The sequence below is a fragment of the Candidatus Defluviilinea gracilis genome (assembly GCA_016716235.1).
Classification (GTDB): domain Bacteria; phylum Chloroflexota; class Anaerolineae; order Anaerolineales; family Villigracilaceae; genus Defluviilinea; species Defluviilinea gracilis.
The window spans coordinates 56,529-287,214 of the sequence record JADJWS010000007.1; the positions used below are offsets into that span (position 1 = coordinate 56,529).

Genomic DNA, 230,686 nt, shown 5'->3' on the forward strand with positions numbered 1-230,686 from the left:
AAGCATCCCCGTGGGACCAATTACCCCATGCCGAACCTCTCATCGCGGAGGTAAACAACCAACCCGTCGCCGCGATATTTGTTTTTTATTTCGCAGGTCGCGCATATTATGTGTATGGCATGTCGCGCGACGCGCACCGCGAAAAGATGCCGACATATCTCTTGCAATGGGAAGCGATGAAGCGCGCAAAGTTGCGTGGATGCACAGTCTATGATCTGTGGGGCGCGCCCGAAGTGTTCGATGAAAGCGACTCGATGTGGGGAGTCTATCGCTTCAAAGAGGGACTCGGCGGCAAGGTCGTCCGCACCCTCGGCGCGTGGGATTTTGCGCCAAATCAATTTTGGTATCGGATGTATTCGGATATCATGCCGCGCGTGTTGGATGTGATGAGATCGCGCGGAAGGTCGAAGACCAAGCAGAGTTTAGGGGCTTGATGATTTGCTGGTCGAGTAGTCCCGCGATGCTCGTCGCGGGACGTATCGAGACCAGATGGTATTGAAGAAAACTTCTTGTAACAAATTTTTCTTTACGGCGTGGTGGTCTCGATACGGGCTTCGCCCTACTCGACCACCGAGTAGGATTAAAAAAAGGAATCATCATGAACAAAATCCCTCGATTAAATTTCGCCCATCTCCCAACACCCATCGAAGAACTCCCGCGTCTATCGGACGTGTTGGCTGGTCCGCGCATCCTCGTCAAGCGCGACGACCAGACGGGACTCGCTTTCGGCGGCAACAAGACTCGCAAGTTGGAGTTTCTCGTTGCGGAGGCGCAGAAGCAAGGCGTGCGGACGTTGATCTCTGGCGGCGCGTTGCAGTCGAATCATTGTCGGCAGACTGCGGCGGCGGCGGCGAAGTATGGATTCGATTGCATCCTCGTGTTGAACGGAGAGATGCCTGATAAACCGTCCGCCAATTTGTTGTTGGATCAATTATTCGGCGCGGAAGTCGTGACGATTGCCGATCGCAATGAACGCGACCGCGTGTTGAAAGAGACATTCGACAAAGCCGTTGCGGATGGACGCAAGCCGTATCTCGTCCCGTACGGCGGGTCGAGTCCGACGGGCGCGTTGGGGTATGCGTTTGCGATGGAGGAGTTGATGGAGCAAAATAAACATGTTGATTGGATCATCTTCGGCACATCCTCAGGCGGAACGCACGCGGGACTCGTATTGGGTCAGCGCGTGTTTGAGTTCAAAGGCAAGGTGTTGGGAATCAGCATTGACGAGTCGGAAGAGTGGTTGAAGAGTCGCGTGTCCAAACTGGCGACGGAGGCGAGTGAAAGGCTGGGGGAGCGGATTCGGTTCGAGTCGGCTGAGGTGTCTGCAAATGCCGACTACTGCAAGGCAGGCTACGGAGTCCTGACTGATGCGGAGCGCGAAGCGGTCAATCTGTTTGCGAAGTACGAAGGTCTTCTACTTGATCCCGTCTACACAGGGCGCGCGGCGGCGGGGATGATCGATCTCATCCGCAAAGGGTATTTCAAGAGCGAGGAGACTGTGCTATTCTGGCACACAGGCGGACAACCCGCGCTGTTCGCGGAGAAGTATGCGAATATTCTAAAAACCTGACAAGTCTTCGCGTGTATGTGCCTGCCAAGGAAAATTGTCCACGCGTGGATTCTTTTAGGCGATGGCGCGGAAGAGGCGCTTCGACATACTCAGCGCGTCGCCTGTCAGGTTTGTGATTAAAAAAGAATTGAAAACGGATTTTTCTTGAATCTCCTCACCCCTTCACATACGACAACTTCTCGCAAATCAACCCGTCCCTCAACTTGAACACATCCACCCCGCGGACGTGACCGTCGCCCCAGGTGTACGTCCAACGCATGACGCAGTGGATGCCGAGACCGAAGATTTCTTCGATGTCAATGTGGGCGTTTGGCGCTTCGCGGAAGAAATCTTCCCAAAAATTTGTCACTGCATCTTTGCCTGAGTACCTCGTCCCATCTGGGGAGGGGGATGTGTTCTCAAAGACTGTGTCGTCTGTTGTCAACTTCATCATGCCTGCGATGTCGTGACGATTGAAGGCGTCGTTGAAGTCCATCACGGTGCGGACTGAGGATTCGATTTTGGACATGCGGGTTGGGGTCATGGGGAACTCCTTTATTTCAATGTCACCCTGAGGAAGCGTTTTTCAGCGACCGAAGGGTCTCGATAGTTGCGGTAGAGATGCTTCGCTTCACTCAGCATGACATGCTTAAAGTTCTTGATGCAGTTGCACTGCTTCGAGCCTGCGATAGCATAGCATGGTGTTATTGTTGCGGATCTTCTTCTCTCAACCAAATATCTTGCGCGGGATCGTAGCGTAGAAAATAATCGGTTTGGATGCGTTCGGTGCCTGCGATCAAATTATAGTTGAATGCGGAGCCGCGCACGAACATTTCATCGGCTTTGCGGAAGACGATGCGGCGCGCTTTGTCGTCGCCATCCGCGCCCCAGCCAGCCATCGAGAATTCGAAGCGGGGTTTGCCGCGAATCTTCCCATCGTTGCCCAGCGCCACCGACCACACTTCCGATTTGCGCGTGAGACCAAAATACAAGCGTTTGCCCGCGATGCGGTTGAACACGCCCAGCCCGAACGCGTCAACATTTTTTAATTGCGATTCGACTTTGCCCGTATCCAGATCAACTTGATAAATGATTCCCACTTCGGTATCTTTGCCCGAGCCATATACCGAAGCGGCATACAAGCTGTTCGTGTCGCAATCGTACGCCAGCCCGATAATGCCGAACGGATTTTCAGGCGGCATCGGCGCGGCAAATGGCAGGCGGATGTATTCCGCCAGTTCGCCGGTGTCCGTGTCCACTTTGTAGATCGTGTTTTGTTGTTCGGGCGGATTATCGTACAGATTGACGCGCGGCGCGGGCGCGACGTAGATGTTTCCCTCTCCGTCGTTGACCGGCGTGCCGAGATAGCCCGCGTCATCCCACGTGGGATGCTGGTACACGTGCGCAAGCGGCTGCCCCACTTGAAGCGGACGGTCGTAGATGAATAGTCCCTTCAGCGTTTCGTTCGTGCTCATGATGGCGGAATCGTCGTAGCCCATATCTTTGGCAAACTTTGGCGTGGACTGACAATACGTCACGCCGCCGAGACCGAAGCCCGGCGCGAGTTTTTCCTCCGAGGTGTTGACGGAGTAGACGATGTATCCCGCCACGCCAACAACCAGCGCGAGGAGGATGCCCCACAGCCACCACTTGCGACGGTCAGCGCGTTTTTGTTTTGCTTGTTGTTTTTTCTTGTTTGCCATTGAGGTCTTCAGTGCCGCAAGATTTATCTTGCGATTCATGGATTGGTGTCAGCCAAAAGCGCAAACTGAAGTTTGCGGTACAGGTTGTATTATGCGATTCATAGATTCGTGTCAGCCGAAAGCGCAAAGTGAACTTTGCGGTACGTTATGGAATCGGCACGAACATGGGACCCATGTAGCAGGGATATTCTTTTGCCGTGTAGACGCCGCGATCCAAAACGGATTCTGCCCAGCAGTATTGTTCGCCGGGCGCGCCGTCGTTTTCCACTTGCGGAACATACCACAAGATGAGATTTGCGCCTTCGATGGATTCGTTGTCAATGAATCGTTCGGGTCCCTGCTCGTAATTCACGTTGCAACATGGACCGATGGTGATCATATCCGAATCGCCTTCGTCGCGGTCGGGGTGGTCGAGGGTCACGTAGACGAAGGCGTTGTCGCCGTGACCCTCGTCGCCGAATTGTCCGCGATCTGGTTCGATGTAAAAGCCCGCGCCAGCCGCATCTTGGAAGCGATATTGATAGCCCTCGTCTGTCGGTTCGGAATCGGACTGCGCCTGCCAGCCTTCGGTGGACCAGGTTTCCCAGGCCGAGTCGGCATAAGAGGCGAAAGAATTTTCACCGGCGAGAGCGAGGCGAAGCACGGGTCGGTACGTCCCGTTCGTCCCGCATCCGCGCCCGATGTTGCCAGCCATCACGCGGAAGCGTCCATCGGTGTAGAAATCGAAGCGTTGGACGTAAAAATAACTGCACGGCAGGGGCCATTGCTCGCCCCAAAATTCCTGTTGGAGACGAAAGCCGACGACCTCGCCGTTCTCGATGATGTCTTCGACAGTTGGACCTTGGAACGCGACGACCGCGGCTTGACTGAAAATGGGACAGCCGACCGCGTCGCTGTAGCCGAACGCTTCGGTGGTGGAGTAACTCACGTGCCAGTCCACGAGTTTTGCGCTTTCGAGGATGGCGCGACTCTTGAACTGCACGTCGGAGATGCGCAAGCCGTCTGAACTGGTGAGGATGAAGTCCATGCGCCAATCGCCATGTTCGAGCGCGGTGGACTTGTTGCAATATAACTGCGTGACGATGTCGTCTTGCAAACTGCGTTGCGTGACGGCGGGACCATATGTGCCGACATCCGTCCAGCGGACTCCGACAAGGACGCCATCGGTTAAGTCCACGATTGCCCAGAGCGCGCGGTCGCCGTCAATGAACGTGGGCGCGAGGCAAAGATGCCGCGAACGTTGACAGCGCGTGAGGTTGAGCGCGGTCTTGGTGTTTTCCATGCGGGCATCGTCGCCGTTCGGTTTGTATCCCAACGCGGCGATGACTTCGGGCGATTCGCTAGCGATCTGCACAGCCAGGTCAACAAGATATTGCGGGGCATCGGGCTGGGTGTCTGCCATTTTCATCACGGCTAGGAGGGTTTTATCGGTGACGCTCACGAACCCAACGGTGGTGAGATTTTTTGCGTAGTTGTACATCTCCACGCGATAGCACTCGGCTTGACCGCATTGGGCGGTGACATCAGTGATGTCGCTTTCGCGCATGGGATACACGCCGAAGATCTCGTTTCTTAACGCCGCGCCAGTGGACACGTCCCACAGGTCGCCTTGAAAGCGCGGATCGGTCATGGCGATCTCTTGCGCTTGCGCGCGCGGCGCGTCCAGCCCGATGAGCAAAAGGATCGGGAGCGGTTGTTGCAAAACATTCTGCACGAGCGTCGCTTGGGCTTCTAACGCGGGGAGGGGATATTGCTGTGGATTGATCGTCGCGCGCGGCACGACCGCGCCCGGCGAGGCGGGGGTAGTTTCGCTGAGGGAGGCATTGCAGGATGTTAGTAAAACGGTGAGGATTGCGGCAATTGCAAAAACTGTACGAGTTCGATGTATCACTTGGCGCTCCGAATGTTCGATTGACTTGGCTTGAACATTGGGAGCATTTTAACTCATGTTGCAATTTTCTCGATTGATAGTGGGAAGCGCCCAACGGCGCCACCCGAAAAAGAAAAACCCAACGTCTTTTTCAAGACATCGGGATTCCTCCGGCGATTTTCCGCTCTACAGCTTGACACTTTTGTTCATCGATACACGCACGGATTGCGGCGCTAGCCTTTCCCAGCTAAGGAAATGTTACTGTGTATTGGATGCTCGAACTGATAAGCAAGAGAACCCCACCTATTATTAAGAGGCGTCTTCGGCCCTGTTGGGAATAAAAAACACGATTTACAATGTTGTCTGCATCCTCCCAAAGGTGAATGCAGTATGCGGCTCCATAAATAAATAACGCAAAGAATGGAATACCACAAATGTAAGGAGCCATATTTTCAGGTATAGCCTCCAGCATGTCCAATATCGGCCAAAATACCACCGGAATATCAATACCATCCAATGAAAAAAGTATTGCGGGCACGCCGAGTAAAAGTATCAGCCATGAGACGCGAAGGAAAAAAGCAAGTATGCTCGAGCTAATTGCTTTCATTCTGTGTTCCCCTAGTATTTCCGGAGTCATAAAAGCGGCCGAAACAACGCTAATAATCAAACTTAACCTATTTAGGAATAAGTGTGTCTCTGGATCCATAAAGTCTCCTGTTTGGGATCACTATAGCAAACTGGCATTGACCTAAGTACCGAAAGCAAGACTAATAGTCTCCTCTATTGCTCATTTACTATGCGGCTAACGAGGCTGTCGAAAAACCGATTTGGTAGAGAGCCTTCCGTGCCGAGAGTCTCACCGAGAGATCAAATTCTCGCGTGGTAAGCAAGTTTCTGTTATTTCGTTCGGTCAGGGATCAGTCGGCGCTTCCAAAGGCGTGGATCCTGCCAATGTTGTGGACCAGAGCGAACCGCGTCTGCGTCGATTGTACATCCACTTTCAATTATTTTCTTGCTTCTTCCAAATGCCCGCCCGCCTCTGCCTGATTCAACACCTCCAGAATTGTCCTCGCCAACTCCCGCGCCGCGAACTCGCTCAACTCCACTGCCACGCGGGCGGAGGGTCCTTTGGATTCGTTCACGAAGTCAATGTTCAGCGCGTGTTCCATCGGCGCATTGAAGGGATGGTCGTATGAGACGTTGGCTCCGTTGAGCGTGAACCATCCGCTCGCGCCTTTGCCGCTTCCGTCAATCTTCACTTTTTCGACGATCATGGTGCACATGGTGAACTCTTTGTCCATTCATATTCGGTGGTTGAGTAGCCCCGCGCGTGCTGAGCGGAGTGGCGCGTGGTGTTCGCGCCACGAAGACGAAGCATCGCGGGACGTATCGAAACCACCAGTCCGTAAAGCAATTTTTGCTACAAAGGTTTGTATGCGTACCTGTGGTTTCGATACGCCCTCGGCTGTCGCCTCGGGCTACTCAACCACCGGGTTTTTCATGAAAGATGCTTTTCACAAAACGCAAAAACTTTCTCCCAGCCATCCATGGCTTGGGCTTGACGATAGGCGGGGCGGGTGTAATAAAAGAATCCGTGACCCGCGCCGTCGTAGCGATGGAATTCATACGTCTTGTCCTGCTTCTTCAATTCAGCCTCATGCTGGTTGACTTGCTCCGGTGAAGGCGAGGTGTCGTCATTGCCGAAAATGCCGAGCAGCGGACACGACAAGTCCTTGGTGAGAGCCAGCGGCGAGACCGGCGTCTTCTCGTTCAACTGATCGGGAGTCATCACGACCCGTCCGCCCCAACAATCAATGGCGGCGTTGAACTCCGTTGTGCGGCATGCCGCGAGATACGCATGACGTCCGCCTGAACACGTGCCGAAGATTCCGATCCTGCCGTTGACGTATGGCAACGTGTTGAGATATTTTGCCGCGCCCGCCAGATCGCCGACTACCGACTCGTCCGACACGCCTCCCTCCGCTCGTACTTTTGCCGCCACGTCTTCGGGCGTCCCATGCCCCGCGCGGAAGTACAGATTCGGCGAAATGGTCACATACCTGTGATGCGCGAACTTGTACGTGAACTCGCGATACAACAAGTCCCAGCCCGGCATGTGATGCGCCAGCACCATCGCGGGAAATTTCCCGTCACCGAGCGGACGCGCCAGAAACGCGTTGATGCGGTCTCCGTTCGCGCCGAGCATTGTCACAGTTTCGGCATGAATGCCTTCGTTCATGTCAGTCGTGTACATGCGGGCTCCTTGTAAGAAATTCGACACCGACCTATTTATGCGCCGGCTGGTTGCTGAACCCAAACGCATAGACCTTGACCGGGCGGTAATCGATCCCCAGGTTTTCCACGCGGATGGTGTGCTCACCCGGCTTGAACCCGGTGATTTCGATGTAGCCTCCAAAGTATGCCAGCGACTTGCCAAGCGAGACGGTCGAACCGCGCCACACTTCCACGCCATCGAATAACACGCGCGCCGAGCCAAGATACCCCGACCCCCAAAACTGCACGCCAATCGAGGTGAATGGAAGTTCTGTTGTCGCTTCCAACCAATCGCCTTTCCACCACAACACGCGATGCGTGCCATAAGGGATGCTATTTTCGTGATACCGCAGTTGAATCCCTTCCGGCGAGGCGACATTTTGATCGTTCGCCGCCACAAACACATCGGGGCGAACATCAAAGTAATGACTATCTCCCGGCAGGATGGTCACGCTGACGGGCAGGTTGGCGGCAATTTCATTCGGCGGAATTGTCGAGTCGGAACAGCCTGCCACTTCATTGCCGACGCCGCAAGATTTCCACGGTTGCTTCGTCAGGTTTTCCTTTCTCAGGTCGAAAGCGCAACCGTCTTCAACGACTGAGAAATTTAATTCCCCGTTTTCAACCCTCCATTGATATTCGCCGACATCCTGCGGACAGAGGGGGTCGTTGAACAGTTTTACGCGGTCGCCCTCCACAGTAAATGATGCGATGCTTGTCCAATTCGTGATCTGGTAAAAGATTCGCATCGTGCCTTTGTCGAATTGCAGACGCCAGATCCCGCCGGCGGGGCGATAATCCGCGCAACGGTAGCACGTCCAGAATTGCGGCGGCGATTCGTCTAACTTGGCAAAAGCGCCATCCAGATCAGACACGGTCGCCTCGGGCAATGGAAATGCGTGCGGGTACGGCGTGGCTAACAGCAATTCATCCCAAATGGTTGTCGATAACACGCTCGTCGGCGCGCTGGTGGCGGGCGCGGGGGTTGCCGAACGGCTTGCGCAAGCCGCTATAACGGACACAAGCAAAAGCAGACAGATTATGCGCGGGTTGTTTTTCATGGGATATCCTTTCACAGCCGACTGATATAATGTCGAAATTATATTCCAAATATCAGGATAAAACTAACATGCAGGAACGCCTTCAAAAAATATTAGCGCAGGCTGGATACGGATCGCGCCGCGCCTGCGAGGACTTCATCACCGCGGGACGTGTCCGCGTCAACGGACAGATCGCTTCTCTCGGCGGGAAGGCTGATTCGGCTGTGGACAGGATTACCGTCGATGGAAAACCCATCGCCGCCGCCGAGCGATTAACGTACATCGCTTTGTACAAGCCGCGCAATGTGCTATCCACAGTGGAAAAGGAGAGGGAAGACGATCGGAAGACCGTGCGCGAATTGGTGGATGCGCCAGGACATCTCTACCCTGTCGGCAGGTTGGATTTTGAAAGCGAAGGTCTCGTGTTGATGACCAACGATGGCGACCTAACCAACCGCCTCACACACCCGCGTTTTGGACACGAGAAAGAATACCGCGTCCTGTTGGCGCGGCGTCCGGACGAGAAACAACTCGAAGCGTGGAAGCGAGGCGTCATTCTCGAAGATGGATACAAGACCCAGCCGGTCAACGCCCGCTATGAGACCGGTCAAGGAAAAGGCGCGTGGGTGCGCGTGGTGATGGGCGAGGGCAGAAAGCGGCAGATCCGCGAAACCTGCAAGCAGTTGGGCTTGCCGGTGGTGAAAATTTTACGCATCCGCATTGGCGAACTGCGGCTCGGAAATCTCAAACCCGGACAATGGCGCGCGCTTGATCCGCGCGAGGTGGCAGAATTGAAGGGAAACTCTCCCGCAAGAAGAACAAACCGGCGTTGAGCCGGTTTGTTGTTTTCAGCGCGTTTTTGGCGCGGAGTGGGGGACCTGTTGGAAGCCTCTCAGGCGATCCTCAGCATTTCCGCGTCTCTGCGGTTGGGTTGCGTCACGCCAGCCCATTAACTGATCCGAATATCCCAAAACTTTTTCACAAACTTCCCCAGTTCGCGGCGAATGGCGTCTTTCTTCATGCCGATCACTTTGAAGGTGACCACTTTGGAATCGGCGTCGGGACCCGCAAACATGCCGAGCGAGATAATATTTCCTCCCGCGTTCGCCACTGCTTTGGTCAGCTTCCCCAGCGTGCCGCGCTTGTCGGGGATGGTCGCGGTGATGCGCGTGGCTTTCTGGCGCGCGCCCATCATCTCGAGGAAAATTTTGAACAAATCGGTTTCGGTGATAATGCCGACCAACTTGCCGTCGTTCATCACCGGCAAGCCGCCGATCTTCGAGTCTGCCATGATGCGGGCGGCTTCTTCGATGGGCGTGCTTACGCTCACCGTGCGCACCTTTTTGCTCATCACGCGGCTGACCGTTACTTTGCTCAGTAGATAGTTCATCTCCCACACGCTCAGCGTGGTGACCGGGGACGGCGAGGCGTTCAGCAAGTCCGTTTGCGAAACGATGCCAACCAGCCTTCCATCCTTGACCACCGGCGCGCGACGGATGTGTTCTTTGCGAAACATCGCAAGCACATCATTGATGGGCGCGTCCGGCGAGACCATAATCACAGGGCGAGACATTCGTTCACCGACTAACATGTTGCCTCCGTTTCTGGGTTTTTCACCCAACCTCATTATATGCCTTGAGAAGAAAAAGAACGTCACCAATGCGGAGTGAGTTAGGTCATATTCATATTTCTAACATAACCAGGACTTACGAAGTTGGCGGGCAGTTGTACTGCCGCCGCAGTGCAACTACGGCGCAACAGGTTCAAAGGCTATGAAGACTCAATAAAACCTTTCCTGGCAACCTTAGGACGATGCGCCTATTTTTTGCGTGTTCGCCTACTCGGCAAATTTTTTCAAGAGCCGCGCCATGTGCCGCGCGTGTTTGAGATACAGATCCAGCCGAATATTTTCGTTTGGCGCATGCGCCCGGGTATCGGGATGCCCCAACCCGGCAGTTGCTACCGGCAAACCCAGGTCATGCACGAACGGATAATTCGGACCGGAGCCGCCGATCATCGGGACGATCTCCATGGCGAATTCATATATTTCTTCGGATGTTTCCACCACGGTTCGCACGAAGGGGTGGTCTGGATCGGTCCGCGCGGCCGGCTCGCCGCCTAAAAAGTCGATGCGCACATCCTCAAACCCCTGCGCGTCGAGGTGGGCGCGAAGTTTCCTTACGATGTCCTCAGGCTTCTGGTCGGGCACGAGGCGGAAGTCCACCTTGGCGGAGGCTTTCGCGGGCAGAACTGTCTTCGCGCCGGGACCCTGATATCCGCTCGTCAACCCACAGATGGTGCATGTTGGCACGAAGACTTCTTCCATCTTGAGGTCGGTTCCGCCCGTCAGCCCCTTGATGAATTTTTTCACGCCGTAGCGTTGCTTGTATTCATCTGCCACATCCGGGAGCGCGTCCATCATTTCGCGGTCGCGTTGGGTGGGTTGTCGAACGTCGTCGTAAAAACCAGGGATGCGAATCTTCTCATCGGGGCCCTTCAGCGTGGATAGCGCCCAAACCAAGCGCCACGCCGCGTTTTCGAAGATCGAGCCGCCCAACCCGGAGTGAACATCGGTGCTGAGTCGCTCCACCGATAACTCAACATAACAGATGCCGCGCAACCCGAGATATTGCATGGGCACTTCGCGGTGGTCCACGCCGCCGAATTCCCAAATACACGCGTCGGCTTTGAGTTTCTCTTTATTCGCGCGGATAAAATCATGCAAGTGCGCGCTCGATGTTTCCTCCTCGCCTTCGATAATGAACTTGACATTGCAAGGCAGTTCACCGTCGGCGTCGAGAAGCGCGTCAAGGGCGAACAACCGGGAGGTGATGTGTGATTTATCGTCACTCACGCCGCGCCCGTAAAGTTTTCCCTCCCGCAAGGAAGGTTCGAAGGGAGGGGTCTCCCACAGTTCCAGCGGTTCGGGCGGTTGCACATCGTAATGGTTGTAGAACAGCAGCGTTTTATCCGACTTGCCCTTCCGCTCGCCGAACACCACCGGCGCGCCCTTGGTATCCATGACCTCCGCTGAAAAACCGCGCGCGCGGAGCATGTCGGCGACCATCGCCGCGCATTCTTTGAGTCCAACACCCTGTGCGCTGATGCTGGGTTGCGCCACCAGTTTGGACAATTCGGCGATGCTTTTGTCCATGTTCTTTTCGAGATAGGCGTCGATCTTGCTGAAGTCTGACATGGTATTCTCCTTTGAGGCTTTCAGATGTTTCTGCTGTGTTGACGATATGGCTTGGTAGGATCGATTATATCGAATCGGGGTGATGGTGACAGTCTCATTCCAATCCCAGGGCGATTTTCAAACTGTCGATCAACCGCTCTGTCCGAACCCTGCGCCCCTGCTGGTTGAGGTGATACGGCGTGTCGTAAAAATAATCATCAGGCAGGCAGAGTTGATCGAGATTTGTAAGCAGGGGTATCGTGGTCTTTGTTTTTAGACGATTAAAGAATCTGTCGAGGCTTTTCTTTCCCGTCCGTTCGCAATTCGTCTGGCGATGCGCCTGCGCTTCATAGTAGACTGTCGCACCTTTCGACAACGCATATTGATTGAAGTCCTCTAAAAACACATAAGCGTTCTCGATCAAGTTGATAGGGTAGACCGAGTCGGCGATTTCAAACTGTTTGTTTCCGTTTTCATCGAGATGACCGATGAAGTCGCCGTGTTCGTTAAAGAGGTCGCCAGAGTAGAAGTTGCGTCCCGATTCGTAGGAGAAGCCGTTGAGATAATAATTCAGCTGGCGGTTGACCTTGCGCTCCAGCATCATTGTGAAAATGGACGGCATTTGCTTGTAGGGGTCGTGCAAGTACCAAATCCGCTCTGGCGAGAACTCAACCCAGTCTGCCAGATATTGGGGTTGACCGTAGAACGACGCCTCGTCGGTGAAGTTGTAGTATTCAAGGCTGATAATGACGATGTCGCCTGCTCGAAGATCATGTTTTATTTCGTTCAGTGGCGCGATGCCTAATGCGACGTGCAAGCCGTCGTTGATGACGGGGATGCCGAGTTCTTGTTCCATTAACTCGCTGTCTATGCCGAAAGCGACGTTCGAGCCGCCGACGATGATGATGCGCGGAGAAGGGACGGTGCGGAGCAGATTCGATTTGAGCAGGCTGGCTTGGTAGAGATGCTTGTCGTCAGGAGGCGTGGCGATGAAGATTGCCGAAATTAAAATGACAACCAATACGACAACGAGAGCCGCATGTTTTAGTAATTTCAATACGTCGCTTTTTTCAGTCATTTTAGAATTGGAAGTAGATGAAGGCTTGTTCGACGCCAGTGTATAAAGTTCCTAACGCCAGAATGATGACAATCAATAACGAGTAGCCGATATAGCGGATTGCTGGTTGTTTGAGATTGAACTGCGCGAGAAAATCTCCGCGATGTTGCTTGGTCTCAATGTAAAGCAGGAGGATGAGAGCGAGAGCCGATAACGTAATTTCTGAGCGTGTCAGTTCGGTGAGGTCGTTCAAGGATGCAAAAAGCCCGTTTACGAACACCCAAAAGCCAGAGTGGATGACCTCTTGTGCCAAACTGGAAGTTTGGCGTACGAAGCCTGACCATCCGCTGAAGAGGTGGGTGACGATGTAGAGCGCGTCGGGGAGAGTCGAAGCGCGGAAAAAGATCCAGGCAAAGCAGACCAGCCCGAAGGTGGAAAGAAGCGAGAGACCGTTGTGGAGGGAGGAGAATCGTTTTGCGAATCCCGAATCGCCCAATTGAGTCCAGCGGGGTTCGATCCAATGATTCAAAATGATGTAGACGCCATGTAGCGCGCCCCAGATGACGAACGTCCAGTTGGCGCCGTGCCACAAACCGCTGAGGAGAAATGTGATGAAGAGATTGATGGCAGTGCGGCGCGCGCCCGAGCGATTGCCGCCGAGCGGAATGTAGACGTAATCGCGGAACCACGTGGAGAGCGAGATGTGCCAGCGCCGCCAAAATTCGGAAATCGATTTTGCAAAGTATGGGTGTTGAAAATTTTTCATCAGCCTGATGCCCATTACTTGCGCTGAACCGAAGGCGATGTCGGAGTAGCCTGAGAAATCGCAATAAATTTGAATCGCAAATGCGAGTGTTGCGAAGACTAGCGCGGGATCCTCGTGACTTGTGGGCGAGTCGTAGATCGGGTTGACGAACAACGCCATACGATCGGCGATGACCACTTTTTTGAACATGCCCCACGCCATCCATTTCAAACCGTCGGCGACGCGTTGATATTCGAAGCGATGCTCCTCGTGTAGTTGATGCAAAATGTTTTGCGGTCTTTCGATGGGACCCGCCACAAGTTGCGGATAGAACAATACGTACAGAGCAAGATAGCCGTAATGCCGTTCGGCTTTTTGGTGCCCGCGATAGACTTCGATGGTGTAACTCAATGATTGGAATGTGTGAAACGATAAGCCGATGGGCAGGATGATCGAAAGGTTCTCGATGGGATAGTTCCAGTCAATGAAGTTTGCCAGCGCGGCGATGTTTTCATTGGCGAAGTTGAAATATTTGAAGAACCCCAACATGCCAACGTTTGCAAGGATGCTTGCCAACAGAATCCATTTCTTTTTATTTCCCTGTGTAGTCTCGAGCCCGATGCCTGCGAAATAATCCACCGTGATGGTGACGAATAAGATGAGGATATATTTCGGGATGAACGCCATGTAAAAATAACAACTCGCCGTAAGCAATAACCCCCAACGGAAACGATGGGGGAGGAGAAAATATAAAGTTGTTACTACAGGGAAGAATACAAGAAAATGGAACGAGTTAAAGAGCATTGAGCGAGAACTCTATGTGCATATTGCGACGACGCGCCCGCTTACATAAACAACGACATGATAGACCACAGCGCGGAGGCGGTCAGGCACATGGTTATCATTGCAAAGGCGGAGGTTGTGATCCCTGCGGCTTTCGAGCGGATCCAGCCTGAAAGCCCGATGCCGCCGAGGAAGACGAAGATCGCGGTGACCAGCATGAGGAACCCGCCGATGCTGAGGTTGTCCAACTCGGCGCGGACTTCGTTCAGCTCCGCTGTGGCGGCGAACGATAAGATCGAGACGATCAACGAGTAAGTGAACAGCACCGTCGAAATCGCAAATACGATAATGCACGCGGTGACGAGTTTGCTCTTGTTTTCTGTCACAAGAAATTGGATCACGGCGGTCAAGCCGAAACCTGCCAGCAAACCTGCCAATGTGGCGAACGCGCCTGCCTCTGCTAAATAATTTTCTACGGTCATGCGATCTCCTTTTGCAGAACAATTCCGAAATGTTCTTTCAGTAAGCTTTGAAATTCGTCTTGCGATTCCAGCGGGCGTTTTACGCGCTCGCCGCTCTTTGTTATCGTCAGCCAATTGTCGTTCAGCGACACGCGCCCATCGTCTGTGGCGCGAGAGACGACGCTCCCTTGGGTGAAACTCGTGTTGGGAGAGGTTTGGTGATACAGGCATCCCGCTTCGTAATCTTGCGGAAACATTCGCGGCTCGGTGTCGAAAAAATATTGCCGCTCCCATGTGCTGTCGTAGTTTTTCTGCCACATGACAAATCCGTCAATAACTTTTTCCAGCCGATACGCTCTCAATCTCTGCGTTTGCTCGCCGTCATTTTCAAATTCGAGCGGCTCGGTAAACGAATCGCCGAAGCCCACATCTGCCAGCCATTGCGTGGACGAATTGGGAATCCTCACCAACAGCGCAAGATGATCGAACTCGATGCCGAGTTGACCTTCTTTATTGAACACGCGCCCGTTCAGATACGTGATCTCAAAACCGATCTGCGTCAACAGTCGCGCGAAACTTCCATTGAGTTCATAACAAAATCCGCCGCGCTCGTTGACGACGATCTTTTTCCAAAGCGACTCTTCGTCAATGCGGATCGGACGCTTCAACATGACGTCTAAATTTTCGAACGGGACTGTCCGCATGTGCGCGATGTGCAGTCCGCGCAGTGTATCGTAATCGGGTTGGATGGAACCTTGATACTTGATTCGATGTAGATATGTTTGGACGTCCATGCCGCTGAATTATAACGGTTCATTCGCAGGGACGGCTGGTTCAGTTTTCTTCGGGCGGCTTCACAGCCCGAAACTCGCGGAAGAGCAGAAGGTCGTAGATGATCTTCAATCCGCCCGCTAAAAAGAACGGGAGGCTCAACAACGCGGGGATGCCGAAAAAGAATCCTGTGAGCATCGGCGAAACGGACGCGCCGACGGAACGCGCGATGGCAGTGACGCCCGAAGCGGCGGATCGCTCGTCGGGGGCGACAACAGCCATCGTGTAGGATTGGCGCGTCGGCACGTCCATCTGCGAAATGCTGAAGCGGAGGAGCAGGAGTCCGATGGCGAGAGGAAGCGTCGGCATCAACGGCACGAGGATCAGGAGAATGTTCGAGGGGATGTGCGTGAAGACCATCGTGTTGATCAAGCCGATCTTGTTAGCGAGGGGTACGGCGAGCAGAGCCGAGATGCCCGCGAGGATGTTCGCGCCGAAGAAGATACTGCCGAGCGTGCCAGCGTCCACGCCGAAGCGGACGAAGAACCAAAAGGCGAACATGCTTTGCACGATGAAGCCGCCCGCGAATGCGTCGAGAGCGAAGAGGGCGGAGAGTTTGAAGACGACGTTACGGGAACGGTGGAGACCTAGAGTGGATTGCGTCCCTTCGACCTTGCTCAGGGCAGGACTGCGTACTTCGTATTGAGTAGGGACTTCGATGGAGGGCGAGAGGCGGAGAAATAAGAGGAGGAGGATGAAGCCGCCGAGGGCGTAGCCAACTAAAACGAAGCGATAGGATTCGAGCGTCGTCCAGCCGCTGAGTTGCAGGGATTGCGAGAGCCATCCGCCTGTGAGCGCGCCTGTGGCGGTGGCGAACGAGCCGACGAGGTTGTACCACGCGAAGAAGTGCGTGCGCTTTTCGTTCGAGATCAATTGCGTGAGACTTGCCTGCTCCACCGATAAAAACGGACCGATCTCGTTCCCGCTTGGGCTGATGACGCCGATGATTGCGGCGAGGGCGAGCAGGGCGAAGTTTTTCGTCAGCGCGAAGCCGATGCCCGCGCTCAGCATCAAGACCGCGCCGATGAGCAAGGTTCGTTTTCTGCCGAACCTGTCTGCGGAGGTGGTCAGCCACAACGAAATGACCGCGTCGCCGATGAGGGTGAGCGTGAAGAGCAATCCGATCTGCGTTTCGGTGAAGCCTGCTTCGGCGAGATACAGCGCGAGGATGACGGAGAGAAACCCGTAGCAGAACAAGCGGATGATGCGCGTGGAAAAGAGGAGGGGGATATTAGGATTCGTGTGCATGGTCAGATGTATTGAAGCGCCGCGTAAATTATTCCCGCGATAATTGTTCCAAGCGCTACCTTTGCTACATCCGCTTTGAAAAATGTAATCAACGCAAAGGCAAGCAGCGCAATGATAACACTGGACGCGCCGACTACCGCGCTTGGGATAAGATCAAACGATACAACAAGGATGACGCCAACCACGCCTGCGCTGATCCCTGCCAGAAAAGCCTGAACAGAGCGGTTATTTTGTACTTGTTCGATATATCGCGCGCCCAATAAGACAAAGACGAAGGATGGAAGAAAAACAAAGAACGTTGCAATCACCGCGCCTGTAATTCCGCCAGCCAAATAGCCGACAAACGTTGTGAACAGCATAAATGGTCCTGGGGTAGCCACACTTAACGCGACGCCGTCTAAAAGTTGTTCGGCGGTCAGCCAGTGAAACTGGTCAACCGCGCCTCGCTGAAGAAAAGCAAGGGAGGCGTACGCGCCGCCAAAGCTGAATAAGCCTGTTTTCAAGAACAGCCAAACCATTTGAAGCCATTTCTCATCGGTGAAGAATCCGCCTTTCAAGCCTCCGATCAAAACAGGCATCATACCCATCGCTGAGTTCAAACTCGGCAGTCTTATGGTAAGGAGCAGGTTTGCGAGCCCAGCAAGGAATAGGATGACGAGAAAGTCAATTTTGAGAAAGAGCATGGCTAGAGTGGCTGTGATCAATATCGCGGCGAGCCGAACATTTGTAATTGCGGCTTTACCGAGTTTGATGATTCCCGCGGCGATGATTCCAAGCACGGCGGGCTTCAAGATATACAGAACGTCATTCACAAAGGGCAGATTTCCGTACGTGACATACAAGTGACTGAGAAGGACCATGATCAACGCGCCAGGGATGATAAACGTCAGCCCTGCGATGATTCCGCCCAGAACGCCTTTCTTGAGGTAACCCACATAGATCGCCAACTGCAGAGCCTCGGGTCCTGGCAACATGTGCGTGAACCCCATGATCTTGACGAATCGGTCTTTTGACAGCCAATGACTGCGCTCGACCATGTTGTTGTACATCATGGTAATTTGCGCGACGGGTCCGCCGATGTTGATGAAGCCCAACAGCAGAAAATATAGAAACACCTCGCGCGCGGGAGGCATTCTTTCGGGTGTTTCCGTGTTTTCCATCTAGGCTTTGCCTTTTTCTTCAACTATAAGCCGATGGATTCTTTCCACAATCGCATCGCGCGCCTTTTCGTAATCCTCACTCACGGGCGGGACTCCATCCCACTGCTCGATAACAGTTTTGCTTCGATATTCCTCAGGCAATTCACAGAACGTAACGACGCGTTGAGTCGATTCGACATCTGCCAGCGACAACTTCTGCGGAATTGATTCGGTCGGAGTCAGACCGTCCGCTTGCAAGCCAGTGGCGGCTTTGGGCGACACCTCCGTATCGGGGTTCGTGCCGCGCGCGATGGCGCGGACATCGAGATTCTTTTCGCTTGCCAGTTGGTTGAAATACGCCGCAGCGATGACGCTTTTCGCCGCGCCGTGTTCACAGACGAAGAGAACGGTATTCATGAAATCAATCTCCGAATTGTTGGGCGATGCAAAAAGAATGCGATGACTGTCATGACAATTCCCACGAACAACAAAAACGGCGGGTCAAGGATGAGACCAGAGATTAGCCCCGCGATCAACACGTAAAGGTGGGTGATGGTCGGGACCCAGAACGTCAACGAGGGGACGGGTTGCGTGTTCAGTCGCGGACGCAGGGCGACGATCAGCATGAGCGCGGCGATGAGTGCGCTAAAGACGACAGCAGAACGAAGCGTCGCTGGGACGACGAATGTGATGAACGCGTTCGTCCCCAGCACGCCGAGCAGACCGACGATCAAAGCGGCGAGCGGAGCCAGCCACGCGCGAACCAGATCTCCCCGTCGAGAAAAGAGGCGGTATCCCGTCGAGAAGAAAAAGATGACCCAGAACCACGCCCAGAAGTTCGCGTATGGCACGCCGAAGTATTGAGAGTCCAAACCCTGACCCCAATCCCAAAACCCGAAGCGGATGGCGACGGCGTCGAGCGCGAGGTCAATGTTGAGGGCGAGTAAGCCGTCTAGCACGGGGCGCAGAAAATAGGGTAGACTGCTCGCGTCGGTGAATTCCATCACGCTGAAGAGGATGCATCCCCACGCGACACCGATGCACAAAGGCACGTCGAGAACCATAAGGAGGAAACGTCCGTACTCGTACGCGTTCAATTGGCGGATCGTGGCAATTTCAAGTAGTACGCCAAAGAGAATGCCCGCAAACAGGCGCAGAAGATTTGCCTTGCCGTGTTTCCACGCATGAAGCAGGCATAGCGCAAATTGCACATAGATGACGAGTTCGAATGAGATGAAATAGAGGCTGGGCAGGTTGTTCATTTCGCCCGATTATACAATAGCCAATTGCAAGTTTATCTGTAACACGATATGATTTCTCGCGTGGCAGATATAAACGAATCACAGGCAAACATCTTATGCAAATCGTGCGGACTGTGTTGCACAGGTCATTTGTTCATCTGGGCGAAACTGCGACCCTCCGAGCTGGATCCCGCCGAGTCGCTGGGACTAACCGTCTTTCGGTCGAATCCCAACGAGCGCGGATTTAGCCAACCCTGCCCGCTCTGGCAGGGACGATGCACGGTCTACGACTCGCCGCATTACCCGCATGTGTGCCGAAGTTATCAATGTAAGTTGCTCAAGGAAGTGATCGCTGAAAATATGTCCCTACCCAACGCGTTGACGGTTATCGAGCAGGCAAAGGAAATGATCCGTGAAGTTGAGTCGCTGTTGCCCAATTCGGCGGAGGTCAATTTTCGTCAACGATTGGTGACGGAGTTGGAAGAATCGAACGGGCTGGCTCACACGGATGCGGGGTTTCGGTCGAAGGCGGAGGCTTTGTTGGGGTTTTATGAAACGGTGTTTGGGGTGGATGATTTGGTGGAGAAGGCTGATGAGGTGGTGGAATAAAAGGTGACTGTCATCTTCAAGATGACAGTCACGTTGTTGACTAACAAAGAGAGATGGGCATCTTTAAGTTGGCTGTCTCTTACAACGGGAGGTAAACTATGCGACTTTTCAATTCGTTCGTGTTGCTGAATTCTGCTATCAACAAAATATCTTCAATCGAGGTTCCAATCGGCAGGTCGTCGGGGACTTCGATGACCCCTGGCATAGGCAACTCTGCGCGCACGCGTTCATAAGCGAAGTTTGTCATGGTCGCGGCATCGTGCGTGAGTAAAATCCGCTCTTCATTTGCCGCCCATTCTAAAATGACAGGGTCTTCCTCTCCTCGTAATCCAACATCTTGTATGCGGACAATATCCAAATTGGGATTTCGGCGAAGCAAGCCGCGCACAATGTCGTTGTTGAAATTTTCATCAGAGACGAAGCGGAGCATGGCTATTTATTTTTACGTGCCAACAATCTCTCGCGGATACCCGATTGGTCGAACCGTTTTAAATTTTCCTGTCTTATCGCCTGCGCCTGTTTTGTCCGCTTTTTGAGGTAGGTCTCCACTTCATCGCGGTTTTGCAGATAGTAACTGATCGTCGCGTACACATCCGAAAGTGCAAGCGACGGATACTGTTGCGCGATTTCCTCCGCAGTTGCTCCCCTTGCAAAGGCTCGAACGATCGTATCCAGCGTAACCCGCGTCCCGCCGACCCGCGCTACGCCATCCTTGTTGAGGGTGAGGGGGAGGGGAAGGGGTTGGATGGTCAATGTGACTGCCATGAAGATATTTTACTCGATTCTACATCCCCAACCAACTCCCCGCCTCGCGCGGCAAATTGGCTGGCAGACCTCACAGGTTTCCAAAACCTGTGAGGTCTAAACTAAACTTCCGATTCAAATTCCTCGTCAATCAACTTCGCTAACTTCTTCTCATCCATTTTTGTTTGGTGGAATTCCTCAAATCCTTTCACGCCGCCAAACATATTCAAAACTTCATCTCGTTTCAACTTCGTCTTTCCTGTTCCGACAAGTGCGTGGTATGAAGACCATTCCCAATCGCGGAAGTCATCCACAAATCCGTGTTTCTGCGGGTTATAGTGGATGTAGAAGATCAAGGTCGTAAAATACGCATCGCTCGTAACGGGGATTCGCCCAAAACGTTCCTCGAACAGGCTTCCCGTTCGTCCATATCCCTTGTTGATGGATTTGGCGTACGCGTTGAAGAAGTTCGAGAAGGCTTGGGATGGATTGAATTTCTTCTTTTGATCCAAGACCTCACAGGTCTCCGAGACCTGTGAGGTCTGTTCTAGATATTCCCAAAACTCCCGCTCAGTTTTGATCCTCCCCGCAACGTGAAAATGATTTCTCAGCAAGCCATAGGCGTGGGTGTCTGCGACAGGTGTGATGTGCTTATCGTACAAAGAAAGGAAATATGGGTAATTCCGTTTTTCAAGAAACAAGTTCTCGCTGTTGTTCCCGCGATTGTAAATGTGATAGTACATTCCCGGGACAAGTGGAGCAGTTGTATTTTTCATAGTTTTCATCCCGAGACCTCACAGGTCTTTAAGACCTGTGAGGTCTAACTATATTATCCCAACCAACTCCCCGCCTCCCTCGGCAAATTGGATGCTGGTCCCTGCCGCGCGGTGCAGGGAGGGAGTGACTCCAGGAACAGCCTGCCATATTGCTTGGTTAGCACGCGGCGATCCAAAATGGCGACCACGCCTCTATCTGAAGCGGTACGGATCAGGCGACCAAATCCTTGCCGAAATTTCAGAATCGCTTCGGGCAGATAATATTGATTGAACGAATCTTCGTACATTTCGGAGCGCGCCGCGATAAGCGGGTCGGTAGGTACATCGAAGGGAAGTTTGGTGATGACCACAACCGAAAGCGACTCGCCTGGCACGTCTACGCCTTCCCAGAAGGATTTGGTTCCGAGCAACACGGCGCGTTCGGTGGCTTTGAACGACTCGAGCAACGCGTTCGGGGATGCGCCGTCGCCTTGCTCGTAGACGTAAATATCCTCACGCGCCAACGGGGCGGTGATCTCGCGCGCCGCCTTCTTTAGCGCAGAGTAGGAGGTGAACAGCACGAGCATCCGTCCGCCAGTGGCTTTGGCGGTAGCGATGAGCGTTTTGTTGAGCATCTGCTCATATCCATTTTGATTCGGTTCGGGGATGTCGTTGGCGATGTACAGCAATGCCGCGCTTTCGTAATCGTACGGCGAGCCGAGTTGCATCTCTTCGGCTTCGGCGGCGCCGAGAGTGTTGCGCAGATATTGAAATTCTCCGTGCGTTGTCAACGTGGCGGAGGTGAGCACCACAGAACGTTTCTCGTGCCAGATATTTTTTTCGACCAGCGATGCCACGCTCAATGGAGCGGCGTTCAACGACAAACGGTTTTGATTCGGTTGCACTTCGATCCAATACACCATGCCTTGGATGGGCTTGCTGATCATGCCCGAAATATTCGCTTCGGCTTCGGTCAATCGGCGCGTCACGTTGCTGATGTCGCCCATTACGTCTTCGAGATTGTCGTGTCCCTCGGCGTATAAGTCTGCGGCGGCTTTGTAAATTTGAGCCAACTCTGTCAGCAAATTTCGCAACGTTTCGCCTGTTGCGTCCCATGCCATTTCCACTTCGTCCCAAAACGGCAATGTGCGCGTGGCGGGTAAGACGCGCGCTTGCCATGCGTAATTTGATTGCGGCTGTCCCTCGCGTTGCAGTCGCGCGAACTCGCTCAACACATTGAAGAACTCGCGATTCATCTGCTCGATGCGAAAAGCCATGTCGGTGGCATGAGTCACTTTTTTCTGAAGCAGGCCGAAGTCCGCGGGGCGAAGCGTGGCGTTCGTCTCGCCGAGAAGTTTTCCGAGCACACCCGCGTTCGATCCGCCGACCTCCTTCATCATGCGATCCATGTCATATTGATTCAATCGAAACGACATCGCGTTCGTCGTCGCTGATTCCAAGTGATGACCCTCGTCAATGATGAGATGCGAATACTCGGGCAGGACTTTGCTTCCCGTGGCGACATCCGACAACAACAGCGCGTGATTGACGACCAGCACATGCGCGGATTGCGACGCGGTCTTCACGCGATGGAACGGACACGCGCCGCCCATGCGTTTGATGCACGTTTCGGTCGTGCACGCGTCATCCTCCGCCGACATTCGATTCCACACCTCGCGCTCGGTTGGTCCCGTGAGATTTAATTCGCTTCGATCTCCGCTCGAATTATTTAACTGCCACACCAACACTTTCGCCAGTACGCGCATCTCATCCGCATTGCGCGGATACGAACTACGCATGTTCTCCACTTTGCGCGGGCAGAGATAATTCGAACGTCCCTTCAATACTGAAAAACGAAAATCAAGATCCAATGCCTGACTCAAATTCGGCAAATCGCGTTGAATGAGTTGGTCTTGCAAGTTGATCGTGTTCGTTGAAACGACCACGCGCGTATTGTTTTGCAGTGAGAACAACGCGGCAGGCACGAGGTATGCAAAACTTTTTCCAACGCCCGTTCCCGCTTCGACCATCAAATGATTTCCATACGAAAGCGCGTCCGCCACCGAACGCATCATCGCAACCTGTTCGGGTCTCTGCTCGAACGAATCAAAATATTGCGAGAACGGTCCGCCATACTCCAGCACGGATGCGACTTCCTCCGTGTTGAGCGGACTTGGCTCTTCGGGATTATCCAACGGCGGAAACTTCGAGTCATCCGCCCATTCAGCCTGATTCTTTTTCTTCGATATTTTCTTCGCTTTGATCCCCTCTTTCGCTTGCGCTCCCAAAATTTGTTGAAACACCCAGCGCGCATCCCATTCAACGGGTTCGCTGAGACGGACGATCTCGTCCACCAACTCGCGCGGAAGTTCACGCGCCATTTCGAATAATTTGTTGAACGCCGCCATCGTCACTTTGGCGTCGTCGAGTGCGCGATGGGTGGCGGGCAATAAGATTCCCAATTGTTTGCCAAGCGAACCGAGATTGTATCGGCTCGCGGTTGGCATGACCACCGCCGCGATCTCGTACGTGTCAATGACTTCGTTGTAATTCAATATCCCCGCCTGCTTTTGGATGAATCCCAGATCGAAGCGGATGTTGTGTCCCACCACAGGGGCGTCGCCGACGAACGCTTCCAGATCGTGGATGATGTCGCGCAGTTTCGGCGCGTTGCGCGTCTCCGCGTCGCTGATGCCCGTCAGCCCCGTGATAAATTCAGGGATGTGCCTGCCAGGGTTGATGACCGTTGTCCACTCCGCTTCGACGCGATGCCCTTTGAACTTCACCGCCCCGATCTCGATGATCGCGTCGCGCTCGTCATTTAATCCTGTTGTTTCGAGGTCTATGGCTACGATTGATTGCATACGTTTGTTTTACTCTTTCGTTTGAATAGTAACAGGTTCAGGTCGTTGTGCTAGAAGGTCCATGTTCGCTAGCAGGCTGATCCATAACAGCAAGCGGAAGATCTCCACATAAGGAAAAATGTGGCGATGTATCCCAATGTTATCTCCAAAAAAACTCAATAGCACAGACGCGCTTCCGAAGAAAAACATCCATGTGGCGAGCCATGTCCACGCCCACGACTTGCCTGATGGGTACTTTAGGCTGTTCACAACCATGGATGCTACGAGGATGAAGTCAATCAGAAAGACGGCATTGGTCTCTGGGTGGACGATTCTACCCACATCCAAGAGAGCTTTTCGAGAGCGGATATCGGCGGTGGTAAAGTACGGTTGAATAAAATCTTCCGACAAATAGTCAGACCGTTCGATGAGCGCGGAAATAATGTACCGCGGATGAGTCGCAAGAAAAATTCCATACGATCGGAAGCCGCGCGTGTTGAACCATTCCGCATACTCAGGGCTGGACGGGTCGCGCGGCATGTCGAAACGTTCGGCAAAATAATCGACCATGCCCGAATCGGGAAAGACGCGGCCATCCATCACATGGAACAGCGGAAGTTCCCAGCGCGGGCTTTTTTGTGTGGTGTACATCCCGAGGATGAAAATTCCGCCGAGGATATAGGTCGTAATTGGAATCCACGCAGGGAGGCGGAGTTTTTTTACCAACACGAAGGGGAGCAACATCGCAACTGTGATCAAGCAGGCATAGATATGGACATCCCGCAAAAAGACCCACAGCATGAATATTGCCAACCATATAACGGCTAATGACTTGGTTGTTGCCGACGAATGCTGGCTACGGTCTCTGGCGATCCGCTGTGAAATTTCCAACATCAAGCCTGTGACGACGGCAAACATCGAGAGCGAGAGTGATTCTGAACTGAGCACACTGTCCCATTCGGCGAGCTGGGGAGTGAACCCAAAGGCTAACACAAGTGGAACCGCCATGATCTTGTACAACGGATGAGATAACCAACGCGCGGCGATCAATGCCAGGAACGACCAGCCGAACATTGCAAGCGTATTTTGCAGAACGGCGATTTTGTCAAAGCAAGGCTGGATTTCACGAGGCAACTCGACGCCTACCGAAGGATTGCCAATGACCAATAACGGGCAACGGTCAGAGTCGTTGGCAAGTTTATACAAAAGATTGGTTGTGAATAACCGCTCGCCGTTAAACATCTGCGGTGAAAAGAGATTGGCTTGTGAAGAATTAATGTAGCTTGGCGTATCACTCATCCCCGCTGAAAGCCGAAAATCTCCGTAGGTTGTTGCGCGGAACCAAAGCCCCATCGTTAGAATGCCGAGAATAAGGATCGTTGCCCAGTGGTTCGCAAAAAAATTTCTCGTTGTCGATAATTGCATGATAGAACAAGTGTATCATATTTAAATAAATAGTCTCCAGTCTCTAGTCTCTCACAAAGAGAGACTAGAGACTGGAGACTCAAGACCGTCGCGCCTGAAATATCACTCCGGTAACGCCGCTTTCACCGCCGCGAGTTGTGATTGTGTGATCGGTTTCTCTTTTGCTTTTTGCCGCATAAAACTTTTGAGCTGGTCCGCTTTCAACGCGGGTGTGGGAGCGCCTTCGGCTTGAATTTCGATCTGCTCATTTGTGAAAATCAATGCGACATTGACCTCGGGGCACTCGTGTTCTTCGAAATGTTTTGCCAGAAGGTTCTTGATCTTACGGGCCTCATGCTCTGCCTCAGCGTCTGGTCTGCCGATTCCCTCCTGCCCGAAGATGCTCATATACGCCTGTAAGAATCCGCCGCCGCGGACGCGCCAACGGTTCTTTCTGAACTCGATGGAGCCGCGCAGTCGATAAGGGAGTAACGCCCACACCCCCGAAGGACCCACAAGCAAATGCGCGGTCGGCGTGGTGAAATGATAGATCGTGAAATCACCGGGCAAACCCTTGAGCGCGGCGTCGAGTCGTTCATCCATGCGCGGTTTGCCTCCGTAGCGGTTTACGAAATACAACCCAACCTGAACCAGAATAAACCCGACAACGAACGAAGCCAGGGTAATATAGAACGAGCGCATGTCTTCGCCCGAGAGATTGTTGACGTTGACAAAAAAACCCCCAACCAAAATGATGATGGAAAGCAGGATCGCAATCCCCCCGATCTTTCCGTTGCGCTGAATTAATGTATCGTTTGTGATGATTTTCATATTATTCCTGTGTAGTGACGACTTAAGTCGTCACTACGTTATTTCTTCAAACTCTCTTCAATTGCAGATTTCATCGCGTCCAACACCTTCGACTCTGCCGCCTCTTTTGCCACGCGGATGGCATTCTTGATCGCAAACGCATCCGACCTCCCGTGACCGATAAACGCCAGCCCATTCACGCCCAGCAGGGGAGCCGCGCCCTCTTCCGCGGGGTCGAGCAGTTTGCGGACTTTGCCCATCGCGGGACGGATCAGCGCGCCGCCCAACAACGTCAGCGGACCTCCACCCTTGATCGACTCGCGGATCTTATCCACCAGCAGTTTGGCGACCGCCTCCGATGATTTGAGCAACACATTTCCGGTGAACCCGTCTGCCACTGCCACATCCGCATGACCGCCGAAGAGCTCTTTCCCCTCGATGTTCCCGACAAAATTCAAGTTGGAATCTGCCAGCAATACATGCGCCACCTTTACGAGTTCGCTCCCTTTACCCGCTTCTTCGCCGTTCGACACCAAGCCCACGCGCGGATTTTTCACGCCGCGCACCCGCTCCGAGTAGACACTGCCCATAATGCCGAATTGGACTAAATTCTCCGGCTTGCAATCGGGATTCGCGCCCAGATCGAGAAGGATCGCGATTCCATTCGCCGTGGGAATTGGACCCGCCAGCGCGGGCCGATCCACGCCTCTGATCCTGCCGAGCCTGAACAGCGCCGTGACCATTGCCGCGCCGGTGTTGCCCATGGTAACGAACGCGTCGGCTTCGCCGTTTTTCACGAGATCGTAGCCGACCGCCATCGAATTTTGCGCGTCCTTATGCCGTGCTTTCATCACGAGGTCTTCGCCTTTATCTTTCATGGTCAACGTTTCGGGCGCGTGAACGACGCGGATGGGTAGAGTCGCCGCATGGTTAGAATCAAGCAGAGGCTGAATCCGCGAAGCGTCTCCCGTCAAGATAATTTCCACGCTGTATTCGCGCGCCGCGTCCACCGCGCCAAGCACATCCGGCGTTGGGTAATTGTCGCTCCCCATGGCATCTACTACGATTCGCGTCATGTTTTTCTCCAAAAAAGGTTTTGCTTGACAAGCAAAGTAAGCCGATTATAATACGCCCTGCTTGGGCGCTGGTGCTGGAATTGGCAGACAGGCATGGTTGAGGGCCATGTGTCGCAAGACGTGGAGGTTCAAGTCCTCTCCAGCGCACTCGTTGATAAATCCCCGATCTGTTCGGGGATTTATTTATTTTGGCTCTACCGGTTTTAACGGGAAACCTTTTTTTCAAACACAAAGGACACGACGGTCACAAAGGAAAAATCGGGGCTCTTTTTGCCTTTGTGTACTTTGTGCCCTTCGTGGTGAAGCTCTTTCCCGTTAATTACGGGAGACCCTTTATTTTTTGCCCGGGAGCGTGAAGTAAAATGTTGCGCCCTGCCCCAGCTGCGATTCGACCCAGATCCTGCCGCCATGCACCTCGACGATGCGCTTGACCAGCGCGAGTCCGATGCCCGTCCCGTCGATGCGGGGATTCAATTTATCGAATAATTCGAATACCTTTTTGTGAAATTTTGGGTCGATGCCGATGCCGTTATCGCGCACGAAAAAGACGACCTCGTCCCCGGTGGTTTCGGCGCCGATCTCGATGACCGGGTTGGGCTGATCGCCCATAAACTTTGCGGCATTGTCCAGCAGGTTTTGCATCACCTCGATCAGCCGGTTGCGGTCTCCATGGATCGAGGGCAGGTCGGTCATCACCATCACCTCGATCTTTTTCTGGCTTAAGCGGCTCTCCGCGCGAATAAAAGCATCTGCCATGATCTGCCCAAAGGGAACGAGTTCCGGCGGGTTCATCTTTCTACCGATGCGCGAGAGTTCCAGCAGATCGTTCAACAAGGTTTCCATTTTGTGGTTGGCTTCCGAGATCCGTTGAATATCGAGCCTGAGTTTTTCGACATTTCCGCTCAGCGCGTCTTTTTCCAGGTAGCCGAGAAATCCGCCCATGGTGATGAGCGGCGCTTTCAAGTCGTGAGACACGGTGTAGGTGAAGCGTTCCAACTCGGAGTTTTTTTCCTCCAGCTCCTTGATGAGCGATTCGCGTTGCGCTTCGGATTCCTTTTGGTTTGTAATATCCATGAGCACGCCCTGAATATACAAAAGTTTGCCCTCGTCGTCTTTAATAACAACAGATTCGTCTCCCAACCAAACCCACTCCCCATTTTTTGCTTTCATTCGGTATTCCGATGCCACGCCCCTGCCGCTGGCGAGCATTTGTTTGATATCGTTGAAAACCTTGTTTTTATCGCCGGGGTGAAGGAGCGATTGCCAGAAATCCGGTTTCGATAAAAAATCCTCGGGGGAGTATCCGAGCATGTTCTTGATCTGCGGGCTAATGTAGACGGTAGGGCCATCCTCTTCCGCCAAATCGCGGTAGATGGCGACGGAGGTCTGCTCCACGAGAGTGCGATAAAGTAACTCCGTTTCGCGTAAAGCCTCCTGCGCCCGCTTTTGCTCGGTCATATCGATCGTCATGCCGATCATGCCCCGCACTGTTTCGCCGTCTCGGATCGGCGCTCCGATCACCATTAAGTGATGAATCTTCCCGTTTTGTTCATGGGTTTCTTCTTCCCGTATCGATTCGCCCCCAAGAATGCGCACATGTTGTTCCTTGTAGGTTTTAATTATCGCTGGCGGCAGGTCCAACTCCTCGACAGTTTTGCCGATTAAATCGCCCGCCAGGCGTTTTGAGATGGGGTTTTGCAGAAGGTAGCGATCGTTCTCGTCGCACACCCAAAAATCAAATGGAATGTTTTCGATGATCGTCTTCAGCAACACTTCATTGGAGCGGAGTCTTTCCTCAGCCAGTTTATTTTCGGTGATATCCAGCAAATATCCCTGGACGATCGCCTCCTCGCCCGCCGCGCCGCCTGTCACATATAAACTTTCGTCCCGCATCCAGATGACCGTGCCATCCTTCCTGCGAAAGCGATATTCCATCTTGAATTGCGCGCCCTCATTCAGCGCGCGATTTTCCTCCGCAATAAATCGTTCGAGGTCTTCGGCATCGAGGCGCGTGTACCAAAGGTGGGGTTTCGTCAGCCATTCTTCGGGAGCAAAGCCGGTTAATTGCAACACGCCCGGGCTGACGTACAACCAGCGTCCGTCGGGTCCCGGCTCCGCGCTATAGATCACAGCGGGCACGCGCTCAACCAGTTCGCGGTATTGTTTTTCGGCTTCGCGTAAACGCTCCTCGGTTTTACGTCGCTGTTCGACTTCATGTTGCGCGTGTTGTAACGCGTCGGCAATCCGTTCTGTGCCCATTTGAAGCAGGCTGGCGGCTATAAAAAAGAACGTCGATTGCGCGACCCACATTGCCATTGGGTTAGCGACTTCGTTGATCTCGCGCAAGACGCCGACACGCTCAAGAACGACAAAAACGCCGCCGCCGATCACGCTAATCAGCGCGACGCGATTTGCCCACTCGCGCCCAATGAAGATCCCAGCCGCGAGGATGGTAATGAGCAATCCGCTATACCCAGGCGCCAGCACGCCGCCATTGAACGACGCGGCGAAGAATAACAGGATCCACACGCCCGCCACCAACGCGCTTCCCGCAAGTTTTACCTTCCCTTTGCCGATCAGATTTAACAGCCAGAAGCATAACGGGTAGATCGGCAACGCATAGACACTGCGAAGCCTAGCCTCAGGCACGAGCGCCGACCACACCGCAATAAAGAGAGTAGTCGCCGCGAGCATGGCAAGCGTAACGGTTCTTAATTGGGTCGCGGAGCGCGTCAACTCTTCATCGTCGAATACGGGCAGGGGAAAGATTCGTGTGAACATGACTTCCTCGCGAGATAGGTTGAGCCGATTGACGCCGCGTATAAATCTTGCAAGCCAATACGGATTAAAGTCCCCGCTTCATTCCGCCATTGAGGCTGATTCACACACCCAACCCCACTCTCGCCCGTGATTGCGAGAAACACGAATCAGTGTCCCCCGGTGCGATATCGATCGATCAGCGCTTTCGTGCGCGGGTCTTTGGGTTTGCTGAACAGCGTGGACGGTTTGGCGTCTTCGATGATCTCGCCCTCACCCAACACGAGCACGCGGTCTGCCACTTCGCGCGCGAATCCCATTTCGTGCGTGACCACGAGCATGGTCATGCCGTCTTTGGCGACCTTCTTCATCACGTTTAACACCTCGCCGATGAGTTCAGGGTCGAGCGCGGAGGTGGGTTCGTCGAACAACATGACGCGCGGTTGCATGGTGAGGGCGCGGGCGATTGCCACGCGTTGTTTTTGTCCGCCGGAGAGACGCGCCGGATATTCATCTTTTTTGAACAACATGCCCACGCTGTCGAGATTTTCCTCGGCGAGCGCAACGGCTTCGGCGTGGTCCATGCCCTTGACTGTGACAGGTCCCTCGATGACGTTTTCCAACACGCTCATGTGCGGAAAGAGGTTGAACTCTTGAAACACCATGCCTGTCTTGAGCCGCACGTCGTGAATGAGCTGGCGATGCTCTTTGCCGCGTCCGTGACTTTCGACAGTAACCCCATCGACTTGGATGATTCCGTTCGACGGCTCTTCGAGGAAATTGATACACCGCAAGAGCGTGCTTTTCCCAGAGCCGCTTCGTCCGATCAGGCAGACCACTTCGCGCGGCTGAACATCGAGCGAAATATTTTTCAGCACATGCAAGCGCCCGAAATATTTATCAAGGTTGGAAATTTGCACAATAGGTTTCATTTAGCGATCCCCTTTGGCAAGACGCGCTTCCAACCGTGATTGGAAAAATGTCAGGATCAAAGTCATTATCCAGTAAAACATAGCCGCCATCAGCAGGGCTTCCAGATTGTTGAATTGAGCGCGTCCCACTTTGACTGCGCGCCACATCACCTCATGGACGAAACCGGTCGCGGCGACCAACGCCGAGTCTTTCGTCATCGAGATGAAGTCGTTGCCCATGGGCGGGATGGCGAACCGCAAGGCTTGCGGCAAGATGACGCGGCGCATGGTTTGCCCGGGCGTCATGCCGATTGCGGCGGCGGCTTCGCGTTGCCCTTTACTTACCGATGCCAGCCCGGCGCGGAAGGTCTCGCTCATGTATGCGCCGTAGTTTAATCCGAGCGCGAACACGCCAGCCGTAAAGCCGCTTAAGTTGATGCCTAATTGCGGAAGCGCCAGGAAAAAGAAAAAGATCTGGAGGTAGAGCGGCGTGCCGCGAATCAATGAAACGTAAAATGTGCTCAGGGCATAAATGGGTGGAAATGTTGAAAGCCTTCCCAGCGCCGCCAGCAATGCCAAACAGATTGCCAGTAGAATGGACGATGATGAAATGAGAAGAGTTTCCCCGAGACCGGAGCCGATAAACCCAAGGTTTTTCCTCATGAACTCGGCGTCGAGTTTAATCGTTTGAAAGCCTAGAATACTCTGTCCGCTGAACAAAAAAATTAAGACCAGCAATAACACGCCCCATGTCGCGCCGACGCCCATGCGAAATCCCCGTTTCTTTCTTTGCTGCGCCTGAATCAGTAGTTCTGCTTGCGTAGTAGGTTGCGTGTGAGAATGCGCGATGGTAGAGTCGGTTTTCATGACAAAGTCTTTCCATAATACCTGTGCCGACCGGGTATGATCAAATTTGCCGCAATTTTGTAATGTGTCAGGATTTACGCAGTTGGCGGGCAGTTCTTCTGCCGCCGCCGCAGTGCAGGTTCAACTGCGTGAGTCCTATGTGTATGTAATAATAAACGAACAGGAAGCGGTGAAAACCGCTTCCTGTTCGAGCAAGAAACTAGTTGGGAGCCTGGGTCAGATCAATATCGAACCATTTGAGCGAGAGTTCCGAGAGTTTACCTTCTTCGTGCATTTTCGTGAAAACTTTGTTGACCTCAGCAAGAAGTGTTGCGGCAGACAGGCTGGAGGTCTTGTCGAATGCGGCGGCGAGATCCTCTGAGAACACTGGGGAACCGAGTTTGACGACCGGGAAGCCTTCGGCGATATTCGCATCTACGACGGTTTCCGATGTGACATAGCCTATGAAATCTTCACGACCTGCGGCGATGGCTTGGGCGCATTCCTGATCGGTCTCGAGCGGAACCACGGTTACGTTCGGCGCTTCGGCATAAATAGATGCTTCGGGCAATCCCAAGCCAGCCATATCATGGTTGAGCCAAGATTCGTAGGTGGTGGCGGTGCCAACGCAGAGGGCTTGCCCCTCGAGATCGGCGAGGGAGGTGATGCCCGCATCGGCGCGAACCGCGATAACCGCCGGGGTGTAATAGTACGGCACGCTGAAATCGAGGACTTCCTGGCGGGCGGTGGTGACGGTCATCGAGCCAACGCTTACATCCCACTTGTCAGCCCACGAACCGGCAGTGATCGTATCCCACGATGGGGTGGCGAAGCAGGTTTCCACACCGAGCGCGTCGCCGATGGCGATGGCGGCGTCCACGTCAAAGCCTTGCATCTCGGCAGTGGTCAACGCGTCTGACGGACATTTCGTATCGGCAGGACGTTTGCCCTCGGTGTTCAGGAACGATTGCGGCTCGTAGTTGGGATCGGTCGAAACGAGGATGTAACCGCGTTGTTTGATCGCGCTCAGCAAATCATCCGCTTTTCCGCCGCTTCCGCCGCCGCATGCGGTGAGCAAGAGCGCGGCAACGATACCAACGACCAGCACTTTGTAAAGATTCTTCATGTTCTCCTCCAAGAGAATTAAGAATGGGTTTGAGATGAACCGTTCATCTCGTTGGCGCAAGGATAGACCATTTCCCGCGATTCGACAAGTGCTCAGTCGTTAAAGTTTTCCGAATGACATGCCGAATGGGCATAGAATCTCCGCAATCCTTTATCGGTTTGAAGAATTTAGGGCGTTCGCAAGTTTTCCGCCTAAAATAACTCCTTGCCTATCGGCGTATTCATAAAATATGTGCGCGGTCAGAATGCTTAGCGCGATTGTAAGGAGCGATGTCGCTATCGCCGAAGATGGATATGGCATGTACGCTTCTGTGATTCTATAGATCAAACCAGTGGCGCTGCATAAGATGGGGACGTGGACCAGATACAAGGAAAAAGAAATTTTTCCCAAATAGACCGAAAGACGGGATGAAAATAATTTTGCAAACCCAGAAAAGGACAGCGCAAGGGCGACCAACCCCGCCGCAATGATGAGATGAAATACCTGTCCGTAATTCGGAGCTCCGATGAGAACCATGATGGATATGCCGGATATGATCTGGATCCACCACATGCCAAATATTTGACCTAGCCTTGAATAGATTGTCGTATGCACATAGAGATCGCACAGGATAATTCCCAGTAGGAAAGCGTTCAACCAGTGTAGTTCTTTAAAATAAAGTACGATGAGAATAAGCGGGTATGCAAACCATCGCATTCCTTTATTTCCAAAGAGGCTGAGAAAGCCAAAAAGAAAGACGGACCCGAAGAACTCAGGCTGCATTGTCCAGAGGACGGTATTGTACGTTGTGTCGCGGTTGAAATTGAAGAATGTATCCCATACGGCTGATTTAACTGCTTGTGTCAGGGAAGGCTCAAATTCGTAGAAAGTAAACAGCCACCCCTGGCTTGTATGAGTCCCCAACCGTTCACCCAGATCGTTATTGGTCATCCCGCCAGCGGACAGGATCACGAACGCAAATAAGACCGAAGCCAGAATCGGGACGAACAATCTTGGGTATCTTTTGATCACGCTTCTGGTCAGATATTCCGCGCTTTCGAGATTGCGATTCGCCTTCGTGAGTTGGAAATATTTCCTGCTGAGCACGAACGCCGACATGACCCAGAAGACCCAAACGGCGAAATTCCCATCGTGGAGGCCGGTTACGAAATATTGACCCGCTTTGGACAAGAAGAATGGAAAATGAGCATTTAAGTACGATGCGATCATCTTATCGATTCCCACGAAGAACGCGAGGTGCAAGTGATCGAAGATCACGACTAGCGCGGCGATGCCTCGGATACCCTCCAATGCCAGCATCTTTCCTGAAGTTTCGTTTGCGGTTGTATTCAGGTCGCTTCCCATATAATATTTGATTCAAGTATAGCATAGGCAGATCGGCGCGATTGGCGGTCGCCTTTATTGGACACGAGATTGGAGTTTTGTTAGAGAGAAGCGGGAATCTCTTCTTACGCAACATGTTTGCAGTAGAATCTGACCATCAATTGGAGTAAAACATGAAACTTGTCACTGTCTCACAAATGCAAGCCATCGAAAAAGAAGCCGACTCAAAAGGCTTGACCTTTGATCGAATGATGCAAAACGCCGGTCAGGGATTGGCGGAAGTCGTTGCCGACCTTTTCGTTGATGAGGAACAGCTCGAGGTCGTCGGCTTGGTTGGTCCCGGCAACAACGGAGGGGATACCCTCGTCGCGTTGACCGCGCTTGCCGAAGAAGGTTGGAAGGCAAGATCATACCTCGTCAAGCGCAAGAAAGATGATCTGGTCAAACAATTTGTTGATGCGGGCGGGAATATTTTTTCGGGCGACGATGCTTTCGATCAACTTGGCGAATCTCTCGAAACGGCCGATGTACTTCTCGATGGCGTCCTCGGCACAGGCATCAAACTCCCTCTGAAAAAAGAAGTTGCCGAATTGCTTTCCGAAGTTGGCGACCTGCTCGACAGCCTCGACGAATCTCCGCTCGTGATCGCGGTGGATTGTCCGTCGGGCGTTGACTGCGATTCTGGCGAAGTTGCAGATGAAACCCTTCACGCGGATGTGACGGTGACCATGGCGGCGGTCAAGCAGGGATTGTTGAACCTGCCTGCCTTTGAGTATGTCGGCGAGCTAAAAGTTGTGGACATCGGCTTGCCCATTGAGCTGCCTTCGCTCAAAAATTTGCAAACGGAAGTAGCGGATGAAGATTCTGTCTCCGCGCTTCTGCCGGAGCGCGCCCTCGATTCGCACAAAGGGACATTTGGTACGGCTCTCATCGCGGCGGGATCCGTCAACTACACCGGGGCAGTCGTCCTTGCGGGAGAGGCGGCGTATCGCGCGGGAGCGGGATTGGTCCAATTGGCGATCCCCGCGTCCATCCACGCGGCAGTCGCAGGTCAGGTTCCCGAAGCGACGTGGGTCTTGCTCCCACATTCAACAGGCGTAATCGCATCCAGCGCATCCGAAGTGTTATCGAAAAATTTTGAGCGAGCGACAGCGTTATTGATCGGTCCCGGTTTGGGAACGGAAAACACGACAAAAGAATTCATCGAGAATTTGCTGGCTGGCAAATCAACGCCGAAAAAATCCGCGATTGGTTTTGTGCATGAAGAAAGCGATTCAAATGCGGCGGAGAAAAATTCCCTACCGCCATTGGTCGTTGACGCGGACGGACTGCGTTTGCTCGCGCAGATCAAAGACTGGCACACGAAATTACCTGCGCCCGCGATTCTCACGCCGCACCCCGGCGAAATGTCCGCGTTGACCGGGTTGTCGAAAGAAGAAATTCAAGAGGATCGGCAAGCAATTGCCGTCAAGTATGCAAAAGAGTGGGGACATGTCGTTGTTTTGAAAGGCGCGTTCACCGCGATTGCTTCGCCCGATGGAAGGACAACCATTATCCCGGTCGCATCGCCCGCGTTAGCCCGCGCAGGGACAGGTGATGTGCTTGCCGGTCTGATCGTCGGCTTACGCGCGCAAGGACTCGATGCGTACGACGCGGCAGTTGCCGGCGCATGGATTCACGCGCAAGCCGGTCTCTACGCCGCAGACGATCTCGGCACAACCGCCTCAGTCATGGCAAGCGATGTGTTGAATTCGATCTCGGATGTATTGAGTGATTTGGAGTAAAAAATATTTCGTACTGCGTACTCCGTAATGCAATATTTTGTTCTTTTCACAATTATTCGAGCAATAAACCGAACCACCGAGACACGGAGACACTGAGAAAAGCCAATTAAAAACTCCGTGACTCAGTGTCTCCGTGTTTCAAAATGGAGCACAAGGATTGCTCGGTTAGGTTCTTAATCTGCAATATGTTGCGGTTTCTGGACAACCAAAAACCGTATAACAAAAAGACTCTCCACGCGGAGAGTCTTTTCGTTCATCACAAATTACGAAGTACGCAATACGCAGTACTAACTGTTCATGAACGCTTCAAGGTTATCCTTGCTGATGCGGAATGCTTTGCCGACTTTTTTGGCTTTCAGGCTTCCGTCATTGATCGCGTCCAAAATATCAGACTCTGTCACCTTCATGAACTGCGCGGCTTCCGCGGGGGTCATGATGTCCGGCATTTTCGCGCCGCCAGCCGCTCCGCCGGGCGCCGCGTTTTGGAATCCGCCTTGCAGAGCCTGTCCCATAATGTTGCCGATACCCATGCCCGCGCCGATTCCTGCGGTGAGACCCGCTCCGCCGCCCTCGTTTTGCGCGGCATCGCGCATCGCGTCCGCGGCTTGCAGTTGAGTGTAGGTCGCCATGTCGAGCATGCCCATGTCGCGGAGTTCCTGCGCCGACTTGCTCGAGGGCTTCAAGTTGCCGATGTAGAAAGTTTTGAGCGCCATGCCGAGCGCTTCAAAATCATCCTGCGCCTTCGCGCGGACAGCGGCGCCGATCTCTTCGGTCAGCCCGATCAGATCCACGACGCTTTTTGCGGCTGTCGTCTCGCCGAGCGCATCCTGCAATTTCGAGAGCAACATGGTCTTCAAGCGTTCTTCAATATCCGCTGTGCGATACGAACCTTGCGCGCCGACAACCTGCGTCACAAATTGTTGAGGGTCCTTCACTTGGAACGAATATGTTCCAAACCCCTGCAACAACGCGACGCCGAGTCCCATGCCGGGGTTGCGCACGATGATCGGTTGCGGCGTGCCCCATTTTTCATTTGCAAATTCTTTGAGCGAAACAAAATACACTTCCGCGGGGAAGGGCGTGCGGTCGTTGAACGCCTTGCCGATCAGATCAATGATCTTCGGGATGTTCGCAGTCGCGATCGTGTGCCTGCCCGCTCCGAACACATCTAGCGCGTTGCCGTCGCGGAAGAACACCGCCGCCTGCGACTCGCGCACGATCACCTGCGAGCCGATGCGATAATCGCCGATGCCCGTTTCAGGAAAACGATGGACGATCTCATCCCGCATCTCATTTGGATATTCAATAACGTCAAAAATTCTAGCCATGATTCTCTCCTTTTGAAGAACGTTGGTGTGATTATAGTCTATTCTACGATAGCAGACCTCACAGGTTTCAAAAACACTTCGACAGGCTCAGTGCAACGCCTGTGAGGTCTTTACCTAATCTTTCATCATCTTTCCCGTCCCCTTATCGCGCAGCATCAAAATTTCTGCCATGATGCTCACCGCGATCTCCTCCGGCGTTTCGGCGTTCAACTCCAGACCCATCGGCGAATGCGCGCGCGCGATCAATTCATCGGACACGCCTTTTTCTTTCAACGCCTTGACCGTCGTCAGCCACCTGCGTTTCGAGCCGATGACGCCGACGTATGCCGCCTTCGATTCAAGCAGCGGAGGCAGACCCGCCGCGTCGACTCCGGATCCACGGCTGGTTACCACTAGGAAGGTTTGGCGCGTCAATTTGAGTTGACTCGGCAACTCCGCCATCGGAACTGGGTAATACGCGTCAGCCCCCGGCACCGACTCGGGATTGCAAAACTCCGCGCGATCATCGCTGACGGCGACTCGGAATCCCAGCCACTTCGCCAAATGGACGACTGCCTTACCCACATGTCCGCCGCCGATGACGACGATCATCGCGGGAGGAAGGATCGGTTCCACAAACACCTCCACAGTTCCGCCGCACACACCCGGGTCGCCGCGCGTCGGGCTGACGAGGTTATACACTAGCGAGCGCGGCTTGCCGTCGCTGATCGCCATCCACGCCTCATCGAGGACGCGGTGTTCCAAGTCCCCGCCGCCGACGGTGCCGATGAATTTTCCATCGGGGTAAACGAGCATTTTGCTCCCCACGTGACGCGGCGTCGACCCTTCGCTTTTTGTCACCGTGCAAAGCGCGGCGGATTCGTTATTTTTTTCGAGTTCTGAGAGGGCTTGAAAGATCGAATTCATAAAGTCCTGTAGAGGTGCAACACAATCTGCCTCTACTTAATTATTCCAATAACCCCAATACCACCGGCAACAATTGTTTCTTCCGCGAAACGATACCTTGCGCTTCGCGCGTGCCATCGGCGAGAGGGGGATAAGGTAATTCATCAAGCACCGGCGGGGCTTTGGAAGAGATGATCAGCCTGCTTGAGCCGCGCACGATATCGGTGATGAGCAGCATGGCAAAGTCGAGCCCGCGTTTATCTTTGAGCGCGTCCAACGCTTTTGCGAGGGGAACAAGATGTTCAGCGAGCTGCAGGAGGTCGGTTACTTCGGCTTGGGCAATGGCAAGCTTGAATCCGCCCGCTTCATATTGTTTGATGTCTGTGCTGACGATCTCATTCGGATCGCGGTTCGAGAGACCGGCTCCCGCGGCGAGCAGCGCTTTGCCGAACGATTCAATCGTCTCGCCTTTGAGCGGACTTCCGCCGACGAACGCCCAGCGCGATAATCTCTCGGCGGCGTCTTTGTCGCGAGGCGTGGTGGTGGGAGATGTCAAAATGAGCGTATCAGACAGAAGTCCCGCGAGAAGCGCGCCGGCGAGGCTGGGCGGCATGGAGAGTCCCGCCTCCGCTGTCATCTCCGAAACGAGAGTCGAGGTCGAGCCCACGATATCCACCGTGAATCGAATCGGCGTGTGCGTGTGCGGGTTGCCGAGGCGGTGATGATCCAAAATTTCGAGGAGCTCGGCTTCCTCGAGCGCGGCGATTGCCTGGCGCGGCTCGTTGTGATCCACGAGAATAATTTTCAGGCGCGGCGGGTTGAGGATATCGCGCTGGCGCGCAATGCCGAGATATAGATTATTTTCATCCACGACCCAATACTCATCGGTTTCGTCGCGCAGGATGCGGTTGAGAAAATCGCGGATGTGACCGCTGGCGGGGAACTTCGGCACATTGGTGTCTGCCGCGTCTTTACACGGCGCCGACATCATCTCGCGCACGGTCGTATCGCCGGGGCGCGGGCCGAGCGTTTGCGTGAAATATTTGAAGAGACTCAGTCCGTTGATGAGACCATAAGGCTTGCCGTCTTCATTAACTACAGGCGCGATGCCGCCGGTCTTGCTGGCGAGCGTCCACGCGAGACCGAGTTGCGAGTCGGGGCGGAGGCTGTCGAGTCTCTGCATCACTGACTCAAAGCGCGGCGACGCGTCGGTGAGCAGGACGGGCGGGTCGAGCTTCAACTGTTTGAGCAGCCACGCTGATTGCGGATTTAACGCTCCCGCGCGCGCCGCGACCGCTTCCGCGCCATCGCGTTCGCGTAGAAGCCATGCGTAGCCCATCGCGGAGGCAATGGAGTCGGTGTCGGGGTTGACGTGTCCGATGACGAAGGTTTTGCTCATGGCTTTTTTAGAGGAAGTCTTGTAATTCGAATTCGCCGTTTATCAACGACAGCGATGGAATGTTTCAATACATCGGGTTTTACCGTTTGTAACACGCGCGCTACGAGATCTCGCATTTCGGCTTCCGAATAATTTCCGCCGCGAAATAGAATGACGCCCGGTGCATCGTTTCCACTCTGCGCCAACAAAGTCCCGAAGTCGAGATCGGCCGTGATCACGATTCTCTCCTCGTCTACCGCCTGAGCCATGATGGTCGAATCTGTTGCTATTGCGAGATTCACGTCTTTCGCGTGAATAGCCTCATGACCTTTTTCCTGAAGCCAGGGGATGAGTTCAGGCGAAGCGGGCATGTCAATCAGGAATTTCATCAGGCAAATTCGATGACTTCTTCTTCAGCCAGCGACGCCGCATACAACAAGGCTTCGTCAATATCTTCCGATTCGAGATAGGGGTAAGCCTTGAGAATGGAATCGCGAGTTTCACCCGAGGCTAATAAACCGAGCAAGCGAGAGACAGGGAATCTCAGATTGCGGATGCAAGGTTTGCCGCTGAACACGTCTGGGTTGATGGTGATTCTTTTAAAACTCATTTTGGATTCCTCTTTGCAATTGGTTGCCGCTTAATTATACCCCTGCCTAATTACCTGTTAGTAGTTTGTTGATGTGCGCGTCGAGTTCGTTCATGGTTTTCAGAAAGGCCGATTCGAGATCAACCTGATGCGCTTGAGCCAGAATGATAACAGACCAGAGGCAATCTGCAAGTTCGTGCGCGAGTTTGTCATGCGCTTCTGATATTTCGCGTTTGCCTTGTAACGCAACGACCAATTTGGATAGGTCGCCAACATCGCCGACAAAACCAAGCGCGATTTCTTCAGTCGTCCATTCCGCGCCGTATTGCTTTTGTTCAAGCAGGGCATACTTTGCGCGGATTTCAGCCGCTCGTTGAAGGATCGCTTGAAATTCCATTACTTCTTCATCGCCCGCCACACGCGTTCGGGCGTCGTGGGAATCACATCCACATTTACGCCGATGGCATCGAGGATAGCATTGCCGACGGCGGGCGCGACTCCATCCATGGGAATCTCGGCGACGGCTTTGACGCCGAACGGGTGACTCGGCTCGAAGGTCTCGACGAAGATCGTTTCGAGTTCGGGCATCTCGTCGGCGCGGAAGATGTGATAGCGATCCAAATCGCGTTCGATGGCATCGCCTTTGTCGTCGTAGCGCATCTCCTCGCAGACCGCGTAGCCCAACGCTTGAGTCATGCCGCCCTCGATCTGACCCGATGCGGTGAGCGGATTCACGATCACGCCCGAGTCAACCGCCATCACGAGTTTATCTACCGTAACCGCGCCTGTTTCAGTGTCCACGGTCACCTCGGCGAATTGCGCGGCGAAGGGAGGTGGTGAGACTGGCGAAACATAACTTGCCACACCCATGATCTGTTCTTGTTTATCTTTGTGCAGAGAATGCAGCGCGATCTCGGCAAAGGAAACCGTTCTTCCGTCGGGGGCGATGGCTTGGCGATTCGATAATCGAATCGTTGCATAATCTGATTCTGGAATCCCCAACATCATCGCCGCGCGGACTTGGATTCGCCACGCGACAACTTTCGCCGCGTTCACCGCCGCCGCGCCTGAAATGTACGTCGTGGACGAAGCGTACGCGCCTTTGTCGAACGGAGTGAAATCGGTGTCTGAGGAATAGCAGATCATATCTTCAAGCGGAACGCCTAACACCTCCGCCGCCATTTGCGCAAGGACAGTGTCTGAACCCGTTCCCAGATCCGTCGCGCCGACTAGCATGTTGAATGAACCATCGTCGTTCATCTTGATCGACGCGCCGCCCATATCCAAATATGGAATCGCTGTTCCTTGCATGACCATTGCCACACCGATTCCCCTACGCAATACGGAGTACGGATTACGTACTTCGTATTGCGTATTGCGTAACGAGCGCCACTCCTCATTCCCATACTTATCATCCCACGCGATCGCGGCTCGTCCTTGCGCGACGCATTGCTCCAACCCAACAGTTTGGACGATCTCAGGTCGCGGCTCGCGTCCTTCATTCCACGCGGTTGAAAACGGATGATATTCGCCAGGTCGAATCGTATTCCTCAAACGAAAATCAATCGGGTCGAGGTTCAACGCGCGGGCGATCTTTTCCATGTGACGTTCGACGGGCCAGTATCCCTGCGGCACGCCGTAACCGCGAAACGCTCCAGCGGGCGGCGTGTTGGTGTAAACCACGTCTGCATAAAATTGGATGTTCGGACTCTTGCGATATTCGCCATCGCCGACATACAACGCCATTGCTTTGTGTCCCGTGTTGCCTGTGACGGTCAGCGCGTGACAGCCGTACGCGCCCGTGTCGGATAGCGCGTACATCGCGTTGGCTGTGATCGTCCCGTCTCGCTTCACTCCCGTCTTCATCTTGACTCGCATTGGGTGACGCGAACGCGCCGCGATAAATTCTTCTTCGCGCGTGTATTCGTAGATGACTGGTCGTTTTGTTGCAATCGTGAGATGCGCGGGCACGTCTTCCATCAACACTTCCTGCTTGCCGCCGAACCCGCCGCCGATGCGCGGCTTCACCACGCGGATTCGTTTCACTGGCAGATTCAACACAGGCGCGAGCATCCTCCGCACATGAAAAGGAACTTGCGTGGACGTGCGAATCACCAAACGGTCGTCTTCATCCCAATATGTGACGCACACATGCGGCTCGATGGAAACTTGTTGCACTTTCGGCACTTCGTATTCAGCCTCAAAAATATGATCGGCTTCCTTGAATCCTTTTTCCACGTCGCCGATGTCGATGCGGATGTGCGCGGCGAGATTCTTTTCGGGGTTCGAGTCGGCAAAATTGACGTACTCAGGCTCGTCGTGGATTCGAATCGCATCGGGGTTCATCGCTTCGCGCGAGTCGAGGATGGAATCCAGAATTTCGTATTCCACGTCGATCAGACTCAACGCTTTCTCCGCGATTTCGGGACTCTCCGCCGCGACGAATGCAACGCGGTCGCCGACAAAACGGACTTTGTGATCCAGCGAAAACGTATCGAGCGGACCTGGGATCGGATCGGACTGCCCAGCGGTGGAATACACCACGTGCGGAATATCCTGCCACGTGAGCACAGCCGCAACACCTTTCAATTCTTTTGCGCGCGTCGTGTCAATTTTTTTGATGCGCGCGTGCGCGTGTGGCGAGTGCAAAACTTTCGCATACAACATGCCGCGCGCGTCCATGTCGGCGGTGAAGGCGGGCTTGCCCTGCACGAGTTTGACCGCGTCCACTTTTTTCTCGGGCTTGCCGACGGTCTGCCATGTTTGTGATTCAGGCGTCACCACAACTTTTGGGCGCGTCATCACGCCAGCGAGTTGTGGTGAATCAAAACCTCCCATAGGCGCATCTGTTTTTGGCGCGCCGAAATCCCAATTGATCGTGTCCACGCGGAACGGTTCATCGCCGCGCATCACCGCCGCCGCTTTCAACACGGCTTGCACAGGTTTGAGATAACCCGTGCATCGGCATAACACGCCGCTGATCGCCTCGCGCACTTGCTCTTCACTTGGATTCGGATTCTGTTCGAGCAACGCCTTCGCCGCAAGGATTTGCGCGGGCGTGCAAAATCCGCATTGGATCGCGCCCGATTCGACGAACGCCTGTTGTAGCGGATTCAAGCCATCGGTCTTTTTCCAACCTTGTTCGGGATGTTCGCCCAACGCTTCGATCGTGACGACAAGATGTCCCTCCGCTTGCGCCGCGAGCATGGACCCCGCGTTGACAGGTTTGCCATCCAGCAGAACCGTGTCCGCGCCGCTCAGTCCGCCCTCATCGCCAAATTTGACGCCGTAATAGCCAAGTCTGCGCACGGCGGAGAGCAATGTTTCAGATGGCGCACATTCGATTTCGTGCTTTGTGTTGTTGATTGAAAGTTGGAGTTTCATACAATTCCTTTAATTGAGTAAGCGGGATTTTTAAAGATCAAATCCACTGAATTTTTGGATGGACAATAATTTTGATGCTGAAGGCACTTAAGGCAATCCAACAAACCTTAGCACCCTAATACACTCCAAAATTGTTGCAAAATGAGCTTCCAATAGCGTATCCTTAGAAAGGAAACTTCCTCGAGGATTCTGATAAAAAGCTGATTGAATATAATAAATTAATTCCTTGTCATTATCGTATATTTCTGGTACTGGTATTTTTTGATAAACCTTCTTGATTTCTCCAATTTTCGAGTAAAAATTATTTAAAGTACTGATTATGTGGTCATCAAAGCCTGATGATAAGAATTCATAAAAATCTGGCCAGCCATGATAAAGTAGTATTAGGGCAAATAGAGTATCCTTGCTACCTTCACTACGTGCTGAAAGAAGTTTTATGGTCTGTTCATATTTAACCGCGGTTTTAATTCTTCGCGGAACAAGAAATCGGTTTATCCTTGCAAAATTTCCAAGTTTAATGCCTTTAATAAGTATTCCGTGTAGTAGTTCAGTTGCCTGTTCATATGTAGGCTGTATCACATGGTATTGTTCAGGAATTATTTTATCCAGGTAACTATTTCCATCCATGTTAGTCCCCTCATATTTTCGATTTATATAGCTCGAAATTAGGTTATTGTCCATTACAAAAACCCAAATACAATTTCTTACCGACAAATAGTTCTTAATAGATTCAAGCAATTGCACAACATTTTCTGGTGAGCACCGATCTAAATTATCAATGCATAAAATCAATTTATCTTGTTTATTATAAGTCAAAAATATCCTCACCAATTCTGTAAATGCTCTGTTTGTTTCTTCAATGTGATCAATGGTTTGTTCCCAATCCGAAATAGTTATTTTCTTTTCAATTTTTTCTTCGTAGTCTTTGACATCACCCAGGGTTAATCCTGTTAGCTTCCTAAGTGCCATGTCAGATAAAGCTAAAGATGTAACTTCAATAACCCTTTCAGCATATTTCTTCCAATCAAAAAACCTAGTCTCATCCAGTCTTCTTAAGTATTTTAATAACCGTACAATAACAGGGGTTAAAAGATTGTTGGTGGAGTCGTACTGCCACGCATCAATGATTTCTATATGTAAAGATTTGCTTGTTGTCATTGTTTCTGTATTTTTAGGCATCTCCAGAACCAATTCCTTTTCCGTTGATCCCCTCACAAGCAAACTCATTTTATCTTTTATTACAACTTTCTCTGATGGCTTGTTAATTAGCTCGTGGTCTTTGTTTGTTTGAGCTAGCCTGTTAAGATCCGCCATTATATTTAGGGTACTTGTCTTGCCAGTTCCCCAGCTCCCATACAGCCCTATAGTTGATGGACAATCATTGTCTGTGAGTCTGTGGAGAATAATTTTTGCCAATGATTGAGCGTTTAATTTGTCTTGGGAAATATTAATAATTGGATCATGGATATTCATTACTAAAATCTCCTATCTAATCTGCCTAGTATTATTGCTTTTACATTTGCCTTGCATTACATAGATTCTGTGCGAATTTTCTCGCGCAATTCATCAATCACAATTTTATTCCCGTTTTCATCTTTGTAAAACCACACATCCCAGCCGTTGACGGGCGCGCCGTTCATCAGCGATTTCGCCACGCCGTGGATCGAGCCAGTGACCTCGCCGCATTTGATGTGTCCGTTCGATAGGATTTTCGCCCGTTTGCCGTTACGCGCGAAGTAAAGCGACTCGCCTGGATTCAATAATCCGTTTTCGAGCAACGCTCCAAACGGGACCCGCGCCTGCTTCCGTTTCTCGGAGAGGATCAACACCTCGGATGGGGAGGCGAGAACCGCGTCAATGCGTTGTTGCGCGATCTTGATATATGTTTTGTCGCGTTCGATGCCGATCCAGCGGCGACCGAGTTTCTTCGCAACCGCTCCTGTTGTCCCTGAGCCAAAGAACGGATCGAGGATCACATCCCCAACGTTCGATGACGCGAGCAAAATCCGATACAGTAGCGCTTCGGGTTTTTGTGTCGAGTGCGCTTTCGTCCCGTTATGTTTGACGCGCTGTTTGCCCCTCACAAGCGGGAGTTCCCAATGTCTCCAGTCGGAGCGCATTTGCAGGTCTTCATTCAAGGCTTTCATGGCGTGATGATTGAACGTGTACTTCGCGCCTTTTTTCTTCTGCGCCCAGATCATCGTTTCATGCGCGTTGGTGAGCCGCACGCCGCGAAAATTTGGCATAGGATTGTCTTTGATCCACAATACATCGTTTAGAATCCAAAATCCCAAGTCTTGCATGATCGCGCCGACGCGATAGATGTTGTGATACGTGCCGATGACCCAGATCGTGCCTGTGTCTTTCAACACGCGTTGACTCGCGCTCAGCCAATCCCGCGTGAACTCGTCATATGCTTTGAAATTCTCGAACTGATCCCAGCCGTCGTTGACCGCGTCGACTTTGGTGAGGTTGGGACGATGCAACTCGTTGCGCAGTTGCAAGTTATACGGCGGGTCGGCGAAGATCACATCCACCGAGTTCGCGGGGAGCGAGCGGAGGACTTCAACGCAATCGCCGCGTAGGATTTGGTCGAGGGGGAGATGAGCCACGGGTCGAATTATACCGTCATCGCTTATTCAGATTTCAGTATGAACGCTACTCTATGGCAAAGTTGGATTATTTCCCTATTAAATAGCCCAAGCTGTCTGTTCGCTCCCGCATCCAACCCGTTAGTCCACTTTGAATGCGAACCTGCCACCACGTTCCATTGTGTGCGCAGGCAGGACCGCCAATAATTGTGAGAGTTGTTCCCTTTTCCACTTTCGATATGCTGTTTTCGTAATACTCCAGTGGGACGATAGGCGCTGTTCGCAAATTGACTTTTTCCCAAATGACTTTAGCGCGATCGCCTACTTTAAGCTTTACGTAACTCAAATCATCGCACCAATACTTTTGCGTTGAAGTTTGAGAGGATGTGGAACCCAGAACTGGCGCTTTTGTATTTGGCGGGGTAGAAGACGTGAGAACGATGGTGTAGGTAACACGAATCGCGCCATCGTTTGATGTTATGGTATTTGTCTCGTTGGTTGCCCAACCATCTTTTCTACTTAAGTAAACGCCTTGCGATCCAATAATATCTGCTTTCTGAACCCATTCCTTGAGTTTGCCGCTCAGAAAACTGTACAGTACACTCGCAACAAATGTAAAAGGGCTGCTTTTTGTGAGTAATGTAACCCCCAATTTCTCAGCGCCCTTTTTTGCTACTGATCCAAGCGCCTTTCCAAGACCTGCAGATGCCGCCTCATAAGAAAGGTCTGCTGGTAATGACGATTTGTCCTCGTCCACAGCCATGATCGTGATGTAGACCCCGTCTGATACTTTGGATTCGTCAAAACTGACTGCCAGTAGGCAAGGGGCTTGAACCGTATCTCCTTTGCGAACTTTCAGCGGTTTATCCCCCGGACAGAACATGCCACTCGATTTGCCGGATGTATCGGCCGCCAGGATGATTAGGCGAAATTCCCCGGGGCCGGTTACGTCCCCTACGTTTGCTAGAAATTTGATTTCATCAATATACAAATTGACAAAATTAATATTGTCACTTTTTTCCTGTGATAAATCAAATTGGGTTTGTGTCTTATATTCTGATGAAGTTCCTCCGTAAGGCAGTGTCGTCGCCAAGACTAAAAACGAAAAAATGAAACGTAGCCTGAGCATGGTTGCCTCCTTGCGTTCGTATATCAAAGTTTTTCGTGCGCCTGTAATAAGCAATGAACGAATCCTACCCAAGAATCCCCGTCTGGACAAGGCGGAATTGGTTACGCCTTCGATAACGCAATCCCTCCGAGGCGCGCTCATCGGCAGGCAATGCCTCGCCGAGCTGTTTGCGGGAATTATGCAAGCGATTCCAAGCATCCCCTCACTATGAGAAGAGTTATTTCAACCAACTCTGCTCGATGGATTTGGCTTGTTCAGCAAAGTAATTCTTCACGGCATCCCACGATACAATCTGTAAAAGTATCGGATCGGGATCGTGCTCGGCGCTCTCGAAATAAACCAGGCGTTTTGTAACTTGAACTTCAAAGTCGCGAACGGACGGATATTTTTTAGGAGCAAGGTCGAGCAATCTTTTCAGGGGAATATTTTGCGAAATAAAATAGAGGTCATAAAAATCTTTGCGGTTTGCTCTCGATAAAATGGCGTCCATTTTCATCAAGGCAATGTCTTCGATGGAGGCGATGCGGAGATTCTCGTCCTCCACCAGCGGATTTAATAGAGTGTATCCATACCCGAAGAATCCAACACGAACATTTTTTACAACAAAAACCAGATTCCCCCAAGATGTATCTGACAATTCGGGTTTCAATGGAGCGAGCGCGTCTTCAAGGGTGTTGCGGATGGACGGGATATCTTCGGTTGGCGAGAAGAGGTCGATGTCAATAGATCGGCGATGCCCCAGTTGAAGCGCGAGAGCAGTGCCGCCCGCGAGATAGAAGCGATTCCCGATCCTGCTAGTGAAAAACTCGCGCAGTACCATGCGCATTTCTTCTGTAACAGTATCCCAAAAGAGCGCTGTCATTTTTCAGCGCTTAAAACAAGAGTCCAGAAGTTGAGATGCGGCTGGGGGAGCCTTTCGCCGCCGAAGCGGTTGATCCATAAAACGATCTGCTCCCGCGAATAGACGGTGAACAGCCATTTGATCTCAGCGCGGTTCCCAAATTGCAAGACGCGCTCGATGATGGTGTGCGAATCCTTTTCAGGGACGAGTTTGGCGATGTCGTATTCCTGAAAGAACGGGGCGAGGGAGGAGGGGATGGCGGTCATGGGATGCAATTGCTACGCGGAATCTGGCTGGGATATAGGCGGCTTACGATTTGTTATTCTGGTCTTTCCGCTTCTGCGCTTCGTTGAATGCCGCGCCAACGACAACGGCTTCTTGGCTTCGGGCGTGGAAGTTTTTTGCTCTTCGATCATAGTAGTTTCCTTTTAGGTAATAAATCGCCTGTTTGCCAGAGCGGTTTGCTAATCTGAGAACAAACAACTTTATTTCAGTCGACTCTTCATCTCCTGCAAATGGGCTAGGATATCAGGATTGAAATCGAATTTGCCCGCATGGGGTAGGGCGTCGTTGAGGATGCGTTCCAGTTCAACGGCGCTGATCTGGTTGTGCCGAATCAGGAAAACGAGATCATCCAAATCACGATCACTGCCTCGATCTAGCTTGCTGAGCGCAATGCTATATGGATCGAAAATAAAGACATCAACCTTCCCAAATTGACCGATGTGAATACTGCGTTGCTCATTTCCTTCTGGCAAGGGCACGAATCGCTCGATTGGGACTGGCTCCGTATCCAACCCCAGTTCGTTTGCAACTTCCTCGATGGCAATTTGAAAAGCGTCTTTTTGTAGGTCGTCGCCTACGTAATCAATGTCGAGTGTTTCGCGCGAACTTCCGAGAAGGATTAATGCGCTGCCGCCAAGCAGGTGAAGGGTCGCTGGCTTGGGGTAGCGCATTCCCAACCGCTGGAGAAAGTCATGGATAGCCTGCTTGGATACCGTCTTCATTTGAACTTTTCCATATACTTGACCAGACGCTCTGCGCCATGTTCATACGTTTCAAGCCAGTTAATGCGCTGTCCGCTTAGGACTTGATGTCGCTTTGCCAATCTCACAAGTGCGTCGTTTGGATTTGAATCCAGCGAGACGTCTAATAGTCTTGAAAATAAATCGGGTAGTTGTATATGTTCTCCAAAGATTCTAATCAATCGCTCTCTGTACTTTCGTTGAAGCAGAACGGCGGCTGTATAGTAAAAGCGAAGGTACAGTTGACTCGGCTGTGATGAAAGCGTTTCGTCTGCTTTTTTTGCATCGCCGAAAAAATCAGGATGACGCAGAAATAAGGGTATCAAAGCCATGCGCACACGGGCATCCCGGCTGTCTGCCAGCGATTGGATGAGTGTCGCGGAGTCAAGCAGAGGATGTTGGCTGATTTGTTCCCCCATCAGAAACCGCACATCCCGCGCCCACAGTTCGGACACCAATTGCTCTTCGCTCACAGTAACAAGACGAGTGTTCATCGAGGTCTATTGTACTTCCAGGCACCTCTTCGCCAGCGTGGACGCAACGTCCATGCGATATTCGGCGGAGCCGTACTCATCGGTCGCTTCGTGGAAGGCGTTGCGCGCGGCGGTGGCGACATCGTCGGAGGCTGTGCCGTCCATGGCGAGCATGGGACTTTTGCCGAATCCGCCGACAGCGAGGCGCGTTCTGCCTGAATTCCACTGCGCGAGCGCGACGCAGACAATGGGTTTATCGGCAGGCGTGCGCGAAACATATTCAAAGGCGAGTTTTACGTTGAGTGGAATGGTGATGGAAGTAATCAGTCCGCGCGGGCGAAGAGGCAAAAATTCGCCGAGACTGATCACTGATGACTGATCGCTGACGACTGATGACTGCTCACTGCTCACTGACAACTTCGCATCAAGCGCGAGCAACATCGTCGCAAACGTAGACCTGCCGTCGCATGAAACCAACGTCCCTGCAACAGTGGCTGAGTTGCGGATGTTGAGCGGGGCTTCGAGTTTCAACGCGCGTTTCAATGCTTCGAGGCAATGTTCCGATTCGAGGAGCGATTGCAGGGTGAGAGTCGCACCGAGTTCGAGACTGTTACCGTTTACGCGGAGCGAATCCAAGCCGATGAGTTGGAGGTCAACCGCTTCAACCGAATCAGTCGTCCCGTCTGCATTGAGCGAAGTGTGAGAAAGAAGCGTGCCGCCTCCGAAGGGCAGAGTGTTTGGTTGTTTGAGAAGCGCGAGGGCTTCATCCAAAGTTTTTGGGCGATGATAGGCAGTGATCATGAGGACTCCTTTATATCGTCCATTATACAATCAAACATGCCGCCACCTTTCGATGACGGCATGTTTGATGCGGTTGACTGCGCGCGTTATCCGGGCGGTGTGAATGGCGCCAGTTCGGGCAACAGATATTCGTCTTTGAGCGCTTGCACTAACATCTCGAACTCGTCGCCGTTTTCGTAATGACCAGAGAAACGCCACACCGGTTGGATGTATGGCTGACTGCCGTCGAGTTCGCCTGCCTGCCAGTGCGGGTTGGTGATGTAATACATCAATTCGATTTTTTCGATTGTGAGCGCGGGCGGCGTGTATGTTTCTAACGATTCTGGATTCTCATCGTAGGTGTTGATCTGGTCGGCGGTGACGGTGAGTTCCATGGGCAGTCCATCTTTTGGGTTGGTCGCCATCGAACCGCTGAAGACTCGCAGAGTGGGGTAGCCGCCGAATGCCTCGTCGGGAATCGCAAGTGTTTCCAGTAATATCGGGTCGCCTTCGTTGCCGAGGTTGTTGATATCCATGTTACCGTCCGGCGCCAACTGAACATAACTTTTTCCATCTTCCGCTTTGAACAAGATCGCGCTTTGACCTTCGAGTGTGATGCGCTGTTGCGTGCCGCGTAAGATTTTGAATTGCAGATTTGGGAATGGAATCTCGAACCGTTCGACGCGCGCGATTAATGCGCCGGTATTGTCCACGCCTTCAATAGTCGCCCAAATGTTTACAGGACGATTTTGCGCTTGCATCAGTTCGTCCAGATTATCGCCAGTCAGGTGCAGATAATATGTTTGTCCCTTCACGAGGGTTGCGAATGTGTATTCGGTCTTCGAACTGCCGTCTGCTTTACGGATGATGTTGATCGAGATGGTGCCGCGTTGGTTGTCGAATCGTTTTCCGATATCTGGACCTTGTTGGGTTTGTCCTCCGCCGCCAGGGATGATCAGTTGCTGGTCGACGAAGATGAGCGCGTCGGTCATGCCGTTTGCCTGCATGAGTTCGTCCACGGTGATGCCGTGCGATTCAGCAATGGAAATGAGGGTATCGCCTTCTTGCACGATGTAATTCCCAACGCCTAAACCCGGGGTGGGCGATGCTGGCGGGAAGGGAACCGGCGTGCCGCTCAAGTTAAGTTGGTAGAAGCCGAATCCGCCGCCTCCACCGCCGCCGCCCATGGCTACGGACATGCGGCTATCAATGAGCGTCCAATCGTACACGTCGCCTCGACGCGCGCCTACCACAAAGGCGTTTTCAAACGGTAGCGGAATATCGGCTGGCAATGCGGGCTCGAGGACGATTCGTTCGCCTTCTTGAGTTTGCAAAACATATTGTCCGTTTTCAGAGGTCAGCGTGCCGACCACGCCGTCTTGCGCGAAAGGCGATTCTCGCCATGATTCGATGTTGAACTTCTTGATGTCGTTCACCATGACGAACTGACCGGTCGCTTCGACGAAGGTATTGCGGTCCAGCGCTTCCATGCCGGCGGTGTTGCCGGTCACGGTAAAGCCGTCAATTTGAATGAAGGCGGGTTGCGCGGGGTCGAGCGCGGGGATGGATGACGGATAACCGTAGATCGCGATCGTTTCGTTTTCGGGATACTCGCGCGTCCACTGTTTCATGTTTGCGGGAGAGGAGTTCATGCTCTCGATCTTCCCGGCGGGGATAGAATCGTTCATGAGTTTTTGGAACGCTTCTTCGGCGGAAATGATGTTGTACGTCTGCGCGGAGGCGGGTTCGTAGCCCGGCAAGTTGGCTTCCACTTGCAGCACGGTTCCGTTTTCATCGAGCATCACGCGCATCGGACGCGTTGTGAAATACTCGTATCCAATTGGGTAACCATCGGGCGAGAGCGGTTCCACTGTGTAGCCGCCATGCAAGCCGTCTATTGCTACCTTGTGCGGGAAGTCGAATCCATGCGAGGATAGGAATTCGTTGATGATCTCTTCCGCGTTGGGAGGATAACTGCCGCCGAAAACATTGAACACCTTCGAGGTGTCGGCGGTGTACGTGAAGAAGCGGTCTGTGGTCATCGCCAGCGATTGCTTGCCGTCTGTGACGAGGAGATAATCCGTTTCACCGGTGACGGGATGTTTCGCCACGTACACCTGACCTTGAATCCCGAATCGCTGAGCCAGCGCTTGGGCTTGCTCGACCGTCGCGGGCGTTTCTTCTGTCAAGAGATAGATACTTGCTTGCGAGGGCTCGTCTGGTAGTGGCGCGTTCAAATACAGTGTTGCGCCGCGCCAATCGTAGCCGTCGTTTGGCGACGGAGTGACTGGCGTCTCGTTATTGTTGTTGGTGGACGACTCTGTTGGCTGAGGCGCGACCGTTTGATTCGACGCGGGTACTTCGGTCGGCGTCGGCGCGACTAATTTGATTGTCCAACTCATGAAGAGCGCGAAGACGATCAGCGAAACCGTCCATGCCAGCGCGGCAGTCGCTTGCTTGCGCGTGAAGTGAAACCACCTCGGCGAAGATTTTCCGCGATGCGCCTGCCTCAGCGATTGTTCCAATTCAGCCGCGAATTGAGAATTGGGGTTCAGTCCATCAGCGGTTTGCGCTAGCCATTCATCCATTTTGTCTGTGTCGTTTGTGAATTTATCGTTCATAGTTCTGCCTCCATTCTTAGGGAGGTTCGCTCGCGCAGGTCTTGCAGTCCGCGTGAGACGAGCATTTTGACCGCCGCCTCGCTCTTGTGAAGCGACGCGCCGATCTCTTGATTCGATAGTCCGCCAAAATAGGATAGGACAACCGCCTCCGCGCGATCCGGGGAAATCTCTTTCAGCGCGCGCGCCAGCGACTCAAGCCTCAGGCGTTGATACGCCGCCTTATCGGTAGGCAGGCTGGGGCTGGGAAGATGAAGCGCGTCGTCCAGCGGAACCTCAGGCTTGCGCCCGCGAAAGAACATCAGCCGCTTCTTCGAGGCGATCCCCAATATCCACGCCGCGAACGACCCGTCGCCGCGATACGATCTGAGTCCCTCCAAAGCGGATACGAAAGTCTGCGAGGTGAGGTCCTCGGCATCTTTGACGTTGCCTGTGTGCGCCATGTGATAGCGATAGACGCGCGGCACATATTGCCGATAGAGTTCGGCAAATGCGTCTTCATCGGCGAGCGCGTTACGCGCTAAAGCGAGATCGTTTGCGGCGGTTGTTTTCGTTTGTTCGACCATGTGTGTGATCAAGTAGCCTCCTGTGTTGTTGTGCGCGCAGTAGTAGTATGTTGCAGGAGGGCTGAAAAAGTAACAGGGAAATTTTAGGCACTGCCGAAAAAGCGGGACGCAGATCAACGCAGAAAACGCAGATTTTTTTCTCTCTCTGAATCAGCGTGAATCAGCGTTCACGCCGCGCTGGCGCTCGGCGCAAGTGTCTGCGTCCTAGAAATTATTTCTGACAGAGTCCAATGTTTGTCAGTGATGAGGAGCGCCAACCTCATGTTTCGGGATAGACCTTCCACCCAAGTTCGTTCAAACGCGACTTGTCGAATTGTTCCTGCGGCACGTTGATGAACAAGGCGTTGGCTTCCGCCAGCAATTCGTTTGTCTCTGCATCGTAAATCCCTGACCACGATTCTGCCGCCCGCGATCTTGTTCTGCCCGCCTTGCCGACGATCTTCAACGGTTTGCCGATGGGCACATTCTGACGATACTTGATCTCGAGTTTCGCGGTGAACTGAAAGCGCGGATTTTGCAAGTCGCTTCCCATGTGCGCGCGGCTGGCGGTCTCATCGAGCATCGAAGCGACGATGCCGCCGTGCAACACGCCGGGATAGCCTTGAAAATGATCGGGCGCGGTGTATGTTGTTTCGACTACGCCCGCTTCCGTTTCGTAAAAATGCAGGTGCAAGCCGACGGGGTTTTCAAGCCCGCAGATGAAGCACATGCGCGAGTTGGGTTGTTTGGATTTCATAGTGGGATTATATTCGATGATATCGGCTCTCCATCAATATCGGTTTACGAGGAGGGTTTTTTTGGCGTGTAGCGCTACAGAGCTTTTGAGATTTTCTCTCCATGCTCTCGGTGTTTTCTGTGGCAGGGACGTTTGTACGCGCTTTTCCACACTCGGTTTACGAGATTTCACTTTGCGGCTAAGATTAACTCATGCAATTCGGAAATTTCCATGGCTTGCGAACCATTGCGCTCGAAAATAAATTCTTTCGCATCGAGAGTCTTGCCGAGGCAGGTCCGCGTATTGTGAGGTTGATTCCTCGATGGACGGGCGAAAACCTATTCGCGGAAACTCCGCAGTTCACCGTGAACGCCCCCTACGGCGAATATCGTTTTTACGGCGGGCATCGTTTTTGGGTCGCGCCTGAAAGCCTCTCGAGAAGCTATGTTCCGGATGACGCCGGCGCCACAATAAAAGAAATTGAGAATGGCATTCAAATGATTGGAGCGGTAGAGCCGGGCAGTGGATTGCGTAAAACTGTTTCGGCGCAAATCGGTTCGGAACAACCATTCATCATCGTCAAGCATCGCCTCGAAAATTTCGGACAGGCAACCATCAAACTTGCGCCGTGGGCGATCACCATGCTCAGACCCGGCGGCGCGGCGATCCTGCCGCAACAAGTCGGCAATGTGGATGGCGACGGGCTTCTGCCGAATCGCCGTTTTGCTTTGTGGCCCTTTTCGCGCTGGGACGATGCGCGGTTGAAGCCGGGCGATGAATTCATTGTCGTGAGATCCGATTCCACAACGGGCCCATTCAAACTGGGATATTTCAATCCGCGCGGCTGGCTCGGTTACGTCTCCCATCAGGCGCTGTTCATCAAACGCTTCGGCGCGCGCCGCGATGAAGAATACCCGGACTTCGGAAGTAATTGCGAAGTGTACACCGATGCGCGCGCGCTGGAACTCGAGACGCTCGGTCCGCTGGTGGAACTGGCGCCCAAGATGGATGTGATTCACACCGAAACATGGGAAGTGTATAACATCGACAACCCGCCGAAAGAATTGCTTGCAGGGCGCTCGTTGCGGGAAATCATCGCGTAACCATTCAGGAGTCTGCATTGAAAATCGTCGTCATCATCTCTGCCATCGCTGAATGGGTGGGCGTCAAACCGTTGTTTCCCGATTCAAAGATCGACTCGTTTCCCTACGGCGAATGTTTTACTGCAACAATTTCCAATCGTGAGATTCCCTTTTTTCACAGCGGATGGGGAAAGATCGCCTCCGCGGGAACCCTGCAATATCTCATTGACCGTTACGCTCCCGACTTAATCGTCAACCTCGGCACCTGCGGCGGGTTCGAGGGCGTTGTGAATCAAGGCGATGTGATCCTGGTCGGACAGACGATCGTGTACGACATTGTGGAGTTGATGGGCGATCTCGACATCGCCAACTACTACGCTTCTTCCCTCGATTTGAGCTGGCTCGCCGACCCTCTGCCGCATCCCGCCCGACGCGCCCTCGTCGCTTCCGCAGACAGCGACCTGCCGCCGGAAATGATACCCGCGCTCAAAGCGAAGGGCGCAGTCGCCGCCGATTGGGAATCAGCCGCGCTGGCGTGGGTGGCGCGGAAGAACGGCGCGCGCCTGCTCATCTTGCGCGCTGTCAGCGATATCGTCAATGAAAATGAAGGCGAGGCGTACGATAATATCGAAATCTTCAACGAGCGCGCAAAAGGGGTCATGCAAAAGTTGATCGCTCAATTGCCCGATTGGTTGAACGCGGTGAAGTTATAGATCCATTTCCATCAAGACATCTTCATCTTCGTTTGAACCAGGGATAGGAATTTCTGTAAATCCAACTTGTTTGTAAAACGCAACGGCGCGTTTTTGGTGGATGGCGTGTGTTTCCAGCCTGATGCGCTGATAGCCCGCGCTTCTGGCAAATGCGAGCAATTTTTGAAGCATTCGATATCCCAGCCCTTTGTTGTGATGCTCTGGCAATAGCCATAACCGTTTGAGTTCGCAAACATGTTCGGCATGGCGGCGGATCGCGCCTGTGCCAATCATTTCCTCGCGATGAGTCATCACGAGGAATATCCCGCCGTTTTCGAAGTAGCTCGCTTGAATATCATCCATGTCGCCGAGTTCGCCGCGCGCTTCATATTCAGCGATTGCTTCTTCCAGCGGTTTCGCGTCTTGGAAGACCTCATGCGCGACGCGATAGACAAGCCGCTTGGCGGTCTCCTGCTCGCCAGGTTGGATGGGGCGAATCTGAATCATGCGGTGGTTTCTCTTACGGCATTATAATCGTCGCGTCCATGACCCCGATCAATGAAGAAGAACTAACGATTCAAAAGAGAAACTTCCGCTACGTGCAGATCGACGCGGTGGGCGTGAGCATCTCGAACGTGGCGTCGCCTTTCCTGCCGGTGTTTCTCACCCGTCTTGGCGCGTCGAATTTTCAGGTGGGATTGCTTTCTTCCATGCCCGGCGCAACCGGGCTATTGCTTGCCCTGGTTGTGGGGCGCTTTTTGCAAACGCGGCGGAATATCGTGCCGTGGTACAGCCTCTCGCGCTTGCTGGTTATTTTGTGCTTTGCGCTGACGGGCATCCTCACCTTGTCCATAGCCCGCGAGTATATCATCCTGTCTACGCTGGCAATTTGGGCGTTCGCCACTCTGCCGCAGACCGCGCTGGCGGTAGCATTCTCTGTAGTGATGAATGCTGTCGCTGGACCCGAAGGACGCTATGCCTTGCTGAGCCGGCGCTGGGCGATCTTCGGTCTGACGAGCGCGATCGGCACGTTCATCGTCACGCGCCTCATCGATTTGATGGCGTTCCCGTTGAATTATGCCGTGATGTTCCTCGCGCTCTCGCTGGGCGGTTTTATTAGTTATTACTTTTCCAGCCGCATCAGCGTTCCCGACCAACCCCCGGCTCCTCTGGCAAAGAGCGAGTCGTTGCGCGACACGTTGGGGAATTATGCCGCGTTACTCAGGAAGAATCCAGCCTTTGTCTCTTTTGCCTCGAAGCGTTTCGTGTATTTTTCGGCAGTGACGCTCAGCCTGCCGATCATGCCGTTGTATCTGGTGCGCGATGTGCGCGCCACCGATTCGGATATCGGCATGGTGAGTATGGCGATGAACCTGGTGATGCTGGTGGGGTATTATCTCTGGCCCCGGATATCTAATCGTCACGGCGGGCGCGTGGTGTTGCTGGCGACCACCTTCGGGATGATCTTGCACCCGGCGCTTTCCGCTTCGACCACCCATGTAGAGTGGATCATCCTCTTCGCCGGTCTCGCCGGGTTCTTTCAAGGCGGGCTTGACCTGGTGTTCTTCGATGAGTTGATGAAAACCGTCCCGGTGGAATACAGCGCCACGTTCGTTTCACTGGCTCAATCGATTCAATACCTTTCCATGATTCTTGCTCCATTGCTGGGAACATGGCTGGCTGGGTTTATTGGGCTTTCCGGCGCGTTATGGGTGAGCGCGGGCATCCGTCTGATAGGATTTCTATTGTTCTTGAAGAAGGAAATCCGATAATTCAAATCAAGGCGATGCGGTGGCTGGCACAAGAGTAACTCCCAACACGCGCGCTAATTCTACGGAATACAAATCGTGTTGTTCGCGCGCCAGGTTCAATCCCTGATTAAGCGTGGAGGCATCTGCGCCGTTGAGGAAGGCGAGCAGGGTATCGATCACCGCGTTCATGTGCGTGAGTTCGTGTCCGTGCAATGTGATCAGGCAGGTTGCTGGGGTGATGTCTTGCGCGAGCCGCCGGATGCGTTGGAGGTTCGAGATCGCCTCGGGGAGTTGTTCGCTCGGGAGGTTGGATGCCAGCGCCGAGGCGTCGTCGAATTCGCGCATCAGGTCGTTGAGGGGTTTGACCGTTTCACTGATCGCTTCGGTTGAACACGGGTCTATTGTCGCGCTCGGCGCGATTGGCTCTGCCGGGGATGCGGTACCGCATGAGTTGAGGATCAAAGCGAAAATCGGAAGGATGCGGGGAGTGAGTCGGAGCATGGCGTTCTCCTTGTCTTTAAAGTGATCGAGGGACGGCAAACTGCCGTCCCTCGAATTGTATCTCTCTTTCCGCCCTATTTTTCTACGAGTACGAAGACGCCCGTCAGTTCAGTAGTCAACACTTGTGCCGCGCTGTTGCTGGAGGATGTCAGCGAGTACAGTTCTAACGGCGCGTCGGTTGCCAGCGCGTTGTCTATGGCGCCATCGCTGAGCGGTTGGGTGATCTCTTCCCATTGCCCATTATTCCAGTGCAGGACGGTGTATTTCGAGGCGTCGCTTGTGGGGAGCGGGAAGCCCATTTGAATGCCGGTGTTCTGGGGAAGCGGCTTGATGAGTTTGCCCTCGTTGAGGATGGCTATATCGAGTCCTTTGACGAGGGTGAATCCGTTTGGCAACGCCGCCGGCAGGGCGCTTGCATCGATGGTGTTGATGACAGCCTGGTAATCGCACAGGTTGTAGAACTTGAGCGTTATGCCAAAGAAGGTGGCTTTCGTGGCGCAGTCCAGGTCGAACGGAGCGCCGCCGGTGACAAGGATGGCTCCACCGAACGATCCGTTATTTGGCGTGGCTGGCTTGGGTATGTATTCCACAAGAACAGCGAAGGTGATCGAGGATGTGTTGCCGTGGCTGTCGATTGCAGTGCAGGTAACAATGGTCGTGCCGTGCGGGAACAGGGAGCCGGAAGGCGGGACGCAAGTTGCCACCCCGGGACCATCCACCGCGTCGGTCGTGGTTGGCGTCGAGTAGAAGATCGGCGCAAGCTGTTTGCTGGACGTATCGACTACTATATTCGCCATCGGGGAAATGACCGGAGGCGTTGTGTCTTGCACGGTGACGTTGAAACTTCCATTTACGGCGTTGCCGCTCGAATCGGACGCGGAACATGCTACGGAGGTGGTGGCGATTGCGAACGCGCTGCCGGAGGGCGGCGCGCATGTGACTGCCAATGCGCCATCCACAATATCGTTTGCGGTGGCGCTGAAGTTCACCACAGCGCCGGCGGCGCTGGTCGCCTCGACCGTCATATCGGCAGGCAGGGGCAGGGTCGGCGCGGTTGTATCTTGCACGGTGATGGTGAAACTGCCGACGCTTGAATTACCGGCCTGGTCGGTGGAGGTGCAAGAGACGGTGGTGATTCCGAGCGGGAAGGTAGAGCCGGAACTCTGCGAGCATCCAAAGGTTGGGGCGGGGTCGAGGTTGTCGCTGGCAGATGCGGAATAGTTGACAACCGCGCCGGAGACTCCGGTCGCTTCCACGATGATGTTCGCAGGCAGGCTCAAGACTGGGTTGGTCTTATCGATGTTAATGCCGCTGGCGGTTGCCGGCGCGCTGACGTTCCCGGCGAGGTCGGCGCATGTGCCGGTGGCTGATTGCCCGGCGCCTTCTGTGTTGAGCAGAATATTCGATGCGCAGGTATCGATGCCGGATAATCCATCCGTGCCCGAGAAACTGACAGTGACATCGGTGTTATTCCACCCGTTGCCGTTCGGCGCGGGAGATGCGGTGGCGGTGGCGGTAGGCGCGGTCTTGTCGATGTTGATGTTGTTGACCGTTGTGCTGCTGGAGTTTCCGGCGAGATCGGCGCATGTTCCGGTGGCTGATTGACCCGCGCCTTCCGCGCTGAGAGTCACTGGCGCGGTGCAGGATGCAAGCCCAGATCCGCTATCGCTACCGGTGAAGGTAACTGTGACATCGGTATTGTTCCAACCGTTGCCATTGGCGGCGGGCGTGCGGCTCGCAACGATGCCCGGCGCCGATTTGTCGATGTTGATTCCGCTTTGCGTGTCCGACACGGTGTTGCCGGCGTTGTCGACGCAATTCGCAGTGGAGGATTGATTCGCGCCTTCGGTGGTGACAGTCTGCGTGATCGTCGCGTTGACCGGTCCCGACATCGCATCAGCGCATGACCAGTTCAGTGTCACGTCTCCATTGTTCCAGCCGTTTCCATTCGCGGGCGTGCGATTCAAGAATGTGATGATCGGGTTGGTGGCATCACGCTTCAAGGTGAGAGGCGTTGCATTCGATGTAAGCCCCGCGAGGTTGGTGCAGGAACCGTTGAAGGTGACTCCGGCGGTGTCTGTCGTCAGAGATTGAACGCCTGTGCAGGCGAGAGGACCGCTGACCGATTCAGTCCCGGTGGTTGTGATCGTCACATCGCTGATATGCCAGCCGTTGTTCCCCAGCGTTCCCGATGGAGTAAGTGTAACTCCGGTCGGCGCGGTTTTGTCGATATTGATACCCGATTGCGTGTCTGACGCTGAGTTGCCAGCCGCGTCCTGGCACGTGCCAGTGGCAGATTGCCCGGCGCCTTCGGCTGACAGCGTTTGCGTGACCGTGCCGGAGAGGATTGGTGAAAGGGAGTTTGTGCAAGACCAGGTGACTGTCACATCTGAGGTGTTCCAGCCGTTACCATTGGCGGCGGGGAGACGGCTCGAAAACGTGATCGTTGGGGCTGTTTTGTCGATATTGATGCCGTTCTGGGTGTTGGAAGCGGTTAACCCGGCGCGGTTGGCGCAGGTTCCAGTGGCAGATTGATTCGTCCCCTCCGTTGTGACGGTTTGATTAACCGTTGCCGCTACCACCCCGGATTGCGCGTCAACGCACGACCATGTGACGGTCACGTCTGTGTTGTTCCAGCCAGCGCCGTTTGCCGGGGTTCGGCTGACAAACGTAATGACCGGCGCGGACGTATCTGTGACGGGTGTGGTATTCATACATCCGCCGCTTGCAAGGACTGACTGGCACAGGTCTATCGCCGAACCGATAAAGACCGACGTTCCGAATACCTCAATGCCGTAGCGTTGGTTGCCAAAATACACGCCATCGAGGACGGAAACAAATGATCCGGGATTGCCGTTGATGCGCACGCCCGACCCCAGGTCGTTCGTATACGCGCCTCCGCCTGAGCCGCCCGGCACGTCTGTGCCATTTCCCCAGGCGGTGACATTATTCAATGTGACTTGGTTGACGTTGGAGATGGCAATGCCGTTCAGATCGTTATTGAGCGCGGTGACGCTATTCAATGTGACAATGGGCGCGCTAAGCGTCGCGCCGTTGTAATTCGTGCCGGCGGTGGCGCCATAGGCTTCGTTGAAGGATGTGTTCGAGATCGAGATCGTTCCGGTGGACGTGGTGGCTGTGAAGCCCTGGTTGGTATCGCCGCCCGTGTTGTCGCCATCGAATGCGCTTCCGCCTGTTACTGAGATGTTTCCACTGGACGAAAGGATGTTTCCGGTGAAACCGTCCTGCTGGTTTGAAACGTCGGTATCTGAAAGCGTGACAGGACCGCTTGTGGTTGTAATGTTAACCGCGTTTCCACCTCCGCTATCGTCCACATCTACACCGGATAAGGTTACAGATCCGCTGTTGGATGTGACATTGATCGCGTTACCGTCATCTTGATTATCCACGCTCGAATTGTTAATGTTTATTGTGCCGCTGTTCGTGGTGACGTTGATGCCGTGATTGTCTTCGCCGTCGGCGATATCCACGCCGCCTAAGGTAACGTTTCCGGAGTTGGTCGCTACATGAACGCTTGCAGAGTTGTCTGCGTTGTTTACGTCCACGTCATTCATGGTGACGGAACCGGTGGTCGTGTACACCGCCACACTGGGGTTCGTGGTGCTGGTATTGTCGTTTACGGTTATATCCCGCAGGGTGACGTTGCCGGTCCATGGATTGCCCGACGAGCCGATTTGGACGAATCCTCGGTTGGGTCCGCTTGTGCCGAAGTTTGTGTCGCCGGTGATCGCGCCGGGGTTGTTTCCATTCCACCCGCCTTGGATCGTCATATTGAAGGTGCTGATGGAGGTGAATGATGAACCGAGGCTGGAGGCGTTATCGCTCAGAATTAATGGGGTGGTAAACCCTGGTCCGCCCGGCCGTTCCAGGTAAATGATCCCGTCCTGCGAGAACGATCCGCCCATGTTATCGCGCATGAGGGTGAGCAGGCTGGTGATGGTCTGGTTTGTGGTGCACCCGTTTGCCCCGGGGGTGGGAACCGCTTGCGAGGCTGGGCACCAGATCGGATCTGCTTCCACAAGAACGGTGGCGGCTTCTGCGCTTGCCAACGAGAGCGGATTGCCATTCTCATCGAGGATCACAACATCTGTATCTTGGGGGAGGTTTGCCACCAGTTCGAATACCGGCGCTTCCTCTGTTGCGGGAACTTCCTCGCTCGTGGGTTCGGCCGTTGGCTCGGCGGTCGGCGTTGCCTCTGGGAGTTCGGTCGCCGTCGGTTCGACAGGCAGTTCAGTCGCTTCAACCGGCGGCTGGGTTGGCTCCTCTGTGGGTGGGGGTGTTGGGGTGGGGTCATCAGCCAGGACAACATGGACATTTAGTAAATTGGAGATGACAGTCAGAATAATAAAAATAGACCAAATCAAACGACGATTAATGTGGGGCATCTTCTTCACCTTTACCTTTCAAGGTTGTTAACTTGCTGGCATGACGGCTCGTCAACAACTCTGTTACCTATTGGTTACAGTGAAAAGGTTACATAGGGGCGCTTCCCCGAATGAAAAACCCACCATGCCGGTCTCCGGCATGGTGGGTCAATTTGAGGCGAAACCGGTTTGTTATTTCCCCAGCCTCGCTCGTTCCTCTTCGATTACGCTTGATTCCAGTTTTTTGAACAACGGGCTCGGTTGATTCAACTTCTGTCCCGGCTTCAATTCACTGGGTTTCCATGCTGGGGCAGTGGCGTTACTTTCACCCAGGGGAGCAATGGGGCGATACCTCAACACCGTGTGGTCGCCAAGGGAATCTTTTACCGTTTCAGTGTATTGTTCGCCAAAGAGCGGAGTTTCATTGCCGAAGAATTCATGCAATCGTTGCGAGGTGAAGGGGAGCGTGGGAGCGAAGAGGATCTTCAGCGAGTCGATGGCTTTCAAGGCGGTATAAATTGTCTTCGCCGCGCCGTCTTTGTCAGTTTTTACCGCCGACCAGGGCGCGTTGACATCGAGGTACACATTTACCGCAGTGGCAAGTTTTAACGTCTCGCCTAACGCGGAACGCAGGCGCGCGGCTTCGTACTCCGCGCCAACGGTGGCGAAACCATTTTCGATGGTGGCGAGCAGGCTCAAATCGGAGTCGCGAAGCGCGGCGGAGTCCACGTCTGGCACATGCCCTTCCCAGTGTTTGTAGCAAAACGCGAGCACGCGATTCGCAAGATTGCCCCACGTCGCCACAAGTTCGTTGTTGTTGCGCGCCACAAACTCAGCCCAATCCCAATCGCTGTCTTTGTTCTCGGGCATGTTGATCGTGAGGTAATAGCGCAACGCGTCGGGGTCGTAGCGCGTCAACGCGTCGCGTCCCCAGACCGCCCAGTTGCGCGAACCGCTGATCTTTTTCCCTTCAAGATTCATGAATTGATTCGCGGGCACGTCGAATGGCAGTGTGAGCGAATATTCTTCTTCCGAATAAATTTGACCGAATGCGACGCCGGCGCCCATAAGTTGGGCGGGCCACAGCGACGTGTGGAAGAAGATGTTGTCTTTGCCGATAAAGTGGAATTGTCGCGCGTTGGGATTCACCCACCACTCGCGCCACGCTTCTTTCCGACGGGTTAACTGACTCCACTCGATCGGCGCGGAGAGATACCCGATGACCGCTTCGAACCACACGTATAAGCATTTGCCTTCCCAGCCCTCCACAGGGACAGGGATGCCCCAATCGAGATCGCGGGTGATCGGGCGCGGCTTGAGTCCTTCGGCTTCGATCTTGCCCAACGATTCGCCCAGCACCGTATCGCGCATGTGGTCGGCGCGTTCTTTGAGGAACTTCTTGACATCGGGTTCGAGTTTCGAGAGGTCGAGATAGAAATGTTCGGTATCGCGCAACTCGAGCGCGCCGCCCTCGCGCGAGCGTGGGTTGATTAACTTTTCGGGTTCTAACACGTTGCCGCAGTTGTCGCATTGATCGGAACGCGCGCCCTCGAAACCGCAGATGTAACACGTCCCTTCCACATAACGGTCGGGGAGGAATCGTCTTGCGGAAGGCGAGTACCACTGCTTCGAGGTTTGCTTGAACATGAACCCGTTCTTTTGCAGGGCAAGGAAGATCGACTGGGACACCTTGAAATGGTTTTCCGTGTGCGTTGTGGTGAACAAGTCGTAGGCGATGCCCCAGCCCTGGAATAATTCAAGGAATCCGTTGTGGTATTTTTTGTAGACGTCCTCCACAGGCTTGCCCTCTTTGTCGGCGGCAAGCGTGACGGGGGTTCCGTGCGAATCGGTGCCGCTGACCATGAGCACGTTGTTCCCTTTGAGTCTGTGGTAGCGCGCGACGATATCACCGGGCAGGTGCGAGCCGGTGATGTTGCCCACGTGGATTTCGGCATTGGCGTAGGGCCAGGCTATGGCGATGAGGATATTTTCAGGCATTCGTGTCTCCGTATCTCTTACCGCTATGAAGGCGCCGAGAAGACCTTGATAATACTCTTGGCGATCGTGGCGGTTCAAATTTCTTTTCCAAACAAAAAGGCTGTCCGAAAATGGACAGCCCGTTTTTGACAGGTGCAAAAACCTAACGTGCCATCCAGACGCGACTCGACATCTCCATGTCCATGGACATCAACATGGTTTTTGTCACCGTTGAGAAGGCGGATTTTGATTGCATGGGGCTTATTGTACTACAACAATTTCTTCAGAACTGAAAACGGGGAATCCTCATTCCCCTGGCTGTGCCCGCAATCTTTGAGGTTCAAATCCTGTCCGCACTCGATGCACAAGCCTTTGCACTCCTCGTCGTGAAGAGGATTGATCGGCACTTCAAGCAGGGCATACTCGCGCAACATCGGAGCCAGGTCGATCTGACGATCCTCAGGGAGCAAAACGCCAGTCTCGCTGGCTGAATCTTTGTCGAAGGCGTACAACTCGGTGAAACCCCACTTGAGCGGTTGGGCAAAATCTTTCAAACAGCGCGCGCATTGTAATTTTGTGTCGCCTGAAAAAGCGCCCTGCACGATCAATCCCTGCGGGGTGCGGCCGATGCGCGCGGAGCCGTTGAGATTCGACACCTCGAAGTCGTCAAGCTTGACATGATCGAACTCGAGAGGGATTTCATGGCTATAGCCGACTTCTTCATGGACAATAAAGCCGACATTGATGCGGAATGGTTTGCGAGGATTGGTCATTGGAACTTCTCAGGTAACAGTCACTTTGAAAGCGACTGTCACCTTTTCGTTATATGTTTCTATCGACAATAAACTTTGCCAGGTCTTCGAGCGCGTCTTTCTCCGGGCTGGCTGGCGCAATGTCCAGGGCGGTTAATGCCCGTCCGACGGCGTTCCGCGCTTCATCCATCGCTTGCCCAATCGCGCGGCTTTCACGGATCGTATCCACGAGCCGTTGGACGCGGGCGGTATCTTTCCATCCGCCTTCGGGCAATGACAACACGTCTTCTTTATGTGGGTTTGCTTCCGCAAAATAAATGGCTGGCAGGGTAACCAGCCCGTTCAATAAATCTGAGCCGATCGGTTTACCCACCGTGGATTGGTCGCCGACGAAATCAAGGATATCGTCCACGATCTGGAACGCCATGCCCACTTCGTAGCCAAACGCCTTCATGGCAATCCGCATTTCTTCATCCTCTGTGGCAACCATCGTCGCCGCCAGTGCGGACATTTCGAACAGCGACGCGGTCTTGGCGTAAATGCGGTTGTAATAGTTATCGCGGTCGATGATCCCGCGGGCTGAGAACATTTGCGTCAATTCGCCGTTGACGATAGTGGCAAGCGTTTCAGAAAAGAGTTTCATCAATGGCAGGTAGTCGGTCTCGGCGGCGAGTTTAGCGGCGCGCGCAAACAGAAAGTCGCCGGTGAGTACGGTCGCGGCGGGAGACCAACGCGCGTTGAGCGTCGGTATTCCGCGGCGGAGCAATGCCCCGTCAATTAGATCATCGTGGACGAGAGTGGCAGTGTGGAGCAACTCCACGGAGGCGCCGAGGGTGATCAATTTCTCTTCGGGCGCGCCAAGCATGTTCCCGACGAGCAGGCCCAAGGTCGGTCTGATGCGTTTGCCTCCCGCGGAGAGTAAATGCTCAAGCGCCGATTTTAAGTCGGGGTGCTGATCGTCGCCAGCCTGTTCGCGCATCCGCTGTTCGACGAATTGGAGTTGTTCGTTTACCGAGGTGAAGAAAGTGGTTGCGCTCATGTGTGGGTCTCCCATCTGAACAGGCGATTCGCGTTCTTGGTTGTGGCTTCTGTGATCGTATCGCGCGTCGCTCGATGGACTTCCGCAATTTTATCAGCAATGAGCGCGACGTTTGCAGGCTCATTACGCTTGCCGCGGTGTGGGACCGGTGTCTGAAACGGCGAATCGGTTTCGATCAGGATTCGGTCCAACGGCAGTTGACGGACGATCTCGCGCTGTGATTCGTTTTTTTTGTAGGTGACGGGACCCGTGATGCCGATGAAAAAATTCATGCCCATCGCGCGTTTCGCAGATTCAAGATTCCCGTTGAACGAGTGAAACACACCGGGGCGAGGTTTCAGCGCGGTGATTTTTTCGTACCAGAGTTCAAGGGTGTTGAACAAGTCGTTTGTCGCCTCGCCGATTTCCGCGTCGCTTTCTTCGCGCAGATGCAGGATGACGGGTTTGTTCACCTCATTCGCAAGTTCAAGATGGGGGAGGAGATTGCGCCGTTGTTCCATTCGCTTGTCGGCTTCTTTGACCCAGTAATAATCCAGCCCGATCTCGCCGATGGCGGCAACTTTCGGATGTTTAGCGAGTTCGCAAATTTCATCGAAATCTTTTGCGCTGAATTTTTGCATATCGGTGGGGTGATAACCAACTGCGGCGAAAATAGATGAATATGATTCTGCCAGTTTTACGGCTTGGCGGCTGGTCTCCAGGTCCATGCCTGGCACAAGCATCTTCTCTACACCTGCCTCTGTTGCGCGCCGAATCACATCATCAATATCCCCGGCGAATTGTTCAAGATACAGGTGACAGTGGGTATCTGTGAGCATAATTCCGACTTCGTTTGTGAAAATTATAACATATAAAGGGTTTTCGCCACAGATGACATGGTGTGGGACAGTGTGGGAGGCGGCGATTCTGGATGGTCGCGCTGTGTAAAGTCGCAGGGATCGCAGAGATTTTGAGGTTTCTTTCTGCGGTCTCGGCGGTCTCTGTGGCAACGAGCGTTTTACACACATGCTTCGCTGTTCCCGGCATGAATGCGCATGGTATAGTAAAGAGGAGGAGAACTGCGATGAAAAAAATACGATTTCTATTTTCGATCTTGATCCTGTTTGCCCTGTTTCCTCCCAGTCGCGCTGTCCGCGCCGATGTTGCGCCGCCCGAAGCTCCTCCCGGCACAACGCTTTTGCCGGGCGAAGAGACCACCCAAGTCCGCATGGTAGCGGAGTCGGTCACGCTGACGATCTCTGAAGCAAAAAACGCGATTGCAAAAACCGAAGCGGTCTTTACCATGCGTAATCTCGGCGCGACGGAGGAGAAGATGATGGTTCGTTTCCCGCTCTCGTTCTTCAATGGCAATTCGGACGGGTTTGGAAATTTCCCCGAGATTAACGCAATCCAGGTCAAAGTGAACGGAAAGAACGTATCCACGCGCCGTGAGATCCAGCCGTTTGCCGCGAGCGAGTATTCATACCCTGAACGCGACGAGCTCCCCTGGTCGGTTTTTGAGGTGACTTTCCCGCCGAATCAAGATGTGACCATCGAAGTCGCCTATGCTGTGTATGGGTATGGATATTATCCCTACGAAGTTTTCAAATATGTTCTCGAAACAGGCGCGGGATGGAATGGCACAATCGGCAGCGCGGAGATCATCGTCCGCCTGCCGTATGAGGCTAGCGAGCAAAATCTCGACCTGACGGGTCAGGCTGGGTATGGCGAAACAAGCCCAAATGGAGTCCTGAGCGGAAATGAAATCCGCTGGTCGTTCAAAGATTTTGAGCCTACGTTTGAAGATAATGTTGAGTTCGTCGTGGTCACTCCGTCCTTGTGGAAAAAGATTATGGGCGAAAAATCCAACGTCGAGAAAAATCCAAATGACGGCGAGGCGTGGGGCAGGTTGGCGAAGGCGTATAAGGAAGTGATTCTGATGCCGAAGGGCTGGCTGCGCAACGACGATGCGGGGCGCGAATTGTTTTCCCTGAGCAAAGACGCCTACGAGCGATGCCTTGCGCTTTTGCCGGACGATCCGCTTTGGCAGTACGGGTACGCCGATCTCTTGTGGGCGCATTATTATTTCGATATTTATTTTTCCACCCAACCCGATACGGAGGGCGTTTTGCCCGCGGCGCTGAAATCGTTGCAAGCCGCTCTCGCGCTCGACCCGGATCTGCAACAAGCGAAAGATTTGTTGAATTTCATTAGTTACAGCGTTCCCGGGGCGGTCCAGCGAAACGATGATGGGACTTTCACCATGCTTGGGTTGACCGCCACGCCTCTTCCGCCCACGCCGTATGGCGGCTTACCGACGGAAACGCCTCTTTCGACGCCGCAGGCTGTTTCCACGCCTCAGACTCTGTCCACGCCGACAGTTGGCTCCGCTCCCACCGAGCCATCTTCGTCCGGCAACGCGAACCCACTGTGTGGAAGCGCCGCGGTTTTGCCGCTGTTGGTCGGTTTGATATTGATGACGAAGCGTAAAATCTAAAATCGCAGCATAAAAATCAAGTCGGTGGGTTGATGCGTATTATCGCTCAACCCACCGACTTGTACCTTGTACCTCGTACCTTGTAACTCGTAACTTACTTTATCCCCGCCACTTTCAGCCCGTCATCGAGAATCGCTTTCACTTTATCTTTATGAGTCGTTTCGCAATACACGCGCATGATCGGCTCCGTGCCGCTGAAACGGATGAGCAACCAACCGCCGTCTTCAAGTTTGAATTGGAAGCCGTCCACGGTGACGAGTTCGGTCACTTTCAAACCGCCGATGGTTTGGGGTTTTGCATCCAGAATCTTTTGTTCGCGCATTTTGCGATCGCCTGAAAACGGAGTATCCACGCGATCGTAAAAATGTTCGCCGACTTTATCGAAGAGCATCTTCAAGAGTTCGGTCGGCTTCTTGCCCGTCTGCACCATGAAATCGAGAAAATACAAACCGCCGAGAATCCCATCGCGTTCAGGGACGTTGTTGCGGAATGCGTATCCGCCGCTTTCTTCGCCGCCGATCATCGCGTTCGTTTCGATCATCTTTGGCGCCACGTATTTGAATCCCACGCCTGTTTCGTGAACTGGCACGTTGTAAATTTTTCCAAGTTTATTCAGCATCGTTGTTGTGGAGAGAGTCTTCACAATGTCGCCGCGTTCGCCGCGAATTTCGAGCAGATACAACGCCAGCAATGCGTACACTCGCAATTGGTCAATGAACTCGCCGTTCTCATCGCCGATACCGCAACGATCCGCGTCGCCGTCAGTGATCAATAACACATCCGCTTTGTTCGTCACTGTCGCCTTGAGCCCAACATCCACGTTTGGGCGGATCGGTTCAGGTCGCTTCATTTCAGGGAACGACGGATTGCGTTCGTTATGAATTTCGATCACTTTCGTTTTGCCGCCCTCGAGCAAGCGCGTAAACCAACCTGCGCCGTTGCCCCACATCGCATCCATCATCACAACAAACCCCGCGTCTTTGATTCTTTGAATGTTCACGAGTTTGTGGAGATTCTTGATGTACGCCTCGGATGCGTCGAAGACGACAACCTTGCCGTCGCGTTTCGCATCCTGGATGGGAACCCGCTTCGCCTCCGACGGGGAGTCTGGGATCAACGCTTCGATGCGACTCAACCCTTCGGGGTCTATCGCCCCGCCGTTCGGGTCGCGGACTTTGAATCCGTTATCAGTGGGTGGGTTGTGTGACGCGGTAATGTTGACCGCGCCGCACGCTTTTTTATCCACAACCGCAAACGCGATGACAGGTGTCGGTGTCGCGCCGTCGGTGAGGTACACATTCAAGCCGTTGCCTGCTAAGACTTCGGCAACCGCCGCCGCGAAATTTTCCGAGGCGAATCGTTTATCGTGACCAACGACGACCCACTTGCCGCCGAATCCCTTTTCGATGAGATAGGATGCGAATCCCTGCGCGGCGCGTCGGACGTTATCGAAGGTGTAATCCTCGGCGATAACCCCGCGCCAGCCGTCTGTGCCAAATGAAATTTTGTATGTCATGACTCTCCCAAGAAATAAATTTAGTTGTAAAGCAAGCGTTATGGTGTTGGAGTTACTGTTACTTCTGTTGTTGGCTCAACCGTTGCCGAAACCGTCGGGCTTGGTTCGGGTGTTGCCGTTGGCGCAACATTGCCCGTCATCAAAATTTGCCAGGCGATTTCGAGATCGCCCGATGCGACAACGGGGAAAGCGGGTAAATTGGCGAGCGCCGAGTCGAGGCGTGAGATGGCTTGCGCCTGCGCCTCATCGCCTGTTTGTGATTGTAACTCTGTCAGCAAGTCGCGCGCCGATTGGACGTCCTCTTTTGCCAAGCCGAAATTACTCTGCGCAAGATACAGCCGCGCGCGCGCGAGCGTATCCAACGCGCGGGTCATCATCACTTCTTGATTCAACTTCGCCAGCGTTTCTTCGTTATTCTCTTCCATTTCCTTTTCAAGCAGGGTTTGCATCTCTTCCAGTTTTTGTATAGATGCCGTGTGCGCCTCGATGGAGGAATCGATGCCATCAAGGCGGCTGTTCACTTCGGCTAATTGATTTTTCAACTCTGCGACTTCGCTTTCCAGTTGATCCACGCGGACGCTGTTTTGCTCCACAGGGACGATGTATCGATCTCGCAGGATGGGCAAACCGAAATATAAAGCCGCGCCAATCCCTCCAATGACAATGAGGATGGCGATCAGTCTGAACAATGCGCGGACGAACGAACGCAGGGCGGCTCCTGCGCGCGTGCCAAAAGAGGGTTTCTCGTCGGCGGTGGGAATTTCTTTCACGGGTTGGCTTGGGATGGGCGCAAACGCTCCTTCTTCTTCCACGGGAGTGATCGCGCTGGATTGCTCCTCGAGTTGATTCGCCTCCAAAGTGGATTCGATGCGCGAGATTAACTTCTTGTTCACCCCTTTTACTTTTAGTAATGATTCAACAGAATCGAACGGACGCGCCGCGACCAAGTCATCCGCAATTTGGCGGCTTACGCCGGGGATCGTGGTAAGTAAATTGGGGTCTGCCGAGTTGAGGAAGTTTAATAATTTTTCCATAGTGCGCCTGTACAAAGACAAAATAATATCGGCGAGCAGTTCGTTTCGCGGACTAAAGTCCGCATTCCGGGACTTGGGCGATTTCGGGATTATATCATCCGCAAAGAAAAACTCCGAAGCGCGGACGCTTCGGAGTTTGGTTATTCTTGTGTCAACCAGCGTTTGGCTGATTCGATATCGTCAAAGTATTTGAGCGGTTGACCGGTGATCATCGTGAGCAGGTCGGCTAGTTTTTGTTTTATGCCGGTGACGCCGAGAACAGCCGTTTTCTTCACGTAGGCTTTGGTGGCGGCGGACGCCGCATTCATGGCGGGGAGCAGTTCGGCGTCCACATTAGTGTCGCGCATGTCGGTCAGCACAAGCACGGAGTTTTGCGGCTGAGCTTTTACAATTTCTTGCACTTCCGCTAATTCCGCTTTCACCGCGGCGGAGTTGTAGAAGAGTTGAGAAAAATCCTGATAAAAGATCTTTTTGCCGTTGTATTCGATCCACTCAGAGCGCATGTTAACCTCCTGCTTCTTTCTTGGTTTTGGAACGGGGCGCGAGACTGTTTGTCGTGACCCCAGTCATTTCCATTTTCTTTTTATGGTCGGAACGGAGAGCGAGAAAAGTTGCCGCTGCTCCAGCCAGTTCCCACGCGCCGACGCCGAAGAAGCCCGCCGGGGCGAGTTGGCTTGCTACCGCGAGCGTGAATACGATGAACGTAATCGCGCGGAATGGAACCGTCCATTTGTAAAATTGCTTTACGTCATTTAACGCGGCGAAGATGTAGTACGCGCCCATATTAAACGAAGCCATCGCGGAGGCGGTCATAAAGAGGAGGGTGTAGTCTCCGGCGGCGCGCGCGGCGCGTTCTAGCACGGGGAAGCCGAGGAGCGATAAAAGCGTCTCAGGGCGGACCAAGCCGACCAGTCCGAGAAGAAGCGCAAGAAGTCCGAAGACGAAAATTGTCCAGCCTGAGGCGTCCCGTATTTTGAATTTTGTTGGCATGCAGTTTCCTTTCGCAGAATTATACCGGCGATTTTGCCTCGAGCCTCGACAAATTTGTTTGGCTCGCCTATACTCCGAATATCTTTTACGGAGGATGTGTGTCGAAATATCAGGTGGTGGTGGCTGGAAATATTGGCGTCGGCAAAACCTCGCTTACGGAGCGGATCGGTTCGCGCCTTGGCTGGTGGACGGGGTATGAGTCGGTGGCGGATAATCCCTATCTGGCTGATTTTTACAGCGATATGCGCTCGTGGTCGTTTCATTTGCAGGTGTTTTTTCTCGGTCATCGCGCCGACCAATATCTTGAAGCCGCGCGCGACCCGCGTTCGGCGATCCTCGATCGGAGCGTGTACGAGGATTTCCATATTTTTGCGCGGGCGTTGCATCACATGGGCGACTTTGCCGAGCGCGATTATCTGGCGTATCGTCGTTTGTTCGATCTGGTGATGAATAGCATGCCGCGCCCGAATTTGTTGATCTATTTGAAGGCGCCGGTGAACGTGTTGATGGACCGCATCCGCCGGCGCGCGCGCGGGATGGAATCGGGCATCACGCCGGGGTATCTAACCCTGCTCGATTCTTTTTACGACGAGTGGTTGGGCGCGTTCGATATGTGCCCGGTGCTTACCATCGCTACCGACGATCTGGATTACGTCCATCAGCCGAAGCATTTGGATACCGTCGTGGAGCGGATACAGAATAAACTTTCGGGCAAGGAAGTGGTGGAGTTTTGACGCGGAGGAAACTCCAATTCGTTTTCGGTGTTTGTGTTTTCGCGCGGTGGCGTTTATCTTATGAGTGAATCCCTCAAAACAACCAATCTTTCAGCCAGCCTGCTTACGCGGATTCCGCTGTTTTCCCAGCTTCCCTTCGATGAGTTGAATTTGCTTTTGAACGCGTTGGACAGGGTGCGGTTGAATGCGGGCGATATTTTGTTCAAAGAAGGGGAGTTGGCGGAGCATCTGTACATTGTGGCGCGCGGACAGCTTGAGATCAACATGGCTTCGGGGACCGCGAACGAGCTTGTCCTCAATGTCATTAATGAAGGCGAATACCTTGGCGAGATGGGTATCATCATGCCTGGCGGGAGACGCACAGCGGGCGCGCGGGCGCGGGGCGATGTTTTACTGCTCAGCATGAGCCGCACGCAATTTCAAGAGTTGTTACAGCGGCATCCCGAATTGGCGAATGCGATGGTGAGCGTATTAAGTTCGCGCCTCGATAACACCAATGTGCAGACCTTCCGCGACCTGACCGAGAAAAACCGCCAATTGCAAACCGCCTACGATGAGTTGAAAGCCGCGCAGGAGCAGTTGATTGAAAAAGAGCGGCTCGAGAAGGAACTTCAAGTAGCCGCGGAGATCCAAATGTCCATTTTGCCGGATGTGTTGCCCGCGCCGGAGGGATTCGACTTTGGCGGGCGCATCCTGCCAGCGCGCCAGGTGGGAGGCGATTTCTACGATGTGTTTGAGTTGGGCAATGGAAAGATGGGCGTTTTGATCGGCGATGTTTCCGACAAGGGCGTTCCCTCCGCGATCTTCATGGCGAGGGCGCACGCGCTCATTATCGCGGAGGCTGATAATTCCACGTCGCCCGGCGCAGTGTTGCGCATGGTCAATGAACACATCACCCGCCTCGAAAAATCCACGCAGTTTGTTACCGCATTGTATGGCGTGCTGGATACGCTTACAGGAGAGTTTTCCTATGCCCGCGCCGGGCATGAGCCTCCGTTGTTGATCGGCGAGCGCGGCGATATCCATCGCCTGCCGCACGAACCGGGCATGGCGCTTGGGCTGTGGGAGGATATGCTGTTGGATGAAAACAGCATCCGCCTGGCGAAAGGTTCGTTGCTGGTCATGTTCACAGACGGCATGACCGATTGCCGCGATCCGAACGGCGCGCCTTTCGGGCTTGAACGAATTAAAGAGACGATGAGGGGTTTGCGGTCGCTTTCCGCTCAAGCGGCGTGTGACCGTCTCTTCAGCACGTTGATGGATTATCAAAACGGGGCAAAGCAGGACGATGATGTGACGCTATTGGCGATCCACGCGAAATGACAAGAGACCGGATAGCCGGTCTCTGTTTTCTTTTTTTCTCTACCGCACAGGAAAGATTTTTACCGCAAAGCACGCTAAGGTCGCCAAGTTAAAAAGGTTTTCTTTGCGTTCTTTGCGGATGTCGCATGGCGCCATGACGACACTTAGCGGTGCAAATATACGGTAGAGAGTCTTTTTTTTTAGGCTTTTTCCAGCGCCTGTTTGATATCTTCGATCAAATCATCACGGTGTTCCACGCCAATTGACAAGCGGATAAGAGCCGGGTCAACCTCCAATTGCGAGCCGGCTACCGATAGGTGAGTCATCGCCGCCGGGACTTCGATGAGCGATTCGACTCCGCCGAGCGATTCGGCGAGCGCGAAGATTTTCGTCGCCTCAACCACCCGGGTCGCGGCTTCCTTTCCGCCTTTGACGATGAACGAGACCATGCCTCCGCCGTTCCTCATTTGTTGTTTCGCAACCTTTTGTTGTGGATGACTCGCGTGGTACGGATAGATGACCTTGTCCACTTTGGGATGCTTTTCAAGAAATTCAACGACAGCCGTAGCGTTTTCGTAGTGACGTTCCATGCGGAGGGGCAGAGTTTTGATTCCGCGCAAGACCAAGAAGCAATCCATCGGTCCTGGTATCGCGCCGACCGCGTTTTGCAGGAAGTAAAGCCGGTCTGCTAATTCCTTATCTTTCACGATCACAGCGCCGCCGACCACATCCGAGTGACCGCCGAGATATTTCGTCATCGAGTGGACGACGATGTCCGCGCCGAGTTCGAGCGGACGCTGAAGGTAGGGTGTGGCAAATGTGTTATCAACAACGAGGAGCGGCTTGTTTGCATGCGCGTGGACGATTTCTGCCACGGCGCGAATGTCGGTGATGCGCAAATATGGATTGGTCGGAGTCTCCAACCATACGAGGCGCGTGGAGGGAGTCAACGCGTCGGCGACCGATTCAGGATCAGTCGTGTCAGCAAATGTAAAGTCGAGGTTGAAGCGGCGGAGGATCTTGTCGAAGAGGCGGAAGGTGCCGCCGTACACGTCGTTGCCTGCCAGCACATGCGCATCCGCGCTCAGTAAACGAAGGACGGTGTCCGTCGCGGCGAGTCCCGAAGCGAATGCCAATCCGAATGCCTCGCCCTGAGCTTGTCGAAGGGAACCGCCTTCGAGCGCGGCGAGACAATCTTGCAATGCCTTGCGCGTTGGGTTCATCGTGCGCGAATATTCGTATCCTTGTCGCGGTTTTCCAATCCCATCTTGCATGTATGTAGATGTGAAATAGACGGGCGTCATCACCGCGCCGTTGTTGGGGTCGGGTTCCTGACCCGCATGAATTGCCAGCGTTTCAAATTTCATTCGGTCTCCTTTGTTGATCAGTGCCAATAAAATCATACAGGAAGAACTTGATTTGAGCAATGTTCGTGAAGAACTTAAACGGTATGGGGAATATTCCGGCGGAAATGATTTGGTCTTATAATTCAAGAAAACTTGGATGAGGTGTCCTATGTCCGACAGTGTCTTTGAAGCTCTTCGTCCCTTCTTAAATGCGATCCTGATTGGCTTAGGCGGGATTCTCATTGCCTTGATCGTTTCATGGGTGGTCAGTCATTTATTAGCCCGCCCCATGGGATCGGTGTGGAGCCGGTTCATCGGGAGTTTTCTCGCGCTTGCCATCGGCATCTGGACGGTGAAAGTGATTCTGGACACCACCGGCGCGGCGGGGTTGCTGGTCGTCGTCGTGACGGCGATCACCGGCGCGTTTGCCATCGGCTCCGAGCGAATCGCCGGCGACCTTTTGGCTGGCGTCAGCTTATTTGTTGGGCGCACCTACAGCGCGGGCGATTATGTTGTAATTGCAGGACGAGAAGGCAGGGTGGCGAATGTTTCGCTCTTTCTCACCACACTTGAGACCGTGAACGGTGATGAAATCTATATCCGCAATGCGGAAGCGACCAACGGAACGATCATAAATTATTCAGCGCATCCCGGTCATCTGATCTCCGTAAAGGTTCCACTGCCGGTGAATCAAGACTTGAATAAAGCCGTTGAGGCGATACAGAAAGCGGTGACTGGTTTCGCCCCTGAACTATCAACCAAGGCATTAAGTCAACCGGCGGTTGTGGTGCAAACAGCAGACGAAGGCTATTTCATCATTGAAGTCCGCGCATACATGACCGATCGGCTGGACGCGGGTCCCGAAATGACGCGACTCTTTCTGCTTGCCGTGAACGCGATCAAAGAAGCGGGGTTAAGTTTGGACGCCAACGCGTAGGAAATCTCTGTGGCGCGCTTTCAATCTACGCAGTCGCCGAAACGCGCGGGCAGTCGTTCGTCTGTGCGTTTGTTCGTGGTCGCGTTGACCGCGACCATGCTTGCCACCGGCGGATTTGGAACGCTCCCGAAGAATCCTATTACTCGCGCGGCACAGGAACAAATCGGCGAAAATGTGCCCGAGCCGTTTTTGGAACCGGTCAATGCGTATCTCGAGCAGATACAGGCGCCGACGATTGAATCGCAGCCTCGCCCGACGAATGGACCTATTGATCCTGTCGGTTGGATATTAGCCGGGCTTTCATCTCAAACTCCTGAAGCTTCGCCGACCGCTTCAACTCCGACCTTTACTACTGCTCCCACATCCTCGAACACCTTCACGCCGACGATTGCTCCCAGCCAAACTTCTACGCCGACGCTAACTGTTTCTCCAACTGCTACTGTTTCGATGACGCCCACGCAGGCTTGTCCTCGTCCGTCAACCACCCCGGCGATGACGACATTTTTCAATAGCTCCAAACTCACCATAGACGTGTATATGGTCGACCCCGCGTGTAAACTCATTCTCTTTTTCACTCTTGGACCGGAACAGTCTGTTACCCAGCAAACTTCCATTGGACAGAAATGGTGGTTCATTGAATCGTCTGCCGGTCGTCTCCTTGCCGATTACTTCGTTAAATCGCCAATCGAAAGCGTGGATGTGTCCACTGGAGCGATAACAGTCGTAACGCCCACGCCCACGCCATTTGGCGGTTTGACAGTCGGCAATGTGGTTCTCACAGACGACCTTTCTCAATTTGGAACAACGATCACGCTGATACCGGGGCAGGAGTTTTATGTCTCGTATGATTTTCAAGTATCCAGCAGTTCATGCCCCACATGTAATGTTCAATTGATCACCGGGTTGAGTAATCTAAGCAGTAGCGGGGCTTGCGCCTACGCCGGTGTTCCCGGCGGCGCGCCGGGGGCGTCTGGCGTCGAGAGCGCGACACTTACCGCGCCAGCTTCGCCCGGCGCCTATTCGGTTGTTGTGGAATATCATCAAAAGGCTTCGTGCGGAGACGCGCTTTCAAACTTTGGATCGGGCGCGGCTTTCTTCATGCAGGTGATCGGGCAGATCATCGTTCAATCTGGCTCTTCTTGATCAGCGAGTATTTCCAGCGTTCCAATCTTTATGCTACAGGACTTACGCAGTTGGCGGGCAGTTGCACTGCCGCCGCCGCAGTGCAACTACGGCGCAACAGGTTCAACTGCTTACATCCTGTATTTTTTTTCTCTGCGACTCCGCGTCTTTGTGGCTAGACTGCGCAACTTCAATTACTCAAAGAACCGGGTGAGCCATTCCAGGGAATAATATCCCGCGTAGGCAAAACATGTCATCTTGATGAGTTGGCCGATCCAAATAAAGAAAAGGAACGTGCGCATTGGCATTTTAGCGATACCTGCGGCAACGCCTGCCACATCGAAAAAAGGATTCGGGATGGCGGCTAATACGAGGATTGCCCAGCCGCCGTATTGATCCACCCAGGGCTTGATGCGCTCGTACACATTCGTATTTTCGATCACTGCCTGACCGCTGAAACCGGCAAGGTACCCGGAGAGTTCTCCGATCGCGCCGCCCGTCCCTGCTGAAAGCCCGACAAGCAAGGGATTGAACACCGCCCCCATGGCGTAGATGATAGCCACGCCGGGCGCGGGGATGAAGACAGTCGCGTTTGCAAGCAGGGCGATTAAGAAGACACCGGGATAACCGAACACCGCAAAGTCCTCCACCCGGTCGCGTATGCTGAATACCAACGCGGTGATCCCCAGGACGACGAGGAGCGCCAGCGCGCGCAGGATATTGATTTGAAGTTTCGAGCGCTTCTGACCCGGCGACGACTCTGGTTGCGGCGAGGGCTTATTCGCTTTCTTCGATGGTGACACGGAGAATCTTTACGGCTGGGGCGTTGCGGTTGTTTGGGTCGCGCGCGGGAATCGACATCAACACATCCAGCCCTTCTACAACCTGGCCGAAAACGCTGTGGCGGTTGTTGAGATGCGGGGTGGGCCCGTGTGTGATGAAAAATTGCGAGCCGTTGGTGCCGGGTCCGGCGTTCGCCATGGAGAGGACGCCTTGTTTATCGTGTTTCAGGCTGGGGTGAAATTCATCTTCGAATTGGTACCCGGGTCCGCCCATGCCGGTGCCGGTGGGGTCGCCGCCTTGCGCCATGAAATTATCGATCACGCGATGGAAGATCACATCGTCGTAGAATCCTTCGCGCGCGAGGAAGACGAAGCTGTTTACGGTCTTGGGCGTTTTGTCGGCGAATAGTTCGATCACCATCGCGCCTTTGTCTGTTTCCATGCGCGCTTTGTATTTTTTCTTTGAGTCGATCTGCATTGCGGGTGGGGTCTTCCATTGTTTTGACATGTGTATTCTCCTTTGATTTTGAGACCTCGCAGGACGCTTCGCGAAACCCTGTGAGGTCTTATTTTAATAGCGCTTCGATGCGCGCCACGACCATATCCAGCGCGGCGGTGTTGAATCCGCCTTCGGGGATGATCACATCGGCGTAACGCTTCGAGGGTTCGACAAACTCGAGATGCATGGGGCGGACAGTCGCCTGGTATTGCGCGATCACCGATTCGGTACTGCGCCCGCGTTCGTGGATGTCGCGCTCGAGGCGGCGGATGAATCTCAGGTCGGCGTCGGTGTCTACGAAGATCTTCACGTCGAACATTTTTCGCAATTTGGCTTCCGTGAAAATAAGAATACCTTCCACGAGAATAACACTGCGCGGCTGGACGATGAAGGATTGGTCTGTGCGCCGGTCGGTGGCAAAGTCATATACGGGGACGTCCACAGGCTGCCCGTCGCGGAGGGAGGCGATGTGTTCGATCAATAATTCCGATTCGAGCGAGTCGGGGTGGTCGAAGTTGATTTCCGACCGCTGAACGGGGGGCAATCCGCTAAGGTCTTTGTAGTACGAGTCGTGTTGCAAAAAGGCGATGCGGTCGCGCCCGACCCTGCTGAGGATGGCATGCGCAACGGTGGTCTTTCCAGAGCCTGAGCCGCCTGCAATACCAATGACGAGAGGGTCTGGATGTTTCATACGGGGCGATTATACGTGATTTCACGATGTTGATGATTGTTAGGTATAATACTTCGACAAGTATGAAGAATTGCTATCGAGGAGCCTGCCTTGGCGTTCAACCCGGTTAATTGGCTGTTGGGCTTATTTTCACTGGATATTGCGATCGATTTGGGGACTGCGAACACGTTGGTGAACGTGCGCGGCAAGGGAATTGTCATCAACGAACCTTCCTGGGTGACGATTGATAAGCGCTTGCGTCAGCCGCTTGCCATCGGTTTGGAGGCGAAGGAAATGATGGGTCGCACGCCGAGCAATGTGGCGGTTGTGCGCCCGTTGCGCGATGGCGTGATCGCCGACTTCGATATTACCCAGGTGATGTTGGAATACTTCATTGGCAGGGTTCACGAGCAAAATATTGTGCCGCTTCCGCGCCCGCGCGTGGTAGTGGGAATTCCCACCGGCGTGACGGAAGTGGAAAAACGCGCCGTGTATGACGCGGTGATGGCGTCTGGCGCGCGCGCGGCATATATGATCGAGGAACCGATCGCCGCGGCATTGGGGGCTGGTTTGCCCATGGGTGAAATTCGCGGCAGTATGGTGGTGGATATCGGCGGCGGAACGACAGAAGTGGCTGTGATGTCTATGAGCGGCGTGGTCGCCTCCCGTTCGTTGCGCGTGGCTGGCGATGAGATGGACCAGGATATTGTGCAGTATTTGCGAAATAAATATAACCTGCTCATCGGTGAAGGGGTTGCGGAGCAGATCAAATGGAAGATCGGTTCGGCGTATCCGCTTCAGCCGGAGAAAACGATGGAAGTGCGCGGACGGAATCTGGTGACCGGTTTGCCGGAAAGCATCGAAGTTTCATCGGTGGAGATGCGCGAGGCGCTGGCAGGGTCGGTGCAGGTAATTATCGATACGATCCGCGACGCGTTGGATGAAATTCCTCCGGAGATCGTTGCCGATCTGATGGATGCCGGTATCTGCCTTGCCGGTGGAGGCGGGCTCTTGCAAGGGCTTGCGGACCGCCTGACGGATGAAGTGAAGTTGCGCGTATGGGTCGCCGAAGACCCGCTCACATGTGTGGCGCGCGGCGCTGGCATGGTGTTCGATGATTTCGATAAGTTGAGCCGTTATCTTGTTGGGCTGGAGCGCGGCAGCACCCGGCACAGCGCGTAACGGGTGAAAATTCATCTTCAAAAAAGAAAAATCTGCGTTTATCAGCATCCAGCATAGGTTTTGACTTGTTACCGATAAGATCTAAGAAATAAAATGAGAAATAATTTTTCGCGCGCGCTTCAGACAACGATCATCTTTCTGGTCGTGGGCGGGGTGATCGCGCTTGCGCTGGGGGGATATTTCAGCTCCGCATCGAACGTGTTCACAGGGTCGCTGGTCAATTTACAGACGTGGTTCTCCTCTCGTTTTATCGCAGTGCAGGAGTTTTTGACCGCGCCGCGCGATGTCGCCTCTCTGCGCCAGCGTAATGCGGAACTCGAAGCGGAGGTTTCTGAATTGCAAGCGCAGGTGATCCAGCTCCAGCAACAGGTTGGCGAAACAGAGATTCTCGCCGCGCTGGTCGATTTTTCGCGCGCCAACCCGGACAATACCTACAAAGCCGCCGAGGTGATTGGGCGCGACCCGAGTCCGTTTTTGCATTATGTGATCATCAACCGCGGTTCAAATGATGGGATCCTGCGCGGCATGCCGGTCGTCACCGACCAGGGGCTGGTTGGGCGCGTAGATGCGGTGATTGCCAACGCGGCGCGCGTGCAACTGATTACCGACCCGGCCTCGAACGTGAATGTGAGATTGGAAAACGCGGAGACCGACGCCTCGCTTGTTGGCTCTGTCACCGGCGACCTCGAACTGGAATTGATCTCGCAGGAAACAAACGTCGAGGCAGGCGATCTTGTCCTCACCTCGGGGCTGGGAGGCGGATATCCTCCGGACTTGATCGTCGGACAGGTGGTCAACATCCGCGCCCGCGATTTCGATTTATTTCAACAAGCCACGGTCCAGCCGGTGGTGGACTTTAACCGCCTCCAAATTATTTTGGTGATCGTAAACTTTACCCCGGTGGATATCGGTCCCCTTTTCCCGACTCCATAACCATGCGCGACCTTCTTGCGATTCCCATCATCCTTTTGGCGGTTGTCTTGCAATCTTCCCTTGTGAGCCGCATTCCGTTATTGTCCGGTCATGCCGACCTGCCGCTGGTGATCCTTGCGGCATGGGCGCTGCAAGAAGGCGTGGATACCGCCTGGCATTGGGCGATCTCGGCAGGGTTGATGGTTGGGTTTGTCTCGGGAATTCCGATCCTTGTTCCGCTCGCCGCTTATCTTCTGGTTGTAACTCTGGCGCGACTCCTTCAACGCCGCGTTTGGCAGGCGCCTTTGCTGGCAATGTTCGGAATCACCTTTCTAGGCACATTGTTTTTACACATTGTCTCGTTGGGCGCTTTGCGCTTGAACGGCACAGCGTTGCCCATTCTCGATACGTTGGGGTTGTTGACCCTGCCGAGTATCCTGTTGAATATGCTTCTTGCCATCCCTGTCTACGCGGTGATGCGCGACCTTGCTCGTTGGATGTACCCAGCCCCGGAGTTTGAATGAGTAATCAATCTGAGAATAAATTCCAAACACAGCCCTGGCGGTTGTTACTGATCTATGGCGTGATCGCCTTCGTTCTTGCAACGATCATTATGCGGCTTGTGTCTCTGCAAATTTTTAGCGGACAGGAGTGGCTCGACCAGGCGGTCGAAAATTATGTGGCTGAGGTCAGCGTGCCGGCTCAGCGCGGGATCATCTATGACCGCAACGGTTATATTTTGGCGCGTAATATCGCTTCGTATAATGTGATCATCACCCCGGCGGGTTTGCCGGACGATGAGGGTGACATACAAAGGATTTATCGCGAAGTTTCCGAACTGACGGGCGTGCCGGCGGGCGGTCCGGTCACCGATGAATCGCTGGAAAACGCCAAGTTGTTCTCGGCTTGCGTGCCGGGACCCAGCATTGCAGACATGGTCGCGCTGGGCGATTCCATTGCGCCGTTTGTGCCGGTCAAGATCAGTTGCAATATCGGGGAAGAGCTTGCCCGTATCGTGCGCGAACGTTCGGTCGATTGGCCCGGCGTCTCGTTGGAGATCGAGCCGGTGCGAGACTATCCGACGGGTTCGCTGACCGCCAATGTCGTCGGCTTCCTCGGGCCAATCTCTGCCGCCTTTCAATCGGCATATGAAGCCCGCGGATTTGTAGCCAACCGCGATAAGATCGGGTACGCCGGCATTGAAACATCCATGGATGACATCCTGCTCGGAAAAAACGGACTGCGCGTCATTCAAGAAGATGTGGCTGGCGAAGAATTGCGCAACCTCGAGCCGCCCATCCCTCCCACGCCGGGGTATAACGTGACCCTGACCATCGACACGCGTCTGCAAAAGGTCGCCGAAGCCTCGCTGATCGATGAGATCAATTTTTGGAACACTCGTTTGGATGCGACCCACCTTATCTCCAGCGGCGTGGTGATTGCCATGAACCCGAAGACCGGGGAGATCCTTGCTATGGTATCGTACCCCACCTATGAAAACAACCGATTTGCCCGCTTTATACCGGGTTATTACTACGAGCAGTTGGCGCAAGATCCGCGCCATCCTCTTGTGAACAATGCCATCTCTGCCGAGTTGGCGCCGGGCTCCACGTTCAAACTTTCCACAGCCACGGGCGCGTTCAATGAAGGCGTTATCCAGGTTGGTCAAATCGTTGAAACTCCTGGGCGGTTGTTATTGTGCGAACGGTTTCGCCCCACCGACCCGTGCACCGACCGCAACTCACGCCCATTTGTGGATTGGAACTATGAACGCAACGGCGTGATCAATGAAGCCGGGTTCGGTTCGCTCGACTTTTTCAGATGTATCGCCTATTCGAGTAACGTGTGCTTTTATAAGCTCGGTGGAGGGTTTGAGGATGAGATCAAAGAGGGGCTCGGCATCTTCCGTCTCGGCGAATACGCCCGGGCGTTGGGGTATGGCGCCCGCTCCGGCATCCAACTGCCCGGCGAGGAAGATGGACTCGTCCCATCCCCGCAGTGGAAACGCATCAACACCGGGGAAAACTGGTCCACAGGCGACACGTACATCGCCAGTGTGGGGCAGGGGTATGTGCTGGGCACGCCATTACAAGTTTTGATGTCCGGCGCCACGATCGCCAACCGCGGCAAACTCATGCAGCCCACACTCGTCCGCGAAGTGCAAGACGGGGAAGGCCATGTTGTCCCGTTGTGGTTCGACCCCGAAACTTTCTTCATTTACGAACAGCGGACAACGACCGATGCCGATGGCCGCGAGCGCGTGGTTTGGGTGAATATGGCGGACGAAACAAAGATTTTCCCCTTGCCGCCCGCCGGGAGTTATCAGATCTCGCCATTTACCCCAAACATAAAATGGGATGTGACCGTGGAACCGATCATCAATGAATGGAGCTGCGAGGCAGGGTATTGCGACCTCACCGGAAATACGAAGACCATCCTGCCAGCCACCATCGAAGCGGTTCGCACTGGCACGCGCATGGCGGTAACCGAAGACCCGCTTGGCACGTTGCACCGGGTGTTCACAGAATTCTATCCGATACCGATCGCGGTGGCAGGCAAGACCGGCACGGCGGAATACTGCGATGATGTCGCCCGGGTGTTGGACCGCTGTCGTTTTGGACGCTGGCCCACCCATGCCTGGACGCTTTCATACGCGCCCTTCGACGACCCGGAGATCATCGTCCTTGCGTTTGCCTACAACGGCGGCGAAGGCGGTTCGGTTGCCGCGCCGATCGTGGCGCGCGTGTTGCAGGCATACTTCGAACTGAAAGCCATAGACCTTGCGCGGGGCGATTAAAACTTCAACGAATACTTCATGCTATAATTTCGCAATCGATACAACGCATGGAAGACACCACAACGCTTCTTCAGATCAAAGGTATACGCGACGGACTGCTCGTTTCGATTGATGACGCTCCGTGGGATGAACAGCGTTCCGCGTTGCTTACCCAGGTGGATTCTCAGCCCGCATTCTTTCACGGCGCGCGCCTTGCGCTGGATGTTGCGACACAAGTGTTGAAGGTGGACGATCTTGCGGAATTGCGCGATCAACTTTCTGAGCGAGGCATCTTCCTCTGGGCGGTTATCAGTGAATCGCCGACCACAGAGAAAACGGCGCAGTTGCTCGGTTTGGCAACTCGAATCGCAAAGCCGCGGCCTGAAGATTCAAGGGCGTTTGCCCCGGAAAATGCCGGCGAAGAGGCTTCGCTATTTTTGAATAAAACGCTCCGTTCCGGCGCCCGTGTTGAATATCCCGGACATGTGGTGGTGCTTGGCGATGTGAACCCCGGCGCGGAGATCGTTGCCGGAGGAAGCGTCATCGTCTGGGGTCGCTTGCGAGGGATGGTTCATGCGGGGGTAAAGGGCAATGCCGCCTCGGTGATCTGCGCCCTCGACCTTTCGCCAACTCAAGCGCGCATTGCCGGTGAATCGTATGCCGCATTGGAGCCGAGCGAAACTCAACAGCCCGAGATGGCGCGCATCCATCAAGATGGAAAAATCCACGCTGAACTTTGGTCAGCTAAATAAGCCATAGGAAAACTACATGCCTGCAAAAGTCATTACGCTTACATCTGGGAAAGGCGGGGTGGGGAAGACCACCGCCACTGCCAACCTTGCCGTCGCGCTTGCGGCGGAGAAGTCGAAAGTGGTTTGTCTTGACGGCGATATCGGCTTGCGCAATTTGGATGTGATCCTCGGCTTGGAAAATCGCATCGTGTATGATTTGGTGGATGTGGTCGAAGGGCGTTGCCGCTTGAAACAGGCGATGATCCGCGATAAGAAATTGCCCGACTTGTACCTCATCCCGGCGGCTCAGACGCGCGATAAAAACGCCGTTTCCGCCAGCGATATGGTGCGGGTGGTAAAAGAGTTGCGATCCGATTTTGATTTTGTGTTGATCGATTCGCCCGCCGGCATCGAGCGCGGATTTCGCAATGCCATCGCCGCCGCGGACCGCGTCCTCGTGGTGACCAACCCCGAGGTCAGCGCGGTACGCGATGCAGATCGAGTGATCGGCATCCTCGAGTCGGAGGAAAAAGGACCCGCGGCGCTCATCCTGAATCGGTTGAATCCCGCGCTCGTCAAAAGCAAAGATATGCTCTCGCCCGAGGATGTGCTCGATTTGCTCGCGGTTGAATTGATCGGCATTGTGCCGGAAGATGAAAACGTGGTCATTGCTTCCAATCGTGGCGCGCCGGTTGCGTACGACCCGAAAAGCCGGGCGGGGCAGGCGTTTCGCAATATTGCGAAACGGTTGAAGGGCGAAACCGTTCCATTCCTTGATTTGGAATCTCAAGGCAGCCTCTGGGAGCGCATCCAGCGGTTGACGGGGAGGAAGTGACATGGGATTCTTCGATCGATTCTTCGGAAAAAAAACCAGCGCCGATAGCGCGAAAGAGCGCCTGCAACTGGTGCTGATTCACGACCGCACGGATCTGACGCCTGCTGAGTTGGATGCGCTTCGGGATGATTTGATCGCCGCCATCAGCCGCCACGTGCAAATTGACGCGAAAGCCATGCAGATCGGCGTGGAGCATGATGGGCGCTCGCAACGGCTTGTGGCGGATATTCCGCTCAAAGCCGCGCGGCGTAAAACACGAAAGACGAAATAATCTATGGTGTTCGCGCCGCCGTTCAACTGCGGCGCGAACAAGTAGGTTGTGAACAAGTCAATGGTTCCAGCGGCAGTTCTACTGCCGCTGGAACAGAGAAACGCACTTTGTAAGACTTCCCACGCATGCTAAAAAATATTTCATGGCGCTACTTTGACTTCTGGCTGTTGGGCGCGGTGGTGCTTGCCACGGCCTTCGGCACCACGATGATCCGATCCGCGGTGGCGGGGAATGAAGTATTGCTTCCGCTCATTAATCGCCAGATTTATTTCGCTCTGGCGGGCTTGGTCCTGATCTTCGTTGTTGCCGCGATCGACTACCGTTATTGGATGGCGCTGTATCGTCCCATGTATCTCGTCATTTTGCTGTTTCTCGTCACCTTGACCGGTTTCGGTCAAACCGCTTTTGGCGCGCAGCGTTGGTTTCAGGTAGGCGTGTTATTCCTGCAACCGACAGAGTTTGCCAAGATCGTGGCGATCCTTGTATTGGCGCGTTACTTTCAGGCGACTCAAAATCAGCCGCGCGACCTGCGCTGGTTGATCGGGGCGGTGGTATGGGCATCCGGCATAATTGGGTTGATCCTGCTCCAGCCGAATCTCAGCAATGTTGTGGTGTTGAGCGTCATTCTTGGCGCATTGTTGTGGCTGAACGGCATGGAAGTGAAGCATGTCATTATGGTGGGGGCGGTTGGGACGATCTCCTTTATCGCTATTGTAGGTTTGACCGCCGCAGGAATCCGCATTCCGTTCTTGCAGGAATATCAACAGGATCGCATCGCGAATTTCATCCTCCCGGAAGAGGACGCCACGTTCGGCGCGACCTATAACGTGTCACAGGCGCTCATTGCGATCGGCTCGGGCGGCGTGACCGGTCAAGGGTATGGTCACGGCACGCAGACTCAGTTGCGCTTCTTGAAAGTGCGTCATACCGATTTTATTTTCTCGGCGATCTCGGAGGAGTTTGGGTTTGTTGGCGCGCTGTTGGTCATTGTCATTATCATGTTGGTCATTTGGAGGTGTTTGCGCGCCGCGCAAAAAGCCAGAGATGTGGCGGGCATGAATATCGCTTACGGCGTGGCGATCTTGATCTTTTTTCAAGGCATGGTCAACATTGGGGTAAACTTGAACATCGTGCCCGTCTCGGGCTTGCCGCTTCCGTTCATTAGTTACGGCGGCAGCGGTCTCACTTCATTGATGCTCGGAATCGGGCTTGTGGAAAGCGTTGCCATGCGGTTCAGGCAATTGGAATTTTGACCCCCTCCCGCCTTCGGCACCCTCCCCCAAAATCCGACTGGGGTTCGTCGGATTTTGGGGGAGGGCTGGGCTGGGGTGGGGGTCGTTTGGAGGATTATTTTGAAACCAGCACGCACACGCATGGCGCCATCGCCAACTGGGAGATTTCATCTCGGAAGCGCGCGCACCGCGCTCTTCGATTATTTGCTCGCGCGTAAAACGGGCGGGCAGTTCATCTTGCGCCTCGAAGATACCGACCGGAAACGATTTGTTGAAGGTTCGGAAGATGAAATTATGCGGAGCCTCGATTGGCTCGGCCTCACTCCCGACGAAAGCCCGCTTCATGGCGGGACCTTCGGCCCGTATCGCCAAACCGAGCGGCGCGACCTCTATCAACAACGCGCGAACGAACTTGTGCAAAAAGGATCGGCGTATCCCTGCTTCTGTTCGCCCGAGCGGCTCGAACAATCGCGCAAGGAGCAGGAAGCCCGCAAAGTAGATCGTGTCCTCTATGATGGATTGTGCCGCGCGATCGATCCCGGCGACGCCGCGAAGCGCATTGCCAATGGGGAGAAATATGTGATCCGTTTCAAGATGGAACATGTAGGTTCTACCATCGCGCATGATCACCTGCGCGGCGACATTGTGACCGAGAATAAATATCTCGACGATACGATTATCTTGAAGTCAGACGGTCTGCCCACGTATCATCTCGCCGCGATGGTGGACGACCACGAAATGGAAATTACCCACGTCTTGCGCGGATCGGAATGGCTCTCGACGTTTCCGCTTCATGTGAACATCGTCCGCGCGTTTGGGTGGGATGAACCCGTTTGGATTCACTTATCAATTTTTCTCAAACCGAGCGGCAAAGGGAAGATGAGCAAGCGAGACAATGCCGATGTTATGAAGGACGGCCGTACAGTCTTCGTTGACGATATGAAAGATTTAGGCTACACACCCGAGGGCGTGTTGAATTGGATCGCGTTGATGGGGTGGGGCGTCGCCGAGGACGATGTGATGTCTCTTGACCAGATGATCCAACGCTTCAGCATAGACACGTTGACTCCCTCGCCCGCGGCGATCAATTTTCAAAAACTGGATCATTTCAATGGGACTCACATCCGCTTGTTGACGACCGAAGACCTGTCGGCGCGGATCAAGCCGTATTTTGTCGCGGCAGGCTTGGATGTCCAGAATGACGCGCTGGTCAAGATCACGCCGCTCATCCGCGAGCGACTCGTCACGTTGGATGATTGTCTCGCGTTTGCGAGTTTCTTCTTCAAAGAGGAAGTATTGCCGAATCCCGATGAGTTGATCGCGAAAGGACTCGATGCGAAGCAGTCCGCTGAGATCGCAAAGAAGTGTTTGGAGATTCTGTCCGCAATGCCCGACGTGTCGCATCAGACTGCCGAGCCGCCGATGCGCGCGTACGTTGAGTCGGCGGGGTTGAACGCGAATCAAGTCTTCGGCATATTGCGCGTCGCCGTGACGGGGCAAAAGGTCAGCCCGCCGTTGTTCGAGAGCATGGAGATCATCGGGCGCGAAAAAGTGTTGTCGCGGTTGCAAAACGCGATTGGAATTTTAGAGCGAATGTAACCGAACGTTTGCTGTTATACTCTTGAATATCAATTCACAGAAAGGAATTTTTCTCATGGCGCAAAAATCGGGAGCAACACGGAAGGCAAGAGTTCCAAGTAACGCGGCGAAATCGTCAGCAAAAGGCGGCGCGGACCTGTCCGCGTTATTCGGCGTGGCGGCGAAAGCGCTTGCGGCGAATCAAGGAGCGTTGAATCAAGCAGACGCGCAGAACGGCAACCATGGCGACAACATGGTGCAGATGTTCAACATGCTTACACAGGTGATGGGCGAGCAGAAAGGCGCGTCACCTTCGCAACAACTGAGCAACGCGAGCCAGTATCTTCAACAGCACGCCACCAGCGGATCGTCGCAAGTGTACGCGCAAGGGCTCGCTCAAGCCGCGCAACAATTCAAGGGACAGAAGTCTGTCAACCCAGACAACGCGATGATGTTGGTGCAGTCGCTTCTCGGCGGAGGTCAACCCGCTCAACAACAAATGGGCGGCGGCGCGGATTTGCTCGGTTCGCTCCTCGGCGCGGTGACTCAATCACAACAGCCACAACAACAAGACAGCGGCATCGACGCGGGCGACTTGCTTAATGCAGGCATGGCGTTCATGAACGCGAAGAATCAAGGACAGGACAATCTGCAAGCGGGTCTCAGCGCTCTCATGGCGGCTGGACCGCTCGGGCAAAGTTCCCACCGCCAGCAATCGGGTCAGGTCGTTGGGAATGCGTTATTGCAGGCGATCTCTGCGATGGCGAAGAAATAGGGGAGGTGGGGTGTACGTAGAAAGTGGAAAGTAGAGAGTAGAGAGTAGAGAGTGGAAAGTGAAATTCCGCGCTGATGGTTTCGGCGCGGAATTTTTATTTCTGTGTAACATAATTTATGGAGAACGTCCCGCAGGTTTAGTCAGACGAGTCAAGGTTTGTAAGAAAACCTATGGGACGGCGCGTAACATCAATGTATAAGCTTGCGCAACGTGTATGTAAGTACCTCTACCGCCCGCGCATACTCTTCCAACTCGATATGCTCGTTCGACGTGTGATCCAAACTCGAATCGCCTGGACCATACACCACCGCTGGACATTTCCACACAGGCGCGACGATGTTCAAATCGGCAGTCCCTGTTTTGTAAACGAAGCGCGGCTCTCCGCCCTGCGACCTGATTCCGCTTAAGAAGCTTCGTACCAGCGGAGTGTTTTTCTCACATCCCCACGCGGGGATGGCGAAACCCGTTCTTTCAACAACCACGCCTTCGACGATCTCTTCTAATTTCTGATACCAATCCTCTGGCGCAACTTCCACAGGCAAGCGGACACCTACTCTCAGTGTCGCTTTCTGCTCGAAGCCATCCTGACTCGAATCCACGCCGCGCAAAGTTAATAACAACTGATCAAAGACTCTTTTCTTATCTTCATTAAATCCCTGCACATACGCTTTGATTTTTAACCACACGTCCACAGCCGCTTCTGCCGCAGTCTCTTCGCCGCTGGCGGTATGCGCCTGCTCGCGTTTGACGACCACATTCGCCCACGCGCTCCCTTTATATCCCAACGCGATTCGATCCCAATGGTTCGGCTCGCCGATGATTGCAAAATCTGGCTTGTATTGATTGACGACAAAACGAGCCCCTTCCGAATCTCTTTCCTCTTCCACCGCGCCAATCACCACAAATTGCCAGCCCTCTTGCGCTCCCACATTTGCAACTGCATCCACAAAACACGCCAGCGGACCTTTCGCGTCCACAGAGCCGCGTCCGTACAGACTCCCTTCTCCTTGTGGGAGAAGGGTTGGGGATGAGGGCGGAATGAGGTCAACTTTAATTTCCCCAGGCACCGTATCAATATGCCCAAGCAGAACAACTTGCTTTTCTCCTTTCCCCATCACGCCAACCGCATTGCCCGCTTCATCTATAAAAGCGTCATCATAGCCCAGCGACTTCATCCGCTGGACCAGCCATTCCACAGCCCGCCGCTCGCTCCCTGAAGGGCTGTATTGTGAAACCAAACCAACTAACGTATCAAAGTTACTCATCCGTTTATCCGTTGCCAAATCCGCTTTCCATCCGTTTATCCGTTTTGTAATCCGTTGCCAAATCCGCTTTCCATCCGTTTACCCGTTTTGTAATCCGTTACCAAATCCGTTTTTGTCCGCGAGTCCGTGTCAAAGTCCGTTTATAGAAATCCGCTTATCCGCTTTACAATCCGTTGACCATTGTCTATTGTCCATCATCCATCGTCATCGCCAGCACCTCGGTCAACGTATCCACCAAATGATCCAACTGCTCATACGTGATCACCAGCGGCGGCAGTAAACGGATAACCGTCATACCCGCATTCAACGCGATGATGTTCGCTTCTTGCAGAGCCTTGATATACGGCGCGACTTTCTGCTTCATCTCGATCCCCACCATCAAACCCAGTCCGCGCACTTCGCGGATGTTCGGCGATTGAATCGTCTTCAACTTCTCCATCAGATATTTCCCCTTCGCCTCCGCCTGACCCGCCAAATCTTCTTCCTTGATCACATCCAACGCCGCGTTTGCCGCCGCGCACGAAAGCGGATTGCCACCAAAGGTCGAGCCATGCACGCCTGGCGTTAAGTTCTTCACATTCTTCCCGATCAACACCGCGCCCATCGGCACGCCGCCCGCCAACGATTTGGCGCAACATAACAAGTCTGGTGTGATTCCAAAATGTTCAATCGCAAAAAATTTTCCCGTGCGCCCAAAGCCCGTTTGAATTTCATCCACGATCAACAACGCGCCGCGTTCATCGCAAATTCTTCGCGCGGCTTGCACATATTCGGCATTGGCAGGATACACGCCGCCTTCGCCTTGCACCACTTCCAAAATCACCGCCGCCGTTTCTTCGTTCACCGCTTTATCCAACGCTTCGATATTGTTATACGCCACATGACTAAAGCCAGGCACAAGCGGTTCAAACCCTTCGCGATATTTTTTATTGTACGTCGCGGATAAAGAACCATACGTTCTTCCATGAAAGGCGCGCATCGCCGCCACGATATTTTTTCGCCCAGTGGAAATACGCGAAAACTTGAACGCCGCTTCCACCGATTCGGTCCCAGAGTTGCATAAAAAGACTCGCTCCAAGCCCGCCACCAACGAAGTCAATTTTTGCATCACCATTGCGCGTTGATCGTTCGGGAACGACTCAAATAAAGTGATCAGCGTATTCGCCTGCTTGTAGAGCGCCTCCGCAACTTTCGGGTGGGCATGGCCGAGATTGGCGACGCCGTGCCCCGACGAGCAATCCAAATATTCTTTGCCATCCGCATCAAACAACGAAGCGCCTTGTCCGCGCACGATCACTAACGATTGCTTTGCGTATGTCCCCGATGTATATTTATTTTCGATTTCAAGAATTTCGTTACTGTTCATTGAATCACTGTTCCATTTCCTGCCAAAGCATTTGAGATTGGATTTTGAATGCGACCGTCCGCGATGATGACGCGACTCACGCCGCCTTTGAGCGCTTCTTCCGCGCCTAACACTTTTTTCTTCATGCGACCCTGCGCCGCTTCACTCGCCGCCGCAAGTTGATTCTGCGGCAGGAGCCGAATGAGCGTTGATTCATCTGGAAAATTTTTCATCAGTCCAGGCACTGCCGTCAACAACAACAGACTCTCCGCTTTGAGCGCGGATGCGACCATCGCCGCCGCGCGGTCTGCATCCACGTTCAACGCCTCACCTTTTTCGCTGACCGCCACAGGCGCAATCACTGGCAGATAGCCAGCGTTCAATAACATCAACAATAATTCGCTGTTAATCGTTTCTATCTTTCCCGTGTAATCATCGCGGATAATCTTTCTTTTGCCGTTTTCAATGCTTTGAACGGATTCCTTGCGCGTCGCCTGCATTAACTTGCCGTCGAGTCCGCATAGCCCAAAAGCGTTGACTCCCAGCATCTGCAATTGCTCCGTCAACAACGAATTGACCTTACCATTCACCGCCATCAAAAATATTTCGAGCGTTTTTCGATCGGTGTACCGCGAGGTGTAACCCGAAGGCGAAGTAATCATCTTCGGCGGAGCGCCCAGCCCTTCGCCCAACGCGTTCGCTTCCGCAGAGCCGCCATGCACAAAGACGAGTCGCTGACCTTGCGCTAATAATTCCTTTGCATCGGCGCAGATCGCGGAAAAATCCACGCCTTCCGTGCCGCCAAGTTTTACAACTGTGATCGAATCGGTCATTGTTCTCCATTTCAAACGGTGGTCGAGAGTTCCGAGCAAAGCGAGGAACGTATCGAGATCACATTATGTAATTTCATTTTTACTTTTAATAGCTGGTTTCGATACGGCGGCGAAAACCACGCCGCCTACTCAACCAGCGAGGTCTTATTAAATCGGATGCAACCCCATAAACTCCAACCCCAGAGTCTCATCCCAACCCATCATCAAGTTCAGACACTGCACCGCCGAACCAGACGCGCCCTTCATCAAATTATCAATCGCGGACATCGCCACAATATGACCGTTGCTCTCATCTAATTCAAAACCCAGATCGGCGTAATTTGAGCCAGCCAAAATCTTCGGCTCAGGCACGCGATAAATACCGCGCTGTTCCTTAACCACGCGAATAAACGGATTTTCGTTCGCCACCGCTCTGTAGGCTTTCCACAAATCCTTTGTCGCCGTACCAGCCTTCACCGTGGCGTGAGCCGTCGCCAACACGCCGCGCACCAAGTCCACAGCAGTCATCGTCAATGAGATATTTTTCACTCCCATTTCCTGAATCACTTCCGCCGTGTGACGATGCCCGAACGCCGAGAACGTGCGAATCACATTGGCGCGTTCCGCGTGAAGCGAACCAGAATTGCCCTCCGCGCCGCCTTCGGATGAACCGACTTTGATTTCAATAAAAATTGGAGAGGACAAATCCAGCAAATCCGCTTTGATTAAAGGAAGCAATGCGAGATTGCTCGCGGTGGCGTTACAGCCCACGCCGCTGATGTAATTTGCGTTCGCCATCTTCGCGCGATGCAGTTCGGGCAAGCCGTACACAAACTTGCCCAACCATTCGGGCGCGGCATGTTTTTCGCCGTACCATTGCTCGTAAAATTTTTCATCGCGCAAACGGAAATCTGCCGAGAGATCAATGATCTTCGTCCCAAGTTTTGCATACGCTTCGATATTTTTCTGCGCCTGACCATGCGGTTGCGCCAAAAACAAAACGTCAACAGATTCCAACTGCGCTGGATCGCTGAATTTCAATTGCGTCCGCTTCCTCAAATTGGGATGCGTCTGATACACATACTCGCCCACCCGCGAACGCGATGTGACTTGTTTAATTTCAACGTTCGGATGACCCAGCAGCAATCTTAATAACTCGCCGCCGCCATACCCCGAACCGCCAAGTATCGAAACTGTAACCATCAATAATTTCTCCGTTTATCTGTAAATCCGTTTAGTATCCGCTTATCCGTTAACTATCCGTTACTCATCAAGCCACTCCAAACAGCCGCGCCAGAATCGCTTTCTGCGCGTGCAAGCGATTATGCGCCTGCGGAAAAATTACGGACTGCAAACCGTCCGCGACATCATCGGTCAATTCGTGATTGCGATGCGCGGGCAAACAGTGCATGACAATTGCGTCTTGCTTCGCTTCATTCACCAACTGACGATTGACTTGAAAGGACGAAAAGATTTTTTCGCGCTGAATGGTTTCTTCTTCCTGACCCATGCTCGTCCATGTGTCAGTATAAATCACATTCGCATCTTTGACAGCCTCATGCGGATTATTGTAAAACGAAATGTCCGCGCCGCTCTCAAACGCGATTTGTTTGGCGACGTCAATTGCGTCCATTGAAATTTCATACCCAATCGGATTTGCAATTGAAAAATGCCAGCCAAGTTTCGCGCAGACGTGCATCAACGAAACCGCGACGTTATTTCCATCGCCAACATATGCGACGTTCAAGCCTTTGGCTTTACCGAATTTTTCCTGAATGGTCAACGCATCCGCCAACGCCTGGCATGGATGGTTGTAATCGCTCAAGCCGTTGATGACGGGAACGCTCGCCCAACGCGCCAACTCGACCAGATGCTCATGCGAAAAGACTCGCGCCATGATGCCCTGCACATAACCCGATAACACCCGCGCCACATCCGCAATTGATTCGCGCTGACCGAGTCCGATCTCCGCGGGCGAAAGATACAGGGCGTGACCGCCCAAATGTTGCATCGCCATCTCGAATGAAACGCGCGTCCGCAAACTGGGTTTTTGAAACACCATCGCCAACGCTTTGCCTTTCAATAAAGGCGCATTGCCTCCGTTGAAATATTCCTTCTTCAAAGCCGCTGCCAGGTCTAATAAATCCTGCAACTCCTCCGCAGAAGAATCGGCGATATGCAAAAAATCCTTCTTCATCATCAACTTTGGGCTTACCGTCATCTGCATCTCTTGAACATCCATAATTGCTCCTAAACATAAACACGAAGCCAACCGTAGGTCAGGCTTTTAGCCTGACATCTTCTCTATTTCGATGAATGGCGGGTTAAAAACCCGCCCTACAAACTCTTTTACAGAATAGCGGATTAAAACGGAGGGAACAAGGTCTATTGCCAACATCCGTTTATCCGCTTTAGAGTCCGTTGACCAAGTCCGTTCTTGTCCGTGAATCCGTTATAAAGTCCGTTTATCACAATCCGTTACCACCTTCACCGTGTACTCCACAATCTCGCCCGCGATATCAATGCCGCTCACGGGTTGCATCGTATGGAACTCCATCGTGTGATTGATCTCATTCACCACGAGTCCCTTTTCGGGGTGTTCGACCAAATCCACAGCTAGCACGCCGCCGCCCACAGATTTCGCCGCGCGCAAGCATAACTCTTCGATCTCAGGCGTGATGGGACACAACTCGCCTTCGCCGCCACGCGCCGTGTTCGTGATCCAATGCTCCGACTTGCGATACATCGCCGTCAACACTTTATCGCCGATCACAATCGCGCGGATGTCGCGCCCAGGCTTGGCGATATATTCCTGAATATAAAAAACGGAATGTTGCACCGACCCCAGCGTGGATTTATGTTCCAGCACCGCCTCCGCCGCGTCGCGGTCATTGACCTTCGCCAGCAACCGCCCCCACGACCCGACCACAGGTTTCAACACCACAGGATAACCAAACGCTTCAATCGCTTCCAACGCCGCTTCGGTTGTGAACGCCGTCGCGTTATGCGGTTGCGGAACGCCGTCTCTTGCCAGCGCCGCGCTCGTCATCAACTTGTCGCCGCAAATTTCAGCCACCGAAGCCGTGTTCACCGTCGGCACGCCAAATGCGTTCAACAAACGCAGGGCATACAATCCGCTGTTGTAACTGATGCTTCGTTCCAGTACCGCGTCATATTGCCGCCACGGCTTCGCGTCGTCCAAATCGAAATGGATCGCGCGATCATCCAGGCGGTCATAATCAATGCCGCGTTTTTCCAATGCGCCGAAGATCCACTTCTCTTCCACGCGCACCCGCGAATATAAAACGCCAACTTTCAATCGTCTCTGCATAAGACCTCAATGCTGAATAAAGAATGCAGAATGCGGAATAAAAAATTCTTCATTCCTCATTCTGCATTCCACATTTTTATTCTCCCCAATCTTCCTGTTCCATGGGCGCCAGTTGCACCGCCGCAGGCTCCAACGCGGTCACTTCCAAATCCACGCCGCAATCTGAACAGACCAAAATTTCGCCGACTTCCGTTCCAGCGGCTAACTCCACCTGGGCTTCACATTCGGGGCAAACAATTGTAGACATGATTTTTTTCTCCTTGTTTTCAAACGATGATTTTAAAATGCAGATTCAAAAATTTTCTGCACTATTTACTATTCCGCATTTTGCATTTTGCATTCTGCAATCTGCATTTTGACTGACTTGAGACTCGTGCCGCCAATCGCATTTCTTTTTTCGATGGATTTCAGCAGGTCAAAGGCTTGATACACATCCGCCTCAAACTCTGGACGTATAGCCTGATACGCTTCGAGCGGCATTTTCTCCATCCGCACATTCCCCTCCCCCGCCACGCGGACGACTCTCCCCGCCGCCTCATGCGCCTTGCGAAACGGAACGCCTTTGTTCACCAGATAATCCGCCAAATCCGTCGCCAGCATGGATGAGTCAATCGCGTCTCGCATCCGTTCAGGTTTCACTGTGATCGTTCGCAGGGCTTCGGCGATCACAGGCAACATCACCAACAACGTATCGGTCGCCTGAAAGACGGGCGCTTTATCTTCCTGCAAATCTTTATCGTAAGTCGAAGGCAAACCTTTGAGTGTGGCGAGCAAGCCAGTGAGTAAACCCAATAACGTGCCTGCTTTGCCTCTGGTCAACTCAAACACATCAGGATTCTTTTTCTGCGGCATCAAACTCGATCCCGTTGAAAACGCATCGGCTAACTCGAAGAAGCCAAACTCCGCGCTGGTGAATAACACAATTTGCTCCGCGAGTTTGCTTTGGTGAACGCCAATCATCGTCGCGCAGAAAAGATATTCCGCCGCGAAATCCCTGTCAGAGACGGCATCCATGCTATTTTGAGAAACTTCCGCAAAGCCCAGCGTTTTTGCCAACGCGCTTCGATCAACCTCAAACGGCACGCCCGCCAACGCGCCGCTCCCCAACGGCAGAACGGAGACTCGCTTCGTCAAGTCGTTCAATCGTTCCATATCTCTTTGCAAAGGATGAACATGACTCAGCCACCAATGCGCCAACAGAATCGGTTGCGCTCTCTGCAAGTGAGTGTAGCCAGGCATGAGAATTGCACCCTCACCCTCACCCTTACCCTCTCCCGTTGGAGAGGGGACTCCCTTCTCCCTTTGGGAGAAGGGTTGGGGATGAGGGAGCGCCGCTTCGGCGTTCTCCACTAAAACAGTTTGCAAATCTTTCAAAGCGGCTTGCAATTCAGGGATGGCGCTCAACATCCACAAACGGAAATCGGTCGCCACTTGATCGTTGCGGCTTCTGCCTGTGTGCAGTTTGCCCGCCGCATCGCCAATCAACTCGGTCAGCCTGCGCTCAACGGCGGTGTGGATGTCTTCGTCGGAGGCGGCGAAGGTAAACTGTCCCTGAGAAAATTCTTTTCGGACGGTATCCAGCCCAAGGGCGATGGAAGCGTGCTCTTTATCCGCAAGAATGCCCGCTTGATGAATCGCCTGCGCCCACGCCAGACTCCCATCAATATCGTGAAGCGCGAGACGCTGATCCACCGCAAGCGATGAATTCAAATCCCAGGCTTGTTGATTTAATTTGGTTGAAAAACGTCCGCCCCAGAGAGTCATAGTTTGCTCCTTATGTCATGTCATTGCGAGGGCGTTCTTGTTCTATGCCCGAAGCAATCTCCTCATCGTTGGAGATTGCTTCGTCGGGAAGAGCGCCCTCCTCGCAACGACATCAAATCAATCCCTTTTAAACTTCGAATAATCAGGCTTGGGCATATCGAGACCTGAAACGGGCAAGCCGTTCAAGCCGCGCACTTTCAGGCTGAGTCCGTACAAGCGAATGAATCCTTCGGCGTGGCTTTGATCGTAGACGTCTTCCTGACCGAAGGTTGCGAAATCTTCGCGATACAAACTGAACGGAGATTTTTTGCCAGCCGTGATGATGTTGCCTTTATATAATTTAAGTTTGACTATGCCAGTGACGGGACCTTGCGTGGCATTGACGAACGCGTCCAGCGCTTCGCGCAACGGCGTGAACCATAAACCGTTGTAAGTGAGTTCGGTATATTTCACCGCCGCCATTTCTTTGAAGTGCATTGTCTCGCGGTCTAACACCAGCGATTCGAGTTCGCGATGCGCATACAACAGAATCGTGCCGCCTGGAGTTTCATACACGCCGTGCGATTTCATGCCGACGAGTCGATTCTCCACCAAGTCCACGCGCCCGATGCCGTGCGCGCCGCCGATGGCGTTTAACTTTTCCACAATTTTTGCGGGCGAAAGTTTTTCGCCATTTACCGCAATTGGATTGCCGCTTTCAAATTCGATCTCCACATATTGCGCTTCATCGGGCGCGCTCTCTGGCGAAGCGGACATTTGATACATGGCTTCTTCGGGTTCGTTCCACGGGTCTTCGAGCAAGCCGCCTTCGTGCGAAAGATGCCACAGGTTTGAATCGCGCGAGTAAATGGATTTGATCGTCGCCGTCACTGGCACGTTATGTTTCGCGGCGTATTTCAACGCATCTTCCCGCGAGCGGATATCCCATTCGCGCCACGGAGCGATGATCTTCAAACGCGGATCGAGCGCCATCACGGTCAATTCAAAACGCACCTGATCGTTCCCCTTGCCTGTCGCACCGTGCGCCACCGCGTCCGCGCCCACTTGATGAGCGACATCCACTAAATGTTTTGCAATTAAAGGACGGGCAACCGACGTGCCCAATAAATACTTGTGTTCATACACCGCCCCCATCTTCAACATGGGAAGAAGATATTCCGAAGCGAACTCTTCCTTCATGTCGTGAATAATGCACTGACTCGCGCCGCTATTGATGGCTTTCTGTTCCAGCCCGCGCATGTCTTCGTCGCCCTGCCCCACATCCGCGCAAAAGCAGACCACTTCACACCCGTAGTTTTCTTTCAACCACGGCACGATCACAGACGTATCCAGCCCGCCAGAATAGGCGAGGACGACTTTCTTCACTTGCGGTTTTGATTTCGATTTCATTTCATGCTCCTTGTGATACGGTAATGCCGACTTAAGTCGGCGCTACGCAAAATAAAAACAGCCCACCTTTTCAAGGTGGGCTGTTTTGGTTGACTTATGCGTGTGTCAGCGCGCGCTTGCGCTTACCGCTCCATCATTCAAACAAAAAGAACCCAACCTTATAGTTGAGGTACGCTTCGAACGACGGATACGCGGCGCGAACGCTTTGGCTAACATATTGCGCAGAATTCTACCCGCATTGCGAAATGTGTCAATGGTTTTAACGAAATTCGTTTGAAGAGTTTTGAATTGGGCAATGGCTATGAATGCGATCATCATTTTATTTGATAGTGACTCTGCAAACTGCGATACTTCAATTCCTTCTTGCGCATGGCTTGAATGGCGGAAGTCGCCGCAGTGGCGGAAGATAACGTCGTCAGCAATGGCACGTTCATGGCGATTGCGGCTTTGCGGATCTCGGCGCCATCGGTGTGCGCGTGCGGACCGAGCGGCGTGTTCAACACGAGTTGAATCTTTCCCGCGCGGATCAAATCCACGATTTGAGTTGAACCGTCTTGCGCTTTCTCGACTACTTCCACAGGCAAGCCCGCCTTCATGCACATATCCGCTGTGCCAGGCGTGGCGTATAAATTGAATCCCAGTCGGTGCATGTCGCGCGCAAATTTCAAGCCCGCGCTTTTATCGTAATCGTTGACCGTGATCAAGACCGCGCCTGCATCGGGCAGGGCTTGTCCCGCCGCCGTTTGTGATTTTGCGAAAGCGTGACCAAAATGCGAGGCGTGTCCCATCACTTCGCCCGTCGAGTGCATTTCTGGTCCGAGCAGGGAACTGGAGCCAGGCAATTTTTTGAACGGGAAGACCGCTTCTTTGATGAAGAAGCCATCCACTTGCGGCTCTTCGGTCACGCCAAGTTCTGCGAGCGTTTTACCAGCCATCACTTGCGCGGCGATATAGGCCATGTTCAAACTCGTCGCTTTGCTGGCGTAAGGCACAGTCCGCGAGGCGCGTGGGTTCACTTCCAACACATAGACGATTTCATCTTTCAGCGCGAACTGCACGTTCATCAACCCGCGCACGCCGAGCGCGAGTCCCAATTGTTCGGTGTATTCGCTCATAATGCCTTGATGATACGCGCTGACTTTATACGGCGGCAGAACGCACGCGGCATCGCCCGAATGCACGCCCGCTTCTTCGATGTGTTGCATCACCGCGCCGACAACCACGCGCTCGCCATCGGCTAATGCGTCCACGTCAATTTCAAAAGCGTCTTCCAAAAATTTATCAATCAAGATCGGTTGATTAGGAGCCGCCTCAATCGCCTGTTGAATGAAGCCTGCCAAATTGATTTCGGAATCCACGAGAGCCATTGCCCTGCCTCCCAACACAAAAGACGGGCGGACTAAAACGGGATAGCCGATTCTTTCGGCGACTTCTCGCGCCTCTTCCAACGTGCGGGCGATTCCATTTTCAGGCTGGGGGATGCCCAACTCTTTGAGCAGTTTCGCAAACGCTTCGCGGTCTTCGGAGAGTTGAATGGCATGGGGCGAGGTGCCTAAAATTTTGACTCCCGCCGCTTCGAGTCCCGCCGCCAGGTTGAGCGGAGTCTGCCCGCCGAACTGCACGATCACGCCGATTGGGTTTTCTCTATCAATGACATTGAGAACGTGTTCCAATGTGAGCGGTTCAAAATATAACCTGTCCGCCGTATCGTAATCGGTGGAGACAGTTTCAGGGTTGCAGTTATACATGATGGTTTCATAACCCATCTTCGATAAGGCAAACGCCGCCTGACAGCAACAATAATCAAACTCAATGCCCTGACCAATGCGATTCGGTCCGCCGCCGAGGATCAATATTTTTTGCTGATCCGTCGGGCGTGATTCATCGTCCATTTCATACGCGGAATAGAGATACGGCGTCTGCGCTTCAAACTCTGCGGCGCAAGTGTCTACTCGTTGAAATGTAGGTAATATTCCAAGACTTTTGCGTAACTCACGGAATGAAGAATGCTGAATGAAGAATGAAGAATTTAAGAGCCGCGCAATGTGCGAGTCTGCGAATCCCATTTGCTTGGCTTCATGCAACAATGCTTTCAACTCCGCTTTCTGCATTCCGCCTTCTGCATTCCGCATTCCACCTTCTGCATTCTGCATTCTAAATTCTAACTTCTGCATTTCTTTCATTTGCCCAAGAAACCATAGATCATAACCTGTGACTTTGGCGATTTCATCCAAACTCATGCCTTGCTGAATGGCGCGATACACGCGGAACAATCTATCGGCGCGGGGGACTTTCAGCGTGGCGAATGTCTCAGGTTCAGCAACCAGCTCGCGGCTGGGCCCAGAACCGTCGAGCGCGTCCACGCCGATTTCCAGTGATTGAATCGCTTTATTCAAGGCTTCGGGAAACGTCCTGCCCAACGCCATCGCTTCGCCGACTGATTTCATTTGCGGACCGAGCGTGGGATCCACGCCTGGAAATTTTTCAAACGCCCAGCGCGGAATTTTGACGACGACATAATCGAGCGACGGTTCGAATGCGGCTTTGGTTTGTTTGGTGATGTCATTCGTGATTTCATCCAGCGTATACCCAACTGCAACCAACGCCGCCAATTTTGCAATTGGAAAACCTGTGGCTTTTGACGCGAGCGCCGACGAACGACTGACGCGCGGATTCATTTCGATGACGACGACGCGCCCCGTTTTTGGGTCCACGCCGAATTGCACATTCGAGCCGCCCGTTTCCACGCCGACGGCTGACAATACTTGATGAGCAAGGTCGCGCAGGATTTGATATTCGCGGTCGGTGAGCGTTTGCGCGGGCGCGACGGTGATGCTGTCGCCCGTATGCACGCCCATCGGGTCAAGATTTTCGATCGAACAGACGACGACAAAGTTATTCGCTTTATCGCGCATCACTTCGAGTTCGTATTCCTTCCAACCCAAAACAGATTCTTCGAGCCACGCTTGCGCGATGGGTGATTCGGAAATGGCGCTGCGAACCGCTTCGGCAAGTTGATTCGACTCATATACCCACGACGCGCCCGTGCCGCCCATCGCAAACGAAGCGCGGACTAAAACGGGATAGCCCGTTTCTTTGACGAGTTCTTCCGCTTCTTGCAACGAATATGCCGCTCCGCCGCGCGGGACAGGGATGTTATTTTTTTGCATTGTCTCACGAAAGAGCAAACGATCTTCGGCGGCTTTGATGGCATTGAGATTCGCGCCGATGAGTTGCACGCCGTATTTTTCGAGCACGCCGTTTTCGCTCAATGCCAGCGCGAGATTCAAACCCGTCTGCCCGCCGACGGTGGGGAGCATGGCGTCTGGTTTTTCTTGCGCGATGATGGCTTCCAGCGCTTCGGGGGTGAGCGGTTCGATGTACGTCGCGTCGGCAATTTCGGGGTCGGTCATAATCGTGGCGGGATTTGAATTGACCAGTACGACGCGATAGCCTTCCGCTTTCAAGGCTTTGACGGCTTGCGTGCCAGAGTAATCAAACTCCGCGGCTTGACCGATGACGATGGCTCCAGAGCCAGGGACGAGGATGGTGTGGATATCGGTGCGTTTCATAAAATACCCTGTTGGTCGAGTAGCCCCGAATGTTTTTTGAGGGGCGTATCGAGACCAACGCTTTTCAAGTTATTTTTTGTTTGAATGTAACTTGATGGTCTCGATACGGCGGAAGAGCACCGCCTACTCGACCATCGAAGTTGGATTGAATTTTATTTTCCATTTTTATCCCCAATCATCCCAAAGAATTCTCCAAAAATATCCTGCGCGTCATGCGGACCTGAAGCGGCTTCGGGATGAAACTGCACGCTGAAGACGGGTTTGTTTTTCATCCGTAACCCTTCCAACGAATCGTCGTTCAAACTTTTGTAAGTGATTTCCACTTCGTCTTTATTTAACTCCCCTTCAGTGACGCAGTAATTATGATTTTGAGCCGTGATGAGAACTTTCCCGCTGGGCAGATGTTGTACGGGATGATTCGCGCCGTGATGACCAAATTTGAGTTTGTGCGTATCCGCTCCCAAGGCTCTGCCGATCAATTGATGCCCTAAGCAAATTCCAAATATTGGAATGTCGCTTGCAATCAATTCACTGACCGCCTTCACCGCATAAGGTAAACCCGCTGGGTCGCCAGGTCCGTTGGAGAGGAAGACCCCATCGGGACTCAATGCTAAAACTTCGTCCGCAGTTGTGTCGGCTGGAACGACGGTCACATTCGCGCCGTAAATTGAAAGATGCCGCAGGATATTTTCTTTAACTCCAAAATCATAAGCGACGATTGACCATGGACGATTGACTATGTTCTTTCCATTGTCTATGGTCTGTGGTCTATGGTCTACTATCCATTTGCTTCCCTCATCATCCACCCAATGATAAGGCTCCGCGCAAGTCACTTCCTTGACCACATCGCGTCCGTCGAGTCCTTCCCATGCTCGCGCCAGCTTCAACAACGCATTTGCCGATGTTCCTTTTGTGGAGAGCGCAGCTTTTTGAACGCCGCCATCGCGCAATTTGCGAGTGAGCCAACGCGTATCCACGCCGCTGATGCCTGGCACATGATGTTGCGCAAGCCAGTCAGATAAAGAAAGCGCCGAACGCCAATTTGAGACGACAGGACTCAGTGAACGAATCACCGCCGCCGAAACTTGCGGCTTTGCCGATTCATCATCTTCCAAATTGATGCCCACATTGCCGATGTGTGAAACTGTAAATAAAACGCCTTGTCCACGATACGAGGGGTCGGTCAAAATTTCCTGATAGCCTGTCATGCTGGTGTTGAAGACCAATTCAAACACGGCGTCTGTTTTTGCTCCAAAGGCTTTGCCTTCAATAATGATTCCATCTTCCAATACAAGTGTTGCGGTCATGCGTCAATCCTTTCGTGAGTTCCACATAAAAAAATAACCCTCCAAAGGAGGGTTATTTTTAATTAACATTTTCGATGCAATCCTGAATCGCGCCTGTCAAATCAAAATAATCCAACCTTTCGAGAAAAGTTAGTTTTGAACGACGGGTACGATGGATGGAAAACTGCGCGAACATATCGGGCGGTATTCTACTATCAACATGGCGTGTGTCAAGATTTTTACAGGATACCGATTCAAAAAAACTGAAGTTAATCATTCGATCAAACAAAATATGTCTGACAAATATATAAAACCAAAATGAAAATTGACGCGTCAAAACCATTGACATATTTCATATCACGATTAGAATTCGCCCCATCATGTTTAGAGATAAAGCAAGTATTCTGATGGAAGCCAAATCAAAGCGCAAGCCCATCTCCACAACTTCGGTTGTCGGGATTGGGCTGGCTTCGGTTGAACAGAATCAGAAAAAGGACTTGCTGTAGTTCTTTGTATCTATCTGTATACCGCCAAAGCGCCCTCCGACAACGGAGGGCGCTTTTTATTTTCGTTGCAAAGGAAACTTTATGCTTGAAATTTTAGATACAACCTTACGTGAAGGCGAACAAACTCCTTACGTCAACTTCACGGTGGAGGAAAAAATCCGCATTGCTCAAATGCTGGATGATGTGGGCGTGGAGATGATCGAAGCGGGCGATCCGTCCGTCTCAAAAAATGTGGCAAATGCGATTGAACAAATCGCCTCGCTCGGACTTCGGGCTGAGGTGGTCGCCCATAGCATTGCCTCCCGCTCAGGCATTGACCGCGCCAAAGCCTGCGGCGCGGACCGCGTCGCCATCTTTTACGCCACGTCCAAAATTCATTTGGACGAGAAGTTGCACAAAACGCCAGCGCAAGCCATTGAAATCATCCGCGAGCATATTTGCTATGCAAAAAGTTTGGGACTCAAAGTCCGCTACACGCCCGAAGACGCGACGCGCACCGAGTTTGATTTTCTCGTTCAAATTTGCAACGCCGCCATTGAAGCGGGCGCGGACCGCATCAGCTTTGCCGACACGCTGGGCATCATGCAACCGCACACCATGTTCGAGCGCGTCTCCGCATTGCGCGAGGTTCTGCATCCCTGTCAAATGGATTTGCATTGCCACGACGATTACGGACTCGCCTTAGCCAACGCCATGTCTGGGATTCGCGCGGGCGCAAACTGCATCCACACCACAGTCAACGGTTTGGGAGAAAGAACAGGCATCCCCGATTTAGCCGAAACGATTTTATCTTTTCATAACCTGGAAGGGATTCAAAAATATAACATCCAACCGTTGATGGAGCTTTCCAGTTATCTCGAAAAAATTTCTGGCTTCTTTCTTTCGCCAAATAAACCCATCACGGGACAAAACGCCTTCAGCCACAAAAGCGGAGTGCACACGAACGGCGTGTTGAAAGACCCGCGTACCTACGAGCCGTTTGATCCAGCCCTGCTTGGGCGCGAGCGAAAAATTGTGATTGATAAATACACAGGCAAAAGCGCGGTCGCTTCGCGTTTGGAAGAATACGGCATCGAGGTCAGCGCCGCAGAGTTGGAGGTGATCGTCTCGCGCATCAAAAATATCGGCGATGAACGGAAACAACTCTTCGACGCGGATATTTTGGAGATCGCCGAGCAGGTGACGGGTAGAGAGAGCGACGTGATCCCCCGCGACATCAGCGCGATGTTGATGGTCGAAGTCGAGTCGCATGTGTACACCTCATCGGTCGTCCGCCGTATGCGTGGGTTGACAAACGTCTCCAATGTCTATGAAATCACAGGCGACTTTGACATCAGCGCGTTTGTGAATGTTGAAAATGTGATGGCGTTGAACAACCTGATCGAAGAAGTCCGCACTGTGCAAGGCGTGAAGCGGACGGATACGAAAATGGTTTTGAAAAAATATAACGGAAGTAATAAATGAAGAAGTAAGAATGCAGAATATTTGAATAAAGAATACAGAATAAAAAGGAGAATCTATGGGTACTTTAGTCGAAGAAATTTTTTCTCGCAAAGCGGGCAGGCAGGTGCAAGCGGGTGAAATTTTGTTATTGGACGTGGACTACATTATGAGTCACGACAACACCACGCCGCTCGCCATCAAAGCCTTTCGCGATATTGGCAAACCGATTTTTGATAAAAACAAAATCGTGATTCATTTTGACCACGCCTACCCCGCCCCGAATATTTTGGCGGCGGAGAATCACAAAAAGATCATTGAATTCGTGAAAGAACAGGAATTGCCGCATCTTTTGCATCAGGGCGTTTGCCATCAGGTGATGATCGAAGAAGGCTACATCACGCCTGGCGCAATCGTCATCGGCGCGGATTCGCATTCCAACACCTATGGTGCGATGGGCGCGTTCGGCGCGGGGCTTGGCTCTACTGAAATTGGCGTGGCTTGGGTGACGGGCAAATGCTGGTTCAAAGTCCCTGAGACGATTCGCGTGGAATTAAGCGGACAGGCGCAACACGGCGTCTATGCCAAAGACGTGATGATTCACATCGCGGGTTTGCTCGGCATGGACGGCGGCACGTATCGCTCGGTGGAGTTCGGCGGAGAATATATTGACAACCTGCCCATGCACGAACGAATCGTTTTCCCAAACATGTCCACTGAAATTGGGGCGAAATGCGGCTTGATCGCGGCGGACGAAGTGACGATCAACTATCTCGAAAGCCAGACTCCAGCCGAAGGTCCGTTTGAAGCGTTGCGTCCGATCAATCCGCGCTATGAACGCATCCTTGAAATTGACGTTTCAACTTTAACGCCGCAAGTGGCTTGCCATCCCGATGTGGACAACGTCAAACCGCTGAGCGAAGTCGAAGGCTTGGATGTGCATGAAGTGTATATCGGCACTTGCACGAACGCGCGCTATGAAGATTTGGAAATTGTGGCGAATATGTTGCGAGGCAAAAAAGTGAACCCGCTTGTGCGCGTCATCGTCACGCCCGCCAGCGACCGCATTTACAAAAAAGCGTTGAAGAATGGCTTGATCGAAATTTTGATGGATGCGGGTTGCACCGTGACGGGTTCGGGTTGCGGCGCGTGCATTGGTCGTCACGGCGGAATTCTTGCGCCAGGCGAACGCGCATTGACCACGATGAATCGTAACTTCATCGGTCGCATGGGAAGCCCGCTATCGGAAATTTATTTAGCGAGTCCCGCCACCGCCGCCGCCACCGCGCTCACTGGAAAAATTACAGATCCGCGCAATCTATTAATGCAAATTGCAGAATGAAGTTTGTAGGGCGGGTTTTTAACCCGCCATTCATCAAAATATAAAAAGCGTCAGGCTACAAGCCTGACCTACGAAAGAAGGAGATTCTTATGGGAAAAGCCTGGACATTTGGCGAAAACATGAACACGGATGAAATCATCCCTGGTCGTTATAACATTACGATTGATCCGCTTGAACTTGCAAAAAATGTTTTTTGCGAAGTGAAGCCTGAATACGCAAAAACTGTCAAGCCTGGCGACGTGATCGTCGGCGGGCAAAATTTTGGTTGCGGCTCTTCGCGTGAACATGCGCCGATTGCCATCAAAGGTTCACAGGCGAAATGTATTATCGCGCCGTCGTTTGCGCGAATCTTTTTTCGCAACGCCATCAACATCGGCTTGCCAATTTTGGAATGCCCCGAAGCCGTTGCGGATATCACCGAAGGCGACGACATTGACGTGGATCTGTCTTCTGGAAAAATTCTCAATCGCACCAACGGGCATCAATATCAAGCGCGCGCCCTGCCTGATTTCGTTTTGAAAATTGCGGAGGCGGGCGGCATCGTCAACTTTTTGAAAACGCATGACATTCAAGACCTAATGGCGAATGCAGAAGGATGAAGGATGAATTACAAAATTTGTTTGCTGGCTGGCGATGGGATTGGTCCCGAAGTGATTGCTTCAGCAAAGGATGTTTTATCGGCGCTTCCGCTTCAATGGGATTTTGTGGAAAGCGGCATTGGATTTGGCGAATATCAACGTTCAGGCTCGCCTCTGCCTGATTCAACGCTTCAAGCCATTCGCCACGCTGACGCGACTCTCTTCGGCGCTGTGACTACTCCGCCCAACATCCCGAATTATTTTTCACCCGTCGTGCGGATGCGCCAATCGTTGGATTTATTCGCCAACTTGCGACCCTGCCGCTCCATTCCGCATGAATCCTCCAAAGCAAATATAGACCTCATCATCGTCCGCGAAAACACGGAGGGCTTGTATTCAGGCGTTGAGCGAGTCGAAGACGATGGCAATAAAGCCATCACCGAACGAGTCATCACCCGCGCAGGCTCAGAGCGGATCATCCGCAAGGCGTTTGAGATCGCCACACAAACCAAACGCAAATCTGTCCATGTAGTTCACAAAGCCAATGTGCTTCGTCAAACCTGCGGACTCTTCCGCGCGGTGGCGTTGGAAGTGGCAAAAGAATATCCTGAAATCAAAATGATCGAAATGCTCGTAGATACCTGCGCGATGGAACTCATCCGCGCACCTGAGCAATTTGAGGTCATCGTCACCACCAATTTATTCGGCGATATTCTCAGCGACGAAGCCTGCATGTTCGTCGGCGGACTCGGCGTCGCCGCTTCGGGCAACATCGGCGCAAATGCCGCAGTCTTCGAGCCAGTGCATGGAAGCGCGCCGCCGCTGGTCGGCACAGGCAAAGCCAATCCCATCGCCACATTTTTAGCCGCAAGCATGATGTTGGATTATCTCAACGAAGCCGAATCCGCGAACAGATTACGCACCGCCGTTGAGAGTTGCATCGCCCACAAAGAAACCACGCCCGATCTGGGCGGCAGTTTGACAACGAGTGAAGTGACCGAAAAAGTCACAAGCCGTTTGTACTCGGTGGTCGAGTAGACACGAGCGGTAGCGAGTGTCGTATCGAGACCACAAGTTACATGCAAACAGAAAATTATTTATAAACTGTGGTTTCGATACGTCGCATAGAGCAAGAGCGCGACTACTCAACCACCGAGTTGAATAAAAGGAGACAAAATGACCCGCATCGGATTTTTATACACCCGTTTACGCGCCGAAGAAAAATATCTATTGGAAGAATTGGAAAAACGCGACGACCTTGAAGTCGTTCGCATCAACGACGGCGATCAATTCTTCGACATCCACCAACCGCCCGCAGAGATTGACGTGCTGTTCGAGCGCTCCATCTCTTATTCGCGCGGACTGTACATCTCGCGCATCTTTGAAGCGCATGGTGTCCCCGTCGTCAATTCATCGGCGGTCGCCGAAATTTGCGGCGATAAATATGTGACGAGTCAACTGCTCGCCAAGAACGGCATCCCAACTCCCAGAGTGCTGATGGCTTTCGACGAAGAATCCGCTCTACGGGCGATTGATGCGTTGGGTTATCCCTGCGTGCTGAAACCCGTCGTCGGGTCATGGGGCAGATTGCTCGCCAAAGTCGAAAACAGATCGCAAGCCGAATCCCTGATCGAACACAAATCTTCGCTCGGAGTCAATCATCAAGTTTTTTATATTCAGGAATACATCAACAAACCTGGGCGAGACATTCGCGCATTCGTCGTCGGCGATGAATGTATCTGTGCCATCTATCGCTCCTCCGAAAATTGGATCACTAACACCGCGCGCGGCGGCATCGCCACCAACTGCCCCGTCACCGATGAGATCGCGGAGTTATGCAAACGCGCCGCGCAAGCCATCGGCGGCGGTTTGCTCGCGCTCGATCTGTTTGAAACCGAAAATGGATACACCATCAACGAAGTCAATCACACGATGGAATTTCGCAACAGCATCTCCACCACGGGCGTAAATATTCCACAGAAGATGATCGAGTATGTTTTGGAACGCGCTCTTGCAGGTAATCTCTGCTTTGGCGAAGAAATAGGGGAGATAGGTTGTAAGTAGAAAGTGGAAAGTGAAACTCCGCGCTGATGAAATCGGCGCGGAGTTTTTGATTTTCGTAATTTGTTTCGTGGTTAATCGTTTTCTGCGAGCATATCCAAAAACTCGCGCCCTGTGATGATCTGAATGGAACGAAATTTCTTTAGGTCGAGAAGGTGCTTGTCTCCGCTGACGATGAGATCGGCGTTTCCCGCGACAGCCGCTTCAAGGAATCTGTCGTCTTTTGGGTCGGGTTGAACAGACTGGAATTTCTCTTCTGGAGCGACAAACTCCGAAAATTGATAAATATAACGAGCGATCTTGTCTATGGCTTCCTGTTTCAATTCAAACTTTGGGCGATTCAAAACCTCAAAGTATTCATCTACGATGTTTGTTGTGACAATAACGGTGAACACTCCTGTGTCCCACTTCTCCAAAATTGAAACCAGCGCGCCGCCCAACGCGCTGGATACAAGTATGTTCGTGTCGAGGACAACCCGTTTCATTACCTTCCCTCTCGCACCGCGCGGATTTCGGCTTCAATATCCGCTTCCGTGATGTTGAGTCTTTTAGCCGTTTCCCGCGCTTCCTTCAGCGCGTCTTTGAATTCAGACCTGATTTTTTCTTTGTCAGGCAGACTGATCTTCAAAAAACGGACAAATGCCAGCACATCCGCCTGACGAGATTCAGGCAGTGTGGAAACTTCGCGGAGAAGTGTTTGTTCAAATGTAGTCATGGCTCACCTCGATTTGGATTATACAGTGTTTCTAAACCGTTCACTTCTATTCTTTCCGATACTCCACCGCAAACGCAGGGATTTCGATTCCCGAGATCGAAATCTTCAACTCGCGTGCTTTGATGTTGGCTTCGGCGGGGATCATGTCCATCGCATCTTTGGTGATCAACACTTCGCCTGAGGCGGCGACGTCTTCTCCCATTTTGGAGGCGCGGTTGACGGGGTCGCCGAAGCAGTCTTTATGTCCGACGACGAGGATGCGCCCATAGTCAATGCCGCAAGCGATGTGGATGTCGAGATCTTCCGAGGTGAGCAGGTTCGACGCGGTGAACGCGTGTTGCATCGCCACCGCCGCGTTCACCGCCGAAAGCGGGTCGGGAAAGACCGCGAAGCAGTTATCCGCTTCGTATTTGATCATCGTCCCGCCGAACGACTCGACGATGGGGCGCGTGGTCAACTGCATCCGCCGCACCATCGAGAGGTAATGCACGATTCCGTATTTGCGCGTGAGCAGTGAGAAGCCCGACATGTCCAGCACGAACACCGCGAACTCCTCGCCGTAGCCGTCCCACAATTTTTGCTCCAGCGTTTTGCGGAGTTTGAATTCATCGGCTTGCGAATATTTGAGAAGCAGGTCTTGAAATTTTTTTGCAGGGCTTGCGCGTTTGGTTGGCATGATTACCTCTCGTCGTAGACCTCACAGGTTTTATAAACCTGTGAGGTCTCTGTATTATATATCACCCGCCTCGTCCGCCATCCTTACAACTCTCGGCGAAAATTTTCCGACCACATCAACCAGATCGCTTTGCGCGGCGAGCACTTTGTCCACGGGCTTGTATGCCTGCGGCGACTCATCGAGTCCGCCGCCGAGCAGTGTGACGCCTCGCTCTTTGAGATAGTCGTCCCGTTCGCGTTTGCTGATGGAATTGAGCGCGGCTCTGCGACTCATCAACCTGCCCGCGCCGTGGGAAGCGGATTCAAGCGATGCGCTCACGCCTCTCCCTCGGACAACGAAGCCTGCGTCGCCCATTGAGCCTGGGATCACGCCCAAGACTCCTTCGCCTGCGGGAGTCGCGCCTTTGCGATGGACGATCACTTCACGACCATCCGCGAGTTTTTCTCTCCACGCAAAGTTGTGATGATTCTCTACAACCGCGACTTCTTTCAATCCAACCGAAGCCGCGACTCGTTTATGGATGATGTAATGATTCGCCGATGCAAACCTGCCAGCCAATTCCATCGAAAGCCAATATTCTTGACCATCTTCTGAATCCAAATTCAACCACGCGAGATGACGGACGCTCTTATCAAGGTCAGGCTGTTTCTCCATGGCGAGTTTGCTGAACCTGTCAGCGATTCGCGCGCCGACCCCTCTTGACCCGCTGTGTGAAAGCAACGCCAGATATTCGCCTGGTTTCAACCCGAACATTTCCTCATCCAAGCGAAACGATCCCCACTCGACGAAATGATTCCCCGTCCCGCTTGTGCCGAGTTGATTCATGGCGGTGTCTTTCAATTTTCTGAGTTGCGCGGTGGCGTACCAGGCCTCATCATCCAGCACGGCGTGTTGCGCGCGTTTTGCGCCTGTCCATTTTGCGCCCATGCCGAAGGCGGTTTCATTCATCAATGATTCTTCGAACAATCCCTTCTTCTGTCCGATGAGAATCGGCGAGACTTCGTAGATCGAAAGTCTCATTCGGCAGGCGATGTCTACGCCGACCGCGTACGGGATGACAACGTTGTCTGTGGCGAGTACGCCGCCAATGGGAAGCCCATAGCCGACGTGCGCGTCGGGCATCAACGCGCCAGTGACAGCGACAGGCAGGCGCATCGAATTCTCCATCTGCTTGATGGCTTCGGCGTCGATCTGGTCGCGTCCCCAAATAGGGAAGGGGAGCGGCGATTCGCGTAAATCGCTCGGTTGCGGCTCGTCCTTTTGATTCAGGCGGATGCACTCGCGCGCGAGATCGGCAAAGGTTGCATTGGCTAAGAATTCGCCTGGGTTATTCCGCACCGCATCTAACTGCGCGAGCGCCGCGTCGCGATCCATGCCCTGCTCGATGAGTTTGTTGCCAGCATCCTTTGCCAGCCCGATAACTTTTCCATCCTGCCAGTTGTGATATTTCAGGGTTTTTCCTGTGATGATGTCCATAGTTGTTCTCTTTCACGTGGCGCGACATGTTGAACATTAACAAATTACTCTGACATAAGGCCGGTATAGCGTAAGAGCGGTTCAGAACCGTGAGAGAAACGGTCGAGAAAAGCAAGGACCTGAAATCGCAATTGGTTCACTTGGTCTGCCCAGCGATGGAGGTGTAACACTTCCTGCTTCAGCCATTTCCATAATTTTTCAATGGGATTGAGCCAGGAGGCGTAAGTCGGGAACAACAGGGGTGTAAGTTGCTGAGCATGCAAGGCTTCGAGAACTGCGGGCAGTTTGTGAACCGGCCAATTATCTTGAGCCAGATAGATGCGTTGCGCCTGCGGATAAGCGGCGCGCACTTGGGCATAGAAGCGGGGAAGTTCCTTTTTGCCGATCTTGGTGCGTTGCAAATAAGTCACCCGACCCGTGATCCCGTTCAAAACAGCGACCACTCTGGTTTGTGCATTGTACTGGGGTGCATCCATGGCCTTGGTTGGGTTTTGCCATGCGCATGATAGGTTGGCGCTTTTGCGGGACGACGAAAGTAAGTCAGTTCATCCATGAACAAGATCACCGTAGTCTGCGGGTGGTGCGCTGCTTCTTCAAACGCCTGCAAAATCCTTTTCCATTTGGCTTGGTACGCTGGATCTGGGCTGTGGATGAATCCCAAAGCTTGTTTGCGGCTAAAGCCCAGACGTTTCAAAACTTTGTAAATGCCAGGTACACTACAGCCTTGCAACCAAGCCAAGGCACGCCCCACATCCTGTAACCGCCAGCGCACTCGCTGGCCGCCAAATTCATACGGTGTGCGGTGCAAGACGCGCTCCACCTCGGCTTGCACCTGCTCTGTGGGCCGAGGGGAAAAAGATTGGCTTTCGACCTCGACCTGTTTTGATTTTCAACCCGGCCACACCCTCGGCTTGAAAGCGTTTGACCCACTCGCCAATCGTGGTACGATGCACGCGAACCCGCAAGTGTTTGGCCACTGCCTGCCCTTCCTGACCGTCTGCCACCAGCAAAATCGCACGGGCACGCTCTCGCAAATACGGCTTGGGAGGGTTCTTTAGCCAGCGGTTCAGACTGGCTCGCTCCGCCTCTGTGATTTGGAGATGATACTTTTTCATGTCCGCCGCCTCCCGTTTCGGCACGCTTAGTATATGTCAGAATAAATTGTTAATGTTCAAAATGTCGCCCTGTGCAAACGCGACATGAATGTCGCGGTACTAAATTTCATCAGGCGGTACACAACCTTCATCGAATTCGATGGTTGTGAACATTTCCGCTTGCAAGACCCAATCTCCGTTTGTCTTTCTTTGCCATTTAGCGGAATACACTCCTGAGGCGTTCGCCAATTGCCCGTCGATGGTGTAACTGCCTTTCCAGTTGCCAAGTTCTTCCGCCAAGCCCCACGCTTCGTTGACCGTGATTTCGCGCGTCGTGCGGACGTAGATCGCCGTCGGATCGGATTGGAACACAGACGCCCAACGCGCCGCCTCTTCGTCCGCGCCGTGAAATTGGTCACTGCGACCTGTGACGATGTGATACGTCGGCGCGAGCAGCATGCGAATCGTCGCCGCGTCTTTGGTTTTAATCGCTTTGTTGAATCTTTCTCGTGCGTTGCGTATCATTTCATTTGAGGTGTTCATAAAAACCTTTTACCACGAAGAACACGAAGCGCACTACGCGCTTGACCCCGAAGGGGTCAAATGATTATAGAGCGCAACGGTTGAATTGTTCAACCCCGAAGGGGTGTCATGGATCACGCGATTCTATGTCATCCCTTCGGGATTTGGATTCATGCGCGTGATTTCTATAATCGTTACATCCCTTCGGGATTTGGACTCGTGTATTTGATTTTCTACAATCGTTGCATCCCTTCGGGATTTGGATTCGTGTGTTCGATTTCTATAATCGTTGCATCCCTTCGGGATTTGGACTCGTGTATTTGATTTTCTACAATCGTTGCATCCCTTCGGGATTTGAATGTTGTTTCATGTTTCATGTCGTTGCGAGCCACGCTTTTGTTCTTCGTGGCGAAGCAATCTCCTCGCGGGAAGGGGTTGCTTCGTCGGCTACGCTTCGTCTGCGCTCGTTATCACTCGCTCCGCTCAGCGCGAGCCTCCTCGCAACGACATTATGCTTCTTCCAACTTCCACAACTCGCGCATTTCCTGGCTTGTGACTAGTAATTCATCAAGCGTGCCTTCGGATTCTACTTTGCCGTCTTTTAGCACGATGATGTGATCGGCGCGGCGGAGGAGCGGGCGGCGGTGGGATACGACTAGGCAGGTCATTTCTTTGCCTGATTCAAAGATGCGCTCCCAGAGTTGACGTTCGGTTTCCACGTCGAGGGCGGAGGAGAGGTCGTCGAAGACGACGAGTTCGGGCTCGCGGATGAACATGCGTGCGGCGGCGGTGCGTTGCATTTGTCCGCCAGAAAGTTTGACGCCGCGCGCGCCGACCATCGTTTCGAGATTGTCGTCGAGTTGTTCGAGGTCGCGGTCCATCACGGCGAGTTTTGTCGCTTCGTAGATTTCGTCATCGCTTTTGTTCATGCCGAGCAAAATATTATTTCGCAGGGTGTTGCTGAACAAACGCGGGACTTGTGCCGTGTACGAACAACGCGGAGGGATAAAGAAGTTGCCCGCGTCTGTGATGATGTCTCCGTTCCATTTGATGGAGCCAGAGTCGGCGGGGAGGAGTCCGAGCAATGTGCGGAGCAGAGTCGTCTTGCCAGAACCGATGCGACCAGTGATGACCGTCAACGAGCCGCGCTTGATTTTCAGCGAAACGTTCTCGATGCCGTTCGTCGAAGAGGGGTAGTGATAAGTCAAATGGCTTGCGACCAGCTCGCCCAGTCGGTCTGAAGCGGTTTTTGTCGCGTACGTCACATCTGGCAACGGCGCGGAAAAATCCACTGTGCTGTGTTCGACGAGGGCGGTCAACGGCGCGTTTTCCATGAGGCGATACATCCGCTTGACGGAGACTTCGAGTTGTTTGTAGCGCGCCCACAACATGCCCGCGAAGGTGGTGAGGTCGCCCATGCTGTTGAGGAGGTAGACGAAGAGCGAAAAATCGCCGAGGGTGAAGTTGCCCGTGCGCATGGTCTGACCGACGAGGATGAGGATGACGCCCGTGCCGAGCGTGGACGTGTTGCGATAGATCGAGCCGAGCACGTCGTCGAATAATTTTTCGCGGACGGCGAACACGCGGCGCTCGTCGTTGATCTTGTGAAAATGTTTCGTGATGTTTCTTTCGGCGTTGGCGACCTTGATGGCTTGCACTGCGCCGAAAAATTCGCCGATGAATCCAGAGACGTTGCCCGCGGCTTGACGCGAGGCGGCGCGATAATGTTCGATCCGTTTGGTGGCGATGTTGGCGACGATGCCGACGATGATGAGCGGAATCAACGCCATGATCGTGACCGATACGCTGATCTGCGCCATCAAGTAAATCGAATAGGCGATGATGCCGACGCCGACGAGGATGTCGTTGACGAGGATCACGAACAACGGAATTTGATCCACGTCTGTTTTGAAGCGGCTGACGGCTTCGCCAGCGGAATCGGGGAGTTGCGACGCGCCTGGTCGTTTGAGGATGTGCGTGAGCAGATTTTTTCTTATCAGCGTGTTCATCTCGGAGAAGATGGGAACGTCGGCGTAGTAAAAGCCGTAACCGCCGACGACACGTCCGAGCCATGTTGCCGCGAGGAACGCGACGATCCCCCAGATGCCGAAGGTCAATGTCGCTGTGCCTGTGAGCATGTCGAAGAAGGCTTTGATGATGAGCGCGGGCGCGACTTGCATACAAAAGCGGAAGACTCCCACGCTGAGGAGGTCAATGAAGTCGAGCCACGGGCGGAATCGAATCATCTCCCAGATAACTTTCCACGCGGGGAGGGAGGGGGTGTTGAGTTCTTGTTGGGTGAGGGTTGATTCGGTCATTTTGAAAGCCTTTGGAGACTAGAGACTGGAGATTAGAGATTGGTTGCAGACATCAGAGAATTGGAGAATTAGAGAATTGAGGTTGATGTCTATGCCAGAACTTCTTCCATTCCAGTTTGGAGCAACTGATAAAACCTTGATGTTGAATCGGATGCCAGCGCTTTGCGGTCGCCGTATTCGAGGATGTTGCCTTTCTCGAGGATCAACACGTTGTCGGCGCGGTGGAGGGTGTCGAGTTTGTGGGCGATGATGATGGCGGTGCGACCTTTCAGCAGTTTGTCAATCGCGTTCTCCAGTTTGACTTCGGTGGCGGGATCGAGGCGGGAGGAGGCTTCGTCGAGGATCACCAAGCCTGGATTTTTCAGGAAGACGCGCGTGAAGGCGAGCAATTGCGCTTCGCCCGCGGACAGCGACCTTGATCCCGTTTCAAGGACGGAGTCCAACCCTTGAGGCAGACTCGCGTACCAGTCGCCGAGTTCGAGTTCTTCGAGGGTGGCGATGATTTTTTCATCGGAGATCGCGCGGTCGAAGAAGGTCAGGTTTTCGCGGACGGAGGCTTTGAATAACTGCACATCCTGAGTCACGATGGCGATGTCGCGGCGAAGCGAGTGGAGGTGATGGTCGCGGATGTCGGCGTTGTTGATTTTTATGCCGCCGCTGTTCACGTCATACAAACGGAAGATCAACCGTCCGATGGTGGTCTTTCCGCTTCCCGTGCGACCAAGCAGACCCAAAACAGAACCAGCCCGAAGGTCGAAAGAGAGGCGTGTGAGGACGGCGTCGTCGCCATTGTAGGAAAACGTCACATCGTCGAATGTCAACTGAATCGGATGCGAGTCCACATCCAAGCCCGCTTCGTTGCGAGTCTCAGGCTTGAACGCCTTGAACTCGGTCAATCGCTCGACACACGCGCCGATGGTTTGAAAACTTTCGATCTCGTGAGTCATCGCCCAGAACGGTTCTTCGAGCAGGTTGATGTAATGCACGAAAAGATAGACCGTGCCGATGGTGATGACGCTCGCGGTGAACAGCCAGTAACCGCTGACGATGGCGAGCAGTGTGCCGAGGGTGAGGGCGAGCCCCATCGCGTTTTCGATGATCCATCTTTTGAAATGCGACTTGCGATTGTGCTTGAGGATCTCGCCTTGATGACGGAACAATTCGCGGATGGAAAATCCGACCGCGCCGCTGGAGCGGATGTCTTCGGTGCCTGAGAGTTGTTCCTCGATGAAGCCGTAATATTGCGCTTCGGCTTCACGCCGCGCTTTTTGATGAGGCACGGCGATGTCTTTCACTTTGCCGAGGATGAAAATGGTGAGGAACGAATAGACCGTGAACGCCAGCCCCGCGCGCCAATCTTCGATGAACAACGCAATGAGGATGCCAACGAGGAGAAATCCGTTGGCGATGAGGTTCAACGCAAACTGCGAAAAGAACGTCGCCAGTTCGGTCACGTCGCCGTCAATGCGTTCGATGAGTTCGCCAGGCGTGTGGTCGTTGTGAAATTTCATGTCGAGATGCAAGGCATGTTCGGCGAGTTCGGCGCGGAGGGCGTTGGTGGCTGTCCATGCGACGTTTTCGCCCAGCCATGTGACTCCGATCGCAACGACTTGTTGAATCAACGCGATGCCGATGAAGGCGAGCGCGGTCCATGTGAGGGTTTGCAATGCTTCGCCAGCCAATGCGGAATCAATAAACTTTCGCATAATTTGAGGAGCGAAAATCCGCAAGCCGATACTGCCGAATAACAAAATGGCAAGCAAGGTGAATCGTCCACGCTGGGGGCGGATGTGAGAGGCGAGGAGGCGGTAGTAGGCGGAGAAGGAGAGATTCATGTTTCAGGTTCCAAGTTTCAAGTTTCAGGTTGCCAAGTTGTGGGTTGACGATTGACCCTGGACAATGGACGATGAAAATGGTCTATGGTCTATCGTCCATTGTCTGAAAGTAGCAACAAAAAAGCCACGATGCGAGGTGCACCGTGGCTGGGAGGACACAGGAAGAGACCGTCTAGGGGCGGTCACAGGGCGCACTTCGAGAAGGTATGAAGTTTTGGATCGGATCGTTTTTCGTGCGTAACATCATCGGTCGTGCGCTCCTTTCTTTGGGATTTGATTGCGCTCGGAGTTTACATGAGAGGGGGAGGTGTTGTCAAGGATGAAACCCCCATAAAATATCTTGAATCGACCTGATTTAGACACTTTCTATCATACCCTTGATTTTCTGAACTTCTTGAGCTGAAAGATTGTCCCAGTAGAATGGATCTATATCGGCTTGTAAATGTTTAGGATCAACGTAACTGATAAAAGAATTTAGAATAGCATGGATTATTGTAATACGCTTAAGTCTCTCATCATCAGCCTTCAAACCTAAAAACAACTGGCTCAAATGAAAAAACCAGTCTTTGAAATCGTTGTCACTGTGCTTGGTGTACATTTTGCAAAATGTTGCGTAGTCTATGATTCGATACTCATGATCATCGCGTGCGATCATTGACGCGGCTATTGCTTGGAGTTGATATTTGTGAATCCATTTATCTTTGGAGTGTTTAGGAATACCAGTCTTGGCCTGGGTTAATAACGATGGATTGGTAAATCCATTTTCAATCATGGTTAGAAATCCTTCAAATTTTTGCGTTTCTGTCGTTGTCGTAAAATCTAGAAACACGATTGTTTGTCTTAAGATTTGTACCCACCCAAAAAACTGACCCACGACAAAAAGAGTGCTCATGTAGTAATACTTTTCTGTGTTGTCGTTTGCAGGAAACCAGGATTCTTCTTCGATTACGTGTATGTTTTTAATGATGTTTTCAGCTCTGTCTCGTAACGCTATTGCGGTATGAAGAATCGGAGATGCATATTTTCTTTTGGCTATTATTGCTTCTCGTCCTCGTTGCACCCTTTGAGGTAGCACAACATCAAAGATGAATTTTGTTGAAGCGCCAATGATGCCGCCAACAACTGATGACAAAAAGAGCCACAAGATGGTGTTTTCTTGAAAAGCTTGCTGTAGCCAACTAGCCATGAGTTTCTCCTCTGATCCTAATGCGCGTTTGTGTTGGAAAACCTTCTTGTCAACTTCCCTTCTTCTCGATCTTCGCCCACGCATCCTTCAAATTCACCGTCAAGTTGAACACGGGTTTTTCGGGCGTTGAATCTTTATCCACACAGAAATATCCAAGCCGCTCGAACTGATAGCGCGAACCAGCCTCAGGCGCGGCGAGAGACGGCTCCACGTTTCCCGTGAGAATCTCAAGCGAGTTCGGATTCAAACAGTTGAGGAATCCCTCTTCGCCTTCTTCGGGATTTTCCTTCGAGAAGAGTCGGTCGTACATGCGGACTTCCGCTTCTTTCGCATGGACGGCTGATACCCAGTGGATGGTGGATTTCACCTTGCGACCATCGGGCGAGTCGCCGCCGCGCGTGGACGGGTCATACGTGGCGTGGACCTCGATCACTTCGCCCGCGTCGTTCTTCACAACATGCGTGCATTTGATGAAATATGCGTAGCGCAATCTCACTTCGTTGCCAGGGAACAGACGATAATATTTCGGCGGCGGCGTTTCGCGGAAGTCATCCTGCTCGATGTAAATGATTTTCGAGAACGGGACTTTGCGCGTCCCAGCGTTCGGGTCTTCGGGGTTGTTGACCGCGTCCATCTCTTCGACGAGAGCATCGGGGTAATTATCAATAATCACTTTCAGTGGACGAATCACTGCCATGCGGCGAAGCGAAGTCTTGTTGAGGTCTTCGCGCACGCACGCTTCAAGCAACGACACATCGCTGACGCTGTAATTTTTTGCCACACCTACGCGGCGAATGAAATCGAGAATGGCTTCTGCCGTGTATCCGCGCCGACGCATCGCGCGCAACGTGGGCATACGCGGATCGTCCCAGCCTGAAACATGATTCTCTTCGACCAAGCGGCGAAGTTTGCGTTTGCTCATCACGGTGTAATTCATGTTGAGCCGCGCGAACTCGATCTGACGCGGTTTGAACACATCGAGTTGTTCCAAGAACCACTCGTACAACGGACGATGATCTTCGTATTCGAGCGAACACAACGAGTGGGTAATGCCTTCCATCGAGTCGTTCTGTCCATGCGACCAATCGTACATCGGATAAATTTTCCACTTGTCGCCTGTGCGGTGATGCGGCGCGTGGATGATGCGATACATGGCAGGGTCGCGCATGTTGATGTTCGGATGCGCCATGTCAATTTTGGCGCGCAAAATCCGCGAGCCATCGGGGAACTCGCCGTTCTTCATGCGTTCGAGCAAGTCCATGTTCTCTTCCGCGTCGCGCTCGCGGAACGGAGAATTTTTTCCAGCCTCGGTCAGCGTGCCGCGATTTTTGCTCACCTCTTCGGGAGTCTGATCGTCCACGTATGCTTTGCCAGCCAACACAAGTTTCTGCGCCCATTCGTACAGCAAGTCAAAATAATCCGACGCATACGTTACCTTTGCCCACTCGATGCCCAGCCAACGCGCGTCGTCTTCAATCGCCTCCACGAACTCCGTCTCTTCTTTGGTCGGGTTCGTATCGTCGAACCGCAACACCAACTCGCCGCCGTTTTCCTTCGCGACAAGATAATCAATCATAAACGCCTTGACGTGTCCGATGTGCAGGTAGCCGTTCGGCTCAGGCGGCAGGCGCGTGCGGACGTAGTTGAAGCGTCCGTTTTTCAAATCTTCTTTGACGGCTTCGCGGATAAAATCAGAGGGTGTAGATTCTTCGGGACTCATTCTCGATCTCTTCTCTTGGATGAAATACTCGCTTCACTTCGACGTTCAGCCTGATTCGGCTTGGGAAACTTTTTTCCCGCTTGCGGCGTCTGGCAATTATAACAAAGCGTAAAACGTTCCGCAGGTTTCCGTAACGCGACATTCATGTCGCTTTTACGCAAACTGGCGCGTTAGACGCCTTTGGCGCACGCCCTACACAAAAAATACTGTGAATCAAATCCGCTTATAATCTCACTTGGAGGCTGATATGACTGAATCAAACGAAAAGCAAGAAAAATTTCTCGGCGCGTACTTCGACCGTGACGGAGTTCTCAAACTGTCGCGCTGGGCAGACATTCTCTCGTGGGTCACGCTCACGGTCTATGTGTTGACGTGGTCGTTTCAAATCTTGTTGTTCCTTTCCCAATATACTAACGGCATGATGGGCGACAAAGGCATGGGCTTCCTGATGGGATTGAACATGTTCTCTCCACTCATAACTCAACTTCTCCCAGGCGTCTTCTACTTCTTCGGCTTGCAGGCTGTGTCAAAAGTTCTGCTCATCATGCTCGATGTGGAAGATAACACGCGGCGCACCGCGCGCAAATAAGGCTTGCCCGAACTTTCCCGCCATGCTACAATACCGCCCGCTGGAAAATTGAATTGGGGAGTCGTCCAACGGCAGGACACATCCCTCTGGAGGATGGTATCTTGGTTCGAATCCAGGCTCCCCAGCACAAAGAAGAGACTCTCGTATGAGGGTCTTTTTTTCTTGGCAAGAATTAATCAAAACCCCGAAACTTTCGAGTACAACAGGGGTTTGCGCTACATAGATAGTAAGGAGCCTTGAGATGACACTTGAAGTAACAAAATCCGAATCGTTTTACGACCGCCCAAATATTACAAAAGGCGTAATTGAAATAGGCGCTGGCATTCCCTTCGGAATGGAGCCGGTCAGCAATCCGTCGATTGGAATTGGCGGCGTCTATGGAACCTGGGGAGAAAGTTTTAGCAACGACAACCTTCACTTTTTCATTGAAGAGCGGCTGGGTCACCCCCTGCCGATCGACGAAAAGTTGAACCTCTCCGATCTGGGGTTTCGCAGTCGCCATCACATTCCCCTCAATCTTACGCCTGAACAGCACGCGCAACTCGAGATCGAAGTTGGAGCGAAATTTCTAAGCGAGGCGATCAAAGCGTGCAACTGGAATCCTTCCGAGGTGGCCGGTGTGCTTATTGGCATGAGCGCGCCGCTTTCGCCGGATTACCTTAATCAGATTTCAAAAGCCGCGGGGATTCCGGAGAGCGCCCTGAAGGTCGCCACCCATAAAGCGTGCGATGGGTCAACCAGTTCGCTCCATTTGGCGTTGAACCCAACGTTGCCGGAAAACCTTCAATTGAATCAAAATATTGCCGAATCGTTGTACGGGAAAAAGGTGTTGGTCGGCGGTATCGAGGGACTGAGCCGCTTTGTGGGTTCTTCGCATGACGCCAACGCGCTACAGTTGTTTGGGAATGCCGCCGGGGTGGTGGGCGTCATCCCCGGTAAGACGATGAAGTTTCTTGCCGGTAAATCGCATGAGGCGTTTGACAAAGACGGCGTGTTGCAAGTGCAAATGTATTACCCCCATTCCAAACAAAAAGCGGATGGGTACAATGTGGATGTGACCGAACCATCGGCAAATAATATCCGTGTGGCGGGTTTGATGCACGAGCCTCACGATGGGTCCTCTATTGCCATGGCTGGGCCGATGGGCATGGTCAAGTTGTTCGTGCGGACGGGTGTGCAGGTGGTGCGCGATGTGTACGCGGCGTATCAGACGCGGGTGGAAGAGTTGGGTATTGCCGGAAAGTCGTTCGCTGTGGCGATCGTGCACCACGCCAACTACAAGATCAATAAGCTCAAGGAAAAACACCTGCAAAACGACGGGATCGTCCTGCCGATGCCGTGGTTGTTGAGCGACTTTGGGAATGTGAGCGCGGCGTCGAACATGATCGCTTTTCTCAGGGAGTTGCCGAGATTACAGCCGCTTGACCACATTCTCATCGACGGCTTTGGCGCCGGTACCTATTACGATACGCTGGCGGTGGAGTTGGGGGGGTAGGTCAGCCAGCCACTGGCGGGGCAACCGTCCCTGCGAATGAAGCGTTTGTTTGTCTAACAATCCCGCCTGTGATTATGGCGGGATGTTTTTTGTAACATCCTTATTGTTCAGGCGTCCTGTAGGCGGTATGCATATCCAATGATTCCAGAGCACGCGCGGACCATGTATCGAACCAAGCCAAACCAGGATGTTGTCCGATTGCTAATGCGGTTGAAGTCCTATGAGGAGAGGGATTACCCACTACCCATGTTCACCGTGAGGCGGACAACTTTTCGTTCTCTTCTGTTAAATATCCTTGTGTGGTTGCGTAGGCGATAAATATAATTTGCCCCAAACCTACCCGGGCGCAGAAAACGCTGATCTTTGCTTTGATCGGCGTTTTTTTTTCGTGAATTACCGCCCAAAAAATAAGCCCACCTTCGAACGATTGATCTCGGGTGGGTTTGTTTTTGATTTCGTTCTAGTTGGCGAGCGCTTTGGGTTTGAACCACTTTTCCCATTCGCGGTTTTCCCATAAAACAAGGATGGGGGCGGCGATAAAGATGGATGAATAGGTTCCGCTCATCAGCCCGATCAACAAGATTGACGCAAATTCTTGAAGGGTGGCGCCGCCGAACATGATAAGCGCCAGCAGTAGGAATTCGACGGTCATCAACTGGGTGTTGATGGAGCGTTGCAGGGTTTGCACGATGGAGTGGTTGACGAGGGTCTCGAAATCGAGTCGGCGGTAAATGCTCATATTTTCACGGATGCGGTCGAACACCACGATGGTGTCTTGCATGGAAAAGCCGATCACGGTTAGCAAGGCGGTGAGGAAGAGCGCGTCGATCTCCCAGCCGAACAGCAGACTGCCGTAGGCGGTGATGGCAAAGATGATCGCCACATCATGGATCATGGCAAGGATGGCGCAGATCCCATAGCGGAAGGCGTTTTGCACGCCTCGGAAGGACCATGCGATGAAGAGCACCACGAGTAGCGAAGATACGATGACTGCGAGCGTTCCGCGCGATGTGACCTGCTCGCCGATGCTCGGTCCTACGCTGTCGAAGCGAACGATTTCGAGTTTTCCAAACCTGGCTGTGAGCGCGGTGAGCGCGGCGTCGCGGGTTTCGTTCTGCATAAACTCGGATCGAATGATAAAACTGCCGGTGTCGCTAGTTTGCACTTGCGAGTCTTTGATTCCCGAAGTTTCGTAGACTTCAAGGATTTCGCCCGGCGCCGGTTGCGCGGCGTCGAATTTCACTTCGAGCAGGCTCCCGCCTTTGAAGTCGATGGAAAGAGGAATCCCGCGGGTGAACATGATGACCAAGCCGGGGATGATGATCAAGAGAGAAAAGCCGAAAAGAATGTAGCGTTTGCCGAGAATATTCATGAGGAAATCCTAGATGCCCATCGAGCGTTCGTAGTTTGTCGGTTTGACGATGTTGAATAGAAGCGCCAGAAAAGATTGGGTGATATAAAGCGACGAGAACAAACTGATGATCACGCCGATGGCAAGCGTGAAGGAGAAACCCTTGACGATCGTGGCGCCGAAGGAACTCCCGAACCAGAACAGGATGACTGCTGTGATGAGGGCGGCAACGTTTGAATCGCGGATGGAGGGCCAGGCGCGCTTCCATGCCTGGTCGAACGCTTGCCGCAGGCTTCTGCCGGAGCGGAGTTCTTCTTTCAACCGTTCGAAGATCAGGATGTTCGCATCCAAAGCCGAACCAGTGCTTAACATGATGCCGGCGATACCGGGCAGAGTGAGGGTGACGCCGATCAATTTAAAGACAGCGTACAAAATGGCGGCGTATGCCAAAATGGACAAAACCGCCGCGAGGCCGGGCAGGCGATAGTAAATGATCATGAAGAGGGCAACGATGAGGAAGCCGATCAGCCCAGCTACGAGGCTTTTCTGGAGCGAGTCTTCGCCAAGGGTGGGACCGATGATTCGCGTTTCGACAACTTTCAACGGGATAGGGAGGGAGCCATAGCGCAACTGCACCGCCAGCGCATTCGCCGATTCCGGCGTGAAACTGCCGCTGATCGAACCCTGGCCCCCTGTAATCGCATTTTGAATGATCGGCGCGCTAATCACCTGTTTATCGAGGACGATCGTGAGATATTTACCGATATTCGCCGCTGTGTGTTCGGCAAATAGGGCGGCTCCTTCCGAATTAAGAACGAAATCGATCGCCGGTTCGCCCGTTTGGGTGACGCCCACATTCACGCCCTGCAACACTTTGCCGGTCATGATCGTGTGGAAGACCGTCGCGCCATCTGCGGGAGTTTGCGGGGTGGATGCGCCGGGGACAAAATCGGTTTGCAGAGTACTGCCTTCCGGGGGAGCGTAGCTCCCGGTGTCTACAAACTCGAGCAAGCCCGTTTGTTGAATAATATCGAGGATTGCGTCGGTATCTTCCGCGCCGGGGAATTCACCCACGATGCGCCGTTCGCCCGCCAATTGGATAACGTTCTCGCTGACGCCCAGGGCGTTGGTTCGGTTTTCAACGATATTGCGAGCAGTTTCCATTTCCTCGCGCGACACTTTCACATCGTCGGCAATATCGGCTTCGAGCAGAACCTGCAAGCCGCCTTGCAAGTCGAGACCGAGCCGGGGTTTCACGTCGATTTGAAACAGGGGGGAGCCGTCGTCTTTAAAAGGATTGGGAATCTGGACATTTTCATTTGTGTCTACCCAGAGCGCGAGCATAAGCACAAGTCCGATGAGTAAAAGCCTGTTGGTTAAGTTACGAAGCATGCGGGTGTTCTCTCCATCCATAAAAATGTGGCGCACTCGCCGTCTAAGGCTTGGTCGCCACGCGGCGGTTATTATACTACCATCCGCCTATGGATACACCCATTCGTTGAAAATATCGTCCAGCTCGCAGGCGCAGTTTTTCTCCGCCATCGTTTGGAGTGTTTCCGGGGTGGAAATCTTCCATGCGAGCGATTGGGTATATTCTTTCAAGAATGAGTCGAAAGCCGACTCGCCCATCATATCTCTCAGCGCAATGAAGAACAAAGGTCCGCGACCATAGACAATTCCGCTGTAGGTTGCCCCATCGTATTGATTGACGGGCAACCCGATCGGGATAGTTTCGCGCGCGATCATATCCCAGCGGAATTCGAGCGAACTCTTGAATCCCTCACTGCCAGCGACGCCATACGTGTCGATAAAATATTGCAAGGTGATGAATTGGGTCAACGACTCATCCAGCCAGGGGTCGTCCAATTGATCGTCTCCAACGAGATTGTAAAACCATTGGTGCCCCACCTCGTGCGCGACCGTCGCCTCGAGGTATTCGTTGGCGGCGCCGTTTTGCGTATCGTAGATCCAGGAGGTGATGGCGATCATGCCCGGGTACTCGATGCCTAACGCCAGCGTTGGGGTCGAGACAAAATCAAGTTCGGTGTAGGGGTAGGGCGCGTAGCGTTCGCTGAAAACTTCGATCGCCCGCGCGGCTGTTTCAACCAGAGATTGCGAACCTTCGCTAAACTCTGCCGTTGTGTAACTGCGGATGAGGACGCCTCCCGCGTTGATGGAGGTTTCCACATACGTCGGACTCGCCGCTAGATAGAAATCGCGCGCGGGACCGCTCGCAACGATCACCGAGTGCGTTTGCTCAGCCTCCGTGAAGCCGACTCGCCGCCCGGACGTGACCACCGTCACGCCTTTTGGCGCGGTAACTTTAACGATGAAAAAAGACGCGTCGGCGTAGGTCACATCGCCTTCTTGTGGCGGGATTTCAGCATTCCACCCCTCGTCATCGAACACGGAAACCATTGGGTAAGCATGGGCGAGGGCAAGCACATCCTGATCGTAGGCGAGCACACCGTAGTTCAGCTCTACTGTGCGGGGAACTTCCACCGTGAAATCCATGCTGATTACAACGCTTTCACCCGGCGCAAGCGGCGCGGAGAACGGGACGATCATCAAACTGTTGCGCAGGTCGTAGCGCGGCGTTGCGGTTGCGTCATTCACAAGTAGATTGGCTATCTCCATCTTGCCGCCAAGGATGTTTGGGAACAGCCTAAAGCGCGCTTCGGTTAACGGTTCGCTTTCTGTATTGGTGTAGCGCGCTTCCTCCGAACCGTTCACGTGGGAGAGGGTGTCGGCAATCTCCAATTCGATGTGATAAACCGTTGCGCCGTCCATTTCGTCCAGCGCTCGTTGAGCGGATGGGACTAATCCATCTTTGAAGATGGAGCGATCGTCCCATGCCGTGTCTAGCAGATCAGGAGTTGGGGAAACTTCGGGTGTGGGGGGCGGCGTGGGCTGGAGAAATGCGCAGGAAAGCGCGAACAGGCCGAACAGGAGGAGAGAAGCGATGCGGAGTTTCATGAAGGCGTCCTGTGGAGGAAATCCAAAACTGTGTTCAAAATTTCTTGCGGCGTCATCTCATCGGTTTCGATGAGCAGGCTGGCGTGTTCGCGCGCATGGGTCAGGCGGCGGAGTTGCTCGGTGTGATCTTTTTCGAGCCAGTCGAGTTTTCGTCGCGCCGTGCTGGTTTCAAATGAAGCGTGGAGGTAGATGAGAATATCCGGTTTGGCGATGATCTGCCACATGGCTTGCGCGTAGGAATGTTCCTGCGCGATGTGCCGGCAGGTAAAGCCGTGTTTCTCAAGCCCGGCGATCAAGGTGGATTTGCCCGAACCGCACGGACCAACAACACCGATCACCGGGGGCTTACTCGGAGGCTCCATTTTTATTTCACTATTGGCTGAACTTTTTCATGCGTTGGCGACTGCGCGCATGACACAGTTGAACCGCTAAGGGCTGGTACATTAATTCTCTACCATACATGAGAAGACTTTTACCACAAAGCACGCTAAGTCCGCCAAGTTAAAAAGGTTTTCTTTGCGTTCTTTGCAGGTGTCGCATGGCGACATGGCGACACTTAGCGGTGCAGATGTACGGTAGAGAGTACATTAATAACTTCCCGGGGTTTGTTCGCTCGCGGTTGCGCTGCAACTGTATCCCCAACACGGTAGAGGGTTCATGCGGCAATTCCGTGGATCGGCAGTCGAACCGTCATGCGGCGAACGTTATCCCCGGTGTTCGATGAAAATTTCACCACCACCACGCTGATATCGTCTGCCGGGCGGTCGTCATCCAACCGGACCGCATGCGCCAAAAGCGAATCGGCCAGCGATTGGGGGCTGGGATCTTGATCTTCCAGCACAGACCGAATCGCTTCGCCGACTTCCATTGGAGTGCCTCGCCGTTCGCCGGCGTGAGTCAGCCCGTCGGTATACATTACGATGGTCAGCCCCACCTCGATGGGTAATTCGGTGATGAGCGGGCGCGCGTCGCGCGAGGCTCCCAAGGGAGTGCTTTCCGCGTCGAAGCGGTCGATCGATTCGCCGCGACAAATATAAAGAGGGGATGGGTTGTTGCGGGTGAGGACGATGGTGCGGCTGTGCAGGTCGAGCGAGGCGATGTTGAGCGTGCTGATGACCTTCCCTTGTTTGTCGGTGAAGAGCGCGTCGGATGCCGCGCGCGCCGCCGCGCCATCGCGGACGCCTTCGGCGAGCAAGCCGATCACTTTGCGGACAACCATTTGTGAAACCGCTTTGGCGCCGCGCCCGGAAGTCTGCCCGTCGGCAAGCACAATCGACAACCCTCCATTGGGGCGTTCAACAACTTCCAGCGTGTCCCCGCTTTCAGATGTGGCATATTTATTGACTTTGGCGACTGCGATCTGAAACTCCATGCCTTGATTTTACTATGGAGTTCTTCGCGGCTTGTTATTTCTCGTAGGGCAATCGCATTAGAAAATCTCGAGGCTCAAAACACGGTGTTTTGCCTTCGAATCCGCTATTCTCTCCAATCTGCGCGAATTTTTCCGAGAAAGATTAGCGCGAATTCGCAAGGATTAGCGGACAAAAAATCCAAATGCGATTGCCCTATTATTTCTCGCCGCGCTTCTCGGAAGTATTGAGGCTGTCCTCGCCTCCGCGAAAATTGCGTTCGCGGCGGGCGCGCGATCTGTTCATGGAGATTCCGATGACCGCCATTACGATCGCGATGATTATGATTGCGATAAGCGTTGTCGACATTGTGTCCAACTCCTTGTGTGATTGGGTTGCATGGGTTCCACCACGCTTGAATTATACGATGAACTTTTGCTCGGATGCGTTTTGCAGGCGAATGAAACCCCTTACAAACGGCTTTCGTATTCGCGCGCGATATCAAACACAAGCCCTATTCCCATCCTTGACGCGCCTATCCCCACCCGCTATAATCTGCCCGCTGTCGTCAAAACCGTAGCGCCGGCTCAAGCCGGCGCTACTGAATTTATCAAGGAGAAAGACCAATGCCTCCACATCCAAAACGCAAGCATTCGAAAAGCCGCCGAAACATGCGCCGCGCCCACGATGCCTTGCAACCCCGCAACCTCACCTCCTGCGCGAATTGCGGTTCCCTGCGCCTGCCGCACACGGTCTGCCCGAACTGCGGGTTTTACGAAGGGCGTGAAGTTGTCGAAGTCAAGAAAGAAAAGAAAAAGTCCGAGTAAACCACCGGCGGGTCGTGACCATCACGACCCGTTTGTGTTTTAAGCCCTATGAAACTCGATTCTCAAACCACTGCATTTCTATTCCCCGGTCAAGGCTCCCAATCTGTGGGCATGGGCAAAGACCTCGCCGCGCAATACCCTATCGCCCGCCAATTCTTCGACGAAGCCGACGCGCTCTTCGGGTTCTCCCTGTCGCAATTGATGTGGGACGGACCGAAAGAGCAACTGGACGAGACGGTCAACACACAGCCGGCATTGTACCTTCACTCCATAGCCGCATGGATGACCTTCGCGCATCTTCACCCTTACTTTCAACCTGCTGCACTGGCGGGACATTCTCTCGGTGAGCTATCCGCGCTGACCGCCTCCGAGGCGTTACCTTTTGGCGCCGGGCTACAACTCGTCCGTACGCGCGGCGAATTGATGAAGCGCGCCGGGGAAGTGAACCCAGGCGGCATGGCGGCAATCCTTGGCGTGGATATTCCAACGCTGGAAAAAGTTTGCGCCGAAGCCAGTGTTGCCGGTGAGATTGCGCAAGTTGCCAACGATAATTGTCCGGGGCAGGTGGTGATCTCCGGTCACAAGCCCGCGTTGGAGCGAGCCATGGCTGGGGCAAAAGCCGCCGGCGCGAAACGAGCGGTTGCGCTGGCAGTGAGCATCGCCGCGCACTCGCCGTTGATGGATTCGATTCAAACCGAGTGGAACGCCGCAGTTGACGCCAGCGCGATCACCGACCCCAAGATCCCCGTGATCGGAAACGTCCACGCCAAGCCAATGACCACTGCCGACGAATTGCGCGCAGACCTCAAAGCGCAAATGCAATCGCGCGTGCGTTGGACCGAATCGGCGCGGGCGCTGATGGGGAGCGGCATACAGGTATACGTCGAGGCGGGAAGCGGGGATGTCTTACTGGGGCTGGTCAAGAGGATCGATCCCGCCGCGCAACGATTCCCGCTGGGCAACCCTCAAGATTTTTTCGCGCTGGAGTCAGCGTGACCGATATCAAAACCCGCGTGGAAATCGCAAAAAAAGTGGTGACCGGCAACGTGTCGATGCTTGACATGCTGGAGACAGCTCCCGCCACCGAGTTGATGAATTGGGGCATCGAACTTGCCGCGCAGATCGCGCAAGACACCAATGGCATGGACGATACAACCGCCGAGCAAGCTATGGAACCGCGCATGAAAGCCCTGCGTCAATTTCTGCGCGGCGCGGGTAATTGGGCGGCAGGGAAGTACGATGCCGCAAGCCGCCCGGACTTGAAAAATAAAATGTCCGAACACTGGAAGACTCTGCGCGGCAAAGACGTTCCCGTTGATTTGGGGAAACTGCTGAGCCTCGTTGACGACGAGGCGATCACACCCCACCAACTGATCTTGAACTTAAAAGAATTGCTGAGCCTCCCGAAATAGGCATTCATGTCGAATCGGCGAAGGACATCACAACGAAACACACTGGGAACACTCCTCGGGTTAATCCTGATCGTCATCATCGGATTCATCACCACCCTGACCGGCTACGACGCCGGGAACGTTCCCTTACCCGGCGCAGAGACTGCGACGGGATTCCCGCCTCAATCGCCAAGTGAATTTGCCCCGCCAGTGGACACCTTGATCGCCCCTCCGGCAACCGCGCAACCCCAAAGCGGCTTGTGGTGGGAAGTTTATTTTACCGATCGTTCCAATATCAACGACCCGGCGCAGTGGCAAAATTCCATCGAGGGCGCGCTGATCCAAAAGATCAACGCCGCGCAGAATGCCATTCACATCGCCGCCTTCGAGTTTGACCTCACGCCTGTTGCCGAAGCCTTGATCGCCGCCCGTCAGCGCGGATTGGATGTGCGCTGGGTGACCGACGATGAGCACGGGCTGGATGCAGACGAAGAACCGGGTCGCGGTCAATTCGCGGTATTGCAGAACAGCGGGATCGAAGTACGCGCCGACAACCGTTCGGCGTTGATGCACAACAAATTCATCATCTTCGATTATCAAACCGTGTGGACTGGTTCGACCAACCTCACGCAAAACGGAATCTTCAAGCAGGAAAATAACGTGGTGGTGATCCATTCGCCCGCCGTGGCGGCGATCTACGAGCGCGAATTTCAAGAGATGTGGGATGGGCAATTTGGCCCCAAATCGCCCTCGCAGTTGAGCGAGCAATCGGTTAATGTGAACGGGACGCAGATTTGGGTGGTCTTCACTTCGGAGGATGGTGCGCTGGAGCAGGCGATCATCCCCATTGTGAATTTTGCGCAATCGAGCGTTCGTTTCTTAGCCTTTAGCTTTACCGACTTCCCGCTTGCCAATGCCATGATCGAACGCGCCCGCAACGGGGTGAGCGTGGCAGGCGTGTATGAAAACGTCGGAAGCGACACCGACGCGTCGGAGTTTGATACGCTGACTTGCGCGGGCATCGCGGTTCGGCGCGACGGCAACCCGAATTTCATGCACAATAAAGTTATTATCGTAGACGAACGCTTTGTGATCACCGGCTCGTTGAATTTTTCCACGAGCGCCGAGGAAAGCAACGACGAGAACGTGATCATCCTCGACAACCCCGACATCGCTTCCTTGTATATGCGGGAGTTTGAGCGCATCTGGTCGCAGGGAACAGACCCACAGCCGGGGTCGATCGCCTGTCAGTAGTTTGACAGGTTTTGATAGGAAGAAACTCAATTCCCCGGCGCCGGGACGGTGTTATCATTAACGTGAAGGCGCTCCCTTCACTTCCCCCAATTTACCCTTTCTTTACGAGGTGACTTAATGAGCAACTCACGAAACGGAACAACTCCAGCCGAAAACTCGGCATTGACCCGTCGCGCAGACTACGATTTGTCTAATCACGGCATCGACGGCTTACGAACCGCCTACTGGAACCTGCCCACCGAAGGGCTGTACGAGGAGGCGGTTTTTCGCGGCGAAGGCGCAACGACGGAGGGCGGACCCTTCGTCGCCCATACCGGTCAGCACACGGGCAGGTCCGCCAACGATAAGTTCGTGGTGAAGCATGTTGATTCGGAAAAGATCGTTTGGTGGGGCGGTAACCGTCCATTTGAGGGCGCGAAATTCGACGCGCTGTATAACCGTATGACCGAATACCTAAAAGGGCGCGATGTATTCGTGCAAGATGTGTACGCCGGCGCCGACCCGAAGTATCGTTTGAACGTCCGCTTTGTGACGGAGGAGGCGTGGCACAGTATTTTCATTCGGAACATGTTCATCCTGCCTGAAACTTCAGACGAGATCAAAAACTTTATGCCTGGCTTCACCATCCTTGATGTGCCGAGTTTCAAAGCAGATCCGGCAAGCGATGGAACGCGCTCCGAGACTTTTGTCCTGTTGAATCTCGAGCGCAAACTGGCGATCATCGGCAACACGCGCTATGCCGGCGAAATGAAAAAGTCGATCTTCACGCTGATGAACTACCTCTTGCCGTTGCGTGGCGTGATGTCTATGCACTGCTCGGCGAACGTAGACCCGGACGATCCAAATGATGTGGCGTTATTCTTTGGTTTGAGCGGCACTGGCAAAACGACCCTCTCTGCCGATCCAACGCGACGGCTTATTGGAGACGACGAGCATGGCTGGAGTGATGACGGTGTTTTTAATTACGAAGGCGGTTGCTACGCCAAAGTGATCGGACTCTCGCAGTCAGCCGAGCCGGAAATTTACGCGACCACCCACATGTTTGGGACGATTCTGGAGAACGTGGTGTTTGACCCGGCTACCCGGGCGATTGACCTCAACGATTCGTCTCTCACCGAAAATACGCGCTCTTCGTACCCGTTGACGTTCATTGAAAATGCCGTTCCTGAAAAGAAAGCCGGGCATCCAAAAAATATCATTTTCCTCACCGCGGATGCGACCGGTGTCATGCCGCCGATTGCGCGGTTGTCGGTGGATCAGGCGTTGTACCAGTTTATTTCCGGGTACACAGCCAAACTGGCAGGGACCGAAGCGGGCTTGGGGAAAGAGCCGGTTGCCACATTTTCCGCTTGTTTCGGCGCGCCGTTTCTTGTCCATCATCCATCGAAATACGCGGAGTTGTTGCGGCAAAAGATCGAAAAGCATCATGTGAAATGTTGGCTGGTGAATACCGGCTGGGTGGGCGGGCCGTATGGCGTGGGCAAGCGTATTTCGATCAAACACACGCGCGCGTTGTTGAATGCGGCTTTGACGGACAAACTTGACGGGGTGGAGTACCGCCGCGACCCGGTCTTCGGATACGAGGTTCCTACCACTTGTCCCGAAGTCCCAGCCGAAGTTCTCGACCCCGCTTCCTCGTGGAAAGATCGATCGGAACATGAGGCGAAGTACAAACAACTCGCTCAAAAATTCATTGATAACTTTGCTAAGTATGCGGGTGAAACGCCGAAGGAAGTGACTGAGGCGGGACCGAAGGTCTAACAGGGGGTCGGTCAAACAAAGTATTGACCATGTCTAGCGCGCCTGATGTGAATTTTGGAAACAAAAGAACCGACCTGGTGGTCGGTTCTTTTATATTCTTGGCGGTCCCGACGGGATTCGAACCCGCGATCTCGGCCTTGACAGGGCCGCATGTTAGGCCGCTACACCACGAGACCAATCTAACAGCGGGCGAGAGTTTACCATGCAGAATAATGAAGTGTCAATATGCCCAGTCGTGATATAACGCGGGATCTGTGGGAGTTAATCCCGATGGGTCGTGAACATATACCCAATCGCCTTCGTTTGCCCAGTTATATAACCAATGCGCATCGCCGACGGAGAGGTTTACGCATCCATGCGATTGAGGGTAGCCGAAGCGCGTGCGCCAGTATGCGCCATGCAGAGCGCGCGCTTTATCGAAATACATTGTCCAGGGCACATTATCGAGGTAGTAAAAATCGGTCGGGTCGTTGTTGCGCATGTTTTCGGTTTCTTTTTTCAAATAGATCTGAAACGTACCGGGGCGCGTCCAGAAGGGTTCAAGCCCGCTGGCAATGACGGTGGCGAATACAATTTCAAAATTGTCGTATACGGCAAGGGTTTGCTCGGCAAGGTCTACGTCTATCCAACGACCGGTCGTCACGCCTGCGGGCGGGCTGGTGTTGGGAGTGACGATAGCCACCTTACGCGCCTCCACCCATTGATTTGGTCCGATCATGTTCCAGTCCACGCCATCTACATTTTGAGTTTGATAAACCTGTATCAGTTCTGCGAACGGGTTGATGAAATTTCCTGTTTCAGGAGCGCTGTACCCCGGCGCTTGTTTGATTGGAATATATTCAAACGCCCAGCCGAAGGGTCGCTTGGGAGTGGCTGTGAACTCAAGCCCCTGGTACGAGGAGATTTCAGAAACGCGCGACCCTTTTCCCCGTATCCAACTGCCATCCTGGAGCATGTAGTAAATTCCATGCCCGGTATCCACGCGATCCACATAACTGACGTACACAAAGCCCGGCATATAGGCGTTGCCGGTTTCAGCGCCGGCAGGTCCGTTCAGGATCGGAACAAGATCGTTGTCGAGGTGGAAGTAGAAGTAGGGGAGTTGGGTCAGGCTGAGGTCCGGGTGTTTCGATGCGAGCGGGCGCGGAGGAATCGTCAACCCCAGTTGTGAAAGTTCCGCGAGGTAGTTGGATGGTCCGAGGGGCAGGCAATCACCGGGGTCAACGAGGTAGACATCCGGCGCGCATAACACTGCTCCGCTTTCGCTTTCAGATTCTGTGTGCGCAGACACGGGGCGTTGCATGTTGGCGCTGATCAAAACCGCCAGGGCAAAGACAAGAGAGGAAATTTTTTTCATAGTAGTCTTTGGAAATTATAGCATTTGAATGTTTGCACTTCTGTAAATTTGCATGAGTTTGAAGCGGCTGGCTTGACACTTTTTACCCCGTAATCTAAAATATCTGTAAGTTTGAATCGCCCCTATCTGCATCAAGCAGGTTGGCGCCCTTGGAGGGCTGTCTTGTCCAAATCTCGCACTCAACAAATGGTGGATCGTCTTCGTGAATTGCAAGCATCGTCGCCGGACATTGAAGCGTCGGCGGTTGTTAGCGTTGATGGTTTGAGCATTGCCTCTGCCCTGCCTCAAGGCGTGGAAGAAGACCGCGTTTCTGCCATGTCTGCCGCCATGCTTTCGCTCGGCGAGCGGATCGCCACCGAATTGGGTCGCGGTTCGCTCGAGCAAGTGTATATCAAAGGCGAAAAAGGTTATGTGCTATTGATGTCGGTGGGGCAAGAGGCTGTGCTGACCGCCTTGGCGCGCGAGCAGGCTAAGTTGGGCTTGATCTTTCTGGATATGCGTCGCGCCGCGGAAGATCTTGCGAAACTGATCTAATCGGAGAATCTAATGAGCCCTGTTCAAAAAGCCGGTCTATATTACCCCAATAAATTTGGTTTGATCACGATCAAGTCGCTCGAGGAAGTGATGGGCAAGAATGGCCTGAACGCCATCCTCAACCTCGCGGGTATGAATAACTACATCGACAATTACCCTGCCGATAACCTGGATAAGGGATTCGATTTCGGCGAACTCTCCGCCATCGGCAGCGCGTTGGAGGATATGTACGGTCCGCGCGGCGGGCGTGGGCTGGCGCTGCGCGCCGGTCGCGCCACCTTTTCAGACGCGTTGAAAAACTTTGGCGCTCTCGCCGGCGCGGCAGACCTTGCTTTTGTGGTGCTTCCACTGCAAGCCAAATTAAAGATCGGCATTCCGGCGGTGGCGAAGATCTTCTCGCAGTTAAGCGACCAGCACAGCACGGTGGAAGAAAAAGATACCGAATTCATTTACACCATCCATAAATGCCCGTGTTGTTGGGGGCGCAAGAACGCGGATAAGCCGGTGTGTTACCTTGCCACAGGTTTATTACAGGAAGCGCTCAAGTGGGTGTCCGGCGGCAATGAGTTTCGCGTCAACGAGTCGAAGTGTGTTGCCGTTGGCGATGCCGTTTGCGAGTTCGTCATTCAAAAAGAACCGATTGCCTGATCGGGGGCGTTGTGGCTGAAGCCAAATCGAAGATCCTTATCGTCGAGGATGATCTCGATATTGCCGAAATGTTGAACGCCTATTTTCGCGTTCAAGGCTATGAAGTCTTTACCGTCAATTGGGGGGAGGACGGCGTGCGCGCCGCGCAAACGGTACTGCCAAATTTGATTATCCTCGATATTCGTCTGCCGGATATCGACGGCTTTGAAGTTGCCCGCCGGGTGCGCGAAGACCGCCGTACCAATGAAATCCCCATTATTTTCCTGACTGAAAAGCGCGACCGTTCCGACATCTTGCAAGGTCTCGAGGTCGGCGCGGACGATTATATCACCAAGCCGTTCGATGTGCAGGAACTGCGCCTGCGCGTGCGAAATTCTCTTAAGCGCGTGAGTCAGGCGTCGCTGACGAACCCTGTGAGCGGTCTACCCGAAGGCGCCCTTGTGGATGAAAAGTTGTCCGATGTGGTGCACAAGTCCGGGCTATCGCTCTTGCATATTTCCATCGCCAATTTACAGGTTTTCAGGGAAGCGTATGGATTTGTCGCGTCCGACGATGTGTTGCGCGCCATCAGCCTGATGATCTCGAACGCTTTGAAAGAAACAGGTTCCGCTGACGATTTCCTTGGGCATATTAGCCCCTCTGATTTTGTTGTTGTGCTTTCGCCGGAGACTCGCGTTGCGTTCCAGGAGAAGATCAACTCCAGATTGCAACAATCCCTCGATTATTTCTATCCGCTCAATGACCGCGAGCAGGCTTCGAAAAGCAAAAACCGATTAGCAATTCGCGTCAGTGAAGTGCCCGCTGTTTTTGGCAAATATTCCTCGGTGGAACAGTTGAAGAAGGAATTGCTCAGCAGGAGCCAGTGATCTTGTAAAGTTCTTTATGTTCATAGCCAAAGCGGAGCCCTTATCGCTCCGCTTTGTGTTTTCCATATAGCGCGCAAAGTGTTCGCCATTCGTCCAGGCTCAGAGTTTCCGCCCGGCGCATTGGGTCGATGCCGGCTCGGTTGAGGAGTTCGACGATCTCTGTGGTGGATTTGCGCAACCCCGCGGATAGAGAGTTTCGCAACGTTTTTCGTTTTTGAGCGAAGCCCGCCTTGCTCAGCTTGAAAAATAGACCGAGCGATGGTTCTTCGATGTACGGGGTCGGGTAAATCTCCACCGTCAATATAGCTGAATCAACGCCTGGCGCGGGAAAGAACGCGCTGGAGGGAATTTTTGCCGCAAGGCGGGGGATTCCGTAAACCTGCACGCTTAATGCCAACAGACTCAGATCGCCCGGCTGGGCGCAAATCCGTTCTGCCACTTCTTTTTGAATGGTAAGCACGATCCTGCGCGGCTTGTTTTTGCTTTCCAGCAAGTGACGGATGATCGCTGAGGTGATGTAGTAGGGGATATTTGCCACCACAAGATATTCGGGTTGGTGGACCAACTCGTCGGGCGCGATGTCAAGAATGTTCCCATGTACCACGCGGATATTTCGATGGGGGGCGGTGATCTCTTCAAGCGGGCGAAGCAATCGCTCGTCCAGTTCGACCGCTACCACTTCCCGGGCAGATGCGGCGAGGTGGCGCGTCAGGCTACCCAGACCGGGACCGACTTCCAACACCGTGTCGGTCGGTTGAATTTCTGCCGTTTGCGCGATGAGTTCGAGGGCGCGCGGGTCTTGCAGGAAATTTTGTCCGAGCGATTTATTCGCGCGAAGCCCAAATCGCTTCAAAACGGCGGAAACATTGAGCGGAGGAATGTTCATGGGCAAAACGGCACCTCCTCGCTCGAGGCTTCGGCGGACACGCTGGCAGTTTGCCAGGCGCCTTCGTTGAACTGATGGACATATTCGCGCAGGATCTCAAAATCCGTTTTGAGGATCGAAATGTTCTTGCCGAAGACCGGGTCGAACTCGCGCGTTTGCACGAAAAGGGTTTGAGGGAAACCCACGAAGCGAATGTTGCTCGTTTGGATTTGCGCGCCGAGGCAAGCCAGGTCGCTGATCTGCGCCGGGCTGAGATCGGTCTGGATGTTATCCCTGAAGGCTTGTACCAATTCTGGAATATCCTTTATAACTTCCGGGCTGGTCAGTTGGTCGCGCAACGCGCATAGCACGCGGTTTTGATTCTCTGCGCGGGCGAACCCTCCCTCGATGCGGATGCGAGCCAGCGTGAGAGCGCGGTCGCCCATCAAGTGAAGTTGCCCGGCGGGGAAGACCAGCCGATCGCTCAAGTCTTCCCCGGTTCGCCCGTCCACAGGTTCGGGCAGGTAGACGTCGATGCCGCCGACCGCATTTACGATATTGACAAACGTTTTCATGTTGATCGCCGCGTAGTGATCGATGCGCGCGCCGAAGTTGAGCGCCAGCGTGCGGGCAAGCAGACCGGGTCCTTGCGCGGGATCGTTTGTGTATTTAAAGCCTGGATTCCCGTAGAGGTACGCTTGATTTAATTTTTCATGTGTCTGCCCGTCGAGATTGTCGGCAATGTCGGGGATCTCCACCCACAAATCGCGCGGAAATTCGAGGATGGTGACAGTTTCGTTCACGAAGTCTACACGCGCAAGGCGGATCACATCGGCAAGCCCGTAGTTGTACGAGTCGGCGCGGGCGTCACTGCCGATAAGAAGAATGTGCATGATCGGCGTTTCACTACACTGCGCGGGCTGGGTGGCGGCTGAATTGGCTGAATCAACTGTAATGGCGGAGAGTGGCGTTTTCGTCGCGCGGAGATCTGGAGTCCACGTGGCGGGGAGCGCGAAGGGAGTCCACGTCGGTAACTGCAACGAAGGTCCGAGCGGGGCGCTCCATTTCTTGGTGTAGAGCGAATACACCGCGCTTGATAACAAGATGGCGATAATGAATAACAGCATTAAGGCGGTTTTCTGCGGGCGGTTCACAAATTATTCCAACACATAAATAATATTTGGGGGTACGGGCGTGAGGAAATATACGGTCACCCACGAACTCCATGGCATAAAATCGTTGTCACTGTAGGCAACGTCGATCCATGGCTTGCCGATACAACCTCCACAGACATCTGCCACGGTTGCGAAGCCGTAGCCGGGGATGAAGAGTTGTTGCCCGCCCATGCTCAAGTACCAATCGTATTTCATGCCCGCCACGCCTTTTTGCACGGTTGCCCCGCTGGAGGTTCCGTGATAACAACGGTCTCCGCCCGAGCGGCACGGCGAATAAGAAGTCACATACATTTGCGCGGCGCGCCAGTATTCGATGGTCACGCCATCCACAACCGCCGTCTTGATCTCGATCTTCGTTCCGTATCCGACCACGCGGTTTTCAGGTTGGCGCACAACGGTCTCTTCTTCGGTGATGCGCGAAATTTCGTTTCCATCTTCGTAGCGGATGCGGATACGTTGAACGGTCAGCCCGGTTTCGCCGGGGTGCAAGACTTGAGTCTGATCGAGCGGCACATCCGCCGAGGCGACGAATTCGCTCGTGTAGGGAATCGGCTTTTGCGCGAGGATCACCGACTCGGAGACTCGCGCCACTTTGATCTGCCCATCCGCCGGTAGCGCTTCATTTTCCGACGGGATGCTGTAATCGCCTCCGATCAGGGGAATCCCAGCCCCAGCCAGCGCTTCTCCGATCGTTTGGGCGGGGGAGGCGGTTGTGATCGCTTTACCGTTCGAGGTAATGACGAGAGGATGCGTTTGATAAATGGTTAGAGGAGATTGGAGATTGGAGATTGGAAGTTGGATCGATTGACTGAGAGCGTCTCCGGAGTGAATCTGTATCCCTGCTTCATGCATGGCTTCGCCAATTGTAAAGGCGGAGGTTTGAAACATATATTGCTCTTGAGGAGTGGAGATGGCGACTGGGACCGCCCGGCGAATTTGAAGAGTAATAGGAAATTCCGCGAGTGGGCGGTCGCCCGCCAAAGGTATGCCGTTGACCAGAATGCTGTCTTCCGGCGCGAGAGAAATTCCCGCATCGGAAAGAATAGAAACCGGGATGCGTTCGTCAGTGTAAAGCGCGAGGATCTGGTCGCCGTCAATCACTGTGACGGTCTGCGAAGCGGCTGGCTGGCAGGCGGCGAGGAGGAAACTCAGCAACGCAGTCTTCAGGATGGATGTTCTCATAAATCGAATCGTTTCGGTAAATGCTTGTTCGCAATTTTACCAGTTTGATGAACCGCAAATATTTTGTAAGAAACCCTGTCTGAAACAACATGGGACGCTGAGTTACATTGGCAAACGTTCTTGAATCATTTGCGATCTGGCGCGTTTTGCCATTTCTGCTCGCTGGTTATGAACACGATCGTCAACGCCACCCACGCGACAACCTGCGCCAGTCGAATTCCGCCGAGGATCAATGTGCTATCGGCGCGGAAGGCTTCGAGGAAGAGATGCGCCCCAGCAGTGAGCGCGGTGAAATTGAGAAAAAGCGCGCCGGGGGATAATTCTGATTTGCGAAACCAGATGATGCCAAAAATAATCAGCGATGCGATCAACTCGTAGATTTGAGTTGGATGCCGCGTCGCGTTCCATAAGTCAATGCCCCAGGGGAGAGTGGTGGGACTGCCGAAGGCTGTCCCTGCGGCGAGGTGGGAGAGGTGGAGCCCGATGGCGAGGGCGGCGAGGACGGGTGTGAGGGCGTCGAGAGCGTTCCAGAGTGAGAGGTTTTGTTTTTTGCCGTAAATGATTCCGATGAGAAGCCCCGTAACGATACCACTTGTTGAGTCGAACAAGTCAACGTTTAGGGAGAAGATGTTGAGCGGCGAATCGGCGAACGCGGAGTAATTTGCCAGCGCGAAGAGAATCCGCCCGCCGAGGAGGTAGCCGAACAGACTGTAGAAGACGAGGTTGTTGAGCGCGTCTTTCGAGACGCCGTGACGCTCTGTCCGTTTTTCGGCGAGGGCGAGTCCGATCCAGAGGGCGGCGACGAGGAGGATGAGGTCGCGGGGAGGGGCGAAGAGGGTGCGGAAGGATTCGATCATGGCTTAAGATTTTTGTACACGGATTTCACGGATCGCACGGAATTATCTGTAAAATCACGGAAGGCATCCGTGCCCCATAAAATGTTAGACCTTTTGCGTTAGTGCTTGTAGGGCGGGTTTTCAACCCGCCATTCATCAACATCAAGAGGGTGTCAGGCTAAAAGCCTGACACTACGATTGACTCAGGACGGAATGTCACTTCAATATTTCCTCCACCCTCGTCCTCAACAACGCCTCTGCCATCGGTCCGCCGATGACGACTTCGTTGATGATTCCTGCGCGGGTGATGAAGAACGAGGAAGGGAGTGAGCGGAGTTGATACGCGCGACCAACCACAGCAGATTCATCGAGCAGGATGGGGAAGGTGAGTCCGTGCTCTTGGATGAACGGCATAACAGCAGAGGCGTCGTCTTGATAAGTCATGTTGATCGCAAGGACAACAAGCCCTTCGTCTTTATATTCGTTATACACTTTTTCTATCGCGGGCATCTCCGCGCGGCACGGCGGACACCACGTTGCCCAAAGATTGATCAACACGGCTTGCCCGCGTAGATCGGAGAGGCGAATTGTTTTGCCATCGGTGGTTGGCAAAGAAAAGTCGGGGGCGAGAAAACCTTGATGGGGCGCGGCAGTTGTCCCTGCGAAAGAAGCGGCGTTTTTATCCGCGCTGAGAAAAATCCACACGAGTCCGAGAATCAAAATGACAGCGTATGCGAATCGTCGTTGAGTTGCGTTCATGTTCGATTCAATTCTACGCGGATTTGCTTTTCAGGTCGAGTTAAGATTTGTTTATCATGCGCTAAAACTACGATGGTACAATTTGAAGAAATAAAATCGTCAGGGATACTATGACAAACGATCTTCAAACACGCGCGATCAACACATTACGATTCCTTTCGGCGGATGCCGTGCAGAAAGCCAACTCGGGTCACCCCGGACTTCCGATGGGCGCGGCGGCGATGGCTTTCACCATTTGGACGCGGCACCTGCGGCACAATCCGCGCAACCCAAAGTGGATGGGACGCGACCGCTTCATTCTCTCGGGCGGACATGGTTCAATGCTTTTGTATTCGCTCCTCCATTTGACCGGGTACGACGTGAGCCTCGACAACATCAAGAACTTCCGCCAGTTCGGGAGCATCACGCCGGGTCATCCTGAGCATGGACTCACGCCCGGCGTCGAAGTGACGACCGGTCCGCTCGGGCAGGGATTCGCGCAAGGCGTGGGCATGGCAATTGCGGCGACTCATTTAGCCGCGCTATTCAACAAACCCAACTATGATCTCATTCAATCGTACATTTACGGCATCGTCACCGACGGCGACTTGATGGAGGGTATTTCATCGGAAGCCGCGTCGCTGGCGGGACATCTGCAATTGGGGCGGATCATTTATTTGTACGACGATAATCACATCTCGATTGACGGCTCTACAAATTTAGCGTTCACTGAAAATCGCGCCGCGCGTTTTGAAGCGTATGGCTGGCATGTGCAAAAAATTGACGATGGCAACGATGTGGAGATGATTGACAAAGCCATTCAGAATGCGAAGAAAGACCCGCGCCCCTCGATCATCATGTGTCGCACCATCATCGGTTTCGGCGCGCCGCACAGGCAAGGGACATCCAAAGCGCACGGTGAACCGCTGGGTGATGAGGAACTGAATGCCGCAAAAGAAAATTTGGGCTGGCCCCTTGAGCCGCACTTCTTCATCCCCGACGATGTGTTGGCGTTCTTCCGCAAAGCCGTGGAAACAGGGCGCGAGCGCGAGATCGATTGGAAGATGAAACTCGAAGCGTACGGGCGGTTGAATCCGCAGTTGGGTTCTGAGTTGAATCGCCGCATCGCTGGCAAACTCCCCGATGGTTGGGATGCGAACCTTCCAACATTCCCCGCCGACGCAAAGGGCATGGCGACGCGCGCGTCGTCGGGCAAGTTGATCAACGCGCTCGCGCCGATCCTGCCCGAACTCATCGGCGGCTCGGCAGATTTGGCTCCCTCGAACAACACCATGATAGACGGAAGCCCATCGTTCCAAAAAGAATCGCCCGAGGGACGCAACTTCCACTTCGGTGTGCGCGAACACGCGATGGGCGCGGCATTGAATGGCATGAATTTGTTCGGCGGCGTGATCGCGTATGGCGGCACATTCCTGATCTTCTCCGATTACATGAAGCCTGCCATTCGCCTCGCCGCCATTTCACACGCTCCTTCGATTTTTATCTACACACACGACTCGGTCGGACTTGGCGAAGATGGTCCGACTCATCAGCCCATTGAGCAACTCGCCGCATTGAGAGCGATTCCCAACATGGTGACGATTCGCCCCGCCGATGCGAACGAAGTCCGCGAGGCGTGGAAGGTTGCCATCTCGCGCCGCAACGGACCGACCGCGCTGGTTCTCACTCGTCAAGCATTGCCCACGCTCCCCGTACGACAAACTTCCAGTTTGTCTAAAGGCGCGTATGTGTTGCAAGACTATGGAACCCCCGAAATTATCTTGATGGCAACAGGTTCGGAGGTCAGTTTGATCTTCGACGCCGCGCAGAAACTTCATGAGGAAGGGAAAGGCGTACGCGTGGTTTCATTCCCCTCTTGGGAGTTGTTCGAGAAACAAGACGAAGCATACAAAGAATCTGTGTTGCCGAAAAACATCACGAAGAGACTCGCCGTCGAAGCAGGAGCCAGCCTCGGCTGGGAGCGATACGCCAAGTCCACGCTGTGTATTGACCACTACGGCGCGTCCGCTCCGTATAAGGTCATCTTTGAGAAGTTTGGGTTTACGGTGGAGAATGTTGTGGCGCGCGCTAAGGCGCTTTAAACACAAAGGACACAAAGAGCACGAAGGTGGGTTGAGTGATGGTTTTGGTGTTGGCTCTTGAGTTTGGTTTTGAAGGATTTTGTCGTAAGGATTGGTTGAAAGAAAGTCTGAATGAAATCACCACGTTGCGCCACTTAAAACCTTAGTGACCTTTGTGTCCTTCGTGGTAAAAAAGGTTGTAACCAAAATGAAAATCGCCATTGGATTTGACCATGCGGGCTTCCCGCTCAAACAAACTGTTCTTGACGCCGTGCGCAAAGCGGGGCATGAACCGATTGACAAAGGTACAGACTCCACAGCGAGCGTGGACTTTCCCGATTTCGCCGAGAAAGTGGGACGCGCCATCCAGAGCGGCGAAGCGGAACGCGGAATCCTGTGTTGCGGATCGGGCATCGGCGCGTGCATCGCCGCGAACAAGATGAAAGGCGTGTACGCGTCCATTTGCCATGACACATACTCCGCCGCGCAGGGAGTATCCCACGACGATATGAACGTCCTTTGCCTCGGCGGTCGCGTCATCGGACCTGAACTTGCCAATGCGCTTATCCTCGCGTTTTTAGGCGCAGAGTATCAGGGGAATAAGGAGGGAGGGGAGAGGTTGGCGAGGAGAGTGGGGAAGATTCGTAAATTGGAAGATGAAGCAGGAAGATAGGAACGTATAATTGTCGCGTAGCGAAATTCGGAGGTGTATGATGACACAACAACATGTGGTTTCAGACCCAAAAATCATGATGGGACAGCCTGTCGTCTCAGGCACGCGCATCACGGTGGATTTGATTCTGGAAAAAATATCGTCGGGCGAATCGTTCGAGCAGGTGCTGGCGGCTCATCCGCGCTTGACTCGCGAGGGCATCCAAGCCGCGCTAAACTTCGCGCGTGAAGTCTTGCGGGCAGATGTTGTTTACCCCATCGCCGAATCTGCTTGATGAAGATCCTTGCCGACGAAAGCGTGGATCATGAAATTGAGTGGGGAAGATTCATAAATTGGAAACCGAGAATGGCAGGAGTATTTTATGAACGAGATTGTCTTTAAGCCAAAACACAATTGGTTTTCAATCGTTTTTCTTGGTTTGCTAATCATTTCGTTAGGAGGCGCAGCTTTGGTAGTCGGATATGTAACTGGCGATAATGCCATTTTGGTGCTTGGCGTTCTTTTCGTTCTGATGGGGCTCTATTCAATTGGTAGAAGATCAACCTTGATAGTTATCGGTAATGCTGAAGTTGAGATGAAACGCTTATTTTTGCCTACCGTTGCCCTTGACTATGAAAATTTTACAGACTTTACAGGTGCTGCATTTATGTTTGGAAATAAAGGCATCCCTTTAGATGATATGACAAATGCACAGGAATTCGTAGAAATATTTGCGCCAGTTCTTGAAGGGCAAAAGGTTCGATCAACAGGGAAATACGTTGCGGACGTAAACCGAACAAACAAGGCTCTGAAGTATGCGGCTATTCCATCAATCGTTATCACGCTTGCGGCGACATATATCTTGAAAGGGTATTTTAAACTGGAGTACGATGGAAAATTGGTTGGCGGACTTATATTTATTGTTATATTGTTTGTCATTTATTTTGGCTTACAAAAACTTGAAGAATACAACAAAGAGAAGTGACCATGAGCCCTATTACTAAACTCACATCCCTCGGACAATCCCTCTGGTACGACAACATCCAGCGCAAAATTCTGGAAAACGGCGAATTCAAAGCGATGATCGAACGCGGCGACATTCGCGGCGTCACGTCGAACCCGAGCATTTTCAACAACGCCATTGCCAAATCAACCGATTACGACTCCGCGCTTACTCCGCTCGCGTGGGCGGGCTGGGACACGAAGAAGATCTTTTGGCAACTCGTCATCGAAGATATCAAAGCCGCGTGCGACGCGTTCCTGCCGTTGTATGAAGAATCCAACGGCGGCGACGGCTACGTCAGCATCGAGGTCACGCCCGATCTTGCGTACGACACCGAAAAGACCATCGCGCAGGCACAGCAATTGTGGGCGCGAGTGGCGCGTAAGAATCTCATGGTGAAAATCCCCGCTACCAAAGAAGGTATCCCCGCGATTCGGAAATCCATCGCCGCGGGGATCAATATCAACATCACGTTGATCTTCTCACTCAAACGTTACGCCGAAGTGATGGACGCCTACCTCAGCGGACTCGAAGACCGCGTCAATGCGAAACAATCCATTGATCACATCGCGTCGGTCGCGTCGTTTTTTGTTTCACGCGTGGACACGAAAGTTGATCCGCAACTTCCCGAAGGCTCCCCGCTCAAAGGTAAAGCCGCGATCGCAAATGCAAAACTTGCTTACGATGAATATCACAAAACATTCGCTGGCTCTCGCTGGGAAAAACTCAAGTACAAAGGCGCGCGCGTGCAACGTCCGTTGTGGGCGAGCACTAGCACGAAAAATCCCGCCTATCCCGACACGTATTACGTGGACAACCTCATCGGTCCCGAAACGGTCAACACCATTCCGCCCGCCACGCTCGACGCCTTCAAAGATCACGGCACGGCGGCGCTCACGCTCATGCGCGGCGTGGACGAGGCGCAGAACGACATCGCCCAACTCGAAGCGCGCGGCATCTCGATGGATGTCGTGACGAAAGAATTGGAAGACGAAGGAGTCAAAGCCTTCGATGAGGCGATCACGCATTTGCTTGCAACCATTGAAGAGCGGAGGAAGAACGCCGCCTCTTCTCTCGGACCTCTAACCGATTCAGTCGCGCAGCGTTTATCGCAACTGGAGGCTGATTCGGCTCCCGCCCGCCTGTGGAAGCATGATCCCACTCTTTGGGCTCCCGCGAAAGACAAGGCTGGTCAACACGAAGTCACCATCCGCATGGGCTGGCTGGACTCAACCGACAAGGCTCGCAAGAAAATAAAAGAATATCAAGATTTCGCCAAAGAAGTTCGCAGCGCAGGCATGGATCGAGCGTTGGTCATCGGCATGGGCGGCTCGTCGCTCACTGCAGAAGTGTTGAGCCTGTTGTTTACTGCGCATGGAGAGAAGCCTTCGCTTTCAGTCGGCATTTTAGATTCCACCGACCCCGCGCAAGTGGCTGAAGCCGCGAAGAATTATCTTCCCGAAAAGACTCTCTACATCGTTGCCAGCAAATCAGGCGGCACGGCAGAGGTGATGGCAAACTTCCATTACTTCTGGAAGTTGAGCAAGAAAGACGGCTCGCACTTCGTTGCCACAACCGATCCCAATACCTCGCTCGGAACATTAGCGCGAAAAAACGCGTTCAGAAAAGTTTTCCTCGCCGATGAATTCGTCGGCGGGCGCTACTCCGCGCTGACCGACTTCGGACTCGTCCCTGCCGCGTTGCTCGGAGTGGATTTGAATCACCTCCTCGACCGCGCCGATTGGATGCGCTCTCAATGCGACGAACACGACCCTGCCGCGCGCAACCCTGGCATGGCGCTGGGAGCCGTCATTGGCGAATCCGCTCTCCACGGGCGAGACAAGTTGACCGTCGTGGCTGACGCGGCTTTGTCGCCGTTTGCAAATTGGATCGAGCAGATCATCGCCGAGTCCAGCGGCAAGAATGGCAAGGGCATCCTGCCTGTGCCGCTCGAACCGATTGGCGATGTGAAAGAGTATGGCGACGATAGAATTTTTGTGTACCTGCGTCAAACAGGCGAACACGATGATGCCATGACGAAACTTCGCAACGCAGGTCATCCTGTCATCCAATTACCGATTACTAATTACTACGACATCGGCGCTGAAATTTTCCGCTGGGAAATCGCCACCGTCACCGCATGTTCGATCCTTGGCGTGAACGCGTTTGATCAGCCGAATGTCGAATCGAGCAAGAAGATCACGAAGGCGATGATTGCCGATTACCAAAAGAAAGGCAAGTTGAAAGAAGGCAAGCCTGCGTGGAAGAAAGACGGCGTGAGCGTGTTTTCGCCGACCGCCGTGACGGGCGCGTCGTTGAATGCGGTGTTGAGCAAGTTCTTGAAGAAAGCGAAGGCAGGCGGCTATGTTGCGATCAACGCCTACCTGCCGCGCAACGATGAAATGACCGACGCTTTACAAAAGATGCGCGCCGCGATCCGCGCCAAGACAGGCAACGCAGTGACCGCTGGATTCGGTCCGCGCTTTCAACATTCCACAGGTCAATTCCACAAAGGCGGACCGAAGAACGCGCTGTTCCTCGTCGTCACCGCCGATGCTGAAAAAGATTTGGATATTCCAACCGAAGGCTTGACGTATGGCACGCTCATCCGCGCGCAGGCATTAGGCGATTACGAAGCGCTGATCGAAGCGAAGAGGAAAGTGTTGCGCGTGCATTTGCCCTCGGTGAATGAAGTTGCTTATTTATTGAAGGCGTTGGAATGAGATTAGCAGAACTCAAATGCGTCGCCTGTCGCGGCGGCGACCCCAGCCTGACCGAAGCCGAGATCGCCGAACTTCTTCCTCAAGTCCCCGAATGGCAACTCGTGGAGCGGGATGATATCCCGCGCCTACAGCGCATTTTCAAATTCAAAAATTACGCCCAGTCATTGGACTTCACCAACAAAGTCGCTGCCATTGCCGAAGAGCAGGATCATCATCCGCTGATCGTGCTGGAGTGGGGACGAGTCATGGTTCAGTGGTGGACGCACGTTGTGAAAGGCTTGCACAAGAACGATTTCATCATGGCGGCGAAGACGGATAATTTGTTTTCGTAACGCAACATATTGCAGATTGGCTATTAAACCGAGCAATACGAGAATAACCCGCAGACCCCGAAGGGGTCAAATGATTATAGTATTGAAGGATGTATCACCACATTCAACCCCGAAGGGGTGTCACAGGTTGCTAATTTATGTCATCTGTCGCCACGGCGCCACGCGACGCCTTCGGGATTGGCTTTATGGCAACAATCCATATCGTGTTTGTTGCTAGATTTATTGGTTAATTTGCAACATTGCGCGTTTGCGGAAAGCGAGTTGCTACTACGATTCGATTTCCGCCCTCTGCCTCTTCTTCCTGAAAGCCGACTTGTTCAAGCGATGGAATAAATTCAACGCGAATGGTTGATTTCCCAGCCAGCCCATGAACGAGGCGGGGAGTTTGGTTAGACCACGCGGGGGAGGGGGTAATGCTAGAGCGGATGAAAAGTCTACGATGCGGTCGTCAATTTGGAAGGTCGCGCGGTTGATGCGTTTCACTTGCGGAGACGCGGTTAGAAACTCGCGCAGGGACTCGCGCTCTGCTGGAGATATCCACTGCGGCAGTTCGGAGGTCGCTTTGAAGTTGCAGATGAAGGCGAGGTCTTGAAGAAGCTGTTTGTGTTCTGCTGAAAGCGAATTTTCTTTCCCTGAAAAGTAAACCACATCAGGATCAACGGCAATCAACGGCTGAAGCCACAAGCGACTCACCGTTGTGCGGACGGCGTTTCTCACGCCAGGTGTTGTGAAGTTATAGAGCAGGGTTGCATCGCGCGGGTCTTCCCATTTGTCGGAAACATCGGGTCCGATGCGGAGCGCGTCGCACAAGCCGAGCGATGGCAGGACTGGTGAGCCGCACGCGAGGAAATACGCATCCGTGCCCATGGCTTCGCGCATCACTTTCAATGCTCCGCGATACGCCTCTTCACTCGGCAGATCCACAAATCGTTTACCGGGCAATGCGCCCGCGTAGAGAAAATCCAATTTCAGATAATCGAATCCCCACGCGCGGACTTGTTTCATCAACGCGGCAAGCCATTCGAGCATGGCAGGATGTGTGACATCCAGCGCGTATAGTTGTTCGCCCCAGTTGAATCCTGCTGACGCAAATTTTCCATTTTCATCGCGCAAGAACCAATCGGGATGTTCACGAAATAAACGCGACGACTCGACGGTGATCAATGGCGCGAGCCACAGCCCAGCCTTTCGCCCAGTGGACTTAATCTTTTCTGCCAGCGCGTTCATGCCTGATGGGAATTTTCCGTTCACCTCCCAATCGCCGATGGAGGTTTGCCAGCCGTCGTCCACTTGCAGAACGTCGAAGGGCAGGTCGCCTAACTCGTCGAACGTGCGGAAGAGGATGGCTTCGTCAATGGCGGTGTACAGGCTGTACCACGAACACCAGACGCGCGGCGCGGGCTTGTCTGACTTTTTGCCGAAGCGTTTGCCCAATTCTTCGGCGTATTTTGCAAAGACAAATTCTTCGCTTCCGCGCGCGATGAACCACTCGCCATCGTCGCGTTCGTACCAACCCTTCGACATGCTCAGGGCAGCGCCCTCGAGTTGTGACTCGGAATTTTTTGACGATAGTTGAACATGCGATTCCAATCCCAACGCGCCGACAAGCAAAATATCGTTCTCGTCTAATTCCACTGCGCCGATCCACGAACTGTGCGGCGACGTTTCATTCACGTAGCGCGGATCAGTTTGCAGGGGATGGAGTATCGCGGGGCGTTGAACGGGGAGGGGGGGTGGCTCTGTCCACGCGGCGAGGGACCAGGATTGCCATCCGTGGCGATAAAACTTCCGAGGAGGGCGAGGCAGGCTGACCGTCAGAAAAGAAGCGTTGATGACTAGGGGCGAGCCAGCCTGAGGCGGCGAATCCAGTTTGAGAGGGGGAGTCGGCATAAGAGCGATTATCCAATAAAAATGGCGGATTATCAATCCGCCCCACGATTTTGTTGACGGTCAATTATTGTTGTGGCATAATCTGCCAAATCAAAGGCAGTGAAGAGAAGAGTAGGTTTGTGAGTCTGTCAGCGAGTGTGGGCGCGGTGTGAGCCACACCAGCGAGCAAATCGAAGATCATCTCGGAGCCATTTTGCTGAAATCGAAGTAAGCGAATCGGAGTTGCCCTCCGTTATCAAAGCAGGGCGATGTTTGTCGCCGATGAGTGTCGCGCATTTGGCGTGAAATCAGAGTGGTACCGCGTGAGTTTTAACTCTCGTCTCTGGAAAGAGATGAGAGTTTTTGTTTTAAGTGCAAAACGTCCCGCAGGTTTTCGTTCAAAACTTTGTTGCGCGATTCAAACCTGCGGGACGGTGAAAGAGGAGATCATTATGTTCAAACCAGTCAACTCCAAACTCAACGTGACTTCGATGGAAGAAGCCATGATGAAATTTTGGAAACAACGCGACATTTTCAAAAAGACGACGCAACAACGCGAAGGCGCGCCTGAGTATGTTTTTTATGAAGGACCGCCGACCGCGAACGGCAAGCCTGGCGTGCATCATGTGTTGGCGCGCGCGTTCAAAGATATGTTCCCGCGCTACAAGATCATGCGCGGATTTCACGTCTCGCGGCGCGGCGGCTGGGACACGCACGGTCTGCCCGTCGAAATCGAAGTGGAGAAACAACTCGGCTTCAAAAACAAACAACAGATCGAAGAATACGGGATCGATAAATTCAACGAGCTGTGCAAAAAATCCGTGTTCACGTACATCCAGGATTGGGAGAAACTCACCGACCGCATCGCGTTCTGGGTTGACCTCGAAGACGCCTACGTGACCTACACCAACGACTACATCGAGTCGGTGTGGTGGATATTGAAAAATTTCTGGGACAAAGACCTGCTGTACAAGGGCTACAAAGTTGTGCCGTATTGCCCGCGTTGTGGCACGCCTCTTTCGGACCATGAGGTTGCCCTCGGCTACGACGACGCGATCGACCCTTCGGTCTTTGTGCGCATGCCGCTGGTGGATAAGCCCGACACATCACTGCTCGTGTGGACAACAACCCCGTGGACGTTGCCGTCCAACGTCGCTGTTGCCGCGCATCCCGAAGAAGAGTACGTGACTGTCGAACGCGATAACGATGGCAAAAAAGAAAAGTTGATCCTCGTGAAGTCGCTCGTGCAAAAAGTGTTCGGTGACGAAGAAGTGAAGGTCGTTGAAACGTTCAAAGGCAAAAAGTTGAAGGACGTGAAATATCATCCACTGTTCACGTTCCTGCCGCCCGACAAGCCCGCACATTACGTCGTGTTGGGAGATTTCGTCACGACAGAAGACGGCACAGGCTTGGTTCACATCGCGCCCGCGTTCGGTCAGGAAGACATGGAAATGTCGAAGCAACACAACTTGCCCGTGTTGATGACCGTTCTCCCCGACGGGACATTCGTCTCCGAGGTGACGCCATGGCGCGGAGTGTTCGTCAAAGACGCTGACCCAATGATCACCGAAGACCTGCGCGCGCGCGGACTGTTGTTCAAGGCGGGTGAGTACAAACACACCTATCCGTTCTGCTGGCGATGCGGAACTCCGCTGTTGTATTACGCGCGCGAGTCGTGGTACATCCGCACAAGCGCGTTCCGCGAGAAACTTGTCGGCTTGAACAACACCATCAATTGGGTTCCCGAACACACGCGTGAGGGACGGTTCGGCAATTGGCTCTCCAATAACATTGATTGGGCGTTGAGCCGTGAGCGTTATTGGGGCACGCCGCTTCCGATCTGGGAATGTGAGAACAAGCATCGCGAAGGCGTTGGCTCGGTGAAGGAACTCTCTGAAAAAGCGGGACGCGATCTCAGCGAACTCGATCTGCATCGTCCGTACGTGGATCAAGTCCATTGGGATTGCGCACAATGCGGCAAGCAAATGAGCCGCGTCCCCGATCTCATTGACGTGTGGTTCGATTCGGGTTCGATGCCCGTCGCGCAGTGGCACTATCCGTTCGAGAATAAAGATAAATTCGAGTCGCAGTTCCCCGCTGATTACATCTGCGAAGCCGTTGACCAAACGCGCGGCTGGTTCTATTCGCTTCACGCTATCAGCACACTGCTATTCGACAAAGTTTCGTTCAAGAATGTTTTGTGTCTCGGCTTGATCCTCGATGGCGACGGGCAGAAGATGTCGAAGAGCAAGGGCAATATCGTTGCGCCATGGGACGTGCTGAGCGTTCACGGCGCCGACGCGTTCCGCTGGTATCTTTACACGGCAACTCCGCCAGGGCAAGAGCGACGCTTCTCTTCCGATTTGGTGGGCGAGGTCATCCGCAACTTCACGCTAACGTTGTGGAACGTCTACTCGTTCTTCGTGACGTATGCGAATCTCGATAAACCCACCGTAACGACCATGCCAATCGCAACAAGCGACTTGGATCGCTGGCTGTTATCTGAATTGAATGTGCTCGTCCGCGATGTGACGGAGGCGTACGAAAAATATGATGTGACCAACGCGACGCGTCCCGTCGAGGCGTTCGTCGAGAAATTGTCCACGTGGTATCTGCGACGTTCGCGCCGCCGCTTCTGGAAATCGGAATCGGACTCCGACAAGCAAGCCGCTTACTCGACGTTGTACACGGCTCTTGTCACCCTCTCGAAGCTGGTCGCGCCCGCGATGCCTTTTCTCGCCGACGAGCTGTACCAAAACCTCGTCCGCTCTGTGGATGAGTCCGCGCCTGAGTCGGTGCATCTTGCCGAGTGGCCCCAAGTGATGCCTGAGATGATAGACGAGTCGCTGAACCATGACATGGCGACCGTGATGAAACTCGTCTCGCTCGGACATTCCGCGCGGCAGAAAGCGAATCGCAAAGTCCGTCAGCCGCTTGCCGAAGCCGCGTTCTCTGTCGGAAATGCGAACGAACGCAAAGCCGTCGAAAACTATGCCGACCTGTTCGTGGACGAGTTGAACGTGAAAAAAGTCCGCTTGCTGGACGCCTCGACTGAAGCCGTATCGCATACGGTCAAGCCGTTGCCCAAGCAATTGGGACAAAAATACGGCAACAAATTCCCCGCGCTCCAAAAGGCGATCCTTGCCTTGAATGCGGAAGAAGTTGCGAAGACGCTGATGTCTGGCGAAGCGTTGAAAGTGAGCGTTGAAGGAGTCAACTACGAAATTTTGTCTGAAGAGGTGGATGTCAAGGCGCAGGCGAAGGAAGGATTCGCGGTTGCCGAAGATGGCGCGTATGTCGCCGCGCTCGTCACCGAGTTGACTCCCGAACTCGTACAGGAAGGTCTCGCGCGCGAATTTGTGCGGCGCGTGCAAGACCTCCGCAAGAGCGCGGACTTGGACGTGGCTGACAGGATCGAACTGTTCGTCGAAGCCTCCGCAGGCTTACGGTCCGCGATCGAGGCGCACAAGGAGTACATCACCGCCGAAACGCTCACGTCGAGTCTCCAGTTTGCGAGTCCGCCCAGCGGCGCATCCAGTGTGGATGACTCGTTCGACGGCGAGACGGTCAAGGTTGGGCTGGTGAAAAAATAAGGCTTGTCGTGGAGCGGGATGTGATCCCGCTCGTTGCGGCGTTGCGGGATGGCATCCCGCACCACGAAAAATAATTTTGAAAGGCGCGTTGAAAGACGTGCCTTTTCTTTTATAATTGCGCCAAGATCGCGTTCGAGACGCAGTGCAACTGCGGTTTGAACGTATGGATGCAATCTAATTTCTTTGAGGTGACGCATGTTCGAGAGACTTCCGCTTTGGCTTCGCAAAACTTTGGCATGGAGCGTTCATTTATTCACGGCGACGGGCGCGGTGTGGGGATTCCTAACCCTGCTTGCGATCTGGGAATCGAATTTCAAACTTGCCATCGTGTACATCGTCATCGCCATGCTCGTGGACGGGTTCGACGGCATGTTGGCGCGTTTATTTCACGTGAAGGAATATGCCCAGGGCGTGGACGGCGGCTTGATGGACAACATCATTGATTATTTGAATTATGTCGTTGTCGCGGCGTTGTTGTTGATCCGCGTGGATGGTTTGATGCCCGCAGGCTTTGCGATGGCGGCGGCGATTTCGATTCTGCTCACCTCCGCGTATCAATTCACGCAGACCGACGCGAAGTCCGACAGCAACACGTACTTCTTCAAAGGCTTTCCGTCGGTGTGGAATTTTCTCGTCGTCTACATGATGCTGTTGGGGTTGAATCCCTGGGTCAATCTTGCGTTGCTTGTCTTGTGCAACATTCTGGTCTTTGTGCCTGTCAAATATCTTTATCCCTCCCGCAACACCCGTCTGCGCCGCTTCACGCTCGGCTTCACCTATCTGTATGCCGGGCTGGGCGTTTGGGCGCTTCTGCAATACCCCAACGTGCCTGAATGGGTCGCGCCCGCGTCGTTTGTGTATGTGGCATATTACGCGCTGTTGAGTTTCTTCCCCAAGTTTGGGACGCCGAAGACCGCATAAAACGATGTTGATCGAAAAGGTCACTGAAGTTTCCGACGAACTCCTTACGGCATCCTCCCGTTTGATTCTCCAGTTAGCGCCCGAAAAAATTCCCCCAACCCGAGATGAATTAACAGCCATCCTCAATACTCCCGTCACATCGCTGTTGGTCGCGCGTCCATCCAATGAAAGCCATGAAATTGCGGGGATTTTGACTTTGATCATCTATCGCGTTCCCACAGGGGCGCGAGCCGTCATCGAAGATGTTGTTGTGGATGAACATCATCGCAACAAGGGAATTGCCAAAGCGATGATGACCCGCGCGATCGAGTTGGCGCGCGAGGCGGGGGCGGACAATATCTCATTGACCTCGAACCCAAAACGCGAAGCGGCAAATTTGTTGTATCAACGCATGGGGTTTCAACGACGCGAAACGAACTTATATATCTTGCGCTTGAAATAAAATTCTACGGTTTGTGCGTTCGATATTGTTCGGGCGTATCCAGATCGGCAAGAATTCCCTCATCGTCAACCTCAACATACTTGATTTGATCCGCGCGCGCGTTCAAAAAATCCCTCGGCGTTTGCGGCGCGCGCATGGCAAGCATCTCGCCCCACAACGATTCATCCACCAGCCACGGATGTCCCCTCCGCATGTGATAACTCGGAACCACCAGCGGATTCCCAGTTTCCTTGAACATTTCGCACACCCTCCACACGCTTCCCTCGCGGACTTGAGGCTGGTCGCCCAGCGCGATCAATGCCGCGCTTGAATCTTTCTCCGCCAAGTCACGAAGCCCACATTGAATCGACGATAACATTTCGCCCTCAACAAATCCCTCGTTGAATACACTGCGCGCTGGACAACTCGTCTGCGCGACTGCAACGATCTTCTCAACTTCATCCCTTGCCGCCCCCGTCACTACAACAATATCTTCGACTCCCGCATTTGCAAAAACTGAGATGACATGTTCAAGCACAGTCGTCTTTCCCCACTTCAACAACATTTTCGGCTGACCCATCCGCTTCGATTCGCCCGCGGCGAGGATGATCGCTGAGATCATAACGTCTCATCTGCTAACAAGCGTTGATAATGTTCGGGCGTGTCCACGTCAAGCAAGAGACGGTCATCATGCCAGGGGAGATATTCCACTTTGTGTTTATGGAAAATAGCGCGTCCGCCCGTGTCGCCTTCGAGAGTCAATAAGTCGGCGAATGTTCTGCGGTCAAACAGCACGGGATTCGCGCGGCGATCCATCACCATCGGCGCGACGATGGGGTACAAACCTTCCGCGTGTTTCTCGGTCAACGCCTGCAAAATGGATGTCGTGATCTGCGGCTGGTCAACGAGCAGGAAGATTGCGGAACCGACCCCCTCTGCCACTCGCTCCGCTCGGGCACCTCCCCCAAATCCGACATGAGATGATTCCCGATGATCAAAATTTCCATGTCGTATTTGGGGGAGGCTGGGAGGGGGTGTGAGGGAGAGAATCCCCGCCCGAATCGAACTCGCCTGCCCGCTTTTCCATTCGTTGTTCCTGACGATCTTCACAGCCAAATCTTTCACCGCCGATTCAACTTGTTCCGCGTTTGCGCCTGTGACAACAACCAGCGGTGAAAGCCCCGCCTCGAGCGCTCTCTTCGCCACCGCGCGCACGAACGGCTCGCCTTTCCAATCCAATAATTGTTTCGGCTCGCCGTATCTCGAAGATTCTCCCGCCGCGAGAATGATCCCCGCGACAGGCTCGTGCGCCGCGAAGATTTTTCCCTGCTCCAGACTTGCAATGACAACGGAGTGATATTTAGAAAGCAACATCTTGGTCATTGCCCTTGCGCTGGCTTGCAGTTCGGGAGTATCTGCCTGATTGAATAAAACAGTCCGCCGCGCATGGGCGGGAGTATTTTTCAAACTACTTTTGTCATGCAAGAGGGCGCGAGTCAATGAATTCGATTCGATGATCTGTCCAACTTCTGTGTCGCTTAATTCTGCAAATATTTCTGGACGATGGATATATTCCTCGGTCAATGGCTTGCCTAAGCCTGATAACCCGACAACAGTCACAACATGCTCAACAAAATCAGGGATGGGAGGCTCATGCTCCGCCCAGCCTTTCAACAGTCTTTGCCGCGAGCCATCCGCCTCGATCAGGAGCGGAATGGAATGTTGCAAGCATAATTCACGAAGCGATTCAATAATTTCATGGTTCACAGGTTGAAATTTGTCGTCCTTTGCTTCGCCTGTAATCAACATGACCCCGTCTAAATCTTTTTTGAGATTCACCAAATCGCTTTGAGAGGTCGCAACAATGTGCCTGTCTGCAAGCGGAATCTGCCACGCCCCCAAATGCGACGTGGCAGTGACGATCACCGGCGGCTTCCATTGCCTCGCCAGTTGAAACAGCGCGGTCGTCTTTCCGCCCGACCCGACACATGCGATGCAATTCGATTCGTCAACGCGCAATGCCTGCGCCAGCGTAAAATTCATGGCGAAATTATACATCTTCACTTAAGGTACGGTATAATACTGCCCGGCGAAAACGATTTGCGCCGAAAAAAATTCCTCAAGGCATGGTATGGTAAGCAACTTACTCGAATCCCTCGATACATGGGCTGAAATTCAGATCACCCGGCAAGACGTTGAATTCCTGCACAACTATTTATTTGAACACGAGACCCCTCTCACCGCGCGCGAACTCGCGCTGGTGTTGATCCACGAGCGCAACCGCGCTGAACGCGCCGCGGTCCGCAAACAACAAGAGGGGAGCGGAAAGGTCTACTTCCCGAAAGATTCTCATCAGGTGGGCGAGGCGCTCGTCTTCCCCGCGCTGGCATGGAAGCATGGGAAAGTCTCCGAGGTGCGAGCCGGCATACATCCAGAAAGAAGCGGGTTTAACGTCCTCACTGTAGACTTCGACGATGGCGCCCGTCGTATGTTTGCGTCGAATCTGCCAACTCATTTGTTGAACGATAAGCCCGTCACGGTTGAGAACGAAGGCTTTGAACCCGATGCGATCATGCAAGAACATGGAAGCGAGATCGAGGGGAAACTTGAGGCGGCATTCGGCGACGACGACCAGTTGATCCGAATTGCGGGCAGGTGGTTCCCCCGCGCCTTGCTGGTGGATGTGAACGAGGGCAACCTCAATCTGGCGGAAGCCGTGCTGGATATGTCCGGTGGCGAACCGCTGCCCGCCTCCGCGCTTCTCAAGGATGTTGCTTTGCCGGACGGCGTGAATCCCAAATTGGCTGAATTCTCTCTCAATCTTGCGTTGCAAGAAGACGGCCGCTTCGACGAAGTGGGTCCCGCCGGTGAAGTGTTGTGGTTCCTCAAACGCTTGGAACCCGAAGAAGTGCGTAACACGCCGGCGTTCTTGCAATATCATCCCGTCGAGCATGATCGCGCTTTGCTCGATCAACAAATGCTCGATCTGGAAGCGCAACTGGACGATGAGTTAAGTGAGGTGGAGGAAAAACCCGATTCTCACCTCAAGGAAGTTTCGATCGCGCTCATCTACCCTCATCTCCGGGCCGGGACTTTGCCCGTCTCGGCGCGCGTTCGATCGTTTTTCCCAACCGCATACGAGACTCCCCGGGTTCGGTTTACGCTGGTTGATGGGAAGACGCGTCAGAGAATCCCCGCGTGGGTCGTGCGTGAGAATCGCTATGTCTTCGGTCTGCGCGAGTGGTACAAAGCCAATGGGCTGATACCGGGCAGTCTCGTGCGAATCCGCCGAGGCGATGCGCCCGGCGAAGTCGTCATCGAAGCGCGGACGTATCGCGCCACCAAAGATTGGATGCGCACAGCCATCGTCGGCGCGGATGGGGGCATCGTTTTCGCCATGTTGAAACAAGCCGTCTCTGCCGAATTCAATGAACGCATGGCGTTCGCCATCCCTTCGTTCGACGCGGTGGATACATTGTGGAAGCAGGATTCAAGGCGTTCTTTTGAAAAACTGGTTGCGGATTTGACTCGCGAGCTTTCCAAATTAACCCCGCAAGGGCATGTGCATGCGCAAGAGTTGTATTCTGCGGTGAATATTGTCCGCCGAACGCCGCCCGCTCCCTTGCTGGCTTTGTTGGCGAGTAAACCTGAGTTCGTTCACGTTGGCGACCTGCATTTCCGGATGAGCGAGGGAGAATAGCATGACCGAAGCAAAACGGTTCAGCCTTGTTAAGCCGACAGCAGAAACCCCGTTCCATATCGATTTCGAGTGGTGGAAGAAAAACGAGCGCGACTGGCATGTATACCTGCGGTCTTTGCTTTGCGCCGAGCATCGTGAAGCCTTTATGGATGTGGAAGAGGGTCAAGTCATCGACTGGGTGGACCCGATTACCGCCGAAGTGAAGCAGGTGGAAGGCGTCCAGAACGCTTTGATGTCGCACTGTGTCAAACAGCCGGACTTTCTCACCGAACAGACGGCTCTCGTGGAGGCGGTGTTCCGCCTGTTTCTGACGAACGGCAACATACCGATGTCTTCCAAGGATTTAGGCGCGCGGTTAAACCGCCCGCCTGAAACGATCTTGCGAACCCTCGCTGGCCCGCGCGTGTATAAAGGCATCCGTCCGTCCGCGTCCTGATCTTTGTCTCAGTTTCACCGTCTTTTTGTGCGCGGATTTCACGGGGACACCACGGATGAAGGTTTGGATCACGGTTTTTTCGTGAGCATCAGTGAAATCCATGGCGCCCGTGTTCTAAAGGGTGATGTAGGAAACAGTCTCTCAGGGGAACCGCTTGGCGTGATTTGCATCCTTGAGCGCGACGTAATACAATAGAGTTACAACGCCCCCGTAGCTCAATGGACAGAGCGCCAGCCTTCTAAGCTGTCGGTTGCGGGTTCGATTCCCTCCGGGGGCGCCTCCAAACATGATATTCAGCGGTTACTGCCGGTTCCGGCAAGGAGTGCGCCATGACCACGATTGTTCGTAAATCCTATCCCTCCACCATCGAAGTTCGCCGAGACATCCTGCATGCCATTCACTGGCAGGTGCGCTCGAGCGTGTGGCATCCGCCCACCGATGTGTACGAGACAGAAGACGACTTCATCGTGAAGGTTGAAATTGCGGGGATGCGCGATGAAGACTTCACCGTGGCGGCGGAAAATCGATTGTTGCGAATCGAAGGCGTTCGCCCCGATCCGGCCGGGCGCCGAGCCTATCATCAGATGGAAATCCTTTCAGGAAAATTTGAGATCGACGTGGAACTCATCGTTCCGGTGAATATGGAGTCGGCGTCGGCGGAATATAAAGACGGCTTGCTTACGATTATCCTCCCAAAAACAAAACATCAACCATACAACAAGGCGGATGAATAACATCATGCCTGCCTCGCGCTGGAACTCCAACTTCAACGAACTCTATACGTGGATCGGCGATACGGACGATGAATTGCTTTCCATGATCATGCCATCGCTGTTTTCGCGCTCGCCGAAAAAAGAGGGCGGCAACAAAGATGAACCCGTCGAGGTTTCTGAGCGGGGGCAATTCCCGGATGTGCTTCCTATTTTGCCATTGCGCGGCGTGGTGGTCTACCCGAATACGGCAGTTCCATTGACGGTCGGTCAGCCGCGCTCGATTCGCTTGGTCGATGAAGTGGTAGGCGGGGATAAACTGGTTGGACTTGTGGCGGCCACCAACCCCGAGTTGGAAACCCCCTCGCCAGCGGATCTATACCGGATCGGGACGATTGCCACAGTCCATCGGCTTTTGCGCGCCCCCGATGGGACGATCCGCTTGCTGGTGCAGGGGATGGCTCGTTTTCGACTTGGCGAATTTGTGCAAGAGGAGCCTTATCTCAAGGCGCGTATTGAACTTGCCCCCGAGCATGTGGAACAAGGGTTGGAGATCGACGCGCTGGCGCGTAATGCCCGCGACCAATTCCAACAGATCACCCAAATGATCCCCTCTTTCCCGGAGGAGTTGGCAGGTTCGATCACCTCTGTGGAAGACCCCCTGCAAACCGCATACACGATCGCTAACTTTCAGCGCATGGAATTGAAAGACGCGCAAGAAATCCTCGAGATTGATTCGGTTGCCGAGAAATTGAAAAAATTGGTCGGCTTGTTGGTGCGCGAAGCCGAAGTGCTTTCGCTGGGGCAAAAGATTCAAAACGAGGCGCGCGGCGAGATCGAAAAAGTTCAACGCGATTACTTCCTGCGCGAGCAAATGAAAGCCATTCAAAAAGAATTGGGCGAAAAAGACGAACAAGCCGCCGAAGTGGATGAGTTTCGCAAAAAGATCGAAGAGGCGAAAATGCCCGAGGAGGCGGCGAAGCAGGCGTCCCGTGAGTTGGAACGTTTGTCGCGTCTGCCGACTGCCGCGGCGGAATACGGAGTCATCCGCACGTATCTCGATTGGCTGGTGGCGATCCCGTGGGCGAAAGCCACAGACGATAATCTTGAAATTGCGCACGCGCGAAAAATTTTAGACCAGGACCATTACGGACTTGAAGACGTCAAAGAACGCATCCTGGAATTTCTTGCCATTCGCAAATTGCGGCTCGACCGCAAAGATGAAATAAAAACGCCGTCGGACGATACGATTCGACGCGAGCGCGAAGGCGTGATCCTTTGCTTTGTGGGACCGCCCGGGGTCGGCAAGACCTCGCTGGGTCAATCTATTGCGCGCGCGATGGGGCGCAAGTTCGTGCGCGCCTCGCTGGGCGGCGTGCGCGACGAAGCCGAGATTCGCGGGCATCGCCGCACGTACATCGGCGCGATGCCGGGGCGCATCTTGCAATCGCTGCGCCGGATCGAATCGCGCAACCCGGTCTTCATGCTCGATGAAATTGATAAACTCACGTTCGATTTTCACGGCGACCCGGCTTCGGCTCTGCTCGAAGTTCTCGACCCGGAGCAGAACAGCGAATTCCGCGATAACTATCTCGAAGTTGCCTACGATCTTTCGCAGGTCTTCTTCGTGACCACCGCCAATACGCTGGAGACAATCCCGCGTCCGTTGCTCGACCGCATGGAGATCATTTCGCTTTCGGGGTATACCGAAAAAGAAAAGATCGCCATTGCCAAAGGATATTTGATCCCGAGACAGATCCGCGAGAACAGTTTGCGCGAGAACGAAATTTCATTTTCCGACGATGCTTTGCAAAATATCATCCGCGAATACACGCGCGAGTCGGGCGTCCGCAATTTGGAGCGCAAGATCGGCGCGGTGTGCCGCAAGGTTGGCACGCGCATTGCCGAAGGGAAACTGAAGAAAGTGAAGATCGTTCCGAGTCTGATCGAGGAATATCTCGACCATCCGATCTTTCACGGGACGGAGGAACTCAACCGCCGCATTTCGATCCCGGGCGTGGTGCCCGGGCTGGCGTGGACTCCGTACGGCGGCGATGTGCTGTTCGTCGAAGCGACGAGCATGCCCGGCGGCAAAGGCTTTCAAGTGACCGGCTCCATTGGCAACGTGATGAATGAGTCGGCGCGGGCGGCTTTATCGTACGTGCGTTCCCGCGCGAGCGCGCTGGGCTTGGACGATGAATTCTTCAACAAGTCGGATATCCACATGCATATCCCCTCCGGCGCCACGCCCAAAGACGGTCCCTCCGCCGGAGTCACGATGGCGACCGCGCTGGTGTCGTTGGCGTCGGGGCGCAAGGTCAAACCGAACGTCGGGATGACCGGCGAGATCACCCTGCGCGGGCAGGTTCTGCCGATCGGCGGCGTCAAAGAAAAAGTGCTTGCCGCGCATCGCAACGGTCTGCGGACGATCATTTTGCCGAAGTATAACGAGCAGGATGTGGAAGATGTGCCGGACGAGATCAAAGACACCATGAAGTTTGTGTATGTCGAAACGGTCGACGACGTGCTCGGCTCTGCCCTGGAAAACGGAAAAACAACTTCGGCAATTAAAAGCCGCAAAAATGGTAAAGTAAAACAACATGTCAAAAATTCTCCTCGCCGAAGATGATCACACCATGGTGTCGCTCCTTCAAACGCTTCTGAAAATGGAAGGCTTTGAAGTGGTCACTGCCGATGTCGATTCCGATGTGCCCGCGCTGGCAATGCGCGAAATGCCCGATGTGCTTTTGATGGACGTGCATCTCGGACAGCATAGCGGCATCGAAATTGTGGAGGCGATCCGCAGGCATGATACGCTTGCCGACCTCCGCATCATAATGACCTCCGGGCTGAACATGAAAGATGAGTGCCTGAAACACGGGGCAAACGACTTTCTGCTCAAGCCATTCATGCCAGACGACTTGCTCACCCTGATCAAGAAAAACGGCGCATGACGCTTCGATTTGGGATCCTGACTCTCTCCGACCGGTCCGCGCGCGGCGAACGCGAAGATTCGTCCGGTCCAGCGCTGGCGCGTCGTATCGACGGGGAGGGCTGGCTCGCCCGTAGGCAGTTAATCCTCCCCGACGAAGAATCCTCCATTCGTGAGACCCTCGCCCAATGGGCAGACTCCGGCGAGTTCGACGTGATCCTCACCACCGGCGGAAGCGGCTTTGCCCCGCGCGATGTGACGCCCGAAGCCACGCGCGCGGTCATCGAACGAGAAGCGCCCGGTCTTGCCGAAGCCATGCGCGCCGCCTCGCTCAAAAGCACTCCACATGCCATGCTCTCGCGCTCTGTTGCCGGCATCCGCAAGCGGAGCGTCATCATCAACCTGCCCGGCAGCCCAAAAGGCGCGGTGGAAAATTTGGAAGCCGTGATCCCGGCCCTGCCTCATGCCGTTCAGTTATTGCAAGATAACCCCGAATCGGAAACGAGTCACTGATTTCCGCTTTTTTCTTGTAGTATAATCCCGCCGCTTCTAAAGAATTTCAAACCCTAAAAGGAAAGTGCGCGCATGATCGACGTCAACGAATTACGCAAAGGAGTCACCTTCGAATTGGATGGCGGACTCTACAAAGTGCTGGACTACAGCCACAATAAAACGGGGCGCGGCAATGCCAATATCCGCATTAAAGCGCGGAATCTGCTCACGGGCGCGAACATCGAGCGGACTTTCAACTCCGGCTTATCGGTGCAGGATGTGAGGCTCGATTTTCACAACGTCTCTTATTTATATAACGACGGCGAGTTCTATCATTTCATGGATAACACAACGTTTGAGCAACCCGCCGTCAGCGCCAAGATGCTCGGCGAGACCGCGCTCTACCTCAAAGAAGGCATGGAAGTGAAACTCACGTTTTACAACGATGCCCCACTCGATGTGGAATTCCCCTCCACAGTGGATTTGAAAGTGATCGAAGCCGAAACCGCCATTAGGGGCGACACCGCTACCGGTGTGACGAAGAAAGTCAAGACAGAAACAGGGCTTGAAGTGCAGTGCCCTCAATTTGTGAAAGTGGGCGATGTGATTCGAGTTAATACCGAGACCGGCGAGTACACCACCCGCGTGTAGCCCTTCCTGAAAAAGCCATCAACGTGAGCGAGCGGCTGAGGTAAGTATCCTGCCTGCTCGCTCATCGTTTATTTAGATTTCGAGCCTATACTACCAAGCATGAAGACACCTTTTGGCGCAGAATGCCCGCATTTTTATAGCGATTACTTCCGTGGTCGAAACGTGGAGGAATGCCGGCTGCTGAAGTCTGCCGGACAGATGTGGTCGCGCGACTTGTGTAAATTTTGCCCTGTGCCGGAAATTTCGCGGGCAAACGCCTGCGAATATATGAAGCTTACGGCAAAAGTTGGGCGTCCCCTTTCGGCGGCGTTTATGCGCCGGGTGCAGGTTTCAGCCTATTGCGAGAAATCACGGAAACAAGCGCCAGAGCCGCAAGTGGGGTGCGGGGAATGTCACACGTTGCCGTTCAAATTTGAAATCAAACCCTGAGATTTACGGGGGATCAACCTTGAAAAACTCCATGTCATTGACTCTGTTGCTCGACCTAGACGATACCCTGCTCAACACAAACCTGCCGGCGTTCATGCCCGCCTATTTTCAGGCATTGGCTGATCACGTGTGCGGTCACGTCCCATCCGATAAACTTTTGCGGGCGTTAATGAACGGGGTAAACCGCATGAACGAAAATGAAGACCCGCGCAAAAGTTTGCGCGAGGTCTTTGAATTGTATTTTTATCCCGCCCTGGGAATTCCCGCAAGCGACTTGCGCGAGGTTCTGGAGGATTTTTACGAAAGGATCTTTCCATCGCTTCAACCGCATACTTCGCCGATGCCCGGCGTAACCGAGTTTGTGGACTGGGCGGCGGCTTTCGCTGTGCATGTTGCGATCGCAACCGACCCGTTGTTCCCGCTCAAAGCAACGCATCAGCGTCTGCGCTGGGCTGGTCTGGACCCCGAGCGTTTCCAACTGGTTTCGGCCTTCGAGGATTTTCATTTCAGCAAATCGCACCCGGCCTATTATGCCGAGGTGTTGGGACGCATGGGCTGGCCGGATGGACCAATTCTCATGGTGGGCAACGACCCCTCGCGCGATATTGTCTCCGCGCACCGGCTGGGGTTGAAGACATTTTTCATCGAAGGCGAAGCAGGTTCCACACCGGGTGTCGAGGCGGGCCGAGGACGGTTGAGTGACGCGCGTCTCTGGCTGGAATCCAGCGAACGGTCTGCGCTTGAGCCGTCGTTCAAATCCCGCGATGCGGTGTTGGGAATTCTGGAATCTACACCGGCGGTCTTGAATCATTTTCTCGGCTTGTTGCGTGAGGATGACTTGAAACGCGAACAGGCGCGCGGCGATTGGGCAATGAATGAGATTGCCTGTCATTTGCGCGATACCGAGCGCGAGGTGCACGCCCTGCAACTTGAATTGATGCTGGAAAAAGCCGATGCGTTTATTCCACGGCCGGAAACGAGCGTATGGGCGAGCGAACGCGATTACTTGTTGGAGAATGCCTGCGCGGCGGGCGTCGAATTTGCGGACGCGCGCGTGGAGTTGTTGGCGCGTGTGAAATCTCTGCCGGAGGAACTGTGGTCGCGCCCGGCGCGTCATGCTATTTTTGGACCGACGAACTTCGGTGAAGTGTTGGGTTTTATGGCAGATCATGACCGGTTGCACTTGCAACAGGCGTGGAAGACCGTGCAGACCCTGCGTGGGGAACGTGTCTAATTGAGCGGGTGCGTGTTGTAATGCGCATGCCTTCTGAAACGTGGAGGCAATCCGGCGAAGGAGAAACTAAATGAGGAAACGCGTTGTCGTCACGGGGATGGGCTGTATCAGCCCTGTGGGGAATACTGTGGAAGAAACCTGGTCCGCTTTGCTCGCCGGGAAATCGGGCGCGGGCGCGATCACTCGTTTTGATTCCAGCAAGCATAAGACGCGGTTCGCGGCAGAGGTAAAAGGGTTTGATGCGGTCGCTGAATTTGGCGCGCGCGAGGCTCGCAAGATGGATCGCTTTACGCAGTTTGCCATGGTGGCTGCCGCTCAGGCGCTTGATCAGGCGGGGTTGAAGATCGACGATTCAAATCGAGACCGGATTGGCGTGCTTATCGGGACGGGAATCGGCGGGGTTGGCACGATGATGGAGCAGGCTGATATTCTGCGCGAACGCGGCGCGGACCGCGTCAGCCCGTTTCTGATCCCGATGATGATCTCGGATAGCGCGGCGGGGATGCTTGCCATTCGCGTCGGCGCGCGCGGGCCGAATATGTCGCTTGCCACTGCCTGCGCGTCTGGAAACAACGCCATCGGCGAAGCCGTGGAAATGATTCGGCGCGGCGCGGCGGATGTGATGATCGCGGGCGCGTCCGAAGCGGCGCTGGCGCCAATCACCATTGCCGGCATGAACGTGATGGGCGCGTTATCCACCCGAAACGACGACCCGCTTACCGCCTCCCGCCCGTTCGACAAGACGCGCGATGGTTTTCTGATGGGGGAGGGCGCGGGCATGTTGATCCTGGAAGAGGTCGAATATGCCAAAGCGCGCGGGGCGACCATTCTCTGTGAAATCTCCGGCTACGGAACAACCGACGATGCGCACCATATCTCGGCGCCGGCGGAGAATGGCGCAGGCGCCGCAATTTCCATGAAGTTGGCGCTCGAAAATGCGGAACTTTCCCTGACGGATATTCACTACATCAACGCGCATGGCACGTCCACCACGTTGAACGATAAGAGCGAGACCGCCGCCATCAAGAGTGTTTTTGGCGAACAGGCGTACGCGATACCGGTCTCGTCTACAAAATCGATGACCGGGCATTTGCTGGGCGCTTCGGGAGCGGTGGAAGCGATCTTTACAATTCAGGCGATCCGCGAGTCGATGTTGCCTCCGACGATCAATTACAGCACGCCAGACCCGGAGTGCGATTTGGATTACGTTCCCAACCAAGCGCGCGGCGTTGCGGTGAAACATGCCTTATCCAATTCGTTTGGGTTCGGGGGGCATAACGCCACGCTGGCGATCAGTCGTTACGAGTAAAAACCGATGATGTTGGGTGACGGCAAATTTATTTATGCCGCGACTCATGTTTTTTGCAGGAGAAAGCAATGCCCTACGCACACATAACAGGATGGGGAATGGCGGCGCCCGAAGGGGTGATGACCAACGACGATCTTGCCAAAATCGTCGACACGAACGATCAATGGATTCGCGAACGAACCGGGATTCGCGAACGGCGCATTGCTGGCGCAACGGACTTCACCTCCACGTTGGCGGTGGAGGCTTCGATCAAGGCGCTCAAGGTGGCGAATGTGCGCCCGACAGATATTGACCTGATCATTTGCTCCACATCCACGCCCGAGTATATGTTCCCCGCAACCGCGTGTTTGATTCAAGACCAACTCGGCGCGACCAAAGCGGGAGCCTTTGATCTGCTTGCCGCATGCACGGGATTCATCTATGCTTTGAATATGGGCGCGCAGGCGATCCGCAGCGGATCGATCAAAACCGCGCTGATCATTGGCTCTGAAACTCTTTCCCGATTTGTGAACTGGAAAGATCGGAACACATGTATTCTGTTTGGAGACGGCGCGGGCGCGTTCGTTTTACAGGCTAGCGAACGACCCGGCGGCGTGCTTTCTGCTGTGATGCATTCAGACGGCTCCGGCGGCGACCTGCTCACTTTACCCGCTGGGGGGAGCCGCTTCCCGGCGACCGAGTCTACTGTCCATGAGGGTTTGCATTGCATCAGAATGGACGGCAAAGAAGTCTTCCGCTTTGCCACGCGCGTCATGGCATCCGCCACGCTGGAGGCGCTCGATGCGGCGGGACTGAAAGTGGAAGATATTAAATGGATCGTGCCGCATCAGGCGAATATCCGTATTATCGAAGCGGCGGCGCGCGGACTCAAACTCCCGATGGAGAGGTTTGTCGTCAATCTCGACCGGTACGGAAATACCTCCACTGCCTCCATCCCAATCGCGATGGTGGAAGCGATCGAAAAAGGGCAGATCAAGGAGGGAGAAAAACTCGTGATGGTGGGGTTTGGCGCGGGTCTCACATGGGGCGCGCTAGCCGCCGAATGGACGGGACCGCTTCCCAGTAAAGGACACGTTCGTCCCGAGCAATATCGCAGGTTGGGTCGCGTGCGTTCGCTGGTGCGACGCGCCATCCGCTTCATTGAGGGCTTACTGTATCGCCGCGAACTATAATGGTGAATTAATCGCGACTGTGGTACGATACAGCCGAAATCAGTAAAGGAGTACTACATGCTTGGATTACCACGCGGCGCTGAATGGATCATCATCCTGGTGATCGTCATCCTGCTCTTCGGTCCCGGGCGCATCGGCAAAATTGCCGGCGAACTCGGCAGGGGCATCAAGTCTTTTCGCGAGGGGTTGAGCGAAGGCAAACAGGATGCGGAAGACGCAGATTCAAATAACAGCGCGGAAACAAAATAAAACAACAGGCTCTCGTGTGAGAGCCTGTTGTCATTTCTCGGCAAGGATGCGCAAGTGAGAGAGTTTGCGCGCCGCTGTTTTTTGTGAAAAGATTGAGTAACAGATGTTGCGCAGGTTAGCCGCAGACTGCGTAAGGCGAGTTAGTAATCAAACTCTTTGACAGACTTATCTTTCATCAACATCTCCACAAACTTCTTTTGGTTTTTTGGCGAGCCGATCACCTGCCATGTGCTAGTGATTGCGCTTTCCGTTTTCTGTTGGTGTGATTCGATGGCTTTGAGCGAGCACTCTTCAAGCGCCTGTTGAATCTTCTCGATCCCTTTTGCGTTTCCCAATCCAATAACCACTTTGTACGTGCGCGCTTCGCGGATGCGGTCGATGCGCCGCTCGACAAGAGGGAAGAAAAATAATACGATCAGCACAACGCCTGTAGAGACCAGCATAAACACCAACTCGCCCGCGCCGATGCCCATGCCCAGCGCCGCAGAGAGCCAGATCGTCGCCGCGGTGGTCAAGCCGCCGATTTTGCCGTGTTCGCGGATGATCGCGCCCGCGCCGAGGAAGCCGATGCCCGTCACGATGTTCGCGGCGATGCGCGTTTGCGTGTTGCCGGGGTCGAGGGTGAGCGAAAGGATGGTGAATAACGTCGAGCCAACGGTGATCAGAATGATGGTTCGGAAGCCGGCGGCTTTGTCTTGGTATTCGCGTTCCGCGCCGATCAGCCCCCCGACCAAAACTGCCATGCCAAGTTTGACAAGATTGTCAGTGAGTATTGGGTCCATGCGCTAATTTTACAACAACTCTTTTAATTCCGCGATTGATGTGACGGGGTTTTTGCAAACGAATCCCTCGCACACATAGGCGGTTGGCTTTCCATTTTTCAGCGGGCGTTCCTTCAACAGCGCCGGCGCATCGTTCGACGGCGGATAGGCGGATGCGGCGACGATGACGTTCGGCCTAAAAGCGGATCGGACGACGCGCGCCAACTCATACACCTCTTCGCCGCCCGCTTCACCCACGATTGCGACTTGCTTCACCTCCCCCAGGGCGAAATCTGCCGCCGACAGCCAGCGCGCGAATGCAGTGGGGTAGCGGACAGCCATGCCCACCACAAGCCCAAGTGATTTCTCCGCGAGGTCGCGGTATTTCCCTTCGTCGGTGAATGCGGCAAGTTTGAGCAATGCTTCGCACGCCAGCGCGTTGCCCGATGGCGTGGCGTTGTCTTGCGTGTCTTTCGGTCTCAGCAACAACGTTTCGCCATGTTTTGATGTGTCGAAGAAGCCGCCAGCGGGATCGTTGAACAGTTCGATCATTTCGTCGGCAAGTTCTTTTGCGGAGGCAAACCATGTGTCGTTGAAGTCGGTTTGATACAGTTCAAGCAGACCAAGAATCAACGCGGCATAATCTTCGAGGAAGACCGCGTCGGTTGTTTTTCCATCGCGCCAACTGTGCTTGAGTTTGCCGTTGGGACGTAGTTGAGAGAGAAGAAACTCCGCATTACGTGTAGCCAATTTGGCGTATTGGGTTTGGAGTTCTGACTCACCGAAAGCCCTCGCCGCTTCTGCCATTGCCGCGAGCATGAGTCCATTCCACGAGGCGAGAATTTTATCGTCTGTGCCGGGGCGGACTCGTTTTGCGCGGGCAGATAAAAGCCGGGAGTGGCAGTCGGCTAGTTTGGAGGGGACAGCCTCCACGTCGAGTTTGAAGCGGGCGGCGAGGGAGGCGTCATCCAACGCGCGTTGCAAGACTGTTTTGCCCTCCCAATTTCCACGCGCGGTAATTCCGTACGCCGCTTCAAAGAAATCTGTATCGGTTTTTAACACAGCGCGGATTTCATCGAGTGTCCACACGTAGAATTTCCCCTCTTCATGCTCAGAGTCTGCGTCGAGCGACGAATAAAACCCGCCGTTGGGGTGAGTCATTTCGCGTTCAATGAAATTGAGCGTTTCGGCAACGACGCGCTTGAAGAACGGATCGCCCGTGATCTGCCATGCGTGCAAGTACGCGCGAGTTAATAGCGCGTTGTCGTACAGCATTTTTTCAAAGTGTGGCACGCGCCAGAAATTGTCCACGCTGTAGCGCGAGAAGCCGCCGCCGACCACATCGTACATTCCGCCGCGCGCCATGGTTCGAAGCGCGTGAATAGAGGTTTTGAGAATTGGAGAATTCTCCCAATTCTCTGATTCTCGAGCGACGCGTCTCAACAGGAATTCAACTGCCATCGGTTGCGGAAATTTTGGCGCGGAACCCCAGCCGCCGTTGCCCCAGTCGTAGTGATCGAGCAAATTCTTCACCGCCGCGTCGAGGTGTTCCTGCGTGAATCCCAAATCGGATTGCACGTTGACGCTGAGCGCTTGCTGAAGGTGATTGGAAACTTCGTCGCCAACGCGCGTGGCTTCGTTTTGTTGTTCGTTCCAAGTGCGCGCAATGCCTGCTAACACATCTTTGAACGATGGCATGTTATAGCGCGCGACGGGCGGGAAATAGGTTCCCGTAAAAAATGGCTTGAGATCGGGCGTGAGAAACACCGACATGGGCCAGCCGCCCGAACCCGTCATGGCGACCGTGGCTTGCATGTAGATCGCGTCGAGGTCGGGGCGTTCCTCGCGGTCCACTTTGATGTTGACGAAATGCGCGTTCATGAACGCGGCGGTGTCCGTATCTTCAAAGGATTCATGCGCCATCACGTGACACCAGTGACAGGCGGCGTATCCGATGCTGAGGAAGATCGGTTTGTTTTCGGCTCGGGCTTTTTTCAGCGCCTCTTCACCCCAGGGATACCAATTCACGGGATTGTTTGCGTGTTGAAGCAGGTAGGGAGAAGTTTCCGAGATCAGGTGGTTTGGCATGAGTTACCTCAGTCTTTTTTGGACACGGATCACACGGATTTCACGGAGAAAACCATTTAAAAACCCGAGTGGATCGTGTAATCCGTCGAATCTGTGTAATAAGAAACAGGTCTTGGGGTCCGTAAATTATAGGGCTTACGCAGTTGAACCTGTTGCGCCGTAGTTGCACTGCGGCGGCGGCAGTCCAACTGCCCGCCAACTGCGTAAGTCCTGATTATTAACTTCCCTCATTGACAGGAGATTGCTTCGGGAAGAACGCCCTCGCAACGACATAATGCGGGAAGTTGTTTTTTACGCGCCCTGAGTGGAAAAGAGTTGAGGTGGATTATAGTCCATGCCAATTTTCTATGGAATCAACACGGCGCTCCAAACGGAGCGCCGTGTTCGACTAGATTACCTTTCAACGCTTACCAGTACTGCCCGTATCATCAAGCGCTTTTTATACGTGTTGGTCTTGGCGTCGTACTCTTTGCATGTGAGCAATGTGAGCCACGCCTTTTCTTCATGCTTCATAACGGAGGCGTCATTCGGTTTGACGACTTCACTTCCGCGCACTTCGTAGATGAATTCCGCGCCGTACGCATGGATGATGATCTTGTCGCCGTATTTGAGGTTGCTCAAATTGAAGAACGGACCCGGCAAACCGTTATATCCGTAGACGTGTCCCGTCAGCACACTGTTGCCGTTCCAGGATGGGAACGCGCTTCCTTCCAGCCACCCGGCCTGATTCCCCAACCACGAGACATTCCACTCTCCGTTCTTGAGCGGCACGCCTACGATCGGCATCTTGATTCCCAGTGAAGGGATCTCCACGATCAGCCCGCCGGTCTGGGTATATTGTTCGGGCGCAACGTTGGACATGTCCGTCTTCACGAATGGGGCAAAGCCGGTGTCGGGCAGGTCGTTGGGGAGTCTGCCGTCGATGGTCACCGTAGCCGACACGCCATACACGTTCACGGCATCCAGCGGGTCGTACCAACGTTCTGTCGATTCGACGTTGTGAACGCTCAGTTGGACCGGCAAACCGCCCACGCCCGGGTCGATCGGCAGGGAAGTCCACGCAACGGATGCGGTGTTGGCGGCTGGCGCGCTCAGCAAGCGGGCATTAAAAGTAATGGTGGATGTTGCGCCCAGCGGGAATACATCCCATTGGAATATCAGGTTAGACGTTGCCCCCGGATAGGCAGGCGCCGCTGGGGTGGTGGGCGCAAGCCCGGCGTAGACAACCGATCCCGGCACATATTCGAGCGAGGACGGCAGGATGTCTGTCACCACTACATCGAAGGCGTCGGTTGAACTCTGAAGAGTGTGTTCGATCGACAACGTGAACTGAATCGTCGATCCCACAAGCACATTGCTGGATGGCGAAGCGGTTTTATCGATGGTCAGTTTGGGTTCTAAAATCTGCACGTTCGGGGCGCTGGTGGTGAAGGATCCGCCAGTCCACGCCCATGTGACGCTGTTATTCAAGACGCCGCCATCCTGATTCTCGATCACGTCGAGAACAATGGCGCGATAGCGCACCAGTAGGGTTGAGGGGGTAGCCTGGGCGGCAATATTCCCAATTGTGAACACCACTTGCCTGCCTGGGTTGGCGGGGTTGGTTGCCGGGTCGCCCGGGTCGGTGATCGAAGACACAGTGACAGCCGGGCAGACGCCTGCGGTCTGGTCAACACCAGCCACTTCCACATACAGACAGTCTACGAAGGCAAGACCTTTGTCCATCTGGTCGGTGATGGTCACGTTTGCTAGCGGCGTTCCAACAGGCAGGTTGATCGTCACTTCGTAGGTGATGATCTCGCCAATGGCAACATCCGTTCCGGCTGTAAAGGCTTCGCTTGTGGAAGCAATGGATTTGACAAAACCTCCGCTGTTGCCAACGAAGCCGAAGTCCACAGTGGGGTCGTAGGTGGTGCCGGTGGCATTGGTGACGGTGTTGTTGGCGGCGGCGCCAGCATTGCCCGGATTCAAAGTAGCAACCGAACTGGAGGCTTGCCCAGCGGCGGTGCCGATGCCGTTGTCGTTGTTATCAATATTTTGATTTGCATCGGTGGTATCGCCATTGTTGGCGGTGTCGACGGTGCTGGTATAACCGACGGGCGGGGTGACGCGGACGATGTAATCGCCTTCGGGGAGCCCGGAGAAGAGGTAGGTTCCAGCGACGCTGGTGGTGACGCCGCCCGCGCCATCGTCGGCGGTGCCGAGGATGCCATCGACTCCGACGGTGATTTCGGTTGTGCCATCGGCGGCGAAGAGTTGGACGGTTGCGCCAGCCAGGGGCGTTTCCCCGGCGCTGAATGCGCCGTCGTTGTTGGCGTCGATGAAGACGAGGTTGCCCAGTTGACCGCGGTAGAAGCCGAAGTCGAGGGTGCGGTTGCTTTGGTTGTCCGGAGATTCGCCGGGCGGGTTGGTGGGATCGGCGTCCGCGTCGATGGTGGGTTCGACGGTACCCGGTCCGAGGGTGACCGCGCCGCTGATGACCGCGCCATTGAAGGCGCCGGCAGTTTGGCGGGTGCCGTTGTCGTCGCTGTCGATGTTGTTGTCGGGATCGGGGGCGGCGGTTTCGGTCGCGCTTCCGGTTCCGTTGAGGGTGGTGCCGCTGCTCCAGTAGCCGGTCAAGACGCCGCCGTTGAGTTGGCTGGAGGGGATGACGACTACGTAGTCGCCCGCGCCCAGGTTGTCGAAGCGGTAGTAGCCGCCATTGGCGGTGACCGCCGTCCCGAGGGAGGCGCCGGTTGGATTCCCGCCCGCGTCTGCCGCGTAGAGTTCGACGGTCACGCCGTCGACGCCGACTTCCGTCCCGTTGATCGCGCTGGAGTTGTCGGTGTCGAACCAGACGCGGTTGCCGAGGCTGAAGAGAGGCGCGGAGAAGCCGAAGTCGAGGGTGGGGTCGTAGGTGGTGCCGGTGGCGTCTGTGACGCTGTTGTTTGTGGCGGCGCCCGCGCTGCCGGGGTTCAATGTGACAGGATTGCTCGACACGGCTCCACTGCCTGTGCCCACGCCGTTATCGTTATTGTTGATGTTCAGATCGGGATCGGTGGTATCGCCATTGTTGGCGGTGTCGACGGTGCTGGTATAACCGACGGGCGGGGTGACGCGGACGATGTAATCGCCTTCGGGGAGCCCGGAGAAGAGGTAGGTTCCAGCGACGCTGGTGGTGACGCCGCCCGCGCCATCGTCGGCGGTGCCGAGGATGCCATCGACTCCGACGGTGATTTCGGTTGTGCCATCGGCGGCGAAGAGTTGGACGGTTGCGCCAGCCAGGGCGTTTCCCCGGCGCTGAACGCGCCGTCGTTGTTGGCGTCGATGAAGACGAGGTTGCCCAGTTGACCGCGGTAGAAGCCGAAGTCGAGGGTGCGGTTGCTTTGGTTGTCCGGAGATTCGCCGGGCGGATTGGTGGGATCGGCGTCCGCGTCGGTGGTGGGTTCGACGGTACCCGGTCCGAGGGTGACCGCGCCGCTGATGACCGCGCCATTGAAGGCGCCGGCAGTTTGGCGTGTGCCGTTGTCGTCGCTGTCGATGTTGTTGTCGGGATCGGGGGCGGCGGTTTCGGTCGCGCTTCCGGTTCCGTTGAGGGTGGTGCCGCTGCTCCAGTAGCCGGTCAAGACGCCGCCGTTGAGTTGGCTGGAGGGGATGACGACCACGTAGTCGCCCGCGCCCAGGTTGTCGAAGCGGTAGTAGCCGCCATTGGCGGTGACCGCCGTCCCGAGGGAGGCGCCGGTCGGATTCCCGCCCGCGTCTGCCGCGTAGAGTTCGACGGTCACGCCGTCGACGCCGACTTCCGTCCCGTTGATCGCGCTGGAGTTGTCGGTGTCGAACCAGACGCGGTTGCCGAGGCTGAAGCGGGGAAGCACTGTTAACGTGTCGGTGGCGGGGTCGTTGTTGGTGATGCCTCCATTGGCAGTCAGCGCGCCGGCGGGGATGGTGTTCACGTAGGTGCCGGGGCGAGTGCTGATCACGTCAACGGTGATTATGCAACTATCACCGGGAGAGCCAAGCGCCGCCAAGCCGCCGCCGCTTAATTGAATGGTTTGCGCGCCGGGAACAGCGGTAAGCGTTCCTCCGCAATTGTTGGTTGCGTTGGCGGGGTTGGCAACTTCCAAGCCATCGGGCAGGGTGCCGGGCAAGTTGTCTGCCAGTCCCATGTTTACGACCGGTACGTTGCTTGTGTTGCGGATGGTAATCGTCAGGGTGGACGGCTGGCTGGTCAACACTTGCGCCGGATTAAAGCTCTTGGTAACGCTTACGCCCGGCAAGTTGGTGAGGGATGCTTGTGTGGGGTCGGCGTTGCTAACTCCGTTGAAGGTGGTGACGGACCCGGCGGGAATTCGATTCGTGAGATTCCCGTTGACGTTCATTACAACGCGCAGAGTGAGCGTGCAGGATGAACTCGGCGGCAAAACTCCTCCGCTGAAGGAGAAGGATGAGTCGCCGGGGTTGCCGGTCAGAACGCCGCCACAAGTTCCGGTGTTGAACGTGACCGGGTTGGCGAGTTGCATACCGGCGCCAAGCAGGGTCATGTCATCGGTGAAGGCGATGCCCGTCAAGGTTGCGGTGGTGTTGGGATTAATCAACTGAACGCTCATGGTGGAGTAGGCGCCGCCGTACACCAACACGGGGTTAAATCCTTTGACGATGCCCATGGTCAGGTTTTGGATGGCAAGGAATGCCGATGCGGCTAGCCTCGGCTGGATCACAGTTCCGGTGCTTTGAACAGTGCCGGAAACATTCGCAACGGGAATGGTGTTGGTCTGTGTGCTTGGCGAGCCAGGACTGCTATCTAACCCAACCACATCCACTGTAATGGTGCATAAGCCCGGCACGCCTCCCACTTGGGCGGGAACTGTGCCACCGGTCATAAGAACCTGATTGGAGCCGGGATTCGCCGTGATCGCTCCGCCGGTGCACGTTGTGCTGGCGTTAGGCACTGCGGCAACGCGGATACCGTCGGTGGGGGTGCCGGGCAAGTTGTCGGTCAACGTGACGTTAATCAGAGGCGAATTGGTTGTGTTTTCCAAGGTGATCGTCATTGTGGACGATCCGCCGGACTGCACAGTTGTCGGGTAGAAGGCCTTGGTAACGTTTAGGCTCGTAACGCGGATGGTTGCAGATGTAGGAGTAAGGTTGGAACGCCCTTCGATTGTGGTGATTGCGTTTGCGGGAATCGTGTTCGTGTAAGTCCCCGGCGCTGTGGAGGTAACCCAAACATCAAAAAAACAACTGAGTCCCGCGGCAAGCACATCAGCCCCTGTATTCGTAAAGGTGATGGTATTGGTTCCATTGACAGCGGTCAGTGTTCCACCCGGGCAGTTTTCGGTCGGCACAGGGGGATTGGCGACAACCAAACCCGGCGGCAGATTGTCGGTGAGGTTGATGCCCGATATGGAAATATCGGCTGGCGCCGCGATGGTAATACGCAGACGGCTTGTCTGTCCGGGCGAGATGGGGTTGGTTTGGAATGCCTTGAGAATCCCTACCGGGAGATTGGCGGAATTAACAACGACCAGGTCTGGATTCGTGCTGAACCCGGCATTGCCTACCCCTTGGTTATTTGCTATCGAGTTGGCGGCAATCGCGTTATCATATGAACCGGCCGTGTTGCTTGTGATCGTGAAGACAATGGTACAACTTCCGTTGGCAGGTATGGTGCCGCCGGTCAGAGTGACCGAATTGACTGTATTGGTCACCGCTCCGCCGCACTGCGGGCTTGCGGGCGCGACTGAGACTGTAAGCCCTGCGGGTAGCCCGTCGGTAAAGGTGACGCCTGTTAGCGGAGTACTGCTTCGGTTGGTTAAAGTGATGGTTACTGTGCTCGTGCCGCCGACAACGATCGTCGCGGGCGAGTAGGCTTTCGCGCCAACCAAGGCGGCATTGATCGTCAAGGAGGCGGTGGCGGGCAGGAGGTTCGTGATAGGCTGGTCGGCAGTTAATGTATTAGGGGGGATTGTGTTGGTACGGGTACCGGATATCGTCAATGCGGCTTGCACAGGGATGGAGATGACACAGGTTCCAACGGGCGTGGGTGGCGTTGCGCTGGCGGGGATGGTTCCGCCTGAGACGTTGATCAATGTGGCGCCGACTACATGATTAATAGTAAAGCCGCAGGTGTTTGCGCTTGGAGCGCCAGCAATTGTGATGCCTGCCCCCATGGTCGTCAGGTTATCGGTGATTGCCACGCCGGTGTAAGGCGCGCCGGTTGGGTTTTGCAGGGTAATCGTGAGGGTGCTGGTATCGCCGGCGTCGATTGTCGCCGGTGAAAAAGCTTTCGTAATCCCCACCGGCTGAACGTTTAAGTTTGCCGAGGCGGGAGTATTGTTAGTAACGCCCTGGTTGGTCTGAAGAGAGCCGGGTCCGCCGGGTCCGGCGGGGATTGTGTTGGTATATTGCCCGGACGCGCCGGTAACGTTGACTGCCACAAGACAATCCTGGGCGGGCGTGACTGTGGCATTGTTAAGGGTGATCGTCGTTCCTCCCGACGGCGCGGATGCTGTGCCGGGTCCGCAGTTGGAAAGGGTTAATCCGTTGGGTGTGGCAACGATCAAGCCGGCGGGCAGGGTGTCGGTGTAGGTCGCGCCGGTCAGATTCGTGTCCGCGTCGTTGTTGTTGAGGCGAATCGTTAATACGCTGTTCTGTCCGACAAAAATAGTATTAGGCGCAAAACCCTTGCTGAGAGAGGGAGGCGATACGGCAATGACTGTGATCGTAGCGCTGGCGGGTGTGGTGTTGGTGATGTTCACGATCGTGCCGCCGTCATTCCCTTGTGAATTTAGGTTCCCAGAGGGGATGGTGTTAATCAAGTTGCCGGGCGTCACAGAGGAAACGTTGACCTCCACATAGCACTGACCCGGCGTAGCCCCCACCTGAGGCGGAACAGTTCCGTTGGCGAGGGAGAGAGTCGTTGTGCCCGGAACGGCAGTCACATCGCCGATCGCGCCGCAGGTATTCACCACGTTGGCTGGGTTGGCGATAAATAAGCCTGGTTGTACCCCGATGAGGTTGTCTGTCCAGCTGGCGTTTGTCAATGGGAAGATGTTCGGGTTGAAGATGGTCACCCGCATGACAGACACGCCGCCCGCGTCGATTTGAAGCGGCGTAAACTGTTTGTTGATCTCTGCAGGCAATGAAGCCGCGTAAACATTCTGGGGACGCAGGAAGGTCGCCGCCAGTAACAAGGCGATCAGGCATCGGCGCAGGATCAAAGTAAATTTGAACGTGGTCATTATTTTTCTCCACTTTTGATTTTCCGGGTGATGGAGAGAATGATTGCGTGTCGGCATTGCTACTCATTTGACCGTGGCTTTGTTTGATTAATATAATGAAATGATGAAAATTGAATGACGATCAATTCAAAGGTCCAAGGTTCCCGCACCCGTATGTAGTTATTAATCTTATCCATGACCATTGTACGGTGTACAAAATGATTTCACAATACCCAGAATATTCACTTTTGTTAGGGGTTTTTCAGAATTGTCTAGATCAATGCCCGCGCCCGCGACCAAGAGGAATTTGTTCATGAGCATGTAATATTTCAGCCTGAGTAATCAAGGAAAGATGCTGGGATTTCTTGCCATCAATGGGTATGAGATTATCAGCAACCGAGAGGAATTTATGGAATCAAAAGTAACCGTCTACGGCGCGTATTGGTGTCCCGACTGCCGCCGCGCGAAGAAATTTCTGGGCGAGAATTTTGTCCCTTACAAGTGGATCGACATCGAGCAGGATAAATCCGCTGAAGAATATGTGTTGAAACGCAACAACGGCAAGCGCATCATCCCCACGATCGTTTTTGAAGATGATACATTCCTCGTCGAGCCCTCCAATGCGGAGTTGGCGAAGAAACTGGGACTCAAAACCGAAGCATCGAAGACATACTACGACCTGATCATCATCGGCGGTGGACCTGCTGGACTCACTGCGGCGATCTACGCCTCCCGCGAAGGCGCGGATGTGCTCCTCGTCGAACGTTCGGGACTCGGCGGGCAGGCTGGCATCACGGTGGGACTCGACAACTTCCCCGGCTTCCCCGAAGGCATCAGCGGACAGGAATTCTCCGACCGTGTGGCGCAACAGGCGCGGCGTTTCGGCGTGGAGATTTTGCAGGCAGTGGATGTCGAGCGCATGGAAAGGGAGGAGGGCTATCACGAAGTCTACATGTCGGATGGCAAGCATTATCACTCGCTGGCAGTGTTGATCGCAACAGGCGCGTCGTATCGCAGGCTCGAAGTCCCCGGCGAGGACGATTACATCGGCGCGGGGATTCATTTCTGCGCGACGTGTGACGGTCCGTTTTACAAAGGCTCGAAGGAAATTGTTGTGGTCGGCGGCGGCAACTCGGCGGTGGAGGAGGGTTTGCATCTCACCAACTTTACCGACAAAGTGACCTTGCTCGTGCGCGGCGATAGACTCACGGCGAGCCAGATCGCGGTGGATAAGGTCAATGAACCGAACTCAGGCGTGGACGTGAAGTACAACGTGATCGTGGATGCCTTTGAAGGCAAAGACTCGAAATTGAAGACGATCAAATATCATTTCAAAGACAGCGATAAAATCGAAGAGGTTCATCCTGCCGCGGCGTTTGTCTTCATCGGTCAAACTCCGAACACAGGATTCTTGAAAGATTACGTCGAGTTGGACAAATGGGGATTTGTGCTGACGGGACACGAACTCACGCATGACGAGCACGCCGAACACGCGCCGCTTCCGTTCGAAACGAATGTGTCGGGAATTTTCGTCGCTGGCGACGCGCGGCATGGAAGCACCAAGCAGGTCGCTTCGGCGGTCGGCGAAGGCGCGGCGGCTTCGATTTCGATAAGAGAGTTTTTGCGGAGGAGTGAATAAATTTTATGGGGCGGATCAATCAGCCACAGAGTACACAGAGACCCTTGAGAAAAAGATCTTAAGACTCATTTCTCCCTGCCAGTGACTGTCACCTGCAAGGTGACAGTCACTTTGTTATTTCGACTCTTTGCCACTTCCTCACCGAATTCACCAAAAATATTTTCTTGCAATTTTCAATTTCATCCACTCGAATAACTCTCTCTCCAACCTGACCCATTTCCAGCAAATGCGCGCGGAATGTGCCTGCAAGCAAGCCGCAGGAGATAGGCGGCGTGTAGATTTTGCCGTCCATTTCGACGACGAGGTTGCCGATGGTGAATTCAGTCAATTCGCCGTGTTCGTTGAAGAGGAGAACATCGTCGCAGTCGAGGAAATCTTTTCGAGCGGAGTCGTACATGTCGCGGTAGGTGGTTTTGTGGAAGAGGAATACATTGTTTGAATTCACGGGTTGCTTAGCGAGCGATGCTTTTAAAACAGAATCTTCTTTTGCTGGCTGAAACGGTTTTGCTTCGTGACTCAGGTCGCCGTTTTTGTTGAGCAATAATCGTACGCGTTGCGGGGATATGAATTGGGATGAAATTTCGTTCAAGTATGATTCGATGATTTCATTTGGAAGTGGTGGTCTCGATACGTCCCGCGGTGCTTCGACTTCGCTATCGCTCCGCTCAGCACGCGCGGGACTACTCGACCACCTAAGTTGGGATGTGACTGGGAAATCAAAATACTCTGCTGAATCCAATAAACGTGCGATGTGTTTATCGTGCAGGAAGAATTCATCTTCGGGAGTCCACAGCAGGGTTTCGAGTAACGAGAATTGCGGAGGCGACTCGGTCAGCACGCGGGCTTTGAGCAATGCCTCGGCGTATTCGTCGCCGCTTTCCGAGTCCCAGACGATGCCGCCGCCGACGCCGTATTCAGCGGTTTGAGTCTCGCGGTCAATTAGCATCGTCCGTATGGCGACATTAAATGTCGCCTTACGCTGAGGCGCGATGTAGCCGATGCTCCTGTGTAGACTTTGCGTGGCGTGGTTTCGAGTTCAGAGATGATCCGCATTGTGCTGACCTTCGGCGCGCCCGTGATGGACGCGCATGGAAATAACGCGGTGAAAATTTTGGTCAGCGACGCATCTGTCTCTGCTCGCACAGTGGATGTCATTTGCCAGAGCGTGGGATATTTTTCTGTGGCGAACAATTCGGGGACGCGAACACTTCCCGTCTTTGCGATGCGACCGAGATCGTTGCGGATCATGTCTACGATCATCACATTCTCGGCGCGATTCTTCTCCGATTCTTTCAACCATTCAGCCTGCTTCACATCTTCGAGCGTGGTGCGCCCTCGATGAGTTGTCCCTTTCATGGGGCGGCAGGTGACGGTCTCGCCGTCTAGTTGAAAAAATAATTCAGGTGAAGCGGACGCGATAACGAAGCGTCCCGCGTCTATGTACGCGGCGTGGTTGTTTTGATTTTGTGTGAGATGGAGGAAGAAATTCCATGTGTCGGCGTTGAAATCTGTTTTCAATCGCATTGTGTAATTGACTTGATACGTGCGCCCGTCTGCGATCTGATTCTTGATTCTTTCGATGGCGGAGTTGTACGTGTCGTGCGAAACGGTCGGGGACCAGGTCAAGGCTGGTTTGGGCGAGGCAGGCTGAGGTAGCGATATGAGGCGAGGCTGAGGGTAGAGTCCAAACCATAAGTAAGGGAAATCCCGCGCTGAGCGGAGCGACGAATGATCTTGGAGGAGCGAAGTCGAAGCGTGTGGTGCGAGCGTGTCCTTCGACTGCGCTCCGCTCCGCTCAGGACGGAAAGTTTCGGTAGTCAGATGCGCGGCGTCAAATGCGGGCGCGGATTCGTAACTGAGGAATCCTGCCGCATAGAATCCGTCGTTGACTGCGTCTTCGATCTCGCGCAGGGCGGGTAGCACGTCGTGTAATTGATCGGCGGAAATTATGCGCTGAGGATTCGTGAAGTGAAGCCACGAGTCGCCGTCGCGTAAAACGATCTCATCCGTTTGTATCATCGCGTGAATTGTACTCGTTGCGGATGATAGAATTGATGAAAAGGAGATGACATGAAATTCAAACAAATTTTTCTTGCGTTGACCGTGCTGGCTTTGGCTTCGTTGGCATGCAGCTTGTTGAGCGGGGGCGGCGGTGGCGGCGACGCGCCCGTTCCGCCCAGTGGAGGCGATTCGCCCGCGACAGCCGCGCCGCAAGATAACTCGGGTGGGAACGCGGATACATCCGCTTCGGGATTTCCGATCACGGCGGATGCGTACAATGTTGTTGATTTGGGCGACGGTAGTCTGTTGTATTACACCAAATTGCCGCAAGCAGAGGTGTTGAAGTTTTATCGCGATGAATATGTTTCGCGCGGCTACGTCGAACGCGCATTGCTCACGACGATTTCAGACGGCGTGTTCAGCATTGTCTACGACGGTGACCCAAGCGGCAAGGCGGTTGTGATTCAAAGTGTTGACCTGGGCGATGGAAGTTGTACCGTCGCGATCAGTTTGACGGATGTTTGATCGAGCGTGAATCGTCCCGCAGGTTTTATTGACTACCATCGTCATTCAGTTAACCTGCGGGACGTTTTTTATGAGAACCCAACTTTTCAAATGGCTTCCCGCCTTGCTGACGATGGCGGTCATCTTTTGGTTTTCCTCCCAGCCTTCGAACGAATTACCGAATTTCGGTTTAGTTGATCGGATCATCAAAAAATCGGGGCACGTCTTCGAATATGCCGTGCTGGCGTTTTGGGTTTGGTACGCGCTGGACTTTCGGAAAGACCTTCGCTGGCTTGTGTGGCTGATCGCAATCCTCTACGCCGCGACGGATGAATATCATCAATCGTTCGTGCGCGGACGATTCCCGTCTGTGTGGGATGTGATGGTTTTCGATCATGCGGGAGCGTTGATCAGTTTGTGGGTTGGGCAACGTTACAGATACATCTTGGATAAAACGTCCCGAAGGATGCCTTGAAAAACTTTGTTGAGTATCCAAGACCTTTGGGACGGCTTTTGTTGACCAATCTCCAGTCTCTAATCTCCAGTCTCTGGTTCCCCAATTCTCCAATTCTCCAATTCTCCAATTCTCTCTTTCCCTTTACTCAAATTCCAATTCCAACTCCTCATCATCTTTCCAATCGTCGGTGCGGTTGATCTCGATGTCGCTGAACAAACCTTCCTGATGCGCGTCGATGCGATAGCGTTTGATGAGTTCGAGCATCGCCAAAAACGTGACGACGATCTCCAGCCGCGACGCGCCGTCAGTGACCATTGCTCTGAACGTCGAGCGTTGCACATCTTTCATGATCTTTGCGATCATGTCTATCTTTTCGCGGATGGTCACACGCGGCGGCGCGATGACCGTTCCGAGCGGTTCTTTCGCCCTGCCTTTTGCAAACGCCGATTCTGCCGCCATCACTAATTTTTCAAGCGTGAGGTTCGACAGGTCGAGTTTCGGTTCCACTTTTGGAGGCGGAGCAATTCGCAAGTACGTCCGCAAGTTTTCGTCTTGGCGCCCATGCAACCAACCGCCGATCTCTTTGAAGCGTTTGTATAACTTCAACTGGTCAACGAGCGACTGCCCCGCATCTTCCTCGCCTGCTTCGCGCGCAGGCGGTCTTGGTAACAACGCTTCCGATTTTATTTGCAACAACTTCGCCGCGATCACCAAGAACGCGGAGATCTCGTCCGCGTTCAACTCTTCCATGCCGTTGATGTACGCGAGATATTGGTCCGTCACCAGCGCCAGCGAAACGGCGGTGATGTCCAACTCGGCGCGCTCGATCAAGTCGAGCAACAGGTCGAGGGGACCCTCGTACACGGGCGTTTGGACGGTGTAATTCAATTGTCGTCCGAGCAGGTTCTCCATAGGTTGAAATTATATCGTAGTAACGACTTAAGTCGTTACTACGATATAATCCTTTTATGTCAAAACTATCCCATCTCGACGAACACGGCAACGCGAAGATGGTGGATGTGAGTCACAAGCCCGACACCGAACGGATCGCCATCGCGCGCGGCGAAGTTCGCATGAAAATAGAGACGTTGGATTTGATCCGCGCGGGGCAGATGAAAAAAGGGGATGTGCTGACCGTCGCGCAGATTGCAGGCATCACCGCTTCAAAACGGACCTCCGACTTGATTCCGCTTTGTCATCCTCTCCCACTCTCGAAAGTGGATGTAGAGCTGACGCTCGACGAGTCGCTCCCAGGCGTGATCGTCACCGCCACTGTGAAAACAATCGGCAAAACAGGCGTGGAGATGGAAGCGTTAACCGCCGTCTCAGTCGCCGCGCTGACGGTTTACGACATGGCAAAAGCGGCAGAGAAGACGATGACGATTCAGAATATCCGCTTGATTGAGAAGCATGGCGGGCAGAGTGGCGATGTAGTGAATCAGTAATCAGTAATCAGTGAACAGTTAGCAGTGAGCAGGTAGAAAATGAAACTAGATGCGATAAACCTTCAAAATAAATTATCCAAGTTCTCCGAGCATTGGTCGCCGAAGATCGTCGCGCAGATGAACGATTATCAATTCAAAGTGGTGAAAGTGTTGGGAGAGTTTGACTGGCACGATCACCCCGAAACAGACGAAACCTTTCTGGTGTTGAAAGGCACGCTCGATATCCACTTCCGCGCGGGGCATGTCGCTTTGAACGAAGGTGAAATGTATGTCGTCCCCAAAGGCGTGGAGCATAAACCAGTTGCCAATGAAGAATGTCATATTTTGTTAATTGAACCTGCGGGTACAGTTAACACAGGCGACGTTGTCAGTGAGAAAACAGCCCCGAACGATGTTTGGATCTAAACCCGTAACGCGACCCTTCGATAGACTCAGGACAAGCATTCATGTCGCAATTTGCGCGGAACAATGTCTAATATGAGTTTATAAATGAACCACGTAAAATTACTTTTCTTCGCCACCATCCGCGAACGGATGGGAGTTCGATCGGTCGACTTGGATGTGCCGACTGACCTGACAATTCAAGGATTGAAAGACAGGCTTTCGTTGGAATATCCGAAGGTGAAAGATTCCATGAAAAGCGTGTTGGTCACTATCAATCGTGAGTACGCGTTCGATGAGGCGGTCATACCAGCGAACGCAGAAATTGGTCTTTTCCCTCCCGTCTCAGGAGGATGACCTTCAACATGCAACCTTCCAACCTTCCAACCGTTTTCTCCATCACCGAAGACGAGATTGACTTGAATGATCTCCTCGCGCAAATCACGCTCACGTCTACGGGCGCGGCGGCGATATTCACGGGCATGGTGCGCGGCGAAACGAAGCGCGGCGACGAACACCAAACAGAATATCTTGAGTACGAAGCGTACATCCCGATGGCGGAAGAGAAGATGAAACAAGTTGCGGACGAGATCCGCGCGAGGTGGGATGCGATTGAGGGAATCGCCATCGTTCAGCGCATTGGCAAACTCTACCCGAAGACCCCGACTGTGTTAATCGCTTGCACTGCCGCGCATCGCGATACGGGAGTGTTCGAAGCCGCTCGGTATGGGATTGACCGACTCAAAGAGATCGTGCCAATTTGGAAAAAGGAAGTGAGTCCCAGTGGCGAGTTTTGGGTGGAAGGGGAGTACATCCCGAAGGCGGGGGAATGAATTACCCTCGCCATCACCCTCACCCTTTCCCAAAGGGAGAGGGGATACGCGACGCGTTCCTTGCGATCAAAGATGAACAGATCGTCGGCTTTGCGAATTACGGAAAAGAACACAGCGGCGATAGCAAATTTCTCGGCGAATTGTTTGCCATTTACGTGTTGAAACAATTTCAAGGACAAGGCGTCGGCAGGGAGTTGGTCAGGCGTGGGGAATTTCGGCTGGAGGGAGGGGTGAAAGGCTGAGGGGAGGAAAAGATTTACGCGGCAGAGTCAGGCGTCGGCTGGGAATGAGGCGCGTCAAAGGGCTGGGTTTAATGCGTGACGAGTTCGCTTGTCCAGTGTTCTTGTGTGTATCACATTATTATCGTAGAGGACTGAATGGAAAAAGTTGTTATTACAGGAATGGGGACGGTCAATCCGTTGGGGTTGAGTGTGGGCGAAACGTGGCGGAATTTAATCAACGGCGTTTCGGGGGTGGCTCCGATCACGCTGTTTGATTCGACCGCGCATAACGTTCACTTTGCCGCAGAGGTCAAGAATTTCAAGCCGGAAAATTATATGGATGCCAAAGAAGCCCGTCGGCGGGATCGGTTCGAACAACTTGCCGCCGCCGCGGTGAAAGAGGCGTTACAGGATTCTGGGTTGACGATCAACGAGGAAAATGCGGGTCGCATCGGGGTTGTTTTGTCTTCGGCGATCGGGGGCATTTTGTCGCTTGAAGAGGCGGTCGTCATCAATATGAAAGAAGGACCCCGCCGAATCAGCCCCTTTCTGATCCCAATGTTGATGGCGAATGGCGCGGCGGGTCATGCCGCGATCGATTATCACATCAAGGGTCCTTCGATGTCGGTGGCTTCGGCTTGCGCTTCGGGTTCCGATGGTATCGGAATGGCGTTTCTGATGTTGCGGGCGGGCATGGTCGATGCCGTGCTGGCAGGCGCTTCGGAGGCGACGATTTGTTCAGTAGGCGTCGGCGCGTTCGACCGGGTTGGTGCAATGTCGCGCCGGGGCGGGGATTATTCGATGACGCCACAGCCGTTCGATAAAAACCGCGATGGGTTGGTGATGGGCGAGGGCGCGGCGGCGCTCGTGCTGGAAACTGAATCGCATGCGAAAGCGCGCGGCGCAACGATCTATGCGGAACTTGCGGGATATGGGGCAACGGCGGACGCCTATCACATTACCGCGCCGCATGAACAAGGGGTGGGCGGAGCCGCCGCGGTGCGTATGGCTCTCCATTCGGCGGGGGCGAATGTGGAGGAGGTAGGTTACATCAACGCGCATGGGACTGGGACTCCGCTCAACGATAAATCTGAAACGAGGGTGGTCAAATCTGCGTTTGGCGATCTAGCTTATAAAATTCCTATTTCGTCTACTAAATCGATGACCGGGCACATGCTTGGCTCGACCGGCGCGGTGGAGGCGATCTTCTGCGTGCAAGCCATCCGCGAGGGTATTCTGCCGCCGACCATCCATTACGAAACGCCCGATCCCGATTGTGATTTGGATTATATTCCCAATCAGGCGCGGGAGAAGAAGATTTCGTTCGCCATCAGCAATGCATTTGGGTTTGGGGGGCATAACGCGGTGCTGGCAATTCGGAAGTATTCTTAGCAGAAAGCCATTAACCGCGAAGACCGCTAAGAGCGCAAAGATTTAAAGGTTTTCTTAGCGTTCTTTGCGTCCTTAGCGGTTCAAAAAGGTTCAATAAAACTGGCTTGTCCATCCCGAAAAGCCATGCTATAATCCGCCGTCGCTCAAAAAACCATTGTAAGGAATAAAGAGAATGTCGCAGATACTCAAGGCTCTCGAAGCCAAAAAAAATGAAAAAGTGCCCGCCATGCAACCCGGCGACACAGTAAACGTTCACGTGAAGATCAAGGAAGGTGAGCGCGAACGCATTCAGGAATTCAAAGGGACGGTCATCCGCTTCCGCAAGGGCGGCACGGAAGAATCCATCACCGTGCGCCGTGTGGCATCGAACGGTGTTGGCGTCGAACGCACATTCCTGCTCCGCTCGCCCCGCGTAGATAAAGTGGTGGTCGAACGCCATAATAAAGTCCGCCGCGCTCAGTTGTACTTCATGCGAGGGCGCACCGGCAAATCTGCCCGCCTCAAGCAGAAGTTCGATAACTAGCGAAAGCAGACCTCGCAGGTTTTCAAAACCTGCGAGGTCTTTTACAATAGGGGGCATGAAACCGCTCATCGGAATTACCACCCATCTCTCAAATAACGAATACGGGCAAACGCGCATCGTGCTACAACAAGCGTATGCGGATGCCATCCACCAGGCGGGAGGCGTCCCAGTTTTGATTCCATCGCTTATTGCAGACGATGGCTGGGACGCGCTTTACGCCAAACTGGATGGGATTCTCCTCTCCGGTGGAGGCGACATCGCCCTCGACCATTTCGCGGGAGAAGCGCATCCGCGCATCTCCGATGTGGAGCCTGAACGCGACACCATCGAGTTGACTCTCGCCCGAACCGCCGCAGAGGACGGCAAACCGTTCCTCGGCATCTGCCGCGGGTGCCAGGTGGTGAATGTGGCGCTCGGCGGGACGTTGTACACGCACCTGCCAGATCAATTCCCCAACGCGCTCGATCATTCGTATCCCGGCAATATGCGGCATGAGTTGGTCCATCAAGTGAAGATCGAAGAGGGGACTCGCTTTGCCGATGTGCTTGGCAACCCCATCGTGCGCGTCAACAGCCATCACCATCAAGGACTCAAAGATATCGCTCCCGCGCTCCGCGTGGCAGGGTATGCGCCCGATGGACTCGTTGAAGCGGTGGAATTACCCGACCATCCCTTTGGTCTCGCCGTGCAATGGCATCCCGAATGGTTGACAGACCAAGAGCCGACGAGGGATTTGTTTAGGAAGTTCGTCGAAGCGGCGCGATGAATTTTCCGCAGGAGGTAATCAATATCCCTGCCTAAAAAAGTCTTCAAGTATCTTGTTTACGAATTCGGGCTGCTCGTACATTGGCATATGACCAGCATTCTCAATAAGCCAAAATTGATTGGGGGCAAGCCACTTCGCAATCACTTGAGCCCAGCGGGTCGCTAGAGTGCGGTTCTGCGCTCCCCAGCCCAGCAATACAGGCGAAAAGGGGATAGGTTTTTGCTGAGGCTGGCTGAAGATGTTAAAGCTATCCAATCCCATCATCAGCCAGTACAGTGACGCCCTTAACGAAGCGTCAAGGCGTTGTTGTTCGGCGAATTGGCGCAGTAAAGGATGGAGATTCGGTTCGTTGTCCGCGTAAATCAAACGTGAGTGCAGGCGTTGTAAGCCGGGGTGACTCATGAAATTCACGATGGAGCGGTGAATTGCTTTTCCTAAAACAGCGCCGGGGCGTAACGTCGCCCAGAATTGCAGGTATGGGTTGAGCATTGGCGCGCCGCCACAGACATTGAACAGCGCAAGCGCGGTCGCTTTTTCAGGCTTTTGTAAGGCGAACTTAAGCGCAATTGACGAACCAATGCAATTTCCCACCAGGATAGGCTTGGGGCAATCTAAGATATCAAGCAGTTCCGACAGACCTTCCACATATGCATCCAGGGTAAGCGGTTCAGAAGGCCGGTGTGATCGTCCAAACCCGGGCAAGTCGGGAGCGATCACACGGAAGCTGGGAGAAAAATATTCAAGTTGATGCGCCCAATTCCAAAGGTTTCCACCGCCGTTGTGCATGAAAACGATTGGCATACCCGACCCGCGATCAAATACATTCCAAATCTTGCCATGTACGACAAGTGGAACTTGATATTTTTCCAGCGGTTCATTTGATGGAGGTGATGGAACAGCCACGCCGTTCGTATGCATCCGGCTAGATCGTTATATCCCTCTTACTTATCGCCCTCGTACAAATATCCCGTCCCTCGAACGCTCACGATGCGGTCGGAAAGTGATGGGAACGGCTCGATCTTGTGGCGCAGGCGGCTGACGAGCGGGCGAAGAATTTCAGGCGCCTCGCGTTGGGAAGTGTCGTATCCTTGCACGAGCAGGACCAACTCGCGGTGCGAATAGACGCGCCCCGGGTTTTCGATCAACACTCGTAACAAGCGCCCTTCGGCGGGGGTCAGGTGAATCACATGATCCTTTTTGCGGATTAGGCGGCGCGATAGATCGATATACGTCCCGTCTTTTAAATTGAACTCGGCATTGCCCTCGTCCACATCGGTGGAGGCGTTTCCGCCTCGCGCCTTCAAACGCGCGTCGCGGCGGGCGAGCCCTTTCTTCACGCTGGCGATCACTTGCGTGGGGGAGGCGGGCTTCAGTAGATAATCGTGGATGCGCAAACGCAAAGCCTGGATCGCCGACTCGGTCGTGGCGAATGCCGTGAGAAGCACGATCTCTGTCTCAGGGGAAATCTGATTCACCACCTGCACAACTTCCAGCCCGTCCATGCCGGGCATGCGCAGATCGACGATCATCAACTCGACCGGGTGTGTGCGGACAAATTCGATTGCCGCCTGCCCATTCGGCACAGAGTTGACAGCCAGCCCTTCGAGGCGCAGAATATCGGTCATGGATTGCCGGGCAACCGGCTCGTCGTCGACCACTAAGATGTTCGATTTCATGGTTTGCTCCCTTGAAGTGAGGAATTCTTATGCTTCCTTAAATGCGATTGGTATTGGTCGCTGATGTTACGCAGTTGAAGCCAGCCTGATCTTCGTAACGCGCCATTTAGGTTGCTGTTGCTCAAGAACAACCTGAATGGCGAGATAACTCTTGCATGGCTGCTTTACCGCGCAACGTCGGTTAGTTATTTCCCGATGGCAGGAACAGCCGAAAGCAGGCGCCAGGCTCCTTGCGATCAACGAGATCGAGCGTGCCGCCGTGAGCGGTGACGATATTGTAACTCACAGTGAGCCCCAGTCCGGTGCCTCCGTCCTTGGTGCTGAAGAACGGCTCGAAGATGTTATTGCGTTGGGTCTCCGGGATGCCGGGACCGTTATCGGCAAATAACAACTCGACGCCGCGGTTCTTGGGGCGCGCGCTGATTTTCAACTCGCCTCCCATTGGCATGGCGTCTAAAGCGTTGAGGACGAGGTTGAAAAATATCTGTTGGATCTGACCGCTCACCACGTAGATCATCGGCAGTGATTCGGGCAAGTCTGTGATCACCTGGATGTTGCGCTGGCTGAATTGTTGCGAGGTGAGGTTGATCACGTGTTTTAATTCTTCGAGTATGTCCACTTCCTCAACGCGCGACGCTCCGGGGCGATAAAAGTCCAACATGCGTTGCATCGTTTTCATGAGGCGGTCGAGTTCGGCGCGAGCAAGGTCGAAATACTCCTTCCGCTTTTCAGCCGCTAGATCTTCGCGCCCGGCGAGGTGCAAACAATTTTGCACCGACTGCAGTGGGTTGTTGACTTCGTGCGCGATGGACGCGGTGAGCCTTCCCGCCGCCGCCATTTTTTCGGCGCGCAGGAGCGCCTGTTGTGATTCTTCCACACGGCGAACATATTCGCGCAGGTCTGCATACAAGCGGGCGTTTTCCATGGCGACGATCGCCTGCCGCGCCAGGACGAAGAACAATTCGAGATCGGCGCCGCGAAATGGACTCACCGACGCGTCGCGCCCGGCGACCAGCACGGTGTGAATGTTCGAGCGGGCGATTGGGATGAGGATGGCGGAACCAAGCCCAATGTCGGAAAGAAGCGTTTGCGTTTCCTGTTCCCCGGGTCCTGTGGCGTGGACGATGAAGGGGTTACCGTCATCGTTTACTTGGACAATCAGATTTGTGGCGGTGGCATTGTCCTCCACAGGAATGGGGTCGCCGATCTGCGCGACGGTGGCAACTTGCCCTTCTTTTACCTGAAAGATCGCGGCGCGCGCGCAATGCAAGTGTTCCCGAATTGCGGCGAGGATCAGGTCGAGCAATTTATTCAAGTCGGTTTCGGCAAACAGGGATTCGGTAACGTTGAATAGCGGACGCAGCGCCTGGACGCGGGCTGTATCGCGCTTTCGTTGGTTATCGATGAGCGCCTGACGAACCGACTCTAGCAGTTCGCCGCTGTTTTCAAATGGCTTGAGAAGTAGTCCATCCACGCCCTGCCGCAAGGCGCGAATGGCGGTCTCGACTGTCCCAAACCCCGTCATAACAAGGACGGCGATCTCAGGTTGCGCGATCTTCGCGCGAGAGATTACGTCGAATCCATCCACCTCCGGCATGCGGATGTCCACGAGGAGCAGGTCGTAGCGATTTTGTTGGAGGTATTCGATGGCGATCGATGGATCGGTCAGCGCGGTGACTTTGTAACTCGAACGATCGAGGATGCGTTTGCAAAGCGATGCGATGCCGGGTTCATCGTCGACGACAAGGATCGAAATAGGCTTCATGTTGGAGTATCCGTTTTCATCTCAAGCGGTTTCAATTTCCCACCGGTAGCCAGACCGTGAATTTCGCTCCCTTGCCGGGTTCGCTTTCCACATCGATATATCCGCCATGGTCGGTGACGATCCCATAGGTGACGGACAATCCCAACCCTGTGCCGCCTCGGTCGCCGCGGGTGGTGAAGAATGGCTCGAAGATGCGGGTCAGTTCATCGGGCGAAATGCCCACGCCGGTATCGGTCACAAATAAGGTGACGCCTTTGTGATGATGTCGCTTGGATATCTTTGTTTCGATCTCCAGTTTGCCGCCGTCGGGCATGGCTTGCAGAGCGTTGTGGACGAGGTTGAGCGCCACTTGCTTGATCTGGTTGGCGTCTACCATGATCCACGGCAGACTGGGGTCAAGTTGAAGCGAAAGTCGAACCCCGCTGGTGTGGAGGAGATGCCGACTCAACGCAACCACATCCTCGACGATCTCGTTGAGCGATGTCTTGGCGCGCGCGCTTTCGCTTTGGCGCGAAAAATCCAACAGGCGGCGCACCACATCGCGCGCGCGATGCGCTTCTCGCACTACGAGATCGAGGTCTTTGCGCGCCTGGCTGTCTGAAGGCGTCTCCTCAAGAGCAAGTTCGGCAAAGCCGGTCACTGAGGTGAGCGGGTTATTAAGTTCGTGCGCGATGCCTGCCGCCATTTCGCCGACCGCCGCAAGTTTAGCGGCTTGCACGAGGCGGCTTTCCGTTTTGCGTTGCGCCTCCATGCGTTCGCGCAGTTCGCCCTGCGTCGAGCGCAGTTCGCCGATCGTCGCTTGGAAGCGCTGGTATTGATCTGCGCTGGTGATGACGCTGGCAAGGATGCCCGCGAGCGATTCAAGCGCCATAAAATCATTATGCGTGAACGCGTTGCTCGAACTGCTTTCCACATCGATGATGCCCAATACTCTTTCGCCGTCTCGGATTGCCACGCACATTTCAGATCCCGCTTCCCAGCCATGGAGCGAGCGGTACCGGCTGTCCTGCGCCACATCGTTGGAGACTAAACTCTCTCCGGTTTCGAAGACGTGCCCGGTGATGCCTCCGCTAATGGGGTATTCGAAGGATTTCATCGCGCGTCGCACCACATTTTGGCTGGTTCCGCCAAACCCGCCGATGGTCAACGCTCCCTGCGCGTCGGCGATGAAGACCGCCGCAAGTTCGTAGGCGAAGTATCGGGCGAGCAATTCCGCCGAGATCTCCGCCACTTGCCGGGCGTCTGTCAAGCCGATCACCTGTTGCACCACCTCGTGGATCAACCCAAGATTTCGGGCGCGTCCCTCCGCTTCTTCGCGCAGCCGCGAGTAGTCAACGAGGCTGGCGAGATGACTGGCAATGACCGCCATGAGGCTCTCGTCGTAAAAATCGAACGCTTCGTTTTTCGCCGCTTCCACGCACAACATGCCGATCGTTTGCCCGCGAAACCGCAGAGGAAAGTACAAGCCGGACGCCGCTCCTTTGTGCACCGGCGTCACCTCTTTGAGTTGAGGATCGCCCAGCCTTGCCTTTTGTTGTTGACCCAGCAGTGTGGCGTACTTTTCCTCTTGCGCATTGCGGATGGATGAGTTCATGTTGCCGTCTTGCGATCGATATTCATGGATCAACCGATTATCGGAGGAAAGCAGGAAGAGCGCGATCAGTTCCGTTCCGAATCCTCTGGCAAGCAGGGCAAACATGCGGCGCGCGATCTGGTCGAGGTTGCGCCCCGATGATACGGTGAGGGCGAAATCGTTCAGCATGGCGAGACGGCGCAAGTGGCTCGCCATTTCCGCAAAAGTAATGATGGTCTCGATCACAGGCGCAGACTGGGTGACGAGATCGATCAGCCGGTTCCACTCGTCGTGTTTGAAGATGCTTGTCCGCCAGACTGCGAGACTGCCGATCACCCGTTGGCCGATCACGATGGGAATACATGCCCAAAGCTTTGTATTACTCTTTAGCCCCTTGTGTGGGATTTCAGCCCAGAGCGCGTCGTCGCGATTAACCACCATTGGGGTGAGGTTGCGATTCATGCGGCGAAGGAGCGGATTGGCGTCGATTAAAAGATCTGTGTCGGCGAGGTGGGGCGCGTTCCATTGCGCGCGGATTTCGAGCGAGTCGCCGCGACGGACAGCGAGCCAGGCTCCCTGAACAGCAACGAGGCGTATAAACGAGGTGAGCGCCCGGTCCAGGGCGCGAGGCATATCAAACGGGTTTTCAGAATCCAAGTCGGGAACCAGAAGCGACGCGGCTACGGATGCGGTGGCAGAGGTGTCGGCAGTTGATTTGTTTCCGTTCATGCCAAACGCGATCAGCCGCCATAGTCGTTGTGAGGCGCTAGAGAGTTGGTTTGCGCCCACAAGAATCACGCGGGTTGCCTCAACCAGCGGGAAGGCGTTTAACCGTCCTGTTTCGAGCCCGCTGGATTCGGGAAGCGAGACTGAACGGCTTTGCCTGCCGCTCACCGCGCCGCATAGCCACGAGTCCACCTCTGCTTTGGAGAGAAATTCGAGCAACGACGCTTGATTCTTTTTCGGAAGATGGTGGCTTTCAAGGATGTGCCACGACCCCGCCTCGCGCTCGACCAACGCGCTCCAGGCTGTTTCCTCGGCGAGTTGGCCGGCTTCTTTGAGTTGAAATTCGATATTGCTTTGGGAAGGCATCTTGAATGAATTATACAGCAGGATAGCGGATGGAATCTCATCGGGTCTCTGGGAATGACTGCGCTGGCGAACTGTTTGGAGGCTGATAAACGCAGGTGATCGCGGGAATTTCAAAAAGCAAGCGAAAAAAGTTTTGGTTCTACCGCTTTTAACGGGAAACCATTTTTCAAACACAAAGGACACGACGGTCACAAAGGAAAAACACAAGGAATCTAGTACTCTGTCAAGCGTATTTTGATGGGTGAAGGATGCCATTTCGTGAGCAAATTTCAAAACTCGACCCGTCAATTCATGGTTGACACGCTACTAGGCTCTTTTCCCCCCCTTTTGTGTACTTTGTGTCCTTCGTGGTGAGGCTCTTTCCCGTTGATTACGGGACCCCCAAAGTTTTTTGTCGGTGTTTTCAGCGTCAATCTGCGTCGAACGATCAGGCAGGTATCGAGCAACTCCCTTAGAGGCAATCTCAACGCGCGTGGGATGGTAGAATCGTTGTCATGACAGATCTAATTGTAGTAGGCGGCGGGCTGGCAGGGAGCGAAGCCGCCTGGCGCGCCGCGCAACGCGGCTTGAACGTAAGGCTGTATGAGATGCGTCCAACTTTGCAAACAGGCGCCCATCAAACACAAGATTTGGCGGAACTGGTGTGTTCGAACTCGCTGGGTTCCAACTTGCCCGACCGCGCTTCAGGATTGCTGAAAAACGAAACACGCCTATTGGGGTCGATGTTGCTGGAGTGTGCGGAGCAAGCGTCACTGCCGGCGGGCGGCGCCCTGGCGGTAGACCGCGAACTGTTCGCGCAGCTGGTCACCGAACGGATGGAGGCTCATCCCAACATCCAGATCGAGCGCGAGGAAATGCGCGAGATCCCGCCCACGCCTACGATCCTCGCCAGCGGACCGTTGACCTCGCCGTCGTTGTCCGCCTCCATCGCAAAACTGAGCGGCGAGGAGCATCTTTTCTTCTTTGATGCAATTGCGCCGGTGATCCACGCCGACTCGATCAACATGCAGGTCGCTTTTCGCGCCTCGCGCTACGACGCCGGCAATCCGGACGAGGGCGATTACATCAACTGCCCATTCACCAAAGACGAATATTACGCGTTTGTCGAAGCGCTCCTTCATGCCGAACGGATCGAACTCCGCGCATTTGAAGACGCCATCAAAACCGGCGTCAAAGCGGGTCACTTCTTCGAGGGTTGCCTTCCGGTCGAGATCATCGCCGAACGCGGACTTGATTCGCTTGCATTTGGCCCGATGCGCCCGGTGGGGTTGCGCGACCCTCGCACAGGGAAGCGCCCGTATGCGGTTGTGCAATTGCGGCAGGACAACCTTGCGGGAAGTTTGTACAACCTCGTAGGCTTTCAAACCAACCTGAAATTCCCGGAGCAGAAGCGCGTTCTTCGCATGATCCCCGGGCTTGAACGCGCCGAATTCATGCGGTACGGGCAGATGCACCGCAACACATTCATCGCTTCGCCAAAATTACTACGCCCCACGTTGCAACACATCCACCGCGACGATCTTTTCTTTGCCGGGCAGATCACAGGCGTGGAAGGCTACATGGGCAATATCGCCACCGGCCTGCTGGCGGGCGAAAACGCGGCTCGCCAATTGTGCGGCGAACGTCTTCTTCAACTTCCACAAACGACCATGCTCGGCGCGCTCTGTCATTACATCACTCATGCTGATCTCAAAGATTTCCAGCCGATGAAGGCAAATTTCGGCATTCTCGCCCCAATGGATTTCCCTCCAAAAACCGGCAAGCGCGAGCGCGGCGGATTGTACGCCGAACGCGCCCTGGCAGAGTTGCAATCACTGGCACACGGAGAAGCGCAAGCGTGAATCAACGCTCGGTGCGCGTTTACTTGATAGCCATAGGATTGCTCCTCGCCGCGACGCTTGCCTGGTACGCCTACTCGTATCTTACCCAGCCTGAGCCTGCTCCAACCGACTTCGATAGCCTGCGCGCTTACGAGGATGTCAAAACGCAAGTTGCATTTGGTCCGCGCGCGCCCGGGTCGGAGGGACATGCCAAAATCCGCGCATGGATTCGCGCGGAGTTGGAATCCGCCGGGTGGGAAGTGGAAGTTCAAGTTTCGGAACGCTTGGGGAACCCAATCTACAATCTGGTGGCGACGCGCGGCGACTCGAACCCGCCGATCATTTTGGGAGCGCATTACGACACGCGCCTCTATGCCGATAGCGACCCGGATGTTGCCAATCATACAATCCCGGCGCTCGGCGCAAACGACGGAGCCTCAGGCGTGGCTGTGTTGCTGGAACTTGCGCGCTCGCTCCCCAATGATGTGACGAATGTTGCGTTGGTGTTCTTTGACGCGGAAGATAACGGGCGCATCGAAGGCTGGGATTGGATTCTCGGCTCGCGTGAATTTGTCGAGAAGATCGCGTATCAGCCTGAGGCAGTGGTGATCGTGGATATGATCGGCGACACCGACTTAAACCTATTCAAGGAACGGAATTCAGACCCCGCGCTGACGGATGAGATTTGGGCAATCGCAGATGGCTTGGGGTACGGCGGTCAATTCATACCCGAATACAAACATTCGATGCTGGACGATCACACCCCCTTCCTTGAGGCTGGCATCCCTGCGGTGGATATCATCGACTTCGATTATCCTTACTGGCACACAGTGGAAGATACGCCAGATAAAGTGTCGGCAGAAAGTCTTGCGGCGGTCGGTCAAACCTTGTGGGTTTGGGTGGTGGGTCAAAACCCGCAAAACTGATACAATGCCAGCGATAAGGTGAATTGAGGATGCCGAAGAAAAAATCGCCCGGTATGCCCGTTCAGAAAATATTGAGAAAAATCCGCCCGGAGTGGATCAAGCACGTAGGGCGCGACCTTGCGCGCGGCATGGATGTGCGCGCCGGGTTCGAACAACAACTGGACCGTTTTTTCGACCTGCTCGAACAATCGGTGACGACAGGCGACCCAGCCTGGATGGATTCGATCCTGCTCGATTGGGCAAAATCTTCCACCGAAACGAATCTCGAAGAAGGACTGTATCACGTATCGTTCATCATCAACCGAATGATCGCGCTGACCATTCAGGTGGCGAACGAAACCCTGACCAAACAACAATCGATCGATCTGCTCGCTGCGATCATCCCCGTGTATACCTATGGCTTGGGCGTGGTGGCGCGTTACGAAATGGAAACGCGCGTGGCGCACATTTCCGATGAAATGCAACGAGTGCAAAAGCAACTCGAACGCATCGACCGCAGTAAATCCGCGTTTATCTCGGTGGCGGCGCATGAATTGAAAACTCCGCTGACGCTGATCGAAGGCTACGCTTCGATGATGGACGACCTGGCGCGTGACGCCAGAGACAGCGGCATGGGGAAGTTGCTTGCCGGCGTAAATATCGGCATCGGGCGTCTACGCGCCATTATCGACGATATGATCGATGTTTCGATGATCGACAACAACCTCCTGCGGCTCAATTTCCAACCAGCCCAGGTTGGGCAGATCGTAGATGTATTGCGGAAGGAGGCTGAGCCGGTCATGCAGTCGCGCCGACTTCAGATCGACGCAACCGAATTCGAAGGAAGCCGCCAGTGGATTTATGTCGATACCCAACGCATCACACAGGCGCTCCGCAACGTGATCAACAACGCGGTGAAATACACGCCGGATAACGGTAAAATAACCATAAGCGGACGCATGTTGCCCGGGTTCATTGAAATCGTTGTCGAGGATACAGGCATCGGCATTTCACAGGAGCACCAATCCATTATCTTCGAGAAGTTTGGGCAGGTCGGAAGCGTCGGGTTGCACTCCAGCGGCAAAACCAAGTTCAAAGGCGGAGGACCCGGCTTGGGGCTTTCCATCACCCGCGGAATCCTGGAAGCGCACGGCGGAGCCATCTGGGTCGAATCGCCTGGGTATGATGAAAAGGCGTATCCGGGTTCCACATTCCATATCCTGATCCCTGCGCGCACAGAATCTGCCGACCCCGAAATGAGCCGCCTGTTCGATACACTTGAAAAGAAGTTTAAACCGAATGTCGAAACGAATACCTCAACCCACAACACCGCCTCGTGAAAAAGCCTTTCTCGTGGGGGTCGATATTTACCAGCAAAAACATCACTTGCCCCTCGAAGATTCGTTGAGCGAATTAGAGTTATTGGCTGATACCGCCGGGCTCGATGTGGCTGGCTCATTGACTCAAAAACTCGATAAGCCGCACGTCAAAACATATATCGGACCAGGCAAAGTGGATGAATTGAAAATGCTTGTCGAGGAGACGGGCTCGCAGGTCATCCTCTTCGACGACGAACTATCCCCGCGCCACCAACGCGAATTGCAAGAGGCAATCGGAAGAAATGTCCGCGTATTGGATCGCACGGCATTGATCCTCGATATTTTTGCCCTGCACGCCCACACCAAAGAAGGCATGTTACAGGTGAAACTGGCGCAATACGAATATTACCTGCCGCGCCTCACCGGGCAGTGGACGCACCTCGAACGACAGGCAGGCGGAGGCGGCGGGCGCGCCGGTTCCACCGGGGGCGTCGGCTTGCGCGGACCCGGTGAAACGCAACTCGAAGTAGATAAACGCGCCATCCGCCGCGAGATCGCGCACCTCAAAAAAGAGCTCGAAAAAGTCAGCGCGCACCGTCAACGTTACCGCGCCCAACGAAAACGATCGCGCATCCCCACGGTAGCCCTCGTGGGTTACACCAACGCCGGCAAATCCACCTTGTTGAACAAGATCGCCAAAGCGGATGTGTACGTGGCGGACCAATTATTCGCCACCCTCGACCCCACCACCCGCCGCGTGGAATTACCCGGCGGCTATCAGTCATTGATGACAGACACGGTCGGTTTCATTCAAAAGCTCCCCACAGCGCTGGTCGAGGCGTTCCATGCAACCCTGGAAGAAATTTCGGAAGCCGATTTGTTGTTGCACGTGGTGGATATTTCGCACCAGAATGCGCTCAATCAATTTAACTCTGTTCAACAAACTCTCGAGGAACTCGGAGCGCGGCATATCCCCGTGATCACCGCCTTGAACAAAGTGGATAAACTTCGCAATCCGGAGTCGGCGCGCGAGGTGACGAGTCGCTTCCCCAAAGCCGTGGCAATTTCAGGTCTGACCGGAAGCGGCGTGAAGGATCTGTTGAGCCTCATCCAGGAAGAACTGTACGAAACATACGCGCCCATCCGCGTGCGCTTGCCGTATCAACAGGGCGGCTTGATCTCGCTATTCCACGAAGCGGGTCAGGTGGAACTGGTTGAACATGGTCGCGGCGGCGTGTTGATGCAGGGGCGTATTCCCGGGCGGCTGGTGGCGCAATTCAGCGGCTGGGAAGCAGGCGAAAATCATCATGAAAACGAAATGGAAGAAGAGGATGTATGAACTGGCTTTCGAAACTGGTCGATAGCGCTTCGAATTATTTTGCCCATCGCAAAGGTCTATTGCCGATGGTTGGAATCCTGCTCGTGATCGTCAACTTCATCCTCCCGTTTATCTTCGGGTTGAACCTGATCACCGGCAGTAACTTGTTTTTGCATCTTGGCGTGATCGTCGCAATTTTTGGTTTTTTGCTTGCGTGGGCGTTGTGAAGCCGCGCGCCTATCGGATGCGTTCTTCATCGACCCATTCGGCGTGATGGACAACCGCCTCCGCGCCCAACAATACAGGCAACAAGGACTGTAGCGTTTTGACATTGCCAGACGTGAACAACTCGACGCTTCCGCCTGCGGAGGCTGGATTCACAAGCCCGCCCGCCTCGAGCAGACGTTTCGTCTGTTTCGCCACAGCGGGCGCCGGGTCGATCACCCGGACCTTTTCCCCCACAATTTGCTCGATCAGCGGAATGACAAAGGGGTAATGCGTGCAACCCAGCACCACCGTGTCGATGTTTTTCTCAAGCATCGGAAGCAGGGCGTCCTCCAGGATCTGTCGCGTTTCTTTTCCGTCGAGATTCCCCTGCTCGATCTGTTGAACCAGCCCCGGGCACGTGTGCTGAAACAAATCCACGCCATTGCCGAACCTCTCCACCACCGATGTATACAACGCGCCCTGAAACGTTGCCGGTGTGGCAAGCACCCCAACTCTGCCGGTCTGCGTGCGCTCTGCGGCAGGTTTGACCGCGGGTTCCATGCCTACGAATTGAATCTCGGGAAATTTTACGCGCAAGTCCTTCAGCGCCGCGGCAGACGCGGTATTGCATGCTACAACAATGATTTTTGCCTGTTGTTGGATCAGAAAATTTGTAATCGCTTCTGAAAATCGTCCGATTTGTTCCATCGGGCGCGGACCGTAGGGGATATGAATCTGGTCGCCAAAATATACGACTGGCTCGCCGGGCATAAATCCGCGAATGGCTCGCAGGATCGACAGCCCTCCAATGCCGGAATCAAATATCCCGATCGGTAAGTTGGGTTTGAAATTCATATGTCAAAGTCTGATTACCTTGCACAATGGTTTTGGGGACGCAGACCGCGCAGCGCGCTGATTTTCGCTGATGTACTGGTGTTACGCGCCGTCCCGAGTAAGGTGATCAATGTCAAAGTATAAACGGTAACCTTGCGCCATCCGGTCGTCGGAACAGGGCAAACGCATTAGAAATTCACGATGCTTAAAACTTGGCGTTTTGTTCGCGATTCCGCTAATCTCAGTCAAACTGCGTGAATTTTTCCGAGAATGATTAGCGCGAATTCGCGAGGAATAGCGGGCAAAAAAACCCACAGGCCGATTACCCTAATCGTCGGACACAACTGAGGTCAGTGTTTGTAGTAATCCGATGGAAAATCGGGAGGCTGTAACCACCCTAACAGCCCGTGTGGATGGGGCGGACGCGGACTCGGCTTCTCGAACCACACCAACAGGAGGCTGACGCCCAACCCGCATACGCCCAGCCATTGCGTGTTGGTGAGGCTTTCGCCCAACAACAAGTGGCTGAACGAAACTGCTACGATCAATTCGGCTAACCCAAGCAAAGCTGTTTGCATTCCGCCAATGTGCTTCACTCCCAGAAAAAGGAACAGGCGGGACGCAAAGGTCACCCCGGTCAATAGCAGTACGGGAATCCAAGGCGCGGTATCTTGCGGCAGGGTGTGGTCGAAAATGACGTAGGCGGGAACTACCACAGCGCTCATTGCGATGAGCGTATACACGGTCACTGTCGGCGCGGGAACATCGTAGAGCACCCGTTGGTTGATGGGGAGATGGAGGGCATACATCGCCGCCGCGACCAGCATGAATATAACGCCGATAATGTCGATACGACCGGCAATTCCCTGGGTGAGGAAATAGGTGGAGATGCCGGCTACTCCAATGCGCATGAATGTCAGTTTGGACGGGGCTTGACGATCCAACTGAAGCCAGAACGCCACAAAAAAGGGATATAACGAATATAGCATTTGGGCAACGCTGGCTGGCAGTCTGCTCAACCCAATGTAATAAAAAATCGAACCAATCCCATTGATTACCCCGGCGAGCGTTGTGATATACAACGCGGCAGGATAGATGTAAAGAAATTTTCGCCTGATGATGGCAAGGATGATAATTAATAACAACGCCGCCAAACTGGTGCGCAACGCCACCACGCCGAGCGGCGAAAATTTATCTGCCCCCATGGCGGCTTTGCCGAACACCGGCGCGAGCCCCAAAAAAAATGCGGAAAACAGCGCCGAGTTAATGCCTGTAATTCGTCCTTTGTGCATGAGGTTCTCGCCCGTGCTGAATGCCTTCCATCCCGCACCGCAGAGTGGAAAGGCGTTCTAGCCGATCAATGCCCGAACTTCCTGCAGGAATTCGTCGTTCAAGAAATCGCCCTTTTGCATGAGGGATTGAATTTGCCCTTGCAGTCTGCTTTTTTCGTTAACGGTCAACTCCTTGGCTGTGGCAACAATAACAGGGATATTCGCGGTTTTTGGATTGCCGCGTAACACATCCAATACCGCGAATCCGTCCATTTCTGGCATCATCAAGTCCAGAATAACAATGTCCGGATGTTCTTTGTTGATTAGATTGATGGCATCGCGCCCATCCACTGCCTCAAAGATTTCAAAATCGCCTTGCGATTGTAAGATGCGGCGTATTAAACGGCGCGCCTCGCCGCTATCGTCTACCACTGCCACACGCGGGAAGCGGCTGGGCGTCACATTATTCAAAGCGGCGAGCAAGCCTTCCTGCGGAGTTTCCGCCTGCGCGAATTGCTCAGACAGGTTGACGTCGCGCGTCCAGTTATCGCCAAATAGAAATTGCTCCGCCGGGAGCGTATGCCCGGTGCAATTGACAACGACAGAATCGGATGGCTTAATCACGCCAGACCGCACAAGTTTGAACAACCCGGCAAATGCCACTCCTGCGGCGGGTTCGGCAGAAATGCCTTCGAGCTTTGCAAGCACATGCATGGCGCGGAACGCATCTTCGTCAGAAACGCTTTCGAAGATGCCGCGGGTTTCGATAACGCGCTCGCGCAACATGGTGTAGGTTCTGCCGGGGTCTCCCGTGGCAAGGGTTTCAATGCGCGTACTGGGCGAGAGCACCGGCTCAGCCTTTGCGAGTCCTTTTCGCCAGCCATCTACCATGGGCGCGCAACCATCGGCTTGGATGGGTACGATGGCTGGAATCCGATCGATCAGCCCAAGTTTTTTGAGTTCGAGAAAACCTTTATAGACTCCCAGCGGACCCATGCCGCCGCTCACTGCCTGAATGTACCAATCGGGCGTTTTCCATTTTGCGTCTTTTGATCCGCCGTTCAGTTGCGTGAATTGTTCAGCGATCTCGAACGCGATGGTTTTCATGGCTTCGACGGCAGTGATCGTGCGGGCGCCCATATCCTGATATAGCCCGCGTTGCAGGGCAAATTCTGCCGCAATTTTTTTCGCCTGGTCATAGGAGCCGGTGATTTTTACCACCTGGCTTCCATATAAGGCGATCTCTCGCATCTTGACTCCGGGAACGAGGCTGGTGACAAACGCCCATAGCTTGATCCCAGCCCGCGCGGCATACGCGGAGTATGCGATAGCCACATTGCCCGTGGATGCGGCGACCATTTCTGTGATGCCGGCTTCCTTCAGTGTGGCGATGGTGACCGCCGCTTGCCTATCCTTGAAAGAGGAGGTTGGTCCTTGCCGTTCATCTTTGATATACAGGTTGGGTAGACCAAGCATATTGCCCAGGTTTGCGGCTTGGATGAGAGGCGTGCCGCCCTCGCCGAGGCGCAGGGTTGGATTGGGATGATGGATGGGTAGAAGTTCGCGGTAGCGCCACAAGTCGAAGGCGCGATTCGCCAATTCGGAAGGGAAGGTTTTATTGACCTCGTTCAGGTTGTATTCCGCTTCGCGCCACTGGCTGTTGCAGTTTGGGCATTGCATGGAGTTAGGTGTAAAGGGCGCGGCGTGACCGCAATCCAGGCACCGGATGACAAATGACATGGAAATTGATTATCCTATTGACGGTTGATGTAGGTGTGACTCAGGGATATTCTTCCGCGCCAGAGGCGTTTTGCGGAAGGCTTGAACGCCATCGAGCATTTTCCCTTAATAGTGGCAGGCTATTGTACTCGGAAATCTCGCTTATGAAACCGCTCGACTCAACGCCTGTTCGATGGTGGTGATCAATTCGCCTTCTTTGAAGGAAGCCTTGGTGAGCAGGCGCTTTCCGAAATCCTTTAATTGGTTGAGTTGTTCGTTGGTCAAGCCGCCCCCGCTAACCACGAGCACGGGGATATTACGGAGCGATGGATTTTCTGTCAGCTTCTCTAGAATTGTGAACCCGTCGATTTCCGGCATAAAGATATCGAGGATGATGGCTTCTGGGGCTTTTGTCACGATCGCTTCCCAACCTTTCCGCCCGCCTTCAGCCAGGGTCACCTTGTAATGACCCTGCTCGGTAAGGATTTTTTCCATCAGGCGCAAGTCGTTCGGGTCATCGTCGATCACGAGGATTTCCTTGATCGTGCCATCCTTGTCCAAACGGGTGAGCGCGTGAACAAGGTCTTCCTCAAGGATCGGCTTGATCAGGTAATCGGCGGCGCCGAGGCTGAATCCCTTGTTTGCCTGTTCGAGGATCGAGCAGACGATGATGGGAAAATCGCGGGTGGCAGGATCAGACTTCAAGTCGGTCAGAATCGCCCAGCCGTCCATTTCGGGCATCATGATATCGAGCGTCACGGCAAATGGTTTGATGTCGAGTATGCGTTGTTTGGCGAGCGCGGGGTCGGTCAATGCGACCACGTGATAACCCTGCGGAGTTAGATAGCGTTCGTATAAGCCGATCACCTGCGGGTCATCATCGATGGCAAGGATGATTTTCCGGTCGAACGGTATTGTGTTGAGCGGCTGGTGGAATAACGGAACGGTGAACCAAAATGCCGAGCCTGCGTTCGCGTCGCTTTGAACGCCGATGCGCCCGCCGTGCAGTTGCACAAGATTGGCGCAAATCGACAGCCCCAGCCCGGAGCCGCCTGTTTTCCGCGTTGCCGATCCGTCTACTTGTGAAAACGCTTTGAAGAGTTTCTCCTGATCCTCGATTGAAATACCGGGGCCGGTGTCGATGACTTTGATGAGCGCTTCCATATTTCCAGCCGGGCTTCGTTGAGTAACGGCTTCCACAGTGATCGAGCCTTCGTCGGTAAATTTGGAGGCATTCGACAGCAAGTTGATGAGCACCTGGCGGATGCGCATCGCGTCGCCGCGCACGGTGGGCATGCCAGACGCAACTTTCTGCACAAGTTGAATCGGTTTTTCTTTGACGAGACCCTTTGCCGTGGAAAGCACGCTTGTGACCATGTCTGCCAGGTTCACTTCTTCGAAGTTCAATTCCATCTTGCCTGCTTCGATGCGGGCAAGGTCGAGCACGTCGTTGATCAGACCTAGCAGGTGTTGTCCCGAGTTGTAGATGGCAGAGAGGTCTTGTTGTTGCATATCTGTGATGGGACCGTCGATCCCTTTTAGGATCACGCGCGAGAATCCGATGATGGAGTTTAGCGGCGTGCGCAACTCGTGGCTCATATTGGCGAGGAATTGACTCTTCAATTTGTCCACTTCGCGCAGGTCTTTAATGAGTTGCTGAGAGAGTTCGTAAGAGCGGGCATTATCGATCGCCACGGCAACTTGATCGCCTAACGATTGAAGCACGGAGATATCGTCTTCGGTAAACGCGTGGGTCTGCTTCGATTGAATATCGATGACGCCAACTGTGCGCTGACCGATCCGAAGTGGGATCGCCAGTTCGGAGCGGGTCTCCGGCAAGTGAGGGCTGGCTTGAAAGAGCGACTCTGCCGCCACATCTTCCACCAATTTGTATTTGCCGGTCTCTGCCACGGCGCCGATAATGGATTGGGGTCCAATCACAATAGAATGATGAGCCGCCAATAATTTCTCGCCCGCGCTCCCTGTGGCGCCTTTCAGGGTGGCGTTGAACCCGGTTTCTTCCACGCTGTAAATGCCGGTGAAATAAAAATCGAAACCTTCGCTAATACGTTCCACAGACTTCCTAAAGATCGTGTCCAGGTCAAGCGTGGATGTGACAATTCTTCCGATCTCGGAAGACATTGCAAGATAGGTGGTCCTGCGTTGCAGGGCTTCCTCGGATTTTTTGCGCTCGGTAATATCGCGCGCCACCCAGAACACTTCATTCTCGTTCAGTTTGGAAATGTTCGCGAGGAACCAATAGTTTTGACCCTCGGCGGGCAATTGATATTCGATCTGAACGACGCTATTTGTGTCCAGCGCCTGGTGGATCGCCTGCCTGAAGGGTTTGTGAGTTTCCTCGGGAAGGATTTCGTCCATGCGCTGGCCCAGTAACTGTTCGGGGGGGCGAAACAGGCGCGAAGGGTTGGTAGGCGCGATACGAGTATAGCGGGTATCCCTGTCGATCACGAGCACCACATCCTGCATGGCTGAGAAAAGAACGCGCAACTCTTCCGCGTTTCTTTGTGTGTTTCCGAAAAGTGTCGAGTTTTGTACGGTGGTCTGGACTTGGGTAAGGATGGCTTCGATCAGGTTGTAATCGTGATCGGAAATACGGTGTTGAGGATCGGAGAAATCGATGCCTAATGTGCCGATCAAGTCTTTTCCGACGATTACGGGCCAGACGAACAGGCTTTGCGTGCCGCGCTCAGCCATCACATCGCGGATGTGAGCCGTAAGAGGGTTGTTCAACGTATCGTTGATGAACAATGGTTTTCGGGTTGAAATCACCTGTTCCGCGGTTGGGTTTCCCTGAATGGGTAATCGTATCCCGATCCCGCCTTTGCCATCCTCTGCTGGCGCGTCTGCCATGACGACAAGTTGGTTCGCCTCCTTGTCGATCAGCGCAATGCCTACATGCAGGGCGGAAGTGATATCCGCGATCTCGTTTGCGATGGTTTGAAGGTTTTTGTTCAAATCCAGCGATTCTGATAGCTCGGTAACCAGCCGGTTGAGGCGGGCGGTATCTTCCACGCGACGGCGGGTCTCCTCGAAGAGTTTTGCGTTTTGAATAGCGATCGCTGTCTGGCTGGCAAACGACGTTAATAAGCGGAGGTCGTGTTCGTTGTATTTGTTGGGGGTGTGATAATCCTGAATGGCGATGGCGCCTAACACATGGTCGCCGGTGAGGAGCGGCACGCCCAGATACGACATGGCTGGCTCTCCCATCAGCGTCTCCCCATGTTCTTGTAACCAGGCGTCGGTTCCGTTGCCGACTAAAATGCTTTCCTTTGTGCGAATCATGTGTCCCGTGAAGCCGCGACTTAATGGTATGCGCGTGATCGAACGATCCACCACCGATTCGCTCACGTTGTGAGGAAAGACGATCTCGTTAGTTTCTTGCTCGTAAAAAGCAATGTAGAAGTTCCTTGTGTCGAACAGGCGCGAAATGCCGCCGTAGGTGACTTCTGTGATCTGTTCGATGCTCAACGCGCCGGTGAGAGCCTTCCCTACTTCGTTGAGAACCGTTAATTCCTCGGCGCGCGTCTGTGTTTCCTGAAATAGTTGCGCGTTTTGCAATGCCAACGAAAGCTGGTCCGCCACCTGGCGGACGAGGAGCTCCTCTTCCGGATCCCAGGCCGGTTTTTCGGCTTCGTTATATACCTGCAGGGTCGCCCATGTGCTGTGACCCGTGTCGAACGCGAGGGAAATATCTTGCTCGCTGGTTTGCGCGCGGATTGGCGCGGCTGTTGACCGTACAGGCGCGGCTAAGGCCGGGGTGGGCGACTCAGGCGTAAGGGAGGGAGGCGGCGGCGAGTCCTTCTTTGAGGCAGAGGACCTGCGCGATACTTCCTGCGAATTAGAAGTCGTCTTCTCCGGTTCCAGCCCGGTGAATAGCTTCTTAAGCCGTTTGTCGACTGGCTTCTTCTTTGACATACTCGATTAACTCCTGTGCAAGGATCCGATATTGTTGCGAGCCTCGACTGGTGGGGCGGTATTGGGTGATGGGCATCCCTGCTATGGGGCTTTCCCTGAGTTTGGTGTCGATCTCGATCACGCTGGTGAAGACGCCCTGCCCGAAGGTGGTTTGCAGTTGCTCGAAGATGTTGCGATGCGTGCGGTTGCGGCGGTCTAGCAGGGTGACGAGGATGCGGTATGCAAGATTTGGGTTGGTCTCCTGCCTGATGCGGCGGATGGAACCCATCATGTTGCGGAGGGCGTACGCGGAAAAATATTCAGCCTGGGTGGGTATGATAAGCAGGTTGGAGGCGGAAAGGGCGTTGAGGGTGATCGCCCCTAGGGCGGGTGGGCAATCGAGCAGGATGTAATCGTATGAAGGTTCAACGAGTTGAACGGCAGAGCGCAGGGTGGTGAGGTAATTGCTCCTCATGGGCAGGTATTGCTCCGCGCTTTCGATGCGCGAATTGGATGACACCAGGTCTAGATGAGGGATGTCTGTTTTTCTGATGGCGACGCTCAACGGCGCATTTTCGATCAACACGTTTGCCGATGTGGTCTCCGCTTCGCCAGTCTCCAGCCCAAGCGCCAGGCTTAGGTTTGCCTGCGGGTCCAAGTCGATCAATAGAACCCGGTGATTTAATTCAGCGAGCGCCGCGCCGAGAGAGAGCGTGGTTGTGGTTTTGGCGACGCCGCCTTTTTCATTTGAAATTGCCATGATATGTGCCATGTGATTACCTCGGGGTCTTATTGTTCATTTTCATTCGACGATTCGGAGATCACCTGTACGCGGTTTGCTCCAAGGATACTGCGCAGTTCGTCCGCCGCCATTTGGATCATGGTTTGCGGGTCGTTCACACTGCGAATTTTGCCGGTGATTTCAGAGACTAACCGTTCCCGCTCTGCGCGTCGGGTTGTTTCCTCGAACAGGCGGGCATTTTCGAGCGCCACTGCCAAACGGTCGGTGACCGCCTGGATGAGGTTGATCTCGTCTTGAGACCAGGCGCGATCTTTGGCGGGAGATTTGATGCTCATTGCGCCGATGACTTGCCCGCGTAAGTTGATCGGCGCGAGGACGGACGATTCTTCCTCCGGGCTATTTGCCTGCCGGACGTGGAGCCTGCCGGCCCCTTCTGGCGTTTGGAGTTCGGGGAAGTCCAGCGGGGTCTTGAGGGGCGCGCCGCCGGTGGGTGATTGTCGGTACCCAACATCTCCGGCGCGCGTGCGCAAATTCTTCCACTCCTTTTGGAGGTATTGGTTATAAAGGCTTTGGACTTCAGACAGGGCTTGTTCTGTTTTTGCAAACAGCCTGGCATTTTCAATGGCAACCGAGACCTGGCTGGCGAGAATGCCGAGGATATTGAGGTCGTCCTCTGTGAATTCACCCCGCCGCTGGCTTTGCACATCCAACACGCCGATCACCTGTTCGCGGATCTTCATTGGCAGAGCCATCTCGGAACGGGTGGATGGGAGGTCGGGGTTGTTGAAGAAAACCGATTCATCTCCCACGTCGAGGGCGATGCGGGGTTTCCCTTCCAGGGCAACGGTTCCTACAATGCCCTGCCCAATCGCCAATGCGTGTCCGCGCAGTAGCATGCGCTGACCGCCTTCGCTGTTTGTGGCTTGGAGGATGGCTGATCGCTTTGTATCGTCGAGCAGGAAGATGCCGACGTGATAAAAGTTGAATTTTTCGCTGACCAGGCGGGTGATCAGGGGGAGGAGAATGTCGGGATTTTTCTCGACGTTGATGATGCGGGATACTTCGCTGATCGCAAGCAGGTCTTTTGCCCGTTGTTCACTTTCAAGGCGCGATGCTTCAAGCGCGGTGGTGCGGTCTGTCACGCGTTGCTCGAGGTTTGCGATCGAGTCGCGCAGTTGGGCGGTCATGTCGTTGAAGGATGCGGCAAGATGGTCGAGTTCTATGGCGCCGGTGCTTTTGGCTTGCGCATGGAGATTGCCGCCTGCGATTTCGGTAGCCACATGAGATAGATCGACGAGCGGGGCAGAGGCGCGTCGCGCGCTGTAATACCCGAACAAGCCAGCCAGGACGGCGATGACCAGAAATAAGGCTAGAGTGCGTATTCCGAGGGCAAAAACATTCTGATATGCCTCGCGCCAGGGTAGCTCGATCACAACAGCCCATTGAAGCGGCTGGAGTGGGACAAATGTGCCAACAACAGTTTGACCACTCAGCCCAACGTATTGTTGAACGCCAACGGTTTGGCTTGAAGTTGCTGAGGGGTCTTTTACGAACTCGCCCAAGTTCCCAACATTGCTGACGTTGAGACCTTGCAAGACCGTGCTGGTGTCTCTGTAGGCGATCAAATCTCCGTGGCTATCCACAACATAGGCGTAGCCTGTGTCGCCTACTCGTAATGAGCCGACAAGATCCCAGATGAATTTCAAGTTGACCTCGGCGACCAGAAATCCCGCATTGCTTCCGGATGTGGTTCTAATCGGCATTGCCAGCGCGATCAGCGGCTCAATGGTATCTTCGTCCACATAGACTTCGCTTAAGTATCGGTCTGAGCCTTGAGAGAGAGTTGCCAACCCTTGTGTGATTTGTTCTTCAAACGCAGGGGAGAGTGTGATGGACACGCGCGATGTGGATTCGAGTTGCTGTCCTTGCTGGTCGATCAGGGCAAGTTGCCTGAAGGCCGGCTCCAGGTTGAGGAGTCTGTCCAGGAAGGAGGCTTGTTCTGATGGAGATGCCTCCAGGGGTTCTGAAAGGCTGATGGCGGCTGTCATCGCGCTGAACTTTTTCTCGATAAAATCGCTCACGCTCGAACCCGCATTCTCTGCGAGGAGCAACTGCCTTTCCTCCAATTCTCTTTGCTGGGTCTGTACGGTGAGCGCGAGTTGTGTGGCGGTGGATAGGAATAGGACCAGGGCGCTTAAGCCCAAGAAGCTAAGCGCCAGGATCGTGGTCAAACTGCGCGCGGACCGTGGTGTTGCGGCTCTATTGTTCATGGCTTCTCCGGTCCTCCGCGTTGGGCGAACGAGCGCCGCCGTGGTCGCCGCGTTCAGAAGTTGTTCCCGCGGCTGACGGTTGGATCTGCACAAGCACATCCGATCCGCCGAGCGCCTGGCTGAGTTCCTCTGCGGCGGTGCGCAAGATTGATTCAAAGCGTGTGGACGCGCCGATCTTGGTTGAAATGTCTGAAGTCATGCGTTCGTATTCTGCGCGTCGTTGCGCCGCTTCAAGCAAGGTTGTGGATTCAAGCGCCAGGGAGAGGCGGTCGCCTACCGCGCGAGCGATATCGATCTCATCCTGGTCTGGGGTGTGGTTTTCAGGTAAGCGGATGTTCAAAACCCCAACCACATTGTTGGATAGTTGAATAGGAACGGCGAGTTGGAAATTGTTGCCTTCCAGCACCACCGGCTTTCGATCTGCTTTGATTTTTTCCAGAACCTCGGGAGCCACTTGCGCATCCTTGCGGGAAATGCCGGGCGATGACGCGCGGTAGGACAACAATTGGCTTTGTGATTTGATCGCTTGCCAGGATTCTTTCATGACAAGCCCGGAGGTCTGTTGCGCGTGTTCGATCAGCCGTTGAGCGGTTTCGAAATTCCGCGAGTTTTGGATCGCAATGGCTACCTGGTCGGCAAGTGTGGCAAGGGTGGAGATATCGTCATCGTTGAACGCGTTAGGTTCGGTACTTTGCACATCCAGCGCGCCGATTGTGACCTCCGAGACCCGAAGCGGAACAGCCATTTCTGAGCGCGTCTGGGGCAGGTCGGGGTTGTTGAAGAAAACCGAATCAGATCCAACGTCTAGGGCGATGCGTGGCAGGCTTGTGGCGGCAACGTATCCAACGATTCCCGATCCCACTTGTAAGCGGTGGGCGCGGCTCAGCATCTTTTTCCCGCCTTCGCTGTTTGTCGCTTCCAGGACGACGTTTTCATTGCGGTCGTCGAGCAGGAAGATGCCGACGTGATAAAACTTGAATTTTTCACTCACCAGATTTGTGATCAACGGCAGAAGGGTATCGAGTTTGTGCTCGCTTGTGATTACTTTTGAAATTTCGCCAATCGATTGCAAATCCTGCGCCCTTTGAGTGCTTGTCTGGTTTGCGGCTTCCAATTCGCGCGAACGGGAAATAATGGCGGCTTTCTCCGCTTCCAACTCGTCCGCCATTTGATTGAACGCGCTTGCAACTTTGCCGACCTCATCGGATGATTCCACGGGCACGCGAGCAGTTAGGTCTCCCACGGCGATCTTCTGGGAAGTTTCCGCCAGTTGGAAGAGCGGTTTACTAATGGAGTTCATGATATTTTGCCCGAGTAGGAACGCGCTCGCAACGCTGACAAGCGCCACGAGGGCAATGACATAAAATTGGAGGACGAGCGAGTTGATACGGGCCGCGACTCCCTTTTGTAAACCTTCTGAACTGGCATTGTAGAAGGATAGGCTTGCGCTTCGAGCCGTATCGAATATTTCGTTGGACTCCCTAACGGCATTGTCTGAGAGTTGGGGGTTGGAACTAAGCCTGTTGAGGGTGTCGATCACGGCGGCATTGGCTGTGCGATACTCGACGAACGCGGAGCCGAGGGAGGTGATTGCTGGCGTTGTCGTATTCTGAACGGCAACGGTTATATTCCTGTCCATGCTTGAGAGCCTGGTCGCCAGTGTTTCGGCAAGGATTCGCAGGCGAATCTCATCGTCGCTCGTGAGCGTTCCTTCGCCGCTATACGAGTTGATGATTGCGCGCGACTCGGTCAGCAAAGCCTGATTTTGCGGCAGATTCAACAGCACCGCGTCCATGGTGTAGTAGGTATCCAGGTCTGGGTCGAGGATGAGGTATGAATAATCGCCTACGCGCGATACCAGCAGGCTGATCTCATCGAGGATTTTGCTGTGCGCATTAAGGGCTTCCTCTGGGGCGCTGTCCCGAATGGAACCTTTCAATGCCGTCCAAAGTGATGCGATCGATTCCTCTTCAGCGCGGAATTCGGCAGAGAGAATTTCCTGGCTTTGGACGAATTTATAGTTTTCGAATTCGGCGTCAACCAACCCCTGCGCCGCCCGGACTTCGGAGAAATCTGCATCGCCGTTCAGGTAACTCAAACTGACAGCCTGATGATGCTGTATGGCATCTGTGAGATTCCACAGCGAGCGGAGGTAGAGCGTTCCGAATAATTCGTGGGTCCCGTAGCGATCGATACGTTCCGTTTGGTTCCGGATCAGGGGAATGAACGCAATGATCGGAAGCAGAAAGATCACGGTGATCACGTTGAATTTACGCGGATACGTGAGGCTCAAAAACCAGCGGGTGATTGCGGCGGCGATTCTTTTCATTCTGTCATGAATCCATGGTCGGCTTCGGAATTAATCCGATTTACCATCCTCGTCGATCTGGATGGACACTTCCGCTCCCGGAATGGCTTGGCGCAATTCCACGGCGGCTGTTCTAAATAATTCTTCCACGTTGTTTTGCGCGCTGATCTTGGCGGCAATTTCGCCGATGGCGCGTTCTTTGGCGGCGCGTTTCTGGCTGTCCTCAAAAAAGCGCGCGTTTTCCAATGCCAGCGCGGTGCGTTCAATGATCGCGGAGACGATGTCCAATTCGTCCTTGTCCCAGCGCTGGTTGCTTGGGGCGCGCACCTCTACGGTGCCGATCGGTTCGCCGCGCATGGTGATCGGCAAGGAGATCAAACCGGTCCGTTTCTTGGGTTGCGCCTCAGATTCGCTCGACTCGCGCGCGGACTCTTCCTTCCCTTTGTGGTCGTATAAAAGTGTTGCGCGCGCGCCCGAATGGCGGATGCCAACAATCTTTCGGCGCTGGGTGAATTCCTGCCATTGCGAGCCGGCGAGTTGACGCGAGAGCGCCTCAGATTCGGCGAGCGCTTTCCGCGTTTCCTCATGCTGGCGCGCGTTCTGAATCGCGACACTGACCTGGTCCGCAAGGATCGACAAGGCGTCCACATCTTCGTCGCTGAACGCGTTTTTATCCTTGCTTTGCACATCCAACGCGCCGATAACTTCGCTACCCGCCAGCAGGGGGAGGGCGATTTCACTGTGGGTGTCCGGTAGAAATGGGTTATTAAAATACACAGCGTCTTGCCCTGTATCGAGAGCAACACGAGGCTTTCCTGTGCTGGCGACATTGCCAACAATACCGGTCTCGCCCACCTTGAGTCTGTGCTGGTTGGCGAGCATTTTTTTGCCGCCTGCGCTATTGGAGGCGCTAAGAATGGCGTAGTTTTTCTGAGAGTCAAGCAGGAAGATACCGACATGATAAAACCCAAATTGGCGGCTGATTGTTTCTGCGATTTTTGGCAGCATTCCTTCCAATTCTTGCGTGGAGCCGATGGTGCGCGCGACGCGGGCAATCGATTCGAATTGCCTCGCGCGGACCTCATTCCGTTTATTCGCATCGGTCAATTCCGACGTGCGGTCTGCCACGCGGTGTTCGAGATCTGCGAGCGTTTCGCGGAGGCGGCTCGTCATTGAGTTAAAGGCTTTACTTAATGTCCCGATCTCATCATTTGCGGATGCGTCGGCTTGGGCGTTCAAATCGCCGTCGATGATTTGGTTTGCCGTGTTGGTGAGCGTGTGGATTGGCGCGGTAATGACCCTGCCGATCGCCAGGCTGATCACCAAGGCTGTGGCAATAATAATGACGAGCGTAATGTAGGTTTCCAGCGCGGCGGCGCGAGTTTGGCGGGCTGTTTCGTTCCTCGCTGTAACGATTGCCCCTTCGAATTCTTCCGCAGGGACGATGATCCCGATACTGTACCCGTTAATCTCAATGGGCGCATATGCCAGATACATATCGATATCGTTGACGGGGATTTTCGATAACCCGCTCCCGCCCGATACCATGCGGTTTGTAAACTCCCTGATTTCTAACGGTCCTCGACCCAGGACCGAAAATTTGAAATATTCCTCTGGCGCGATTTCATCGGGCTTGATCCCGAATAGATCATAGCCGCTCTGTGGCATGGAGATAATACGGCCCGCGTCGTCCAACATGAAAGCAAACCCGGTTTGCCCAATGCGCGCGGCTCCAATTTGCTCCGTGATCGTGGCAAGTTTCACGTCTGCGGCGACAACCCCGCTGAAGGTTTCGTCGAAATACACAGGCGCGGAAACCGTAACTACCAGCCCGCCTCCTGTCGCGTCTACATACGGGATGGACCATCGCGCCTTTCGTTCCGGGTTGAAAAGCGGCGATGAGATTTCATAATAAGGACGCCTGGTCGCGTCAAAATCCGGAGGTAGAAGAGTTGCCAGTTCGATATTGGGGTAGTAGCGCGTAATGCCGCGTTCGTCAATTCCGTAAATCGCGAGCATGGACGGGTTGGCTTTGATCACCTCAGGAGCGTAAAAATCAAGATAGGCGGAAACATTGAGGCTGACGAAAATGTCTTCGGATAATTGGTATTTTGCCGGTATGTATACGGAAGAAGGGTCGCCGGCAGGGTTGCCGTAGTGACCCTCCGGGAGTTGGAAAAGACTGCCGCTCGCATCCCAGTATTGCCCAAGCCCAAGGTCGCCTTTTTGTCTTTCAAGATTGCTCCAGTACTCTGCAAGTTTGGAAGTCTCGTTGGCAAGATCTTCAAACGAGTGGTTGATGTTGTTCGTTTGAAAGGCGAGTTCGTTCACTAATTGCTCCTCGGCTAGCAGGCTGACGCTGGTCTCAAGCCTGGACGACAAGGTGTTGCTTATCCTCGTTCTGTTCGTAACAGCCGTATACGCTCCAAGCCCCAGCGCTAAAAAGCATGTGATCAAGATGCCCAGCGTGATCTTGCCTCTGACGCTTAAGTACCTGAACCTTCGAGTTATGCCAACCAGAAAAAGCGTGACGATGGCGATCGCCGTAAAAGCAATGATGCGGACGGTTAATTCCGGATTCATGACGTGTTCCTGTCGCTGAACTTGATCAAAATTTCCGAGCCGCTGAGCACGCGTTCCAATTCCACCGCGGTTGCTTGCAGGATGTTTTCGACATTGAGCGAGCCGCTGATGCTGGAGGTGGCTTCGGCGATCATGCGTTCTTTTGCCGCCCTTCGACGCGCATCCTGGAAGAGGCGCGCGTTTTCCATGGCAAATGCGGCGCGCTCGGCTACGGCTTCCATCAAGCTGAGTTCATCGTCTTTCCAAGTTCGGCTGGGATCGCCGGCCTCAACATGGAGCACGCCGATGATTTCGCCGCGTAGTTTGACGGGGACTGTGGCTGTGGCATGTGTCGATTCAGCCCCGTTGGCAACTCGTGAAATCAAGGCGCCGGAATCGACCGCCGAAGCGATATCGGAATTTTCCAGGGGCGATTCGAGCAACTCGATGCGCCCCGCGTTGTAGCGGAAACCCGCTTGTTCGGCTTTTTGCGCGGCGCGAGACCATTCGGTGCGGATAAAATTGTTGAATACTTCCTGCACCTGCGTGGCGGAGGCGCGCGCTTCGGTCAGCAAGCGGGCGTTTTCGATCGCAATCGCGAGTTGGTTGGCGAGAGTGCCCAATGCCCGGAAATCTTCTTCGCTGAAGGCGCCGGCTTCGATGCTTTGCACGTCTAACACGCCAATGGTCAGCTTGGAAACGACCATCGGAAGAGCAATTTCAGAGCGAGTGTCTGGGAGGTCGGGATTGTTGAAGAAAACGGCATCCGCTCCCACGTCCAGCGCGATGCGGGGTTTTCCAGTTTGGGCGGCGAAACCAACCACGCCGGTTCCGAGCATCAGGCGGTGTCTTCGGGCAAGCATCTTCTGTCCGCCGGCGCTGTTCGCGGCTTGTAAAATGGCAAATTCGCGGTCCCGATCCACCAAAAATATGCCCACATGATAAAAGCCGAACCGTTCGCTGATAAGTTGCGATGCGGTGGAGAAGATTTTATTCGGGTCCTGCACTTGAGAAATGGCTTGTGATAACTCCGCGATGGTCTCGAGTTGAGAGGCTCGGCGAGAGGTTAACCTGTTGGCTTGATTCAGTTCCATGGTTCGGTCGTTCACGCGTTGTTCCAGGTCGTTGGTAAGTTTTTCAAGTTCGCGGTTGGTGTCGCCGACCTGTTTTAAGCGTTCCCGTTCAATACTGGCGCGAAACGCCGAAATTCCAAACAGTACTGCCGCCATCGAAAATGTGACCCCGGCTGATCTGACGATGCTCAGCTTGGGGTCGGCTAAATATTGTGGGTCGGCATAGCCAGGTAAAGACAGGGTGGCGGCAAGAGCGCAGACAGCCAGAATGATAAATTCCCATTGCGAGAGGAGCGCGCTGGCGAGGATCAAAGCAAACGGCAAAATAATATTGATCGCGGAATCGATACTGCTCGCCGTCTTGAAGTAGATCGTAAGGTAGGCGACTGCCGTGAAAGCAAATGTGAAGAAGTAGATTCCGACGCGGTGATATGGCGTGCGGCTAAGCAGGTGGGCGGCAAGAGCAATAGCGAGAAAGCCTAAAAAGGTTTGCGGTGTTGTTGGGCTGGATAAAAGTCCGAGGGTCAGTCCAAATAGCAGGATCAATGTGAGGGAGGCGAGCAATTGCGCGCGTCGTTGTTCCCCGATCTCGCTGATCGACGGATGTGGTTTGGTGAGGAATGCCCAAGCCCGGGCGAATATCTTGTTCGGTGTCGTTTCCATACCTGCGCTCATTTTCTACTTCGGCTTCGAGCCGTTCTCCGGAATCGTTTCATCGCTGGCTGCGTTGACTCCCGGGTGAGAGGATGGATTCACCAGTTGGAAGGTCACAGTGGTTGTTCGTAGTGATTTCCCAAGTTCTTCCACCGTATCCCGGACGATCGAATCCAATTGATACGAAGCGCTTAATTTGGACGACAGCTCGCCCAGGAACGCTTCACGCTGGGCGCGGCTTTGCGCTTCTTCAAGCAACCGGGAACTTTCCAAGGCAAGCGCAACCCGTTCCGCCGTCGCTTCTGCCATGGCATTCTCGTCATCGGTAATCTGGCGCGTCTGGTCGGCCGGGTTGATCCTTAACCTGCCAATGACCTGGCCGCGCAAACGGACCGGAACCGTGACGCCATTCTCCGCTTGCGCGGGCTTTGTATTTTCTTGAAGCGCTTCCAACTTAATGCCATCGTAGCGATAGCCTTTTGTCTCCGCCGACCCGGCGATTTCCTTCCAGCCTTTGCCGATCAACTGCCGTGAAGCGATCTCCGCTTGTTGTAGCGCGCCACGCGCGCGTTCTGACGAGCGCGCATTCTGAATGGCAATGGCGATTTGATCCGCCAAAATCTGCAACGTGGCAACATCTTCCTGGGTGAACGCGGCTTCCTGGGCAGATTGGATATCGAGAGCGCCAATCACAAGTTCGCGTGTCTTCAACGGTAATGCGAGCAACGATCTGGCTTCCGGATGTTCAAACCCATGGGGATTTTTTTCGGCAGGATGCCCGACTCGCGGCTCGCCTCGATCGGTGACAAACCCGATGAGCGATTCAGACCCGACCTTCACCCTGGTTCCTTCCAGTTGGCTTTGTCTCCCCTCGTCACTGCTGGACGCGCTCAGCGCCGCCGATTGTCCCGAGTCTTCGAGCAGGTACACGCCAACATGTTCAAACTTGAACCTGTCGCTCACCGCTTCCACAACAACCGGGAGCAGGCGTTCGATTTCTTGAACGACCGTAATGGTTTTTGCAATGGCGGCGATCCCGCCGATGCGTTCCGCGCGCCGCTTGAGTTGTTCGTTTGCCACGAGCAATTCTGCCTGGTTTTCCTCCAGGCGCGCGCGCGCCAGCCTGAGATCGCGGTTCACAGATTCAAGGTTTCTTGCGCTGGCTTGCGCGCGGGTAATGGCGCCTTCAAGGCTTGAAAGAATAAACGCCATCAAGCCGGCGAAAATGACGATGATCACCCCAACGGTTATCAGCTTTGTATAGGGGCTTGTAAAGTATTCGGCCGGTTGGAAGAATTGATTTACTTCCGCATAGGCAAGACCAAACCCGGCAACAATAGTGAGGGCAGAGAACGCCAATGCGCCCCGCCAACCTATGATCAAGCCCGCCGCAAGAAGGACGATAAAGTTTCCTAGAAATGAGTCGTCGCGGATTCCAACCCCGAAAGCCGCAGAGCCATTTGCCGTAGCCCAGAGCAGGGAGATCAGCAGTACGCCCGCCGTTCTTGTATAGCCGTAGCGCGACAGGATCCAAATTCCAAGGATCAATAAACTTATGCCGATCAATGCCCAGTCGAAGGAGTTGATCTCAAAACGCGGAGAGATGACTTTTAACGAAATTTCGATGATGGCGATCGCGCTCATGAAAACAAGCGCGATGATATGAATATAAAACGCCTGGCGCGATCGGTCATCGTCGCCGGGATATTGGATGGGGGTTAAGTAATTGATAACAGTTTGCCGCATACCTGCGCCCTTTACCCGTCAGCCGCTTCCGGGTTGCTTTCCAGTTCAATGGTGACCTCGGCGTTGCCGATCCTTCTGCCAAGTTCCTCCACGGCAGTCTGGAGGATTGTGTTGCGGTCGCTGACGGCTCCGATCCTGGTGGCGATCTCGCCGATTGCCCGCTCGCGCGATGCGCGGCGTTGCGCGCCGTTCACAAGGCGCGCGTTTTCAAGGGCGAAGGCGGCGCGGTCAGCCGCGGCTTCGAGCAGTGACAACTCGTCTTCCGTCCATTCCCGTTTGCCTTTTTTCGGTCGCACTTCCAGTAATCCAATCGTCAGCCCGCGAAGTTTGATGGGAACGGTCACGTTAGCAGATTTCTTGTCCAACGAGAGACCGCCGGTTTGAATGATCGGCTTTTCGCGAGCAAACCTCATCTGTCCGTTCAGCGGCGTAACCTGCCTTCCGTCGAATAGGAAGCCGGTTTGCTCGATTGCCTGGTTGAAGTTTTTCCATTCCAGATGAACATATTGCTCGATCATTGCCTGCGATTCGGCGAGTGAGGTCTTCGCTTCGTTGTATAGTTTGGTGTTATTGATTCCGGCGGCGATCTGGTTCGCAAGCGCGGTGAGGAGTTCGACTTCCTCCTCGCCAAAGGCATATTTATGAAGACTCTGAATATGTAGAACGCCAATGATTTTTTCCCGGACTTGCAACGGGATGGCGATCTCCGAGCCGGTGGCCGGGCGGCCGATCTCTTCGAGGCGCGCGTTATCCGTTGTAACGTCCGAGATGACGCGCGTTTCGCCCAGCAGAGCGGTGGTTCCAACGAGGCTATTCGTGTCCACAAGAATTCGTTCGTTTGGTTGGGGACTGTCTGTCATTGCCAGGGTGAGGGTATCCGAATTGAGTTCGCTGTCGAGCAGGTAGATCGCGGAGCGATAGTTGGCAAACTGCTCGCCGATCAACCCGATGACTTCATTGAGCAGGGAGTCGACATCCTGCGCTAATGTGATCCGCCGAGTTGCATTGGCGACAAATTGGAATTTTGCCGATTGTTTTTCAAGCGCCAACGCGCGCTCATGCGCTTGTTGCTCGAGGGCGGAGTGCGAACGTTCGAGTTCCATGTTTTTTTGGCTTACCTCTTGATTAAGAGCGATCAAGCGATCGTGGCGGAGGCCGACAATCGCGGCAAAGACGCCTAAAATCACCGGCGCGCTATCGATGATCCATAAGAGCGGCTCTGTGGAATGCAGGGACCGAATGGAATCGAACGAAAAGGGCAGATCGAGGTTGGCAAGGCGAATACCCGTGGCAATGACCGGGAGCAGGAAGCCAAGCCCAGCGCCTACGATGACGTATCGCAGTGTGTTTGATCGAGAACGGTGTTTGGAAGGGTTGTCCATAAATAATTGTTCGGTGGGAGACGGGCGCTAGGCTGTTCCGTCATCCCCGGTCGTGCTTGCGAGTTGAATGATCACGTCGGTGTCGGTTAAGACGTTGCCGATCTCGCGCGCGGTGGTCCGTAAGATCGACTCGTAGTCGCTCGATGAGCCGATCAGGCTTGCGATCTGGGATATCGCCTGCTCGCGATTTGCCCTGATCTGAGCCTCCTCGTATAAACGGGCGCTTTCGAGGGAAGATGCCAGGCGGTCAATGGCTTGCTCGAGCGTTGTGACAATCGTTTCGCCACTTCCTTCCCTGAGCTTTGCCTGAACTATGCCGATGGTTTGTCCGCGGAATTTGATCGGTATCGCGATCTCCTGGTTCGTAGAGGCGCCGGGAGCGGAAACGGTAATCCCTTGTTCGATCGCTTTGCGCCCGACCCCGGAAATTTCTTCAAACGGCTCGATGCGGATGTTATCGAACCGGTACCCGCGATTTTGAAGTTGGCGGGCGGCGATGAACTTCCTCCATCCCTCGCGGGTATTTCTGCCGTAGGCTTGTTCCAAGTCTGATAGATACCGACTGGATTCCTGCGACAGCCTGGAGCGCTCGATGGCAGACGAGAGTTGATCGGCAATGATCTGCATAATAGACAGGTCTGCCTGGCGGAACGCGTCTTCTTTTTCACTATGGATATCGAGAACGCCGATGGTTTTGTTTTCAGATTTCAGCGCCAGAATAATTTCGGAGCGAGATTCGGGCAGGAAGGTATCTGAGAACTGGGTGGCGCTAAAACGCACGTCTGGGGCAATCCGCGCTTCGCCGGTCTTTGCCACAAAGCCCACCACGGTTTCATAGTTGACGGGCAGCCTAAACTTTTGTTGAATGCGACTTTTACCGGCTTTGGTCGGCGATGACGCAAGAATGGCATGCGCGCCGTCTTTTTCCAATAAATAGATCCCTACAAACGAACACTCAAGCCGGCTCATGAGCAGATGCCCAGCCCGTTCGAGGGTTTTATTTAAGTCGCGCTCTGCGGCGGAAAATTGAGAAATCTCGGTGGCGGCGCGTAACCGCGTGGCTTGTTGTTCCAGTTCGAGGGTCCGTTCGGCGATCCGTTGCTCAAGGTTGGAAATAGATCCGCGTAATTGCGTCGTCATCCGATTGAATGCGCGGATGAGCACTCCAATCTCGTCGCCTTCCGACTCCACGTTCACAAATGAAGCGGAATGTCCTTCGGTGATTTCCGCGGCGACGCGCGTCAACGCCTGAATGGGGGAGAGCGTTCGGCGGGTCGAGGCGACCAAAATAAACGCGCCGATGAGAAGAACGCCCAGAGTGACCAACCCGGCTATGGCGATGCGGCTATTCTGCTGATTGGTTAGGTGCGTATGGTTGTATACGATATCGAGCGCGCCCAGCAAGTTGCCTGAGAAATCATACAAAGGCGATGACAAAACCGCGTATGAATTTCCATCCACCGTGGGGTGAATGATCGTGGTTTCGCCTTCTTGTACGCGCAGGTAGTTTTCAGAGGTTGAGGTAATTTCGTTTCCCTGCGTGGAGGCAAAAACCACAAAACTCGAGTCTTCCACTAACGGCGCATTGACTGTGCTCGAAGCCAGCCCTTGGACCAATAAAATTCTCCAGTCACCGCCATACTTTTCTTTCATCTGCGATAGCAAAGACGCGTCCAGCCCGACTGCAATTTCAATACAGCCTATGTAATTACCTCGATGAAACACCGGCGCGACCCCCACGATACCGAGAGTATTTCCGCTGATCGCCAAACCTGATACAGGCTGGTGGTCTGAATTGACCGCCATCACAGCCGGGCTGGCGATGAATGGAGACACGTTCGCATCACTGCTTGCGGAATACAACAGCGCGCCGTCTGGTAGATGAAATTGGTATGTAACGATGTGAGACCGAGCGGCTAGTTCTGTATACGCCGCGTCGGAAATACTTGCCAGCATTTGCGCGTCGCGCTTTGCCATGGCTTCCCGCACGTCGACGGAGTTCGCAGACTGCAAAGCCAGGGAGAGAGCTAATCGTTCCTGATTGGCAAGATCGGCTTTGAACGAGTCGCTAAACGACTCCATACTTGCCTCTTCAGATGCGTGCGACGCGTTATGGAGACTCGTGTAAAAATACCCGAATAGACCGGCGAGCAAGATCACCAGCAGGATTAACGTCGGGGCGAGTAGTTTGCGCGCGAGGATCATGACACGTTCTTTCGCGCGGGACGCCTGGTCGCCGCTGGACGCTGTTGCGCATCCTGTTCAGGTTGTTGCACCAGCACAACGGCGGCTTCTTCTACTCCGGGGATTTGTCCGAGTTCGCGGGTGGCGGTTTGAAGAAGAGAATCGACGTCGAGCGCCTGGCTAAACCGGAAGGCAAGACCGCCAACAAGTTGCTCCTGTTTCGCTCGCGCAGTGGCATCTTCCAGCAGGCGAATGTTTTCGATCGCCAGCCCGGCTTGCGTGGCGACCTCGTCGATCATTTCACGATCCTGTTGATTCAATGGCGCGGTGTCTTTTTTGGCAAGCGTGATCCTGCCGATCTTTTGTCCCCGCAAAGTGACCGGAATTTGAACGCCTTCTCTTGCGTCTGCATCGGCGGGTTTTTCAGCGCGCATGCCAAGCGGAGTATAGGTGACGACCTTAGGCTTTCCCTTTAATTTTTGATCCCATGCGTCGTGTGTTCGTGACGCTGTGATCGCCTCCAATTGCGTCAACGACGCCTGTGATTCTTCCAACAGGCGCGCATTGTCTATGGCGACTGCCAGTTGATCGGCAAGTGTCTCGAAGACATCCATGTCCTGCGTTGAAAATGCGGACGGCTTGTCGGACTGAATATCTAAAACACCCAACAGGCGACCTCGGATGAGGAGAGGCGCTGCGATCTCTGAGCGCGTTAAAGGCAGATCGGGATTATTGAAAACAGTTGCCTCCTCGCCGATATCGGCGAGGATCTTTGGTTTTTTTGTTTGAGTCACGTAATTTACAACGCTTTGCATGCTGGCTTTGACAGTGTGTTCCTGCTTCATCATGCGCTTCCCGCCTTCGGAAGAGGCGGAGCGAAGTGTGAGTTCATCCCCAGAGTTGTTAACTAAGTAAATACCCGTATGATAGTAACCGAATTGATCGGAGACCAGTTGAACAAAGGTGTTCAACAAGCGCGGCAGGTCCTGCAATTCTGCGGCTTGTCGCGCGATATAGGAGGCGGCGCGTAGTTGGTCGGTCCTGCGGGCGATCGCCTCGGTCCGCTCCGCTACCAGGCGTTCAAGATCGGTGATCGACCTGTTTAAGTTCTCGGTCATCGTGTTGAAATTCGTTGCAAGTTCAGCCAACTCGCGGGTGTGAGGAATGTTGTAAATTTTGTTGGAGAAATCGCCCTTGCTGACGCGGTTGGCGGCGTCCTTTAACTCGATGATCGGTTTGGCGAGGTAGTTTGCGATCAGGAATCCTGTAAAAATAATAGCGATGTAGGCGATGATGTTGATGACTATTAATTTATTGCGAAATATCACTTCGTTCTGAACGATCGTCGTTGCGGATATATCCACGCCGAGCACGCCGACCACTCTTTTGTCGGAGGCGTAGATTGGCGTATAGGCGGATAAGAATGACCCGAATTCGTCCGTGTAAATTTCCTGCTCAACGACAGTGCCGGACATGCTGTCAAAACTAGCCATGAGAGTTTCGCTCGGTTCCAGGTAAATATCGCCATATGCCGAAATATCCGGTTCGCCGGGCGCGCCCGCGTCGACAACAAAAGAGATGGTGTCTCCGGATTTCCTCATGGTATAAACGAACTCCAGATCGGGATCTGATTGCTTGATCCTCAAGTTTGCCGCATGAATTTGTTGAAAGAACTCATCGCCCTGGCTGGCAACCTGTTCAAAAATATCCCCGTTCTGTTGAAAACCGGCCAGTGTGGCAATGTCTTCGAGACGTTTGCGCAGGTTTTCCCGTTGCTCCGTCTTGTAATTGACGTAGAGGAAATACGTGACCACTGCGGTTGAGAGCGCCGCCAGGAGGGTGAGCGCAAGGGCAAGCCGTGAAAAAAGCGTGGGGTAGCGTCGTGTATCCATGGGCTATTCTGCCTCATCCAGCGTCAATTCGATCGTGGCTCGGGATGCGTCGTATCGTCTGCCCAGTTCTTTTACAACGGTCTGCATAACGCCTTCCACCGTTGTGGATGCCCAAATCTTCGAGTTAATCTCGGATAACATGCGTTCGCGCAAGGCGATCTGTCGCGATTCGCTTACCAACCGCGCGTTTTCAAGCGCCACTGCCGCCTGTGTTGCCACAGCGCTGACCAAAGACTCCTCTTCCGACGTCCATTCCTCCGGACTTTCGAGCCGGATCTGCCCCAGGATTTGGTCGCGCAGGCTGATGGGGATTTCCAGCTGTCGGGCTTTTTCATCCGATTCGTCGCCGACGCCGTATTCCAACTCCTCTGGCTGGCTGGCGATTCCGCTCCAACCGGTGAACAGGTATTGTTTCTGGATCGCGCGGAGTTCCCGAATATTTTGTTGCGCGTCCTGAAACAAGCGGGCGTTCTCGAGGGCAATGGCAACTTGATTTGCCATGTTTTGCAAGGTGCTGACCACCTCTGGACTAAAATCGGTTTCGCGGACGGAATGCAGGTTGAGAGCGCCAATGACCCGGTCGCTGGCAAGGAGAGGAAGCGCAAGTTCAGAACGGGTATATGGCAGTACAGGCAGGTTGGCGCGGTACTTTTCGCCTGTGGTGTGCGGGTATGACTTGGGGGCGCGGTCGCGAATGGCGAGCCCAACGAGGTTGCTTCCTGAAACGTCCGTCTTATGCCGGCTTTTCAAGAGTAACTTCCCCGCCTCTCCGCTGGCTTCTTTGAGCTCAGCCCACTTCTCACTGGAATCAAGCAGATATACGCCTACAAAATAATATCCGAATTTTTCGGTAAACAAGTTGACAATGCTTGAGAGCATTACTGCGGGATCCAAACTCGAGGCGGCGACCCGCCCGATCTCATTGGTGGCTGATAGTTGCTTGGTCCGTTCAGTCACCTGTTGTTCGAGGTAGCTTTGCAGAGATTCGAGCCGCGCCACCATGCGATTAAAATGGATGATCACGATTCCCAGTTCGTCGGTGGCGCTGATCGGCGCTCTTGCCGATAGATCTCCTTGTTCGATGCGGTCGAATGTCTTGAGAAGATCGGTTACCGGGTCTGAGATCGACCGTGAGGCAAGATAAGCGATTGCGATTCCCAAGGCGAGCACCAGAATACTCAAAGCAACGATGTGTATCTGAAGATCCTGAAAAATTGTCATCGGGACATCGTCTGTGAACAAGACCCGCGACACTTGTTGGTAGCCGATGGGGGCGAGAATGAGAATGCTGATGATGATGATTGCGAACATCAGGACAAGGAATTTGGACAGCGCCAATACGCCCGCCCGGCCTTTCATCTGACTTTCGAAATCTTCGGGGGTTAGTAACAGCCGAAATGGCAGGGTGAAGCGTCCCAGGAGAAAAGTGGCAAGTATGGCGTATCCCAACACGGCCGCGGTTCCGCCCATCAGGGTGTAGAGCGCGTTGCCTGGCGTGGGCGTGTTGGTTGGCGTTGAGTTTTCTGTGATTGCGATTAAAGCGGTTGTCGGGATTACATTAAGAACAAAAGCGATCGCAATGGATGCGAATCCGTAACGAACCGTTAGGCTGGTCAACTCGCGCCAGGCGGTTAGCTCGTCCTTAGGCGGCGCAATGGGGGAGGCTTTGCCGGATATTTCATCCAGTCTTTTTCTGGCGGTGGTGGTCAGCCTCATGCCCACGAGTAGCAAGGTCAAAAAAGTGACCACGATCAGCGCGGGAGCGAGAATGGGCAGAAAGCCGAGTTGTATTCCAGCGCTGGCGGTGTTGACCCGGACCGAAACGATTCCGGGTATCGCGCCCAAAAAGGCGATCACTTGCGCGAGTGCGATGATGAGCGCCAGATGCCAGCCGCCCAGCCGGGCAAAGAGGCGTTCGAAAGAAAGATAAGCGCTCATGCGGGCTGGCTTTCCTGGTCCTTCTTGTCATCGGCGCTGACCGCGAGTTTGATGCGCGCGCGGGTGGCGCCAACAGCGCGGGTAAGTTCGCTGGCGGTTGTCGCGAGGATGGCTTGCATATCTGTGGTGCGCCGAATTTTGTCGGAAATTTCAAAGATGATTCTCTCGCGCTCTGCCTGCGAACGGATTTGCTCGAGAAGGCGCGCGTTGGCAATGATCGCCGCAAGGCTTCCGCCTAGGGTTCCCAGCAGTTCCTCATCGTTCTCTGTGTACGCGCCGATTTGCTCGCTTTCCACATTCAATACGCCCAATAATTCGCCTCGGTAGAGCAGAGGGATCGCCAGTTCAGATTGCGTGTTCGGACTGCCTTCGATGTAGCGCGAGTCCTGTCTTACATTCGAAACGCGCAGGGGCTTGCGATGCAAGGCTGACCAACCGGTGACGCCGCTTCCGAGCGCGATGGATTGTTTGAAGATCTCATCCGCATACCCCACCGCGGCCTTTACCTCCAGCGTATTCTTTTCTTTGTTGAGCAAAAGAATGGTCACGCGATCGCCGCCCAATGTCACTTGCAGTCCGTTGACTGCGGAGGAAAGCGCTTCGTCCAGCGTGGTTCCCGATGCCGCTGTGGTGGTGATGTGGTGGAGCAGGCGGTGTTGCGCGAGGTGTTCCTGGGTTTCCGAGAACAACTCGGTGTTGATCACTGCGATGGCTAATTGATCGGCTAGGATTTGCAGGATGCGAAGATTATCGCTGGAAAAAGCATATGCGCGTTCGCTTTGCACATCGAGCACGCCGAGGATGCGATCCGCCACTTTCAAAGGGATCGCCGCTTCCGCGCGGGTATCCGGCAAGACCGGATTCGGATAATAGGTGGCGTCTCGCGTGGTGTCGTTCACAACGAGAACTTCGCCTTTGCCTGCCACAAAACCGACGATGGACTTTGAGCCAACGCCAAGTTTGTGGTTTACCCGTTTCAGTTGCGCGCCCGCGTCGCCGGTGGAGCCGCGCACCACCACAAATTCACCGGGCATATCCTTGAGGAAAACAGAAGCGTGATAAAAATTGAAGCGTAACCGAATTAAATCCACCGCTTTTTGTAATAACTCGTCCAGGTCCAGCGAACTGCTGATATCGCGCGCGATTTCAGCGGCAGTTTCGAATTGCAAAACGACTTGCTGGCTTTCGTCCAACAGACGAGCATTGTAGACGGCGCCAGAGACCTGGCTGGCAACCGCGACGGCAAATCGCAAGTCGTCATCGTCAAAACCGTATTCGTTTTCCAAATCCTGCACGATAAGCGCGCCGATGGCTTCTCCGCGCGCTAACAGAGGCACGCCCATCCATGAGCGCGGAAGTTTGCCGGTTATTTTCGCTCCCATGGCGACGATCCGTTTTTCGGTATCCGAAACGATCAACAGAGGTTCGCGCGTGCGGAGGAGAATGGAGGTCAGCCCCTCGCCGAGCGGGAACGTGTCGAGGGATGAGAATTGTCCCTCTTCATAGAGATACGGAATGTTGATCGAATTGGTCGATTTGTCGTAGAGCGCGATCACAAATCCATGATCGCCAATCACGCTGATGAATTGATCGTGAATGGATGAATACAGGGTTTTCAAGTCGCTGACTGTTGCCGCGTTGGAGGCAAGAATGCTCAAAGCGCGGCTTTCCAGGGAGCGCCGTTCGCGCT

Annotated in this window: 199 protein-coding genes, 4 tRNA genes, 1 pseudogene and 1 other annotated feature (2 of these 205 only partly in view); of the genes and pseudogenes, 78 read left to right on the plus strand and 126 right to left on the minus strand. The window is 53.9% G+C overall.

Annotation, left to right across the window (positions count from 1 at the left end; genetic code table 11):
* Positions 1-434, plus strand: the 3' portion of a protein-coding gene (locus IPM31_18275; protein MBK9008919.1) for a peptidoglycan bridge formation glycyltransferase FemA/FemB family protein. 868 nt of this gene lie to the left of the window's left edge; the window shows 434 of its 1,302 coding nt (coding positions 869-1,302); the start codon falls outside the window, past its left edge; the stop codon is at positions 432-434.
* 164 nt (positions 435-598) lie between these two features.
* Positions 599-1,570: a D-cysteine desulfhydrase family protein gene (locus tag IPM31_18280; protein ID MBK9008920.1), complete on the plus strand. Its 972-nt coding sequence runs from the start codon at positions 599-601 to the stop codon at positions 1,568-1,570.
* A 154-nt stretch (positions 1,571-1,724) separates the two neighbouring features.
* Here the strand turns inward: IPM31_18280 and IPM31_18285 are convergent, their stop codons facing one another.
* The 7 genes from IPM31_18285 to IPM31_18315 all read right to left on the minus strand — a co-directional run bounded on the left by IPM31_18285 (position 1,725) and on the right by IPM31_18315 (position 8,457).
* Positions 1,725-2,093 carry a nuclear transport factor 2 family protein gene (locus IPM31_18285; protein ID MBK9008921.1) on the minus strand — a complete coding sequence of 123 codons (369 nt, stop codon included), beginning with the start codon at positions 2,091-2,093 and terminating at the stop codon, positions 1,725-1,727.
* A gap of 160 nt (positions 2,094-2,253) precedes the next feature.
* A complete protein-coding gene (locus tag IPM31_18290) occupies positions 2,254-3,252 on the minus strand; it encodes a hypothetical protein (GenBank protein ID MBK9008922.1) in 999 nt (332 codons plus the stop codon).
* Between the two features lie 145 nt (positions 3,253-3,397).
* Positions 3,398-5,143 (minus strand): hypothetical protein, encoded by a 1,746-nt coding sequence (locus tag IPM31_18295; protein MBK9008923.1) that lies wholly within the window; start codon positions 5,141-5,143, stop codon positions 3,398-3,400.
* A gap of 226 nt (positions 5,144-5,369) precedes the next feature.
* Complete coding sequence (locus IPM31_18300; protein MBK9008924.1) at positions 5,370-5,828, minus strand: hypothetical protein; 459 nt, start codon at positions 5,826-5,828, stop codon at positions 5,370-5,372.
* A gap of 298 nt (positions 5,829-6,126) precedes the next feature.
* A complete protein-coding gene (locus IPM31_18305) occupies positions 6,127-6,423 on the minus strand; it encodes a hypothetical protein (GenBank protein ID MBK9008925.1) in 297 nt (98 codons plus the stop codon).
* 197 nt (positions 6,424-6,620) lie between these two features.
* Positions 6,621-7,376: a dienelactone hydrolase family protein gene (locus IPM31_18310; protein MBK9008926.1), complete on the minus strand. Its 756-nt coding sequence runs from the start codon at positions 7,374-7,376 to the stop codon at positions 6,621-6,623.
* A gap of 31 nt (positions 7,377-7,407) precedes the next feature.
* Positions 7,408-8,457 carry a hypothetical protein gene (locus IPM31_18315; GenBank protein ID MBK9008927.1) on the minus strand — a complete coding sequence of 350 codons (1,050 nt, stop codon included), beginning with the start codon at positions 8,455-8,457 and terminating at the stop codon, positions 7,408-7,410.
* A 68-nt stretch (positions 8,458-8,525) separates the two neighbouring features.
* On the opposite strand from IPM31_18315, the gene IPM31_18320 reads away from it, so the two are divergent.
* The gene (locus IPM31_18320; protein ID MBK9008928.1) at positions 8,526-9,269 is read left to right on the plus strand and encodes an rRNA pseudouridine synthase; all 744 of its coding nucleotides are present in this window, start codon (positions 8,526-8,528) and stop codon (positions 9,267-9,269) included.
* 116 nt (positions 9,270-9,385) lie between these two features.
* On the opposite strand, the gene IPM31_18325 is transcribed toward IPM31_18320, so the two are convergent.
* The 10 genes from IPM31_18325 to IPM31_18370 all read right to left on the minus strand — a co-directional run bounded on the left by IPM31_18325 (position 9,386) and on the right by IPM31_18370 (position 19,137).
* Complete coding sequence (locus tag IPM31_18325) at positions 9,386-10,027, minus strand: CBS domain-containing protein (GenBank protein ID MBK9008929.1); 642 nt, start codon at positions 10,025-10,027, stop codon at positions 9,386-9,388.
* A gap of 246 nt (positions 10,028-10,273) precedes the next feature.
* The gene (locus IPM31_18330; protein MBK9008930.1) at positions 10,274-11,632 is read right to left on the minus strand and encodes a M20/M25/M40 family metallo-hydrolase; all 1,359 of its coding nucleotides are present in this window, start codon (positions 11,630-11,632) and stop codon (positions 10,274-10,276) included.
* Positions 11,633-11,726: 94 nt separating this feature from the next.
* Positions 11,727-12,689: a hypothetical protein gene (locus IPM31_18335; GenBank protein MBK9008931.1), complete on the minus strand. Its 963-nt coding sequence runs from the start codon at positions 12,687-12,689 to the stop codon at positions 11,727-11,729.
* A 1-nt stretch (position 12,690) separates the two neighbouring features.
* Positions 12,691-14,217, minus strand: a complete 1,527-nt coding sequence (locus IPM31_18340; protein ID MBK9008932.1) for an MBOAT family protein — start codon at positions 14,215-14,217, stop codon at positions 12,691-12,693.
* Positions 14,218-14,258: 41 nt separating this feature from the next.
* Positions 14,259-14,678 carry a hypothetical protein gene (locus IPM31_18345; GenBank protein ID MBK9008933.1) on the minus strand — a complete coding sequence of 140 codons (420 nt, stop codon included), beginning with the start codon at positions 14,676-14,678 and terminating at the stop codon, positions 14,259-14,261.
* Positions 14,675-15,451 (minus strand): arylamine N-acetyltransferase, encoded by a 777-nt coding sequence (locus IPM31_18350; GenBank protein ID MBK9008934.1) that lies wholly within the window; start codon positions 15,449-15,451, stop codon positions 14,675-14,677. The genes IPM31_18345 and IPM31_18350 overlap by 4 nt, the downstream gene beginning before the upstream one ends.
* A 40-nt stretch (positions 15,452-15,491) precedes the next feature.
* On the minus strand, positions 15,492-16,736 hold the full coding sequence (locus IPM31_18355; protein MBK9008935.1) for an MFS transporter: 1,245 nt from the start codon (positions 16,734-16,736) through the stop codon (positions 15,492-15,494).
* A gap of 2 nt (positions 16,737-16,738) precedes the next feature.
* Positions 16,739-17,896 (minus strand): chromate efflux transporter, encoded by a 1,158-nt coding sequence (gene chrA / locus IPM31_18360; protein ID MBK9008936.1) that lies wholly within the window; start codon positions 17,894-17,896, stop codon positions 16,739-16,741.
* Positions 17,897-18,292 carry a hypothetical protein gene (locus IPM31_18365; GenBank protein ID MBK9008937.1) on the minus strand — a complete coding sequence of 132 codons (396 nt, stop codon included), beginning with the start codon at positions 18,290-18,292 and terminating at the stop codon, positions 17,897-17,899.
* Positions 18,289-19,137 carry a carotenoid biosynthesis protein gene (locus tag IPM31_18370; GenBank protein ID MBK9008938.1) on the minus strand — a complete coding sequence of 283 codons (849 nt, stop codon included), beginning with the start codon at positions 19,135-19,137 and terminating at the stop codon, positions 18,289-18,291. The genes IPM31_18365 and IPM31_18370 overlap by 4 nt, the downstream gene beginning before the upstream one ends.
* A gap of 60 nt (positions 19,138-19,197) precedes the next feature.
* On the opposite strand from IPM31_18370, the gene IPM31_18375 reads away from it, so the two are divergent.
* On the plus strand, positions 19,198-19,725 hold the full coding sequence (locus tag IPM31_18375) for a hypothetical protein (GenBank protein ID MBK9008939.1): 528 nt from the start codon (positions 19,198-19,200) through the stop codon (positions 19,723-19,725).
* A 79-nt stretch (positions 19,726-19,804) separates the two neighbouring features.
* Here IPM31_18375 and IPM31_18380 read toward each other — a convergent pair whose 3' ends face one another.
* From IPM31_18380 to plsX, 7 genes are all read right to left on the minus strand, one after another.
* Positions 19,805-20,155 carry a DUF5615 family PIN-like protein gene (locus tag IPM31_18380; GenBank protein ID MBK9008940.1) on the minus strand — a complete coding sequence of 117 codons (351 nt, stop codon included), beginning with the start codon at positions 20,153-20,155 and terminating at the stop codon, positions 19,805-19,807.
* A 2-nt stretch (positions 20,156-20,157) separates the two neighbouring features.
* Entirely contained in the window at positions 20,158-20,490 is a 333-nt protein-coding gene (locus IPM31_18385; GenBank protein MBK9008941.1) for a DUF433 domain-containing protein, read from the minus strand.
* A gap of 101 nt (positions 20,491-20,591) precedes the next feature.
* Positions 20,592-21,245, minus strand: coding sequence for a hypothetical protein (locus IPM31_18390; GenBank protein MBK9008942.1), 654 nt, complete (start codon positions 21,243-21,245; stop codon positions 20,592-20,594).
* Positions 21,246-21,298: 53 nt separating this feature from the next.
* Positions 21,299-24,088 (minus strand): 3'-5' exoribonuclease, encoded by a 2,790-nt coding sequence (locus tag IPM31_18395; protein ID MBK9008943.1) that lies wholly within the window; start codon positions 24,086-24,088, stop codon positions 21,299-21,301.
* Positions 24,089-24,097: 9 nt separating this feature from the next.
* The gene (locus IPM31_18400; GenBank protein ID MBK9008944.1) at positions 24,098-25,492 is read right to left on the minus strand and encodes a hypothetical protein; all 1,395 of its coding nucleotides are present in this window, start codon (positions 25,490-25,492) and stop codon (positions 24,098-24,100) included.
* 102 nt (positions 25,493-25,594) lie between these two features.
* On the minus strand, positions 25,595-26,302 hold the full coding sequence (locus IPM31_18405; protein ID MBK9008945.1) for a hypothetical protein: 708 nt from the start codon (positions 26,300-26,302) through the stop codon (positions 25,595-25,597).
* A gap of 38 nt (positions 26,303-26,340) precedes the next feature.
* Positions 26,341-27,357: a phosphate acyltransferase PlsX gene (gene plsX / locus IPM31_18410; protein MBK9008946.1), complete on the minus strand. Its 1,017-nt coding sequence runs from the start codon at positions 27,355-27,357 to the stop codon at positions 26,341-26,343.
* Between the two features lie 65 nt (positions 27,358-27,422).
* Here plsX and IPM31_18415 point away from each other — a divergent pair.
* Positions 27,423-27,504, plus strand: a tRNA-Leu gene (locus tag IPM31_18415).
* Between the two features lie 186 nt (positions 27,505-27,690).
* On the opposite strand, the gene IPM31_18420 is transcribed toward IPM31_18415, so the two are convergent.
* From IPM31_18420 to IPM31_18440, 5 genes are all read right to left on the minus strand, one after another.
* The gene (locus IPM31_18420) at positions 27,691-30,138 is read right to left on the minus strand and encodes a PAS domain S-box protein (protein ID MBK9008947.1); all 2,448 of its coding nucleotides are present in this window, start codon (positions 30,136-30,138) and stop codon (positions 27,691-27,693) included.
* Between the two features lie 146 nt (positions 30,139-30,284).
* Complete coding sequence (locus tag IPM31_18425) at positions 30,285-31,046, minus strand: amino acid ABC transporter ATP-binding protein (GenBank protein ID MBK9008948.1); 762 nt, start codon at positions 31,044-31,046, stop codon at positions 30,285-30,287.
* Positions 31,047-31,793, minus strand: a complete 747-nt coding sequence (locus IPM31_18430; GenBank protein MBK9008949.1) for an amino acid ABC transporter permease — start codon at positions 31,791-31,793, stop codon at positions 31,047-31,049.
* A 298-nt stretch (positions 31,794-32,091) separates the two neighbouring features.
* Entirely contained in the window at positions 32,092-32,997 is a 906-nt protein-coding gene (locus IPM31_18435) for a transporter substrate-binding domain-containing protein (protein ID MBK9008950.1), read from the minus strand.
* A gap of 150 nt (positions 32,998-33,147) precedes the next feature.
* Complete coding sequence (locus tag IPM31_18440; GenBank protein ID MBK9008951.1) at positions 33,148-34,341, minus strand: acyltransferase; 1,194 nt, start codon at positions 34,339-34,341, stop codon at positions 33,148-33,150.
* Positions 34,342-34,493: 152 nt separating this feature from the next.
* Here IPM31_18440 and IPM31_18445 point away from each other — a divergent pair, with 152 nt between their 5' ends.
* Positions 34,494-36,104 (plus strand): NAD(P)H-hydrate dehydratase, encoded by a 1,611-nt coding sequence (locus IPM31_18445; protein ID MBK9008952.1) that lies wholly within the window; start codon positions 34,494-34,496, stop codon positions 36,102-36,104.
* Positions 36,105-36,391: 287 nt separating this feature from the next.
* Here the strand turns inward: IPM31_18445 and IPM31_18450 are convergent, their stop codons facing one another.
* The 18 genes from IPM31_18450 to IPM31_18535 all read right to left on the minus strand — a co-directional run bounded on the left by IPM31_18450 (position 36,392) and on the right by IPM31_18535 (position 54,427).
* Positions 36,392-37,432 carry an SPFH domain-containing protein gene (locus IPM31_18450; protein MBK9008953.1) on the minus strand — a complete coding sequence of 347 codons (1,041 nt, stop codon included), beginning with the start codon at positions 37,430-37,432 and terminating at the stop codon, positions 36,392-36,394.
* 114 nt (positions 37,433-37,546) lie between these two features.
* Positions 37,547-38,338: an XdhC family protein gene (locus IPM31_18455; protein ID MBK9008954.1), complete on the minus strand. Its 792-nt coding sequence runs from the start codon at positions 38,336-38,338 to the stop codon at positions 37,547-37,549.
* Between the two features lie 40 nt (positions 38,339-38,378).
* On the minus strand, positions 38,379-39,716 hold the full coding sequence (locus IPM31_18460; protein MBK9008955.1) for a DHH family phosphoesterase: 1,338 nt from the start codon (positions 39,714-39,716) through the stop codon (positions 38,379-38,381).
* Positions 39,713-40,084 (minus strand): DUF5615 family PIN-like protein, encoded by a 372-nt coding sequence (locus IPM31_18465; protein MBK9008956.1) that lies wholly within the window; start codon positions 40,082-40,084, stop codon positions 39,713-39,715. Before IPM31_18465 ends, IPM31_18460 begins: the two co-directional genes overlap by 4 nt.
* On the minus strand, positions 40,084-40,305 hold the full coding sequence (locus tag IPM31_18470) for a DUF433 domain-containing protein (protein MBK9008957.1): 222 nt from the start codon (positions 40,303-40,305) through the stop codon (positions 40,084-40,086). Before IPM31_18470 ends, IPM31_18465 begins: the two co-directional genes overlap by 1 nt.
* A 46-nt stretch (positions 40,306-40,351) precedes the next feature.
* A complete protein-coding gene (locus IPM31_18475) occupies positions 40,352-40,681 on the minus strand; it encodes a nucleotide pyrophosphohydrolase (GenBank protein ID MBK9008958.1) in 330 nt (109 codons plus the stop codon).
* Positions 40,681-43,668 (minus strand): molybdopterin-dependent oxidoreductase, encoded by a 2,988-nt coding sequence (locus IPM31_18480; GenBank protein MBK9008959.1) that lies wholly within the window; start codon positions 43,666-43,668, stop codon positions 40,681-40,683. Before IPM31_18480 ends, IPM31_18475 begins: the two co-directional genes overlap by 1 nt.
* 87 nt (positions 43,669-43,755) lie before the next feature.
* Positions 43,756-45,141 carry a hypothetical protein gene (locus tag IPM31_18485; protein ID MBK9008960.1) on the minus strand — a complete coding sequence of 462 codons (1,386 nt, stop codon included), beginning with the start codon at positions 45,139-45,141 and terminating at the stop codon, positions 43,756-43,758.
* A gap of 56 nt (positions 45,142-45,197) precedes the next feature.
* Positions 45,198-46,280: a site-specific DNA-methyltransferase gene (locus tag IPM31_18490; protein ID MBK9008961.1), complete on the minus strand. Its 1,083-nt coding sequence runs from the start codon at positions 46,278-46,280 to the stop codon at positions 45,198-45,200.
* Positions 46,281-46,347: 67 nt separating this feature from the next.
* Entirely contained in the window at positions 46,348-47,388 is a 1,041-nt protein-coding gene (locus IPM31_18495; GenBank protein ID MBK9008962.1) for an SH3 domain-containing protein, read from the minus strand.
* A 217-nt stretch (positions 47,389-47,605) separates the two neighbouring features.
* Complete coding sequence (locus tag IPM31_18500; GenBank protein ID MBK9008963.1) at positions 47,606-48,250, minus strand: nucleotidyl transferase AbiEii/AbiGii toxin family protein; 645 nt, start codon at positions 48,248-48,250, stop codon at positions 47,606-47,608.
* Positions 48,247-48,495 carry a hypothetical protein gene (locus tag IPM31_18505; protein MBK9008964.1) on the minus strand — a complete coding sequence of 83 codons (249 nt, stop codon included), beginning with the start codon at positions 48,493-48,495 and terminating at the stop codon, positions 48,247-48,249. The genes IPM31_18500 and IPM31_18505 overlap by 4 nt, the downstream gene beginning before the upstream one ends.
* Before the next feature lie 219 nt (positions 48,496-48,714).
* Positions 48,715-49,236 carry a hypothetical protein gene (locus IPM31_18510; GenBank protein ID MBK9008965.1) on the minus strand — a complete coding sequence of 174 codons (522 nt, stop codon included), beginning with the start codon at positions 49,234-49,236 and terminating at the stop codon, positions 48,715-48,717.
* Positions 49,233-49,748, minus strand: coding sequence for a hypothetical protein (locus tag IPM31_18515; protein MBK9008966.1), 516 nt, complete (start codon positions 49,746-49,748; stop codon positions 49,233-49,235). The genes IPM31_18510 and IPM31_18515 overlap by 4 nt, the downstream gene beginning before the upstream one ends.
* A gap of 6 nt (positions 49,749-49,754) precedes the next feature.
* Entirely contained in the window at positions 49,755-50,528 is a 774-nt protein-coding gene (locus IPM31_18520; protein MBK9008967.1) for an FAD binding domain-containing protein, read from the minus strand.
* Positions 50,529-50,614: 86 nt separating this feature from the next.
* A complete protein-coding gene (locus tag IPM31_18525) occupies positions 50,615-53,128 on the minus strand; it encodes a LysM peptidoglycan-binding domain-containing protein (GenBank protein ID MBK9008968.1) in 2,514 nt (837 codons plus the stop codon).
* Positions 53,125-53,691: an RNA polymerase sigma factor gene (locus IPM31_18530; protein MBK9008969.1), complete on the minus strand. Its 567-nt coding sequence runs from the start codon at positions 53,689-53,691 to the stop codon at positions 53,125-53,127. Before IPM31_18530 ends, IPM31_18525 begins: the two co-directional genes overlap by 4 nt.
* Positions 53,692-53,950: 259 nt before the next feature.
* On the minus strand, positions 53,951-54,427 hold the full coding sequence (locus IPM31_18535; GenBank protein ID MBK9008970.1) for a PaaI family thioesterase: 477 nt from the start codon (positions 54,425-54,427) through the stop codon (positions 53,951-53,953).
* A 191-nt stretch (positions 54,428-54,618) separates the two neighbouring features.
* Between IPM31_18535 and IPM31_18540 the strand changes: the two genes are divergently transcribed.
* On the plus strand, positions 54,619-55,509 hold the full coding sequence (locus IPM31_18540; GenBank protein MBK9008971.1) for a hypothetical protein: 891 nt from the start codon (positions 54,619-54,621) through the stop codon (positions 55,507-55,509).
* A gap of 17 nt (positions 55,510-55,526) precedes the next feature.
* Positions 55,527-56,201, plus strand: coding sequence for a 5'-methylthioadenosine/S-adenosylhomocysteine nucleosidase (locus IPM31_18545; protein MBK9008972.1), 675 nt, complete (start codon positions 55,527-55,529; stop codon positions 56,199-56,201).
* Here the strand turns inward: IPM31_18545 and IPM31_18550 are convergent.
* Positions 56,196-56,687 carry a GNAT family N-acetyltransferase gene (locus tag IPM31_18550; GenBank protein MBK9008973.1) on the minus strand — a complete coding sequence of 164 codons (492 nt, stop codon included), beginning with the start codon at positions 56,685-56,687 and terminating at the stop codon, positions 56,196-56,198. The genes IPM31_18545 and IPM31_18550 overlap by 6 nt on opposite strands.
* A gap of 38 nt (positions 56,688-56,725) precedes the next feature.
* Between IPM31_18550 and IPM31_18555 the strand changes: the two genes are divergently transcribed.
* On the plus strand, positions 56,726-57,952 hold the full coding sequence (locus IPM31_18555) for an MFS transporter (protein MBK9008974.1): 1,227 nt from the start codon (positions 56,726-56,728) through the stop codon (positions 57,950-57,952).
* 6 nt (positions 57,953-57,958) lie between these two features.
* Here the strand turns inward: IPM31_18555 and IPM31_18560 are convergent, their stop codons facing one another.
* The 6 genes from IPM31_18560 to IPM31_18585 all read right to left on the minus strand — a co-directional run bounded on the left by IPM31_18560 (position 57,959) and on the right by IPM31_18585 (position 67,403).
* A complete protein-coding gene (locus IPM31_18560; GenBank protein ID MBK9008975.1) occupies positions 57,959-58,432 on the minus strand; it encodes a hypothetical protein in 474 nt (157 codons plus the stop codon).
* Between the two features lie 74 nt (positions 58,433-58,506).
* Entirely contained in the window at positions 58,507-62,838 is a 4,332-nt protein-coding gene (locus IPM31_18565) for an HYR domain-containing protein (GenBank protein MBK9008976.1), read from the minus strand.
* Positions 62,839-63,009: 171 nt separating this feature from the next.
* Entirely contained in the window at positions 63,010-64,815 is a 1,806-nt protein-coding gene (gene metG, locus IPM31_18570; GenBank protein ID MBK9008977.1) for a methionine--tRNA ligase, read from the minus strand.
* Positions 64,816-65,063: 248 nt separating this feature from the next.
* Positions 65,064-65,567, minus strand: coding sequence for a DUF177 domain-containing protein (locus IPM31_18575; GenBank protein MBK9008978.1), 504 nt, complete (start codon positions 65,565-65,567; stop codon positions 65,064-65,066).
* Between the two features lie 49 nt (positions 65,568-65,616).
* Positions 65,617-66,585 (minus strand): polyprenyl synthetase family protein, encoded by a 969-nt coding sequence (locus tag IPM31_18580; protein MBK9008979.1) that lies wholly within the window; start codon positions 66,583-66,585, stop codon positions 65,617-65,619.
* Entirely contained in the window at positions 66,582-67,403 is an 822-nt protein-coding gene (locus IPM31_18585) for a TatD family hydrolase (GenBank protein MBK9008980.1), read from the minus strand. The genes IPM31_18580 and IPM31_18585 overlap by 4 nt, the downstream gene beginning before the upstream one ends.
* Before the next feature lie 245 nt (positions 67,404-67,648).
* On the opposite strand from IPM31_18585, the gene IPM31_18590 reads away from it, so the two are divergent.
* Positions 67,649-69,061: a hypothetical protein gene (locus IPM31_18590; GenBank protein ID MBK9008981.1), complete on the plus strand. Its 1,413-nt coding sequence runs from the start codon at positions 67,649-67,651 to the stop codon at positions 69,059-69,061.
* Positions 69,062-69,155: 94 nt separating this feature from the next.
* Here the strand turns inward: IPM31_18590 and IPM31_18595 are convergent, their stop codons facing one another.
* From IPM31_18595 to IPM31_18610, 4 genes are all read right to left on the minus strand, one after another.
* Positions 69,156-70,577 carry a phosphoglucomutase/phosphomannomutase family protein gene (locus tag IPM31_18595; GenBank protein ID MBK9008982.1) on the minus strand — a complete coding sequence of 474 codons (1,422 nt, stop codon included), beginning with the start codon at positions 70,575-70,577 and terminating at the stop codon, positions 69,156-69,158.
* 38 nt (positions 70,578-70,615) lie between these two features.
* Positions 70,616-71,611, minus strand: coding sequence for a helix-hairpin-helix domain-containing protein (locus IPM31_18600; protein MBK9008983.1), 996 nt, complete (start codon positions 71,609-71,611; stop codon positions 70,616-70,618).
* A 140-nt stretch (positions 71,612-71,751) separates the two neighbouring features.
* A complete protein-coding gene (locus IPM31_18605) occupies positions 71,752-72,114 on the minus strand; it encodes a hypothetical protein (GenBank protein MBK9008984.1) in 363 nt (120 codons plus the stop codon).
* A gap of 1 nt (position 72,115) precedes the next feature.
* Complete coding sequence (locus IPM31_18610; protein ID MBK9008985.1) at positions 72,116-72,601, minus strand: hypothetical protein; 486 nt, start codon at positions 72,599-72,601, stop codon at positions 72,116-72,118.
* Positions 72,602-72,699: 98 nt separating this feature from the next.
* Here IPM31_18610 and IPM31_18615 point away from each other — a divergent pair, with 98 nt between their 5' ends.
* Together IPM31_18615 and IPM31_18620 are read left to right on the plus strand one after the other, a co-directional pair.
* The gene (locus IPM31_18615; GenBank protein MBK9008986.1) at positions 72,700-73,335 is read left to right on the plus strand and encodes a deoxynucleoside kinase; all 636 of its coding nucleotides are present in this window, start codon (positions 72,700-72,702) and stop codon (positions 73,333-73,335) included.
* A gap of 60 nt (positions 73,336-73,395) precedes the next feature.
* Positions 73,396-74,658 carry a SpoIIE family protein phosphatase gene (locus IPM31_18620; GenBank protein MBK9008987.1) on the plus strand — a complete coding sequence of 421 codons (1,263 nt, stop codon included), beginning with the start codon at positions 73,396-73,398 and terminating at the stop codon, positions 74,656-74,658.
* Positions 74,659-74,837: 179 nt separating this feature from the next.
* On the opposite strand, the gene IPM31_18625 is transcribed toward IPM31_18620, so the two are convergent.
* A complete protein-coding gene (locus tag IPM31_18625; protein MBK9008988.1) occupies positions 74,838-76,004 on the minus strand; it encodes a cystathionine gamma-synthase in 1,167 nt (388 codons plus the stop codon).
* A gap of 148 nt (positions 76,005-76,152) precedes the next feature.
* Between IPM31_18625 and IPM31_18630 the strand changes: the two genes are divergently transcribed.
* Together IPM31_18630 and IPM31_18635 are read left to right on the plus strand one after the other, a co-directional pair.
* Positions 76,153-76,920 (plus strand): mechanosensitive ion channel family protein, encoded by a 768-nt coding sequence (locus IPM31_18630; GenBank protein MBK9008989.1) that lies wholly within the window; start codon positions 76,153-76,155, stop codon positions 76,918-76,920.
* A 9-nt stretch (positions 76,921-76,929) separates the two neighbouring features.
* Positions 76,930-78,063 (plus strand): hypothetical protein, encoded by a 1,134-nt coding sequence (locus IPM31_18635; protein ID MBK9008990.1) that lies wholly within the window; start codon positions 76,930-76,932, stop codon positions 78,061-78,063.
* A gap of 173 nt (positions 78,064-78,236) precedes the next feature.
* Here the strand turns inward: IPM31_18635 and IPM31_18640 are convergent, their stop codons facing one another.
* Genes IPM31_18640 through udk form a run of 3 tightly spaced genes read right to left on the minus strand, consistent with a single transcriptional unit; the run spans position 78,237 to position 80,014 of the window.
* Positions 78,237-78,845 (minus strand): VTT domain-containing protein, encoded by a 609-nt coding sequence (locus IPM31_18640; GenBank protein ID MBK9008991.1) that lies wholly within the window; start codon positions 78,843-78,845, stop codon positions 78,237-78,239.
* Positions 78,820-79,332 (minus strand): peptidylprolyl isomerase, encoded by a 513-nt coding sequence (locus IPM31_18645; GenBank protein ID MBK9008992.1) that lies wholly within the window; start codon positions 79,330-79,332, stop codon positions 78,820-78,822. The genes IPM31_18640 and IPM31_18645 overlap by 26 nt, the downstream gene beginning before the upstream one ends.
* A gap of 58 nt (positions 79,333-79,390) precedes the next feature.
* On the minus strand, positions 79,391-80,014 hold the full coding sequence (udk, locus tag IPM31_18650; GenBank protein MBK9008993.1) for a uridine kinase: 624 nt from the start codon (positions 80,012-80,014) through the stop codon (positions 79,391-79,393).
* A gap of 114 nt (positions 80,015-80,128) precedes the next feature.
* On the opposite strand from udk, the gene IPM31_18655 reads away from it, so the two are divergent.
* From IPM31_18655 to IPM31_18700, 10 genes are all read left to right on the plus strand, one after another.
* Positions 80,129-81,175: a rod shape-determining protein gene (locus IPM31_18655; GenBank protein ID MBK9008994.1), complete on the plus strand. Its 1,047-nt coding sequence runs from the start codon at positions 80,129-80,131 to the stop codon at positions 81,173-81,175.
* Positions 81,176-81,268: 93 nt separating this feature from the next.
* On the plus strand, positions 81,269-82,108 hold the full coding sequence (gene mreC, locus IPM31_18660; GenBank protein ID MBK9008995.1) for a rod shape-determining protein MreC: 840 nt from the start codon (positions 81,269-81,271) through the stop codon (positions 82,106-82,108).
* Positions 82,109-82,110: 2 nt separating this feature from the next.
* A complete protein-coding gene (locus IPM31_18665) occupies positions 82,111-82,611 on the plus strand; it encodes a hypothetical protein (protein ID MBK9008996.1) in 501 nt (166 codons plus the stop codon).
* Entirely contained in the window at positions 82,608-84,884 is a 2,277-nt protein-coding gene (locus IPM31_18670; GenBank protein ID MBK9008997.1) for a hypothetical protein, read from the plus strand. The genes IPM31_18665 and IPM31_18670 overlap by 4 nt, the downstream gene beginning before the upstream one ends.
* A gap of 47 nt (positions 84,885-84,931) precedes the next feature.
* On the plus strand, positions 84,932-85,615 hold the full coding sequence (minC, locus tag IPM31_18675; GenBank protein MBK9008998.1) for a septum site-determining protein MinC: 684 nt from the start codon (positions 84,932-84,934) through the stop codon (positions 85,613-85,615).
* A 16-nt stretch (positions 85,616-85,631) separates the two neighbouring features.
* A complete protein-coding gene (gene minD, locus IPM31_18680) occupies positions 85,632-86,429 on the plus strand; it encodes a septum site-determining protein MinD (protein MBK9008999.1) in 798 nt (265 codons plus the stop codon).
* Position 86,430: 1 nt separating this feature from the next.
* Entirely contained in the window at positions 86,431-86,700 is a 270-nt protein-coding gene (minE, locus tag IPM31_18685; protein ID MBK9009000.1) for a cell division topological specificity factor MinE, read from the plus strand.
* Between the two features lie 125 nt (positions 86,701-86,825).
* Positions 86,826-87,953 (plus strand): rod shape-determining protein RodA, encoded by a 1,128-nt coding sequence (locus tag IPM31_18690; protein ID MBK9009001.1) that lies wholly within the window; start codon positions 86,826-86,828, stop codon positions 87,951-87,953.
* Between the two features lie 99 nt (positions 87,954-88,052).
* Positions 88,053-89,531 (plus strand): glutamate--tRNA ligase, encoded by a 1,479-nt coding sequence (locus IPM31_18695; protein ID MBK9009002.1) that lies wholly within the window; start codon positions 88,053-88,055, stop codon positions 89,529-89,531.
* A 55-nt stretch (positions 89,532-89,586) separates the two neighbouring features.
* A complete protein-coding gene (locus IPM31_18700) occupies positions 89,587-90,285 on the plus strand; it encodes a hypothetical protein (protein MBK9009003.1) in 699 nt (232 codons plus the stop codon).
* A 188-nt stretch (positions 90,286-90,473) separates the two neighbouring features.
* Here IPM31_18700 and IPM31_18705 read toward each other — a convergent pair whose 3' ends face one another.
* The 11 genes from IPM31_18705 to carA all read right to left on the minus strand — a co-directional run bounded on the left by IPM31_18705 (position 90,474) and on the right by carA (position 105,070).
* A complete protein-coding gene (locus IPM31_18705) occupies positions 90,474-91,550 on the minus strand; it encodes a [LysW]-lysine hydrolase (protein ID MBK9009004.1) in 1,077 nt (358 codons plus the stop codon).
* Between the two features lie 184 nt (positions 91,551-91,734).
* On the minus strand, positions 91,735-92,916 hold the full coding sequence (locus IPM31_18710; GenBank protein MBK9009005.1) for an aspartate aminotransferase family protein: 1,182 nt from the start codon (positions 92,914-92,916) through the stop codon (positions 91,735-91,737).
* Positions 92,913-93,716: a [LysW]-aminoadipate kinase gene (locus IPM31_18715; protein MBK9009006.1), complete on the minus strand. Its 804-nt coding sequence runs from the start codon at positions 93,714-93,716 to the stop codon at positions 92,913-92,915. Before IPM31_18715 ends, IPM31_18710 begins: the two co-directional genes overlap by 4 nt.
* A gap of 159 nt (positions 93,717-93,875) precedes the next feature.
* A complete protein-coding gene (locus tag IPM31_18720; protein ID MBK9009007.1) occupies positions 93,876-94,910 on the minus strand; it encodes an N-acetyl-gamma-glutamyl-phosphate reductase in 1,035 nt (344 codons plus the stop codon).
* Positions 94,911-94,977: 67 nt separating this feature from the next.
* The gene (gene argF / locus IPM31_18725; GenBank protein ID MBK9009008.1) at positions 94,978-95,934 is read right to left on the minus strand and encodes an ornithine carbamoyltransferase; all 957 of its coding nucleotides are present in this window, start codon (positions 95,932-95,934) and stop codon (positions 94,978-94,980) included.
* A 225-nt stretch (positions 95,935-96,159) separates the two neighbouring features.
* Positions 96,160-97,026 carry a lysine biosynthesis protein LysX gene (gene lysX / locus IPM31_18730; protein MBK9009009.1) on the minus strand — a complete coding sequence of 289 codons (867 nt, stop codon included), beginning with the start codon at positions 97,024-97,026 and terminating at the stop codon, positions 96,160-96,162.
* Between the two features lie 88 nt (positions 97,027-97,114).
* Positions 97,115-97,285, minus strand: coding sequence for a lysine biosynthesis protein LysW (lysW, locus tag IPM31_18735; GenBank protein MBK9009010.1), 171 nt, complete (start codon positions 97,283-97,285; stop codon positions 97,115-97,117).
* Positions 97,286-97,353: 68 nt separating this feature from the next.
* Entirely contained in the window at positions 97,354-98,802 is a 1,449-nt protein-coding gene (gene argH, locus IPM31_18740; protein ID MBK9009011.1) for an argininosuccinate lyase, read from the minus strand.
* Positions 98,803-98,919: 117 nt separating this feature from the next.
* A complete protein-coding gene (locus IPM31_18745; protein ID MBK9009012.1) occupies positions 98,920-100,191 on the minus strand; it encodes an argininosuccinate synthase in 1,272 nt (423 codons plus the stop codon).
* A gap of 314 nt (positions 100,192-100,505) precedes the next feature.
* Positions 100,506-103,763: a carbamoyl-phosphate synthase large subunit gene (gene carB, locus IPM31_18750; protein MBK9009013.1), complete on the minus strand. Its 3,258-nt coding sequence runs from the start codon at positions 103,761-103,763 to the stop codon at positions 100,506-100,508.
* 152 nt (positions 103,764-103,915) lie between these two features.
* Positions 103,916-105,070 (minus strand): glutamine-hydrolyzing carbamoyl-phosphate synthase small subunit, encoded by a 1,155-nt coding sequence (gene carA / locus IPM31_18755; protein MBK9009014.1) that lies wholly within the window; start codon positions 105,068-105,070, stop codon positions 103,916-103,918.
* A 566-nt stretch (positions 105,071-105,636) separates the two neighbouring features.
* Here carA and IPM31_18760 point away from each other — a divergent pair.
* The 5 genes from IPM31_18760 (at position 105,637) to lysX (IPM31_18780) (ending at position 110,979) form a co-directional block, all read left to right on the plus strand.
* On the plus strand, positions 105,637-107,019 hold the full coding sequence (locus IPM31_18760) for an Lrp/AsnC ligand binding domain-containing protein (GenBank protein ID MBK9009015.1): 1,383 nt from the start codon (positions 105,637-105,639) through the stop codon (positions 107,017-107,019).
* Positions 107,020-107,074: 55 nt separating this feature from the next.
* Positions 107,075-108,337: a 3-isopropylmalate dehydratase large subunit gene (locus IPM31_18765; GenBank protein MBK9009016.1), complete on the plus strand. Its 1,263-nt coding sequence runs from the start codon at positions 107,075-107,077 to the stop codon at positions 108,335-108,337.
* Positions 108,338-108,426: 89 nt separating this feature from the next.
* A complete protein-coding gene (locus IPM31_18770; GenBank protein MBK9009017.1) occupies positions 108,427-108,936 on the plus strand; it encodes a 3-isopropylmalate dehydratase small subunit in 510 nt (169 codons plus the stop codon).
* Positions 108,937-108,939: 3 nt separating this feature from the next.
* Positions 108,940-109,953 (plus strand): isocitrate/isopropylmalate dehydrogenase family protein, encoded by a 1,014-nt coding sequence (locus tag IPM31_18775; GenBank protein MBK9009018.1) that lies wholly within the window; start codon positions 108,940-108,942, stop codon positions 109,951-109,953.
* 138 nt (positions 109,954-110,091) lie between these two features.
* Positions 110,092-110,979, plus strand: a complete 888-nt coding sequence (gene lysX / locus IPM31_18780; protein ID MBK9009019.1) for a lysine biosynthesis protein LysX — start codon at positions 110,092-110,094, stop codon at positions 110,977-110,979.
* Between the two features lie 71 nt (positions 110,980-111,050).
* Here the strand turns inward: lysX (IPM31_18780) and IPM31_18785 are convergent, their stop codons facing one another.
* From IPM31_18785 to IPM31_18840, 12 genes are all read right to left on the minus strand, one after another.
* A complete protein-coding gene (locus IPM31_18785) occupies positions 111,051-111,461 on the minus strand; it encodes a putative toxin-antitoxin system toxin component, PIN family (protein MBK9009020.1) in 411 nt (136 codons plus the stop codon).
* Positions 111,461-111,691: a hypothetical protein gene (locus IPM31_18790; protein ID MBK9009021.1), complete on the minus strand. Its 231-nt coding sequence runs from the start codon at positions 111,689-111,691 to the stop codon at positions 111,461-111,463. Before IPM31_18790 ends, IPM31_18785 begins: the two co-directional genes overlap by 1 nt.
* Before the next feature lie 46 nt (positions 111,692-111,737).
* A complete protein-coding gene (locus IPM31_18795; protein ID MBK9009022.1) occupies positions 111,738-112,367 on the minus strand; it encodes an adenylate/guanylate cyclase domain-containing protein in 630 nt (209 codons plus the stop codon).
* Positions 112,368-112,421: 54 nt separating this feature from the next.
* Positions 112,422-113,834, minus strand: a complete 1,413-nt coding sequence (locus IPM31_18800) for an RtcB family protein (protein MBK9009023.1) — start codon at positions 113,832-113,834, stop codon at positions 112,422-112,424.
* A 53-nt stretch (positions 113,835-113,887) separates the two neighbouring features.
* Positions 113,888-114,319 (minus strand): transposase, encoded by a 432-nt coding sequence (locus tag IPM31_18805; GenBank protein MBK9009024.1) that lies wholly within the window; start codon positions 114,317-114,319, stop codon positions 113,888-113,890.
* Positions 114,271-114,651, minus strand: coding sequence for a winged helix-turn-helix domain-containing protein (locus tag IPM31_18810; GenBank protein MBK9009025.1), 381 nt, complete (start codon positions 114,649-114,651; stop codon positions 114,271-114,273). Before IPM31_18810 ends, IPM31_18805 begins: the two co-directional genes overlap by 49 nt.
* A complete protein-coding gene (locus IPM31_18815; protein ID MBK9009026.1) occupies positions 114,632-114,958 on the minus strand; it encodes a helix-turn-helix domain-containing protein in 327 nt (108 codons plus the stop codon). The genes IPM31_18810 and IPM31_18815 overlap by 20 nt, the downstream gene beginning before the upstream one ends.
* A gap of 99 nt (positions 114,959-115,057) precedes the next feature.
* Complete coding sequence (locus IPM31_18820) at positions 115,058-115,462, minus strand: nuclear transport factor 2 family protein (GenBank protein ID MBK9009027.1); 405 nt, start codon at positions 115,460-115,462, stop codon at positions 115,058-115,060.
* Between the two features lie 506 nt (positions 115,463-115,968).
* Entirely contained in the window at positions 115,969-117,777 is a 1,809-nt protein-coding gene (locus IPM31_18825; GenBank protein ID MBK9009028.1) for an ABC transporter ATP-binding protein, read from the minus strand.
* Positions 117,778-117,866: 89 nt separating this feature from the next.
* Positions 117,867-119,612 (minus strand): ABC transporter ATP-binding protein, encoded by a 1,746-nt coding sequence (locus tag IPM31_18830; protein MBK9009029.1) that lies wholly within the window; start codon positions 119,610-119,612, stop codon positions 117,867-117,869.
* Positions 119,613-119,967: 355 nt separating this feature from the next.
* Positions 119,968-120,798 (minus strand): hypothetical protein, encoded by an 831-nt coding sequence (locus IPM31_18835; protein MBK9009030.1) that lies wholly within the window; start codon positions 120,796-120,798, stop codon positions 119,968-119,970.
* A gap of 49 nt (positions 120,799-120,847) precedes the next feature.
* Positions 120,848-122,518 (minus strand): glutamine--tRNA ligase/YqeY domain fusion protein, encoded by a 1,671-nt coding sequence (locus IPM31_18840; GenBank protein MBK9009031.1) that lies wholly within the window; start codon positions 122,516-122,518, stop codon positions 120,848-120,850.
* A gap of 247 nt (positions 122,519-122,765) precedes the next feature.
* Here IPM31_18840 and IPM31_18845 point away from each other — a divergent pair, with 247 nt between their 5' ends.
* The 3 genes from IPM31_18845 to IPM31_18855 all read left to right on the plus strand — a co-directional run bounded on the left by IPM31_18845 (position 122,766) and on the right by IPM31_18855 (position 124,602).
* Positions 122,766-123,107 (plus strand): hypothetical protein, encoded by a 342-nt coding sequence (locus IPM31_18845; GenBank protein MBK9009032.1) that lies wholly within the window; start codon positions 122,766-122,768, stop codon positions 123,105-123,107.
* Between the two features lie 54 nt (positions 123,108-123,161).
* Positions 123,162-123,232 (plus strand) — tRNA-Gln (locus tag IPM31_18850).
* A 116-nt stretch (positions 123,233-123,348) separates the two neighbouring features.
* Positions 123,349-124,602, plus strand: a complete 1,254-nt coding sequence (locus IPM31_18855; GenBank protein ID MBK9009033.1) for a hypothetical protein — start codon at positions 123,349-123,351, stop codon at positions 124,600-124,602.
* Positions 124,603-125,062: 460 nt separating this feature from the next.
* Here the strand turns inward: IPM31_18855 and secF are convergent, their stop codons facing one another.
* The 6 genes from secF to IPM31_18885 form a co-directional block, all read right to left on the minus strand.
* On the minus strand, positions 125,063-125,974 hold the full coding sequence (gene secF, locus IPM31_18860) for a protein translocase subunit SecF (protein ID MBK9009034.1): 912 nt from the start codon (positions 125,972-125,974) through the stop codon (positions 125,063-125,065).
* A 9-nt stretch (positions 125,975-125,983) separates the two neighbouring features.
* Positions 125,984-127,345, minus strand: a complete 1,362-nt coding sequence (secD, locus tag IPM31_18865) for a protein translocase subunit SecD (protein ID MBK9009035.1) — start codon at positions 127,343-127,345, stop codon at positions 125,984-125,986.
* Between the two features lie 87 nt (positions 127,346-127,432).
* Positions 127,433-128,929 (minus strand): M1 family metallopeptidase, encoded by a 1,497-nt coding sequence (locus tag IPM31_18870; GenBank protein MBK9009036.1) that lies wholly within the window; start codon positions 128,927-128,929, stop codon positions 127,433-127,435.
* Positions 128,926-129,291, minus strand: coding sequence for a hypothetical protein (locus tag IPM31_18875; protein MBK9009037.1), 366 nt, complete (start codon positions 129,289-129,291; stop codon positions 128,926-128,928). The genes IPM31_18870 and IPM31_18875 overlap by 4 nt, the downstream gene beginning before the upstream one ends.
* 293 nt (positions 129,292-129,584) lie before the next feature.
* Positions 129,585-130,301: a SpoIIE family protein phosphatase gene (locus IPM31_18880; GenBank protein MBK9009038.1), complete on the minus strand. Its 717-nt coding sequence runs from the start codon at positions 130,299-130,301 to the stop codon at positions 129,585-129,587.
* A 196-nt stretch (positions 130,302-130,497) separates the two neighbouring features.
* On the minus strand, positions 130,498-130,647 hold the full coding sequence (locus IPM31_18885) for a hypothetical protein (protein MBK9009039.1): 150 nt from the start codon (positions 130,645-130,647) through the stop codon (positions 130,498-130,500).
* Between the two features lie 257 nt (positions 130,648-130,904).
* Between IPM31_18885 and rpmF the strand changes: the two genes are divergently transcribed.
* The 5 genes from rpmF (at position 130,905) to pckA (ending at position 135,511) form a co-directional block, all read left to right on the plus strand.
* Positions 130,905-131,105 (plus strand): 50S ribosomal protein L32, encoded by a 201-nt coding sequence (rpmF, locus tag IPM31_18890; protein MBK9009040.1) that lies wholly within the window; start codon positions 130,905-130,907, stop codon positions 131,103-131,105.
* A 48-nt stretch (positions 131,106-131,153) separates the two neighbouring features.
* Positions 131,154-132,101, plus strand: a complete 948-nt coding sequence (gene fabD, locus IPM31_18895) for an ACP S-malonyltransferase (GenBank protein MBK9009041.1) — start codon at positions 131,154-131,156, stop codon at positions 132,099-132,101.
* Complete coding sequence (locus IPM31_18900) at positions 132,098-132,517, plus strand: hypothetical protein (GenBank protein ID MBK9009042.1); 420 nt, start codon at positions 132,098-132,100, stop codon at positions 132,515-132,517. Before fabD ends, IPM31_18900 begins: the two co-directional genes overlap by 4 nt.
* A 6-nt stretch (positions 132,518-132,523) precedes the next feature.
* Positions 132,524-133,750, plus strand: coding sequence for a phospholipase (locus tag IPM31_18905; GenBank protein ID MBK9009043.1), 1,227 nt, complete (start codon positions 132,524-132,526; stop codon positions 133,748-133,750).
* Between the two features lie 117 nt (positions 133,751-133,867).
* Positions 133,868-135,511, plus strand: a complete 1,644-nt coding sequence (gene pckA / locus IPM31_18910; GenBank protein ID MBK9009044.1) for a phosphoenolpyruvate carboxykinase (ATP) — start codon at positions 133,868-133,870, stop codon at positions 135,509-135,511.
* A gap of 99 nt (positions 135,512-135,610) precedes the next feature.
* Here the strand turns inward: pckA and IPM31_18915 are convergent.
* Positions 135,611-135,687, minus strand: a tRNA-Asp gene (locus tag IPM31_18915).
* Between the two features lie 44 nt (positions 135,688-135,731).
* Complete coding sequence (locus IPM31_18920) at positions 135,732-136,868, minus strand: L,D-transpeptidase (protein ID MBK9009045.1); 1,137 nt, start codon at positions 136,866-136,868, stop codon at positions 135,732-135,734.
* Positions 136,869-137,054: 186 nt separating this feature from the next.
* On the opposite strand from IPM31_18920, the gene IPM31_18925 reads away from it, so the two are divergent.
* The 3 genes from IPM31_18925 to IPM31_18935 are packed head-to-tail and all read left to right on the plus strand — an operon-like array spanning position 137,055 to position 138,916.
* Complete coding sequence (locus IPM31_18925) at positions 137,055-137,402, plus strand: roadblock/LC7 domain-containing protein (GenBank protein ID MBK9009046.1); 348 nt, start codon at positions 137,055-137,057, stop codon at positions 137,400-137,402.
* Between the two features lie 12 nt (positions 137,403-137,414).
* On the plus strand, positions 137,415-138,050 hold the full coding sequence (locus IPM31_18930; protein MBK9009047.1) for a 4-vinyl reductase: 636 nt from the start codon (positions 137,415-137,417) through the stop codon (positions 138,048-138,050).
* A gap of 11 nt (positions 138,051-138,061) precedes the next feature.
* On the plus strand, positions 138,062-138,916 hold the full coding sequence (locus tag IPM31_18935; protein MBK9009048.1) for a response regulator: 855 nt from the start codon (positions 138,062-138,064) through the stop codon (positions 138,914-138,916).
* 40 nt (positions 138,917-138,956) lie between these two features.
* Here the strand turns inward: IPM31_18935 and rsmA are convergent, their stop codons facing one another.
* The 5 genes from rsmA to IPM31_18960 form a co-directional block, all read right to left on the minus strand.
* Positions 138,957-139,808, minus strand: a complete 852-nt coding sequence (rsmA, locus tag IPM31_18940; GenBank protein ID MBK9009049.1) for a ribosomal RNA small subunit methyltransferase A — start codon at positions 139,806-139,808, stop codon at positions 138,957-138,959.
* A complete protein-coding gene (locus IPM31_18945; GenBank protein MBK9009050.1) occupies positions 139,799-140,935 on the minus strand; it encodes an LCP family protein in 1,137 nt (378 codons plus the stop codon). The genes rsmA and IPM31_18945 overlap by 10 nt, the downstream gene beginning before the upstream one ends.
* A 3-nt stretch (positions 140,936-140,938) precedes the next feature.
* Entirely contained in the window at positions 140,939-142,138 is a 1,200-nt protein-coding gene (locus IPM31_18950) for a G5 domain-containing protein (GenBank protein ID MBK9009051.1), read from the minus strand.
* Between the two features lie 125 nt (positions 142,139-142,263).
* The gene (locus IPM31_18955) at positions 142,264-142,995 is read right to left on the minus strand and encodes a prolipoprotein diacylglyceryl transferase (protein ID MBK9009052.1); all 732 of its coding nucleotides are present in this window, start codon (positions 142,993-142,995) and stop codon (positions 142,264-142,266) included.
* A 195-nt stretch (positions 142,996-143,190) separates the two neighbouring features.
* The gene (locus tag IPM31_18960) at positions 143,191-143,733 is read right to left on the minus strand and encodes a redoxin domain-containing protein (protein MBK9009053.1); all 543 of its coding nucleotides are present in this window, start codon (positions 143,731-143,733) and stop codon (positions 143,191-143,193) included.
* Between the two features lie 110 nt (positions 143,734-143,843).
* Here IPM31_18960 and tkt point away from each other — a divergent pair, with 110 nt between their 5' ends.
* From tkt to IPM31_18990, 6 genes are all read left to right on the plus strand, one after another.
* Positions 143,844-145,814 carry a transketolase gene (gene tkt, locus IPM31_18965; GenBank protein MBK9009054.1) on the plus strand — a complete coding sequence of 657 codons (1,971 nt, stop codon included), beginning with the start codon at positions 143,844-143,846 and terminating at the stop codon, positions 145,812-145,814.
* Between the two features lie 187 nt (positions 145,815-146,001).
* Positions 146,002-146,466, plus strand: coding sequence for a ribose 5-phosphate isomerase B (rpiB, locus tag IPM31_18970; protein ID MBK9009055.1), 465 nt, complete (start codon positions 146,002-146,004; stop codon positions 146,464-146,466).
* A gap of 40 nt (positions 146,467-146,506) precedes the next feature.
* Entirely contained in the window at positions 146,507-146,740 is a 234-nt protein-coding gene (locus tag IPM31_18975; protein MBK9009056.1) for a DUF433 domain-containing protein, read from the plus strand.
* A gap of 87 nt (positions 146,741-146,827) precedes the next feature.
* Entirely contained in the window at positions 146,828-147,430 is a 603-nt protein-coding gene (locus IPM31_18980; protein MBK9009057.1) for a hypothetical protein, read from the plus strand.
* A gap of 2 nt (positions 147,431-147,432) precedes the next feature.
* Complete coding sequence (locus IPM31_18985; protein MBK9009058.1) at positions 147,433-150,171, plus strand: bifunctional transaldolase/phosoglucose isomerase; 2,739 nt, start codon at positions 147,433-147,435, stop codon at positions 150,169-150,171.
* Entirely contained in the window at positions 150,168-150,503 is a 336-nt protein-coding gene (locus tag IPM31_18990; protein MBK9009059.1) for a 4a-hydroxytetrahydrobiopterin dehydratase, read from the plus strand. Before IPM31_18985 ends, IPM31_18990 begins: the two co-directional genes overlap by 4 nt.
* Before the next feature lie 267 nt (positions 150,504-150,770).
* On the opposite strand, the gene IPM31_18995 is transcribed toward IPM31_18990, so the two are convergent.
* Positions 150,771-152,393 (minus strand): alpha-galactosidase, encoded by a 1,623-nt coding sequence (locus IPM31_18995; GenBank protein ID MBK9009060.1) that lies wholly within the window; start codon positions 152,391-152,393, stop codon positions 150,771-150,773.
* A gap of 90 nt (positions 152,394-152,483) precedes the next feature.
* Positions 152,484-152,720 (plus strand) — a binding site (T-box leader).
* A 104-nt stretch (positions 152,721-152,824) separates the two neighbouring features.
* On the opposite strand from IPM31_18995, the gene IPM31_19000 reads away from it, so the two are divergent.
* From IPM31_19000 to IPM31_19010, 3 genes are all read left to right on the plus strand, one after another.
* Complete coding sequence (locus IPM31_19000) at positions 152,825-155,965, plus strand: isoleucine--tRNA ligase (GenBank protein MBK9009061.1); 3,141 nt, start codon at positions 152,825-152,827, stop codon at positions 155,963-155,965.
* A gap of 195 nt (positions 155,966-156,160) precedes the next feature.
* Entirely contained in the window at positions 156,161-156,886 is a 726-nt protein-coding gene (locus IPM31_19005; protein MBK9009062.1) for a CDP-alcohol phosphatidyltransferase family protein, read from the plus strand.
* A 4-nt stretch (positions 156,887-156,890) separates the two neighbouring features.
* Positions 156,891-157,328, plus strand: a complete 438-nt coding sequence (locus IPM31_19010) for a GNAT family N-acetyltransferase (GenBank protein MBK9009063.1) — start codon at positions 156,891-156,893, stop codon at positions 157,326-157,328.
* 4 nt (positions 157,329-157,332) lie between these two features.
* Here the strand turns inward: IPM31_19010 and IPM31_19015 are convergent, their stop codons facing one another.
* Positions 157,333-157,929: a nucleotidyltransferase family protein gene (locus tag IPM31_19015; protein MBK9009064.1), complete on the minus strand. Its 597-nt coding sequence runs from the start codon at positions 157,927-157,929 to the stop codon at positions 157,333-157,335.
* Positions 157,926-159,350, minus strand: a complete 1,425-nt coding sequence (gene yqeC / locus IPM31_19020) for a putative selenium-dependent hydroxylase accessory protein YqeC (GenBank protein ID MBK9009065.1) — start codon at positions 159,348-159,350, stop codon at positions 157,926-157,928. Before yqeC ends, IPM31_19015 begins: the two co-directional genes overlap by 4 nt.
* An 88-nt stretch (positions 159,351-159,438) precedes the next feature.
* Here yqeC and IPM31_19025 point away from each other — a divergent pair, with 88 nt between their 5' ends.
* From IPM31_19025 to tatA, 13 genes are all read left to right on the plus strand, one after another.
* Positions 159,439-161,007: a hypothetical protein gene (locus IPM31_19025; GenBank protein ID MBK9009066.1), complete on the plus strand. Its 1,569-nt coding sequence runs from the start codon at positions 159,439-159,441 to the stop codon at positions 161,005-161,007.
* 1 nt (position 161,008) lies between these two features.
* Positions 161,009-161,443 (plus strand): hypothetical protein, encoded by a 435-nt coding sequence (locus tag IPM31_19030; GenBank protein MBK9009067.1) that lies wholly within the window; start codon positions 161,009-161,011, stop codon positions 161,441-161,443.
* Between the two features lie 204 nt (positions 161,444-161,647).
* Positions 161,648-161,720: transfer RNA gene (locus tag IPM31_19035), tRNA-Arg, on the plus strand.
* A gap of 52 nt (positions 161,721-161,772) precedes the next feature.
* Positions 161,773-162,177 carry an Hsp20/alpha crystallin family protein gene (locus IPM31_19040; GenBank protein MBK9009068.1) on the plus strand — a complete coding sequence of 135 codons (405 nt, stop codon included), beginning with the start codon at positions 161,773-161,775 and terminating at the stop codon, positions 162,175-162,177.
* A gap of 88 nt (positions 162,178-162,265) precedes the next feature.
* Positions 162,266-164,782: an endopeptidase La gene (lon, locus tag IPM31_19045; protein ID MBK9009069.1), complete on the plus strand. Its 2,517-nt coding sequence runs from the start codon at positions 162,266-162,268 to the stop codon at positions 164,780-164,782.
* Positions 164,754-165,107 (plus strand): response regulator, encoded by a 354-nt coding sequence (locus IPM31_19050; protein MBK9009070.1) that lies wholly within the window; start codon positions 164,754-164,756, stop codon positions 165,105-165,107. Before lon ends, IPM31_19050 begins: the two co-directional genes overlap by 29 nt.
* Positions 165,104-165,598 carry a MogA/MoaB family molybdenum cofactor biosynthesis protein gene (locus tag IPM31_19055; GenBank protein MBK9009071.1) on the plus strand — a complete coding sequence of 165 codons (495 nt, stop codon included), beginning with the start codon at positions 165,104-165,106 and terminating at the stop codon, positions 165,596-165,598. The genes IPM31_19050 and IPM31_19055 overlap by 4 nt, the downstream gene beginning before the upstream one ends.
* Positions 165,599-165,670: 72 nt before the next feature.
* Positions 165,671-166,228, plus strand: a complete 558-nt coding sequence (efp, locus tag IPM31_19060; GenBank protein ID MBK9009072.1) for an elongation factor P — start codon at positions 165,671-165,673, stop codon at positions 166,226-166,228.
* A gap of 99 nt (positions 166,229-166,327) precedes the next feature.
* Positions 166,328-166,657, plus strand: coding sequence for a hypothetical protein (locus IPM31_19065; GenBank protein MBK9009073.1), 330 nt, complete (start codon positions 166,328-166,330; stop codon positions 166,655-166,657).
* Positions 166,658-166,688: 31 nt separating this feature from the next.
* A complete protein-coding gene (locus IPM31_19070) occupies positions 166,689-167,891 on the plus strand; it encodes an HAD hydrolase-like protein (protein ID MBK9009074.1) in 1,203 nt (400 codons plus the stop codon).
* A gap of 70 nt (positions 167,892-167,961) precedes the next feature.
* The gene (fabF, locus tag IPM31_19075) at positions 167,962-169,200 is read left to right on the plus strand and encodes a beta-ketoacyl-ACP synthase II (GenBank protein ID MBK9009075.1); all 1,239 of its coding nucleotides are present in this window, start codon (positions 167,962-167,964) and stop codon (positions 169,198-169,200) included.
* Between the two features lie 68 nt (positions 169,201-169,268).
* On the plus strand, positions 169,269-170,372 hold the full coding sequence (locus IPM31_19080) for a ketoacyl-ACP synthase III (GenBank protein ID MBK9009076.1): 1,104 nt from the start codon (positions 169,269-169,271) through the stop codon (positions 170,370-170,372).
* 57 nt (positions 170,373-170,429) lie between these two features.
* On the plus strand, positions 170,430-170,621 hold the full coding sequence (gene tatA / locus IPM31_19085) for a twin-arginine translocase TatA/TatE family subunit (protein MBK9009077.1): 192 nt from the start codon (positions 170,430-170,432) through the stop codon (positions 170,619-170,621).
* 140 nt (positions 170,622-170,761) lie between these two features.
* On the opposite strand, the gene IPM31_19090 is transcribed toward tatA, so the two are convergent.
* From IPM31_19090 to IPM31_19105, 4 genes are all read right to left on the minus strand, one after another.
* Positions 170,762-171,403 (minus strand): MgtC/SapB family protein, encoded by a 642-nt coding sequence (locus IPM31_19090; GenBank protein MBK9009078.1) that lies wholly within the window; start codon positions 171,401-171,403, stop codon positions 170,762-170,764.
* A gap of 9 nt (positions 171,404-171,412) precedes the next feature.
* Positions 171,413-173,470 (minus strand): thioredoxin domain-containing protein, encoded by a 2,058-nt coding sequence (locus IPM31_19095; protein ID MBK9009079.1) that lies wholly within the window; start codon positions 173,468-173,470, stop codon positions 171,413-171,415.
* Between the two features lie 393 nt (positions 173,471-173,863).
* Positions 173,864-176,449, minus strand: coding sequence for a sortase (locus IPM31_19100; GenBank protein ID MBK9009080.1), 2,586 nt, complete (start codon positions 176,447-176,449; stop codon positions 173,864-173,866).
* A gap of 44 nt (positions 176,450-176,493) precedes the next feature.
* Positions 176,494-180,690, minus strand: a complete 4,197-nt coding sequence (locus tag IPM31_19105; GenBank protein MBK9009081.1) for a DUF11 domain-containing protein — start codon at positions 180,688-180,690, stop codon at positions 176,494-176,496.
* Between the two features lie 388 nt (positions 180,691-181,078).
* On the opposite strand from IPM31_19105, the gene IPM31_19110 reads away from it, so the two are divergent.
* A complete protein-coding gene (locus IPM31_19110) occupies positions 181,079-182,308 on the plus strand; it encodes an FAD-dependent oxidoreductase (protein ID MBK9009082.1) in 1,230 nt (409 codons plus the stop codon).
* Between the two features lie 106 nt (positions 182,309-182,414).
* Here IPM31_19110 and pabB read toward each other — a convergent pair.
* Positions 182,415-184,327 (minus strand): annotated as a pseudogene (pabB, locus tag IPM31_19115) (aminodeoxychorismate synthase component I).
* A gap of 51 nt (positions 184,328-184,378) precedes the next feature.
* Here pabB and IPM31_19120 point away from each other — a divergent pair.
* Both IPM31_19120 and vanZ read left to right on the plus strand, forming a co-directional pair.
* On the plus strand, positions 184,379-184,834 hold the full coding sequence (locus IPM31_19120) for a hypothetical protein (GenBank protein MBK9009083.1): 456 nt from the start codon (positions 184,379-184,381) through the stop codon (positions 184,832-184,834).
* Positions 184,835-184,904: 70 nt separating this feature from the next.
* Positions 184,905-185,288, plus strand: a complete 384-nt coding sequence (vanZ, locus tag IPM31_19125) for a VanZ family protein (protein ID MBK9009084.1) — start codon at positions 184,905-184,907, stop codon at positions 185,286-185,288.
* Positions 185,289-185,411: 123 nt separating this feature from the next.
* On the opposite strand, the gene IPM31_19130 is transcribed toward vanZ, so the two are convergent.
* Positions 185,412-186,182: a segregation/condensation protein A gene (locus IPM31_19130; protein ID MBK9009085.1), complete on the minus strand. Its 771-nt coding sequence runs from the start codon at positions 186,180-186,182 to the stop codon at positions 185,412-185,414.
* 56 nt (positions 186,183-186,238) lie between these two features.
* Here IPM31_19130 and moaC point away from each other — a divergent pair, with 56 nt between their 5' ends.
* The 8 genes from moaC (at position 186,239) to IPM31_19170 (ending at position 190,831) form a co-directional block, all read left to right on the plus strand.
* Entirely contained in the window at positions 186,239-186,715 is a 477-nt protein-coding gene (gene moaC / locus IPM31_19135; protein ID MBK9009086.1) for a cyclic pyranopterin monophosphate synthase MoaC, read from the plus strand.
* A gap of 39 nt (positions 186,716-186,754) precedes the next feature.
* The gene (locus tag IPM31_19140; GenBank protein MBK9009087.1) at positions 186,755-187,120 is read left to right on the plus strand and encodes a cupin domain-containing protein; all 366 of its coding nucleotides are present in this window, start codon (positions 186,755-186,757) and stop codon (positions 187,118-187,120) included.
* Positions 187,121-187,204: 84 nt separating this feature from the next.
* On the plus strand, positions 187,205-187,453 hold the full coding sequence (locus tag IPM31_19145; GenBank protein MBK9009088.1) for a MoaD/ThiS family protein: 249 nt from the start codon (positions 187,205-187,207) through the stop codon (positions 187,451-187,453).
* 8 nt (positions 187,454-187,461) lie between these two features.
* Entirely contained in the window at positions 187,462-187,929 is a 468-nt protein-coding gene (locus IPM31_19150; GenBank protein ID MBK9009089.1) for a molybdenum cofactor biosynthesis protein MoaE, read from the plus strand.
* A complete protein-coding gene (locus IPM31_19155; protein ID MBK9009090.1) occupies positions 187,926-188,171 on the plus strand; it encodes a GNAT family N-acetyltransferase in 246 nt (81 codons plus the stop codon). The genes IPM31_19150 and IPM31_19155 overlap by 4 nt, the downstream gene beginning before the upstream one ends.
* 135 nt (positions 188,172-188,306) lie before the next feature.
* On the plus strand, positions 188,307-189,542 hold the full coding sequence (gene fabF / locus IPM31_19160) for a beta-ketoacyl-ACP synthase II (GenBank protein MBK9009091.1): 1,236 nt from the start codon (positions 188,307-188,309) through the stop codon (positions 189,540-189,542).
* 172 nt (positions 189,543-189,714) lie between these two features.
* Entirely contained in the window at positions 189,715-190,065 is a 351-nt protein-coding gene (gene rplS, locus IPM31_19165) for a 50S ribosomal protein L19 (protein ID MBK9009092.1), read from the plus strand.
* A 55-nt stretch (positions 190,066-190,120) separates the two neighbouring features.
* Complete coding sequence (locus IPM31_19170) at positions 190,121-190,831, plus strand: gamma-glutamyl-gamma-aminobutyrate hydrolase family protein (GenBank protein MBK9009093.1); 711 nt, start codon at positions 190,121-190,123, stop codon at positions 190,829-190,831.
* Positions 190,832-190,849: 18 nt separating this feature from the next.
* On the opposite strand, the gene IPM31_19175 is transcribed toward IPM31_19170, so the two are convergent.
* The 4 genes from IPM31_19175 to IPM31_19190 all read right to left on the minus strand — a co-directional run bounded on the left by IPM31_19175 (position 190,850) and on the right by IPM31_19190 (position 196,937).
* Positions 190,850-191,749, minus strand: a complete 900-nt coding sequence (locus tag IPM31_19175; GenBank protein MBK9009094.1) for an alpha/beta hydrolase — start codon at positions 191,747-191,749, stop codon at positions 190,850-190,852.
* Between the two features lie 23 nt (positions 191,750-191,772).
* Positions 191,773-192,507, minus strand: a complete 735-nt coding sequence (locus IPM31_19180; GenBank protein ID MBK9009095.1) for a response regulator transcription factor — start codon at positions 192,505-192,507, stop codon at positions 191,773-191,775.
* A 181-nt stretch (positions 192,508-192,688) separates the two neighbouring features.
* A complete protein-coding gene (locus tag IPM31_19185) occupies positions 192,689-194,272 on the minus strand; it encodes a response regulator (protein ID MBK9009096.1) in 1,584 nt (527 codons plus the stop codon).
* A gap of 31 nt (positions 194,273-194,303) precedes the next feature.
* Positions 194,304-196,937 carry a GAF domain-containing protein gene (locus tag IPM31_19190; protein ID MBK9009097.1) on the minus strand — a complete coding sequence of 878 codons (2,634 nt, stop codon included), beginning with the start codon at positions 196,935-196,937 and terminating at the stop codon, positions 194,304-194,306.
* A gap of 494 nt (positions 196,938-197,431) precedes the next feature.
* Between IPM31_19190 and trmFO the strand changes: the two genes are divergently transcribed.
* From trmFO to IPM31_19215, 5 genes are read left to right on the plus strand one after another with little or no spacing between them, the layout of a single operon-like run.
* Complete coding sequence (gene trmFO / locus IPM31_19195; protein MBK9009098.1) at positions 197,432-198,778, plus strand: methylenetetrahydrofolate--tRNA-(uracil(54)-C(5))-methyltransferase (FADH(2)-oxidizing) TrmFO; 1,347 nt, start codon at positions 197,432-197,434, stop codon at positions 198,776-198,778.
* Positions 198,775-199,683, plus strand: a complete 909-nt coding sequence (locus IPM31_19200; GenBank protein ID MBK9009099.1) for a M28 family peptidase — start codon at positions 198,775-198,777, stop codon at positions 199,681-199,683. Before trmFO ends, IPM31_19200 begins: the two co-directional genes overlap by 4 nt.
* Before the next feature lie 29 nt (positions 199,684-199,712).
* Positions 199,713-201,002, plus strand: a complete 1,290-nt coding sequence (locus IPM31_19205; protein MBK9009100.1) for a HAMP domain-containing histidine kinase — start codon at positions 199,713-199,715, stop codon at positions 201,000-201,002.
* Positions 200,962-202,320 (plus strand): GTPase HflX, encoded by a 1,359-nt coding sequence (gene hflX / locus IPM31_19210; protein MBK9009101.1) that lies wholly within the window; start codon positions 200,962-200,964, stop codon positions 202,318-202,320. The genes IPM31_19205 and hflX overlap by 41 nt, the downstream gene beginning before the upstream one ends.
* Positions 202,317-202,526 carry a hypothetical protein gene (locus tag IPM31_19215; GenBank protein MBK9009102.1) on the plus strand — a complete coding sequence of 70 codons (210 nt, stop codon included), beginning with the start codon at positions 202,317-202,319 and terminating at the stop codon, positions 202,524-202,526. The genes hflX and IPM31_19215 overlap by 4 nt, the downstream gene beginning before the upstream one ends.
* A gap of 10 nt (positions 202,527-202,536) precedes the next feature.
* Here IPM31_19215 and murI read toward each other — a convergent pair whose 3' ends face one another.
* The 15 genes from murI to IPM31_19290 all read right to left on the minus strand — a co-directional run.
* Entirely contained in the window at positions 202,537-203,361 is an 825-nt protein-coding gene (gene murI, locus IPM31_19220; GenBank protein MBK9009103.1) for a glutamate racemase, read from the minus strand.
* A gap of 329 nt (positions 203,362-203,690) precedes the next feature.
* Positions 203,691-204,632 carry a DMT family transporter gene (locus tag IPM31_19225; GenBank protein MBK9009104.1) on the minus strand — a complete coding sequence of 314 codons (942 nt, stop codon included), beginning with the start codon at positions 204,630-204,632 and terminating at the stop codon, positions 203,691-203,693.
* A 57-nt stretch (positions 204,633-204,689) separates the two neighbouring features.
* Positions 204,690-206,351, minus strand: a complete 1,662-nt coding sequence (locus tag IPM31_19230) for a pyridoxal-phosphate dependent enzyme (GenBank protein ID MBK9009105.1) — start codon at positions 206,349-206,351, stop codon at positions 204,690-204,692.
* 141 nt (positions 206,352-206,492) lie between these two features.
* Complete coding sequence (locus tag IPM31_19235; protein ID MBK9009106.1) at positions 206,493-210,266, minus strand: GAF domain-containing protein; 3,774 nt, start codon at positions 210,264-210,266, stop codon at positions 206,493-206,495.
* Entirely contained in the window at positions 210,232-211,017 is a 786-nt protein-coding gene (locus tag IPM31_19240; protein ID MBK9009107.1) for a ParA family protein, read from the minus strand. Before IPM31_19240 ends, IPM31_19235 begins: the two co-directional genes overlap by 35 nt.
* A gap of 17 nt (positions 211,018-211,034) precedes the next feature.
* Positions 211,035-213,257 (minus strand): GAF domain-containing protein, encoded by a 2,223-nt coding sequence (locus tag IPM31_19245; protein ID MBK9009108.1) that lies wholly within the window; start codon positions 213,255-213,257, stop codon positions 211,035-211,037.
* Positions 213,247-215,586: a GAF domain-containing protein gene (locus IPM31_19250; GenBank protein MBK9009109.1), complete on the minus strand. Its 2,340-nt coding sequence runs from the start codon at positions 215,584-215,586 to the stop codon at positions 213,247-213,249. Before IPM31_19250 ends, IPM31_19245 begins: the two co-directional genes overlap by 11 nt.
* A gap of 30 nt (positions 215,587-215,616) precedes the next feature.
* Positions 215,617-218,148, minus strand: coding sequence for a GAF domain-containing protein (locus tag IPM31_19255; GenBank protein ID MBK9009110.1), 2,532 nt, complete (start codon positions 218,146-218,148; stop codon positions 215,617-215,619).
* Positions 218,145-219,863: a GAF domain-containing protein gene (locus tag IPM31_19260; protein ID MBK9009111.1), complete on the minus strand. Its 1,719-nt coding sequence runs from the start codon at positions 219,861-219,863 to the stop codon at positions 218,145-218,147. Before IPM31_19260 ends, IPM31_19255 begins: the two co-directional genes overlap by 4 nt.
* Positions 219,864-219,878: 15 nt before the next feature.
* Entirely contained in the window at positions 219,879-221,600 is a 1,722-nt protein-coding gene (locus IPM31_19265) for a GAF domain-containing protein (GenBank protein MBK9009112.1), read from the minus strand.
* Between the two features lie 11 nt (positions 221,601-221,611).
* Positions 221,612-222,982: a GAF domain-containing protein gene (locus IPM31_19270; protein MBK9009113.1), complete on the minus strand. Its 1,371-nt coding sequence runs from the start codon at positions 222,980-222,982 to the stop codon at positions 221,612-221,614.
* A gap of 27 nt (positions 222,983-223,009) precedes the next feature.
* Positions 223,010-225,187 carry a GAF domain-containing protein gene (locus IPM31_19275; protein MBK9009114.1) on the minus strand — a complete coding sequence of 726 codons (2,178 nt, stop codon included), beginning with the start codon at positions 225,185-225,187 and terminating at the stop codon, positions 223,010-223,012.
* On the minus strand, positions 225,184-227,058 hold the full coding sequence (locus IPM31_19280) for a GAF domain-containing protein (GenBank protein MBK9009115.1): 1,875 nt from the start codon (positions 227,056-227,058) through the stop codon (positions 225,184-225,186). Before IPM31_19280 ends, IPM31_19275 begins: the two co-directional genes overlap by 4 nt.
* 3 nt (positions 227,059-227,061) lie before the next feature.
* The gene (locus IPM31_19285; GenBank protein ID MBK9009116.1) at positions 227,062-228,996 is read right to left on the minus strand and encodes a GAF domain-containing protein; all 1,935 of its coding nucleotides are present in this window, start codon (positions 228,994-228,996) and stop codon (positions 227,062-227,064) included.
* On the minus strand, positions 228,993-230,686 hold the 3' portion of the coding sequence (locus tag IPM31_19290; GenBank protein MBK9009117.1) for a GAF domain-containing protein. It continues 439 nt past the right edge of the window; 1,694 of the gene's 2,133 nt are visible here — the last part of the coding sequence; the start codon falls outside the window, past its right edge; its stop codon occupies positions 228,993-228,995. The genes IPM31_19285 and IPM31_19290 overlap by 4 nt, the downstream gene beginning before the upstream one ends.

Bases quoted from the DNA above. Each gene is read 5' to 3' on its own strand.
- IPM31_18280 (MBK9008920.1), top strand. From the start codon at position 599: ATGAACAAAATCCCTCGATTAAATTTCGCCCATCTCCCAACACCCATC.
- IPM31_18285 (MBK9008921.1), bottom strand. From the start codon at position 2,093: ATGACCCCAACCCGCATGTCCAAAATCGAATCCTCAGTCCGCACCGTG.
- IPM31_18290 (MBK9008922.1), bottom strand. From the start codon at position 3,252: ATGGCAAACAAGAAAAAACAACAAGCAAAACAAAAACGCGCTGACCGT.
- IPM31_18300 (MBK9008924.1), bottom strand. From the start codon at position 5,828: ATGGATCCAGAGACACACTTATTCCTAAATAGGTTAAGTTTGATTATT.
- IPM31_18305 (MBK9008925.1), bottom strand. From the start codon at position 6,423: ATGGACAAAGAGTTCACCATGTGCACCATGATCGTCGAAAAAGTGAAG.
- IPM31_18310 (MBK9008926.1), bottom strand. From the start codon at position 7,376: ATGTACACGACTGACATGAACGAAGGCATTCATGCCGAAACTGTGACA.
- IPM31_18315 (MBK9008927.1), bottom strand. From the start codon at position 8,457: ATGAAAAACAACCCGCGCATAATCTGTCTGCTTTTGCTTGTGTCCGTT.
- IPM31_18320 (MBK9008928.1), top strand. From the start codon at position 8,526: ATGCAGGAACGCCTTCAAAAAATATTAGCGCAGGCTGGATACGGATCG.
- IPM31_18325 (MBK9008929.1), bottom strand. From the start codon at position 10,027: ATGTTAGTCGGTGAACGAATGTCTCGCCCTGTGATTATGGTCTCGCCG.
- IPM31_18330 (MBK9008930.1), bottom strand. From the start codon at position 11,632: ATGTCAGACTTCAGCAAGATCGACGCCTATCTCGAAAAGAACATGGAC.
- IPM31_18335 (MBK9008931.1), bottom strand. From the start codon at position 12,689: ATGACTGAAAAAAGCGACGTATTGAAATTACTAAAACATGCGGCTCTC.
- IPM31_18340 (MBK9008932.1), bottom strand. From the start codon at position 14,217: ATGCTCTTTAACTCGTTCCATTTTCTTGTATTCTTCCCTGTAGTAACA.
- IPM31_18345 (MBK9008933.1), bottom strand. From the start codon at position 14,678: ATGACCGTAGAAAATTATTTAGCAGAGGCAGGCGCGTTCGCCACATTG.
- IPM31_18350 (MBK9008934.1), bottom strand. From the start codon at position 15,451: ATGGACGTCCAAACATATCTACATCGAATCAAGTATCAAGGTTCCATC.
- IPM31_18355 (MBK9008935.1), bottom strand. From the start codon at position 16,736: ATGCACACGAATCCTAATATCCCCCTCCTCTTTTCCACGCGCATCATC.
- chrA (MBK9008936.1), bottom strand. From the start codon at position 17,896: ATGGAAAACACGGAAACACCCGAAAGAATGCCTCCCGCGCGCGAGGTG.
- IPM31_18365 (MBK9008937.1), bottom strand. From the start codon at position 18,292: ATGAATACCGTTCTCTTCGTCTGTGAACACGGCGCGGCGAAAAGCGTC.
- IPM31_18370 (MBK9008938.1), bottom strand. From the start codon at position 19,137: ATGAACAACCTGCCCAGCCTCTATTTCATCTCATTCGAACTCGTCATC.
- IPM31_18380 (MBK9008940.1), bottom strand. From the start codon at position 20,155: ATGCTCCGCTTCGTCTCTGATGAAAATTTCAACAACGACATTGTGCGC.
- IPM31_18385 (MBK9008941.1), bottom strand. From the start codon at position 20,490: ATGGCAGTCACATTGACCATCCAACCCCTTCCCCTCCCCCTCACCCTC.
- IPM31_18390 (MBK9008942.1), bottom strand. From the start codon at position 21,245: ATGAAAAATACAACTGCTCCACTTGTCCCGGGAATGTACTATCACATT.
- IPM31_18395 (MBK9008943.1), bottom strand. From the start codon at position 24,088: ATGCAATCAATCGTAGCCATAGACCTCGAAACAACAGGATTAAATGAC.
- IPM31_18400 (MBK9008944.1), bottom strand. From the start codon at position 25,492: ATGCAATTATCGACAACGAGAAATTTTTTTGCGAACCACTGGGCAACG.
- IPM31_18405 (MBK9008945.1), bottom strand. From the start codon at position 26,302: ATGAAAATCATCACAAACGATACATTAATTCAGCGCAACGGAAAGATC.
- plsX (MBK9008946.1), bottom strand. From the start codon at position 27,357: ATGACGCGAATCGTAGTAGATGCCATGGGGAGCGACAATTACCCAACG.
- IPM31_18420 (MBK9008947.1), bottom strand. From the start codon at position 30,138: ATGTTCACACGAATCTTTCCCCTGCCCGTATTCGACGATGAAGAGTTG.
- IPM31_18425 (MBK9008948.1), bottom strand. From the start codon at position 31,046: ATGAAACCTATTGTGCAAATTTCCAACCTTGATAAATATTTCGGGCGC.
- IPM31_18430 (MBK9008949.1), bottom strand. From the start codon at position 31,793: ATGGGCGTCGGCGCGACATGGGGCGTGTTATTGCTGGTCTTAATTTTT.
- IPM31_18435 (MBK9008950.1), bottom strand. From the start codon at position 32,997: ATGAAGAATCTTTACAAAGTGCTGGTCGTTGGTATCGTTGCCGCGCTC.
- IPM31_18440 (MBK9008951.1), bottom strand. From the start codon at position 34,341: ATGGGAAGCGACCTGAATACAACCGCAAACGAAACTTCAGGAAAGATG.
- IPM31_18445 (MBK9008952.1), top strand. From the start codon at position 34,494: ATGAAACTTGTCACTGTCTCACAAATGCAAGCCATCGAAAAAGAAGCC.
- IPM31_18450 (MBK9008953.1), bottom strand. From the start codon at position 37,432: ATGGCTAGAATTTTTGACGTTATTGAATATCCAAATGAGATGCGGGAT.
- IPM31_18455 (MBK9008954.1), bottom strand. From the start codon at position 38,338: ATGAATTCGATCTTTCAAGCCCTCTCAGAACTCGAAAAAAATAACGAA.
- IPM31_18460 (MBK9008955.1), bottom strand. From the start codon at position 39,716: ATGAGCAAAACCTTCGTCATCGGACACGTCAACCCCGACACCGACTCC.
- IPM31_18465 (MBK9008956.1), bottom strand. From the start codon at position 40,084: ATGAAATTCCTGATTGACATGCCCGCTTCGCCTGAACTCATCCCCTGG.
- IPM31_18470 (MBK9008957.1), bottom strand. From the start codon at position 40,305: ATGAGTTTTAAAAGAATCACCATCAACCCAGACGTGTTCAGCGGCAAA.
- IPM31_18475 (MBK9008958.1), bottom strand. From the start codon at position 40,681: ATGGAATTTCAAGCGATCCTTCAACGAGCGGCTGAAATCCGCGCAAAG.
- IPM31_18480 (MBK9008959.1), bottom strand. From the start codon at position 43,668: ATGAAACTCCAACTTTCAATCAACAACACAAAGCACGAAATCGAATGT.
- IPM31_18485 (MBK9008960.1), bottom strand. From the start codon at position 45,141: ATGAATATCCATGATCCAATTATTAATATTTCCCAAGACAAATTAAAC.
- IPM31_18495 (MBK9008962.1), bottom strand. From the start codon at position 47,388: ATGCTCAGGCTACGTTTCATTTTTTCGTTTTTAGTCTTGGCGACGACA.
- IPM31_18500 (MBK9008963.1), bottom strand. From the start codon at position 48,250: ATGACAGCGCTCTTTTGGGATACTGTTACAGAAGAAATGCGCATGGTA.
- IPM31_18505 (MBK9008964.1), bottom strand. From the start codon at position 48,495: ATGACCGCCATCCCCTCCTCCCTCGCCCCGTTCTTTCAGGAATACGAC.
- IPM31_18510 (MBK9008965.1), bottom strand. From the start codon at position 49,236: ATGAAGACGGTATCCAAGCAGGCTATCCATGACTTTCTCCAGCGGTTG.
- IPM31_18515 (MBK9008966.1), bottom strand. From the start codon at position 49,748: ATGAACACTCGTCTTGTTACTGTGAGCGAAGAGCAATTGGTGTCCGAA.
- IPM31_18520 (MBK9008967.1), bottom strand. From the start codon at position 50,528: ATGATCACTGCCTATCATCGCCCAAAAACTTTGGATGAAGCCCTCGCG.
- IPM31_18525 (MBK9008968.1), bottom strand. From the start codon at position 53,128: ATGAACGATAAATTCACAAACGACACAGACAAAATGGATGAATGGCTA.
- IPM31_18530 (MBK9008969.1), bottom strand. From the start codon at position 53,691: ATGGTCGAACAAACGAAAACAACCGCCGCAAACGATCTCGCTTTAGCG.
- IPM31_18535 (MBK9008970.1), bottom strand. From the start codon at position 54,427: ATGAAATCCAAACAACCCAACTCGCGCATGTGCTTCATCTGCGGGCTT.
- IPM31_18540 (MBK9008971.1), top strand. From the start codon at position 54,619: ATGCAATTCGGAAATTTCCATGGCTTGCGAACCATTGCGCTCGAAAAT.
- IPM31_18550 (MBK9008973.1), bottom strand. From the start codon at position 56,687: ATGATTCAGATTCGCCCCATCCAACCTGGCGAGCAGGAGACCGCCAAG.
- IPM31_18555 (MBK9008974.1), top strand. From the start codon at position 56,726: ATGACCCCGATCAATGAAGAAGAACTAACGATTCAAAAGAGAAACTTC.
- IPM31_18560 (MBK9008975.1), bottom strand. From the start codon at position 58,432: ATGCTCCGACTCACTCCCCGCATCCTTCCGATTTTCGCTTTGATCCTC.
- IPM31_18565 (MBK9008976.1), bottom strand. From the start codon at position 62,838: ATGCCCCACATTAATCGTCGTTTGATTTGGTCTATTTTTATTATTCTG.
- metG (MBK9008977.1), bottom strand. From the start codon at position 64,815: ATGCCTGAAAATATCCTCATCGCCATAGCCTGGCCCTACGCCAATGCC.
- IPM31_18575 (MBK9008978.1), bottom strand. From the start codon at position 65,567: ATGACCAATCCTCGCAAACCATTCCGCATCAATGTCGGCTTTATTGTC.
- IPM31_18580 (MBK9008979.1), bottom strand. From the start codon at position 66,585: ATGAGCGCAACCACTTTCTTCACCTCGGTAAACGAACAACTCCAATTC.
- IPM31_18585 (MBK9008980.1), bottom strand. From the start codon at position 67,403: ATGCTCACAGATACCCACTGTCACCTGTATCTTGAACAATTCGCCGGG.
- IPM31_18590 (MBK9008981.1), top strand. From the start codon at position 67,649: ATGAAAAAAATACGATTTCTATTTTCGATCTTGATCCTGTTTGCCCTG.
- IPM31_18595 (MBK9008982.1), bottom strand. From the start codon at position 70,577: ATGACATACAAAATTTCATTTGGCACAGACGGCTGGCGCGGGGTTATC.
- IPM31_18600 (MBK9008983.1), bottom strand. From the start codon at position 71,611: ATGGAAAAATTATTAAACTTCCTCAACTCGGCAGACCCCAATTTACTT.
- IPM31_18605 (MBK9008984.1), bottom strand. From the start codon at position 72,114: ATGCGCTCTGAGTGGATCGAATACAACGGCAAAAAGATCTTTTATCAG.
- IPM31_18610 (MBK9008985.1), bottom strand. From the start codon at position 72,601: ATGCCAACAAAATTCAAAATACGGGACGCCTCAGGCTGGACAATTTTC.
- IPM31_18620 (MBK9008987.1), top strand. From the start codon at position 73,396: ATGAGTGAATCCCTCAAAACAACCAATCTTTCAGCCAGCCTGCTTACG.
- IPM31_18625 (MBK9008988.1), bottom strand. From the start codon at position 76,004: ATGAAATTTGAAACGCTGGCAATTCATGCGGGTCAGGAACCCGACCCC.
- IPM31_18630 (MBK9008989.1), top strand. From the start codon at position 76,153: ATGTCCGACAGTGTCTTTGAAGCTCTTCGTCCCTTCTTAAATGCGATC.
- IPM31_18645 (MBK9008992.1), bottom strand. From the start codon at position 79,332: ATGTCAAAACAATGGAAGACCCCACCCGCAATGCAGATCGACTCAAAG.
- udk (MBK9008993.1), bottom strand. From the start codon at position 80,014: ATGAAACATCCAGACCCTCTCGTCATTGGTATTGCAGGCGGCTCAGGC.
- mreC (MBK9008995.1), top strand. From the start codon at position 81,269: ATGAGAAATAATTTTTCGCGCGCGCTTCAGACAACGATCATCTTTCTG.
- IPM31_18665 (MBK9008996.1), top strand. From the start codon at position 82,111: ATGCGCGACCTTCTTGCGATTCCCATCATCCTTTTGGCGGTTGTCTTG.
- IPM31_18670 (MBK9008997.1), top strand. From the start codon at position 82,608: ATGAGTAATCAATCTGAGAATAAATTCCAAACACAGCCCTGGCGGTTG.
- minC (MBK9008998.1), top strand. From the start codon at position 84,932: ATGGAAGACACCACAACGCTTCTTCAGATCAAAGGTATACGCGACGGA.
- minD (MBK9008999.1), top strand. From the start codon at position 85,632: ATGCCTGCAAAAGTCATTACGCTTACATCTGGGAAAGGCGGGGTGGGG.
- minE (MBK9009000.1), top strand. From the start codon at position 86,431: ATGGGATTCTTCGATCGATTCTTCGGAAAAAAAACCAGCGCCGATAGC.
- IPM31_18690 (MBK9009001.1), top strand. From the start codon at position 86,826: ATGCTAAAAAATATTTCATGGCGCTACTTTGACTTCTGGCTGTTGGGC.
- IPM31_18700 (MBK9009003.1), top strand. From the start codon at position 89,587: ATGGCGCAAAAATCGGGAGCAACACGGAAGGCAAGAGTTCCAAGTAAC.
- IPM31_18705 (MBK9009004.1), bottom strand. From the start codon at position 91,550: ATGAGTAACTTTGATACGTTAGTTGGTTTGGTTTCACAATACAGCCCT.
- IPM31_18710 (MBK9009005.1), bottom strand. From the start codon at position 92,916: ATGAACAGTAACGAAATTCTTGAAATCGAAAATAAATATACATCGGGG.
- IPM31_18720 (MBK9009007.1), bottom strand. From the start codon at position 94,910: ATGGTTACAGTTTCGATACTTGGCGGTTCGGGGTATGGCGGCGGCGAG.
- argF (MBK9009008.1), bottom strand. From the start codon at position 95,934: ATGCAGATGACGGTAAGCCCAAAGTTGATGATGAAGAAGGATTTTTTG.
- lysW (MBK9009010.1), bottom strand. From the start codon at position 97,285: ATGTCTACAATTGTTTGCCCCGAATGTGAAGCCCAGGTGGAGTTAGCC.
- argH (MBK9009011.1), bottom strand. From the start codon at position 98,802: ATGACTCTCTGGGGCGGACGTTTTTCAACCAAATTAAATCAACAAGCC.
- IPM31_18745 (MBK9009012.1), bottom strand. From the start codon at position 100,191: ATGAAATCGAAATCAAAACCGCAAGTGAAGAAAGTCGTCCTCGCCTAT.
- carB (MBK9009013.1), bottom strand. From the start codon at position 103,763: ATGAAACGCACCGATATCCACACCATCCTCGTCCCTGGCTCTGGAGCC.
- carA (MBK9009014.1), bottom strand. From the start codon at position 105,070: ATGACCGCAACACTTGTATTGGAAGATGGAATCATTATTGAAGGCAAA.
- IPM31_18760 (MBK9009015.1), top strand. From the start codon at position 105,637: ATGCTTGAAATTTTAGATACAACCTTACGTGAAGGCGAACAAACTCCT.
- IPM31_18765 (MBK9009016.1), top strand. From the start codon at position 107,075: ATGGGTACTTTAGTCGAAGAAATTTTTTCTCGCAAAGCGGGCAGGCAG.
- IPM31_18770 (MBK9009017.1), top strand. From the start codon at position 108,427: ATGGGAAAAGCCTGGACATTTGGCGAAAACATGAACACGGATGAAATC.
- IPM31_18775 (MBK9009018.1), top strand. From the start codon at position 108,940: ATGAATTACAAAATTTGTTTGCTGGCTGGCGATGGGATTGGTCCCGAA.
- lysX (MBK9009019.1), top strand. From the start codon at position 110,092: ATGACCCGCATCGGATTTTTATACACCCGTTTACGCGCCGAAGAAAAA.
- IPM31_18785 (MBK9009020.1), bottom strand. From the start codon at position 111,461: ATGAAACGGGTTGTCCTCGACACGAACATACTTGTATCCAGCGCGTTG.
- IPM31_18790 (MBK9009021.1), bottom strand. From the start codon at position 111,691: ATGACTACATTTGAACAAACACTTCTCCGCGAAGTTTCCACACTGCCT.
- IPM31_18795 (MBK9009022.1), bottom strand. From the start codon at position 112,367: ATGCCAACCAAACGCGCAAGCCCTGCAAAAAAATTTCAAGACCTGCTT.
- IPM31_18805 (MBK9009024.1), bottom strand. From the start codon at position 114,319: ATGGATGCACCCCAGTACAATGCACAAACCAGAGTGGTCGCTGTTTTG.
- IPM31_18815 (MBK9009026.1), bottom strand. From the start codon at position 114,958: ATGAAAAAGTATCATCTCCAAATCACAGAGGCGGAGCGAGCCAGTCTG.
- IPM31_18820 (MBK9009027.1), bottom strand. From the start codon at position 115,462: ATGATACGCAACGCACGAGAAAGATTCAACAAAGCGATTAAAACCAAA.
- IPM31_18825 (MBK9009028.1), bottom strand. From the start codon at position 117,777: ATGACCGAATCAACCCTCACCCAACAAGAACTCAACACCCCCTCCCTC.
- IPM31_18830 (MBK9009029.1), bottom strand. From the start codon at position 119,612: ATGAATCTCTCCTTCTCCGCCTACTACCGCCTCCTCGCCTCTCACATC.
- IPM31_18835 (MBK9009030.1), bottom strand. From the start codon at position 120,798: ATGGCTAGTTGGCTACAGCAAGCTTTTCAAGAAAACACCATCTTGTGG.
- IPM31_18840 (MBK9009031.1), bottom strand. From the start codon at position 122,518: ATGAGTCCCGAAGAATCTACACCCTCTGATTTTATCCGCGAAGCCGTC.
- IPM31_18845 (MBK9009032.1), top strand. From the start codon at position 122,766: ATGACTGAATCAAACGAAAAGCAAGAAAAATTTCTCGGCGCGTACTTC.
- IPM31_18855 (MBK9009033.1), top strand. From the start codon at position 123,349: ATGACACTTGAAGTAACAAAATCCGAATCGTTTTACGACCGCCCAAAT.
- secF (MBK9009034.1), bottom strand. From the start codon at position 125,974: ATGAATATTCTCGGCAAACGCTACATTCTTTTCGGCTTTTCTCTCTTG.
- secD (MBK9009035.1), bottom strand. From the start codon at position 127,345: ATGCTTCGTAACTTAACCAACAGGCTTTTACTCATCGGACTTGTGCTT.
- IPM31_18870 (MBK9009036.1), bottom strand. From the start codon at position 128,929: ATGAAACTCCGCATCGCTTCTCTCCTCCTGTTCGGCCTGTTCGCGCTT.
- IPM31_18875 (MBK9009037.1), bottom strand. From the start codon at position 129,291: ATGGAGCCTCCGAGTAAGCCCCCGGTGATCGGTGTTGTTGGTCCGTGC.
- IPM31_18880 (MBK9009038.1), bottom strand. From the start codon at position 130,301: ATGGAGTTTCAGATCGCAGTCGCCAAAGTCAATAAATATGCCACATCT.
- IPM31_18885 (MBK9009039.1), bottom strand. From the start codon at position 130,647: ATGTCGACAACGCTTATCGCAATCATAATCATCGCGATCGTAATGGCG.
- rpmF (MBK9009040.1), top strand. From the start codon at position 130,905: ATGCCTCCACATCCAAAACGCAAGCATTCGAAAAGCCGCCGAAACATG.
- fabD (MBK9009041.1), top strand. From the start codon at position 131,154: ATGAAACTCGATTCTCAAACCACTGCATTTCTATTCCCCGGTCAAGGC.
- IPM31_18905 (MBK9009043.1), top strand. From the start codon at position 132,524: ATGTCGAATCGGCGAAGGACATCACAACGAAACACACTGGGAACACTC.
- pckA (MBK9009044.1), top strand. From the start codon at position 133,868: ATGAGCAACTCACGAAACGGAACAACTCCAGCCGAAAACTCGGCATTG.
- IPM31_18920 (MBK9009045.1), bottom strand. From the start codon at position 136,868: ATGAAAAAAATTTCCTCTCTTGTCTTTGCCCTGGCGGTTTTGATCAGC.
- IPM31_18925 (MBK9009046.1), top strand. From the start codon at position 137,055: ATGGTGGATCGTCTTCGTGAATTGCAAGCATCGTCGCCGGACATTGAA.
- IPM31_18930 (MBK9009047.1), top strand. From the start codon at position 137,415: ATGAGCCCTGTTCAAAAAGCCGGTCTATATTACCCCAATAAATTTGGT.
- IPM31_18950 (MBK9009051.1), bottom strand. From the start codon at position 142,138: ATGAGAACATCCATCCTGAAGACTGCGTTGCTGAGTTTCCTCCTCGCC.
- IPM31_18955 (MBK9009052.1), bottom strand. From the start codon at position 142,995: ATGATCGAATCCTTCCGCACCCTCTTCGCCCCTCCCCGCGACCTCATC.
- IPM31_18960 (MBK9009053.1), bottom strand. From the start codon at position 143,733: ATGAACGCAACTCAACGACGATTCGCATACGCTGTCATTTTGATTCTC.
- tkt (MBK9009054.1), top strand. From the start codon at position 143,844: ATGACAAACGATCTTCAAACACGCGCGATCAACACATTACGATTCCTT.
- rpiB (MBK9009055.1), top strand. From the start codon at position 146,002: ATGAAAATCGCCATTGGATTTGACCATGCGGGCTTCCCGCTCAAACAA.
- IPM31_18975 (MBK9009056.1), top strand. From the start codon at position 146,507: ATGACACAACAACATGTGGTTTCAGACCCAAAAATCATGATGGGACAG.
- IPM31_18980 (MBK9009057.1), top strand. From the start codon at position 146,828: ATGAACGAGATTGTCTTTAAGCCAAAACACAATTGGTTTTCAATCGTT.
- IPM31_18985 (MBK9009058.1), top strand. From the start codon at position 147,433: ATGAGCCCTATTACTAAACTCACATCCCTCGGACAATCCCTCTGGTAC.
- IPM31_18990 (MBK9009059.1), top strand. From the start codon at position 150,168: ATGAGATTAGCAGAACTCAAATGCGTCGCCTGTCGCGGCGGCGACCCC.
- IPM31_18995 (MBK9009060.1), bottom strand. From the start codon at position 152,393: ATGCCGACTCCCCCTCTCAAACTGGATTCGCCGCCTCAGGCTGGCTCG.
- IPM31_19000 (MBK9009061.1), top strand. From the start codon at position 152,825: ATGTTCAAACCAGTCAACTCCAAACTCAACGTGACTTCGATGGAAGAA.
- IPM31_19005 (MBK9009062.1), top strand. From the start codon at position 156,161: ATGTTCGAGAGACTTCCGCTTTGGCTTCGCAAAACTTTGGCATGGAGC.
- IPM31_19010 (MBK9009063.1), top strand. From the start codon at position 156,891: ATGTTGATCGAAAAGGTCACTGAAGTTTCCGACGAACTCCTTACGGCA.
- IPM31_19015 (MBK9009064.1), bottom strand. From the start codon at position 157,929: ATGATCTCAGCGATCATCCTCGCCGCGGGCGAATCGAAGCGGATGGGT.
- yqeC (MBK9009065.1), bottom strand. From the start codon at position 159,350: ATGAATTTTACGCTGGCGCAGGCATTGCGCGTTGACGAATCGAATTGC.
- IPM31_19025 (MBK9009066.1), top strand. From the start codon at position 159,439: ATGGTAAGCAACTTACTCGAATCCCTCGATACATGGGCTGAAATTCAG.
- IPM31_19030 (MBK9009067.1), top strand. From the start codon at position 161,009: ATGACCGAAGCAAAACGGTTCAGCCTTGTTAAGCCGACAGCAGAAACC.
- IPM31_19040 (MBK9009068.1), top strand. From the start codon at position 161,773: ATGACCACGATTGTTCGTAAATCCTATCCCTCCACCATCGAAGTTCGC.
- lon (MBK9009069.1), top strand. From the start codon at position 162,266: ATGCCATCGCTGTTTTCGCGCTCGCCGAAAAAAGAGGGCGGCAACAAA.
- IPM31_19050 (MBK9009070.1), top strand. From the start codon at position 164,754: ATGTCAAAAATTCTCCTCGCCGAAGATGATCACACCATGGTGTCGCTC.
- IPM31_19055 (MBK9009071.1), top strand. From the start codon at position 165,104: ATGACGCTTCGATTTGGGATCCTGACTCTCTCCGACCGGTCCGCGCGC.
- efp (MBK9009072.1), top strand. From the start codon at position 165,671: ATGATCGACGTCAACGAATTACGCAAAGGAGTCACCTTCGAATTGGAT.
- IPM31_19065 (MBK9009073.1), top strand. From the start codon at position 166,328: ATGAAGACACCTTTTGGCGCAGAATGCCCGCATTTTTATAGCGATTAC.
- IPM31_19070 (MBK9009074.1), top strand. From the start codon at position 166,689: ATGTCATTGACTCTGTTGCTCGACCTAGACGATACCCTGCTCAACACA.
- fabF (MBK9009075.1), top strand. From the start codon at position 167,962: ATGAGGAAACGCGTTGTCGTCACGGGGATGGGCTGTATCAGCCCTGTG.
- IPM31_19080 (MBK9009076.1), top strand. From the start codon at position 169,269: ATGCCCTACGCACACATAACAGGATGGGGAATGGCGGCGCCCGAAGGG.
- tatA (MBK9009077.1), top strand. From the start codon at position 170,430: ATGCTTGGATTACCACGCGGCGCTGAATGGATCATCATCCTGGTGATC.
- IPM31_19090 (MBK9009078.1), bottom strand. From the start codon at position 171,403: ATGGACCCAATACTCACTGACAATCTTGTCAAACTTGGCATGGCAGTT.
- IPM31_19095 (MBK9009079.1), bottom strand. From the start codon at position 173,470: ATGCCAAACCACCTGATCTCGGAAACTTCTCCCTACCTGCTTCAACAC.
- IPM31_19105 (MBK9009081.1), bottom strand. From the start codon at position 180,690: ATGACCACGTTCAAATTTACTTTGATCCTGCGCCGATGCCTGATCGCC.
- IPM31_19110 (MBK9009082.1), top strand. From the start codon at position 181,079: ATGGAATCAAAAGTAACCGTCTACGGCGCGTATTGGTGTCCCGACTGC.
- IPM31_19120 (MBK9009083.1), top strand. From the start codon at position 184,379: ATGAAATTCAAACAAATTTTTCTTGCGTTGACCGTGCTGGCTTTGGCT.
- vanZ (MBK9009084.1), top strand. From the start codon at position 184,905: ATGAGAACCCAACTTTTCAAATGGCTTCCCGCCTTGCTGACGATGGCG.
- IPM31_19130 (MBK9009085.1), bottom strand. From the start codon at position 186,182: ATGGAGAACCTGCTCGGACGACAATTGAATTACACCGTCCAAACGCCC.
- moaC (MBK9009086.1), top strand. From the start codon at position 186,239: ATGTCAAAACTATCCCATCTCGACGAACACGGCAACGCGAAGATGGTG.
- IPM31_19140 (MBK9009087.1), top strand. From the start codon at position 186,755: ATGAAACTAGATGCGATAAACCTTCAAAATAAATTATCCAAGTTCTCC.
- IPM31_19145 (MBK9009088.1), top strand. From the start codon at position 187,205: ATGAACCACGTAAAATTACTTTTCTTCGCCACCATCCGCGAACGGATG.
- IPM31_19150 (MBK9009089.1), top strand. From the start codon at position 187,462: ATGCAACCTTCCAACCTTCCAACCGTTTTCTCCATCACCGAAGACGAG.
- IPM31_19155 (MBK9009090.1), top strand. From the start codon at position 187,926: ATGAATTACCCTCGCCATCACCCTCACCCTTTCCCAAAGGGAGAGGGG.
- fabF (MBK9009091.1), top strand. From the start codon at position 188,307: ATGGAAAAAGTTGTTATTACAGGAATGGGGACGGTCAATCCGTTGGGG.
- rplS (MBK9009092.1), top strand. From the start codon at position 189,715: ATGTCGCAGATACTCAAGGCTCTCGAAGCCAAAAAAAATGAAAAAGTG.
- IPM31_19170 (MBK9009093.1), top strand. From the start codon at position 190,121: ATGAAACCGCTCATCGGAATTACCACCCATCTCTCAAATAACGAATAC.
- IPM31_19175 (MBK9009094.1), bottom strand. From the start codon at position 191,749: ATGCATACGAACGGCGTGGCTGTTCCATCACCTCCATCAAATGAACCG.
- IPM31_19180 (MBK9009095.1), bottom strand. From the start codon at position 192,507: ATGAAATCGAACATCTTAGTGGTCGACGACGAGCCGGTTGCCCGGCAA.
- IPM31_19185 (MBK9009096.1), bottom strand. From the start codon at position 194,272: ATGAAGCCTATTTCGATCCTTGTCGTCGACGATGAACCCGGCATCGCA.
- IPM31_19190 (MBK9009097.1), bottom strand. From the start codon at position 196,937: ATGCCTTCCCAAAGCAATATCGAATTTCAACTCAAAGAAGCCGGCCAA.
- trmFO (MBK9009098.1), top strand. From the start codon at position 197,432: ATGACAGATCTAATTGTAGTAGGCGGCGGGCTGGCAGGGAGCGAAGCC.
- IPM31_19205 (MBK9009100.1), top strand. From the start codon at position 199,713: ATGCCGAAGAAAAAATCGCCCGGTATGCCCGTTCAGAAAATATTGAGA.
- hflX (MBK9009101.1), top strand. From the start codon at position 200,962: ATGTCGAAACGAATACCTCAACCCACAACACCGCCTCGTGAAAAAGCC.
- IPM31_19215 (MBK9009102.1), top strand. From the start codon at position 202,317: ATGAACTGGCTTTCGAAACTGGTCGATAGCGCTTCGAATTATTTTGCC.
- murI (MBK9009103.1), bottom strand. From the start codon at position 203,361: ATGAATTTCAAACCCAACTTACCGATCGGGATATTTGATTCCGGCATT.
- IPM31_19225 (MBK9009104.1), bottom strand. From the start codon at position 204,632: ATGCACAAAGGACGAATTACAGGCATTAACTCGGCGCTGTTTTCCGCA.
- IPM31_19230 (MBK9009105.1), bottom strand. From the start codon at position 206,351: ATGTCATTTGTCATCCGGTGCCTGGATTGCGGTCACGCCGCGCCCTTT.
- IPM31_19235 (MBK9009106.1), bottom strand. From the start codon at position 210,266: ATGTCAAAGAAGAAGCCAGTCGACAAACGGCTTAAGAAGCTATTCACC.
- IPM31_19240 (MBK9009107.1), bottom strand. From the start codon at position 211,017: ATGGCACATATCATGGCAATTTCAAATGAAAAAGGCGGCGTCGCCAAA.
- IPM31_19245 (MBK9009108.1), bottom strand. From the start codon at position 213,257: ATGAACAATAGAGCCGCAACACCACGGTCCGCGCGCAGTTTGACCACG.
- IPM31_19250 (MBK9009109.1), bottom strand. From the start codon at position 215,586: ATGAAAAGAATCGCCGCCGCAATCACCCGCTGGTTTTTGAGCCTCACG.
- IPM31_19255 (MBK9009110.1), bottom strand. From the start codon at position 218,148: ATGAATCCGGAATTAACCGTCCGCATCATTGCTTTTACGGCGATCGCC.
- IPM31_19260 (MBK9009111.1), bottom strand. From the start codon at position 219,863: ATGGAAACGACACCGAACAAGATATTCGCCCGGGCTTGGGCATTCCTC.
- IPM31_19265 (MBK9009112.1), bottom strand. From the start codon at position 221,600: ATGCGGCAAACTGTTATCAATTACTTAACCCCCATCCAATATCCCGGC.
- IPM31_19270 (MBK9009113.1), bottom strand. From the start codon at position 222,982: ATGGACAACCCTTCCAAACACCGTTCTCGATCAAACACACTGCGATAC.
- IPM31_19275 (MBK9009114.1), bottom strand. From the start codon at position 225,187: ATGATCCTCGCGCGCAAACTACTCGCCCCGACGTTAATCCTGCTGGTG.
- IPM31_19280 (MBK9009115.1), bottom strand. From the start codon at position 227,058: ATGGATACACGACGCTACCCCACGCTTTTTTCACGGCTTGCCCTTGCG.
- IPM31_19285 (MBK9009116.1), bottom strand. From the start codon at position 228,996: ATGAGCGCTTATCTTTCTTTCGAACGCCTCTTTGCCCGGCTGGGCGGC.